The 228,036-nt window shown below is 48.5% G+C and carries 250 protein-coding genes, 3 tRNA genes and 20 pseudogenes (1 of these 273 only partly in view); 107 read left to right on the top strand and 166 right to left on the bottom strand.

Translation table 11 applies throughout. From position 1 onward, the window contains the following. Both IPL71_RS07655 and IPL71_RS07650 read left to right on the top strand, forming a co-directional pair. On the top strand, positions 1-606 hold the 3' portion of the coding sequence (locus IPL71_RS07655) for a DMT family transporter (RefSeq protein ID WP_345320398.1). Its footprint begins 156 nt before the window's first position; 606 of the gene's 762 nt are visible here — the last part of the coding sequence; the start codon falls outside the window, past its left edge; the stop codon is at positions 604-606. Positions 607-737: 131 nt separating this feature from the next. Further along, positions 738-1,556 (top strand): hypothetical protein, encoded by an 819-nt coding sequence (locus IPL71_RS07650; RefSeq protein ID WP_345320397.1) that lies wholly within the window; start codon positions 738-740, stop codon positions 1,554-1,556. A gap of 52 nt (positions 1,557-1,608) precedes the next feature. Here the strand turns inward: IPL71_RS07650 and IPL71_RS07645 are convergent, their stop codons facing one another. The 14 genes and pseudogenes from IPL71_RS07645 to IPL71_RS07580 form a co-directional block, all read right to left on the bottom strand. Continuing rightward, positions 1,609-2,676, bottom strand: a complete 1,068-nt coding sequence (locus tag IPL71_RS07645; RefSeq protein ID WP_345320395.1) for a prenyltransferase — start codon at positions 2,674-2,676, stop codon at positions 1,609-1,611. Positions 2,677-3,102: 426 nt separating this feature from the next. After that, the gene (locus tag IPL71_RS07640) at positions 3,103-3,666 is read right to left on the bottom strand and encodes a prenyltransferase (protein WP_345320393.1); all 564 of its coding nucleotides are present in this window, start codon (positions 3,664-3,666) and stop codon (positions 3,103-3,105) included. Beyond that, on the bottom strand, positions 3,606-4,127 hold the full coding sequence (locus tag IPL71_RS07635; RefSeq protein WP_345320391.1) for a prenyltransferase: 522 nt from the start codon (positions 4,125-4,127) through the stop codon (positions 3,606-3,608). Before IPL71_RS07635 ends, IPL71_RS07640 begins: the two co-directional genes overlap by 61 nt. A 67-nt stretch (positions 4,128-4,194) precedes the next feature. Then, a pseudogene (locus tag IPL71_RS25820) lies at positions 4,195-5,200 on the bottom strand (SDR family oxidoreductase). Further along, positions 5,201-6,097 (bottom strand): EamA family transporter RarD, encoded by an 897-nt coding sequence (rarD, locus tag IPL71_RS07625; protein ID WP_345320387.1) that lies wholly within the window; start codon positions 6,095-6,097, stop codon positions 5,201-5,203. Positions 6,098-6,188: 91 nt separating this feature from the next. After that, positions 6,189-6,815: pseudogene (locus tag IPL71_RS07620) on the bottom strand (serine/threonine-protein kinase); the annotation flags it as partial. Between the two features lie 467 nt (positions 6,816-7,282). Beyond that, positions 7,283-7,495 carry a hypothetical protein gene (locus IPL71_RS07615; RefSeq protein WP_345320385.1) on the bottom strand — a complete coding sequence of 71 codons (213 nt, stop codon included), beginning with the start codon at positions 7,493-7,495 and terminating at the stop codon, positions 7,283-7,285. Between the two features lie 291 nt (positions 7,496-7,786). Next, positions 7,787-8,158, bottom strand: a complete 372-nt coding sequence (locus IPL71_RS07610; RefSeq protein ID WP_345320383.1) for a hypothetical protein — start codon at positions 8,156-8,158, stop codon at positions 7,787-7,789. 21 nt (positions 8,159-8,179) lie between these two features. After that, positions 8,180-8,714: pseudogene (locus IPL71_RS07605) on the bottom strand (sulfite exporter TauE/SafE family protein); the annotation flags it as partial. 300 nt (positions 8,715-9,014) lie between these two features. After that, positions 9,015-9,194 (bottom strand): annotated as a pseudogene (locus IPL71_RS07600) (DUF7482 domain-containing protein); the annotation flags it as partial. A gap of 24 nt (positions 9,195-9,218) precedes the next feature. Next, positions 9,219-9,521: a DUF7482 domain-containing protein gene (locus IPL71_RS07595; protein ID WP_345320370.1), complete on the bottom strand. Its 303-nt coding sequence runs from the start codon at positions 9,519-9,521 to the stop codon at positions 9,219-9,221. A 90-nt stretch (positions 9,522-9,611) separates the two neighbouring features. After that, a pseudogene (locus tag IPL71_RS07590) lies at positions 9,612-12,086 on the bottom strand (heavy metal translocating P-type ATPase). 55 nt (positions 12,087-12,141) lie between these two features. Beyond that, positions 12,142-12,360 (bottom strand): heavy-metal-associated domain-containing protein, encoded by a 219-nt coding sequence (locus IPL71_RS07585; protein ID WP_345320368.1) that lies wholly within the window; start codon positions 12,358-12,360, stop codon positions 12,142-12,144. 83 nt (positions 12,361-12,443) lie between these two features. Beyond that, complete coding sequence (locus tag IPL71_RS07580; protein ID WP_345320366.1) at positions 12,444-12,716, bottom strand: metal-sensitive transcriptional regulator; 273 nt, start codon at positions 12,714-12,716, stop codon at positions 12,444-12,446. A 131-nt stretch (positions 12,717-12,847) separates the two neighbouring features. On the opposite strand from IPL71_RS07580, the gene IPL71_RS07575 reads away from it, so the two are divergent. From IPL71_RS07575 to IPL71_RS07555, 5 genes are all read left to right on the top strand, one after another. Continuing rightward, positions 12,848-13,546 (top strand): Crp/Fnr family transcriptional regulator, encoded by a 699-nt coding sequence (locus IPL71_RS07575; protein WP_345320364.1) that lies wholly within the window; start codon positions 12,848-12,850, stop codon positions 13,544-13,546. A gap of 310 nt (positions 13,547-13,856) precedes the next feature. Further along, the gene (gene nirK / locus IPL71_RS07570; protein WP_345320362.1) at positions 13,857-15,632 is read left to right on the top strand and encodes a copper-containing nitrite reductase; all 1,776 of its coding nucleotides are present in this window, start codon (positions 13,857-13,859) and stop codon (positions 15,630-15,632) included. A gap of 64 nt (positions 15,633-15,696) precedes the next feature. After that, the gene (locus tag IPL71_RS07565) at positions 15,697-16,335 is read left to right on the top strand and encodes a hypothetical protein (protein WP_345320361.1); all 639 of its coding nucleotides are present in this window, start codon (positions 15,697-15,699) and stop codon (positions 16,333-16,335) included. Positions 16,336-16,338: 3 nt separating this feature from the next. Further along, positions 16,339-16,710, top strand: a complete 372-nt coding sequence (locus IPL71_RS07560; protein ID WP_345320359.1) for a GNAT family N-acetyltransferase — start codon at positions 16,339-16,341, stop codon at positions 16,708-16,710. A gap of 195 nt (positions 16,711-16,905) precedes the next feature. After that, positions 16,906-17,100 carry a hypothetical protein gene (locus tag IPL71_RS07555; protein ID WP_345320356.1) on the top strand — a complete coding sequence of 65 codons (195 nt, stop codon included), beginning with the start codon at positions 16,906-16,908 and terminating at the stop codon, positions 17,098-17,100. A 42-nt stretch (positions 17,101-17,142) separates the two neighbouring features. Here the strand turns inward: IPL71_RS07555 and mazG are convergent, their stop codons facing one another. The 41 genes and pseudogenes from mazG to IPL71_RS07350 form a co-directional block, all read right to left on the bottom strand. After that, the gene (gene mazG, locus IPL71_RS07550; protein ID WP_345320560.1) at positions 17,143-17,664 is read right to left on the bottom strand and encodes a nucleoside triphosphate pyrophosphohydrolase; all 522 of its coding nucleotides are present in this window, start codon (positions 17,662-17,664) and stop codon (positions 17,143-17,145) included. A gap of 12 nt (positions 17,665-17,676) precedes the next feature. After that, complete coding sequence (locus tag IPL71_RS07545) at positions 17,677-17,955, bottom strand: MazG nucleotide pyrophosphohydrolase domain-containing protein (RefSeq protein ID WP_345320354.1); 279 nt, start codon at positions 17,953-17,955, stop codon at positions 17,677-17,679. Positions 17,956-17,971: 16 nt separating this feature from the next. After that, entirely contained in the window at positions 17,972-18,244 is a 273-nt protein-coding gene (locus IPL71_RS07540; RefSeq protein ID WP_345320353.1) for an SAM-dependent methyltransferase, read from the bottom strand. Positions 18,245-18,326: 82 nt separating this feature from the next. Further along, a complete protein-coding gene (rpsI, locus tag IPL71_RS07535; protein ID WP_345320351.1) occupies positions 18,327-18,719 on the bottom strand; it encodes a 30S ribosomal protein S9 in 393 nt (130 codons plus the stop codon). A 14-nt stretch (positions 18,720-18,733) separates the two neighbouring features. Next, on the bottom strand, positions 18,734-19,177 hold the full coding sequence (rplM, locus tag IPL71_RS07530) for a 50S ribosomal protein L13 (RefSeq protein ID WP_345320349.1): 444 nt from the start codon (positions 19,175-19,177) through the stop codon (positions 18,734-18,736). Positions 19,178-19,199: 22 nt separating this feature from the next. Beyond that, positions 19,200-19,946 (bottom strand): tRNA pseudouridine(38-40) synthase TruA, encoded by a 747-nt coding sequence (gene truA / locus IPL71_RS07525; RefSeq protein WP_345320347.1) that lies wholly within the window; start codon positions 19,944-19,946, stop codon positions 19,200-19,202. A gap of 30 nt (positions 19,947-19,976) precedes the next feature. Continuing rightward, the gene (gene rplQ / locus IPL71_RS07520; protein WP_345320345.1) at positions 19,977-20,354 is read right to left on the bottom strand and encodes a 50S ribosomal protein L17; all 378 of its coding nucleotides are present in this window, start codon (positions 20,352-20,354) and stop codon (positions 19,977-19,979) included. 42 nt (positions 20,355-20,396) lie between these two features. Continuing rightward, on the bottom strand, positions 20,397-21,269 hold the full coding sequence (locus IPL71_RS07515) for a DNA-directed RNA polymerase subunit alpha (RefSeq protein WP_345320343.1): 873 nt from the start codon (positions 21,267-21,269) through the stop codon (positions 20,397-20,399). A gap of 77 nt (positions 21,270-21,346) precedes the next feature. Further along, positions 21,347-22,006, bottom strand: coding sequence for a 30S ribosomal protein S4 (gene rpsD, locus IPL71_RS07510; protein ID WP_345320341.1), 660 nt, complete (start codon positions 22,004-22,006; stop codon positions 21,347-21,349). Positions 22,007-22,025: 19 nt separating this feature from the next. Continuing rightward, entirely contained in the window at positions 22,026-22,430 is a 405-nt protein-coding gene (gene rpsK / locus IPL71_RS07505) for a 30S ribosomal protein S11 (RefSeq protein WP_345320340.1), read from the bottom strand. Between the two features lie 27 nt (positions 22,431-22,457). Then, positions 22,458-22,844, bottom strand: coding sequence for a 30S ribosomal protein S13 (gene rpsM / locus IPL71_RS07500; RefSeq protein WP_345320338.1), 387 nt, complete (start codon positions 22,842-22,844; stop codon positions 22,458-22,460). Between the two features lie 11 nt (positions 22,845-22,855). Next, a complete protein-coding gene (gene rpmJ, locus IPL71_RS07495) occupies positions 22,856-22,969 on the bottom strand; it encodes a 50S ribosomal protein L36 (RefSeq protein ID WP_345320336.1) in 114 nt (37 codons plus the stop codon). Between the two features lie 104 nt (positions 22,970-23,073). Next, positions 23,074-23,844, bottom strand: a complete 771-nt coding sequence (map, locus tag IPL71_RS07490) for a type I methionyl aminopeptidase (protein ID WP_345320330.1) — start codon at positions 23,842-23,844, stop codon at positions 23,074-23,076. A gap of 53 nt (positions 23,845-23,897) precedes the next feature. Continuing rightward, a complete protein-coding gene (locus IPL71_RS07485; RefSeq protein ID WP_345320328.1) occupies positions 23,898-24,548 on the bottom strand; it encodes an adenylate kinase in 651 nt (216 codons plus the stop codon). Between the two features lie 9 nt (positions 24,549-24,557). Then, positions 24,558-25,934: a preprotein translocase subunit SecY gene (secY, locus tag IPL71_RS07480; RefSeq protein WP_345320327.1), complete on the bottom strand. Its 1,377-nt coding sequence runs from the start codon at positions 25,932-25,934 to the stop codon at positions 24,558-24,560. Between the two features lie 19 nt (positions 25,935-25,953). After that, positions 25,954-26,409: a 50S ribosomal protein L15 gene (gene rplO, locus IPL71_RS07475; RefSeq protein WP_345320326.1), complete on the bottom strand. Its 456-nt coding sequence runs from the start codon at positions 26,407-26,409 to the stop codon at positions 25,954-25,956. A gap of 7 nt (positions 26,410-26,416) precedes the next feature. Next, a complete protein-coding gene (gene rpmD / locus IPL71_RS07470; protein WP_345320324.1) occupies positions 26,417-26,614 on the bottom strand; it encodes a 50S ribosomal protein L30 in 198 nt (65 codons plus the stop codon). Continuing rightward, positions 26,607-27,155, bottom strand: a complete 549-nt coding sequence (gene rpsE / locus IPL71_RS07465) for a 30S ribosomal protein S5 (protein WP_345320322.1) — start codon at positions 27,153-27,155, stop codon at positions 26,607-26,609. The genes rpmD and rpsE overlap by 8 nt, the downstream gene beginning before the upstream one ends. A gap of 44 nt (positions 27,156-27,199) precedes the next feature. After that, positions 27,200-27,564 (bottom strand): annotated as a pseudogene (gene rplR, locus IPL71_RS07460) (50S ribosomal protein L18). A gap of 3 nt (positions 27,565-27,567) precedes the next feature. Next, entirely contained in the window at positions 27,568-28,116 is a 549-nt protein-coding gene (gene rplF, locus IPL71_RS07455) for a 50S ribosomal protein L6 (RefSeq protein WP_345320320.1), read from the bottom strand. A gap of 10 nt (positions 28,117-28,126) precedes the next feature. Further along, on the bottom strand, positions 28,127-28,540 hold the full coding sequence (rpsH, locus tag IPL71_RS07450) for a 30S ribosomal protein S8 (protein ID WP_345320318.1): 414 nt from the start codon (positions 28,538-28,540) through the stop codon (positions 28,127-28,129). A gap of 19 nt (positions 28,541-28,559) precedes the next feature. Next, positions 28,560-28,742: a type Z 30S ribosomal protein S14 gene (locus IPL71_RS07445; protein ID WP_345296921.1), complete on the bottom strand. Its 183-nt coding sequence runs from the start codon at positions 28,740-28,742 to the stop codon at positions 28,560-28,562. 3 nt (positions 28,743-28,745) lie between these two features. Beyond that, complete coding sequence (rplE, locus tag IPL71_RS07440) at positions 28,746-29,297, bottom strand: 50S ribosomal protein L5 (RefSeq protein WP_345320316.1); 552 nt, start codon at positions 29,295-29,297, stop codon at positions 28,746-28,748. Positions 29,298-29,314: 17 nt separating this feature from the next. Next, positions 29,315-29,647: a 50S ribosomal protein L24 gene (gene rplX / locus IPL71_RS07435; RefSeq protein ID WP_345320314.1), complete on the bottom strand. Its 333-nt coding sequence runs from the start codon at positions 29,645-29,647 to the stop codon at positions 29,315-29,317. Between the two features lie 9 nt (positions 29,648-29,656). Then, positions 29,657-30,028, bottom strand: coding sequence for a 50S ribosomal protein L14 (gene rplN / locus IPL71_RS07430; RefSeq protein WP_345307315.1), 372 nt, complete (start codon positions 30,026-30,028; stop codon positions 29,657-29,659). A gap of 3 nt (positions 30,029-30,031) precedes the next feature. After that, positions 30,032-30,304 (bottom strand): 30S ribosomal protein S17, encoded by a 273-nt coding sequence (gene rpsQ / locus IPL71_RS07425; RefSeq protein WP_345320313.1) that lies wholly within the window; start codon positions 30,302-30,304, stop codon positions 30,032-30,034. Then, complete coding sequence (gene rpmC / locus IPL71_RS07420; protein WP_514130747.1) at positions 30,304-30,519, bottom strand: 50S ribosomal protein L29; 216 nt, start codon at positions 30,517-30,519, stop codon at positions 30,304-30,306. The genes rpsQ and rpmC overlap by 1 nt, the downstream gene beginning before the upstream one ends. A 3-nt stretch (positions 30,520-30,522) precedes the next feature. Beyond that, the gene (gene rplP, locus IPL71_RS07415; RefSeq protein ID WP_345320311.1) at positions 30,523-30,942 is read right to left on the bottom strand and encodes a 50S ribosomal protein L16; all 420 of its coding nucleotides are present in this window, start codon (positions 30,940-30,942) and stop codon (positions 30,523-30,525) included. A gap of 31 nt (positions 30,943-30,973) precedes the next feature. After that, positions 30,974-31,753, bottom strand: a complete 780-nt coding sequence (gene rpsC, locus IPL71_RS07410) for a 30S ribosomal protein S3 (protein WP_345320309.1) — start codon at positions 31,751-31,753, stop codon at positions 30,974-30,976. A gap of 10 nt (positions 31,754-31,763) precedes the next feature. After that, positions 31,764-32,105 carry a 50S ribosomal protein L22 gene (gene rplV, locus IPL71_RS07405; RefSeq protein ID WP_345320307.1) on the bottom strand — a complete coding sequence of 114 codons (342 nt, stop codon included), beginning with the start codon at positions 32,103-32,105 and terminating at the stop codon, positions 31,764-31,766. A 12-nt stretch (positions 32,106-32,117) separates the two neighbouring features. Continuing rightward, positions 32,118-32,396, bottom strand: coding sequence for a 30S ribosomal protein S19 (gene rpsS, locus IPL71_RS07400; RefSeq protein WP_345307321.1), 279 nt, complete (start codon positions 32,394-32,396; stop codon positions 32,118-32,120). A 22-nt stretch (positions 32,397-32,418) separates the two neighbouring features. Then, positions 32,419-33,255, bottom strand: a complete 837-nt coding sequence (gene rplB, locus IPL71_RS07395) for a 50S ribosomal protein L2 (protein ID WP_345320305.1) — start codon at positions 33,253-33,255, stop codon at positions 32,419-32,421. Beyond that, positions 33,255-33,560 (bottom strand): 50S ribosomal protein L23, encoded by a 306-nt coding sequence (rplW, locus tag IPL71_RS07390; protein WP_345320303.1) that lies wholly within the window; start codon positions 33,558-33,560, stop codon positions 33,255-33,257. The genes rplB and rplW overlap by 1 nt, the downstream gene beginning before the upstream one ends. Before the next feature lie 10 nt (positions 33,561-33,570). Beyond that, complete coding sequence (gene rplD, locus IPL71_RS07385) at positions 33,571-34,200, bottom strand: 50S ribosomal protein L4 (RefSeq protein WP_345320301.1); 630 nt, start codon at positions 34,198-34,200, stop codon at positions 33,571-33,573. A 29-nt stretch (positions 34,201-34,229) separates the two neighbouring features. Next, complete coding sequence (rplC, locus tag IPL71_RS07380; RefSeq protein WP_345320299.1) at positions 34,230-34,862, bottom strand: 50S ribosomal protein L3; 633 nt, start codon at positions 34,860-34,862, stop codon at positions 34,230-34,232. A 199-nt stretch (positions 34,863-35,061) separates the two neighbouring features. Beyond that, the gene (gene rpsJ, locus IPL71_RS07375) at positions 35,062-35,370 is read right to left on the bottom strand and encodes a 30S ribosomal protein S10 (protein ID WP_345296981.1); all 309 of its coding nucleotides are present in this window, start codon (positions 35,368-35,370) and stop codon (positions 35,062-35,064) included. 12 nt (positions 35,371-35,382) lie between these two features. Continuing rightward, a pseudogene (gene tuf / locus IPL71_RS07370) lies at positions 35,383-36,585 on the bottom strand (elongation factor Tu). 28 nt (positions 36,586-36,613) lie between these two features. Further along, positions 36,614-38,692, bottom strand: a complete 2,079-nt coding sequence (gene fusA / locus IPL71_RS07365) for an elongation factor G (protein WP_345320297.1) — start codon at positions 38,690-38,692, stop codon at positions 36,614-36,616. Between the two features lie 41 nt (positions 38,693-38,733). Beyond that, positions 38,734-39,201 (bottom strand): 30S ribosomal protein S7, encoded by a 468-nt coding sequence (rpsG, locus tag IPL71_RS07360; RefSeq protein WP_345320295.1) that lies wholly within the window; start codon positions 39,199-39,201, stop codon positions 38,734-38,736. A gap of 22 nt (positions 39,202-39,223) precedes the next feature. Beyond that, on the bottom strand, positions 39,224-39,640 hold the full coding sequence (gene rpsL / locus IPL71_RS07355; protein ID WP_345296938.1) for a 30S ribosomal protein S12: 417 nt from the start codon (positions 39,638-39,640) through the stop codon (positions 39,224-39,226). A gap of 193 nt (positions 39,641-39,833) precedes the next feature. Further along, positions 39,834-43,731: pseudogene (locus tag IPL71_RS07350) on the bottom strand (DNA-directed RNA polymerase subunit beta). Between the two features lie 202 nt (positions 43,732-43,933). Between IPL71_RS07350 and IPL71_RS07345 the strand changes: the two are divergent. The 11 genes and pseudogenes from IPL71_RS07345 to IPL71_RS07305 all read left to right on the top strand — a co-directional run bounded on the left by IPL71_RS07345 (position 43,934) and on the right by IPL71_RS07305 (position 50,848). Next, positions 43,934-44,006, top strand: a tRNA-Phe gene (locus tag IPL71_RS07345). A 29-nt stretch (positions 44,007-44,035) separates the two neighbouring features. Further along, positions 44,036-44,107, top strand: a tRNA-Gly gene (locus IPL71_RS07340). A 59-nt stretch (positions 44,108-44,166) separates the two neighbouring features. Continuing rightward, positions 44,167-44,237 (top strand) — tRNA-Cys (locus tag IPL71_RS07335). A 391-nt stretch (positions 44,238-44,628) separates the two neighbouring features. Continuing rightward, a pseudogene (locus tag IPL71_RS25815) lies at positions 44,629-44,847 on the top strand (PAS domain-containing protein); the annotation flags it as partial. Further along, positions 44,796-44,987: a PAS domain S-box protein gene (locus IPL71_RS25810; RefSeq protein WP_514130754.1), complete on the top strand. Its 192-nt coding sequence runs from the start codon at positions 44,796-44,798 to the stop codon at positions 44,985-44,987. The pseudogene IPL71_RS25815 and the gene IPL71_RS25810, both read left to right, overlap by 52 nt. Continuing rightward, entirely contained in the window at positions 44,929-45,579 is a 651-nt protein-coding gene (locus tag IPL71_RS07330; RefSeq protein WP_345320294.1) for a PAS domain-containing protein, read from the top strand. The genes IPL71_RS25810 and IPL71_RS07330 overlap by 59 nt, the downstream gene beginning before the upstream one ends. Before the next feature lie 23 nt (positions 45,580-45,602). Then, positions 45,603-46,088, top strand: a complete 486-nt coding sequence (locus IPL71_RS07325; RefSeq protein ID WP_345320292.1) for a PAS domain S-box protein — start codon at positions 45,603-45,605, stop codon at positions 46,086-46,088. 98 nt (positions 46,089-46,186) lie between these two features. Beyond that, a complete protein-coding gene (locus IPL71_RS07320; protein ID WP_345320291.1) occupies positions 46,187-47,401 on the top strand; it encodes a GAF domain-containing protein in 1,215 nt (404 codons plus the stop codon). Between the two features lie 147 nt (positions 47,402-47,548). Beyond that, positions 47,549-48,574, top strand: a complete 1,026-nt coding sequence (locus IPL71_RS07315) for a GAF domain-containing protein (protein WP_345320289.1) — start codon at positions 47,549-47,551, stop codon at positions 48,572-48,574. Next, positions 48,477-49,229 (top strand): GAF domain-containing protein, encoded by a 753-nt coding sequence (locus IPL71_RS07310; RefSeq protein WP_345320556.1) that lies wholly within the window; start codon positions 48,477-48,479, stop codon positions 49,227-49,229. Before IPL71_RS07315 ends, IPL71_RS07310 begins: the two co-directional genes overlap by 98 nt. Beyond that, the gene (locus tag IPL71_RS07305; protein ID WP_345320286.1) at positions 49,184-50,848 is read left to right on the top strand and encodes an HD domain-containing phosphohydrolase; all 1,665 of its coding nucleotides are present in this window, start codon (positions 49,184-49,186) and stop codon (positions 50,846-50,848) included. The genes IPL71_RS07310 and IPL71_RS07305 overlap by 46 nt, the downstream gene beginning before the upstream one ends. A gap of 54 nt (positions 50,849-50,902) precedes the next feature. Here IPL71_RS07305 and tyrS read toward each other — a convergent pair whose 3' ends face one another. From tyrS to IPL71_RS07290, 3 genes are all read right to left on the bottom strand, one after another. Beyond that, positions 50,903-52,114 carry a tyrosine--tRNA ligase gene (gene tyrS, locus IPL71_RS07300; protein ID WP_345320284.1) on the bottom strand — a complete coding sequence of 404 codons (1,212 nt, stop codon included), beginning with the start codon at positions 52,112-52,114 and terminating at the stop codon, positions 50,903-50,905. Between the two features lie 157 nt (positions 52,115-52,271). Continuing rightward, on the bottom strand, positions 52,272-52,949 hold the full coding sequence (locus IPL71_RS07295) for a hypothetical protein (RefSeq protein WP_345320282.1): 678 nt from the start codon (positions 52,947-52,949) through the stop codon (positions 52,272-52,274). 20 nt (positions 52,950-52,969) lie between these two features. Further along, on the bottom strand, positions 52,970-53,863 hold the full coding sequence (locus IPL71_RS07290) for a TIGR01777 family oxidoreductase (protein ID WP_345320280.1): 894 nt from the start codon (positions 53,861-53,863) through the stop codon (positions 52,970-52,972). Positions 53,864-53,982: 119 nt separating this feature from the next. Here IPL71_RS07290 and IPL71_RS07285 point away from each other — a divergent pair, with 119 nt between their 5' ends. After that, on the top strand, positions 53,983-54,489 hold the full coding sequence (locus IPL71_RS07285) for an HNH endonuclease (RefSeq protein WP_345320278.1): 507 nt from the start codon (positions 53,983-53,985) through the stop codon (positions 54,487-54,489). 7 nt (positions 54,490-54,496) lie between these two features. Here the strand turns inward: IPL71_RS07285 and IPL71_RS07280 are convergent, their stop codons facing one another. The 13 genes from IPL71_RS07280 to IPL71_RS07220 form a co-directional block, all read right to left on the bottom strand. Beyond that, entirely contained in the window at positions 54,497-55,246 is a 750-nt protein-coding gene (locus IPL71_RS07280; protein WP_345320277.1) for an MBL fold metallo-hydrolase, read from the bottom strand. A gap of 194 nt (positions 55,247-55,440) precedes the next feature. Then, the gene (locus tag IPL71_RS07275; RefSeq protein WP_345320275.1) at positions 55,441-55,752 is read right to left on the bottom strand and encodes a stage II sporulation protein M; all 312 of its coding nucleotides are present in this window, start codon (positions 55,750-55,752) and stop codon (positions 55,441-55,443) included. Continuing rightward, on the bottom strand, positions 55,658-56,887 hold the full coding sequence (locus IPL71_RS07270) for an ABC transporter permease (RefSeq protein WP_345320273.1): 1,230 nt from the start codon (positions 56,885-56,887) through the stop codon (positions 55,658-55,660). The genes IPL71_RS07275 and IPL71_RS07270 overlap by 95 nt, the downstream gene beginning before the upstream one ends. Beyond that, complete coding sequence (locus IPL71_RS07265; RefSeq protein ID WP_345320271.1) at positions 56,877-57,812, bottom strand: ABC transporter ATP-binding protein; 936 nt, start codon at positions 57,810-57,812, stop codon at positions 56,877-56,879. Before IPL71_RS07265 ends, IPL71_RS07270 begins: the two co-directional genes overlap by 11 nt. 217 nt (positions 57,813-58,029) lie before the next feature. Beyond that, entirely contained in the window at positions 58,030-58,845 is an 816-nt protein-coding gene (gene lgt, locus IPL71_RS07260; RefSeq protein ID WP_345320270.1) for a prolipoprotein diacylglyceryl transferase, read from the bottom strand. After that, positions 58,845-59,378 carry a CDP-alcohol phosphatidyltransferase family protein gene (locus tag IPL71_RS07255; RefSeq protein WP_345320555.1) on the bottom strand — a complete coding sequence of 178 codons (534 nt, stop codon included), beginning with the start codon at positions 59,376-59,378 and terminating at the stop codon, positions 58,845-58,847. The genes lgt and IPL71_RS07255 overlap by 1 nt, the downstream gene beginning before the upstream one ends. Before the next feature lie 210 nt (positions 59,379-59,588). After that, positions 59,589-61,814 carry an FtsK/SpoIIIE family DNA translocase gene (locus IPL71_RS07250; protein WP_345320269.1) on the bottom strand — a complete coding sequence of 742 codons (2,226 nt, stop codon included), beginning with the start codon at positions 61,812-61,814 and terminating at the stop codon, positions 59,589-59,591. Positions 61,815-61,819: 5 nt separating this feature from the next. Next, positions 61,820-62,275 carry a S1 RNA-binding domain-containing protein gene (locus tag IPL71_RS07245; protein WP_345320268.1) on the bottom strand — a complete coding sequence of 152 codons (456 nt, stop codon included), beginning with the start codon at positions 62,273-62,275 and terminating at the stop codon, positions 61,820-61,822. Next, a complete protein-coding gene (locus tag IPL71_RS07240) occupies positions 62,256-62,753 on the bottom strand; it encodes a S1 domain-containing protein (protein ID WP_345320266.1) in 498 nt (165 codons plus the stop codon). The genes IPL71_RS07245 and IPL71_RS07240 overlap by 20 nt, the downstream gene beginning before the upstream one ends. A 141-nt stretch (positions 62,754-62,894) precedes the next feature. After that, a complete protein-coding gene (locus tag IPL71_RS07235) occupies positions 62,895-64,805 on the bottom strand; it encodes a hypothetical protein (protein ID WP_345320264.1) in 1,911 nt (636 codons plus the stop codon). Positions 64,806-64,854: 49 nt separating this feature from the next. Further along, positions 64,855-65,394, bottom strand: coding sequence for a GNAT family N-acetyltransferase (locus IPL71_RS07230; protein ID WP_345320263.1), 540 nt, complete (start codon positions 65,392-65,394; stop codon positions 64,855-64,857). A gap of 18 nt (positions 65,395-65,412) precedes the next feature. Beyond that, the gene (locus IPL71_RS07225) at positions 65,413-66,093 is read right to left on the bottom strand and encodes a hypothetical protein (protein ID WP_345320262.1); all 681 of its coding nucleotides are present in this window, start codon (positions 66,091-66,093) and stop codon (positions 65,413-65,415) included. A 21-nt stretch (positions 66,094-66,114) separates the two neighbouring features. Next, positions 66,115-66,951 (bottom strand): purine-nucleoside phosphorylase, encoded by an 837-nt coding sequence (locus IPL71_RS07220; RefSeq protein WP_345320261.1) that lies wholly within the window; start codon positions 66,949-66,951, stop codon positions 66,115-66,117. 152 nt (positions 66,952-67,103) lie between these two features. Between IPL71_RS07220 and IPL71_RS07215 the strand changes: the two genes are divergently transcribed. From IPL71_RS07215 to IPL71_RS07200, 4 genes are all read left to right on the top strand, one after another. Then, positions 67,104-69,230, top strand: a complete 2,127-nt coding sequence (locus IPL71_RS07215; protein WP_345320260.1) for a GAF domain-containing protein — start codon at positions 67,104-67,106, stop codon at positions 69,228-69,230. A 98-nt stretch (positions 69,231-69,328) separates the two neighbouring features. Continuing rightward, on the top strand, positions 69,329-70,264 hold the full coding sequence (locus IPL71_RS07210) for an HD-GYP domain-containing protein (RefSeq protein ID WP_345320259.1): 936 nt from the start codon (positions 69,329-69,331) through the stop codon (positions 70,262-70,264). An 8-nt stretch (positions 70,265-70,272) separates the two neighbouring features. Then, positions 70,273-70,488, top strand: coding sequence for a hypothetical protein (locus IPL71_RS07205; protein WP_345320258.1), 216 nt, complete (start codon positions 70,273-70,275; stop codon positions 70,486-70,488). Between the two features lie 56 nt (positions 70,489-70,544). Then, positions 70,545-71,813, top strand: a complete 1,269-nt coding sequence (locus tag IPL71_RS07200; RefSeq protein ID WP_345320256.1) for a GGDEF domain-containing protein — start codon at positions 70,545-70,547, stop codon at positions 71,811-71,813. Positions 71,814-71,823: 10 nt separating this feature from the next. Here IPL71_RS07200 and IPL71_RS07195 read toward each other — a convergent pair whose 3' ends face one another. The 20 genes and pseudogenes from IPL71_RS07195 to fusA (IPL71_RS07100) form a co-directional block, all read right to left on the bottom strand. After that, the gene (locus IPL71_RS07195; protein ID WP_345320255.1) at positions 71,824-71,970 is read right to left on the bottom strand and encodes a hypothetical protein; all 147 of its coding nucleotides are present in this window, start codon (positions 71,968-71,970) and stop codon (positions 71,824-71,826) included. Positions 71,971-71,972: 2 nt separating this feature from the next. Further along, positions 71,973-72,795: pseudogene (locus IPL71_RS07190) on the bottom strand (GntG family PLP-dependent aldolase). A gap of 130 nt (positions 72,796-72,925) precedes the next feature. After that, positions 72,926-73,369: a four helix bundle protein gene (locus IPL71_RS07185; protein WP_345320253.1), complete on the bottom strand. Its 444-nt coding sequence runs from the start codon at positions 73,367-73,369 to the stop codon at positions 72,926-72,928. A gap of 80 nt (positions 73,370-73,449) precedes the next feature. Further along, on the bottom strand, positions 73,450-74,376 hold the full coding sequence (locus tag IPL71_RS07180; protein WP_345320252.1) for an RluA family pseudouridine synthase: 927 nt from the start codon (positions 74,374-74,376) through the stop codon (positions 73,450-73,452). Continuing rightward, positions 74,373-74,891, bottom strand: coding sequence for a signal peptidase II (gene lspA / locus IPL71_RS07175; protein ID WP_345320250.1), 519 nt, complete (start codon positions 74,889-74,891; stop codon positions 74,373-74,375). The genes IPL71_RS07180 and lspA overlap by 4 nt, the downstream gene beginning before the upstream one ends. Positions 74,892-74,903: 12 nt before the next feature. Then, complete coding sequence (locus tag IPL71_RS07170; protein WP_345320248.1) at positions 74,904-75,119, bottom strand: signal peptidase II; 216 nt, start codon at positions 75,117-75,119, stop codon at positions 74,904-74,906. Further along, on the bottom strand, positions 75,116-75,481 hold the full coding sequence (locus IPL71_RS07165; protein ID WP_345320246.1) for a signal peptidase II: 366 nt from the start codon (positions 75,479-75,481) through the stop codon (positions 75,116-75,118). Before IPL71_RS07165 ends, IPL71_RS07170 begins: the two co-directional genes overlap by 4 nt. 39 nt (positions 75,482-75,520) lie before the next feature. Continuing rightward, the gene (gene alr, locus IPL71_RS07160) at positions 75,521-76,666 is read right to left on the bottom strand and encodes an alanine racemase (RefSeq protein WP_345320244.1); all 1,146 of its coding nucleotides are present in this window, start codon (positions 76,664-76,666) and stop codon (positions 75,521-75,523) included. A gap of 3 nt (positions 76,667-76,669) precedes the next feature. Continuing rightward, positions 76,670-76,849, bottom strand: a complete 180-nt coding sequence (locus IPL71_RS07155; protein WP_345320242.1) for an N-acetyltransferase — start codon at positions 76,847-76,849, stop codon at positions 76,670-76,672. Beyond that, on the bottom strand, positions 76,849-77,076 hold the full coding sequence (locus tag IPL71_RS07150; RefSeq protein WP_345320240.1) for a hypothetical protein: 228 nt from the start codon (positions 77,074-77,076) through the stop codon (positions 76,849-76,851). Before IPL71_RS07150 ends, IPL71_RS07155 begins: the two co-directional genes overlap by 1 nt. A 99-nt stretch (positions 77,077-77,175) precedes the next feature. Further along, a complete protein-coding gene (locus IPL71_RS07145) occupies positions 77,176-77,601 on the bottom strand; it encodes a DUF1761 domain-containing protein (protein WP_345320239.1) in 426 nt (141 codons plus the stop codon). 316 nt (positions 77,602-77,917) lie between these two features. Further along, positions 77,918-79,330 carry a pyridoxal-phosphate dependent enzyme gene (locus IPL71_RS07140; RefSeq protein ID WP_345320238.1) on the bottom strand — a complete coding sequence of 471 codons (1,413 nt, stop codon included), beginning with the start codon at positions 79,328-79,330 and terminating at the stop codon, positions 77,918-77,920. A gap of 255 nt (positions 79,331-79,585) precedes the next feature. Further along, positions 79,586-80,689, bottom strand: a complete 1,104-nt coding sequence (gene moeB, locus IPL71_RS07135; protein ID WP_345320237.1) for a molybdopterin-synthase adenylyltransferase MoeB — start codon at positions 80,687-80,689, stop codon at positions 79,586-79,588. Position 80,690: 1 nt separating this feature from the next. Beyond that, positions 80,691-80,963 carry a MoaD/ThiS family protein gene (locus IPL71_RS07130; protein WP_345320235.1) on the bottom strand — a complete coding sequence of 91 codons (273 nt, stop codon included), beginning with the start codon at positions 80,961-80,963 and terminating at the stop codon, positions 80,691-80,693. A 127-nt stretch (positions 80,964-81,090) separates the two neighbouring features. Then, a complete protein-coding gene (locus IPL71_RS07125) occupies positions 81,091-81,498 on the bottom strand; it encodes a thioredoxin family protein (RefSeq protein ID WP_345320233.1) in 408 nt (135 codons plus the stop codon). Next, positions 81,495-81,989, bottom strand: a complete 495-nt coding sequence (locus IPL71_RS07120) for a DUF4395 domain-containing protein (RefSeq protein ID WP_345320231.1) — start codon at positions 81,987-81,989, stop codon at positions 81,495-81,497. Before IPL71_RS07120 ends, IPL71_RS07125 begins: the two co-directional genes overlap by 4 nt. 56 nt (positions 81,990-82,045) lie before the next feature. Further along, the gene (locus IPL71_RS07115; protein WP_345320229.1) at positions 82,046-82,456 is read right to left on the bottom strand and encodes a M67 family metallopeptidase; all 411 of its coding nucleotides are present in this window, start codon (positions 82,454-82,456) and stop codon (positions 82,046-82,048) included. Next, positions 82,456-83,406 carry a PLP-dependent cysteine synthase family protein gene (locus tag IPL71_RS07110; RefSeq protein WP_514130746.1) on the bottom strand — a complete coding sequence of 317 codons (951 nt, stop codon included), beginning with the start codon at positions 83,404-83,406 and terminating at the stop codon, positions 82,456-82,458. Before IPL71_RS07110 ends, IPL71_RS07115 begins: the two co-directional genes overlap by 1 nt. A 246-nt stretch (positions 83,407-83,652) precedes the next feature. Beyond that, positions 83,653-83,898, bottom strand: a complete 246-nt coding sequence (locus IPL71_RS07105; RefSeq protein ID WP_345320225.1) for a MoaD/ThiS family protein — start codon at positions 83,896-83,898, stop codon at positions 83,653-83,655. A 126-nt stretch (positions 83,899-84,024) separates the two neighbouring features. After that, positions 84,025-86,118: an elongation factor G gene (gene fusA / locus IPL71_RS07100; RefSeq protein ID WP_345320223.1), complete on the bottom strand. Its 2,094-nt coding sequence runs from the start codon at positions 86,116-86,118 to the stop codon at positions 84,025-84,027. 166 nt (positions 86,119-86,284) lie between these two features. Between fusA (IPL71_RS07100) and IPL71_RS07095 the strand changes: the two genes are divergently transcribed. The 4 genes from IPL71_RS07095 (at position 86,285) to IPL71_RS07080 (ending at position 88,332) form a co-directional block, all read left to right on the top strand. Continuing rightward, the gene (locus IPL71_RS07095) at positions 86,285-86,539 is read left to right on the top strand and encodes a hypothetical protein (RefSeq protein WP_345320221.1); all 255 of its coding nucleotides are present in this window, start codon (positions 86,285-86,287) and stop codon (positions 86,537-86,539) included. 242 nt (positions 86,540-86,781) lie between these two features. Beyond that, positions 86,782-87,348 carry a class I SAM-dependent methyltransferase gene (locus IPL71_RS07090; protein WP_345320219.1) on the top strand — a complete coding sequence of 189 codons (567 nt, stop codon included), beginning with the start codon at positions 86,782-86,784 and terminating at the stop codon, positions 87,346-87,348. A 61-nt stretch (positions 87,349-87,409) separates the two neighbouring features. Then, complete coding sequence (locus IPL71_RS07085; RefSeq protein WP_345320217.1) at positions 87,410-88,114, top strand: hypothetical protein; 705 nt, start codon at positions 87,410-87,412, stop codon at positions 88,112-88,114. Next, positions 88,006-88,332, top strand: coding sequence for a hypothetical protein (locus IPL71_RS07080; protein ID WP_345320215.1), 327 nt, complete (start codon positions 88,006-88,008; stop codon positions 88,330-88,332). The genes IPL71_RS07085 and IPL71_RS07080 overlap by 109 nt, the downstream gene beginning before the upstream one ends. Before the next feature lie 3 nt (positions 88,333-88,335). Here the strand turns inward: IPL71_RS07080 and IPL71_RS07075 are convergent, their stop codons facing one another. Together IPL71_RS07075 and IPL71_RS07070 are read right to left on the bottom strand one after the other, a co-directional pair. Beyond that, the gene (locus tag IPL71_RS07075) at positions 88,336-89,475 is read right to left on the bottom strand and encodes a HEAT repeat domain-containing protein (protein WP_345320214.1); all 1,140 of its coding nucleotides are present in this window, start codon (positions 89,473-89,475) and stop codon (positions 88,336-88,338) included. Positions 89,476-89,546: 71 nt separating this feature from the next. Further along, positions 89,547-89,723 carry a hypothetical protein gene (locus IPL71_RS07070; protein WP_345320212.1) on the bottom strand — a complete coding sequence of 59 codons (177 nt, stop codon included), beginning with the start codon at positions 89,721-89,723 and terminating at the stop codon, positions 89,547-89,549. Between the two features lie 343 nt (positions 89,724-90,066). On the opposite strand from IPL71_RS07070, the gene pdhA reads away from it, so the two are divergent. The 4 genes from pdhA (at position 90,067) to IPL71_RS07050 (ending at position 93,308) form a co-directional block, all read left to right on the top strand. Next, a complete protein-coding gene (gene pdhA / locus IPL71_RS07065; RefSeq protein ID WP_345320210.1) occupies positions 90,067-91,020 on the top strand; it encodes a pyruvate dehydrogenase (acetyl-transferring) E1 component subunit alpha in 954 nt (317 codons plus the stop codon). 78 nt (positions 91,021-91,098) lie between these two features. After that, complete coding sequence (locus IPL71_RS07060) at positions 91,099-92,073, top strand: alpha-ketoacid dehydrogenase subunit beta (protein ID WP_345320208.1); 975 nt, start codon at positions 91,099-91,101, stop codon at positions 92,071-92,073. After that, positions 92,073-92,597 carry a biotin/lipoyl-containing protein gene (locus IPL71_RS07055; protein WP_345320206.1) on the top strand — a complete coding sequence of 175 codons (525 nt, stop codon included), beginning with the start codon at positions 92,073-92,075 and terminating at the stop codon, positions 92,595-92,597. Before IPL71_RS07060 ends, IPL71_RS07055 begins: the two co-directional genes overlap by 1 nt. Before the next feature lie 15 nt (positions 92,598-92,612). Then, complete coding sequence (locus tag IPL71_RS07050) at positions 92,613-93,308, top strand: 2-oxo acid dehydrogenase subunit E2 (protein WP_345320554.1); 696 nt, start codon at positions 92,613-92,615, stop codon at positions 93,306-93,308. A 63-nt stretch (positions 93,309-93,371) separates the two neighbouring features. Here the strand turns inward: IPL71_RS07050 and IPL71_RS07045 are convergent, their stop codons facing one another. Together IPL71_RS07045 and IPL71_RS07040 are read right to left on the bottom strand one after the other, a co-directional pair. Then, positions 93,372-93,809 carry an ester cyclase gene (locus IPL71_RS07045; protein ID WP_345320204.1) on the bottom strand — a complete coding sequence of 146 codons (438 nt, stop codon included), beginning with the start codon at positions 93,807-93,809 and terminating at the stop codon, positions 93,372-93,374. 112 nt (positions 93,810-93,921) lie between these two features. Then, positions 93,922-94,242: a putative quinol monooxygenase gene (locus IPL71_RS07040; RefSeq protein WP_345320552.1), complete on the bottom strand. Its 321-nt coding sequence runs from the start codon at positions 94,240-94,242 to the stop codon at positions 93,922-93,924. Between the two features lie 105 nt (positions 94,243-94,347). On the opposite strand from IPL71_RS07040, the pseudogene IPL71_RS07035 reads away from it, so the two are divergent. Further along, a pseudogene (locus IPL71_RS07035) lies at positions 94,348-94,751 on the top strand (winged helix-turn-helix transcriptional regulator). 50 nt (positions 94,752-94,801) lie between these two features. Here IPL71_RS07035 and speE read toward each other — a convergent pair. Further along, a complete protein-coding gene (gene speE / locus IPL71_RS07025) occupies positions 94,802-95,629 on the bottom strand; it encodes a polyamine aminopropyltransferase (RefSeq protein ID WP_345320198.1) in 828 nt (275 codons plus the stop codon). A gap of 8 nt (positions 95,630-95,637) precedes the next feature. Next, positions 95,638-96,021, bottom strand: coding sequence for an adenosylmethionine decarboxylase (gene speD / locus IPL71_RS07020; RefSeq protein ID WP_345320196.1), 384 nt, complete (start codon positions 96,019-96,021; stop codon positions 95,638-95,640). Between the two features lie 356 nt (positions 96,022-96,377). On the opposite strand from speD, the gene hemW reads away from it, so the two are divergent. Then, entirely contained in the window at positions 96,378-97,643 is a 1,266-nt protein-coding gene (hemW, locus tag IPL71_RS07015) for a radical SAM family heme chaperone HemW (RefSeq protein WP_345320194.1), read from the top strand. Positions 97,644-97,645: 2 nt separating this feature from the next. Here the strand turns inward: hemW and IPL71_RS07010 are convergent, their stop codons facing one another. Both IPL71_RS07010 and ppdK read right to left on the bottom strand, forming a co-directional pair. Then, positions 97,646-98,737 (bottom strand): hypothetical protein, encoded by a 1,092-nt coding sequence (locus IPL71_RS07010; RefSeq protein ID WP_345320192.1) that lies wholly within the window; start codon positions 98,735-98,737, stop codon positions 97,646-97,648. A gap of 107 nt (positions 98,738-98,844) precedes the next feature. Next, complete coding sequence (gene ppdK, locus IPL71_RS07005) at positions 98,845-101,676, bottom strand: pyruvate, phosphate dikinase (RefSeq protein ID WP_345320191.1); 2,832 nt, start codon at positions 101,674-101,676, stop codon at positions 98,845-98,847. 182 nt (positions 101,677-101,858) lie between these two features. On the opposite strand from ppdK, the gene IPL71_RS07000 reads away from it, so the two are divergent. Continuing rightward, positions 101,859-102,293: a response regulator gene (locus tag IPL71_RS07000; protein ID WP_345320189.1), complete on the top strand. Its 435-nt coding sequence runs from the start codon at positions 101,859-101,861 to the stop codon at positions 102,291-102,293. A gap of 113 nt (positions 102,294-102,406) precedes the next feature. On the opposite strand, the gene IPL71_RS06995 is transcribed toward IPL71_RS07000, so the two are convergent. The 11 genes and pseudogenes from IPL71_RS06995 to IPL71_RS06945 all read right to left on the bottom strand — a co-directional run bounded on the left by IPL71_RS06995 (position 102,407) and on the right by IPL71_RS06945 (position 108,737). Continuing rightward, positions 102,407-102,628 carry an alpha/beta fold hydrolase gene (locus IPL71_RS06995; RefSeq protein ID WP_345320187.1) on the bottom strand — a complete coding sequence of 74 codons (222 nt, stop codon included), beginning with the start codon at positions 102,626-102,628 and terminating at the stop codon, positions 102,407-102,409. 5 nt (positions 102,629-102,633) lie between these two features. Next, complete coding sequence (locus IPL71_RS06990; protein ID WP_345320186.1) at positions 102,634-103,095, bottom strand: alpha/beta fold hydrolase; 462 nt, start codon at positions 103,093-103,095, stop codon at positions 102,634-102,636. A gap of 103 nt (positions 103,096-103,198) precedes the next feature. Beyond that, positions 103,199-103,735 carry a ribonuclease H-like domain-containing protein gene (locus IPL71_RS06985; protein WP_345320185.1) on the bottom strand — a complete coding sequence of 179 codons (537 nt, stop codon included), beginning with the start codon at positions 103,733-103,735 and terminating at the stop codon, positions 103,199-103,201. 17 nt (positions 103,736-103,752) lie between these two features. Further along, positions 103,753-105,102 carry a tRNA nucleotidyltransferase/poly(A) polymerase-related protein gene (locus tag IPL71_RS06980; protein ID WP_345320184.1) on the bottom strand — a complete coding sequence of 450 codons (1,350 nt, stop codon included), beginning with the start codon at positions 105,100-105,102 and terminating at the stop codon, positions 103,753-103,755. Between the two features lie 480 nt (positions 105,103-105,582). Continuing rightward, positions 105,583-106,014 (bottom strand): phosphoribosyltransferase, encoded by a 432-nt coding sequence (locus IPL71_RS06975; RefSeq protein ID WP_345320182.1) that lies wholly within the window; start codon positions 106,012-106,014, stop codon positions 105,583-105,585. Between the two features lie 35 nt (positions 106,015-106,049). Beyond that, positions 106,050-106,619 carry a thymidine kinase gene (locus IPL71_RS06970; RefSeq protein ID WP_345320180.1) on the bottom strand — a complete coding sequence of 190 codons (570 nt, stop codon included), beginning with the start codon at positions 106,617-106,619 and terminating at the stop codon, positions 106,050-106,052. Between the two features lie 143 nt (positions 106,620-106,762). Continuing rightward, positions 106,763-107,134, bottom strand: a complete 372-nt coding sequence (locus tag IPL71_RS06965; RefSeq protein ID WP_514130753.1) for a DNA-directed RNA polymerase subunit alpha C-terminal domain-containing protein — start codon at positions 107,132-107,134, stop codon at positions 106,763-106,765. After that, positions 107,114-107,305, bottom strand: a pseudogene (gene rpmE / locus IPL71_RS06960) (50S ribosomal protein L31); the annotation flags it as partial. The pseudogene rpmE and the gene IPL71_RS06965, both read right to left, overlap by 21 nt. Before the next feature lies 1 nt (position 107,306). Continuing rightward, positions 107,307-107,567, bottom strand: a complete 261-nt coding sequence (rpmA, locus tag IPL71_RS06955) for a 50S ribosomal protein L27 (protein WP_345320178.1) — start codon at positions 107,565-107,567, stop codon at positions 107,307-107,309. Between the two features lie 12 nt (positions 107,568-107,579). After that, positions 107,580-108,035, bottom strand: a complete 456-nt coding sequence (rplU, locus tag IPL71_RS06950) for a 50S ribosomal protein L21 (protein WP_345320176.1) — start codon at positions 108,033-108,035, stop codon at positions 107,580-107,582. 360 nt (positions 108,036-108,395) lie between these two features. After that, positions 108,396-108,737, bottom strand: a complete 342-nt coding sequence (locus IPL71_RS06945) for a hypothetical protein (protein ID WP_345320174.1) — start codon at positions 108,735-108,737, stop codon at positions 108,396-108,398. A gap of 143 nt (positions 108,738-108,880) precedes the next feature. Between IPL71_RS06945 and IPL71_RS06940 the strand changes: the two genes are divergently transcribed. From IPL71_RS06940 to IPL71_RS06885, 12 genes are all read left to right on the top strand, one after another. Beyond that, positions 108,881-109,243, top strand: a complete 363-nt coding sequence (locus IPL71_RS06940; protein ID WP_345320172.1) for a dienelactone hydrolase family protein — start codon at positions 108,881-108,883, stop codon at positions 109,241-109,243. Continuing rightward, positions 109,198-109,551: a dienelactone hydrolase family protein gene (locus IPL71_RS06935; protein ID WP_345320170.1), complete on the top strand. Its 354-nt coding sequence runs from the start codon at positions 109,198-109,200 to the stop codon at positions 109,549-109,551. Before IPL71_RS06940 ends, IPL71_RS06935 begins: the two co-directional genes overlap by 46 nt. Before the next feature lie 96 nt (positions 109,552-109,647). Next, complete coding sequence (locus IPL71_RS06930) at positions 109,648-111,726, top strand: UvrD-helicase domain-containing protein (RefSeq protein ID WP_345320168.1); 2,079 nt, start codon at positions 109,648-109,650, stop codon at positions 111,724-111,726. A gap of 47 nt (positions 111,727-111,773) precedes the next feature. Continuing rightward, positions 111,774-112,184 (top strand): IS200/IS605 family transposase, encoded by a 411-nt coding sequence (gene tnpA, locus IPL71_RS06925; protein WP_345320166.1) that lies wholly within the window; start codon positions 111,774-111,776, stop codon positions 112,182-112,184. Between the two features lie 356 nt (positions 112,185-112,540). Then, complete coding sequence (locus tag IPL71_RS06920; RefSeq protein WP_345320164.1) at positions 112,541-114,871, top strand: ATP-dependent helicase; 2,331 nt, start codon at positions 112,541-112,543, stop codon at positions 114,869-114,871. 28 nt (positions 114,872-114,899) lie between these two features. Continuing rightward, positions 114,900-115,805 carry a hypothetical protein gene (locus tag IPL71_RS06915; RefSeq protein WP_345320162.1) on the top strand — a complete coding sequence of 302 codons (906 nt, stop codon included), beginning with the start codon at positions 114,900-114,902 and terminating at the stop codon, positions 115,803-115,805. Positions 115,806-115,977: 172 nt separating this feature from the next. Continuing rightward, complete coding sequence (locus IPL71_RS06910) at positions 115,978-116,493, top strand: hypothetical protein (RefSeq protein WP_345320160.1); 516 nt, start codon at positions 115,978-115,980, stop codon at positions 116,491-116,493. Positions 116,494-116,540: 47 nt separating this feature from the next. Next, the gene (locus tag IPL71_RS06905) at positions 116,541-117,470 is read left to right on the top strand and encodes a LysM peptidoglycan-binding domain-containing protein (protein ID WP_345320158.1); all 930 of its coding nucleotides are present in this window, start codon (positions 116,541-116,543) and stop codon (positions 117,468-117,470) included. Between the two features lie 220 nt (positions 117,471-117,690). Next, complete coding sequence (locus IPL71_RS06900) at positions 117,691-117,975, top strand: AbrB/MazE/SpoVT family DNA-binding domain-containing protein (protein WP_345320156.1); 285 nt, start codon at positions 117,691-117,693, stop codon at positions 117,973-117,975. 3 nt (positions 117,976-117,978) lie between these two features. Then, positions 117,979-118,152: a PIN domain-containing protein gene (locus tag IPL71_RS06895; RefSeq protein WP_345320154.1), complete on the top strand. Its 174-nt coding sequence runs from the start codon at positions 117,979-117,981 to the stop codon at positions 118,150-118,152. A 47-nt stretch (positions 118,153-118,199) separates the two neighbouring features. Then, entirely contained in the window at positions 118,200-118,424 is a 225-nt protein-coding gene (locus tag IPL71_RS06890; protein ID WP_345320152.1) for a PIN domain-containing protein, read from the top strand. A 254-nt stretch (positions 118,425-118,678) separates the two neighbouring features. After that, a complete protein-coding gene (locus IPL71_RS06885) occupies positions 118,679-119,017 on the top strand; it encodes a hypothetical protein (RefSeq protein ID WP_345320150.1) in 339 nt (112 codons plus the stop codon). Here the strand turns inward: IPL71_RS06885 and IPL71_RS06880 are convergent. After that, positions 118,980-119,594 (bottom strand): hypothetical protein, encoded by a 615-nt coding sequence (locus IPL71_RS06880; protein ID WP_345320148.1) that lies wholly within the window; start codon positions 119,592-119,594, stop codon positions 118,980-118,982. The genes IPL71_RS06885 and IPL71_RS06880 overlap by 38 nt on opposite strands. A gap of 501 nt (positions 119,595-120,095) precedes the next feature. Continuing rightward, a complete protein-coding gene (locus IPL71_RS06875; RefSeq protein ID WP_345320146.1) occupies positions 120,096-120,512 on the bottom strand; it encodes a nitroreductase family deazaflavin-dependent oxidoreductase in 417 nt (138 codons plus the stop codon). 265 nt (positions 120,513-120,777) lie between these two features. Here IPL71_RS06875 and IPL71_RS06870 point away from each other — a divergent pair, with 265 nt between their 5' ends. Then, positions 120,778-121,443: a DUF3891 family protein gene (locus IPL71_RS06870; RefSeq protein WP_345320144.1), complete on the top strand. Its 666-nt coding sequence runs from the start codon at positions 120,778-120,780 to the stop codon at positions 121,441-121,443. 72 nt (positions 121,444-121,515) lie between these two features. On the opposite strand, the gene IPL71_RS06865 is transcribed toward IPL71_RS06870, so the two are convergent. Next, positions 121,516-121,860, bottom strand: a complete 345-nt coding sequence (locus IPL71_RS06865; RefSeq protein ID WP_345320142.1) for an STAS domain-containing protein — start codon at positions 121,858-121,860, stop codon at positions 121,516-121,518. A 322-nt stretch (positions 121,861-122,182) separates the two neighbouring features. Continuing rightward, entirely contained in the window at positions 122,183-131,104 is an 8,922-nt protein-coding gene (locus tag IPL71_RS06860; RefSeq protein WP_345320140.1) for a sortase, read from the bottom strand. Between the two features lie 328 nt (positions 131,105-131,432). Between IPL71_RS06860 and IPL71_RS06855 the strand changes: the two genes are divergently transcribed. The 4 genes from IPL71_RS06855 (at position 131,433) to IPL71_RS06840 (ending at position 136,189) form a co-directional block, all read left to right on the top strand. Next, positions 131,433-133,025: a sensor histidine kinase gene (locus IPL71_RS06855; RefSeq protein ID WP_345320138.1), complete on the top strand. Its 1,593-nt coding sequence runs from the start codon at positions 131,433-131,435 to the stop codon at positions 133,023-133,025. A gap of 61 nt (positions 133,026-133,086) precedes the next feature. Then, positions 133,087-134,895 (top strand): oligoendopeptidase F, encoded by a 1,809-nt coding sequence (pepF, locus tag IPL71_RS06850; RefSeq protein WP_345320136.1) that lies wholly within the window; start codon positions 133,087-133,089, stop codon positions 134,893-134,895. 153 nt (positions 134,896-135,048) lie between these two features. Next, positions 135,049-135,321: a CpXC domain-containing protein gene (locus IPL71_RS06845; RefSeq protein WP_345320134.1), complete on the top strand. Its 273-nt coding sequence runs from the start codon at positions 135,049-135,051 to the stop codon at positions 135,319-135,321. Beyond that, positions 135,230-136,189 carry a hypothetical protein gene (locus tag IPL71_RS06840; RefSeq protein ID WP_345320132.1) on the top strand — a complete coding sequence of 320 codons (960 nt, stop codon included), beginning with the start codon at positions 135,230-135,232 and terminating at the stop codon, positions 136,187-136,189. Before IPL71_RS06845 ends, IPL71_RS06840 begins: the two co-directional genes overlap by 92 nt. Positions 136,190-136,332: 143 nt before the next feature. On the opposite strand, the gene IPL71_RS06835 is transcribed toward IPL71_RS06840, so the two are convergent. From IPL71_RS06835 to IPL71_RS06825, 3 genes are read right to left on the bottom strand one after another with little or no spacing between them, the layout of a single operon-like run. Next, positions 136,333-137,142, bottom strand: a complete 810-nt coding sequence (locus tag IPL71_RS06835; RefSeq protein WP_345320130.1) for a PIG-L deacetylase family protein — start codon at positions 137,140-137,142, stop codon at positions 136,333-136,335. A 58-nt stretch (positions 137,143-137,200) separates the two neighbouring features. Then, on the bottom strand, positions 137,201-137,674 hold the full coding sequence (locus IPL71_RS06830; protein WP_345320128.1) for a HugZ family pyridoxamine 5'-phosphate oxidase: 474 nt from the start codon (positions 137,672-137,674) through the stop codon (positions 137,201-137,203). Positions 137,675-137,680: 6 nt separating this feature from the next. After that, on the bottom strand, positions 137,681-138,337 hold the full coding sequence (locus IPL71_RS06825) for an FHA domain-containing protein (RefSeq protein WP_345320126.1): 657 nt from the start codon (positions 138,335-138,337) through the stop codon (positions 137,681-137,683). A 204-nt stretch (positions 138,338-138,541) separates the two neighbouring features. On the opposite strand from IPL71_RS06825, the gene IPL71_RS06820 reads away from it, so the two are divergent. Beyond that, positions 138,542-139,531, top strand: a complete 990-nt coding sequence (locus IPL71_RS06820) for a serine/threonine protein kinase (protein ID WP_345320124.1) — start codon at positions 138,542-138,544, stop codon at positions 139,529-139,531. 233 nt (positions 139,532-139,764) lie between these two features. Here IPL71_RS06820 and IPL71_RS06815 read toward each other — a convergent pair whose 3' ends face one another. Next, positions 139,765-140,703 (bottom strand): PP-loop family protein, encoded by a 939-nt coding sequence (locus IPL71_RS06815; RefSeq protein ID WP_345320122.1) that lies wholly within the window; start codon positions 140,701-140,703, stop codon positions 139,765-139,767. Between the two features lie 22 nt (positions 140,704-140,725). Beyond that, a complete protein-coding gene (locus tag IPL71_RS06810) occupies positions 140,726-140,929 on the bottom strand; it encodes a MoaD/ThiS family protein (RefSeq protein ID WP_345320120.1) in 204 nt (67 codons plus the stop codon). Positions 140,930-141,034: 105 nt separating this feature from the next. Between IPL71_RS06810 and IPL71_RS06805 the strand changes: the two genes are divergently transcribed. From IPL71_RS06805 to IPL71_RS06790, 5 genes and pseudogenes are all read left to right on the top strand, one after another. After that, positions 141,035-142,237, top strand: a complete 1,203-nt coding sequence (locus IPL71_RS06805) for a glycosyltransferase (protein WP_345320118.1) — start codon at positions 141,035-141,037, stop codon at positions 142,235-142,237. After that, positions 142,234-142,587, top strand: coding sequence for a YraN family protein (locus IPL71_RS06800; protein WP_345320116.1), 354 nt, complete (start codon positions 142,234-142,236; stop codon positions 142,585-142,587). The genes IPL71_RS06805 and IPL71_RS06800 overlap by 4 nt, the downstream gene beginning before the upstream one ends. A gap of 246 nt (positions 142,588-142,833) precedes the next feature. Further along, positions 142,834-143,190: a GH25 family lysozyme gene (locus IPL71_RS06795; protein ID WP_345320114.1), complete on the top strand. Its 357-nt coding sequence runs from the start codon at positions 142,834-142,836 to the stop codon at positions 143,188-143,190. Continuing rightward, positions 143,148-143,339: pseudogene (locus tag IPL71_RS25805) on the top strand (hypothetical protein); the annotation flags it as partial. The gene IPL71_RS06795 and the pseudogene IPL71_RS25805, both read left to right, overlap by 43 nt. 78 nt (positions 143,340-143,417) lie before the next feature. After that, entirely contained in the window at positions 143,418-145,235 is a 1,818-nt protein-coding gene (locus IPL71_RS06790) for an SH3 domain-containing protein (RefSeq protein WP_345320111.1), read from the top strand. Between the two features lie 106 nt (positions 145,236-145,341). Here IPL71_RS06790 and IPL71_RS06785 read toward each other — a convergent pair whose 3' ends face one another. From IPL71_RS06785 to IPL71_RS06750, 8 genes are all read right to left on the bottom strand, one after another. Beyond that, complete coding sequence (locus tag IPL71_RS06785; RefSeq protein WP_345320109.1) at positions 145,342-146,232, bottom strand: sensor domain-containing protein; 891 nt, start codon at positions 146,230-146,232, stop codon at positions 145,342-145,344. 4 nt (positions 146,233-146,236) lie between these two features. Then, positions 146,237-146,593 (bottom strand): PadR family transcriptional regulator, encoded by a 357-nt coding sequence (locus IPL71_RS06780; RefSeq protein WP_345320107.1) that lies wholly within the window; start codon positions 146,591-146,593, stop codon positions 146,237-146,239. Positions 146,594-146,764: 171 nt separating this feature from the next. Continuing rightward, positions 146,765-148,135, bottom strand: a complete 1,371-nt coding sequence (locus IPL71_RS06775; RefSeq protein ID WP_345320105.1) for a hypothetical protein — start codon at positions 148,133-148,135, stop codon at positions 146,765-146,767. Continuing rightward, a complete protein-coding gene (locus IPL71_RS06770) occupies positions 148,044-148,571 on the bottom strand; it encodes a hypothetical protein (RefSeq protein WP_345320103.1) in 528 nt (175 codons plus the stop codon). Before IPL71_RS06770 ends, IPL71_RS06775 begins: the two co-directional genes overlap by 92 nt. 126 nt (positions 148,572-148,697) lie before the next feature. Further along, on the bottom strand, positions 148,698-149,609 hold the full coding sequence (locus IPL71_RS06765) for a c-type cytochrome (RefSeq protein ID WP_345320101.1): 912 nt from the start codon (positions 149,607-149,609) through the stop codon (positions 148,698-148,700). Between the two features lie 83 nt (positions 149,610-149,692). Then, the gene (folD, locus tag IPL71_RS06760) at positions 149,693-150,571 is read right to left on the bottom strand and encodes a bifunctional methylenetetrahydrofolate dehydrogenase/methenyltetrahydrofolate cyclohydrolase FolD (RefSeq protein ID WP_345320099.1); all 879 of its coding nucleotides are present in this window, start codon (positions 150,569-150,571) and stop codon (positions 149,693-149,695) included. A gap of 163 nt (positions 150,572-150,734) precedes the next feature. After that, positions 150,735-151,385, bottom strand: coding sequence for a hypothetical protein (locus tag IPL71_RS06755; RefSeq protein ID WP_345320097.1), 651 nt, complete (start codon positions 151,383-151,385; stop codon positions 150,735-150,737). A 53-nt stretch (positions 151,386-151,438) separates the two neighbouring features. Further along, positions 151,439-152,833, bottom strand: a complete 1,395-nt coding sequence (locus IPL71_RS06750; RefSeq protein ID WP_345320095.1) for a tetratricopeptide repeat protein — start codon at positions 152,831-152,833, stop codon at positions 151,439-151,441. A gap of 63 nt (positions 152,834-152,896) precedes the next feature. On the opposite strand from IPL71_RS06750, the gene IPL71_RS06745 reads away from it, so the two are divergent. From IPL71_RS06745 to IPL71_RS06720, 6 genes are all read left to right on the top strand, one after another. Beyond that, the gene (locus IPL71_RS06745) at positions 152,897-154,864 is read left to right on the top strand and encodes a GAF domain-containing sensor histidine kinase (RefSeq protein ID WP_345320093.1); all 1,968 of its coding nucleotides are present in this window, start codon (positions 152,897-152,899) and stop codon (positions 154,862-154,864) included. Next, positions 154,815-155,249, top strand: coding sequence for a sensor histidine kinase (locus tag IPL71_RS06740; RefSeq protein ID WP_345320091.1), 435 nt, complete (start codon positions 154,815-154,817; stop codon positions 155,247-155,249). Before IPL71_RS06745 ends, IPL71_RS06740 begins: the two co-directional genes overlap by 50 nt. Beyond that, positions 155,249-156,067 (top strand): LysM peptidoglycan-binding domain-containing protein, encoded by an 819-nt coding sequence (locus IPL71_RS06735; RefSeq protein ID WP_345320089.1) that lies wholly within the window; start codon positions 155,249-155,251, stop codon positions 156,065-156,067. Before IPL71_RS06740 ends, IPL71_RS06735 begins: the two co-directional genes overlap by 1 nt. A 50-nt stretch (positions 156,068-156,117) precedes the next feature. Further along, the gene (locus IPL71_RS06730; RefSeq protein WP_345320087.1) at positions 156,118-157,626 is read left to right on the top strand and encodes an LCP family protein; all 1,509 of its coding nucleotides are present in this window, start codon (positions 156,118-156,120) and stop codon (positions 157,624-157,626) included. A gap of 137 nt (positions 157,627-157,763) precedes the next feature. Continuing rightward, complete coding sequence (locus tag IPL71_RS06725; protein WP_345320085.1) at positions 157,764-158,372, top strand: tyrosine-type recombinase/integrase; 609 nt, start codon at positions 157,764-157,766, stop codon at positions 158,370-158,372. Further along, positions 158,290-158,664 (top strand): site-specific integrase, encoded by a 375-nt coding sequence (locus tag IPL71_RS06720; protein ID WP_345320083.1) that lies wholly within the window; start codon positions 158,290-158,292, stop codon positions 158,662-158,664. The genes IPL71_RS06725 and IPL71_RS06720 overlap by 83 nt, the downstream gene beginning before the upstream one ends. A gap of 30 nt (positions 158,665-158,694) precedes the next feature. On the opposite strand, the gene tilS is transcribed toward IPL71_RS06720, so the two are convergent. From tilS to IPL71_RS06700, 4 genes are all read right to left on the bottom strand, one after another. Beyond that, on the bottom strand, positions 158,695-160,134 hold the full coding sequence (gene tilS / locus IPL71_RS06715; RefSeq protein WP_345320081.1) for a tRNA lysidine(34) synthetase TilS: 1,440 nt from the start codon (positions 160,132-160,134) through the stop codon (positions 158,695-158,697). Between the two features lie 59 nt (positions 160,135-160,193). Next, entirely contained in the window at positions 160,194-160,598 is a 405-nt protein-coding gene (mce, locus tag IPL71_RS06710) for a methylmalonyl-CoA epimerase (protein ID WP_345320079.1), read from the bottom strand. 36 nt (positions 160,599-160,634) lie between these two features. After that, complete coding sequence (locus IPL71_RS06705) at positions 160,635-161,237, bottom strand: SGNH/GDSL hydrolase family protein (RefSeq protein ID WP_345320077.1); 603 nt, start codon at positions 161,235-161,237, stop codon at positions 160,635-160,637. Between the two features lie 356 nt (positions 161,238-161,593). Next, positions 161,594-162,541: a phytoene/squalene synthase family protein gene (locus tag IPL71_RS06700; protein WP_345320075.1), complete on the bottom strand. Its 948-nt coding sequence runs from the start codon at positions 162,539-162,541 to the stop codon at positions 161,594-161,596. A 176-nt stretch (positions 162,542-162,717) separates the two neighbouring features. Between IPL71_RS06700 and IPL71_RS06695 the strand changes: the two genes are divergently transcribed. From IPL71_RS06695 to IPL71_RS06590, 23 genes and pseudogenes are all read left to right on the top strand, one after another. Continuing rightward, positions 162,718-164,250, top strand: coding sequence for a phytoene desaturase family protein (locus IPL71_RS06695; protein WP_345320073.1), 1,533 nt, complete (start codon positions 162,718-162,720; stop codon positions 164,248-164,250). 24 nt (positions 164,251-164,274) lie between these two features. After that, complete coding sequence (locus IPL71_RS06690; RefSeq protein WP_345320071.1) at positions 164,275-165,600, top strand: MerR family transcriptional regulator; 1,326 nt, start codon at positions 164,275-164,277, stop codon at positions 165,598-165,600. 111 nt (positions 165,601-165,711) lie between these two features. After that, on the top strand, positions 165,712-166,545 hold the full coding sequence (locus IPL71_RS06685) for a DegV family protein (protein WP_345320069.1): 834 nt from the start codon (positions 165,712-165,714) through the stop codon (positions 166,543-166,545). 3 nt (positions 166,546-166,548) lie between these two features. Continuing rightward, complete coding sequence (locus IPL71_RS06680; RefSeq protein ID WP_345320067.1) at positions 166,549-166,704, top strand: hypothetical protein; 156 nt, start codon at positions 166,549-166,551, stop codon at positions 166,702-166,704. Positions 166,705-166,715: 11 nt separating this feature from the next. After that, positions 166,716-167,342, top strand: a complete 627-nt coding sequence (locus IPL71_RS06675) for a DUF1295 domain-containing protein (protein ID WP_345320065.1) — start codon at positions 166,716-166,718, stop codon at positions 167,340-167,342. 4 nt (positions 167,343-167,346) lie between these two features. Continuing rightward, positions 167,347-167,673, top strand: a complete 327-nt coding sequence (locus IPL71_RS06670) for a DUF1475 family protein (RefSeq protein ID WP_345320063.1) — start codon at positions 167,347-167,349, stop codon at positions 167,671-167,673. 227 nt (positions 167,674-167,900) lie between these two features. Continuing rightward, a complete protein-coding gene (locus tag IPL71_RS06665) occupies positions 167,901-168,116 on the top strand; it encodes a DUF3159 domain-containing protein (protein ID WP_345320062.1) in 216 nt (71 codons plus the stop codon). Beyond that, the gene (locus IPL71_RS06660; RefSeq protein WP_345320061.1) at positions 168,076-168,366 is read left to right on the top strand and encodes a DUF3159 domain-containing protein; all 291 of its coding nucleotides are present in this window, start codon (positions 168,076-168,078) and stop codon (positions 168,364-168,366) included. The genes IPL71_RS06665 and IPL71_RS06660 overlap by 41 nt, the downstream gene beginning before the upstream one ends. Before the next feature lie 19 nt (positions 168,367-168,385). Continuing rightward, complete coding sequence (locus IPL71_RS06655; RefSeq protein WP_345320060.1) at positions 168,386-168,733, top strand: DUF4345 family protein; 348 nt, start codon at positions 168,386-168,388, stop codon at positions 168,731-168,733. Further along, positions 168,730-168,861 carry a hypothetical protein gene (locus tag IPL71_RS25800; protein ID WP_514130745.1) on the top strand — a complete coding sequence of 44 codons (132 nt, stop codon included), beginning with the start codon at positions 168,730-168,732 and terminating at the stop codon, positions 168,859-168,861. The genes IPL71_RS06655 and IPL71_RS25800 overlap by 4 nt, the downstream gene beginning before the upstream one ends. 12 nt (positions 168,862-168,873) lie before the next feature. Further along, positions 168,874-169,215 (top strand): annotated as a pseudogene (locus IPL71_RS06650) (peroxiredoxin family protein); the annotation flags it as partial. Beyond that, a complete protein-coding gene (locus tag IPL71_RS06645) occupies positions 169,202-170,077 on the top strand; it encodes an SDR family oxidoreductase (RefSeq protein WP_345320056.1) in 876 nt (291 codons plus the stop codon). The pseudogene IPL71_RS06650 and the gene IPL71_RS06645, both read left to right, overlap by 14 nt. Before the next feature lie 3 nt (positions 170,078-170,080). Beyond that, a complete protein-coding gene (locus IPL71_RS06640) occupies positions 170,081-171,301 on the top strand; it encodes an MFS transporter (RefSeq protein WP_345320054.1) in 1,221 nt (406 codons plus the stop codon). 117 nt (positions 171,302-171,418) lie between these two features. Next, positions 171,419-171,832: a hypothetical protein gene (locus tag IPL71_RS06635; RefSeq protein ID WP_345320052.1), complete on the top strand. Its 414-nt coding sequence runs from the start codon at positions 171,419-171,421 to the stop codon at positions 171,830-171,832. Then, a complete protein-coding gene (locus IPL71_RS06630) occupies positions 171,765-172,028 on the top strand; it encodes a hypothetical protein (protein WP_345320050.1) in 264 nt (87 codons plus the stop codon). The genes IPL71_RS06635 and IPL71_RS06630 overlap by 68 nt, the downstream gene beginning before the upstream one ends. Then, complete coding sequence (locus tag IPL71_RS06625; RefSeq protein ID WP_345320048.1) at positions 172,025-172,552, top strand: deoxyribodipyrimidine photo-lyase; 528 nt, start codon at positions 172,025-172,027, stop codon at positions 172,550-172,552. Before IPL71_RS06630 ends, IPL71_RS06625 begins: the two co-directional genes overlap by 4 nt. Positions 172,553-172,664: 112 nt before the next feature. Continuing rightward, positions 172,665-173,399 carry a cryptochrome/photolyase family protein gene (locus tag IPL71_RS06620; RefSeq protein WP_345320046.1) on the top strand — a complete coding sequence of 245 codons (735 nt, stop codon included), beginning with the start codon at positions 172,665-172,667 and terminating at the stop codon, positions 173,397-173,399. Next, positions 173,396-173,779 (top strand): hypothetical protein, encoded by a 384-nt coding sequence (locus IPL71_RS06615; RefSeq protein ID WP_345320044.1) that lies wholly within the window; start codon positions 173,396-173,398, stop codon positions 173,777-173,779. The genes IPL71_RS06620 and IPL71_RS06615 overlap by 4 nt, the downstream gene beginning before the upstream one ends. A gap of 179 nt (positions 173,780-173,958) precedes the next feature. Further along, positions 173,959-174,363 carry an alpha/beta fold hydrolase gene (locus IPL71_RS06610; protein ID WP_345320043.1) on the top strand — a complete coding sequence of 135 codons (405 nt, stop codon included), beginning with the start codon at positions 173,959-173,961 and terminating at the stop codon, positions 174,361-174,363. Next, on the top strand, positions 174,347-174,739 hold the full coding sequence (locus IPL71_RS06605) for an alpha/beta fold hydrolase (protein WP_345320550.1): 393 nt from the start codon (positions 174,347-174,349) through the stop codon (positions 174,737-174,739). The genes IPL71_RS06610 and IPL71_RS06605 overlap by 17 nt, the downstream gene beginning before the upstream one ends. After that, entirely contained in the window at positions 174,736-176,010 is a 1,275-nt protein-coding gene (locus tag IPL71_RS06600; protein WP_345320041.1) for a cytochrome P450, read from the top strand. Before IPL71_RS06605 ends, IPL71_RS06600 begins: the two co-directional genes overlap by 4 nt. A 102-nt stretch (positions 176,011-176,112) precedes the next feature. Next, positions 176,113-176,907 (top strand): lycopene cyclase domain-containing protein, encoded by a 795-nt coding sequence (locus IPL71_RS06595; RefSeq protein ID WP_345320039.1) that lies wholly within the window; start codon positions 176,113-176,115, stop codon positions 176,905-176,907. Beyond that, a complete protein-coding gene (locus IPL71_RS06590) occupies positions 176,904-177,275 on the top strand; it encodes a hypothetical protein (protein WP_345320037.1) in 372 nt (123 codons plus the stop codon). The genes IPL71_RS06595 and IPL71_RS06590 overlap by 4 nt, the downstream gene beginning before the upstream one ends. 307 nt (positions 177,276-177,582) lie before the next feature. Here IPL71_RS06590 and IPL71_RS06585 read toward each other — a convergent pair whose 3' ends face one another. From IPL71_RS06585 to IPL71_RS06480, 22 genes and pseudogenes are all read right to left on the bottom strand, one after another. Beyond that, the gene (locus IPL71_RS06585) at positions 177,583-178,941 is read right to left on the bottom strand and encodes an MATE family efflux transporter (RefSeq protein WP_345320035.1); all 1,359 of its coding nucleotides are present in this window, start codon (positions 178,939-178,941) and stop codon (positions 177,583-177,585) included. An 86-nt stretch (positions 178,942-179,027) separates the two neighbouring features. Continuing rightward, entirely contained in the window at positions 179,028-179,960 is a 933-nt protein-coding gene (locus IPL71_RS06580; RefSeq protein ID WP_345320033.1) for a glycosyltransferase family 2 protein, read from the bottom strand. After that, the gene (locus IPL71_RS06575) at positions 179,957-181,120 is read right to left on the bottom strand and encodes an AI-2E family transporter (RefSeq protein ID WP_345320031.1); all 1,164 of its coding nucleotides are present in this window, start codon (positions 181,118-181,120) and stop codon (positions 179,957-179,959) included. Before IPL71_RS06575 ends, IPL71_RS06580 begins: the two co-directional genes overlap by 4 nt. After that, positions 181,117-182,385 (bottom strand): threonine synthase, encoded by a 1,269-nt coding sequence (gene thrC / locus IPL71_RS06570; RefSeq protein ID WP_345320029.1) that lies wholly within the window; start codon positions 182,383-182,385, stop codon positions 181,117-181,119. Before thrC ends, IPL71_RS06575 begins: the two co-directional genes overlap by 4 nt. Positions 182,386-182,452: 67 nt before the next feature. Continuing rightward, complete coding sequence (locus IPL71_RS06565) at positions 182,453-183,451, bottom strand: ABC transporter permease (RefSeq protein ID WP_345320028.1); 999 nt, start codon at positions 183,449-183,451, stop codon at positions 182,453-182,455. 7 nt (positions 183,452-183,458) lie between these two features. Further along, positions 183,459-184,496, bottom strand: a complete 1,038-nt coding sequence (locus IPL71_RS06560) for an ABC transporter permease (RefSeq protein ID WP_345320027.1) — start codon at positions 184,494-184,496, stop codon at positions 183,459-183,461. Further along, on the bottom strand, positions 184,489-185,979 hold the full coding sequence (locus IPL71_RS06555) for an ABC transporter ATP-binding protein (protein WP_345320025.1): 1,491 nt from the start codon (positions 185,977-185,979) through the stop codon (positions 184,489-184,491). The genes IPL71_RS06560 and IPL71_RS06555 overlap by 8 nt, the downstream gene beginning before the upstream one ends. A gap of 73 nt (positions 185,980-186,052) precedes the next feature. Continuing rightward, positions 186,053-187,324: a BMP family lipoprotein gene (locus IPL71_RS06550; protein ID WP_345320023.1), complete on the bottom strand. Its 1,272-nt coding sequence runs from the start codon at positions 187,322-187,324 to the stop codon at positions 186,053-186,055. A 116-nt stretch (positions 187,325-187,440) separates the two neighbouring features. Continuing rightward, positions 187,441-189,390, bottom strand: coding sequence for a hypothetical protein (locus IPL71_RS06545; protein WP_345320021.1), 1,950 nt, complete (start codon positions 189,388-189,390; stop codon positions 187,441-187,443). Positions 189,391-189,436: 46 nt separating this feature from the next. Then, positions 189,437-190,390, bottom strand: a complete 954-nt coding sequence (gene arcC, locus IPL71_RS06540; RefSeq protein WP_345320019.1) for a carbamate kinase — start codon at positions 190,388-190,390, stop codon at positions 189,437-189,439. Positions 190,391-190,491: 101 nt separating this feature from the next. Next, positions 190,492-191,481 carry an ornithine carbamoyltransferase gene (locus tag IPL71_RS06535; protein WP_345320017.1) on the bottom strand — a complete coding sequence of 330 codons (990 nt, stop codon included), beginning with the start codon at positions 191,479-191,481 and terminating at the stop codon, positions 190,492-190,494. A 59-nt stretch (positions 191,482-191,540) separates the two neighbouring features. Further along, positions 191,541-191,750 (bottom strand): hypothetical protein, encoded by a 210-nt coding sequence (locus IPL71_RS06530; RefSeq protein WP_345320015.1) that lies wholly within the window; start codon positions 191,748-191,750, stop codon positions 191,541-191,543. After that, a pseudogene (locus IPL71_RS06525) lies at positions 191,747-192,409 on the bottom strand (BMP family lipoprotein). Before IPL71_RS06525 ends, IPL71_RS06530 begins: the two are co-directional and overlap by 4 nt. Positions 192,410-192,528: 119 nt before the next feature. Beyond that, positions 192,529-192,720 carry a hypothetical protein gene (locus tag IPL71_RS06520; protein ID WP_345320013.1) on the bottom strand — a complete coding sequence of 64 codons (192 nt, stop codon included), beginning with the start codon at positions 192,718-192,720 and terminating at the stop codon, positions 192,529-192,531. Then, on the bottom strand, positions 192,677-193,045 hold the full coding sequence (locus IPL71_RS06515) for a hypothetical protein (protein ID WP_345320011.1): 369 nt from the start codon (positions 193,043-193,045) through the stop codon (positions 192,677-192,679). The genes IPL71_RS06520 and IPL71_RS06515 overlap by 44 nt, the downstream gene beginning before the upstream one ends. A 50-nt stretch (positions 193,046-193,095) precedes the next feature. Then, positions 193,096-193,578, bottom strand: a complete 483-nt coding sequence (locus IPL71_RS06510; RefSeq protein WP_345320009.1) for a hypothetical protein — start codon at positions 193,576-193,578, stop codon at positions 193,096-193,098. Next, a complete protein-coding gene (locus IPL71_RS06505) occupies positions 193,538-194,296 on the bottom strand; it encodes a M20/M25/M40 family metallo-hydrolase (protein WP_345320007.1) in 759 nt (252 codons plus the stop codon). Before IPL71_RS06505 ends, IPL71_RS06510 begins: the two co-directional genes overlap by 41 nt. A gap of 100 nt (positions 194,297-194,396) precedes the next feature. Then, entirely contained in the window at positions 194,397-195,107 is a 711-nt protein-coding gene (locus tag IPL71_RS06500) for a GntR family transcriptional regulator (protein ID WP_345320005.1), read from the bottom strand. 7 nt (positions 195,108-195,114) lie between these two features. Next, the gene (gene ade / locus IPL71_RS06495; protein WP_345320003.1) at positions 195,115-196,905 is read right to left on the bottom strand and encodes an adenine deaminase; all 1,791 of its coding nucleotides are present in this window, start codon (positions 196,903-196,905) and stop codon (positions 195,115-195,117) included. An 11-nt stretch (positions 196,906-196,916) separates the two neighbouring features. Further along, positions 196,917-197,246 carry a hypothetical protein gene (locus tag IPL71_RS06490; protein ID WP_345320001.1) on the bottom strand — a complete coding sequence of 110 codons (330 nt, stop codon included), beginning with the start codon at positions 197,244-197,246 and terminating at the stop codon, positions 196,917-196,919. 6 nt (positions 197,247-197,252) lie between these two features. Then, positions 197,253-198,631: pseudogene (locus tag IPL71_RS06485) on the bottom strand (8-oxoguanine deaminase). A gap of 69 nt (positions 198,632-198,700) precedes the next feature. Then, positions 198,701-199,062 (bottom strand): annotated as a pseudogene (locus tag IPL71_RS06480) (BLUF domain-containing protein). 110 nt (positions 199,063-199,172) lie between these two features. Between IPL71_RS06480 and IPL71_RS06475 the strand changes: the two are divergent. Continuing rightward, positions 199,173-199,367, top strand: a complete 195-nt coding sequence (locus IPL71_RS06475) for a hypothetical protein (RefSeq protein ID WP_345319999.1) — start codon at positions 199,173-199,175, stop codon at positions 199,365-199,367. 110 nt (positions 199,368-199,477) lie between these two features. After that, on the top strand, positions 199,478-200,545 hold the full coding sequence (locus IPL71_RS06470; RefSeq protein WP_345319998.1) for an SCO family protein: 1,068 nt from the start codon (positions 199,478-199,480) through the stop codon (positions 200,543-200,545). A 15-nt stretch (positions 200,546-200,560) separates the two neighbouring features. Here the strand turns inward: IPL71_RS06470 and IPL71_RS06465 are convergent, their stop codons facing one another. From IPL71_RS06465 to IPL71_RS06440, 6 genes are all read right to left on the bottom strand, one after another. Then, positions 200,561-201,148: a methyltransferase family protein gene (locus tag IPL71_RS06465; RefSeq protein ID WP_345319996.1), complete on the bottom strand. Its 588-nt coding sequence runs from the start codon at positions 201,146-201,148 to the stop codon at positions 200,561-200,563. Positions 201,149-201,216: 68 nt separating this feature from the next. Continuing rightward, positions 201,217-203,820 carry an ATP-binding protein gene (locus IPL71_RS06460; RefSeq protein WP_345319994.1) on the bottom strand — a complete coding sequence of 868 codons (2,604 nt, stop codon included), beginning with the start codon at positions 203,818-203,820 and terminating at the stop codon, positions 201,217-201,219. A 188-nt stretch (positions 203,821-204,008) separates the two neighbouring features. Beyond that, a complete protein-coding gene (locus IPL71_RS06455; RefSeq protein WP_345319992.1) occupies positions 204,009-205,187 on the bottom strand; it encodes a DUF5667 domain-containing protein in 1,179 nt (392 codons plus the stop codon). Further along, on the bottom strand, positions 205,180-205,782 hold the full coding sequence (locus IPL71_RS06450) for an RNA polymerase sigma factor (RefSeq protein ID WP_345319991.1): 603 nt from the start codon (positions 205,780-205,782) through the stop codon (positions 205,180-205,182). Before IPL71_RS06450 ends, IPL71_RS06455 begins: the two co-directional genes overlap by 8 nt. Positions 205,783-205,850: 68 nt before the next feature. Then, on the bottom strand, positions 205,851-206,588 hold the full coding sequence (locus IPL71_RS06445) for a DUF5666 domain-containing protein (protein WP_345319989.1): 738 nt from the start codon (positions 206,586-206,588) through the stop codon (positions 205,851-205,853). 156 nt (positions 206,589-206,744) lie between these two features. Beyond that, the gene (locus IPL71_RS06440; RefSeq protein WP_345319987.1) at positions 206,745-207,869 is read right to left on the bottom strand and encodes a phospholipase D-like domain-containing protein; all 1,125 of its coding nucleotides are present in this window, start codon (positions 207,867-207,869) and stop codon (positions 206,745-206,747) included. 38 nt (positions 207,870-207,907) lie between these two features. Here IPL71_RS06440 and murJ point away from each other — a divergent pair, with 38 nt between their 5' ends. Beyond that, a complete protein-coding gene (gene murJ / locus IPL71_RS06435) occupies positions 207,908-209,494 on the top strand; it encodes a murein biosynthesis integral membrane protein MurJ (protein ID WP_345319986.1) in 1,587 nt (528 codons plus the stop codon). A gap of 79 nt (positions 209,495-209,573) precedes the next feature. Here murJ and IPL71_RS06430 read toward each other — a convergent pair whose 3' ends face one another. Genes IPL71_RS06430 through xseA form a run of 3 tightly spaced genes read right to left on the bottom strand, consistent with a single transcriptional unit; the run spans position 209,574 to position 211,511 of the window. Continuing rightward, the gene (locus IPL71_RS06430; RefSeq protein WP_345319985.1) at positions 209,574-210,026 is read right to left on the bottom strand and encodes a divergent PAP2 family protein; all 453 of its coding nucleotides are present in this window, start codon (positions 210,024-210,026) and stop codon (positions 209,574-209,576) included. Next, a complete protein-coding gene (gene xseB, locus IPL71_RS06425; RefSeq protein ID WP_345319983.1) occupies positions 210,023-210,283 on the bottom strand; it encodes an exodeoxyribonuclease VII small subunit in 261 nt (86 codons plus the stop codon). Before xseB ends, IPL71_RS06430 begins: the two co-directional genes overlap by 4 nt. Positions 210,284-210,305: 22 nt before the next feature. After that, complete coding sequence (gene xseA, locus IPL71_RS06420) at positions 210,306-211,511, bottom strand: exodeoxyribonuclease VII large subunit (protein WP_345319982.1); 1,206 nt, start codon at positions 211,509-211,511, stop codon at positions 210,306-210,308. A gap of 155 nt (positions 211,512-211,666) precedes the next feature. On the opposite strand from xseA, the gene IPL71_RS06415 reads away from it, so the two are divergent. The 3 genes and pseudogenes from IPL71_RS06415 to IPL71_RS06405 form a co-directional block, all read left to right on the top strand. Next, positions 211,667-212,260, top strand: a complete 594-nt coding sequence (locus tag IPL71_RS06415; protein ID WP_345319980.1) for a GNAT family N-acetyltransferase — start codon at positions 211,667-211,669, stop codon at positions 212,258-212,260. A gap of 102 nt (positions 212,261-212,362) precedes the next feature. Beyond that, positions 212,363-212,740: an HIT family protein gene (locus IPL71_RS06410; RefSeq protein WP_345319978.1), complete on the top strand. Its 378-nt coding sequence runs from the start codon at positions 212,363-212,365 to the stop codon at positions 212,738-212,740. Between the two features lie 159 nt (positions 212,741-212,899). Then, positions 212,900-213,526: pseudogene (locus tag IPL71_RS06405) on the top strand (DNA alkylation repair protein); the annotation flags it as partial. A 217-nt stretch (positions 213,527-213,743) separates the two neighbouring features. Here the strand turns inward: IPL71_RS06405 and IPL71_RS06400 are convergent. The 3 genes from IPL71_RS06400 to IPL71_RS06390 all read right to left on the bottom strand — a co-directional run bounded on the left by IPL71_RS06400 (position 213,744) and on the right by IPL71_RS06390 (position 215,383). Continuing rightward, positions 213,744-214,193 (bottom strand): hypothetical protein, encoded by a 450-nt coding sequence (locus tag IPL71_RS06400; protein WP_345319976.1) that lies wholly within the window; start codon positions 214,191-214,193, stop codon positions 213,744-213,746. Between the two features lie 446 nt (positions 214,194-214,639). Further along, positions 214,640-215,008 carry a hypothetical protein gene (locus tag IPL71_RS06395; RefSeq protein WP_345319974.1) on the bottom strand — a complete coding sequence of 123 codons (369 nt, stop codon included), beginning with the start codon at positions 215,006-215,008 and terminating at the stop codon, positions 214,640-214,642. 18 nt (positions 215,009-215,026) lie between these two features. Beyond that, positions 215,027-215,383, bottom strand: a complete 357-nt coding sequence (locus IPL71_RS06390) for a group II truncated hemoglobin (protein WP_345319972.1) — start codon at positions 215,381-215,383, stop codon at positions 215,027-215,029. Between the two features lie 104 nt (positions 215,384-215,487). On the opposite strand from IPL71_RS06390, the gene IPL71_RS06385 reads away from it, so the two are divergent. From IPL71_RS06385 to IPL71_RS06335, 12 genes and pseudogenes are all read left to right on the top strand, one after another. Beyond that, on the top strand, positions 215,488-215,949 hold the full coding sequence (locus tag IPL71_RS06385; RefSeq protein ID WP_345319970.1) for a hypothetical protein: 462 nt from the start codon (positions 215,488-215,490) through the stop codon (positions 215,947-215,949). A 502-nt stretch (positions 215,950-216,451) separates the two neighbouring features. Continuing rightward, entirely contained in the window at positions 216,452-216,667 is a 216-nt protein-coding gene (locus IPL71_RS06380) for a hypothetical protein (protein ID WP_345319969.1), read from the top strand. 13 nt (positions 216,668-216,680) lie between these two features. Continuing rightward, positions 216,681-217,871: pseudogene (locus tag IPL71_RS06375) on the top strand (thiolase family protein). A 187-nt stretch (positions 217,872-218,058) separates the two neighbouring features. Further along, a complete protein-coding gene (locus tag IPL71_RS06370) occupies positions 218,059-218,190 on the top strand; it encodes a hypothetical protein (RefSeq protein WP_345319967.1) in 132 nt (43 codons plus the stop codon). Positions 218,191-218,905: 715 nt separating this feature from the next. Next, a pseudogene (locus IPL71_RS06365) lies at positions 218,906-219,751 on the top strand (3-hydroxybutyryl-CoA dehydrogenase). After that, positions 219,709-219,906 carry a four helix bundle protein gene (locus IPL71_RS25795; RefSeq protein ID WP_514130752.1) on the top strand — a complete coding sequence of 66 codons (198 nt, stop codon included), beginning with the start codon at positions 219,709-219,711 and terminating at the stop codon, positions 219,904-219,906. The pseudogene IPL71_RS06365 and the gene IPL71_RS25795 overlap by 43 nt, the downstream one beginning before the upstream one ends. A gap of 28 nt (positions 219,907-219,934) precedes the next feature. Further along, positions 219,935-220,615, top strand: coding sequence for an NAD(P)-binding protein (locus IPL71_RS06360; RefSeq protein ID WP_345319965.1), 681 nt, complete (start codon positions 219,935-219,937; stop codon positions 220,613-220,615). Next, on the top strand, positions 220,516-221,517 hold the full coding sequence (locus tag IPL71_RS06355; RefSeq protein ID WP_345319963.1) for a GMC family oxidoreductase: 1,002 nt from the start codon (positions 220,516-220,518) through the stop codon (positions 221,515-221,517). Before IPL71_RS06360 ends, IPL71_RS06355 begins: the two co-directional genes overlap by 100 nt. Before the next feature lie 59 nt (positions 221,518-221,576). Further along, entirely contained in the window at positions 221,577-222,140 is a 564-nt protein-coding gene (locus tag IPL71_RS06350; RefSeq protein WP_345319961.1) for a hypothetical protein, read from the top strand. 34 nt (positions 222,141-222,174) lie between these two features. Next, the gene (locus IPL71_RS06345; protein ID WP_345319960.1) at positions 222,175-222,771 is read left to right on the top strand and encodes a hypothetical protein; all 597 of its coding nucleotides are present in this window, start codon (positions 222,175-222,177) and stop codon (positions 222,769-222,771) included. A gap of 34 nt (positions 222,772-222,805) precedes the next feature. Continuing rightward, positions 222,806-224,053 carry a kynureninase gene (gene kynU, locus IPL71_RS06340; protein ID WP_345320549.1) on the top strand — a complete coding sequence of 416 codons (1,248 nt, stop codon included), beginning with the start codon at positions 222,806-222,808 and terminating at the stop codon, positions 224,051-224,053. 91 nt (positions 224,054-224,144) lie between these two features. Continuing rightward, on the top strand, positions 224,145-224,789 hold the full coding sequence (locus IPL71_RS06335) for an SIMPL domain-containing protein (RefSeq protein ID WP_345319958.1): 645 nt from the start codon (positions 224,145-224,147) through the stop codon (positions 224,787-224,789). A gap of 55 nt (positions 224,790-224,844) precedes the next feature. On the opposite strand, the gene IPL71_RS06330 is transcribed toward IPL71_RS06335, so the two are convergent. After that, complete coding sequence (locus IPL71_RS06330; RefSeq protein ID WP_345319956.1) at positions 224,845-225,267, bottom strand: META domain-containing protein; 423 nt, start codon at positions 225,265-225,267, stop codon at positions 224,845-224,847. A gap of 136 nt (positions 225,268-225,403) precedes the next feature. On the opposite strand from IPL71_RS06330, the gene IPL71_RS06325 reads away from it, so the two are divergent. From IPL71_RS06325 to IPL71_RS06315, 3 genes are all read left to right on the top strand, one after another. Continuing rightward, on the top strand, positions 225,404-226,381 hold the full coding sequence (locus IPL71_RS06325) for an ABC transporter ATP-binding protein (RefSeq protein WP_345319954.1): 978 nt from the start codon (positions 225,404-225,406) through the stop codon (positions 226,379-226,381). A 103-nt stretch (positions 226,382-226,484) separates the two neighbouring features. Further along, complete coding sequence (locus IPL71_RS06320) at positions 226,485-227,321, top strand: ABC transporter permease (RefSeq protein ID WP_345319952.1); 837 nt, start codon at positions 226,485-226,487, stop codon at positions 227,319-227,321. 8 nt (positions 227,322-227,329) lie between these two features. Continuing rightward, on the top strand, positions 227,330-228,036 hold a 707-nt coding region (locus IPL71_RS06315), incomplete at its 3' end, for an ABC transporter permease (RefSeq protein ID WP_345319950.1).

The following is a 228,036-nucleotide window of genomic DNA, read 5'->3' as shown; positions in this document are numbered from 1 at the left end:
GGTCATTATCCGCAACAATTTGCATTGCCAAAAGGCAATGAGTGGTGGTATTTTGCACTGCTCGGCTTTTTAGGAATTTCATTTCATCAATGGCTGCAATCCAATGGATTGCAAACCGCGCAAGCCACCACCACCGCGTGGATCGTTTCCACATCTCCCGCGTTCATTGCCATTTTGGGCTGGATGATCTTAAAAGAAAAACTCAATCTCATTCAATCTCTGGGGATTGCACTGGCAATGATCGGCGTGCTGGCTGTGGTCAGCAAAGGCGATCTGGCCGCGCTCACCGGCGGCAAGTTTGGCACCTATGGCGATTATCTTATTCTGATCAGCTCAGTCAACTGGGCAGTATTTTCCATCCTCTCACGGCGCGGATTAAAGAATCATCCGTCCACGCGCATGACGTTTTGGGTAATGACCATTGGCTGGTTGATCACGTCCGTTGCGTTTTTTACAAACAAAAGTTATACAGAAATCCCATTGCTTGATTCACGTGGCTGGATCGCGATGATCTTCCTCGGCATCTTCACCACTGGTCCGGCATACATCGCATGGTTCGATGCACTCAGTCAACTGCCAGCGGCGCAAACCGGAGCCTTCCTTTAGGAACCATTGACGAGCATGGTGGTGGCAGCAGTTATTTTGGAATGAGCAAATTACGCTTGTCTCCGTTTTGGGCGGCGCGGTAATTTTGTTTGGTATTTGGATGGTGAATAGGCAAGGATAAATGATGAAGGATGAATGAAAGAGCAACGCAAAACGCAAAAGTTGAAAAAATAAAAAATGGTTGGAGATTGGGAATACAAAAAGGGGATTCTTTACACTATCGGGATGCCCAGCTTGATGACTATTCCCAACTCCCACGGCATAAGTTTCCGCATCAGACTATAAGCCTCAGCCTGCTTGCAAAAACTTCCAGCAGTTCCATCGCTGGGACATGGGGCTTCGGGCTGTGGAATGATCCGTTTGGATTATCGCTCGGTTTCGGCGGAAGTCCATTTCCGTTGCCGGCGCTGAATGCAGTTTGGTTTTTTTTGGGTCGGGGGGAAAATTATTTATCGTTTAAGAATGAATTACCGAAAACAGGGCAGCCACAAGGGCCTGCCCCTACATATCCTGCAAATGGGTTTATGGCGCAGACATTTCGTTCGCCAAAATTTCATCCGCTGTTGATTCTGGCGGGGTTAACTCTTCCTTTCTCCCGCAAGGCTGCCAGAAAATTATTGAGCAAGGTGATTGATGAGGATGGAGTCTCACTTTGGAATATGCAGGAGCACCCACAGGGCACACGAGCTCCTGCACTCCAAAAAGTAGATGTCACTCAATGGCACGCATACAGGCTTGAGTGGAGCGAGAAGCGCGTTGTCTGGTATCTGGATGATATCCTCGTGTTTGAGTCGTCTGTGAGTCCAAACGCTTCGCGGCCGTTGGGAGTCATCATCTGGATCGATAATCAATATGCGGCATTCACACCTGAAGGCAAGATCGCATTTGGGGTTTTGGAGGGCGGGAATGAATGGCTTGAAATTGAAGATATTGTGATAAGTGAGAAGTGAGAACAAAAAAGCCCCGAGTCATCGGAGCCTTTTTCTTATTACCTTTTATTTTTTACGCCTTTGCCGTTTTCGCCTTCGCAATGGCCATTTGTGCAACTGCGTAGATCAGTCCAATAGCAATGGCGATGGCGCCAAGCATGTTGATATTGACCGGCAAGGATGTTTCAAATTTGCGGGCGACTGTATCGAGCAAAATGCCCACGATAAAGAGGCCACCAAACATACGGTTGTGATAGAAACAGAAACCAGAGAACCAGGTGGGCCAGAAAGCTTCAAAACCTTTGGGGGCGCCATCAGGGCGCGGCTTGGACAGTGCGAAGATGGCGTACATGGCACGCTGTGCGGCGAAGATCACCAACAGCATGAGCGTGGAGAAATATCCCGTAGCGACCAGATAGATAATCACACCATACGCCGCAACAATGGAGAAGATATCCACGTAACGGGCAACAGTTTGTCCAACGCGGACAGGGAAAGTGCCGACGCCTTTCTTTTTATCGTCGTCCATTTTGTCGATGTGCTTGCCGATGTTAATGCTGGCAACACTCAAGCCAAAAGGAACGCCCGCGAGTGCGACTTTGAATACATTGGAGATGTCGCCGCCATTGCCGAGGACAAGCGCAATGTACACGCTCGCGATCATGATCGGTCCCCAGATCAGGAAGATGGATAATTCGCCAATACCCCAATACTTGAAGGGCCATGTGTAGAAAAGCAAGACGAGTGAACCAAAGGCAAATAAGCCAATAATATATGGATTAAAGTTTGTGTAGAACAGTGCGAATACACCGGAAAGTGTAGCCAGCACCCCGCTGACAATGAACCACTTGATCTGAATGTTCTTCGTCCAGAATTTCTGCACGAGCGGATGTACGCCATATTGCGTGCGGAAGTAGTTATCGTTATCCACGCCGCGTGAGAAATCGGTGTAATCATTGAGCAGGTTATTTGTGCCATGCGCAATGAACAAGCCAATGGTCAGAATGATCCACGGCAGCCATGCGAAATATCCATCACGCCAAGCGAGGGCACCGGCGATGATGCAGGAATAAACGGTGACAGCGGTCACTGCTGAACGGGTGGCGATCAGCCACTGGAGACGACATCGAGGGCATCCCACTCTTTCTTGTCGTCCATTTTGATGAGTTCCCATGAGGCCTTGCGCCACATGGCAAAGTTGATGTGCATACTCTCTCTCTCCTTGAGTATCGGTCTTATGTCAAAAAACTATTTACCGCAGAGCGTGCAAAGAAAAAACATGCGGAAGATATAATTTTCAGTGTGCTCTATAGGAAATTCAGTAACATAAGTTGAAAATTACGGCAAGTGCCGTACCAATAAACGAACGTTTGCGATTATACAACTCTTTTGTGAAATTGAGTACTTTTGTCTGATTAAACCCAACATACCCGAACGACGCAGATGAACGCTGATTGACGCTGATAAAAGCGAAAATCAGCATTTCTTGTGCGAACGATCAGCGTCCCATTTGTTCTAAAACGAACTCACCCCGAAATCTTAATTCGGGGGTGCATCAAAAAAAATGCTAGCGCCAAAAAGCGGGCAGGAAAATTCTCAAAGCTACATCGATCAACAGACCCAACATAAAGAGCGAGCCAAAAGAACGATTGTTACGGAAGGCAATCGGCGCGAAGTACAACGGCCACCCACCCTGTCCATCAGGGAAACCTTCAGGGCGGGTTTCTGGTTTGGGCTTCATCAGCGGAGGCAGGCTTTCACGCAAAGCGGGGATGGCAAACAAAACAAGCAGCATAACAGGCGTGAAGAACTTGATCGCGATCAGATAGCCGGTGAAAAGATAAGGCAAAACCATCATCGCGACGACTGCATAGCGTGCGGCTTTTTCACCGATCACGACGGGCAAGGTATGAATCTTCTTCGCGGTATCCACACCGATCTTATCAATGTGCTTGCCGAAAATTACGGTGGTCACACCCAGCACATACGGCAGGCTGGCAATGGCAACGGACCAATTCCATTGGTGAGTCAACACATAATATCCACCGCCGATCATGAGCGGACCCCAAACTACGAGCACGGCAATTTCGCCGAGTCCGAGGCCTTTGAGCGGCCAGGTATAGAACAGCACAAAGAATGCGCCCGCAGCCAGTAAGATCCAAATGATCGGGTCATTGCGTTGATGAAGATCAGGTACAGCCCAGCCACGAGGGCCAGAAAACCTGTCACCGCGAAGTAGGTCAGATGCTGACGTTTGGTCATCAGACCGGAGGCGATGGGCTGCGCACCGTACATGGTGCGGTAATAATTATCCTTGTCCACGCCGCGCACAAAATCGGTGTAATCGTTGAAGATATTATTGCTGGCATGTGCCATGATGAGCCCAAAGACAAGCGCGATCCACGGAATAAAACTAAACGAACCATCACGCCATGCAAAAAGTCCCGCAAGGGCGGCCGAGATAAAGGTCATCACCAGAACTGCCGCACGGGTGGAGATCAACCACCTTGAGATCACATCAAGTTTTTCCCACTCTTCCTTTGAAACCTCAGGGATCACATTCAGTGCTTTCTTCCACATTGCAAAATTCATTTGCTGCTCCTATATAAGATTTTGGCCAATTATAACCAGTTCAATCTTCTTTGTCAGATAATTATATTTATTTCGGAAACGCGCCCAGATAGGCGGAAATGATCGCATCCCAGCGCGCGTTCGCTTCGTGATCAATTGTTTGAAATTCAGGGTGCGCCCCAAACCAGGCCAGTAAGCGGCAGCAGACCTTCAGCCCATGTCACTTCACATTTGAAATCAGGCACAAAACTTTGATCTTGCTATTATCAAAAACCACACTATTGATTTATCGCCGATCAGGCTTCCCACCGCATCAGATTCATAGGCCGCAATCAGATCACTGGGGATGTGAACCACGTTCGGGGTCTGACCGAGAGCCTGATACGCTTCGAGGTAGATTTTATTCCAACTCAGCACCTGATCTCACGTTATTTGAAAAACTTCACCGACAGCTTTTTTATTTCCCAACAGGCCGATCAGCCCTTTGGCAAAATCGGCATTCCAGGTGAGCACCCAGAGCGAAGTCCCATCGCCAGGGACAATCACTTTCTCGCCGCGTTTCATGCGGTCGATCACAGTCCACGGGTGGAGCCATGACCCGATGCTTGGAATTTGTGTAGGCCCATAGGTATGTGAAGGACGCACAATGGTGACAGGGAATCCGTTTGCGTGATGGGCGTTCATTAATGCATCTTCGCAGGCGATCTTGTTGCGTGAGTACTCCCAATACGGATTCTCAAGCGGTGTCTCTTCAGTAATCAGATAATTCTGTACCGGCTTTTGATAAGCACTGGCAGAAGAGATGAATACGAATTGATCTGTCTTGTCGCGGAAGAGAGCAAGGTCACGTTCAATGTCGTAGGGAGAAAATGCAATAAAGTCGACAACTGCGTCGAAATGATGATCAGCTAACAGCGAGGAAAGATGCGCTGTATCAGCGTAGACATCTGCCTGTAGAATAGTCGCTTCTTTGGGTGCAGGATATTTTGTCGACGCAGACCTGTTCAAGAGAAATAGTTCGTGGCCGCGTCGACAGCAAGGTCACTGCACGCGGAAGAAAGCAGGCCGGTGCCACCGATGAATAATATTTTCATTTAGCCCTCCCCCATTTCCGGAAGTGGTTCGACGGTGGCGCGGTTGGCAAAATAATTTTCACTGAGGAAGATGATCAGCGCGAACCATACAATGCCGAAACCGATCAATTGATTAACACTGAACGGTTCCTTATAAATAAAGATGCCGATCAAGAATTGAAGTGTAGGCGCAATGTATTGAAGCAGGCCCACGATCCAAAGCGGAATGGAACGGGCGGCAGATGCGAACATCAACAAAGGAATGGTAGTAACCACCCCAGCGCCGATCATGAGTAGATCTGAGGTAAGACCAGTGTGAAGAAATGCAGCGGTGCTGTTTGATTCAACAAAAAGCAAATACCCAAGTGCTGGGATAAAGAGAATGCCTGTTTCAATTGTCAGACCGTAGAGCGCGCCAAGCGGTGAAAGTTTTTTAACCAGTCCATACAAGGCAAAGGAAAAGGCGAGAGTGAGGGCGATATATGGCAGGCGGCCATAAACAAAGGCGAGATAAGTCACGCCAAGCGCAGCGATAACGATCGGAATCCATTGCGCCGGGCGAAGGCGTTCCTTTAAAAAGATAACACCCAGTAAAACACTCAGCAGAGGGTTAATGAAATATCCGAGGCTGGTCTCAACGATCTTTTCATTGTTGACCGCCCAGACATAAACGATCCAGTTGATGCCGATCAAAATGGCGGCAACGGTGTAGATTCGGATCACCTTTGCGTTGAGCGTGCCGCGAAAGTCAGCCCATTGTTTGGTGAACAGGATGACAACCAACAGCAGCAAACATGACCAGATGATGCGATGTCCGATCAGCTGGGTGGCGGGGACGTGATGAAGAAATTTCCAATAGATGGGAAAAAATCCCCAGGTGGCGTAGGCGCCGATTCCGTACAGTATTCCTTTTTTCATTCATGCTCCATTTTAAATAGCTGATGGAAAACAAATAAGAAGACCTTGTTGTTTGAGCAACAAGGTCTTTGATGAGTATGAGTTTTCGCTCTTATAACTTTCTCAAATACCACTTTGCCTGAAACAACTTCGGCAATATCACGGGCAAAATCCCCCGCAGTGGATAACGATCGTTGGGGTCTTTCGCCATCGCCTTGGCGACCACCTCCTGCCAGACAGCAGGGATATTATTTTTTACCAAACGAATATCAGGAACAGGCAGGTCCACGTGTGCGTTGATCAGCGCCGTGGTTGAGTCGTTTGAAAATGGCAATTGTCCTGATAATAAACGATACAACACAATACCGAGAGCGTAGACATCAGCCCGCGCATCCACTTCATTGCCTTTGACCTGTTCGGGACTCATGTAGGCGGGTGTGCCCACCAACCAGGTTCCATCGTCATCAGTGAAGGCTTTCGATTTGGCAATACCAAAATCAGAAAGGAATATCTCGCCGGTTGAATCAAGTAAAAAATTGGAAGGTTTCACGTCACGATGAATGATCTTGCGCGCATGAGCTGCATCGAGAGCATCGCCAATACGTTTAAAAATATGTGAGATCTCGGTATGTTTGATCTCCTCTTTTTGCAGCCTGTCAGCCAGCGAACCGCCCGCCATATAACGCATTACGATATAGGGTTGTCCGTGCCAGCCAAAATCGTAAATAGGCACAATGTATGGATGTTCAAGCGGCGATCAACTCGGCTTCCTGCAAAAGAACTCGCGGTACATATCGTCCAGCGTGTGGCTAAAGACAACACTTTGATGACGACCTGGCGCTGAATATACGGGTCGCGCGCAAAAATGACGCCCATACCACCTTGCGTCAATTCCGTTCAACCTCATAACGTCCAATTTTTGATATGCTCATTTTCACCAACCAGTTCTTTTGGGATGTGCGCTAGTATAGAACAAATCAGACAATATGACAACGATTTATTCCCAATCAATTAACTGGCGACCGAAAACCCTGTCGATCTCGTGCCAAAACAGGATGCCCCCCATTAAATCTCCAACACAGATACACTTCCTGCCATCGTGCAAGGCGGTGAAATCGATCTGCCGATGATCAGGTCTTTACTTCAATACCTAGATCTTGCATTTTATGCAGAAGGTCATCGAGGCGGTCAAAATCAGGGAGGAGTTTACCAGGGCGGATTCCCGCCATTCCCAGCGGACTTTTGCACCACAGACCAGAATTCGGGCTGGCGGGCGCGAATCCGCTCACTGATTTCCATCATCTCTTTGACCATCGGGCGGACGACTGTCAGTGCTTCGTTTGCTTCTTTGGGAGTGTAATATTTTGGCATGGCGCGAGTATACACGGAAGTGAATGAATCGCGGAAACAGGTAAACATGTTGCCATATTTACCTGTTTATATCTTTACCCGGCTATGGCCTGATAGCCTTTTTCTTTACTGCGGCGATGACTGCTCTTCGTCAATTGGGATTCATCGTATTCGATGACCATTTCCAATTGTGATAACTGGCGTTGATCTCTTTCACGCCGTCAAGGTTATCTTCAAGAGATCTGAGTTTCTGGCACAGGCGGAGCAGGTCATATCGGGGATTTTGAAGGTTTTTTTAATCATGGGTTTCTCTGAGATAAACTTCGGAAGTCTTTTTAGGATCTTTTTAATTTAAAAGTCTTACTCAAACACGATCTGGCCGGTGTACATTCCCATCGAACAGGTGAAGAAGAGGGTGCTTCCCTTCTCTTGGGCGGGAATGCTGACTTGTACCGTGCCGGTATCTGGAAGCAATTGGATAAGATTTAGGGTGAGAACTTTTCCGGCGGGCGCTTTCAGGTCGATGGACGTATCCATTATCTTCAACGTTGAGGGTGATCTCACCCTCTGTGTGGAGAGTTGGGGAGATTCTGCCACAGGGGCTGAGTCGCTACTGGACGGAAGCAGGTTTCGGGTCAGGTTTTGAAACGAGAGCGGGGAGCCAAGTAGATTCAGTCCACCGTCGAGAGTCACAAATCCCAAAATCAAAAGCACTACGGCCACAAATCGCATAAAAAGTTTTTCAAGCCGTGATCCAAGCTCAGTTGTCAAATAGGCAACAACGAAAAAGACAGGGCTGGTGCCGAGAACAAAGGCAAACATAAGTGCGGCACCCATGACGACGCTGCCCGGCCATGCGGTTGCCATCATGGCTTGCGTGACACCGCATGGGATGAAGACCGAGCGCCGAGGAAGAGGGAGTGAATGTGTCGGTGCCTTTGGCTGTGCGGCGGATATAACGGGTGATGAATTTTGGCGGCTCAACAGAGAAGTAACGAAAGATCGGATGCACGTTGAACATGCGCAGCGCGTTGCCGATCATGAAGATGCCGATGGCGATCATCAGCATAGCGCGGGTCATCGGGCTGAGGGTAAGGAACGAACCAAGCCAGCCAAGGAGCGCGCCAAGTAAGGTGTAGGCGATAAGTTTTGAGACAAGAAAAAGAAAAATTGGAAAAGCCGAATTCGAGCGGACGGATGCTTTTTTATTTTTCGAGCCCGCAGTCTGCTCGACATAATCCTGTTCGATCTGATGCGCAAGCGAACTTACCAGCAGACCGCCCTGCACCGCAAGACAGCTTAATCCGCCAGTGGTGATGCCGGTGATGAAAGCAACTACAAGTTGACTCCAAGAGCCTGCGCCTGCATTGAGATTAAGAGATTGCCCATTCGGAAAGACAAATAAGATAAGAGCAATAGCGATAAAATGCCACACCCAGCACAACGATCACGACTGGGTTAATGGCCGGTTTTTGTTCTTTGGATGACATTTGACCTCGGGAAAAGTAAAAAGTAATAAATGATGAGGAAATCTTTTTTACAAGGGACACGAACTTTCGTATGCGTTCGTGTCCCTTGTAATTTATTTTTATCTTTTACCGCCATCCCAAACTACAAACGGCATATTGATAACAACACCAGGCTGTTCGATAGTGAGTTCGCCTGCGGCTTCTGCATCCAACACTTCAGCGGCAGATTTAAGTTCGCGGGCTTTGCTTTCGTCAACCCACGCGATCACATTCAAACGGCGCAGCGGAGAGTAACCATCAGTGCCGGGGGATTGTCAAACACGTCAGGTTGAAAAACCGAAAGGTCCGGAGCCCGCGAGTCCATTCGTGAATACGTAAACATTTGCCAATACTTCATCGGGCACGTTTGCCAGTGCAGGGACAAGAATCACAGGCGATTTCATCATGCCTGTTAATTTTTCAGCGACACCCGCATCAGAGGCTTCAGTATGGACAAAATAAATTTCCTTGCCTTCGGCGTATGCTTTGCCCGCAGGTAATTCAGCTTTGGCGGGTCCGCTTTGTTTCGGGGCACACGCGGTTAATACAACCATGGCAGCTATTATAAAAAGGGAGAGTTTCTTCATGTTAAAGGTTTCCTTGGGGTTGGTAAATAGGTGATAGGCAATCAGGTGATTAGGTGAACGGTTTCGTTTACTAATCACCTGATTAATGCATTAAATTTTCTGTCCGCGCAAACGCAGGCTATTTGTCACAACGAAGACACTGCTAAAAGCCATCGCACCAGCGGCAAGCATTGGGACGAAATATCCAAGCGCAGCAGCGGGGATGAGAACTACATTGTAGATAAATGCCCAGAATAAATTTTGCTTGATGGTTGAAAGTGTCTTGCGTGAAAGATTGATCGCGCGCGCAACACCGCGCAGGTCACCGCTCATCAAGGTTACAGGCGCGGCAGCCATCGCCACATCTGTTCCCGTGCCAATCGCGAGTCCCACATCCGCTTGCGCGAGCGCGGGCGCATCGTTCACACCGTCACCGACCATTGCTACGACATTTGACGATTGACGATTGACGATTGACGATTGAAGTTTCTTAATTTCGTTAGATTTGCCTTCTGGTAAAACTTCGGCTAATACTTGATCGACGCCAACTTGTTTTGCGATTGCATCGGCAGTCTTTTGATTATCGCCTGTGATCATCACAACCTTCAAACCCATCTTATGCAAATCTGCGATCGCTTCCTTTGAACTATCCTGATCGTATCAGCCACAGCGATGATTCCCGCGGCTTCATTATCAATCGCAACCAACATCGCAGTTTTCGCTTCGGACTGTAAACGCGCTACTTCGGATCTGAGATTCCCCAACTGGATTCCACGTGACTGGAACATTCTCATGTTCCCAACCATTACGCTTCTTCCCTCGACCTCAGCCTGCACGCCATGCCCGGCCTCTGCTTTAAAACCGGTGGGTTCCACTAAAGCCAATCCACGGGTTGTTGCCTCTGCCCAAATGGACTCACCCAGCGGATGCTCACTCCCCTTCTCAACAGAAGCAGCAAGGCGAAGTAACTCGTCCACCTTCCTACTTTGTCACTGGCTATGGCAATATCTGTTACAGCCGGCTGACCTTTTGTGATCGTTCCGGTTTTATCCAGCACCACCACAGTCACTCTGCCAGCACGTTCCAAAGCTTCACTATTGCGGAATAAGATTCCCGCTTCTGCACCTTTGCCAGAACCGACCATGATCGCAGTTGGGGTGGCAAGTCCCATCGCACACGGGCAGGCGATCACCAACACGGCAACCATATAGATCAATGCACGTGTGAAATTATCAATATCAGAATTGATCGGCAATTGCGGGCCAAAGAAATACCAGCCAAAAAACGTCAGCGTGGCAATGCCAATTACAACAGGAACAAATATCGCTGAGACTTGATCCGCCATTTTCTGGATCGGCGCCTTGCTGCCCTGCGCATCCTCCACAAGTTTTACGATCTGAGCGAGGGCGGTTTCCTTGCCAACTTTGGTCGCTTCGAATTTCAACAAACCAAGTTTATTGAGCGTCGCGCCGATCATTACATCACCGGGCTTCTTTTCAACCGGCAGAGATTCACCCGTCAGCATGGATTCGTCAATGGAACTTCTTCCTTCAACCACTACACCGTCCACAGGAATCTTCTCACCAGGCTTAACAACCACGACATCGCCTACACGAACATCATCAGCAGGGACTTCAGCTTCAACACCGTCGCGAATAATGCGGGCAGTTTTGGCGCGTAATCCCATCAATTTCTTGATTGCTTCAGAAGTACGTCCCTTGGCGCGGGCTTCGAGGAATTTTCCAAGTTTAATGAGCGTAATGATGACCGCCGCAGTTTCGTAATAGACATGCCCCATCAGCAAGCCAAATGTGATCGGCAGTGAGTAGAAAAATGCCGCAGATGAGCCCATCACGATCAGCACATCCATGTTCGCTGATCTATTACGCAAGGCCTTGAATGCGCCCACGTAATATTGCCAGCCTACATAAAACTGCACAGGCAAAGCCAGAACGAGCATTAACCAGCCAAACCAGGGCTGAGCCTCACGCATTCCTTCCATCACATTATCTGAATAGACAAATCCTGGAAGTAATTAAAGTCCTTGCCCATCGAAAGCAGGAAGAGCGGCACGGTAAATATCAAACCAATAATCAGCAAGCGGCGTTGTTCATTGATCTCATGTTCGCGGGCTTTGGCTTCTGCATCTTCCGCTTCGCCGCCAAGTTCCATGGCCTCAAACCCAGCGGATGCCACTGCGCGGCGTAACTCCGCCTGTGTAATGATCGTTGGCACATATTTCACACGTGCCTTTTCAGTGGTGAATGTCACTTGTGCTTCGAGCACGCCTTCAAGTTTGACAAGTGCTTTTTCCAAACGACGTGCATCGTTATCATCTGAAAGGCGCTTGATGATCAGATCTGCTTCACCGGTGGCGACGCCATACCCGGCACGATTAACGCGCGCGATCACATCAGTCAGCGCAAGTTTGGCAGAGTCAAAATCCACGGTGGCGCGCTCGGAGGAAAGATTCACCACCGCACTTTGCACGCCGTCAAGTTTTTTCAAGTTGCGTTCCACTGTGGCTACACAGTTTGCGCAGGTCATGCCGGTAATTGGTAAAGTTAATTGTTTTGTGTCGCTCATTTGTACTTCCTTACAAAAGGCCTGACAGATTTATAAAACTGTCAGGCCTCATTATTTATAAAGTGATCAAACCTTCAGCAGGGTAATTGATCTCAGCCAGTAAGGCTTTAATGGTGGCCTCGTTTGCCGGTGTATCGAATGTAATTTCAACTTTCTTTGTTGCTTCATCTGCCTTCACAGACTGCAAACCCCGCAGTTCCCATACTTCGGTCTCGATCGTGTGAGGGCAATGTCCGCAGGAAATAGCGGGGATGGTATAGGTTACGGTGGTCATGGGTAATTCTCCTTGTTTGATTTATGAATTGCGAAAAGGAATATGTTTCAAGCGTTTCGCGACCTTATATGCCTTGTTTACATTTACTTAACCTTCATTGACATTTCAAATACTTCAGTAATTTCCTTCAGTACGCGTTCTCGTTCCTTTTTGTCATTTCCCTGAATCGCTGTAATGACGCACGAATTGAGATGATCTTCAAGGATCCTTGAGCTGACTTTGTTTAGAGCCGCTTCAACGGCCTGTATCTGGCGGATGACGTCAATACAATAGGCATCTTCCTCAACCATGCGAATAACACCGCGTAAATGCCCTTCGACAGTTTTTAATCTTCGGATCGTGCTATCAGCTTCCATATTGCCCTCTATATTCCAGATGAGATTTTTGACTTTCTCATACCCCAGGGGATGGGATAACCCAAATATAAGACACTCCTCCGGATATGTCAACAGATAAATGTCATTTATTTAGGGAGTACAATCATGTTATGAATCTTTCGCCAAAGGATTTAAAACAGGTTGTCGTTTTTCAAAACGCTACAGATGCAGAGTTGCAACTAATTCTGAAAAACAGCATTATCCGCTCGATCGAAGAAAATGAATTCTTCTTCTTTCAGGGTGATAGCGCCGAATATCTATATATTCTCGTCACGGGTCAGGCCAAACTCATGCAATCCAATCCCAGCGGACAGCAGGTAAACTTGCGGACTCTGCATCCATGGCAGATGTTCGGCGCTCTGGGCGCTGTCCGTGCGGAAGCAATTTACCCGGCAACCGCGCAAGCTTTGGAAGATAGTTCCGCGCTGGCCATTGAAAGCGGATTCCTGCACAAGTTACTGGAGACGAGTCCGAAAATTTCGTTTGACCTGATGACCCTCATGACCTCCTATATTCAGGAAATGCAGGCGCGCTACAGGGAACTTGCAACGGAGCGGGTCGAGCAAAGAGTGGCCAATGCGCTGATTCGCTTGGCCGGGCAATCAGGCATCAGGGCGGAAAAAGAGGCGGGGATCGAATTATCCTTCTCAAGACAGGATGTAGCCGAGATGACAGGTACCACGCTATACACGGTCAGTCGTCTGCTGAGTGACTGGGAGCGCAAGGGCTTTATCAAAACGGGCAGGGAAAAAATCAAGATCCTCAAGCCGCACGATCTGGTGCGGATCGCGGAAGGATTGGAAAAATAAGAACGGGACGGGGAAAACCCGTCCCGTTCTTATTTGCGCTAGCGCAAAGACAGGGTGGAGGGAAGGCGATATCCTATACTCATTATGAACGAGCATTTGGAACTATTGGATCTGATCGTGGCGGATGTTTTAAAGTCCACCCCCACGACTATCAAGTTTTTCATCAGCCAGCACATAGATTGTGTCGGTTGTCGTCTGTCACATTTCTGTACTATCAAAGATGTGATAAAGACATATGAGTTTGATGAAAAAAATTTCCTGAAAACACTTTCCAAATACGACATTCAACAACTTTAAACAGGAGTTCACAATGAAAAAATTTACCGTTTTTTTGGCAATTGTCATTGCCCTAGCTGCCACCATTACAGCCTGCACAGGCACCAGTTTCCAACCCGTGGACAAGGAATATGTGCTAACCACCGACCTGAGAGACGGCAATTTGATCTTTCTAGGTGTCAGCGATGAGATCAACGGCATTGTCAACCCCACCTTGAGTGCTGCTCCCGGTGGAACGATCACAATCACATTGATCAATGGCAACGCGGGACAGCACGATATCACCTTCCCGGAAATCAAAGCCAGTACAGGTGTAGTGAAAGAAAAAGGCGAGGCTTCCTCTGTCACTTTTACTGTACCCACTGTGCATGGAGAAATGGAATATTACGACAGCGTAGCCAACCATGCTGAATTGGGCATGCGTGGTGTGTTGGTTGTCAGCACAACAGAGGTTGCGCCCGTTTCTTCTGCTGCTTCGGAGTCCGCAAGCAGCGGAGACCCCGCCGTGATCGCAGCCTTCCAAAAAGGCGCATGCGGAAGCTGCCATGCAATTGCAGGAATTCCAAATGCCGCAGGTGTGCTCGCACCCGATCTTTCCGATATCAGCATGGCCGCTGATGAGCACATCAAAAGCTCCGAATACACAGGCAAAGCAACTACCGCAGAAGAATATATTCACGAATCGATCATCGATCCCAATGTATTCCTTGCACCTGCCTGCCCCACCGGGGAATGTTTGCCCAATGTAATGCCTGCCAACTTGTCTGAGACATTGACAAAAGATGAGATCAACTCAATTGTCACATACCTCAACGGACTCCCCGCAGGCGCTTATGGTGACGCAGTTGTAACAGACGCACCACAAGAACCCGCCAGCGATGGTGTAGACATCGTCCATGACCCAGCTGACTTACCTGCTCCTCTCGAAATACGCGAACCAACCACTGTCCGCATTGATCTGGAAGCTTTGGAAGTTGTCGGCCAGCTCTCTGATGGAACCACCTATACCTATTGGACATTCAACGGTGCAGTTCCCGGGCCGTTCTTCCGCGTGCGCATTGGCGACACTATCGAAGTCCACATGACCAATAACACTACCAGCGTAATGAATCACTCAGTTGATTTCCACGCAGTTACCGGTCCCGGTGGAGGCGCTGTCATGACGCAGACCAAGCCTGGTGAAGAAAGCGTATTCACAGCCAAGGCGCTCAATGTCGGTCTCTTCGTCTATCACTGCGCGACCCCAATGGTTGCAGATCATATTTCCAACGGCATGTATGGTCTCATCCTTGTTGAGCCTGAAGGCGGCCTGCCTCCAGTTGACCGTGAATTCTATGTTATGCAAGGCGAGTTATACACAACTGGTGAGTTCGGTGAACAAGGCCATCAAATGTCTGACACCACCAAACTGCTTGATGAAGAACCTGAGTACTTCGTCTTCAACGGCGCGGTAGGCTCGCTCACAACTCAGAAACCATTAAAAGCGAACGTTGGTGAAACCGTGCGCATCTTCTTTGGTGTGGGCGGCCCCAACTTCACATCCTCCTTCCATGTCATCGGCGAAATCTTTGACCGCGTATTCGATCAAGCCTCACTTACCGGCGCACCGCTCACCGACGTGCAAACAACGCTCGTCCCACCCGGCGGCGCAACCATGGTCGAGTTCAGTCTCGAAGTCCCCGGCAACTATATTCTTGTTGATCACGCCCTCTCACGCCTGCAGCGCGGGCTCGCTGGATACTTAATCGTTGAAGGCCCAGCCGCTCCCGAAATCTTCCTTGGCACACCTTCCGCAGGAAGCGGCCACTAGGATAAATTCCACACAACAAAAAAGCCCTGTCGAATTGGCAGGGCTTTTCCATTATAATTTTGGGATGAAAAAAAACGCGCGTCTTAATTTAACCTTTAGCCTGATTCTGTTTCTATTGGCATCCTGCGCCCCGAAAACAGTCACCGCAGACCCAGCCACTTTGATCAATCAGGCAGTAATCGCCACATTGGCCGCGATGCCAACCACTGCGCCGGCCAGCCCACCCACCCCCTATCCATCCCCCACTCCTTTCAGCCTCGCAGGCTTATATTGTGAATATCAATTCTGCATCGGGCATCCAACTGGCATGGATTTTTACGATCATCATGCCTCGCTCGACCAACTCAACCCAAGCAATTACAACAATGGATTTCTGGTCGCATATCAACTGCCAGACTTATTAATTAATTTTATCTGGCTGCAATCTCCTGATACAGCAGACCCAAAATTCCTGCTGGATACCATGCTCGACGATCAACTCGACACAATGACAGGCAGCATGGATATAAAACTTGTGCGCGGCATGAATGTCATCTACACCCCCATCGCAACCAGCGTCAGTCCAATTCTGCCCTTTGGCGGCGTAGGCGCATGGACCTGCGGTGACCGGGTCTTCGCCTGGAAGGCCTACACTCCGCTGGCAGAGACGGCCAGTCCGCTGTTTGAAGAGGCGCTGGCAAGATTCACCTGCGGGCAAAACTAGACCATGTCAACACAATTGCCCAACGGAGTCATCATTCGCCAAGCAGCACCGGCAGATGTCAATTCGTTTCGTGATCTGCGCCTCGAAGCGCTCAAGGGGCATCCCAGCGCATTCGGGCAGGATTACGATGAAAACATATTAAGACCACAATCCTACTGGGAAAAAGCTGTGACGATCAACAGTGAAGAACAAGCATTGTCCTTTGCCGAATACAAAGGACAATTGATCGGCATGACCGGCATCTACAGAAACTTATCCAAAAAAATTTTACACAGCGCGGGTATTTGGGGAGTGTATGTCACACCAGAATGGCGTGGGCGGCATATTTCACAAGCGCTGATCCGATCCTGTCTGGATTGGGCAAGGCAGAAATAAGTTGTCATCGTAAAACTGGGAGTGGTTACAGATAACCAGCCCGCCATTCAGTGTTACAAAAGCTGCGGATTTATCATCTATGGCAAAGAATCAAAAGCATTATTTCTTAATGGCATCTATTATGACGAGTATTTAATGTCAGTGGATATAAAATAAAACTCCCCTATTCAATCAACCTAGTATACGAGGTGAATAATGACCGACGAATTAAAATCCACAGTACCCGCAGATCCATCCATCGAAAGAGTTATTGAAGCAATAAAAAACGGCAAAAAACTGGAAGCGATCATAATCTATCGGTCCACCCATAATGTTAGTATTGCTGAATCTCTAAAAATTGTAGTTGAAATAGAAAAAGAATTAAGCCTAGAAAAACAAGCTTGCCATTAAATTCAATGCCCCTCTCCTGTATGGCAGGAGAGAGGCATTGAATTATCTTCCTGTTCTCTTCGCCTCATTCCACAAGACATCCATCTCTTCCAATGTCATATCAGATAAATTTCTACCCTGCTTCTTCGCACCCTGTTCCACATAAGCAAAACGTTTCTTAAATTTCATGTTCGTCCCACGCAGCGCGGATTCGGCATCCACTTTGCGCCAGCGGGCAAGATTGACCAGCACAAAGAACAGATCGCCCAACTCAGATGTCACTTCATCAAGATTCTGCGCTTGTTTAATCTCTTCAATCTCCTCGCGGACTTTATCCAGCACACCATCCACTTCGGGCCAGTCAAAGCCAACACGTGCAGCTCTATCCTGATATTCAAGCGCTTGAGTCAATGCAGGCAAAGCGGAGGCAACACCGTCCAATAAGCCTTTTTCGTCTTTGCCCATCCCCTTATCCTTGCGTTCTTTTTCCTTGAGCTTTTCCCAATTCTGCAAAACGCCATCGACAGAATTTAATTCCACATCGCCAAATACGTGCGGGTGACGACGAACGATCTTATCGTAGATACTCTTGATAACCTAGGTCATCGAGAATTCACCAGTCTCGCTGCCAATTTGGGAATTTAATACGATCTGCAGAAGCAGATCGCCAAATTCCTCACGCATCCCGGCGGGATCGTTTTCGTCCATGGCGGTTAATGTTTCATAAGCTTCTTCGAGCAAGTGTGTGCGCAAAGTCTGGTGTGTTTGTTCCTTATCCCACGGACAGCCATCCGGCGCGCGTAAGTGGGCAACGATCTCTGCGAACGACTCAAACGATGTTCCCTCGCCAAGAGAAGGTATATAAAGACATGTCAATGTAGTGAAATCACCATTACCAAAAATCCCCCAGTCTTTCCTCTTTCATCTTTCCTTCACGAACTACAAAAACAACATGCTCCTGCGGATACACAGCCAGTAAAATCTTCTTTACCTGAAAAGCCAGATCGCTCGAATCCACTCCGGTCAACAAAGCGGGCATATCGGGCGGAAAGGGAGGATAATGCGCGGATGCTGACGCAAGAGTCTGCGCTTCGAGCAGAGTCAACTTTGAGGGAGGAGTGATTCGCAACGTCTCAAATACAGAAGAAATTAATGCAAAGTCCATGAAAATCTCCGTTAAAACGTAATTGGTAATTCGTAAATTACGAATTACCAATTACGAACTGATTTATATTTTATGGAAAAGACTAGCGCTTGGTGTACGTAGGAGCCTTACGGGCTTTCTTAAGACCGGGTTTCTTACGTTCCTTCACGCGGGCATCGCGGGTGAGCAAGCCCTTTTTGCGTAAAGCAGAAGTCCACTCTGCATTAATGATCTGAAGCGCGCGGGCAATTCCAAGACGTACCGATTCGGTTTGTCCGGTTGTGCCACCGCCGTTGACTAGTACGCTCACGTCGTACTTCGTCGCTTCCTGACCCACTGCGCTGAATGGGCGCATGATGTCTTCGAAATCGCCCATGCGTGTAAAGAACGCGGCGAAATCTTTTTCGTTCACGGTAAATTTACCGCTGCCGGCAGTCAGGCGCACGCGGGCGGTGCTTTCCTTACGGCGGCCAATGCCTTCATAATATTGAGCCATATTCACTTACCTCTTTATCCCGAAACTTTCGGGGTCTGCACTTGGTGCGGATGATTGGGACCGGCATAGATCTTCAAACGCTTGAGCGTGGCACGTCCCATGCGATTGTGAGGAAGCATGCCCCATACTGCATCGCGCAGGGCGCGGTCAGGGTGCTGGGCCAATTGGTCCCGCAGGGAAATGCTCTTTAAGCCACCTGGATAACCGGAGTGACTATAGTAGATCTTGCTTTCCAGCTTGCTGCTGGTGCGGGTACCGGTAACTGTAACTTTCTCGGTATTCACCACAACCACAAAATCTCCCATCTCCACGCCAGGTGTGAAGGTCGGTTTGTGTTTGCCAAGCAAAATGTGCGCAATGCGGGCAGCAAAGCGTCCAAGGTTTTGCCCTTCGGCATCCAGCACAACCCAGTCGCGCTGAATTTCAGCGGCTTTCGGATAATATGTTTTCTGTTGCACTTTCGTCACTCCGTTTCATAATCTAATCATGTGATCCATACGTTACTTCGACCAGCGTCAGCCCGTGCGCGGGAGCCAACCCGGCGAGAAGTACTCCCTGCTTTTCTAAAGCATGTTGGACTTTCTCCACCGGACATTTTCCCTGAGCAACAGACACTTGCACAAAAACCAATCTTCTTACCATACGATATAAAAACGCATCCGCTCTGACTTCAAACTGCCACTCACCATCCGGCATTTTCTTCCATTCGGCTTTTGTCACCGTGCGCACGGTCGTGCCTTTCGGCGTTGTCCGTGAACCAATGGCGGCAAAATCATGTTTTCCGAGAAAGATACTCGCGTTCCGTTTGAGGACATCTTCGTCTACAGCAGGCCACGTGCGCCATACAAACTTATCTCGTAGCGGGTCACGGATTGGTTCGAAAAACACCCTGTAACGATACTCACGTGAAGTGGCATCAAAACGCGGATGAAAATCTGCCGAGATTGGCTGTAGGCTTCTTACCACAAGATCAGATGGAAGGTGCTTATTAAGCGCCCAAAGCAATTTATCTGCTGAGTGCGTCCATTCGAGATCGAACGCGGCCACCTGCCCCGTTGCATGAACTCCTGTATCTGTTCGGCCAGCCATAAGAACCGCCCGGTCAGACCATCCCAATTTGCGAAGCGATTTTTCCAACTCGCCCTGCACTGTGCGGGAGTTCGCCTGTCGCTGGCTTCCGGTATAACCGGTGCCGTCGTAGGCAAGGATCACTTGGTAACGTGCCATTTCTTAGCAGCTCATCGCCGCCAGGTAAACCTAATCTTCAACTAACTCAAGGATGACCATCTCGGCAGCGTCGCCGCGGCGAGGGCCAAGCTTCATCACACGAGTATAACCACCGGGGCGGTTTGCAAAGCGAGGAGCGATTTCATCAAACAAACGTTTGATGAGTTGGTTGTCACCCAAGCGGGAGACAGCCAAACGACGCGCATTCACTTTTTGTATCTCAGTGCCGTTGGCGCTGTTGCGAGCGAGTGTGATCAAGCGTTCAGCATCACCGCGAATAGCGGCGGCTTTTGCCTTGGTCGTCTGAATACGCTCATGGGTAAAAAATTGTTTGATCAAGTTGCGCCGAAGGGCAATTCGTGCACCTTTGGTGCGTCCTAATGTATAACCTGCTACTGAATGTCGCATCTCTAACTCTCCGAGGATGTTTCGTCTTTCATAAAGCCTTTTTCACGCATCTTGTCGCGAAGTTCGTCCAAACTCTTTTCGCCGAAGTTGCGGATTGACGGTGCGCTTCAATGAATTGAAGACACGTACAGAAAGGTCAAGGGCTTCCACTGGCGTTTCTGCCAGTTCACTGCTCAAACGACTGCCTGAGGATTCGCGCTCCACTGCGACTGCCAGCATTTCTTCATTGATACCAGCCACGTAACGCAGGTGGTCAATGAGAATGCGGGCCGACGAACTAAGAGCACGTTCCGGCGAGACAGTACCGTCTGTCCAGATTTCCAAAATCAACTTGTCGTAATTCGTGCTCTGACCCACACGGGCTGAGGCTACTTCCCAATTTACACGTTTTACAGGGCTATAGATCGCATCCACCGGAAGTTCTCCAATGGGCATGTGTCCTGCGCGTTCACTTGATGGAGAATAACCACGGCCACGTTCCACCATGAATTCAATATCAAGCTTGGTTTTGGCCCCATCCACTGTAAACAAATACAGGTCAGGGTTAACGATCTCAATCTCTGCCGGAGGAACAATATCGGCGGCAGTAACTGTTCCTTCACCGCGTACTTCAAGGTGCATGCGGGCGCTATCCACGCCATCCATCTTGATGCGGATCTGCTTAACCTGCAACATAACTTGAATAACATCCTCGCGTACACCAGGAATGTCACTAAACTCATGCAAGACATCCGCTACACGCACTGAGGTAATTGCAGTACCCTCCAGGGAGGAAAGCAGGACGCGACGAAGGGCGTTGCCCAATGTCACACCATAACCGCCCTCTAGTGGGCTAATTATGAATTTGCCATAATTTCGAGCTTCTGCTTCACGCTCGATCTTTGGCATAACCATGTTCGTGATAATACCCGTCACGGTTCACCTATTCCTTTTGATAATACGTCAGGTCGAGATCAAAATGTTCGGTCTCGACCCGATACGTAATTGGAGGTTTAGCGTCTGGAATAATATTCGACGATCAATTGTTCGTCGAGATTTCCGTCAATTCCAGCACGTTCGGGCATGCGAGATAATGTTCCGGCCATACCTTTAATATCGCGGTTGAGCCAACTTGGGACATTACGTTTCTCGGCATACTCGGTCAAGTCTTTGAAATAAGTCAACTTGGCGGAACCTTCGCGCACAGCAATTACATCACCTGCGCCAAGGAGCATGGATGGCACATCCGTGCGGCGTTCATTTACTGTGAAATGGCCGTGCGCAACCAGCAAACGAGCCTGGGAGCGGCTGGAAGCAAAACCCAAACGATACACCAAGTTATCAAGGCGTGACTCAAGGATTTGAAGCAAATTCAAACCTGTAAGACCACGGCGAGTAATGGCTGTATCATAATAACGGCGGAACTGACGTTCCATCACACCGTAAATACGACGAGCCTTCTGCTTGGCGCGTAACTGACGAGCAAAGTCGGAAACGCGACCCGTTCCCATGCCTTTACCGCCGCCACGTCCTGCAGTGCGACCATGCTGGCCGGGAGCGAAGTTGCGCTTTTCAAAGGAGCACTTTGGAGTAAAGCAGCGCTCACCCTTTAGAAAAAGCTTCTCGCCTTCGCGTCTACAAAGCTTACAAACTGGACTTAATGATTTAGCCATATATAAACTACCTCACCTATTACACGCGTCGCTTTTTCGGAGGACGGCAGCCGTTGTGCGGAACCGGCGTAATATCCGAAATCGAGCGTACTTTCAAGCCCATGGCTTGCACGGCGCGAATGGCGTTCTCGCGTCCGGGGCCGGGACCTTTAATAAACAGTTCAACTTCCTGCAGACCCAATTGCTGGGCAGCTTTTAAGGCTTGTTCAGCGGCAAGGCGTGCTGCAAAGGGTGTGCTCTTGCGAGAGCCTTTGAAGCCAGCAGAACCGGCAGAACCCCAGGAAATTGTATTCCCTTCGGTGTCTGTAACTGTCACGATTGTGTTATTGAAAGAAGCGAAGATATGTACCTGTCCGGAGGACAAGGTGCGCTTCCCTTTTTTGGCGCCTGAGGCGCGGCGGGTGGAACGAACACTTTGAGCCATTTTTTATTTTATACCTTTCGGACAGGATTACTTCTTGCCGCCCTTACGACGACCACGACCAGCAACGGTTTTCTTGGTACCTTTGCGGGTGCGCGCATTTGTTTTTGTGCGCTGGCCACGTACGGGCAAACCACGACGATGACGCAAACCACGATAAGAGCCGATTTCGATCAGGCGCTTAATGTTCAATTGAACTTCGCGGCGCAGGTCACCTTCGACCTTGAAGTTTTTGGAAATATATTCGCGAATAGCGGCAACATCCGCTTCGCTTAAGTCTTTGATGCGCGTATCAGGATTAACTTTGGTTTGAGCCAAAATCTTATGCGCACGGGTTGGTCCAATACCAAAAAGGTATGTCAGGCCAACTTCAACCCGCTTATTGCGGGGTAAATCAACACCTTCAATTCTCGCCATAGGTCACCACACTACCCCTGTCTCTGCTTATGTTTTGGATTTTCGCAAATGATAAAGATAACTCCCTTGCGCCGAACAATACGGCACTTGGCACAACGTTTGCGAATGGAGGGCGAAACTTTCATGTTCAATCTCCTTACTTGCGGCTTGTCTTATGACAGCCAAAGGTCTAATTATACTGGTTATTTTTCTATTCGTCTATATTTTCACGGTCATCTTGCAGGTTCGTTCACAAGACAGTCAGGAGAAGAGGTTCTCCTTCGTTGACGGCAATTGTATGTTGAAAATGCGCCGTCAATGAACCATCAGCAGAGACAACCGTCCATTTATCTGGCAGGACACGGGTTTCGTGTGTCCCAATCAACACCATTGGCTCAATCGCAATTGTTAACCCCGGACGAAGTAACATGCCGCTACCTGCTTTGCCGATATTTGGCACCTGCGGCCCCTCATGCATATTCCGACCGACGCCATGCCCCGTATATTCACGGGTGACATGGAAGCCATGATTTTCCACATAATTTTGTATCGCTGCCGAGATATCACCTGTGCGTTTGCCATTGCGCATATTTTCAATACCAGCAAATAGCGCGCCTTCAGTGACTTCAAGCAGTTTTGTTGCCTGGGGAGAAATCTCCCCCACTCCGGCGGTGAAAGCTGAGTCTGCAACAAATCCTTCAAAGACCGTACCACAATCAATCGAGACGATATCGCCTTCCTTTAACTTTCGTTTTGGATGCGGGATACCATGCACCATCTCATCATTAATACAGACTGTGATGGATGAGGGAAACGGTGGATGACCATAGCCTTTGAATGGCGATATGCATCCGTGTGACTTCAGCACTTCCTCAGCAGCCGCGTTGAGGTCAGCAGTTGTCACACCGGGTTGTAAACGTTCTTTTACTGCGGCCAGAACGGTTGCGTTGATGCGCCCTGCTTCGCGCATAATCTTAAGTTCAGCAGGGTTTTTAACATTGATCTGGCGTTCCCAACTCATTAGATAAACCTACTTTTCAACAGAATTAAAAAATTCTGCATACTCACAAATAATTATTTTTTTAAGGCTGAGAGCAGTTTTTGTGTTACCTGTTCCACAGCCTCCATGCCGTTGATCTCGAGCAATTTTCCTCTTTTGCGGTAGTACTCCACCAAAGGCATAGTTTGATCAAGATAGACACGAATTCGTTTTGTTACAGTTTCCACTTTATCGTCATCGCGCTGATAAAGCTCAGAACCATCGACATCACAAATACCTTCCTTTTTAGGAGGACTGAATTTTTGATGGTAAATGTGACCTTGTGCCCGGCATGACCAGCGCCCGCCTGTGCGTTCCACTAGAATGTCTTCAGCTGCCGTGATGTATGGAACGGCATCCACTTGCCCATGAAATTCAGTGAGCATTTTTTCGAGTGCATCAGCCTGAGTCGGGGTGCGTGGAAATCCATCGAGAATGGCACCAGCATCACAGTCGTGACGAGAGATGCGGTCACGTATCATGCTGATGGTCACATCGTCTGGCACCAGGTCGCCTTTATCCATAAAGGATTTGGCGAGTTTTCCAAGTTCTGTTTGATTTTTAAGGTTCTCGCGAAACAAATCTCCAGAGGAGACATGCACGAGTTTGGTTGACTTAGCCAAAATCTTGGCCTGTGTACCTTTACCGACACCGGGAGGACCTAGTAAGACGATGTAGGTCGCCATGAAAACTCCTTAGCGAACGAGCAGTGAGTCTTGATATCCGTGTAACTTAAGTTCGGCATCGATATTCATAAAGGTGTCACGAACAACACCAACAACAATCAGCAAACCTGAAGATGAAACAAGGAATACACTGGTTTGAGAACTTGCAGCGATACCAAACACGCCTAACAAAAGTCCCAAAAGGAAGGGCATGGCCGCTACAACTCCAAGGAAAAGCGCTCCTGGCAAGGTAATGCGGCGCTGAACTGTGCTTAGATATTTCTGGGTGGGAGTACCTGTATGTACACCAGGGACAGTTGCTCCAGCTTTTTTCAGGTTGTCACCATAATTCTGTTGATCAAATAAAACAGAAGTGTAGAAGAATGTAAAGATCACAACCATAAAGAAGTACAGAGTCCAGTAACCCCAATTGCTTGTACCAGTGCCTCCAAAGAAGTTCTGAATACCTGTAAAGAAACTGGCAACACCTGCATTCTCATTATTTACAAAATAGCTGGCAAGAATTGCAGGAAATTGCAGGATTGCACTGGCAAAAATCAAGGGGATCATGCCTGAGAGGTTGACCATCAAAGGCAAGGTTCCCTTAACTGGCATGGACATGCGGTTCCCCATACGGCGACCAGGATACATAACTGGTACGTTACGTCGCCCTTGTTGCACATAAACGATGGCGAACACTGTTAAGATGATAATAAACAGCGTAAAGCCAAACATGAACAAAGCTGTGTCTCTATCAGAAAAGAGTGAGACAAGATTTGAAGGCATCTGGGCAACAATACCTGCGAAAATAATCAGGGAAAGTCCCTGTCCACGGATACCGTATTCCGAAATCAACTCACCCAGCCAAATGGCAAACATTGTACCGGCTGTCATTGCCAGGAGAGTCGTTAATGAATTTAGCCAGAGATCCGCTGAAAAACCAAACTCCAGAATCGGCTGCTGTAATGCCTGAATGGACAATGAGTTAAAGATGTTAATCTGACCAATAGCAGATAGAGCGGCCATGGGCACAGCAAGATAATATGTCCACTTTTCCTGCCAGCGGCGAGCTTCTCGTGGGTCTTCTTCCATTCTACGTTGCAAAGCAGGAATGATCGGGATGAGCAATTGTAAAATGATCTGTGCAGTAATGTACGGATACACACCCATTGAAAGTAATGAGAAATTGGAAACCGTACCGCCAGAAAGCAGATCAAGAAAATCAACGAAACTACCGCCACTGGTTGATAATGCCTTGAACTGAGCCAAAACGGCAAAGTCCACGCCAGGTGCCGGGATGTTTGCTACTATACGATAAATCGCCAAGATAACGAGCGTAATCACCAACTTACGCCGAATATCTTCCGATTTCCAAAGGTAACGCCAGCCTGAAAAGGTGGTCTTCATAAGTATCCTTTATGTAGGTTTAGGCGATCAATTCAACCGAGCCGCCAGCCTTTTCGATCTTGGCTTTGGCGCCAGCGCTGACACGATGTACACGCACTTTGAGGGCGACGGTCATATCACCGCGACCAAGAACAACTGTCGGGTTACGAGAGTCACGCAAGAGGTGCGCTTCTTCGAGGGCTTCGGGGGTGACATCCGCATTGGCTTTGAAGGCCTGCGAAAGTTGATCAAGGTTTACTTCATTGTAGAAAACCTGATTTGGCGGGGTAAATCCTTCACCACGCATGAACGGTAGGCGTCGGAAAAATGGAAGGTTACCACCCTGACGATAAGCGTGACCGCCTTCGCCAGAACGTGAACCTTGTCCTTTGGTACCGCGGCCGGCAGTTTTACCCTGCCCTGCCGAGATGCCGCGTCCAACGCGTTTTTTATTCTTTTTTGACCCAACATTGGGTACGAGATCGTGTAGTTTCATATTCAGCCTACTCTTCGATCTTGAGCAAATGGATAATCTTATTCAACATACCGCGTAATGCGGGTGTATCCTTGTGCTCAACAGTTTGATGTAAACGGCGCAAACCAAGGGCTTTGACTGTGGCTTTTTGGTCTTTTGGAAAACCAATGTCACTCTTAACCCAGGTCACGCGCAAAATTTTGCCGGTTGTTTCCTGCTTAGGCATGTTGTTTTCTCCGTTCCCAGAATGGTAACAATTCATCAGAACGCTTTCCGCGGCGAGCCGCTTCAAGGGCTGGTGAACGTAAGCCGTCCAGAGCACCAAAGGTTGCCATTACCACGTTCAGTACATTTGCACTTCCCATGGATTTGGTGAGAATATCGCGCACGCCTGCCACTTCCAACACAGCGCGCACACCACCAGCGGCGATAACGCCAGTACCAGCGGAAGCAGGCTTGAGGAATACTCTAGCGCCAGCCACTTTCCCTAATGATTCGTGAGGGATCGTGGTACCGAAGAGATTGACTTCGCGTAAATCTTTGCGGGCCCGCTCAGAAGCTTTGCGCATTGCATCGGGTACAGCATTTGCCTTTCCGACACCCATGCCAATCGTGCCTTTTTTGTCGCCAACAACGACGGTCACGCGGAATTGAAAGCGACGACCACCTTTTACGACTTTTGCAACACGGGCAATTTCGATCACGCGTTCTTCAAAAGCATCCTGCGCTTCATACTGTTGCTTATCAGTAAATTGCTTTTCTGCCATATCTTTCTCCATGTAGCAGCGATTCTAAATCGCTGCAGAACATTTTAGAATTGCAAGCCACCTTCGCGCGCGCCATCAGCCAAAGCCTTGACACGCCCGACATAGCGGAAGCCACCACGATCGAACACGACAGACGAAATCCCTTTGGATTTTGCGCGTTCAGCCACTGCCTGACCAATGGCTTTCGCCTGTTCGGTCTTCTTCATCCCCTTCATTTGTTCACGCAGTTCTTTGTCAACTGTGGATGCAGAAATAAGGGTTTTCCATCATTGTCATCAATAATCTGGGCATAAATCCCGGATAAACTCTTGAACACATTCAAGCGAGGACGAGCCGCAGAACCAACCACTGTCTTGCGGACACGGATGTGGCGGCGTTCACGAGCGAGAGAACGATTCTTCTTAGCCATGGCTTACTTGGCTCCTTTTCCGGCTTTACCAGCCTTGCGGCGGACACGTTCACCCAAGTAACGCAAACCTTTGCCATGATATGGCTCAGGTGGACGTACCTTGCGAATATTCGCAGCAATCTGTCCAACCAATTCTTTATCGAAACCCGAGACTTTGATCTGACGGGTCTTCGCATCTGTTTCAAATGATACACCGGCCGGGGGTTCCATCTTGACCGGATGTGAATAACCAACAAACAGGGCGAGGTTCTTACCTTCCATTTCAGCGCGGTATCCCACGCCTTCAACTTGAAGGATAACTTCAAAACCCTTACTTACGCCGTGAATCATATTCGCGAGTACGGCGCGCGTAGTACCATGCAGGGCACGTTCAGCGGGGTTTTCCGAATTACGGGTAATGTTCAATTGATTATTCTCCATCTTGATACCAATCAAATGAGAGAATGATCTCTTAAGCTCACCTTTCGGGCCCTTCACGAGAACGTCAAAACCTTTTACGTCCACCTGCACGCCACTGGGAATATCTACTGGCAAACGACCAATTCTAGACACAGTAAACCTCCTACCAGACTTTGCAGATGATCTCGCCGCCAACGCCCAACTGTCGAGCGCGTACGCCGGTCATGACACCCTTTGGTGTAGAGATAATGGCAACGCCAATACCTGAAAGCACCCAAGGAATATCTGTCTTTTTGGTGTAGATGCGGCGACCTGGTTTACTTACACGTTCCAAACCAGAGAGCACGGCACGTCGTTGGCGACGTTCGCCAACATACTTAAGCTTCACGCGTAGAACTTTTTGTACTTCGCGTTCACCTTCCACCACTTCATAACCTTCGAGAAAGCCTTCATCCTTTAGGATTTTGGCGATCTCTACTTTAATCTTTGAGTTGGGCATTGCAACCTGAGCATGGCCAGCGAGCACAGCGTTGCGAATGCGAGTCAACATATCAGCGATCGGATCAGTAAATGACATGATCTACCTCCACCTGGGGCTACCAGGACGCCTTTACGACGCCAGGGATTTTGCCCGTCAAAGCCAATTCACGGAAGCAAATACGGCATAGACCAAAGCGACGAATAAAACCGCGTGGGCGCCCACAACGCTGACAGCGATTCCGCACTTGCACTGCATGTTTGCGGCGCAGTTCACGATATTGCATACATTTTTTTGCCATAGGTTAAGCATCCTTCTTGCTACTGAACGGCATTCCGAGCAATTGCAATAATGCGCGCGCCTGATCATCACTCTTGGCAGAAGTCACGATGGTGACTTCCATACCGCGCAATTTATCAATTTTGTCATACTCGATCTCAGGGAAAACCAACTGATCCTTAAGACCCAGTGTGTAATTTCCACGACCATCAAAAGCATTGACTGAAATACCCCGGAAGTCACGCACGCGGGGCAAGGCAATGTTTACAAGACGGTCAAAGAAAGCCCACATACGGGCGCCACGCAAAGTTACCTTTGCACCAATGAGACGGCCTTCGCGCAATTTAAAGTTCGCAATGCTTTTGCGAGCCTTTGTTTGCACAGGCTTTTGAGCAGTGATCTGTGTCAAATCAGCAGTAGCGGCATCAAGCGCTTTGGGGTTATCCATCGCTTCGCCGAGACCGATATTGACAACGATCTTTTCAATACGCGGCACCTGCATTACGTTCTTCAAACTGAACGATTTGAACAGGGCCGGGGCCACTTCTGTGTTATAGCGTTCTTGCATTCTGTTCATCTTATTCGCTCCACGGCCTATTCAATCGTGGCCTCACAGTTCTTGCAAACGCGATGGGCACCTTCATCGTCACGTGAAACACCAACGCGAGTAGGTTCACCACATTTCGGGCATACAAGCATCACGTTTGAGATGTCAATCGGCCCTTCGAACTGGATTCGGCCCGGGTTCATATTGCGACCCGCTTGCGTCTGTACCTGCTTCTGGTGTTTGGTGCGAATATTCACACCTTGCACCACTACGCGACGATCATCAAGGAAAACATTAATGACCTCACCGCGCTTGCCTTTGTCCTCAAGGCGGCCACTGATCACTTCTACTGTATCGCCTTTTCGAATTTTTACTTTCATTCTTCGCTCCTACAGTACTTCCGGGGCCAGCGACACGATCTTCATATAGCCCATGTCGCGCAATTCGCGCGCAACAGGTCCAAAAATACGTGTGCCCCTCGGGTTTTCGCCATCGGCATCCAAAATCACTGCGGCGTTATCATCAAAACGGATGTAAGAGCCATCTTCTCGGCGCCATTCCTTTGTGCAGCGCACAATGACGGCCTTTACAACTTCGCTTTTCTTCACAGAACCTTGCGGTGCGGCGGCTTTTACAGTTGCAACCACAACATCGCCAATCGATCCATACTTGCGACGTGAACCACCCAATACGTGAATAACAAGTAATTCGCGGGCGCCGGTATTGTCAGCAACCTTCAATCGAGACTCATGCTGAAGCATAGCTTATTCTCCTACGCCTTGATCAGCGGTTCGTGTCTCACGCTTGACGACTGCTTCAACAGCCCAGCGCTTGTCACGAGATAACGGACGGGTCTCTACGATCTGGACCTCATCACCGATCTGGCAGCCGATCTCATCATGTGCCTTCACGCGCGTGCTTGAGTACACCACCTTCTTATAAAGAGGATGGCGAAACTTGCGAGTGATTTCCACCACGACGGTCTTGGTCATTTTATTGCTGGTTACTACACCAGTCATACGACGACGATTATTCATTATGCACCTTCCACAGCGGCACGCTCGGTCTCGCGCAGGATTGTTTCCATGCGGGCGATGTCGCGGCGCAGAGTTCGCAAGTGGCTGGAGTCAGTCAATTGACCAGTCACCTGCTGGAAGCGCAGTTTCATCAACTCTTCATGAGAATCCGAGATCTTTGTGCGAATCTCTTCAACCGCCAGTTTGCGGATGTCTTCTACTTTCATGTGCTTCATATATTATTCTCCTCCTGCAAAGCGACCAACAACCTTGGTCTTGATGGAGAACTTATACTGAGCGCTCTTCAAAGCCGCAATTGCAATGTCTGCCGACAAGCCACTGACCTCGAACATAATACGGCCAGGTTTGACTGGAGCAACATAGTATTCCACGTTACCTTTACCAGAACCCATGCGGGTTTCTGGTGGTTTGTGCGTGAACGGTTTGGCCGGGAAAATACGAATCCAGATCTTACCGCGACGCTTCATCCCACGAACGATTGTGCGACGAGCCGCTTCAATTTGACGGGCTGTAATCCAACCCGGTTCCAACGCCTGCAGGCCAAATTCGCCGAAGGAAATCTCCGCACCGCGGAGAGCCTTTCCTGTCATGCGACCGCGCATCTGCTTGCGCCACTTTACACGTTTAGGCATCAACATATCTAAAACCTCATCTCAGGCGACGTCGCGATTACTCGCTGACGTACACGCCTTCTGTCGCTTCGACTTTTTCTTCCACATCAGGTACAACTTCACCTTTATAGATCCAGACTTTGATACCGATCTGACCATATGTGGTGGATGCTTCAGTTGTGGCAAAATCAAGATTTGCGCGCAAGGTCTGCAAAGGCACGCGGCCTTCACGCAACCACACATCGCGGGACATTTCTGCGCCGCCAAGGCGTCCGCCAACCAGGATCTTGATCCCTTGGGCGCCCTGCTTGATCGCTTGCTGAATGGCACGTTTCATCGCGCGGCGATAGGCAATACGGCGTTCGAGTTGATCAGCAATATTCTTGGCAACCAACATTGCATCGGTATCGGGCGAGGAAATCTCTTTAATGTCCAATTCGATTTTCTTGCCGGCTAATGATTCAAAATCAGCCTTCTTGCCTACCAATGACTCAAGTGCCTGACGAATCTTCTTCACGCCTTCACCTTTTCGGCCGATCAAAATGCCGGGTTTGGCGGTGTGAATTACGATGCGAACTTTGCCAGGTGTGCGCTCAACGTCAATACGGGAAATACCAGCTTTACCATCTTTTACAGCATCAGGCATTTGCTTGCGATATTCACGAACTTTTTCGCTGGCAGCCCAACCGCCCTTGGAGAAGTTACCAAGTAACAAAGAACGAATGGCGAAGTCCTGATGTAATTGCTGACGATAGACACTTCCTTCAGCGAACCAACGGCCGCCCCAGGGTTGATTGATCCCTAGACGAAAACCAATAGGATGTACTTTACGACCCATATAATTCTCCTTATGCTCCGCGCTCGCGTAATATGACAGTCACATGTGAACTGCGGCGCAATATCGGTTTGAAACGGCCACGAGCACCAAAGCGTCTCCATTTACGTGTAGGAGCTTCATCGGCTGTGATCTTGGCGACAAACAAGTCGTCGCGGCTAACACCAAAATTTTCTTCGGCATTTGCAACTGCTGAATCCACCAATTTGCTCACAGGTAATGCGGCGCGCTTATTAACAAAACGGAGGATTTCCAGCGCTTCGTTTGCACTTTTTCCACGCACCATATCAATCACGATACGGACTTTTTGCGCAGACAAGGAGAGATTGTTAATTTTTGCATGAATATCACTCATATCTCACTCTCCTTAAGCCGCAGCGGCTTTCTCGCTGGTCTGGTGACCGCGGAATGTGCGTGTCGGGGCGAATTCGCCTAATCGATGGCCGACCATGTTTTCGGTAATATAGATCGGTACGTGGCGGCGTCCATCATGCACTGCAATGGTATGTCCAACCATCTGGGGGAAAATCACAGAGGCGCGACTCCATGTGCGGACGACTTTCTTTTCGTTTTTCTGGTTCATGGCCTCAATACGCTTGAGAAGTTTAGTCTCAATAAAAGGGCCTTTTTTCAATGATCTTGACATATATAAGTACCTCGTCTAATTCTTAGCGGCTCGTCTTACTGCGACGGCGCACAATGTACTGGTCGGTCTTCTTGTTACGACGGGTCTTCTTACCGAGCGTGGGTTTACCCCATGGGCTCTTGGGACCAGCAAGACCGATTGGCTGGCGACCTTCACCACCACCGTGAGGATGGTCACGTGGACTCATCGCAGTACCACGAACGGTTGGGCGAATACCCAGGTGGCGCTTACGGCCAGCTTTACCAAGTTTGACATTGCCATGATCAAGATTTCCAACCTGACCAATGGTTGCATAGCAGACTTGATGAATAAGGCGAACTTCTCCGGAAGGCATACGAATCTGAGCAAAATCGCCTTCTTTAGCGAGCAGTTGCGCTGCGCCACCAGCAGAACGGACGAGTTGCGCACCCTTTCCTTCTTTCATCTCGATGTTATGAATCAAGGTGCCGACTGGGATATTGCTAATCGGAAGAGAGTTACCAGGACGAATTTCAGCGGTTGGGCCAGACATGACGGTATCGCCAACTTTCAGGTCCAAAGGTGAAATGATATATCGTTTCTCACCATCCACATAAAATAGGAGGGCAAGGCGGGCTGTACGGTTTGGATCATATTCAACTGCGGCAACTTTGGCGGGAATGCCATGTTTTTCGCGTTTGAAATCCACGATACGGATGAAACGACGAGCGCCACCGCCACGATGACGAACGGTTATGCGGCCTTGAGCATTACGGCCGCCATGGCGAGGTCGGTTAACCAACAAGGAGCGTTCAGGTGTGCTCTTGGTGATCTCTTCAAAAGTATGACCGGTCATATCACGCATACCGGGAGTTACTGGTTTGTATTTTTTAACTGCCATTATTGCACCCCTTCAAAGATCTCGAGGGGTTTGCTTCCCTCGGCAAGGGTCACAATCGCTTTCTTGAATGCCGAACGGCGTACCAATAAACGACGTGAGCGAGCGCGACGGCCGCGTTTTGCGGGCGCATTAAGAATATTTACACGCGCCACAGTGACATCGAACAGAGTTTCCACTGCATCCTTCACCGTGGTACGGGTTGCTTCGTCAGCCACAATAAAAGCATACTGACTCAGTTTGCTTGATTGGTAATTTGTTTTTTCAGTAACCAATGGGCGGACGAGGACATTATATAAATTAGTCATGTCTCTCTCCTTATCCGAGATGCGCGACAAGCGCATCTATGGTTTTTACCGGGATGACGACTTTGTCAAAGCTAAGCACGTCTCGTATATTTAAGTAACTAGCAAGCAAAACTTTTGCGCTTTCAATATTATCTGCAGACCGCATGACAAGGTCATAATTCTGATCTTTGACGGGCATCAACACCAATGCGGTGGAAGTGCCAACCAAATTAAATAATGTTTCAGCCATCAAACGGGTCTTTGGTTCTGTAATATCAAAACCATCGATTACCACAATACCGGCTTCTGCTGCTTTGACAGATAACACGGATCGAAGCGCTGCCTGACGCATTTTCTTCGGCATACGCTGTTCGTAGCTACGAGGATGAGGTGTATGAATACGACCACCACCAACCCACTGCGCCGCATTGGTAGAACCTTGGCGAGCACGGCCGGTACCTTTTTGTTTCCAAGGCTTTCGACCACCACCTCTGACCTCTGAGCGCACTTTTGTCTCATGTGTACCTAAACGTGCATTCGCCATTTGACGATTGTAAGCCTGGTGCATCAGGTCAATATTAATTGTGGCTTCGAAAACCGTCGCGGGTAATTCAACCTCGCGAATTTTCTGACCTTTTAAATCAAGAACATCTACTTTCATGGTTATTCTGGCTCCCGTTTCCTGCGCGCCTACTGCTTGCGCGACTCCTTGATCATGACGAGGCTGCCCTTACCACCGGGAACTGCTCCATTAATAGCCAGTAAATTACGTTCCGCATCCACCAGTACAACTTTGATGTTTTGTGCGGTTACGCGATCTACGCCCATATGGCCCGAGTTTCGGTGACCTTTATAGACACGACCTGGTGTAGTACCCGATCCACTAGAACCGGGCGCACGGTTACGATCAGATGTACCATGCGTAGCGTTCATGCCATGGAAGTGGTAGCGCTTTACAACACCGGCAAAACCCTTGCCTTTGCTAACACCAACCACATCTACACGATCACCGACGGAAAAAGTATCTACAACTGTTACTTTATCGCCAATTTTCAGTCCATGATCTTTGGAACGAAATTCACGCAAGAAGCGCATAGGGGGAATCTCATTGGCTTTTAAGTGACCCAATTGACCGCCTGTAAGACGTTTGGGGTTTGCTTCGCCAAAGCCCAGTTGAACCGAAGAATAACCTTCTTTCTCCGGCATACGAACCTGGGTAACGTAACACGGCCCAGCTTCGATGAGTGTTACCGTTATGGCAACACCTTGCTCATCGAAGATCTGGGTCATGCCAATCTTCTTACCAATCAGCCCTTTCAACATACTCAATTATTCTCCTTTAGAAGATATTGACGAGACTGCCAGCCGGGGCAAACGGCCACATCATCTCCGTGCAGTGCAGTCAGATAGTCTGGTGCGAAGCGGTTATATCGGTTCCACAACCAGACCTACTCTTGCGCTGTCTCAAAATAACCCGCAAATACCTATTATTGCGGCTATTAAGTTAAGTAAAACTAAAAAACTAAATCTTGATCTCGATATCAACACCTGCAGGCAGGTTCAAGCGCATCAACATATCAATTGTTTTTGAATCAGGATCCAAAACATCAATCAAGCGGTTGTGCGTGCGGATCTCAAAATGTTCGTGCGAGTCCTTGTCAATAAATGCCGAGCGACGTATTGTAAAGCGTTCTATCTTACTTGGCAAGGGTACGGGACCAACTACTTGGGCGCCGGTTCGCTCTGCAGTTTCAACAATGCGTTTTGCAGATTGATCAAGAACGCGATGATCATAAGCCTTAAGGCGGATACGAATTTTCTGTTTAGCCATCATTCTCTCACCTTACTCAATGATCTTGGTAACGACACCCGCGCCGACGGTCAGACCGCCTTCACGAATGGCGAACTTGGAACCCTGTTCAAGCGCCACAGGAACAATCAACTCAACCGTCAGGTTGACGTTGTCTCCGGGCATCACCATCTCCACGCCTTCCGGCAGGGTGATGTCGCCCGTCACATCCATCGTGCGGATATAGAACTGCGGTCGGTAGCCACTAAAGAACGCTTTGTGGCGTCCGCCTTCTTCCTTCTTCAACACGTACACTTCCGCCAAAAACTTCTTGTGCGGTGTGATCGATTTCGGCTTGGCCAACACCTGACCTCGCTCCACATCTTCACGTTCAATACCGCGCAGCAACAAGCCCACATTGTCTCCGGCCATGCCTTCATCCAACTGCTTGTGGAACATTTCCACGCCCGTGCACACGGTGCTCTTCGTTTCACGCAACCAATGATTTCAATCGGCTCACCCATTTTGATGATGCCGCGATCAATACGTCCTGTCACCACCGTTCCGCGTCCCTTGATCGAGAATACATCTTCCACCGACATCATGAACGGCTTGTCTGTCTCGCGTTTGGGCTCGGGGATGTACTCATCCACCACACGCAGCAATTCATGGATGGAAGCATACTCGGGGTGCGTTCTTGGATCGGTGCTGGTGCTCTCCAAAGCCTGCTTGGCGGAGCCGCGCACGATCGGGGTTGTGTCGCCGGGGAAGCCCTGGCTGCTCAGCAGTTCGCGCAGTTCCAGGTTCCACCAGCTCTAGCAGTTCCGGGTCGTCCATCATGTCCACTTTGTTCAAGAAGATAACGATGGAGGGTACTTCCACCTGGCGGGCGAGCAAAACGTGTTCGCGCGTCTGGGGCATTGGGCCATCGGGCGCTGCCACTACCAGGATCGCTCCATCCACCTGCGCCGCGCCCGTGATCATGTTCTTGATATAGTCACGATGGCCTGGCATGTCCACATGCGCGTAATGGCGCTTGTCTGTCTGGTATTCCACGTGCGCGATGTTGATCGTGATCCCGCGCGCTTTTTCTTCCGGTGCGTTATCAATTTGATCGTACGCACGGAAGTCAGCCTGCCCTGAAAATCCGGCTACTTTGGTGATCGCCGCTGTCAATGTCGTTTTCCCATGATCAATATGACCCATGGTCCCTACATTCAGATGCGGTTTGCTGCGGTCAAATTTTACCTTCGCCATTTGCTAACTCCTTGAATTATAAAAACGATTAGTTAGCTTTCAAGATTTCTTCGGCCACAGATTGCGATACTGGCGCATAGTGATCGAATTCCATGTTGAAAACACCACGTCCCTGTGTTGCGGAACGAAGCTGGGTTGCATACCCGAACATTTCTGCCAACGGAACCATTGCCTTGACTGCTTGCGCGTTTCCAAGGCGAACTTCCATACCCTGGATCAAACCACGACGGCTGTTAATCTGCCCCATGACATCGCCAAGGTATTCTTCTGGCACAACAACTTCGACTTTCATCATTGGCTCAAGCAAAATAGGATGTCCCTTTTGCACGCCTTCCTTGAAGCCCAAAATAGCAGCCATTTTGAATGCCATTTCACTTGAGTCAACTTCGTGGAAAGAGCCGTCGAATAAGGTTACTTTGATATCAACAACAGGATATCCAGCAAGAACGCCGCCTTCAGCAGCTTCCTTGAAGCCTTTTTCAATTGGGTTGATGTATTCCTTGGGAATGGAACCGCCCACGATCTTATTTTCAAAAAAAATACCGCTACCGCGTTCGCCAGGCTCCATGGAAAATACAACATGACCGTATTGACCTTTACCACCGGATTGTTTGGCATATTTATAATTAACTTCTTTAACAGCTCGGGTGATCGATTCACGAAACGCAACACGTGGAGCGCCAACATTTGCCTGGACTCTAAATTCACGTAATAAACGATCTACAATAATATCAAGATGTAACTCACCCATACCACGAAGAATGGTCTGGCCAGAGTCTTCATCTGAATTAACATGAAGTGTGGGGTCTTCTTCCGCCAATTTGCGAAGTGCCTCACCCATTTTTTCCTGATCGCTGGAACTCTTGGGTTCGATCGCGATGGAAATAACAGGTTCAGGGAATGAGATAGTTTCAAGAACAAGGGGCTTGGTATCACAAAGTGTATCGCCGGTAAAACTATCCTTGAAGCCTAATACAGCGCCAATGTCACCAGCACGAATCTCATCCACATCTTCGCGATGATCGGCATGCATGCGGATCAAACGGCCGATGCGCTCTTTTCTTCCCTTTTTGGTTGTATTTTGAACAGTTTGTCCCTGGCTCAAAACACCGGAATAAACACGAACATAAGCAAGACGACCCACATAAGGATCGGTTACGATCTTGAAAACCAAAGCGCCCAAAGGAGCATCGTCTATAGCAGCAATTTCAAAAGTGACTTCAGGATTTCCCGGTTCAGACACTGTGATAATGGGCTTATCTGCAGGTGAAGGAAGATAATCCACTACGGCATCAAGCAGAACTTGTACACCTTTATTCTTTAAGGAAGAACCACAAAACACCGGTGCCGTTTTATTTGCCAACACACCTTTACGAAGTGCAAGCTTGAGTTCATCAATGCTGATTTCTTGAGCTTCAAGGAATTTCAATGTTAATTCATCATCAAGCTCGGCAATCTTCTCCACCATCTTGGCGCGATATTCCTTAGCCTGTTCTTTCAAGTCATCAGGAATCTCAACGATATGGGGATCTTTCCCCAAATCGTCTTCCCAAACAACGGCCTTCATAGTTAAAAGATCTATCACACCTTTAAATGTAGCTTCAAATCCGATGGGAATCTGCATCGGAATCGGATTAGCGCCCAATCGGTCAATGATCGTTTCAATAGTACGTTCAAAGGAAGCACCAACACGATCCATCTTATTAACAAAACAGATGCGGGGCACGCCATAACGATCAGCCTGACGCCATACGGTTTCAGATTGAGGTTCCACGCCTTGCACTGCATCAAAAACCACCACCCCACCATCCAATACACGCAAAGAGCGTTGAACTTCAGCAGTAAAGTCAATATGTCCAGGAGTATCAATAATGTTAACCTGATAACCCTTCCACTCAGCAGAAACAGCCGCTGAAACGATGGTGATACCACGTTCGCGCTCCTGTACCATCCAGTCGGTCACTGTTGTACCATCGTCAACAGAACCGATGCGGTGAGTCATGCCCGTATAGAACATGATACGCTCGGTGGTTGTTGTTTTCCCGGCGTCAATGTGGGCAATAATGCCTATATTTCGGTATTTTTCCAGAGGATGCACGCGTGCCATACTAACTACTTCCTTAAAAGATATTATTTAATGTCAAAAAACTAAACACGATAATGGGAAAAGGCGCGATTGGCCTCAGCCATCTTATGGGTCTCGTCACGTTTACGAATAGCAGAGCCGGTTTCGTTGAAAGCGTCAATTAACTCAGATGCAAGTTTGTCAGAAAACGACTTGCCGGAACGATCATGAGCGGCTGAAAGGATCCAACGAAGCGCCAAAGTGGTACGACGATCTGATGATACTTCCATTGGCACCTGATAGGTTGCACCACCCACACGGCGTGGACGTACTTCCATGGCAGGTCCTACATTTTTGAGGGCACCATCAAAGATATCCAAAGGATTCTTCTCAGTTCGCTCTTTAATTAAATCCATTGCATCATAAATCAAGCGGATAGCAGTGCTTTTCTTGCCACTCTTAAGCACATGCTTAACCATGGTCTGAACATTGATGCTATTAAATCTTGGATCGGGAAGAACTTCCCGTTTCTCAGGTTTTGCTCTACGCATGCTTCACTACTCCATCTATAGATTACTTCGGACGCTTCGCGCCGTACTTGGAACGGCCCTGCTTGCGATTGGCTACACCGGTGGTGTCAAGAGAACCGCGCACAATGTGATAACGCACACCAGGCAAATCCTTCACACGGCCGCCACGCACCAACACTACAGAGTGCTCTTGCAACTGATGACCTTCACCGGGGATATAAGCTGTGACTTCAATGCCGTTTGTCAAACGTACACGCGCAATCTTGCGCAACGCTGAATTCGGCTTTTTGGGAGTCATGGTTCGAACAACGGTACAAACACCACGCTTCTGCGGCGCGCCTTTGTCCTGTCTCACACGGCGCTGCTTAAAACTGTTCAACGTGAACTGCAGGGCTGGAGCTTTACTTTTTGTCTTGTTATTTTTGCGGCCCTTACGGACCATTTGATTTACTGTCGGCACAGTCGCCTCCGATTACAAAATCTTTCATAATTACGTTTGAATATTCGCAAGAAATGAGACCATCAACAACATTTTCTGATGGCCTCATTTGTAGCTGCCAATTGATTTGAGTGGGAGATAAAGCCACTCGTGCGTTTTTGGGCAACGGCTAAATAGTTTATCACGCCGTATCTTACGCGTCAATAGGAATTTGTTACTTCTTTCCTACTTGATTCTCTCCGAGGCTGAGCAGACCTGTATCATGTTTAGGTGGATGCGCTTTTTCATCCTCTTTACCAAATTTGACCATATCGCCGCTCTCGTTAATTGCTTCCACGGCAAGGCCAAGAGATTGCAACTCTTTCACAAGCACCCGGAACGATGCAGGGATACTGGGTTCTTCAATCGGCTCACCCTTCACAATCGCTTCATAAGTATTTACACGACCTTGAACATCATCCGATTTGACGGTAAGCATTTCCTGAAGAGTATGAGCTGCGCCATAAGCCTCAAGCGCCCACACTTCCATTTCACCGAAGCGTTGACCACCGAACTGGGCTTTACCACCCAAAGGCTGTTGGGTCACTAAACTGTATGGGCCTGTCGATCGTGCATGAACCTTATCTTCCACAAGGTGATGCAACTTAAGAATGGTCATCACACCAACAGTAACGGGCTGATCATAGGGAACCCCGGTCTTTCCGTCGCGCAAAAGCTGTTTGCCAAGAGTAGGCAAAGGAATGCCTTTCTCTTTTGCCAATTCCTGTGCAGTGTCAAAAACCTTGTCTTCCGCAACTCTACGAGTAAGCCCATTGGTTTCCATCCATAACCGCAAACAAGCAATAACAGTCAGTTCATCAATTTCCGGGTCAGGATTTGCCACATCATGGTCGTCAAGTAGAATCTCTTCAGGCTTGGCGTAGCCTTTTTCGCGCAACCATTCTTTGGCTGTCGCATGACGCGCATATTCTGAATCATTCAAACTGTAAATATCGTACTTACGCTTACCCAACCAATGCTCAAGATACAAGCGTCGAACTTCGTCGTCATCTTGAATGGAATTAGGATCATATTCCTGTTCCTTGAGCCATTCCCAGGCGCGGTCAGCAGCTTCTTTCCATGCTTGATCCATGATCCAGGCACGAGCAAGTTCCGCTTCAATCTGTTCTTCCGTTGCCCCATCAAATACAGGAGTAATTGCGCGGAAGCCCATGCGTTTTGCGGCCCAACCAAGATGCACTTCCAAAACCTGGCCGATGTTCATACGACCGGGCACGCCAAGGATTCAAGATGAGATCTACAGGTGTTCCATCTTCCAGGAAAGGCATATCTTCCACAGGAACAACCTTGGAAACAACACCCTTGTTACCATGACGTCCAGCCATCTTATCGCCAGCAGTGATCTTACGGCGTTGTGCGACAGAAACACGAACCATCATGTCTACGCCTGCGGAAAGGTCGGAATTGTCTTCACGAGTAAATACTTTTACATCAACTACTTTGCCCCGTTCGCCATGAGGCATACGCAAAGAAGTGTCTTTAACATCACGAGATTTCTCACCAAAGATGGCGCGCAACAAACGCTCTTCAGGCGTCAGTTCTTTTTCACCCTTAGGAGTGATCTTGCCAACAAGAATATCATTGGGGCCAACTTCGGCGCCAATGCGAATGATTCCATTCTCATCCAGATCTTTGATGGCATCCTCACCCACATTGGGGATGTCACGAGTAATTTCTTCAGGGCCAAGCTTGGTATCACGAGCTTCCACTTCATGCTTTTCAATATGAACAGAGGTGAAACGATCTTCCTGCACTAAACGCTCTGAAAGCAAAATAGCATCTTCAAAGTTACCACCCTCCCATGAGAGGAAGGCAATTACAACATTTTGACCGAGTGCAAGTTGACCACTATCGGTAGAAGAAGAGTCAGCGATAATATCGCCTTTTTTGATCAACTGTCCCTTCACTACAGATGGGCGCTGATCAATACAGGTGCTTTGATTGGAACGTTGATACTTGCGGAGTTGATAGACGCGATTTCCACTTTTCTTTTCTTTGACGGTGATTGTGGATCCCGTTACCGAGACAACCTCACCATCCGCTTCTGCGACTACGACCTGGCCTGAATCCAATGCAGCGTGACCTTCCATCCCTGTAGAAACCAGCGGGATTTCGGGACGCACCAATGGAACAGCCTGGGCCATCATGTTCGAGCCCATGAGCGCGCGGTTGGCGTCATCATGTTCAAGGAATGGGATCAAAGCCGCGCTGATACCAACAACCTGGTGTGGTGCCACATCCATATAATCAATTGATTCAGAATTGGAGAACATAAAACCTGAGTGATAACGGCAGGAAATACGTTCACGGGAGAATTCCTTGCTGGTTGTTAACTGAGCGTTTGCCTGGGCAATCGTATATTTATCTTCTGCATCTGCAGAAAGGTAAATAATTTCGTCAGAAACGTACGGAACGATGCTGGCTTCGCTCTCAAATCTTGAAAGTCTCTTCAAAACTTTGGCGTCAATAAGAGTTCCGGATTTGAAAAGCAATTCTTCACTCTTGGGATCATAAATATCCTCGCGCAAAGTACGACCTTCCAAGCGTTCATCATTTGAAAGCATGGCCTTGTACACTCTGCGGTACGGTGTCTCAATAAAACCATATTCATTTACACGAGCAAAAGAGGCCAAACGGCCGATAAGACCAATGTTTGGGCCTTCAGGCGTCTCAATCGGACAAATACGTCCATAATGGGAATGGTGAACATCGCGAACATCGAAACCTGCGCGCTCACGGCGAAGACCGCCTGGCCCTAAGCAGAAAGTGTGCGTTTGTGGCGCAACTCAGCCAGAGGATTGGTTTGATCCATGAACTGTGAAAGTTGTGACGAACCGAAGAATTCGCGCAATGCAGCGACTACGGGGCGGATATTGACCAATGTTACCGGTGACAACTGCTCCTGGTCACGAATGGACATACGTTCTTTGATGACGCGTTCCATCCGTCGCAGACCGATGCGCAGCTTGTTCTGGATCAACTCACCCACCGTCTTTACACGGCGATTACCAAGATGATCAATATCGTCAGCCCGTTCCGCACCATTATTGATCTGAATCATACGGCGGATCAGTCGAATGATGTCACTCTTTGAAAACCGTGCGATGAGGAATCGGAATGGTCAAGTCGAGTTTTTGATTCAACTTGTAACGGCCAACCCGCTCCAGATCGTAATGCCGTTGGTCAAATAGTTGTTCCTCAAGGAACTGACGGGCATTATCAAGCGTAGCAGGATCGCCAGGGCGCATCTTTTTGAAAAACTCAATCAGTGCCTGTTCAGCAATCGGTTGGTTGGAGGCTTTCCAATCAGGTTCTTGTTTAAGTGTGGAAGCCATGAACATGCGCTCAGGGTTATTATCCACATCCTTAAAAATGGAAAGAATTTCTTCATCGGAACCAGTCTTGATGGGAGAATCTTTAATGCCATCAGAGACCGCAGCAAGCGCCCGCAAGAAAACAGTGATCGGGACGGTTCGTTTACGATTGAACTTAAGGATGATGTAATCAGACTTGCGAGTCTCGAACTCCATCCACGCACCACGATCAGGAATAAGCTTTGCCATCGCAAGCGGACGACCGGTTGCGCGATCTGCTGGAGCTTCAAAGTAAACACCAGGAGAACGAATCAATTGCGACACGACAACGCGTTCGGTTCCATTTACAATGAACGTACCTTTGTCGGTCATTTCCGGGAAATCACCAAGGAAAATATCCTGCTTGATGGGTTCGGGGACATCTGGGCCAGCTAAAAGAACGGAAACATATAATGGACTGGAGTATGTGAGATCGCGCTCCACACACTCTTCAATTGTATGCTTGGGTTCTCCAAACCAGTATTTAAGACCCCACTGTTGAGACTCAGGGCCACGACTCGGGAAAAATAATTTCATCCCTTTGTTATAAGACTCAATCGGCGACACCTCGTGAAAGAGATCGCCTAAACCTTCCTTCTTGAGTCTTTCAAACGAATCAAGTTGTACTTCTATTAAATTAGGAAGGTCGAGCTTAACTGGAATACGTGCGTAACTTTTTTGGGACAAAGAAGATGCCATTCTTCTCTCCTGACTTTCGGCTGAGTTATGAAACGATTGTAACTGCCCCACTTGGACAGCGACCTAACATTATATCGAAATGAATACAAAAAGTCAAGAAGTGGACAATACATTAATCACATCAAATATAAATGCAAAGCTTTTCTTGACAATCTGTATAAGTGCGTGTAAAATCACGGACGCTTAACAAAAAAATACACAGGCCGAGATAGCTCAGTTGGTAGAGCACGCGACTGAAAATCGCGGTGTCCCCAGTTCGATCCTGGGTCTCGGCACTCTCGGCTGATATAATAGCCGAAAATCTGCGGGCGTAGTACAGTGGTAGTACGTCTCCTTGCCAAGGAGAAGGTCGTGGGTTCGAATCCCATCGCCCGCTCAAACATGGAGGATTGTAGATTGGAATACATTTCAGTCAGCAATCCTCATTGTGTATATGGCGTCGTGGCCAAGTGGTAAGGCAAGGGTCTGCAAAATCCTCATCAGGGGTTCAAATCCCCTCGACGCCTCTTCAAAAAGCAAACCGTTTTGGTTTGCTTTTTTGTTTTTCTCTGAGAAGAATTTTTTATTTCCATGCCAATTACAATTTATTTGGCATGGAAATTTCACTAAAAAAGCCTATAATAAATTTAGACAGAAGGCACTATTCATTTACCTATGATTACCTCAAAAATTTCACCCGCGCTAAAAATTACTCTTATCTACATTCTGATAGGAGGAACTTGGATTCTCCTATCAGATAGATTCGCGGGAATTTTATTCATTAACCCAATTCAATTGGCATTGATTCAAACCTACAAAGGCTGGCTTTATGTAATCCTCACCGCCATCATATTATTTTTCCTTATAAAGAAAAATAGTATTTCCCAAAAAGCAGCGTAACAAAATTTTTCAGATCTTTTTGAATCCACCACAGAAGGGATTTTTCGATCAGCACCCGGGGGGTATTTTATAAATGTCAACGCGGCAATGGCAAATATATATGGGTACAGATCGCCGGAAGAGATGATAAAAGAAATCAGCGACATAAGTTCACAAATACACCTGTCACCAGAAAGCCGGGAACAATTTACCAGCTTGTTATCACAAAATGGAGTGTCGAAAAATTTGAGGCAATAAATATAAGAAAAGATGGAAGCATAATATGGACATCCACCAATGCCCGCGCTGTAAAAAATAAAGCAGGCAAGGTTTTGTACTTTGAAGGGTTCGTTACTGATATTACAAAACAAAAAAAAAGCGGAAAACGCATTATTTAATACAGAAGAACGCTATCGGATGCTTGTAGAAAAATTGCCGGCCGTTGTTTTCATGGATAAATTCGATCAACCTGAAACGACCCAGTACATAAGTCCACGCTTGAAGGATTTACTTGGCTATACTCCACAGGAGTGGGAATCTGGGGATAATTTATGGAAAAACTCCCTGCACCCAAATGATAGAGAACGCGTATTGAGTGAGGATATTCGAACCGATCAAACTGGTGAGCCTTTTCGAATTGAATACAGAATGCGTCATCAAGATGGACACTATGTTTGGATCAAAGAGGACGCATCTATTGTCCTCGGAGAAGATGGCACTCCCCTCTTCTGGCAGGGAATTCTCCTGGACATAACGGATCAAAAACATGCTGAAGAAGCCATACAACGCAGAGAAGAAATCATCAAAGCCGTTGGATTTTCAGCGGAACAATTCCTGAAATCCTCCAACTGGGAAGACTGCATCAATCAAGTGCTTGCGCAACTTGGGAAAACCACTCAGGTTAGTCGTGTGTACGTCTTCAAGCGACATACATCTAATAAAAAAATATATTCGTATCTCAAATCTTTGAATGGTGCAATCAGGGAATAAAACCGCAGATCGATAATCCCTCCATGCAAAACATAGACATTACATCCGCTGGTTTTTTGCGTTGGGTTGAATTTTTCAACAAGGGATTGCCGGTTTACGGCAACATTAAAAACTTCCCTGCCCAGGAACAAAAATTCCTGGAGGAGCAGGATATTCTTGCATTGATCTGTATTCCACTTAAAATTGGAAAAGACTGGTGGGGATTTATCGGATTTGATGAATGTGCCGTGGAGCGTGAATGGACCGAAGCGGAAATTGAAGCGCTCAAAGCAGCTTCAAACACTCTTAGTGCCGCTATTGAAAAAAAAATATCTGAAGAAGCACTGCTTAATAGCGAAACCAGTTACCGTGGGTTATTTGACAGTATTCACGACGCCATCTACATTCAGGATATCAATGGTCTTTTTTTGGATGTAAATGACGGCGCCACAAACATGTATGGATACCCAAAAAATTACTTTATAGGAAAGACACCAGAAATTCTTGGCGCGCGAATAAAAATGATCTGAACAAAATATCCCTGGCACTTCAAAAGGCTTTCAACGGAGAAGCACAGCAATTCGAGTTTTGGGGAAAGCGAAGCAATGGAGAGATTTTCCCGAAAGACGTGCGTGTATTTAAGGGGATGTACTTTGGGCAGGCTGTGATCATTGCCATTGCGCAAGATATCACGGCGCGCAAACGTGACGAAGACGACCTGCAAAAACAATTGAAAGAATTGACGGTTCTGCACTCTGTGGCGCTGGCAGAATCAAATGCCAAAAATATCGACGAATTGATCCAGCGCGTGACAGATATTATTGGAGACACCTTATATCCCGATAACTGCGGCATTCTTTTGTTCGATGAAACACGAGACGAACTAAAACCACATGCTTCCTATCGCGGCACAAGCGCTGAAAATCTAAACATCAGCAGTCCGCTGCACAAAGGAATCACCGGAAAAGTTGCCGCTACCGGAAAAACGATCCGCTCAGGGAATGTTTTGCTTGAACCTGCGTATTATGAAACAACAGAGGGCATCCTTTCAGAACTTTGTATTCCGATCAGCAATGAGTCGAAAATCATTGGCGTACTTAATGTGGAAAGCAGACAATTAAATGCTTTTACCAAAACCGATGAAAGACTCCTCAATACGATCGCGGGTGGAATGGCAAATGCCCTTGGAAAGATACAACTTTTTGAATTGGAACAAATGCGCCGCAAACAGGCGGAGATTTTGCGTGAAGCAACCGGAGACTTAACCTCATTCTTTGAACTGGACAAACTTTTTGAGAATATCTTTTCTTCGCTAAAAAGATTGGTTCCCTACAGCAGCATGTCAATTGAAATGATCAGTCATGGTTATGTTGAAATCGTTGCAGGAAAAAACATCCCTGAAGAAGTGATCGGCAAGAAATATGCATACAATACAAAAAAGTGGGGGGATTTGGAAACGCTGCGCCAACCCCTGATTATTTCAGACGTTCAAAACGACGAACGCTTTGAGAAATTTGAGCAGACGAATTATATCCGCGGCTGGATGGGAATCCCGCTGTTCGCAAAAGATAAGATTATTGGATTTCTAAACTTTGACAGTCAAACTCCAAACTTTTTTAACGAAGAACATGCTGCCATTACCCAGACATTTGCAAATCAGGCAGCGATCGCCCTGGAAAATGCGCGTCTATTTCAAGAGGAAAGTCACCGCTCACAGATCATCGAAGCGCTCGCAAATATCGCGAATGAGATTGCAACCACCCGCGAAGTTATTCCCGCATTGGATAAAATTTCGGAACGCGCTCTTTCCTGTTTAACGCCAGCACGATTGCAGTCTATTTAGTACAAGACAACAGCAAGGATATAAAAATAGTAACCGCACAAGGGGAATATCAAAAAGAAATGCTGGCACATACGATTCAAGTAGGAGAAGGTATTACCGGGAACATTATTGCCACCGGCAAGCCTGAAATTATTGACGACATCTCAAATGATCCGCGAAAAAACTGTCCCAGGCACACCTGAAGAAGAATCCAGACTCGACACAATGATGTCTGCTCCACTGATTCTGCACGGCAAGTCCATTGGGGCAATTAACGCATGGAGATTAAGGTCTAAGGGTTTATTCGATAAGCCAGAGTTGAATTTCCTTGTGAGTATCGCCCATCAAGCTTCCATATCGATAGAGTCAATGCGTCTATTCGAGGAGACAATGCGCCGTGCGCAGGAAGCAGCTGCAATTGCGGAAGTTGGACGCGGCATCTCTGCCACTCTTCAACTCAATACTGTGCTTGAACGTATCGCGCTTTATGCCAAGGAATTGTTGAAAGCGGAAACAAGCGCTGTCTATTTAACCGAAACGGGGTCGTCACAATTACGGGCAATATCAGCAATTGGAGTCGACGCTGACGAGATCAAGAACGATCCGATCCAGCCGGGCATTGGAATTCTCGGCGATATTGCCATAAAAAAAATAGGGGAAATCATTAACGATACTACTGTGGACCTGCGCGCAATTCCCGTCAAGGGGACTGAAATTTTGCCCTACGAACACATAATGGGAGTACCTGTCCTTTCAAACGACCAACTCACAGGACTGTTGGTCGTTTGGCGGATTGGCGCAGACGAAGAATACAAGACGACAGATTTGGATTTTTTAAGCAGTCTCGCACAACAAGCTGCTGTTGCGATTGAGAATGCGCGCCTATTTGAAGCAGAACATAAACGCCGCCAGGAAGCGGAAACTCTCAGTCAGGCTACATCGGCACTTGCAAACACCCTCGACATCAACAGTCTACTGGAAAGCATCCTCGACTGGCTCAAAAAAATTGCGCCCTACGACAGTGCCTCGATCATGCTCAATAATATAGACACAGTTAAACTTGTTGCAAAACGCCAGCTTCCAAAGAAAGCCATTTATTCTTCAAGATGCCCAGGAAAACAAGCAGTTCGAAAAATGGGAGGGCAGCACATATATTCGCGGATGGATGTGCGTCGCCATGTTCACACAGGATAAATTAATTGGATTTATCAACCTCGATAGTAAGACAGCCGGCTTTTATACAGAGGAATATGGAATCCTGGTGCAAACATTTGCCAACCAGGCTGCGACTGCGATAGAAAATGCCCGGCTCTTTGTGCTGGAACAGAAACGCCGTGAAAATGCCGAAACTGTACGGCAGGCAACCACAGCGTTATCCAACTTGCTTGACCTGCCATCCCTGCACGCGGCCATCCTTGAATGGCTGCAAAAGATCACCCCATATAATAGCGCTTCAATTTTAATGGTTGAAGGGAAGCACATCCGCATCGCAGCCGCCAGAGGACTGCCCTTCCCGGAAAAAGCAATGGGCATGGTTTTTCCATCAGATAATATTCTATGCAAGATCATGAGTAAAACAAACGAACCCTTGATCATTGATGACTGCAATGAAGATCCCCGTTTTGAACGATGGGGAGACAACACGAATGTCCGCGGGTGGATGGGCGTGCCCATGATTACAGGCGGACAAGTGATTGGCTACATCGCCCTCGACAGCCACTCCCCAGCGCATTTACACAAAACGATGCTGTCGCCGCCCAAACCTTCGCGCATCAAGCAGCAACATCGCTCGAAAATTCACGTTTGTTTACAGAGACGCGTCAACGGCTTGAAGAATTGGAAATCGTAAGCCGCGTATCCTTTTCACTGCGCGCAGCGCGTGACACCAAAGAAATGCTGCCCATTCTACTCAATGAAATAAAAGCCAGCGTAGATACAGACTCAGCAGCCATCTGGCTCTATGACTTTGAAAATAATGAACTAAAGTCCAAAGCTGCAACAGGGTGGTTCAATAGTCTGCCAAAGCCCAACTTTAAACCCAACGAAGGAATCATTGGAAAGGTATATTCCAGCGGAACAGCCCATGTAGGTGCCAATGCGGAGAATGACACGATCATCAACCCCGAAAATGCCGCATTCTTTGGAGAAAACGGAAGCGGCATTGCCGTTCCGATTCGAACCGCAACCGAAACGATCGGCGCACTCGCCGTGGCAATACAGGCTCCACGAAAAGTGAAATCACATCAAACCCGTATGGTCACAACACTGGCTGAAATCGCAGGCAACGCCATTTACCGCTCCAATCTTTACGAACGAAGCGAAGAACAGATCCAACGCCTTACCACCTTGCGTGAATTGGATACAGCCATCGCAACCAGCCTTGACCTGCATATCACCCTCGGAATTGTTACCGAAAACCTGATCTCAAAAATGGGCGCAGACGCAGCAGCCGTGCTTGTGTTTAGCCCAGACAGCCAAATGCTGGAATATTATGCAGCAACCGGCTTTGAAAACCGGAACATTCTACGCACCCCCATCAGCCTCGGAAACAGCTTGGCCAGCCAGATATTGCTCAGCCGCAAATCCATGTATATTAAAGATGTAAAAAAAGAAACCGGCCAGTACCCAACCGGACCGCTTTCCGCTGAAAATTTTACAAGCTATTACGCTGTGCCGCTCTTCAGCAAAGGCGCTACAAGAGGCATTCTCGAAATTTATTTTCGCGCACCCATCTCCCTCACCGCCGATTGGCTTGATTTTCTTCACACACTTGCCGGACAAGCCACAATCGCCATTGACAATGCTCAGTTGTTTGAGAACCTGCAAAAATCCAATCAGGAACTTTCGCTTGCCTATGACACCACATTGGAAGGATGGGGAAAAGCGCTCGAACTACGCGACAAAGAGACTCAAGGCCACACGCGCCGCGTCACAAACCTAACCCTTGAACTGGCCCGGCAAATAGGCATTCCCGAATCTGAATTATTACATATCCGGCGCGGCACCTTATTGCATGACATTGGAAAAATGGGCGTGCCCGATAACATTCTGCGAAAAAATGGACCGCTCACACAAGCGGAAATTTTTGAAATGCGCAAACACCCCCAATATGCCTATGACCTGCTATCCCCCATTACATACCTGCGCCCCGCAATTGAAATTGCTTATTGCCACCATGAATGGTGGGACGGAAGCGGCTACCCGCGCGGATTAAAAGGCGAGGCAATTCCTCTCTCAGCACGTGTATTCGCAATCGTCGATGTCTGGGATGCCTTATCATCCGACCGGCCTTACCGCAAAGCGTGGCCTCGAAAAAAAATAATAAACTATATTAAAAATCTTTCAGGCAAACAATTTGACCCGGATGTAATCAAAGTATTCTTCAAAATGATCGAAGGTGAAATAAAACAAACAGACCCTTCTCATAAACCGCATTCAAAACCCATAAAAAATAATGATCAAAAATAGAGACAAAAAGAAGCGCTGACCAAAATCAGCGCTTCTTTTTGTCTACTAAATTTTTTATTGAACCCGCAAGAACCGGCGCTTGCCGACTTGTAAAACGCCAGGGTGCGGAAATGGAGCATCACCACGCTCCAACACTTCCCCATCCAAACGCACACCTTTCTGATCGATCAAGGAGCGAGCTTTACTCTTGCTCTCTGCCAAATTCGCAGCCAGAATCACATCCACAACGGTCTGGCCTGCTTGCAGCGCAAACTCTGGCATTTCATCAGGAATTTCTTTCTGTTGGAAGGTCTTGATGAAATTCTCCTGCGCCGACTTCGCATCTGCGTCGCCATAAAAGATGCTCACGATCTCGCTTGCCATTTTCATTTTCGCATCGCGCGGATGGAACGCACCCGAAGCCACATCCTTTTCCATCACGTCGATCTCATGCGGACTCCAACGCGTGACAAGGCGCATGTATAAACTCATCGCTGAATCAGGTACAGACATCAGCTTGCCAAACATATCGTTTGCGCCAGTATTGATCGGCACAATATTTCCAGTGGACTTCGACATTCTCTGAGTGCCATCTGTCCCGGGCAGGATCGCAGTGATAATGCCCACCAGAGGCTTTTGGCCCAGGGCTTCCTGCAATTTACGGCCAGCAACAATGATATTGAACAGCTGATCAGAACCACCGATCTGCACATCTGTTTCCATGGCAACCGCATCATAACCTTGCATCAAGGCATAGAAAGTTTCGTGAATATAGATCGGCTCGCCCTTATCCAAACGGTTTGAAAAATTATCACGCGCCAAAAATTGCTGCACCGTGAAGTTTTGACCCAGGCGAATTAAGTCCACCAGCGAAAGTTTTGACAACCATTCACCGTTATAGCGGATCTTTGTCTTCTCGCGGTCAAGCACGCGATAGGCTTGTTCAGTGTAGGTCAATGCGTTTTCGTTGACCTTCTCCTCGGTCAGGATCGGACGCGCTTTGTTTTTATCCGAAGGGTCACCCACCAGTGCGGTGTAACTGCCGATCAGAAAGGTGACATCGTGTCCCAGATCCTGAAACTGACGCAATTTACGCATGGTGATCGTATGCCCCAGATGCAAATCTGTGGATGTAGGGTCGTAACCACAATACACACGCAGCGGCCGATTCTCTTTTTCAGCGAGTAGCAGACGTGCGCGCAGTTCAGTGGTCATGGCCTTTTTCAGGTCTTCATCACCATATTCTGTACCTTGCATCAATAATTCAACTTGTTCTTCAATGTTCATAACATCTCCTATGGAGCTTAATTGACAAACAAAAACGCGCCCGCGATGATGAGGGCGCGTTCATAGCACACCATCGCTGTTATTTATGGGCGGGTGTAATAATAGTAATAGGTGGAAAGGTTTACAACGGACATGGGCGTATTATACAACAAGAATTTCACTGCGCCAAATTGAAAGAAAAGCTCCACGGACCTTTTACCGAGTAAAACTCATCACTGTAGACAATTTCCTCAGCCTGAGCCTGGGTCATCTCTGGCGGGAAACTCAAGATCTGCATGGTCAACACTCCATTCACATCCAAGCAATCAAGAGTAATGCCTGTGCCGCGCTCCAGCATGGCTTGCTGAATCTTGGGCATATAAGCCGAACAATATTCACCTTCACGCGGCGTGGTTGCAATGGCGTCAATCACAATGGTGGTGTTGGAAAGATCGGCATCGGGCGGGACAATGAATGTCAACGTGTCACAACGCAAACCGGGCACACCATCAGCAGGTTCCTGCAAACTCACCAGAGTAGTGCCGTATTCCTGTAACAAGATTCCGGCATAGGTTAAACTCGCGGAAGATACACCCCAATCAGATGTATCTGGTAATGTGAAACACACATCCGCATTCACATTTTTTCCATCCACCGAGGCGCGTTCCATACGCACTTCAATTCCGCTTGCCACTTGATTCTGTTGAGCCAGTTCTACTTGCGCCGTGGGATAGGAAGCAGTGTCAATAAATGCCGTAGAGGTTGCAAGTGCAATAGGCAATACAACCGCAGATTGTTCACCTGCAGGCGCACATGCACTGATAAAAAATGCGAGCAAGAGGATTATTTTTTTCATGGACTTTTTCTCCTTTGAGATTAACCTAATAAATCAAACAGCGCTTCACGCGGACCTTCAAACTGGAACTTGTACCCAGACTCGATCAGCCGTTTGGGTTGAGCAAACCTACCTTCCACAACGAGGACGCTCATTTCGCCTAAAAGGATCCGCAATAAAAAGGCCGGTGTGGGAAACCAATATGGGCGATGTAATACACTCGCCAGCGCGCGATAAAAATCAGCGCTTGATGTAGGCACAGGTGCGATCAAATTATATGCTCCGCTTGTATTTTCGTTTGCAATTAAATAACACACCGCACCCACCCAATCGTCAATGTGAATCCAAGGCATGGCAAATTTTCCATCGCCTAATGGACCGCCTGCAAATAATTTCACTGGCAAAGCCATAAGAGATAGCAATCCTTCGCCTTTGCCTAATACCACTGCCGAGCGGAGTACAACACGGCGCACGCCCAATTCTTCAATCGATTTTGTGGCATCTTCCCATTGAACAGTTAACCGAGCAAGGAAGTCATCACCGGGCGGAGTGGCTTCATCTGCGAGAGCGCCATGTAAACCGTAGTGATTAATACCCGAGGCCTGGATGAAAATGCCCGGGCGCTGAGTCGCTTCTAGAATCGCTTGAGCAAGCGCGAGGCCGGGAATGATGCGCGAGTCTTTAAAGTCGCGTTTTGTTTTGGAAGTCCAGGGCCAGGAGGAGAGGCTGCGGCCTGTGAGGTGAATCATCACATCCATTTCATTGACGAGATGCCCCCACCCATTGGTTGTTTTTGCATCCCATTTTACGGCTTGCGCGCCTGAAATTACAGACGAGCCGCGCGTGAGAATAAAAACTTTGTGCCCTTCTGCGAGAAAAGATTTTGCAAGAGCGGCGCCAAGAAAGCCCGAGCCGCCCGCGATCATGATGTTCATTTCAATACTCCTGTTTGACTGAGCCTGCGTACTTTGAGACCTGAGTAATATGCAAATGCAATCAAGCCAGACTCCCGAAGACTTATTAACTGGCAGTATAATCATGCAGATTACGAGGCATGATGCAAGAACCAGTGCTGGTACTCAACGCTAATTTTGAGCCGATCCATGTATGCTCAACACGACGGGCTGTTGGTTTGATCCTTGCAGGTAAAGCCGATATGATCGTGAATGGACGCGGACATATCCGCACGATATCACAGCTGCTTCCGCGCCCTTCAGTCATTCGACTGGAAACCCAGGTTCATCGACCACGACCACGCGTTAAATTAACGCGCCGCGAAATATTCCGACGTGATAATTATACCTGTCAGTATTGCGGCAGGCGCGATGTGAACTTGACGGTGGATCATGTCATTCCGCGCCATTTGGGCGGACCGCATAAGTGGACAAATCTGGTGGCGGCGTGTTCGGCCTGTAATCATCGTAAAGGCGGGCGTAAAGTGGATGAAGCTCACATGCATCTGGCGCACATTCCCAAGGAACCGCCCGCGAATGCCGCATATATATTTGGGAAACATCTTTCCGAAAATGGTGAGTGGGAACCTTACATTTCAGGCTGGTAAGTTTTGCCTATCCCCTATGATCGTTGTTTTTATGCCCTCTTCCAAATTGGGAGAGGGGTATTCTTTTGCTGAAATCCAATACCATAAAATCTTTGGCGAGCGCCACATCACCAGGGAAGGTGGTGCGCGCTTCGGCAATAAGATCACCTGTTGCATATTTACCAGTTGCATAATGAATCAGGTAGAGCTTGCCAACTTCTGCTTTTCGGGCGATCTCGCCTGCCTGTTTCGCTGAAGTATGCCCAATCGAATCTCCGCCCGCTTCGTGGATCAAGACATCCACCCCTTCGCTCAAGCGGACAACCTCATCACAGGGTTCGGTGTCACATGAATAGGCCATGACCTTTTGGCTTTGCGCGAATTCGATTCGCAGCCCTATGTTGGGGATCATGTGTTTTACTGGAGACGCATGAATTATAAAATCGGAGCAATCCATTACCGGTGTCATTTCTTCGGCGGGCAGGCGATGAAATGTGACGGGGAAAAAATTTGGCCAGGCAGACCAGTTATAAAATCCCATGAGTCCTTCAACGCGGTCCAATGTATATTGCAGCCCGTAAATATTGAGCGGTTTTTGCCGCCCGATGAGCCACATATCCATCAGCAAAAGCGGAACGCCGGAAGCGTGATCTGGATGAAAGTGAGTGACAATGATATCGGTAATATCATTAATATCCAACCCTGCCTGTTCAAGGCGCAGGATTGGATTGCTAACCGAATCGATCAATACAATACGCTCATTCCCCACAACGACCATGTGTATTTTCGCTATCCTTTGTCGGAATCGCATTTGATGAACCAAGAATAATTACTTTTGGCATGATTCCTATCTTAACCTAAATTTCCGCGCCCAAAAATCTCAACTTTATTATCAAAATACAGGATGCCCTGTACTCTTCACAGAACATCCTGCTCAAACTTCAGACCTGCAAGCACAACAAGGAAACGCAGTTACCCGCCCAATACATTTAGCAAGAGGCCCGGCGTAACATAAGCTTCGATCAGCGCCGCAATTGCCAGCAAAGGCACCACTACGCCAAGAAATATCTTTGTCCAGTCTGCGAGCAATTCAAGGATCACTTCACCCATTGATTTTCCAATCTGCGGTGTGACAATCGAAACGCCCATGTAAAGAACAACGGCGCTGCCGATCATCAATGCTGGAAGTTCAAATATGCCATGCGGCGCAACGCCGGCAAGGAATATCGGTCCGGGTTGAATTTTCGCAATTAACGCTAAGCAATTGCAATACAGCAAACACACCGCCGATCAAGCCAATATTAAGCATGTACAACAGAATGCCCAAAACACTAAACGAAAATAAACCCGCGAAAAATATAACCGTCACGGCACGTGTATTATTCAGAAACAGAAATGGCGCATTAATATTTTCTTGTATGTTTGAAAGACTGGGTAATTCGCGCGCACCGGCTGCGATCTTCTCAAGATTTTCAGGCGAAGCCTTCGCGATCACCTCTGAAACATTCACCATCACCCAGTCGTACCCCATCCACAAACTTATGCCAGCAACAAAAATCATCGCTAAAAGAGCGGGGGCAATGCGGCGCATGGCACCTCCCAACACACGACCATACCATTCACCAATCGTATGCGCACCACCGATGAAATTCTCCCAAAATGTGCGCCATATCCAGCTTAGATTAATCACATCGATTTCACGGCCAAGTAAATATTCACGCTGAAAGTGAGCAATGCCCACACGAATCAACAACAGCGAAATAATCATCACGCCCGCAACCGCCAGCCACAATACCTGCTCATTTCCCCAAAAAAGCATCACAGCTTCGCCTTGCATCAAAATGGCAACAGGAATCACAATGAACGAAGCCAGCAAATTCGCAGCCTTAACCGAAGTGGATTGCACAGAGATCACAATCGCCGCACTGACCATCAAGGTGGCGTGTGCCGTGGTCAAAGAGAACAACTGCACCATCACACTGAAAGACGGCATCTCAAGCCCCTGACGCGAGATCATGATCAGATAAAGAAAAATGGAAAGATAACTCGCCACCAAAGGAGTCGCCACACCCACCAGTAACTTTCCAAAATACAATTGCCAATTATCCAGCGGCGCGCTCAAAATAGGCTCAATCGTTCCGCGTTCCTTTTCACCTACAAAAGACTCAAGCGCAACCACCAGCGAGATCGTGATCGGAAAAAAGCCAATGATCATGATCGAGAATGGCACAAGCCGGTCTAAAATTAAATTAGCATCGTATTGATTTAAGAAATCCACAGTCTGCTTGGCAAATTCATTCATCAAAACTGGAAAGCACAGAGTCAAAATAATCATCGGCGCCAGCACACGCCAGTCACGAAATTGATCCTTAAGTTCACGCCCCGCCACCAGCCAGACAAGTTTAAGTTTATTGAACATTTTCGCGTCCTTTTGCTTCCGCCATTACCTTGAGATAAACCTGCTCCAATGTGCGCGGCTCTTCTTGAAACGCCATGACCGAAGCGGACTTCGCAGACAGAGCCTTCAAAATTAGTGGATTGGATTCCTGCGGCCGCTCCACACGGACTTTGAAACTGGTCGCCGTCCGAGAGAGCATTTCCACATCTTTGGGCAGTTCCAACCCACCTGCATCCCATGTATCGCTGAATTTAATTTCATATTCCGGAGCGCCAAGCACATTATGCTTTAACTCTTCCAGCGAGCCTTGCATCAAAATCCGCCCGCGATAAATAATGGCGATCTTATCTGCCAGCGCTTCCACTTCTGTCAAATTATGTGAGCAGATCACAATCGTGCGCTGAGACGATTTCAAACGCGCAATCTCATCCCGTACCAACCGCGCAGATTCAGGATCCATGGCGGAGGTAGGCTCATCCAGCAGAAGCACACCAGGGTCGTGCATCATGGCGCGCGCCAGCGCCAGCTTTTGGCGCATCCCTTTTGAATACTCACCAATGCGGCGTTTTGAGGCTTCAGTCAACCCGAAGTATTGAAGCAAATGTTCACTGCGTGCCTTGCGCGCTGATGCCGACAGGCTATAGACCTGACCGAAAAAATCCAAATATTCAATGGCGGTCATTCGCATGTATAAACCATGCTGCTCAGTGAGCACACCCACCGAAGAGCGCACATCATGCCCATTCTTGACAACATCATAACCAGCTACTTTGGCCCAGCCGCTTGTTGGCGTTAACAAAGCAGTCAACATCCGAACGGTGGTGGTTTTACCCGCACCATTCTGACCCAAAATTGCCAAAATTTGTCCTGCATCTACAGAAAGGTTCACTTCATCCACGGCCAGAAAGTCGTGGAATTGCTTGGTTAGATCATGAGTTTCTATCATTTTGATCCTTATAAATTAATAATGTAGCCGTTTTTAGGGAACACCCAAATACACGACTAGATAAGCAAACACAACCTTACGTCTAATAATGCCTACTTAAATGGTCGTTTCTATTTTATTCTCTACTTCACTATATCTGCCCTGACAGAGACCTTACAATATCCGGACAGGCCGATCTTGAATCGGACGGCAAGGCGCCCATGTGTTTAAACGAAGTTCACGACGAAGAATTGACAGGCCGCCCGCCAGCAAGCTGATGAGCTCCCAAAATGAGACCCACTCCTACAAATACAACTGCAAAGAATATCTGATTAATATTCACCCCGCTGACAAGTGCAACATCCAACCGCAGGAGTTCGAGCAAAAAACGGACGAAGGAATAAAAGCCAAGATATGCAAGAAAAAGATCACCCGCCTTGAGGGTATTTGCAAAGCGGCGCGCAATCCAAAAAAGAAAGATCAGATTTACAAAATTTAAAATGGATTCATAAGCAAACAATGGATGATAAAAATCCATTGTTTCAAACCCGGTCAAACGGTAAGCTGGTTCGATGTATATTTTCCACGGCAGGGTGGTGGGAAGACCATAAAGTTCCTGATTGAAATAATTCCCGAGGCGGCCAATGGCTTGAGCAAGCGCCAGACCGGGAGCAAGAATATCTGTCAGTTCCCAAAAGCTTAATTCACTCCTGCGCACGAAAAAGAATAAGGCAATCGAGCCGCCGATCCATGCGCCCGGGATGCCATAACCACCCAGCCAAAATGCCAGTACGTCCAAAAAATGGGTGAGGTAATATTCGGTGGTCAGACCCAGCTGAACGGAGGAAAGAGGCGGGGTGAGAATGTGCCAGACGCGCGCCCCGATCGTCCCCCAAATCACCAAGGGCAGGAAAAGATAATAGATCGTCTCCGGGTCGTAGTTGCGTTTTTGGGCTTCGCGCACGGCTAACAAGGCCCCTACTGCCAGTCCAAGCACAAGCAGGAGTCCGTTCAAGCGGAAGGTCAATGGGCCAAGCGAAAATCCTTCAAACATCAATGTATATATTCCCTGGCTTTTTCTTCACGGGCTTTTCTCATACGCTCATGCCCCTGGGCGCGGACAAAAAGTATGCGCTGCAATGCGGTGAAGTTGCCGAGCACAGCGATCACAACCGCAGCAATAAAAGGTTGATTGAAGATCAACAAAGGAATTAAAACTATATAGCGTTCTACACGAGTCAGAATACCGACCTTGGCTGTAAAGTTCAATCCTTCGGCTCTGGCTTTCACATAAGAAACAAGCACTGAACCCGCCGTCGCTGCAAACGTAACCATAACTCCGGAATAATTTTCCTGCGAAAGGAAAAAATATAAAAGTCCGCCAAAGGTGATGAACTCTGCATAACGGTCACTGACAGAATCCACGAACCCGCCAAAGTCGCTGTTATCGCCGCGCAGACGCGCCATGGTTCCATCCAATGCATCCACAAGAACGGAGAGGAGCAGGACAATACCGCCTGTGGTCATTTTGCCCTGTGAAATAATATACGCGCCAATGGTTGTGCCGACCAGTCCCAACAGGGTAATGGCATTCGGCGTTAACCCGAGGCAGTTTAGAAATGTCCCGATGGGATCGAGTATGCCTTTAAAATGAGCCGCAATCTATCAGTAAATGTTATTTTTTGATTCATGGTTTGGGTTAAATTCTCCTCATCAAAAAATGACGAATATGTTTGATGAAATTCGGGTTTCAGCCTCATTTCTCAACGGGTATTCGTCACTCCATTTGGAATTAAATTATTCGCCGAGCTTTCCTTCGTCCGCCAGATCATCTTCGCTGACGAGCACATCGCGTTCCTTGCCGCCGCCTTGAGAGGGACCGACAACTCCCATTTCTTCAAGCTGGTCGAGCAAACGCGCGGCACGCGGATATCCAACCCGCAAACGACGCTGTAACAACGAAGCAGATGCGCGTTGACTCGAACGCACGATGGAAATCGCCTGTTCGATCAATCCGTCATCTTCGCCTTCGCCGGGTTCCTGCAAAAGTTTTTCCCACGGCGGGGTATCGTCCACTTCAATGTCACTCTTTTGCCAATGGGAGATGATGCGTTCGATTTCCATATCCGTGATCATTACGCCTTGTGCGCGGACAGGGTTGCCCACTTCTGGATTCAGGAAGAGCATATCACCACGGCCTAGCAAAGACTCGGCGCCGGTGTAATCCAGAATAACGCGGCTATCAATACCGGAGGCCACTGCAAACGCCAAACGCGCGGGGAAATTGGCTTTGATCAGACCCGTCACCACATCGGTGGAGGGACGCTGTGTAGCAACAACCAGATGAATACCCGTGGCGCGTGCCATTTGCGCAAGACGAACAAGATTATGCTCGGTCACATCCGGCGCAGACATCATCAGGTCGGCGAGTTCATCGATGAGGACGACGATGCGCGGCAGGGCTTTGCCATCCGCTTTGCGTGTGATCTTATTGTTATAAGATTGGAGGTCGCGGGCATGTGCGCTTTCAAGCAAACGATAGCGATGTTCCATTTCAACAACCACCCAACGCAAAACACCGAGAATGCGTTCGATATTGGTTTCCACTTTACCGAATAAATGAGGCAATCCATTAAAGCGGATCAACTCCACCATTTTCGAATCGATCATTACCATGCGCAAGTCTTCGGGCGTGTTGTTCATGGCAAGACAGGCAGCGATGGATGTGATACAGACTGATTTACCGGAACCAGTTGCGCCTGCGATCAGAACATGCGGCATGCGCGCAAGATCGGCAATCAGAGGATGACCGGAAACGTCACGTCCAATGGCAACTGCAAGCGGCACACCCATTTTATTGAAAGCATCAGACTCGAGCAAAGTCTTTAAGCGGACGACTGAGCTGTGTGTATTTGGCACTTCAATGCCGACATAAGGTTTGCCGGGCACAGGCGCTTCGATACGCAAACGCTGGGCAGATAATGCCAGCGCAATATCTTTTTCGAGAGAAGCGATCTGCGCAACACGCACTTTCATTTGCTGCACATCTTCTTCATCTGAACCAGGCTTTTTGATAAAACCCGGCTGTACTGCAAATTGAGTCACAGACGGGCCGACACGATAACCAATGACTGTGGCAGGGATGCCAAAATCTGCCAGCGTTTTCATGATCAGGCCCGCTGTTTGATTAATAGTCCGATCATCAGCGCGGACGGCTGTTTCGCCGAGCAAAATACTTAAAGGTGGAAGTTCTTCACCGCGCGGTGACGGCTTGAATGGTTTCTCAGATTTTTTATCAGCGGCTTTTAAAGAGGTGCGGAATTCGGGCGGCAAAGGTTGTGCTTTTTTCTTTGGAGTTGATTCTTTTGCGGCCTGTTCGTCTTCTTTATTTTCAGTTTCTGCTTCAACGGTGGCCGGGGTTGGAGTTGCCACGATCACTGGCGCTGCTTCACCGGCAATCTGCAATAACCAAATTTCCAGTTTTGCCCATAAGCCAAAGCCTGTCATAACCATTAATAGCCAGAGCAGGAAGATGACCAATGTGCCAAAGATGGGGCTCATGGACTGCCAGGCCAGTGTGACCAGCCCCCAGCCGAGGCGGCCGCCGTCCATGCCGGACTCTGCCCGGATGAGGCTGTTGCCCCAGAAAACAGCGAGCAGGCCCAGGGTTAGGAGAGATGCGAGTTCGAGTGCAATCAGCTGTCCCCAGTGGATTTGTCTGCCGTCACGCCGCAGCAGGGTGTATCCGATGTATCCTATTCCAAAGAGGACGAGGAAACTGCCCCAGCCAAACCAGAGTTTGAGCAGGTTTGCAAATGGGGTGAGGAGTGCGCCTTCGGTAATGCCCCATACGGCAAGCACAGACATGATTGCGAATGCAATCAAAATAACACCTGCTGAGTCACGCAAGAAGCGTCCAAATTGCAGGTAAAAGCGTGCAAGCCTTTCGAGCCAGTCGTTATTGTGTGATGGCGGTTCGGCTTGGGCGTATTGTCTGTTGCTCGGGCGGGGTGATTCGGACATTTGTTTTACTCAAGCCTCATGCTGAGTCCCATGCGCTGATGGGCTGAGTCTAAATGCAGAATACGCACTTGTACATTTTGCCCTTCAGCAAGGATTTCCTTTAAGGGTTTTCCTTCTGATTGTGGAATTTCAGATGCATGGATCAAGCCTTCGATGCCATTATCCAGCCGTGCGAATGCGCCAAAAGAAAGCACGCTTGTAATCGTGGCGGGTTTGGTGCAGCCTTCGGGTAGATCTGTGGATGCGTTGTTCCAGGGATTCGGGAGCAGACGTTTGAGGCTTAAGGCAACACGACAACGCTCAGGAGAGAGATCAAGTACCTGCACGTCGATGGTGTTGCCAATTTTTACGATATGGGTTGGATGAGAAACCCGTCCCCAGGATAATTCTGAGATGTGGATCAAGCCTTCGACCCCGCCCAGATCAACGAATACGCCGAAATCAGTTACATTGGTAACCATGCCCTGAACATGCTGGCCGGGTTGCAAAGGCGTGGAATAATTCTGCGCGTTTGCCGGGCTCGGATTGAGCGGCGCGTTCAGAGAAGACTACGCGTCCATCTTCAGGCACGCATTCGATCACTTTTAAGCGAAGTGAGCGACCAACATATGATTCAAGGTCATGATCACGTTCTCCGATCTCAACCTTGCCTGCCAGATCGATCAGATGCGAAAATGGCACAAATCCATAGAGACCTTCGCCCTCCACAAGCAGGCCTCCGCGATTATGCCCGGTGACAGCGAGATCAATGATCTGATCGCGCATATATAGGTCTTTGACCTGGGTCCAATTTGCGGCAGGCTTTTTTTCCGTTGAATTGCTTTTCGATTCATCACGAAACTCGAGCCTGCTCCCCGCCGACCTGACAATTGGATTCGCCGAAGAACGGCTTTCCTCTGCCAGTACCGATGACCACCAGCCCTCGTCAATCTGAGGCATCGGATTTTCCTGTTTACCTTTTTGTCCAACCATTATGGACTCCTTCCCATTCCTATAAATATGAGCGTTGGGTTTCTTCCCGAAAACTGGAGAAACGCGCTCTTTGCACACAATAAAGGCAGGCCAAGCCTGCAAACTGCATTATGAGTCTTTGAGATTAACTTCCATCTCAAGGATCGCTTTTGCAACCGCTTCCACTGCGACACGCTGTTTGCGATACAAGTCTGCTTCAGACATTGCCAGGCGTGAAGCTACATCACGAACTTTGCGGCCTTCGATAAATTTCATTTCAAGAATATTGTACAGTATCCATTCGGATGTGAATTTACGGTCACCTTTCGGCTTGACCTGATCCACTGCACTGCGCAGTAAGGCGCGCAAGGCATTGGCAGAATTCCCGTCATCTTTTTCAGCCAGATCGCGCACCACTTGAAGCTTTATTAATGGATTATTGGTTAGTTTTGGTCCGCCCCAATAATGAGTCAGCGCATCTTTCACCCAATTGGCAAGGTCAGCTTCCTGCGGAAGAGGTTCCGCCATCAAACTTGCACGTGTGTCATAACGTCCCGCAGCACGCATCCGCTGGATCATTTCCACTTGCGGCTGAAGGTCTTCGAGCGAACGGAATACACGCTGTTGTAACTGGCGGTCTTGCAAAGCGAGCGCAGCGCGGTCTGCCAGAAGCCACAACGCATCACGCTGATCGCGTTCCATCAATTGTTTTTCAGATCTTGCCACGCCCAGTAAACCAAGTAAAAGGGGCGCTTCATCCTGATCCATGTCGGAGCGTCTGCGTTGATGCAAAGGCAATACCAGAAAGTTTCCCCACTGAAATTCGCGCCGTTCATCATCAATCACATTATCCAATACTTCTGTCAAACTTTCCTGATCGAGCATGGAGCGGTTGCCCGCGACCACGATCGGGGATAAAGTCTCATCATCCAATGCAGCCACGAAGGCCGAGGAGGAATGCAAATGATCGCGCACAGCAGCCAGCACCGCCTCAAGAAATTGCTGCAAATCACCTTGTGTCAATAAACGTTCTTCAAAATTTTGAAGTACCTGCAATTCGCCGCGGTCATTACCAAAAAACAGCCAGCGCTCCCAAATCGGCGCGGCAAATGTAATCGCATGTTCAAGCAGCAAGACCGTTGCAACTACAGTAAAGGGAACGAAGGCATTGTAAGGTGAACCAAGAAACTCACCGCCCCGCCGAACCACCGTCATCAATGCCAGCGCCGCAGAAGCGACCACCGGCCCGCGCATGATCCACTTGACCAAACGGCTCTTGATGACACGATCAGGCCAGGAAACACCAAAGAAGGCAACCGCATAAGCCATAACGATCACTAACGCCCCCACCAGCACATTGATGACCGTTGCCACACCCCAAAAGGTAAATGGATGCTGCGCGGCAAGACTATATCCAAATAAAAGATAAGGGTAGGAACCAAGCGCAGGGGCAGTTGCACCAGCCATCAGGTAGAGCATCCGGCGGCGTCCCGAACGAGTCAGCATAAGGCTGTACGCGCGGGCAAAATTTACTCCCGCCCAAACCATCGTGCTGACGTAAAAGAGCGTGAACACTTCCGTCCACACTGTGCGCTCAAGGTGCGGAGCGGGCTTCCCATTCACTACGATCGGGCCGAGTAAATATCCAAATGCAAGCAAAACCAGGAAAAACGCCGAGATCACATACATCCCCCGCACCGCAATCCTTCTCCGCCCGCGAGAGGGGCGACCAGCCGTAACCAGCAAAGCATCAGAAAGATGAAGATAGGCTGCGGGAAGAAAAACAATGCCAAACCATTGCAAGTGTAAAAGCAGATCGATCGTTATTGTCGTTAACGATTCATCCTGCAAGGCTTCTGCTGTAAAAACGATCACCACACAAAGCAAAATAATCGCGAACGAGCGCGCCACTCTATCACGCAAGTTAAAAGAAAGCGCGTATAGAAACAGCGAAAACGCTGTGATGGCAATTCCTGCCGTTAGTATCTGGTTGACAGTCTGGATCCCCGCCAGTAACGTGTCCGTCCAACCGTTAATCATGTACACCCTTCCAGTAAACGTTTTACAATAAGGCGGCTTCAGCCGCTGATTATTTCAAAGCTTTTCCAAAAAACAAAGCCACATCTTGAGTAAGGTAATAATGGTCATTATAACCGCAGAATTCATACCCGAATTTCTGGGCAAAGCGAATGGCAGGAAGATTTTTAGACTGCATCTCCAGAATCAGACGACGATGCGATCTGGACGCCGCCCAATCCTGCGCGGCCCCCAAGAGGGCTGTCCCTACGCCCAGGCGGCGACTTGCCATATTCACCACGATATCAGTCACCCATACCACGGAAGCAGTTCCCCGCTCTAGCAGACTGATGTAGCCGACAGGATCTTTATCTATAAATGCCGTGTACATCATGGATTTTCTCACCCAATCATCTGCAAGCGCAAAAGGATTATGCGGAAAAGTAACTGAGATGGAGCGCGGTAAACGCACCTCACGGAAAGTGGCGGCAATCTGCCCGGTATCACGGCGCAGTTCCAATTGCCAGACAGATTCGCTGATGGTCGAATGGTCAAATCCCATTAATCGGGGCAGGTCAGTTGCAACAGTAGGACGAAGGTAAATATCAGGCATACAAATTCCAAAGCGATCTTATTGTAAAGGCACAACGCGAACCGGTACCACACAAGCCGGCAGCGCCTGTCCTTGATTATCTGTGACAACCAATCTTATTTGATAGTCACCGGGAGTAAGGGCGGTTGTGATCCAACCTCCAAGCGGCCCGTTGACAACGGTGGTGCGTCCTGCAGAAATTGTAGCCCAGGTGTCACTTCCGAGCGGGGCAACTTCATATTTATAAAACCCGAAATTCGGGATATTCACCGTACCAACCAATTCAATCGTTCCTTTCACTTCGTCCCCCGGCTGGGGTGATGTAAGCATAATCTGATTGGGAGTACATCCCGTTACATTTGCAACCGCAGGCTGCGAAGGTTGGTTTGCAAACTGAGTCATCATCTCAGGTGAAAGTGTACCAGTAGGCGTTGAGATCAGATCCAGGGTGGGCGTAGTAAGAAAAACTTCCGCAGGCAGCCCGGGGATGATGAAGGATGCCATGAAAAATTCCACGCAAAAAAGAAGGATGATCAGGATCGAAATTGCGGCAGATTGACCAAAACGGCGTGATGAAAATTGACGCTCCAAACTATAAACAGCAGTCTGCACTTCACGCCATGAACGCCATAACCAGCGAAAAGAGAATAGTCCTCCAATCGCCAGCACAATATAGATCAACACTTCATAAGAAGCGAGGAATTTATAAATTTCTGCCATTCGAAAACTTCAACAATATGCCTACAGGCTGCGCAAAAATGCGCGGATTATCTTTTCCACTTTGGGTGTGATTACTTTTCCGGCTTCGATCACTTCTTCGTGCGTTGTGACGGTGGATCCATCCAGATTGGCTTTGTTACTGATGCCTGAAAGTCCGAGTACACGCATGTTCCCATGCCGCGCAATGATAACTTCCGGCACAGTAGACATACCCACCGCATCGGCGCCTGCCCCGCGCAGAAAACGCAGGTCGGCTGGTGATTCAAAGGAGGGGCCGCTTAAGCCGGCATACACACCTTCGCGCAGAGTGATTCCGTTTTCTTTGGCGATCTGACGGGCAAGGTCGCAATAGGTGCGATCATAAGGCTGACTCATATCGGGAAAACGTGTGCCGATCTCATCAAGATTGGGTCCCATCAATGGATTCAAACCAGACATACCCATCAGGTTTAACTGGTCTGTAATGAGCATGACATCGCCAGGTTCAAAATCAGGATGCACTCCGCCGGCAGCGTTGGTGACGATCATGCCTGGAATTCCCATCCGCTGCATGACACGCACGGGCAGGGTGACTTCTCCCATGGTGTAGCCTTCGTAGTAGTGGATACGTCCCTGCATAACGAGGACGGGTTTGCCTTCCAATTCACCAATTACAAACTGCCCCACGTGCCCGTGGACGGTGGAGACAGGGAAATTAGGAATGGCACTGTAAGGGATGCGAACCGGCTTTTGGACGGAATCAGCCAGACCGTTAAGCCCCGATCCGAGAATAATTCCGACAATGGGTTGAATCGAAATCTGTTTTTTTATCGTTTGGGCGGCTTCGTCTATTTGAGAAAGGGAAATAAAATTTTGCATTGATAATTTACCTGTGAAAGTGATTTTACAAAAGACCACACCCCCGCTGGAAAGGTCACATTGCTTTGGGATTATATCAGAAATCAAAAACGTCCTTTTTTGAAAGGTAGATAAAATTTACTTATTATGCTATCCTAGCCACAATGCCAACAATGAAACATTCATCTGAAAATGAATTGAATGCTCTCTCTTCAGGACTGATCGGGATCATGGGAGTCAGCTTGTTAATCATCCCAACTCGTCTGCACATGTTTGATATGGACACTTCGATCTGGGTCAGTGTCGTGCAGGGTATTTTCGCCTACGCCGCTTCGATCTCGCTTCAGATTATTTCCATATTGCAGGTTCCGCAAAAGCGGATCTTTTTTATTCAAAGCGCAGCCGTCTTTTTTCTTTTTGTTTTTTTTGGTGTTTTTCTACTGGCAGGATGCTTTATTGAGGCCGTGATTTTTTTGCTGATCGCGATCATGCAGTTGACTTTGTTAACTCCATTAAAAGAGCGCTTCTCTCAGCTTGATCTGCTAAAAATATCCTTTATTTTGATAAACCTGTTCAGTGGGATCTATCTGGCTGTATCAGGCAATCAGTACGCGCTGGTTAATATTGCCCCATATAAGATTCCGCTGGTGATCGGGTTTATAGGTTCTGCCTTTTTGGGAATAACAACGCTCTTTCTGCCGAAATTAAAAATCAACATCATGTTCTCACGCACACAAGCCATTCCCTGGCTTATCTGGTGCGCCATATTTACTCCGAGTTTATCTGCTGCGAATGTCATTGCGCCGGCGCTGCTTTCCATATCCATTCTATTTGAAGGACTTCTGCCCTGGAATAAATTAAGTGTAAAAAGCAATAATGTTCTGGCACAGAGAGTCATCATGACCACAAGCACTTTGGAAATGGCGGCTCTCATATTTTTAAGCGCTCTTCTGATCATTATCGATAATTCATCTCATGCCGGGAGTAACACATTCATTACTGCGCGCGACGCCGCGTTTTTATTTTTTGCGGTCATATCCACTCTGATCTATTACGTAACATTCACGGTCATTATGACGATCAATGGATTAATTGCTGAATTAACAGAGGAGGATCAGGATAAATCAGACCAGCCTGATGAAGCGAATGGTATTCATTGGAACAAGCGTTTGGCGCGCTACATCAAACCGTTTATGTACAAGCAGGAGAAGGTTCAGTTTCGTTTAAATGCGCAAACGGACCAGATCAGCTCGTTAACCCATCAATTAAAAAGTGAGAAGAAACGCAATACACAGCTCATTCTACTGATGGAATTAAGCCAGCAGCTTGAGAATCAATTGGACCAGCCTGTTGCCTCCCAGTTGACCGTAAACACGCTGGAGCGGGCATTGAATTGTTCGCTGGTGTGTATTTTTATCCACGAGACGGATGAAAAAGAATTCATGTTGCTGGCCGCGGCGGGTTCACAAACCATGTTAATGCCCTCCGGTTTTCGTCAATCCAGCTCGGCTGGAGTCATTGGGCGCGCGGTGCGTCAAAGAAAAACCCAGATCATTAATGATATTCGCACCGATGCAGATTACATTCGATTTGAAAATGAATCCAACCTCTCGGCAGTCATTATTCCTTTAATTTCCAATGGTCATGTTAATGGCGCCATTGTATTCAACAGTGAAAAGGTCAATGCGTTCAGCAGCATTGATATTGGCCTCGCTGAAGCGGTTGCCGCAGAGTTGACGCGCGCCTGGGAACGTTCGAGCTATCATCATCGTTTGATGAATCTGGTACAGGCTGGAAGTCAACTCTCCGCCATGGTGGAGCCTGAGACCACCGCGCGGGAAGTGGCATCCATTGCGCGGGAGATCCTGCAAGCCCGGTTCACTTTTGTACAGATCCAACTGGGACAGGAACGAAACTTCACCCAAAGCGCATCTTCAGGAGAAGCGCCGCGTTTACTGGAATCTTTGGAAAATTCTGTCGGGTCTGAATCATTGATCCAGCTTGCCTTTCATGCCGTTCAACCTTTTCGTGTGCGTGATGTAAGGAAGTATACATCCAGGGCGCATCTTAGCATTGACTATGCCGGGCTTAGAAGTATGTTGGCGATTCCGATCCGCTGGCACCGCATGAGCATAGGAACCATCCTCGCGTTCGGCAAACAAAATGAAGTCTTTTCAATGAGAACGATCAATCCCTTGCAGAACTCCTTGCCATTCAGGCGGCAGGCGCATTTGAAAGTACATGGCTACAGCAGGAGTTACGCGGATCTCTGCGGACAACATCCCTGCTTTACCGCTTAAGCAACCAGATCATTCAGGCTGAGAATTTACAGAATGCCGCTTTGGATATTGCCCAGACTGCGCACAAACTCGCTAAAAGTTCAGTGACAGGAATTGTTTTGCTTAACCTGGAAGGAAATGTGGCGGCAGAGACCATGATCGATTCGTCCGGCACACACATCGGCATCGACCATCCAATGGAGATTATCAATGACGTGATGATCTCGGGACAACTGATCTACTTATCGCAAGGACAGTCCATCACGCGCGCCTGCCTGCCTATTCAGACCCCTATCAGAAAATATGGCGCAATATGGATGGATATTCCAGAAGATCAGGGACATAAATCCACAGCCAACCCAAACGACTTGCAGGCACTGGTCAACCAGACAGCCATTGCATTGGAACGTTCTGTTCTATTGGTTGAATCCCGTCGACAGGCAACCGAGATCAAAGCTGCGTACGACATGCTCGAAGCAACCTATGACCAAACCCTTGCCGCGCTCATGTCTGCTTTGGATGCCCGTGACCGCGAGACAGAAGGTCACAGCCTGCGCGTAAGCCATCTCACTGCAAAATTAGGGCAAACCCTTAATTTCTCCCACGAACAACTTAAAGTACTGGAACGCGGCTCGTTATTACATGATATTGGCAAGATCGGCATTAGTGACACGATTCTTCACAAACCCGGCCCTCTAAGTGAAGCAGAATGGAAAATAATGCGTCGCCATCCTGATATTGGCGCAAGGATCGTTGAGGGCATCCCCTTTCTTCAGGATACGATTCCCCTCATACGCCATCATCAGGAAAGATGGGATGGGACAGGCTACCCGGACGGGTTATACCATGAAGAAATTCCGATCCTGGCGCGCATGTTCTCCATTGTAGATGCCTTCGACGCCCTCACAAGCAACCGTCCCTACCGACAAAAAATTTCAGCAATTGAAGCCGTTGACTATTTACATCAGCAGGCTGGAATTTTATTCGACCCTGAAATTGTTGAAGTATTCAAAAACCTGGTTTTAGAGAGTCAAGCTGGTTTGTTAACTACATAATAAAAAATATGAAAAATAAACGTGGTGGTTTTACTCCACAGGAAAATCTAATATCCATCCTGCCATCTGTAATGGCAGGACTGATCGTATTCTCAACCATCATTGTTGCAAACCTCGTCTACTTCCTTCCTCAAGAACCACTTTACAGAGTCATCCTCATCATCTACGGGTTTCAGGAAGTCTTTATCTTTCCTTTTATTATTTTATTTACACAGCCGCGCTAAACAAATCAAGATTCTCATGGGTCAATGCGGTCATTGCCGCGATCGCACTCTGTTCAATGGCCTATTTTTTTTCTGCGAAGATCGACCACCTGCTCTACACACTTGTTCTGATTGCCGCGCTTTCATCCTCGCTTATCTCCACCCGCGGACCCGCCTACTTTCTGGTGGTTAGCGTAACCTCCTTCTATTTTCTGATCCGCTCTAACCAAAGAATAATGGAATATGAATGGGTCATCCATCTTGGATTAAGCATCGCCGCGTTGATGGGCGTGGAAACCATTCAACAATTAAAAAATATGACAACACAACAGATCAACCGTCTTGAAACCATCAATGAATTAAGCAGGCAGATCGTCTCCACGCTCGACACCAAACAGGTTTTCGCCCTGCTCAACGCCACATTTCAAAGCGCACTCGAAGCAGATTCTTATTACATAGGGATTCTGGATGGTGATTTTATCAAGCTGGAGTTGTTATATGATGACGGGGAATACTTCCACGATCTGCGATTAAGCAAAAAGGGCACACTCTCCAACTGGGTGATCACCCATCAGCAGGAACTCTTCCTGCCCGATATGCGCAAAGGCATTCAACTGGACGGCGTGGAAGTCATCAACATTGGAAAAGACAAACCCACCCTTTCCTGGATGGGCATCCCCATGCACGGCGCGCATGTTGATGGCATCATGGCTATCTCCTCCTATCGTCCCAATGCCTTTGACCGAAGCGACATGGAACTGCTTTCCACCATTGCACAACGCGCCGCACTGGCTCTGGATAACACCTATCATCACGCGCTGGTACAACAACAGGCGCGCTTAGACAGCCTCACCAAGGTCTACAACCACGGATATTTTATTCAAACCCTGCACGAACAAGCCCAAATTTGCAAAACACAAAATCAACCGCTCAGCCTGATCATGCTTGATATTGATTTCTTCAAACAATACAACGACACCTTCGGCCATCCCATCGGGGATGAAATTCTCGTCAGTTTATGCGTCATCATCCGCAGTCATATCAAAAGCACCGACTCAATCGGACGCTGGGGCGGTGAAGAATTTGCGATCGCCCTGCCAAACACAGACGGACATCAAGCCGCGCTTGTCGCCCAACGCATTCGCGAAACACTGGGATCACTAAAGATCAGAAACAGCGAACAATTTACAATCCCCATCCCCACCATCAGCATGGGACTGGCAGTGTTTCCACTCGAAACGAATGACACCTCAAAACTAATAGACCTCGCCGACAAAAGACTCTATACAGCAAAAGAACGCGGACGGGATCAAATCGAACCCGCACTCGCGTTCTGGAAAAAATAAAATAAATGATCTAGCCTAAAACTTCAGCAAAAGCCTTCAACGTTTTACTCACACCGGCATCATCCACCCAATAATGCGTCACCAAACGAAAACGCCTCGGCCCGGCCCAATCCACAAGCACGCCACGTTTCTTCATCTCCTCGATGATCTGATCCACACTTAATTAACTTCATCCAACAGATCGAAATAAACCATATTGCTGGATGTAGGACCCGCATCCAACCTTAATCCCCGAACCTGCTTCAACCCCTCAAACAGACTCTTCGCCCGGGCATGATCCTGCCCAAGCCGCGTGGACATTTTCTCAAGAGAGATCAATCCCGCCGCTGCCAACACTCCCGCCTGACGCATCCCCCGCCCAGCATCTTCCGCAGGTGACGCGCGCGTTAATAAATTTCTTCGTCCCCACCAGCATCGACCCAACCGGTGCGACCAATCCCTTACTCAAACAAAACATCACGGAATCTGCTGGCTCAACCAATTCCTTGACCGGGATACCGAGTACCGCGGCCGCATTAAAAATCCGCGCCCCATCAATATGCAGGGATAAGTTATTTTCACGCGCGATCTTTCCTACAGCCTGCGTATATTCCGCAGAAAGCACAACACCGCCGCATACATTTTGAGTATTCTCCAAACAGATCAAGCGCGTAATCGTATGATGCACATCTTCGCTTTGGATCGCCGCGAGAATATCCTCCAAAGCCAGAGTACCATCCGCTTGATTCTTCACCGGGCGCGGATGAATCCCACCCAGCGCAGACATTCCGCCCGCCTCATTCAAATAAATATGCGACTTATCGCCAACAATTACCTCATCCCCGCGTTGACAATGCACCAGCAAAGCCAGCAAATTGCCCATCGTCCCCGAAGGGACAAACAGCGCATCCTCCTTGCCGAGCATCTCCGCCGCTTTTTCCTGTAATTGATTTACAGTAGGGTCATCCATATAAACATCATCACCCACCTCCGCCTCCGCCATCGCCTCGCGCATTTCAGGCGTAGGCTTGGTAACCGTATCAGAACGCAGATCTATGAAATCCATGGTTGTGTTCTCCTAAAGAAGTAAAAAGTAAGAAGTTGAGAAGTGAGAAGTAAAAGATTGCCGAAAATTACAAGGCTTCCTCAATAAAATATTCAGGTGGGAATTCACGGACGGTAATTGCCGCGCCAGGTTCGTTTTGTCCGATTTTTTTAGTTTTCAACCAGTTAATATATCCATTCAATAAACGACGGATTTCTTCGATCTGCGCACGTAAATTCTCATAAAGTTCATTTTCACAAAACCCTAAATCTTTAATAACCAATAAATGATTTAATGTCTCATCCAAAGAACCACGAGCCATATAGCAGAATCGGACGTTATCCATATAATAAAAACGACCCGCACCTTCCGCTATATTTGCGCCCACGCTTTTGGAAGATCGCCTTACTTGATCGGCAATCCCATACTTTTCTTCTTTGGGTAAGAGCGGAATCAACTTATGGTGAACATCCAACATCAGTTTATGTGACATCTGCCACACCTTCAACGTCTCAAAACTCTGTTCCACCATTCATCCTCCACAAATCACTTCTTACTTCTTACTTCTTACTTCTTACTTATCAACTTATTACTCATTACTTCTCAACTCCCCTACTCCGACCTTCTCACTTCTTCCATTACCAACATCAACTCAGCGGGTAATTCCGCCTCAAACACACGCGGACTGGTCTCATTGGGCAAAACGATCTTCAACTTCGCCGCGTGTAAAAAATGCCGCTTAATATCAACGGTTAAACTTTTCTTCCCATAGATCGAATCACCTACGATCGGACATCCCAAAAACTGGCAATGTAACCGTATCTGATGTGTGCGGCCAGTATGCGGATGAAATTCCAAAAGTGTATGTTCTTTGAAAGACTCAAGCGTCATATATTCGCTGACAGATTCCCGTCCCTTACCGGCGGGCACAATTGCCATCTTCTTTCTGTGGCTTGGGTCACGCCCGATGGATGCTTCCACTCGTCCCGTAGGTGTGGGCGGTTTTCCATCCACTAATGCCAGATAGGTTTTCTCCACAGTCCGCAAGCGGAATTGGTCCTGTAACCATCTGTGCGCGCGTTCATTCTTGGCCAGCACGATCAGCCCTGAAGTTTCTTTATCAAGGCGATGCACCAGCCCCGGTCGTTCTTCTCCGCCGATGCCTTCCATATCGGGGTCATATCCCAAAACAGCATGGACCAGCGTCCCGGAATCATGTCCCGCTGCAGGGTGGACCACCATGCCAGCCGGTTTATTGACAATGATCAGATCATCATTCTCAAAAATAATATCAAGCGGAATATCCTCGCCCACCAAACCGCTTGGCACAGGCGGCGGCACGCGTACTTCAACTTCCGCGCCAACATCAAGCGACTGCCCTGATTTTCTGGCAGGCGTGCCATTGATGGAAACAAACCCATCATCGATCAATCCCTGCAAACGGGCTCGTGAAAACTCAGGCAAACAAGTCACCAAAAATTTATCAAGGCGCCCTGCTTTTTCTCCGTCATAACGAAACTTCTCAATTCGGTCGCTCATGATAACTCCCCATTCGTTGGTAATACTTCATTTTCAGATGATGCAACAGGCTTTTTACGCTCGCTGACCCAGAAGCTGATCAATAAAATCACAACGGCAATATTAATACTGGCATCGGCAATGTTGAAAATATAAAAATTTCCGACGGAAATAAAATCTGTCACCTTGCCCATTGTCAAACGGTCGATCAGATTACCGAGTACACCGCTTAAATACAAACCTGAGGCCAGCCGCAGTGACCAATCTCCCTCTTCGATTTTGGGATAGGAATACAGAATGATACCAATTACCAGAAAAGCAAAAGCAGCAAATACCAGATTCCCATTTTGAAACATACCAAACGCCGCGCCGCTATTATAGATAAAGACAATGCGCGCATACGATGAAAGCCAATTCAAAGATTCAGGCAGCCATGATTCATGTAATGGAATATTCGTGCGCACCAGCCATTTTGTCCACTGGTCGAGAGCAACGACCAAACCCGCCGTAAAAAGTAAACTGTAATATTTTTTCAAATCAATCCTTCTTTAAACTAACTTGCTTTCATCCACAGGGGCTGCGGATTCAACCTGTGGAATTTCTTCCACAACATCTGCGGGCGTTTCGTCACTTACAGCAGCCCGCGCTTTTTCCTGTCGTTCCTTGATCCAAACCCCCAGCAGCAAAACAACCACACCAATTGAAATGGACGCATCAGCAACATTAAAAACGGGAAAAACACCAACAGAAATAAAATCTGTCACTTTCCCATCATCAGGCGGTCGATTAAATTTCCGGCCGCGCCTGCCAATTGCAAACCCATCGCGAGTTTCAAAGTCCAGTCATTTGCTTCCACTTGTGGATAGTAATAAATGATCGCGCCGATCACAATGAAAGCCAGAACCGTAAATACCAGAGTCCCATTTTGGAACATACCAAACGCCGCGCCGCTGTTATACCAATGCACAATGCGCGCATACGGACTCAGCCATTCCCACCCTGCCGGCAGCCATTGGGAGCCAAAGGCAATATTTTCACGCACAAGCCACTTCGTCCACTGATCGAGCGCAATAATAACGCCCGCAACTCCGATCAAAACCAAATAATCTTTTACTCTTTGATTCAAACTACACCTCAATTTTTGAAAAATCTCGCCAATTGTACCCTACACAAACACACGCGGTACGCGGGCGCTAATGTTGGTCATCACTTCGTATTCATTTGTGCCCGCCCAATCTGCCAGTTCTTCAGGTGTAATCCCATTGCCGAGCAGCGTCACCTCATCCCCCACTTTGACATCATCCACACCTGCATTGACCATGAACTGATCCATGCAAATGCGCCCCACTTGCGGATATGACTTGCCATTGATGATGACTCGCGGTTGATTCGTCATGCGACGGAAATACCCGTCGGCATATCCACATGGGACAGTAACGATTCGTGACTCCGCCTCAGCCTGCCACAGCGACCCATAGCTGACTCCCCGCCCGGGCAGGGTAATCTTGCTATACACAACTTGCGATTTCCAGGTCAATGCTGGTTTAACGTCAATCGTTCTTTCAATATCACGTGCCGGATATACGCCATAGAATAAAACACCGGGACGCACCATATCGTAGTGACTTTCCGGCATTAATAAAGTGGCGCCAGAATTTGCGGTATGCCGTATTGACGGATGCGGTTCGCTGCGTTTTTCATAAATAGATAAAACTTCTTGAAAGCGTTCGAGTTGAAGGGAGGCTTTTACTATGGAGTTGGCTTTGGAGTCGATCAGCTTGCTGATCGCGGACGGCAAGCCGTCCGACTCCATAGTTTCAGAGTTGGCAAAATGGGTGAATATACCTTCAATCTCTAAGTGGCTACACGACAGAGATTTTTCGATCAGCGCTTCGGCTTCATATTCACGGACGCCGACACGTTCCATGCCTGTGTCGATCTTGAGGTGGGTTTTGAGTCGCTTACGGGTAGAGACTGCCAATTGTTCAGCAGCAGTTAGCAGGTCCAGCGAAGATGCGGCGAGGGTTAAGTCGTATTCAAAAAAATCGGGTAACTGCCCGGGCAAGATCCCACCCATAACGAGGATGGGAGTCGCAATTCCCATTTTTCTTAAATGAATTGCTTCTTCGACAATGGCTACGCCAATATAATCTGCAAATGGCGCAATGTAGGGCGCCACGCCGTCGACGCCATGACCATAGGCATTGGCTTTGAGCACAACGAGTACTTTTGCCGGCGCAACATGGGCGCGGATATTTTCAAGGTTTTGTTTTAGTTGAGCGAGATCAACTTGAAGATATGTAGGACGCATGGTTTATTTACGAAGTGGATTTGCCCACCAGTGATATTCGACATCGGGTTCTGATTCGGGCTCGGGGCTGACGCCAAATTTTTCGGCAACGAAGCCGTTCTTTTCATAGAATGCGCGCGCCATTTTATTTGCGACATGGGTATATAGCCACATGTGTTTCGGTAACAGTTGACGTGCTTTCATTAACAATGCCTGTCCGATGCCCTGACGATGATATTCAGGGTTTCCTGTTCATAGACCCAGATCTGATTTTCAGTAATGACAACCCTGCTAAAGAATTCACAGGCATCTTCAAATTCATAGCTCATACGCTTCATCAGCTTCGGCATGGCGACTGTTTGCGCGTCAAACCATAAGCGGGTAATTGGTTCAAAATCTTCGATCTTATACAATCTGATAATTGGCTGCATGGGTCGAGTATACCCGACTCGTAAAAAGACTTCAGAAGTTTAAAATAAAATCACCCGTGAAAGTTACTTTCACGGGTGATTTTACAGGCGGACTTAAACCTAGCGCCAGGCGCCAAGAATGATTCCAAAGAGGACAAGGTTGAGCAGATGATTTCCTGTTTCAAGCACCCAGGCTTTTAATTGACCCGCAAACAGTTTGTTTGTCAGGCTTGTTGCGGCAGTGAAACCAAACCAGAGCATGAAGCCGGTCATTGCGCCGGAAGCAGGAGACACGCCGCTCGACATGCTGCCACCCATGAAGTTGACCATGATCGCCATGGATACAGCTTGAATGAGGGAAGCGACCAGGGTTCCGCCCCACATTAATCCCATGTTATCGCCGCCGGGAGTGTCTTTTTCCGTTTTGCCAATGGCCTTCCACCAGATGGGGAAAAAAGTTTTAGGGCCAAACCAAATGCTGCCGGTGATCATGCTGACCACCACACAAGCCACAACCGCCAACCAATTAATTGAACCAAAATCCATTTCAGCCTCCGTAGATAAAGTTGATCAGCACGCGCCAATCTTTTGCTCATTATAACTCGAAAATTTGTTCTAAGTTACGGTGGAAATTCACCTTGATGAACAGAGATGAACGGGGATAAAACATTTCTAACTGCAGTGCGCAGAAAAGCTTTTCTTAAATCTCCGCTGCGAAAATTAAAAAAATAAACCGCAAAGGGCGCAAAGAACACTAAGTGTTAGTCCGGCAACCCGCCAGAGCAAGTGTGCGAAAATTGATTTGAAGGTTTATAACAAAAAGCCCCAGCCTTTCGGCTGGGGCGAATGATGTGATGTGAATTTAAATCTTTCCGGCTACATAATCAAGCACGTCGATCTTTGTCAGGATACCAATTGGCTTGCTGTTCTCAACCACGATCAAAGCGTAACCCGCAGTCAACGAAGGCATGGCATCTTCAAGCGGAGTTTCGGGCGCGAAGACTGCGCCCGCATTTTGAACAAGCGCATCGATCTTTTCGTCATTACTGTGCTCATGTTTTTCAAGCATATGATTAAGCAAATCCACTTCTTCGATCAGACCGGCCAACGCGCCGTCAGCGCCAACTACGGGCATTTGCGAAACTCCATGCTGATGCATAACCGTCACTACTTTGCGGATGGAGTCACCCAGCGCGGCAGTTTGCAGAGTCTTATTCGGCTTAGCCATCAACAAGTCACCCAGAGCGGTTTCGCCAAATTCCATCGAGAGGAATCCGAACTCGCGCATCCATTTATCATCGTAGAATTTTGAAAGATAGCGCGAACCGGAATCAGGAAGAATGACGACGGGGATACGTCCTGCGGGCAGTTTGCGGCAATACTTGATGGCGCCCGCAATCGCAGAACCGGATGAACCGCCGGCGAAGATTCCCTCCTGACGTACAAGTTGACGTGCCCACAAAAAGGACTCGCGGTCACCCGCCCTTTCAATTGCATCTACAACTGAAATATCCATTGCGCCGGGGAGAAAGTCTTCGCCGATACCTTCCACTTTATAAGTCTTCGGGTACGCGCCGGGCGGAATGATGCCTTTGTTCTGCCAAATCTCGGTCAGGATCGAGCCTTCAATGTCCACGCCGACGATCTGGATGTTTGGATTTTTTGATTTGAGATAACGTCCCACGCCAGAGATAGTCCCGCCAGTGCCGATGCCGATGATGACATCGGTCAGCTTGCCATCGGTCTGTTCCCATAATTCGGGGCCAGTAGTCATCTCGTGTGTTTTTGCATTATCAGGATTGTGATATTGATTCGCCAGTAAAGCATTCGGAGTTTCGCGCGCGAATTTCTTGGCGACTTCATAATACGAGCGCGGATCGTCTGGTCCCACGGCGGTTGGGGTGATGACTACTTTTGCGCCATAGGCACGCAGCAATAAAATCTTTTCGTTGCTCATCTTGTCGGGCATGACGAAGATGGTCTTGTAGCCTTTCAGCGCCGCCGCGATGGCGAGTCCCACGCCGGTGTTGCCTGATGTGGCTTCGACGATGGTGCCGCCGGGTTTGATCTCTCCCCTCTTCTCGGCCTGCTCAATGATATTTGCACCCACGCGGTCTTTAACCGATCCGCCGGGATTCATGAATTCCAGTTTTGCATATAGTGGCACAGGCAGGTCACGTCCGATACGTTCCAGTTTTACAAGCGGAGTATTGCCCATCGCGCCAAGTACATTGTTAAAAACACGTTTATCCTTTGATTCAGGTAAGCCTGTCATTCGGTCTCCTTTGGTTGGGGGTATTTTACCAGTGGGCGGTTGTTAGTGGATGGTTGATAGTGGGGAGTGAGAAGGCTTTTCATTGGGTGAGAAGACTTCGGAAGTCTTTTTTGATGACTCCATTGCGGTGACGACTCTTGAAAGACTTCCGAAGTCTGGGGTGGTGGCAACAAAAATCTCCCGCCAAAACCTTTGACGGGAGATTTTCTTTCCTCTTTCTTATTACTTTTTTTCCATTACTTATTACTCACCACGCTAATAGATCGGCAAATTCGTATCGACATCCTTGGCCCAGGCGTTGATTCCGCCTTTGAGGTTTTTTACTTTCTTGAAGCCGGCGCTGGAGAGTAATTCCAGTGCGCGGGCGGAGCGGGTGCCGCCTTTGCAGAAGACAATCATGTCAGCGGCGCTGTCGAGTTCGGATAATCGTCCGGCGAGTTGACCGAGCGGGATGTTGACGGCGTTCGGCAGGGCGGAGATTTCCAGTTCGTGAGGTTCACGCACATCGAGCAGAATCAGGCTCGGGGTAGAGCCTTCTTCCGCATAGTCATGGCCGGGGACGCCGCAGAATTCTTCATAGTCGATTAATTCCTTGATATCGGCATTTGGTCCGCAGACGCGGCATTTGGGATTCTTCTTGAGCTTCACAAAATCAAAGGACATATCCAGCGCGTTGTAAAGCAGGAGCCGGCCGATCATCGGGTCGCCGATGCCGAGTAAAACTTTGAGAGCTTCAGTGGCTTGCAGGGTGCCGATCGTGCCGGGCAGCACGCCCAACACACCGCCTTCCGCACACGAAGGGACAAGCCCGGGCGGCGGCGGTTCGGGGAAGAGACAGCGATAGCATGGACCTTCCTTGGCATAGAAGACGCTCAACTGCCCATCGAAGCGGAAGATGGAACCGTAGACATTTGGCTTGCCAAGAAATACGCAAACATCATTCGTGAGATAACGGGTCGGGAAATTATCGGTACCATCAATGATAACGTCATATTCCTGTGCGATGCGGATGGCATTGGCAGAGGTGAAGGGCTCGTTGTACACGTCAATTTGAATATCGGGATTCAGGTCGTGGAGTTTTTCTCTGGCGCTTTCCACTTTTAATTTACCGACTGTGGATGTACCGTGAATTACCTGACGCTGAAGATTGGAGGTGTCAACCACGTCATAATCTACAAGTCCAATGCGGCCAATGCCGGCGGCGGCAAGATACAAGGCAACCGGCGAACCAAGTCCGCCGGTACCGATGACCAGCGCGGACGAATTCTTTAATTTCCGTTGACCTTCCAAGCCTACTTCGGGAATCAACAAGTGGCGCGAGTAACGTAAAATTTCTTCGTGAGAAAGCTCAGGCAGCATACTAGCCTCCTGCAATGGATGGGATCAACATGATCTTCTCGCCGTCTTTGACCGGCGTATCGACACCCTGTAAATCTTTAATATTGTTCTCGCCAACAAATAAATTAACGAACGGACGTAAATCACCACCCTCGTTGAATAAATGCGGTTTGATCGTGGGGTATTGATTTGTTAAATCGGAAAGCGCTTCTGAAATATTCGAGCCGCTGACAGTCACATCAGCCTGGCCGTTGGTGTAGGCACGCAATGGGGTCGGGATTCGTAAAACGGGCATGTATGAGTCTCCTGAAATTTTATATAAACACTTTAAACGCTTTAAACACGAAGGGCACAAAGTACACAAAGGAGAAAAGGCTAAAGGTTTTCCTTCGTGACCTTAGTGTCCTTTGTGTTTAATCGATTTACAAAGTTTGCAACTGTTCCATCAACTTCTCGGCGCGAGTCACACCGTTGTTGACATAGCGAGCTTCACCACGTGAATCAAGCAGAAACGTAGTCGGCACGCTCATCACGCCCCAGGTCTTCGCGAGGTCGGGATGCTCGGTGGCGTCAATTTCCACCACGTGTAATTTCTCGCCGAGAAGATTAATCAACTTCTCCAGCGCCGGCCGTTGGACAGTTTTGCACGGCGCACAATCGGGCGTTGTGAAATATACGATAACAGGTTTGTTGGGCAATGGACTAAGCAAAGAATTTAAATTGCTCTTTGCACGTGAAAGCAGGCGTTGATTTACCAGCCAGTATGCGCCCAAGCCCAATAATATAATACCAATTGTATAAGCGAAGCGCAACAGAATATCAGGGGTCATGCTCTTGCCTCCGCTTTTGGTTTCATACCGGGGATAATTCCCGCAGGAGCTTGTTTTCCAAATCCCGGCACATTGAGCCGCGCCAGCCAGTAATACATGGCACAGCCCACGCAAAATCCACCAAAGGCATTGAGAGAAGCCAGCGCGATCACGATCCACACCAGAGTCCAGCCTAATATGGGAGCGCCGAGAAATAAGGCGGTTGAGCCGGAAGCCAAGAACAGAAAACCAACGATCTGTGAAAAGCGATGCGGCTCGGGGTTGTCATCGAGCACATCAGGCTTCATCCATCCGCGCGGCTTGAGAATGGACTTATAAATAAAGCCGAAGCCCGGGGTTTTCAACACAGCGCCGATGCCCATCACCAATGCAACGAAAGCAGCAAGCGCCGGCTGATTGAAAACAAAAGCCAATATGCTGAGAAATATAATAAACAGTTGATTTGTTTTTAATGCAGAGTGATCCACTTTTTGTAAGGGTTGTGATGTCATAGTAAGACTCCTTTTTTACAGGAGCACGCCCTTCGGGCAGTCCTGCACTCCATAAATTATGAAATTTTTATTTCTTCTTCTTCGTACTTCGAACGGTCTTCCACCAGCCGCCACGAGCGGTGACTGACCGACTTGCCATTGTCCACGCGGGTGATGATGTACGAGAAAAATGGCTGCGCCCACTCACGGTCATATTCAGAAGGTTCATTGGGACAATCAGGATGCGAATGAAAAACCCCGATCAAACTCAGCCCAAGGCTGTCTGCTGTTAATTCGGCTTTGAGATAATCCTTTGGGGTAATTAAAAAACGATTATGCCGTGCTTCATCTTCACGCGCATTACCCAAAGGGATAATCTTTTTCACTTCTCCTTCAACGCCCACCAAAAAACCAGCCCCCTCTTCAGGGTATGCTTCTTCAACGTGCTTGTTGATCTGTTCGATCAGGTCATTTGAAACAAACAACATTACTTAGCCTCCCACAAAGATTTGTCACTCAAATATTTATAACCGGCATCGGGGAAGATGGTCACCACGACGCCTTCATCCAGTTTGCTTGCAACCTCAAGCGCTGCGACAGCTGCCGCGCCGGAGGATATACCCACGAATAAGCCTTCTTCCCGTGCAAGGCGTAACGTCATCTCATGCGCCGCTTCAGTGCGGACCTGTAAATTGGTCCCGGCCAATGACTCATCATAGATCCCGGGCTTGATCGCACTAGGCATATGCTTGAGTCCTTCCAATCCGTGAAAAGGCGCGTCGGGCTGCATGGAAATAATTTGCACATCGGGCAACTGTTCCTGTAAATATCTACCTGTTCCCATCAATGTGCCTGAGGTGCCAAGGCCTGCGACGAAATGAGTTACCTGTCCGTTTGTCTGCGCAAAAATCTCAGGCCCGGTGGACAGATAATGCGCCTGCCAATTTGCAGGATTGCTGTATTGATTTGCATACCAATATAGATCGGGTTTATCCGCCGCCAGTTGAAGTGCCACCAAAATTGCGCCATCTGAACCTTCTGAAGGGTCAGTGAGAATCACTTCCGCGCCGAGTGCCCGCAGCAGAGTCAACCGCTCAGGGCTGGCGCTGGCCGGAATTGCAAACGTGACCGGGATTCCGAGCGCTGCGCCAAAGGTGGCGTATGAAATTCCCATGTTGCCTGAAGTGGAATCAAGTAATCGTTTGCCATGACCAAGGTCACCATTAATGAATGCATTCTGAATAATGTTTAACGCAGGGCGGTCTTTCACCGAGCCGCCCGGGTTAAACCATTCAGCCTTGAAAAAAACCTTTACTTTTGGAGACAGGTTCGAGGTCAGGCGGCGAAGCGGAAGTAAGGGCGTATTTCCCACATGAGACGGGAGTCCATCCAGAGGAATTGTTTTTGAGTCGAGTAATCTAATATCCAATAAAGTCATGTGTGCCTAATTTAAATCAAAACGCAGTCAACGGATAAACAAAAAGACGGCGAACAAGCGCCTCACGTTGCAATAATTGCAAGGCGGGGGTCGTTCAACCGTCCTTATCCGTTGACTGCGGAAGAATTATCTTAGGCGGTTGCTACGAGCCCCGCCGTATACACAAGCAATAGTTAAATAGTTTCATGATTTTCATAATAGATGTGCGTTATTTTACTTATCTTACCTGATTTGTCAATGATGAAACTACCCACCCGCCGCTGAAGCCATGAGAATCACTTTGTCATTCTCATTCAATATCGTGTCCATGCCATTTAATTCACGCAGATGAATGCCATTTACAAAAATATTAAAGTGACGGCGCAAGGCTCCGCCGGGTTCAAATAAGTGAGGCTTAAGAGCAGGATAACGCGCAAGGATATTATCAAGCAATTCTGTAACGGTCTTTCCGTCAACATGGAATTCGCTTTGGTTATCAACGTAAAATTTCATCAGGGCTGGAAAACGAACAACTGGCATAGGGCAAGTATAAATGATAAGGAGTGCAAAAATAAAAAGTCCCGAAGTTTGATCCTCGGGACTTTTTACTCATTTCTTATTACTCATTACTCTCACACCCTATATTCCGCCCTGTTCTTCCTTCTTCGCTTCCATTTCTTTTCTATGCGCTTCGATGATCGGACCAGTGATATGAGATGGGACTGTATCGTAATGATCCAATTCCATTGTGAAATATCCACGTCCGCCAGTGATGGAGCGCAGTTGGGTTGTATAACGTAACAGCTCAGCCATCGGCACATGCGCCACAATGACCGTGTTGCCATGTTCAGAATCTGTTCCCTGCACACGACCGCGACGAGTATTGAGATCACTCATCACATCGCCCATGTTCGCATCTGGAACCGTCACGCGGACGGTCATGATCGGCTCAAACAAAACCGGACCAGCTTCATTAACTGCGAGTTTGAAGGCTTCACGGCCTGCAATTTCAAAGGCGAGCGGCTTGGAATCTACTTCATGTTCCTTGCCGTCGTATACGATCACTTTCACGTTGCTCATGGGATATCCGGCGAACGCACCGCGTTCCATGGTTGCCTTGATGCCTTTTTCAATCGGAGGCAAATAGGATTTTGATAAGTTCATTCCCACGAGCTCATCTGCAAATTCAAAGTCGGCGCCGGGCAAAGGTTCGATGCGAAGGTGTACTTCACCAAATTGACCTGAGCCACCGCTCTGCTTCTTGTGGCGGTATTGTCCACTGGCCTTGCGGGTGATTCCTTCACGATAAGGAACACGCGGTTCATGCGTGGCAAGTCCCACCTGGAATTTGGCTTGCGCGCGATGTAAGGCCACATCAATGTGCTGATCGCCCATGCCCTGCAAAACCGTTTCATGGGTAACAGGATCATTGTGCCAGACGAGGGTCATATCCTCTTCACAGAGACGGGTTAATGTTGGGGAAATTTTTGCCGCGTCGGCCTGACTCTTGGGGGTAATCGCCACACGATATAAAGCAGCCGGGAATTTTGTCTTTTCAATTGTGAGCGGATGTCCTTTCTCACAAAGTGTGTCGCCTGTGGTGGTTGCTGTTAATTTGGAAACAACAGCCAGATCGCCAGCGTGAATCACTTTGGCCGCAATGGCTTCCTTACCACGTTGGAAGTGCAAGCCAGAAACACGTTCATCTGCGTTCTTCGTCTGATTCCAAACATGTCCATCCGCTTGAATGGAGCCGGAGTACACACGGAAATAGTTCATCTTGCCGACAAACGGGTCAGCGGTTGTTTTCCAGACGTAAGCAGCCAAAGGTTCAGTATCAGAAGGCTTCAATGTTTCTTCGCCGTTCTTGCCTTGTGCCACACGCTTGGGAGCATTTAAAGGAGAAGGCATCAAATCGATGATGTCATTGAGCAGTGCAATTGCGCCCACTTCGTGTGCGCCGGCAGCGCAGAACACAGGGACAAATTGTCCAGCGTAGACTACATCTTCCAGTCCGCGTACCATTTCTGCGTCTGTGAGTGAACCGTTCTCGAAATATTTTTCCATCAGTTCATCTTCGCCTTCAGCGGCAGCTTCCACAAGTGCGAAGTGTGCCTTTTCCGCAGCTTCTTGCAAATCCGCTGGGATATCGGCGATGGTTGTTCCATTCCCCATATAGGATTTCATACCGATGATATCCACCACGCCTTTAAAGCCGGCCTTCTCACCGATCGGCAAGTGGACTTTTATCGCGCGTTTGCCGTGTGCCTTTACAAAGGCTTCAATCGCATCATAGGTTTCTTCAAAGTTCGCATTATCGCGATCCATTTTATTAATTACAAAAAAACGCGGGAGGTTGAACTCATCCGCGTAGCGCCATGCAAGTTCAGTGCCCACTTCCACCCCTGCAACGGCATCCACTAAAATAATTGCGCCATCAGCGACACTCAAGGCGGAGATCATCTCACCCATAAAATCAGTGTAGCCTGGCGCATCAATTACGTTTATTTTGTGATCGCGGTGCTCGATTGGAATAACACTTGAATAAATTGAAATTTTCCGGCGGCGTTCCTCATCATCATAATCTGACAACGTGGTGCCGTCATCGATCTTACCCAGGCGTGAAATTGCCCCCGTGGCATGTAGAAATGCCTCCGCCAACATCGTCTTCCCTGCGCCTCCATGTGAAACCAGCGCGACGTTGCGAAGAAACTCGGTGGTATACTCTTTCATGGAAATACCTTCCTATAATGTAGGATATAAAGCAAGTCGCATGATTGTAAAAGAACTCAAATGAATTGTCAAAGTAAGAACGTCATATACAAAACATGACATTTACCGCTTTTTATAAAAATCCCCGAATCTCACATGTCCAAAATTTAAAACACAAGAGGGTTTTGTGATCCTGTTATTTCGAGAATACTCCTTTGTTGCCATCGCCCTTGGGCTGGCCTTCGTTGCGGGCATCATCCTGCTTGCAAATAAACCAAAATGGAACGACTACCTTGCCTTTGGTGTCATCCTCACTGCCCTGATCACCGCCTGGGTGATTTTACATCCGCGCCAAACCCCGTTGATGGACGATGCCAAAAGCGTGCAAGCCATGATCGGTGCCGGCACACCAGTGCTGCTTGAATTCCAATCCCCTTTCTGAATTACCTGCACCCAAATTAAGCCCGTCGTTGACGAGCTTGAAAAAGAACTCAGCAATCAGGTAAGTATTGGCGTTCCGATTCATATTATCCGCATTAACATTCAGGAAAATGTCGGCATGGAACTCGCCCCTTTTTATAATTTTGAGTTCACACCAACTTTTATTTTCTTCGACGCGCAAGGCAATGAAGTCTGGCGTCAGGTCGGCGAATTCGACCCGTAAAAAGTACGGGACTCTCTTAAATGAATTTCCTGCACCGCCTTAAGTTTAATGTTTGGTATTTCCAAAACCCGCCCTGGGATAGCGGCATTACCCCGCCCGAACTTTTTGAATTCATTCAATCGCACCCCGCCGGCCGCGCCATTGACCTTGGCTGCGGTACAGGCACCAACATTATTACACTTGCAAAAACAGGCTGGCAGGTCACAGGCATTGATTTTGCCGCACGCGCCATTCAAATCGCCAAACGCAAATTTAAACAGCAAAATCTTCAAGCCCAATTGCTTGTCGGCGATGTCACCAATTTCAAAGTCGATTCACAATTTGACCTTGTACTTGATATTGGCTGTTTTCACGGCATCGAAAACAAAGCGGATTATCTGACTCAACTGGATAAAATCCTCGCCCCAAATGGATACTGGTTAATGTACGGATTCTACAAACCAGACGCGGATCATTCCGCGCCCGGGCTTGCAGACGCCGAACTGAACATGATCTCAGCCCAAGCCTTAACCCAACTCTCGCGCCGCGATAGCCCAGATAAACGCGGACGTCCCTCGGCATGGTTTTTGTATCAAAAGAGTAAGTAAACATGAAAACAAGTAGACTGGGAAACAGGTATAAGGTTATTCATCATTCATACTTTCCCTTATGAAAATCCTCTTCCTCTTCCTTGATGGCATTGGGCTTGGCGACGACGACCCGAAAAAAAATCCCTTCGCACGCGCAAACATGCCGTATCTGCAATCCCTGCTCGGCGGGCAGACTCTTATCCGCACATCTGCGCCTTATGAAGGCGAACGTGTCACTTTGCTCGCTGTTGATCCCAACCTCGGCATAAAAGGCTTGCCTCAATCAGCAACGGGGCAAGGTGTTTTACTCACCGGAATCAACATCCCCGCCGAACTTGGTTATCACTACGGACCAAAACCAAACCCCGAAGTTGCCCAATATCTTGATGGAAAAACAATTTTCGCAAAAACAGTGCAAGCAGGCAAAAAAACCGCCCTGCTAAACGCCTATCCCCCGCCATACTTTGACGGCATCGATTCAGGCAAACGGCTATACTCTGCCATACCACTCGCGTTGACAAATGCCGGCCTCCCCTCTTCACCAAAGAAGATTACTACGCAGGCCGCGCTTTATCTGCAGATTTTACAGGCAAAGGCTGGGCCGAATTCCTCAACCTGCCCGATGCGCCAATCCATGAACCTGAAGCAGCCGGGAAAAAGCTCGCCGAACTCGCTTTGCAATACGATTTCTCTTTCTTCGAATATTGGGCCAGCGACTACGCGGGTCACAAACAGGATATGGATTCAGCAGTCAGACAACTGGAAAGATTTGACGATGTGCTAAAAGGCCTGCTCGCAATCTGGCAAAACGAAGACGGACTCATTCTGCTCACCTCAGATCATGGCAACATGGAAGACCTGTCCACGCGCAAACATACAGCCGCGGATGTGCCGCTATTATTGTTTGGGGATTTAAACGAACGCCGCGAATTTCAAAAGGAAATTCGCGACTTAACCGGGATCGCACCTGCGATCAATTCATATTTGAAGATCAATCAGTAAAAATCACTTCATTGATTCAATAATTTGTTTCGCCAACGCTGCCATTTCCCTGTCTGCGCGATTTGAGACAATTTCCTGTAACGTTGGAATTGCGCGAGGATCACGCAATTTACTGATTGCCTGCAAGGCTTGCAGTTGAACGTTTCTTGCAGTATCACGAAGCATTTCGATCAAAGCAGGGATCACCCGCGCATCTTGAATTTTACTTAACGCCGCCACTGAATTTTCGCGGATCTCTGCTTCAGGGTGACTCAGGGCTTCAATAAAAATATCCACAGTTGGCGCGCCAAATTTGGCAAGCGCATCTGCGGCGGCTTTGCCCACTTCGTTATGCAAGTCATATAGTGTCATACCCAGTTCTTCGATGGCACGCGGATCAGCCATTCTGCCAAGCAGGATCGCCGCATACTTGCGGACTGTCCCTTCTTTATCGCCAAGTGCTTTAATCAATGGGTCAACAACTACTGGTCCCATTTTTTCGATGGCTTTCAACAGGTCTTCAGCGGCTTCTTCACGCTCAAACCACCAGGATGAATCATGCAGGGCTTCCATCAGGAAGGGCATCGCGGCGGGATGTTTTGTCTCGCCCAATGCGCGCGCCGCGGACTGACGAACTTCGATCATCGGATCATCCAATAGAATATTTGTAATATCGTCAAAGGTGGCAGGATCACGAAAACTGGCAATTGCAACACAAGCCGCACTGCGGACTTCATCTTCCCTGTCTTTGAGGAGGGGCAACAGTGCTGGAATAGCTTGTCTGTCTTCAAATTTTGCCAATGCCAACGCAGCACGCGAACGGACGGTAAAGTACTCACCCTTCAGTGCGTCCAATAAGGCGGGAATGGCAGACCTGTCTTTACTAATGCCAAACACCTCAACCACACGTCCACGGGTGATGGGATGTGCGGTCGCAAGAGCTTTTGTCAGCAAGGGGGTGGCAGAGGATATTCGGGCGAGAATCTGCTGATAGAGCAGAATCAGGTTCAAGTCTTGAGTCTGAAGCGCATCGATCAATGGCGGCACGGCATCTGCGCCCAGTTTAATCAACTCTCTGGCGGCGACGTCCCGCCTGGTCAAATCTGCAAGTTGAGATACAAGTTTTTTTGCTTCGCCTTGTGGACTGCCAGTGAGCCAATTCATATTTTTATTGTAACTTAAAAAGAACCTCCCCGCGTTTCCGCAGAGAGGTAATAATTCGTCAGTGATGAAGATTAGAGACCTTTGACCAAAAGAGCGACCACCAGCAAAGCAAAGCCGATGAACAAAAGCCAAAAAGCTGCGATTGGAAGCAGGGTAAAGGTACCGAGTTCACTGAATAATGCAAGCAAACCTAAAGCGACAGCGATCCAGAAAGTAATTTCCTTGGGTGGGGTGAGTTTCAGATTCATGTTTTTCTCCTAGTGATAATTAGATTTTGTTAAATTCTGGTTTATCTTATGATATACATCCTCCAGCTACATCCGCCAACTGGGGATGTATAACCACTGGGAATAGTCCACTGTGGGGAGAGAACTTGATTGATAAGATAATAAAAAGAAAGCGGTATCTGGTTGATAACTTTCAATTGCTATCAAATTAAGAATTAGGAGAAATTTTCTCTGATATAATCCCCGATTCGGTTTACATGAATCACAACGCCGGCAGGTTTTTGGTGTTGTTTTCCTAAGAATCAAATTAATTACGCTGCGCCTTTGAGGCGTGCGCCATACATCTTATTGGAGTTTCCATATAATGAAGAAAGAACAACAGATAGATTTGTATTATCAAATGGTGCTGATCCGCCGCCTGGAAGAACGCGGTGCAGAACTGTACCAACAGGGCAAGATCGGTGGTTTTATGCACCTGTATATCGGGCAGGAAGCTGTTTCGACTGGTTTGATCGCGGCCCGTGAGCCGCGTGATCGTGTGATTACTGCATATCGTGACCATGGCGTGGCGTTGAACTGCGGCATTTCAGCCAATGAAGTAATGGCGGAATTACTCGGGAAAGCCACGGGCATGTCCAAAGGTAAGGGCGGCTCAATGCACATGGCCGATACTTCCAAAAATATGTGGGGCGGACATGCCATCGTCGGCGGTCATCTACCCATCGCTTCGGGTTTTGCGATCGGTGACCAGTACGCTGGCAACGATAACATCACCATTTGTATGTTTGGTGACGGCGCGACCAACATCGGTTATTTCCATGAAGCCTTAAATATTGCCAAGACCTGGAATTTGCGTGTATTGTGGGTTTGCGAAAATAATCAGTATGGCATGGGCACTACCGTGGAACGTGCTTCCGCTGTGACCGAGATCCGCCAGAAGGCCGAAGGCTATGGTATGAAGAACGGTCAGGTGGATGGCATGGACGTGATGAAAGTCTACGAAGCTTCAAAAGAAGCGCTGGACTTCATCCGCAAGGAAAGCCAGCCTTACCTGCTTGAAATTGATACCTATCGTTTCCGTGGACATTCCATGGGCGACCCTGAACGTTATCGCAAAGCAGATGAAGTAAAGAAATGGCAGGAGAACGACCCGATCGGTATTTTCAACAAGCAATTGCTTGATAAGAAGATCGCGACCCGCAAGGCTTTGGATGAAATCGAAGCACGCGTGGAAGAGGAAGTTGCAAAGGCTGTTGAATTCGCCGAGGCAAGTCCCGGAACCTGCGATGGAAGAGTTGTACACGGATATTTACGCTGATTAGACAAACTGGATAATGAACGACAGACCGTGGTCAACCGCTATCGAATCAGGATATCGGATAACACGAGGATACACATGGCTAAAATCACAATGCGCGAGGCAATCTCGCAAGCTCTTATGGAAGAAATGGACCGCGACCCCAAGGTATTTATCATGGGTGAAGAGGTCGGCGTTTGGGGCGGCACGTATGCCGTAACCAAAGGCTTTTTCGATAAATACGGCGCGGCACGTGTCAAAGATACACCCATCGCGGAAAATGCCATCATCGGCGGCGCAATTGGCGCGGCAATGGTGGGTCAACGCCCGATTGCAGAACTCATGACCATCAACTTTGGTTTCTCTGCAATGGATTACATTGTCAATCAGGCTCCCAAACTTCACTATATGTTTGGCGGACAGTTCACTTTGCCGATGGTCATTCGTGCTGTCGGCGGCGGCGGACGTCAGTTAGGTGCAACGCACTCGCAGACTCCCGACGCCATTTTCGCACATTTCCCCGGGTTGAAAGTCGTCAGCCCTGGAACGCCGGAAGATGCCAAGGGTCTTTTGAAATCAGCGATCAGGTCGAATGATCCGGTTCTTTTCATCGAACATGCCACTATGTATCAAGTCCGCGGCGAAGTGCCTGAGGGCGAGTACACCATTCCAATTGGTAAATCCAAAGTACAGCGCGCTGGCAAAGATGTGACCATCGTCACCTATTGCAAAGGTCTTGAGCTTTCGATGAAGGCTGCTGAAGAACTTGCAAAAGAAGGCATCGATGTTGAAGTCGTTGACCTTCGCACTTTGCGCCCGCTCGATATGGAACCCATCATCGAGTCGTTCAAGAAAACAAATCGCGCGGTCGTCGTTGAAGAAGGATGGAAATCCTACGGCGTCGGCTCCGAGATCGTCAGCCGCATTTACGAAGAAGCATTTGATTACGTCGACGCGCCCATCATCCGCGTGGCGCAAAAAGAAGTACCGCTCCCCTACAACCGCACGCTCGAACAAGCCGCGCTCCCGCAGGTGGCTGACATTACGGCTGCGGTCAAGGAGGTTTTGAAATAATGGCTGAAACAATTTCCATGCCCAAGCTCGGCTTTGATATGGCCGAGGGTTTGCTCGTCCGTTGGGTGAAACAAGTCGGCGAGACCATCAACAAAGGCGACGTGCTCGCTGAAATTGAAACCGACAAAGCCACCGTTGAAGTTGAATCTTCCGCGAGCGGCGTTGTCCTGCAACTCATCGTCGATCAAGGCACGATGGTTCCTGTGAATGCTGCGATTGCGATCGTGGGTGCGGCGGGTGAAGTTGTCAGTGGACAGTTGACAGTGGACAGTAAAAAAGTTGTGGATGAAAAACCTGCGCCTCAGACTCAACCGACAGTTGATTCTGTTGCCCAAACATCTGCTCCACTGGATGCTGGTTCCGTTAAGGCTTCGCCCCTCGCGAAGAAAATTGCGCGTGACCAAAAAGTGGACTTGTCTAACGTGCAAGGCACCGGCCCTGGAGGACGATTGTCCGCAAGGATATTGAAGCCGCGCTTTCGGGCGGGCAGCCGTCAAAAGTCAGCAGGTCAAACTGTCGAGTGATCATCTTCCCCGGTCATCGTCTCGCATGACGACAAGGTTATTGCTACAACAAAATTACGCCAGGCAATCGGACGCCGCCTCGTCGAATCCAAGACCACCATCCCCCACTTCTATGTAACGCGCGAATTCAAAATGGATGCGTTGATGGACATGCGTAAGCAGGTCAATGCATATTTGCCTGATAACGAAAAAGTATCAGTCAATGATTTTATTCTCAAAGGCGTGGCGTTGTCATTACGTCAATTCCCCAATTTGAATGCCACTCTCAAAGGCACCGACATCATTCAGTTCGGACATGTCAATGTTGGCGTGGCAGTCACCGTTCCCGGCGGATTGATGACCGTGGTCGTCAAAGACACCGATCAGAAATCATTGCGCCAGATCTCGGGCGAAGTCAAAGCCATGGCAGGCCGCGCCCGCGATGGCAAGGTCAAACCCGAAGATGTGGATGGTTCCACCTTCTCCACTTCCAATTTGGGCATGTACGATGTCGAAGAATTCATCGCCATCGTCAACCCGCCTGAAGCTGGAATTTTAGCGATCAGTTCTGCCAGAGAAATTCCTGTGGTCGAAGACGGTCAGATCAAAGCAGGCTGGAGAATGAAAGCCACCATCTCCGTAGATCATCGAGTCAGCGACGGAGCCGAAGCCGCACAGTTCATGCAAGCACTGGCAGGCTTCCTCGAAAATCCCGTCAGAATGTTGGTGTAAAATCAAAACTCCGAAGTCAAATGACTTCGGAGTTTTTTATTCAAGATTTTAGAAATCTCTTCTTTACTTCTTCTTAAGCCACACCCCAAAAATGGCATAACCCAGCAAAGTACCAACACCCATCTGACTCATCGTGCCAAGCAGGTCCGTGGTCTGCCATTCCTGCATTACCTTATCGCCTTTGATCTTGCGAATGAAGTTACCGCCAATTTCAAGATTCTTGCCGGTGGCAGCCGCGCCCATAAAATTACCGGTGTGTTTGCTGGTGGTAATAAAACGAATGCTGACCATATCACCCTCACTAATGACATGGGTAAATTCCATGTTCATATTACTAAAGGCAGACTTCATACCTTTCATGAAATCAATATATTGCTGTTTATTAAAATGCATCCCGTCGCCGGTATAGGTAAAATCATCGGCCAGGATCCCATTCAACTTATCCCATTCTCCATTAAGAATGGCCTTCGACACACTTAAAGCAACTTCCTTCTGTTCCATTTTGTTCTCTCCTTTTTTGATTTGTATTAAAAAATTAAGGGATTTGGGAACCTGCACCAAGCGGACATTTCTTGCACGGCTCCCTTTCCCTGACTACCAACGCGCATCTTTCCTAACTTTGAGCTGGTTCATGAACCCAGGCATCCTCCGGCGGATAGATTGGCACATACTCCATAGAAACCGCCGCCTCATCAAGCAACAGCCCAATCTGCTTCTGCCAATCCAAATAACATTCAGATATCAAATGTTCATTGTAGGCATCAAGACTCGTGTACACTTCGATAAAGAAAAAGTGAGATGGAAAATTCACCTGCTGCAGCAATGCCGTGCTGACCACACCCGGTTCGTTTAGCAGCTTCTCGATCCCGGCCATGGAAGCAGACTTGAACCCCTCCACCAGTTCCTGTTTAATTTGCATAGATACGACCCGCATGTGCATGTGCTCAACTCCGTTATTCAGATATAATCCCATCTTATTCGTAGTCAGGCTTTCCTCATAGAACGCACTTTTTAGTAACCAGGGTACCCAAAGGTAACCATGCAAACACAAAAATACCCGCCCAATGTATTAAACGAAATGTGCCCCTCACGGCAGACCCTTGAGATCATCGCCGATAAATGGGCCACACTGGTGCTCGTCTCCATCGCACGTGGCATCAACCGTCACAACCGCATGCTGCGCGAGATCGGCGGCATCTCTAAAAAATGCTCGCACAAACTCTGCGTAAACTTGAACAAAATGGAATTGTCAACCGCAAGGTATATCCCGTTGTCCCGCCAATGGTGGAATACACCCTCACCCCCATTGGAAAAGAGTTAATGGAACCCATATCCATGCTTGGCGCGTGGGCTGAGAAAAATGCAGAAGCCGTGCAAAAAGCCAGAGAAACCTATGAAGTGCGCGAAGACCCCTACGCGCTGATACTGACAGAAACACGATAATTTTTTGATAAATAAAAACTTCGAGTTCGTAATGAACTCGAAGTTTTTATTTATCCGTATAGTTCCCGTCTGAAAAACTCGGGCAACGCGAACGCCGCCTGGTGGACTTCAGGATTAATATAATTATTTACCCCGGGCGGCAATGGAGTTTTCAGGCCATTTTCCCACGGTGTATCGGAAACGTACATAAAGCCAATTCCTCCGCCGGGGTATGTAGGGATATTGGCATAGTAATACGCAGGATTCTTCGTCAGCGTTTTGGCGGATTTGTAGATCTGCTTGATCAGATCAGTATCAAAGAAAGGCTGTTCACATTGCGTGGCAGCGGCTCCACCGGGAGTCAACGCGCGCACCATGAGCTTGTAAAATTCGTCAGAGAATAAACGCTCTGCCATGCCAATCGGGTCAGTCGTGTCTGAGATGATGACATCAAATTGACCAGGGTTTTCTTCGAGAAAACCAAAAGCATCGCGGACTAATAATGTGGCACGTGGATCAGCCCAAGGGTCGCCGAAAGATGCGAAGTGCTCGCGTGAAAGATCAACAACACACTGATCCAACTCACAGACGACGGCCTCTTCGACGGAGGGATATCGCAAAACTTGCTGCAAAGAACCGCCGTCACCGCCGCCCACGATCAAGACTCTCTTCGGTTTTCCAACAGCCAGCATGGGCACATGCACGATCATTTCGTGATAGCCAATATTGTCACGCTCGGTGAGTTGGATAATTCCATCAAGGATCATGGCTTTGCCGAAAAACTCAGTTTCAACGATCTGTAAATGTTGAAACTGAGTTTGTTCGTCTGCAAGGATCTTCTTAATTCGAATTCCCTTGCGATAGTATGGATGTAATTCTTCTGTAAACCAAATGCTCATTCAAATTCCTATATTGCGATCGGCATTGCTGTTTCAACCGACGCTTCACGGTCAAGTTTACGCATCGAAAAATCGTCCGCGCCAAAGGCCTGCTTGATGCGCATTAATAAAGGCATCATATCCTTTCCGATGGCACATGTAAAGAGATCGATCGCGCAGTAATTATGTTCAGGCCATGCATGCAAACTTGCATGCGACTCTGCGAGAAGCAAAAAACAGGTAAAGCCATGCGGGCTAAACTTGTAAAAGCCCTCATCCACAACCGTCAGGCCGCTTTCATGCACAGCCTGCGCAAACAGCGAATAAGCTCGCTCGCTATCCATGAGAATCTCATGGTTGCAGTCGGAGAGATCAAAAATAAAATGCTCTCCCAATTTCAAAGTCGCGTTCACTAACACCTCCAGGGTATTAAAAAATGAAAGAACCCGTTCGGAAACATCATCTTTTCATTTCAAAACGATCCGCAGGATGTTTTCCCTGTGTAACGTGTGAAACGGTTTCCAAACAGACTCTATGTAAAAGTATTTATACTATGCCTCAGTAGAGTGTCAATCTTTTTGCCAGTGAATATTTATTACCACAGCACTCCATTGAAATCAAAATCATCATCACACACCGTTTACAGGTCTTAATCATTATTCATTTGGCTTTTCGATACACGATTTGAAAACAGCTAAAAATGATAATAAAAAAAGCATCTGGCTCTTGTTGTCTGACCCACTTGCCCTTATGATTGAACTCCCCCGCCATGACAAACCCTAACACCTCCATCTACCTCCACATTCCCTTCTGCAAACACCGCTGCGCCTACTGCGACTTCAACACCTACGCCGGTCAGGAAGATTCGATTCCCGCTTATGTAAAATCTTTAATCAATGAGATCGAATTTGTTGGACATCGCGCCGGGCAGATGAACATCCATACCGTTTTCTTCGGAGGAGGGACGCCATCGCTTCTTTCCGCGCCGCAATTTGATTCCATACTAAAAGCATTACGTTCCGCCTTTACATTTACCGCTGACGCGGAGATCAGCATTGAAGCCAACCCAGGCACGATCTCACCCGAAAAATTAAATGCAATCCGCAAAGCAGGCATCAACCGCATCAGCTTCGGTGTGCAATCTGCCAACACCGAAGAACTGCGCATGCTCGAACGCATCCACGATTTCTTCACCGTCATCGAAGCCGTATCCACTGCCCGAAAAGCAGGCTTCGACAATCTCAACCTCGACCTCATTTACGGCCTCCCCGAGCAAACTCTCGCCTCATGGCAGACCACCCTCCAACGCATCGTTGACCTGCACCCCGAACACATCTCTGCCTACGCACTCACTCTCGAACACGGCACTCCCTTCGGGCGTTGGTCATCGAAAGGTCTGCTCCCCCTCCCCGATCCCGACCTCGCCGCCGAAATGTACGAATACGCCGAAGAGTTTTTAGAAGCAAACGGGTATGTACATTATGAAATATCAAACTGGGCAAAAAATAACAAGGATGAAGGCGGAATTATGAAGGATGAAACTTCTGCCAAAAATTCAGCCTTCATAATTCATAATTCATCCTTCGTTTGTCAGCATAACCTCCAATACTGGCACTCCCTCCCCTATCTCGCCTTCGGCGCAGGCGCACATGGATACGCCAATGGCTATCGCTACTCCAATGCATTAAGAATCAAAACATATATTGAGCGATTATCTCTGCCTTCTGCCTCCAGCCTTCTGCCCTTTCCTCTCTCCCCCGCCACTGTCAACCAACACAAACAGACATTGAAAGACGATATGTCCGAGTACATGCTGAATAATCTCAGACTAACGAATGCCGGGGTTGCAGAATCAGACTTCAGATTAAGATTCGGAAGCGGGCTTTTGGATGTCTATCCAAAGGAATTGGAAGAATTGATCGGGAATGGTCTGCTGGAAAAGAAGACATCCGAGTCAAAGATCGACTCGGATGTTTACAGGCTTACCAAACGCGGAAGACTATTGGGAAATCAAGTCTTTATACGGTTTGTATAAATTTACGGGTAAGTGCAGTAATAAAAAACTGCAATAACAACGCCTGAGTTCTGTTTCCATGCACACCCTGCAGCCTGACAACTGGAGGCGTCGTTGTATTGCCCGGGTTCTACACATGTTTTGGGATTTCCCGGCCCGGGCGTTGGCACAATTCGCGGGCATAACTTGGATTCGTATCCCTGCGGCTTGAAACCAAACGCTTCCTGACATGTATTATCCACTGCAAAGAGTGCTTTGAGTGGGTAATTTTTCTTATCCTTTACCGGTGACCCGGCTTCCACCTCAGTAAAACGATCGACGTAGTCCAATCGGGTAACATCTTTCAAACCCGCATCTGCAATAACTCCCAGCATGAACACTGTGCCAGACCATGATTTTTTAAACGCGAATTGAATGGTTACATCAGTTCCTGCGTTCGAGCGTACCCAGGCCATATCCGGGTCAGCATCTCCTATGCCGCCATTAAATATTTGTGTTTCATAGCCATCCGCATTTAGCGGCGCATCAGATTTATCACTGGAAAGACCGGCAGTGTTATGGTTTTTATCTGCGAATATTTTTACGTTTGCCGTATCCCACGTGGATGTATAAGCGGGTTGTGCCCAAATAATATAATCGCCAAAACCATCGTGATCGGTATCAAGCTCAACGCCATAATTAATGCCGAGGGAATTATTTGGGTCGTTGCCGATCAGTTTTACAGAAACATAAAACCAAACATCATCCTGAATCACTGAATAGGTCACAATATCAAGATCTGAGACATAGGTCATATCCTGTAAAAAAGGCCGTTCCATGCGATTGATGTCATACGAATCACCATAGGGCGCGCGCTTTTCCGGCGCAGTTCCTGAAGATTCCACATCGTAAACCAGCGGACCGCCTCCGGCAGCCTCAGACGGTATTTGAGTATGAACCACTACAACAGTAGGTGTACCTGTGGGTATATCTGCAACGGGTGCAGAAGTTGCAATATTGGTTTCGGTTGATAAAATTTCCGGCTGTGCAGTCGGCACACTTGATGGCGCATTACAAGCAAGTATGGCTGCAATAAGAATCATAAAGAAAATATATAGACTTTTATTTTTAATCATAGTGATCTCCTTTTACCGGATTATCCTATCCTATTCTGTACTATTCAAGATGCCATTGGAGGGATAAAAAAGCGTCCCCGGGTTCGCCGGGGACGCTTCAAGACTATTTATTTGGATTTCTTTTTCGCAACTTTCTTTACAGCCTTTTTCACAACAGCTTTTTTAGCAACTGTCTTCTTGGCTGCCGGTTTCTTCGCAATAACCGGGCGATGTTTGAGTGCTGCATGAGCTGCGGCCAGACGAGCGATCGGCACGCGGAAGGGCGAACAGGAAACGTAGTTATTACCGATCATGTGACACCATTCGATGGAGTCAGGGTCGCCGCCGTGCTCACCACAGATACCCACTTCAAGGTTGGGACGGGTCTTGCGGCCTTCGGAGATGGCCCACTGCATGAGGGTGCCTACACCGTGGCGGTCAATGGTTTGGAAGGGGTTCTTCAAAAGAATGCCCTGTTCCTGATAGGTGATGAGGAAGTTGCGCTCGGCATCATCACGGGAATAGCCGTAGGTCATCTGGGTCAGATCGTTGGTACCAAAGGAGAAGAATTCGGCATCGCGGGCCACGTCGGCAGCGGTGATCGCTGCGCGCGGGATTTCGATCATGGAGCCGAACTTGTACTCGAATTTGATCTTCTTCTCACCCATGACTGCGGCGGCGATGCGCTCAAGGCGGGGCTGGATCCAGTCCAATTCCTTGACGGTACCGGTGAGCGGGATCATAACTTCGGGCTTCACAACAATTCCGCGCAAGGTGCAGTCAGCGGCGGCTTCAAAGATAGCGCGGACTTGCATTTCCACGATCTCAGGCATGACAATGCTCAAACGAACACCACGCAGACCCATCATCGGGTTGGATTCGTGCATACCCTTGACGGACTCAAGCAGATCTTCCTTGGCTTTCAAACCAACGCTCTCACCTTTGACGCGCATGGTCACAACTTCTTCGAGAAGTTTTTCTTCATCGGGCATGAACTCATGCAAAGGTGGGTCGATCAAGCGGATGATAACGGGGTAACCGTCCATCGCTTCAAAGAGACCGTCGAAATCCTTGCGCTGACTGGGCAGCAGCTTGTTCAAAGCGGAGGTACGTCCTTCGGAAGAATCAGCGAGGATCATTTCCTGAACAATGGGTAGGCGCTCGGGTTCAAAGAACATGTGCTCGGTACGGCAAAGGCCGATACCTACCGCGCCGTATGAACGTGCGCGCTGGGCATCCTTCGGATAATCTGCATTTGCCCACACTTGCAAACCGCGTGTCGGTCCGCCATCTGTGGCAGAGCGGATATTCTTGCGGGAACAAATTTCATCTGCCCACTTGAGCAGGGTCATCAATTCAACCTGATCTTCGATCGAGGGGATCGATACGGGAATTTTGCCAACATAGATCAAGCCAGTGGTACCGTCAACGGAAATCCACTCGCCTTCCTTCACAACGATATCGCCAACATTCATGATGCGCTTGTCAAGATCGATCTTGATCGCAGAAGCGCCCACTACGCATGGGATACCGAACTGACGAGCCACCACTGCCGCATGGGATGTGGCGCCGCCTTCACTGGTCAACACGCCCTTGGAGGCGATCATACCGTGGACATCATCAGGCTTGGTGAACGGGCGCACCATGATGGTGTCCTGTTTGCCTTCTTTTGCCATCTTCTCAGCCATATCGGCATCAAAATAGATCTGACCAACAGCCGCGCCTGGGGAAGCGTTCACACCCTTGGCAATCAGCTTGCCTTCTTTCTCGGCATTTTTCTTGGCTTCGTTATCGAATTGCGGGTGCAAAAGTGTGTCCACGTTTTCAGGGGTCACACGTTCCACAGCTTCGTCTTTTGAGATCAACCCTTCAAGCGCCATATCCACAGCCATTTTGACGGTGGCCTGGGCAGTGCGCTTGCCGTTACGGGTCTGGAGCATCCACAACTTGCCGCGCTCAATCGTGAATTCAACGTCCTGCATATCCTTGTAATGTTTTTCAAGGCGCGCAGCAATTTTCATGAATTCAGCATAGGCCTTGGGCATGCGTTCTTGAAGGGTCTCGATCTGGCTGGTATTGCGGATACCTGCAACCACATCTTCACCCTGAGCATTGAACAGGAACTCACCCATCATCTTCTTGTCACCAGTGGATGGGTTGCGGCTGAAAGCCACGCCCGTTGCAGAGTCTTCGCCCATGTTACCAAAAGCCATGGTCTGAATGTTTACCGCTGTTCCCAATGCATGGGAAATGCCGGTGGCATTGCGATAGTCAATGGCGCGCTTGCCGTTCCATGATTTGAACACGGCTTCAGTTGCCAATTCCAATTGCTTGTACGGATCCTGCGGGAAATCAAAGCCCTTCTCTTTTCGAATCACAGCCTTGAATGCCTCAACCATTTGGGCCCAATCTTCGGCGGTCATTTCGGTGTCAAGCTTATAACCCTTTTCATGCTTGTATTCATGGAGAGGTTGCTCAAACGATTCATCGGGAATTCCCAACACCACCGAGCCGAACATCTCAACCAAACGGCGATATGAGTCATACACGAAGCGTGCATTGCCGGTCAACTTGACCATTCCAGCGGCAGTCACATCGGTCAAACCAAGGTTCAACACTGTGTCCATCATACCGGGCATGGAGAATTTCGCACCAGAGCGGCAGGAAACCAACAGGGGATTCTTGGGATCACCAAATTTCTTGCCTGTTTGCTTTTCAACTGCTTTTAATGCTTTTAATTCCTGATCCCACAAACCTGCTGGGAACTTCCCCGCTTTCTGATACGCATTACAGGCTTCGGTTGTCACTGTGAAAAACGGCGGAACAGGTACACCTGCGCGCGTCATATCCAACAACCCCGATCCCTTCCCGCCTACGAGAGCCTTTACAGCATCCCAGGAACCACCAGAAATCTTTTCAGCCTCTTTCACTTCATTAAAGAGATAAACCCACTTAGTCATTTTGAACCTCCTACAAGGATTAGATTTTTTAATTTCACGACTTTGATTGTGAAATATTTTACCAAAAACGGTCTACTTTACAACTGACAAACATCACTTCCTTTCAGGACTTCAATCTGTAAACTCATTGCAAAGTACTTTTATGTACTAATAAGTGATAATACAGCATGGAAACAAAAAAAATGTGTACTAAAGTTCTAGTGATTGATGACGATCTTGCGATTACCGAATTAATGAGCATGTTGCTTAAGACTCATGGTTTTGATGTATACACATGCAATAGCGGTATGGAAGGCGTTAAATTTGTAAAAGAAAATAAACCCAATGTAGTCCTTTTGGATTTAATGATGCCCGATCTGGATGGCTGGCAGGTTTGCAAGGCACTTCGCGCATTTAGCAACGTCCCCATTTTCATCCTTTCCGCGATCAACGACCCAAGCATGGTAGCCAGTGTTTTAGACGCAGGCGCAGATGATTTTCTTGTCAAACCGGTACCCAGCAGCGTCCTGGTCGCGCACATAAAAAAATGGTTCGGCAAATCGATTCAGTTGACAATGTTAAACCGAAGGAAAAGCCAGAACCACAAGCAATACCCACACCGCATCCTGATCCACTGACAAGCGGATCAAACTCCGCCGCTGCCTGTTCCTATTTCAATAAAAATTCCCGTCACCTCAACAGAGTGTGTAACGGGAATTTTATTTTTCCATAAATTTTCATCCCAAAAAAACTACCCGGCAAAAAATCTTAATCCATCTGCCGTGGCTTCCGGAAACTCCATCATCGGCGTGTGCCCCGCCCCCGGCAACTCCACTAATTTTGCAAACGGCAGCGCGGCTTTAATTTCCCTTGCGCGTTCAATCGGGATCAATAGATCAGCATCGCCATGAACAAGCAAAAGGGGAAAAGTAAAGCCGGAAAGAAGGGAGCATGAATCTTCCCGTTCAGCCATTGCCTTCAACCGCCGATCACGCCCGAGTTAGTTTGTTTCTCAATCACAGCGCGCACTATAGACTGCACATTCACATCGGCCGATAATTTCGGGGTCATTGCACCAGCAACAACCACAGTGCCTTTTTCGGCAACCTCAGCCGCAGTCTTATAACGTCCTTCCTTACGATCAGGCGCATCTGCAACGGCCTGCGAGGAAATCAATCCCAGCCCGCTCACCCGCTGTGGATATTTCTTCGCAAAAGCCAAAGCCACATACCCACCCATTGAATGACCGGCAATCACAGTTTTTTCAATTTCCAAAGAATCCAACAAACCCGCCAGGTCATCTGCCATATCGGAAACAGTGTATGGCGTTTCCAAACTGAAAGATTGGCCAAATCCCGCAAATCCGGGATGATGATCTAAACTCGGATTCCAAAAGGGATGCAACTTTATCCCAGCAAGTATGATCCAAGGGAAATCCATGAATCAACACAAGCGGGTCCCTTTTCCAAACTTGCCAGTGTTAAATTATGCCAGATCTTTAATTGGCCCCTTGTAAGAAACGAACGTTGTTTCGTCAGACCATTCACTTCCATTTGACCTCTACTTTTAATTTACTGCCCAACTTCGATTTATAGAAAATATAACCATTGTCACGGCCAAATTCAAATACGCGGCGAGTGATGTCCACATCTGCTTTGCAGTATTCAGCTACTTTGTCCAATTCTCCTGCACGAAACCATTCCACAGACTGTATACCATCAGCCGTTTTGGTCGCACCGAGACTGGCGCTGGCGATCGAGTCGAGGCTGATGCTAAAGCCTAGAATCTTTTGAAGATCGAGAAGCAGGTCAAGGGTCGGGAGAGATGCGAAACGCATTTCAGGCGCATAAAGCTGGAGCACCTGGTAGTCAAATCCGCGCAGGTTAAATCCAATCACTTTGGTAGCAGACTTCAACTCCTGGATCAATGCGAGAATATCCTTTTCCCAATAGACTGAAAATTCGTTGGTCTGCGTTGACCAGGTGATGGCGCATGCGACCAGCAATTTTTCTATGTTCTCACGACCGCCAACATCTTGAAACAGGTTTTGCGATTCCAGATCAAAGAATACATAATTCATTCTTACCTCTTGTTTACTTATAAAACAGGGTTCACTTTGATCCATTCGTGCGCACAGGCAATTGCATCTTCACGAGAGTGGACATTGCCCGCGGCCTGCTCTTCGCGAATGGCTTCCAAAACCTGCCCGATCACCGGGCCGGGTTTGAGGCTTAATTCTTTCATTAACTCATGCCCATCAATAAGACGCGGTGGAGCGATGACTTCTTCCGGCCGTTCCCAATAGTTCTCAAGCAGGATGCGGGCTATAGCAAGGTAAGCGTTCCATACTTCTATTGTGAGTGAGTGGGCATATATGCCGCGCAAATCTGCGAGGCCTAATAAAACAAGATCCACCCCGCCTGCCCCGCTATCACGGAAGAAACGATAAATGGCTTTGCGTGAAGGTTCATGTTTTTCGTTTACCAGACGGTCAACGAAGGAATGAACCCGCATATGATTTGCAATGACTATATGCAATCGGTTGATCTCGTCATTGCTTAAGTTAAAGGCGCGCGCACGATGCACGGCAACATCAGCACCTTTGGCCTCATGACCAAAGAAACGAATACGCCCTGATTCTTCAACTGTCTTGGTCTCTGGTTTGCTGACATCATGATATAGGGCGGCAAAGAAAAGCAATGAACGCAGGGAACGGTCAATGTTGAGCGGCTGTGCAAAATGTTTTGCAATCTGTTCGCGATAACGCCCAAGCTGTAAACCAAGCAGGCCGGTAAACATGTCGTTGGTTTTTTCGGCATCGTACCCAACGCGCAAGGCGGTGATGATCTGATCGAGATGGTCGAGTACGGCCAGTGTATGCGTCCAGACATCGTATACATGTGGTTCGGACTGTGCTATATCTTTCATGGCAAGCAATTCAGGCATCAGGTTCTTAAGTACGCCGAGCATTTCAAGGGCACGTATGGCGGCATCAGGTTTTGGGCCTTTAAGAATCTTAAAGATTTCATCACGCTGACGTTCTGGCGAAACCCGCTCAAATTGGTCGGCGGATTGTTTCATCAACTCGCGTGTATCTTTATCAATTCGAAAGCCTAATGCGGCGGCCAAGCGAATGGCACGCAAAATGCGGACGGGGTCATCTGATAATGCGGTCGGCGAGCAGGCGCGGATAAGTTTGGCGTGAATATCCTTTCCGCCTTCCAATGGGTCAATGATAGTCTCGTCGCGCAGGTTATAAGCGATGGCATTGATGGTGAAATCGCGGGCGCGCAGATCTTCTTCCAGAGTGTGCGTTGGTTTGGCAGGAAACTCTGGTCCGCGGTAGACTGCGAAATCAAGGAAGATACGTGTGCCATCTTCCTCTGTGACAATGACACGGCCTGTATCGCGTTCTTCATCGAGGGCAAAAGTCTGCGTTGAGCGCATTGGCAACTTTTCGAGCGGTGGAAATGCCATTCGAAGGCAGAGCAAAATCCAGGTCGGGTGAGATGCGGGGAAAGTAACAGGTCACGCACCGCGCCGCCGACGAGATAAATCTCCTGGTCAGCGGGCAGAGCGTCGGCTATTTTTTCAATTAAAGGGTGAAGCGTAAAAGATGCGGGCATAAATTTTATCTCTGGTTTTTCTTTGTGGCGGCTGTGCTGTGAGGCACGCAGGGCTTGTTCGGGTGTGCCGCCTTGTGCCACCACCCTCCCACGCACAAGAGCCACCCAGCGTCCTGCGTATGGCGAATGAAGTTGATTAGGATCATCGGTCATTGCAAGCCCCTATAAAAATAAAATCAAGCGGATGGTTTATATTTATTTAGATCAACGACGCCAACAAAAGGTAAATTACGATAATACTCATCAAGGTCTAGGCCGTACCCAAAGACAAATTTATTTGGAATGGTAAAACCAAGATAATTTATGGGGGACGCGCTTCGCGGCGCTCGGGTTTATCCAACAGTGTGCAGACTCTGAGCGTTCTTGGCTGACGTGTTTCGAGCATGCTTAATACCGATGCGATGGTATGTCCGCTATCTACGATATCTTCGATCAGGAGCACATTCTTGTCGCGGATGTCAGTTTGCAGGTCGAGAGTGACACGTGCTGAACCAGTGGATGTGCGCGCGCCTACACCATAGGATGAGACGGCCATGAAATCCATCATGTGTGGTGTGGTGATGTGCCGGCTGAGGTCGACCATGAAGGGAACGCCTCCGCGCAGGATGCAGATGAGCAACAATTCACCTTCGGGATAATCCGCGCTGATCTGGGCTCCCAACTCTTTGACACGTGCTTGCAGGGTTTCGGTATCAATTAAAATTTCAGCGAGCACATCCTGGTATCTTTGCATTTGTTTTAGTTCCTTGGTTTTAATGCGCACTTCAACTAACGCGGGACTTCGTGATGTTGTCTGCAACGGGCTTCGTACAATTCAGATGCGCCGACGATCACGACGGGGTCATCATAACGGGCTGGCTTTCCATTTACCAAACGCTGCGTGCGGGAAGCATCTTCTCCGCACACCATGCAGATCGCATGAAGTTTCGCGACATCTTCCGCTTCAGACATGAGGATCGGCATTGAACCAAAAGGTTCGCCGCGAAAATCTGTATCAAGCCCGGCGACAAGTACGCGCACACCGCGCGCTGCCAGTTCCCGGGCAACGATCACAACTTCGGCATCAAAAAACTGGGCTTCGTCAATTCCCACTACTGTTGTGTCTTTATCCAGTCTGGAGCGAATCTCTGCGGCCTTTTCGACCGGGATGGCATCAAAAGTTGAGCCTGTGTGCGATGCCACTTTCTCCACTGCATAGCGGATATCAATGGCGGGTTTGAATACCTGAACTTTTTGTTTTGCAATGGTTGCGCGCACCAGACGACGAATGAGTTCATCTGTCTTACCGCTGAACATGGAGCCGCAAACAACTTCAATGGAACCGTGTATATGTTTCATTCAAACTCTCCCCCTCTCCCTCACCTGGAAAGGGTTGTATTGGGATTATGAAAAACAGGCAGACGCTTGCGCATCTGCCTGTCTAGTTTACCTGAGAAATCTTTACCTGACAAAGCCCTGTGGGCAAAGTCTTGAAGGAAATCCTACTCGCCTGCTTCGGCTTCAGGAGCGTCAGCGGCTGCGGGTTCCGCGGCTGCTTTAGGGGCCTTGGGAGGCTTGGGGGCATCGGGAACTTCGGGAACTTCAAAACCCAGCAAGCGGAGTTTCTTCTTGGCTGCAGTCAGGGAAGACTGACCAAAACCAGCGATCTCCAGCATGGCGGCATTGCCTTCGCCAAGTTTGGCGAGGATCTGTCCAATGCTCAAGATACCAGCTTTCTTGAGGGCATCGGTTGCACGAGGAGAAAGCTCAAGATCATCAATGGAGCGATCAGGAGAGTTTGAAGCTTCTTCCTTGGATTTCTGCTGTTCGACATAAGTCTGGCGGGCAGAGAGCTTCTTGTAGAAGCGATCCACCTGACCTTCGATGTCCATAATGCGGGCCGATTCACCAGTGAAGAACGGATGACAATTGGAGCACACGTCAATGCGCAATTCTTTCTTGGTGGATGTGGTTACCCATGTGGTACCGCAGGAAGCGCAAGTGACCTTGGCTTCGTAAGCTACAGGATGAATTTCAGCTTGCATGTTACTCTACCTCAGCAGGGACGATATTTACGCGCTTGCGTCCATGCACTACATCGAACATAACAACACCGTCCGCGATCGCGAACAAAGTATCGTCTTTACCAACTAATACATTAAGACCTGGCTTGATCTTGGTGCCGCGTTGGCGAACAAGAATATTGCCAGAAAGGACAAATTGACCGGCGTAACGTTTTACACCCAAACGCTGGGAGTTACTGTCGCGACCGTTGCGGGTTGATCCGCCACCTGTTTTATGTGCCATTTCTACCTCACTTTACTTCTTATCAGTCTTTTTGGCTGCTGCGGGTTTCTTGGTGGAAGCCTTCTTCTGCTTCTCGACCTTGGGTTCTTCTGACGCCACAGTTTCAACTTCGGCGACAACTTCCTGCTTTGCCTCAACCTTGCGCTCTTCACCGGCCTTGCCAATGAAATCGATCATCAAACGGGTGTAGAAATGGCGATGGCCACCCTTCACACGGATGCGTTTCTTGGGGCGATATTTGAAAGAGATAACCTTGGGGCCTTTTACATGGTCAACCACGGTGGCGGAGACGGTAATGCCATCCACGGTGGGAGTGCCAACCATTGTTTCATCTCCGTCAGTCATGAGCATGACGCGTTCGAAATCAAACGTTTTACCTACTTCAAAGGCGAGGCGATCCACATCAATGGTGGAACCTTCGACGACACGATACTGCTTGCCGCCACTTTCAACGATTGCAATTCTCATTATTTTCTCCAGTCATCACTTCGCCGCGTACTCTGCGGAGAACTTACACTCTACGCCTAGTCACGGGGAAGCTGGGTTATTTAGCGGACGGTATTATACATGCGGGACGGTAGACCTGTCAACGAATTTTTGCTCCAACTTCAGGGGCTTTTTTGGGGTGGCAGGAAAATATTGAAGCGGCCCGAGAGGTCAAAGGGGACTTCTCAGGCCGCAGATTAAGAAAGAAGCGCAGATTCTATTTCGGAAGCATGGCTGTGAGGGTCTTCGTCACAGTCTTGAGCTGGTCGGCGTGGCCTCTGATCTTGTTCACGTCGCCGGTGTTGAGACCCGAGCGGACATCTGTGATGGTTTTGGCAGTGGCTACTTCATTGTCAATGATCTTCTGAGTTGTGGCTTCAAGGTTGACGAGCAACTGCATGACATTTTTGGGGATGATGGGCAAATTTCTGAGAATGGAAGCAGCACATCCAAAATTTGATTCGCGGTACGGGCATACTTAACGGTGAGTGTGTGAAGTGAGCCGATGGAGCTGGTCAGCTCGATGGCGATTTCCTGAATCGAGTCGATCATCTCTTTGTTCTGCTCAATGATCTTGGTGATGTCATTGATCGAACCTGTGAGCTTGTCTGAAAATTTAACGAAGGATGTGGCTTTGGCGGGCATGGCGCCGGCTTTGGCTGTGGCTTTGATCGGTACGGGCATGGGAAATCTCCTGTTACAAAGTAGGGTTGTTTGACTGCAAATTTAGGCCAACTATACAATACTTCGATTCTAAAAACAACCTTATTGACAAACCCGGTCATCTCGTATATTCTGAGTCATCTTAATTACAAGGAGAATATCTCATGAGCGAATTGGTTCAACTTGGTTCTGTAAACGGACATCTCGCAAAGCCTACAGGAAACGGCCCCTTCCCTGCTGTGATCGTCATTCAGGAGTGGTGGGGACTCGATGCGCAAACTGAATCCATCGCCGATCGTTTTGCACAGGAAGGCTATCTGGCGTTTGCGCCCGATCTTTATCACGGCGAACTCGCACAACTTGGCGATGGTGATACTGCGATGAAGCTCGTGCAAAAATACGCTCCCAATGCACACCTTGATCTGGAATCTCTTTTGACGCGCTCAAGGCTCACCCCGATTGCAATGGAAAGATCGGCAGTGTGGGCTTCTGTTTTGGCGGACGCATGTCACTCACCCTCGGTATGAGCCGGCCGGTGGATGCCATCTGCACATTTTATGGTGGCGGCATGCAAACCATCTTCGATCAACTGCGCACAAATCTTAAAGCGCCGGAGCTTGGATTTTTCGGTGATGCCGATGTTTCAATCCCAGCCGGCACTGTTGATGAGTTTGACAAACTGCTGGATGATGTAGGCGTGGAGCATGAAATTATCATGTATCCAAATTCAGGTCACGCCTTCTTCCGCGACAGCGACCCGAATGTTTATATTCCCGAAGCCTCAAAAGATGCGTGGGAACGGGCGAAGAAATTCTTTGCAAAGAATTTAAACTAATTCAGACGATAAACAATTGACCGTTGACGATGGATGCCCTCCCCCGTCAACGGTCTTCTTATTGACAAAACTTCATGCATCCTTTACCCTCGCTTCATGCATAACTTCAGCCTGCTTCAGCGTCAAGTCATTGAATCTCCCCTCAACATTCGACTCTTCGTCTCAGGCCGCGCCGGCACGGGCAAAACAACTGTCGGCGTGGAAAGGATGCGTTATCTGCTTGCGCAAGGTGTGCCAGCGGATACGATCCTCATGCTCACCCCCCAGCGGACAATGCAGGAGCCGTATCTCGAACTGCTCTACAGTCCCGAACGGCAGGCGGGCGGCGAAGTAACATCCGCCACGATCGGCGCCCTTGCCCAACGCCTGTGCGACCTGTTCTGGCCGATCGCCGCCGAAGCGGCAGGATTTAAGAATCCAGATCAGCCGCCAGTATTTCTCACACTTGAAACCGCGCAATATTACATGGCGCATCTGGTGCGGCCATTATTGGATCAGGGATACTTCCAATCACTGACCATTGACCGCAACCGTTTATATTCCCAGGTTCTCGATAACCTAAACAAGGCCGCAGTCGTCGGTTTTCCATATACAGAGATCGGCTCACGCATGGATACCGCCTGGTTTGGCGACCCTGTTCAACGCCGCATTTATCAGGATGCGCAGGATTGCGCGACTCTCTTCCGTGAATATTGTCTTGATCACAACCTGCTTGATTTCTCTCTTCAACACGAGATATTCACCAATATCCTCTGGCCGCAAGCGCCGGTGCAGGATTATCTTAAGCGTACGTACCGCCATCTGATCTACGACAACGTGGAAGAAGACGGGGCACGCTCGCACGATCTGATGCACGAATGGCTCGCGGACTTTGACTCTGCCCTGCTGATCTACGACACTGAAGCGGGGTATCGCTACTTCCTCGGAGGCGATGCAGTTACCGGTTACGCCCTGAGCGAGTATTGCGATGAGCGAGTCGAGTTCACAGAGAGTTTCGTCTCCACTGAAAATATCATCCAGCTTTCTGATAAGTTGGTCTCTGCCATTACGCATCACGAACCTGAAGATACAAATCCAAATGAAGCAATGGAATTTATTCTGGCGCGGTATTACCCTGAAATGCTGGACAAGATCGTGGCGAGGATCAAGTCACTGATCGAAGATGACGGCATTCCCCCATCCGAGATCGTGGTGCTCGCGCCCTTCCTTTCTGACGCGCTGCGTTTCTCGATCACAAATCGTTTGGAACAGGCAGGCGTTCCGTGGCGTTCGCATCGTCCGTCACGGTCATTGCGTGATGAGCCGGCCAGTAAAACATTGCTCACACTTTCCGCGCTGGCACATCCGCAATGGGATGCGCAGCCTTCAAAATTTGACATGACTCACGCCCTGATGTTCGCGCTGGATACAGACCTGATCCGCGCACAATTATTGACCGAGGTAGTCTATCGTCAGCGTGATCTTCGGCTTTCGCCTTTTGAAGAGATCAAACCTGAAATGCAGGAACGCATCACTTACCTGCTCGGTGAAAAATATACAACCCTGCGTAACTGGTTGAATGATTATCGTGAAGCAGCGCAGCAGCCATTTGATTATTTCCTGCGAAAACTTTTCGGCGAAGTGCTCTCACAACCCGGATATGGATTCCACCACAACATGGACTCTGTCCGCATTGCGGCGAGTTTGATCGAATCGATCAAGAAATTCCGCAACGCGTTGGATATTGCCAATCAGGCCGGCTTTGATCTGGGGCGCGAATACATCACCATGCTGGAAGATGGCGTGATCGCCGCTCAATATTTGGAATCGTGGCGCAGTGAAAACAAAGAGACTGTGCTGATCACACCGGCGCACACTTTCTTAATGATGAACCGTCCCGCCACAATCCAGTTCTGGCTTGACCCCGGTTCCAGCGGATGGGTGCAACGCCTCTTGCAGCCGTTGACTCAGCCTTACGTTTTGTCACGTCATTGGGAGGCCGGCCGCATGTGGATGGATACCGATGAAGTCAACGCTGAGACTGAATCACTCGCCCGCTTAACCAGCGGACTCTTAAGCCGCTGCCGTGAAAAAATATTCCTCGCGCTGGCCGATCTAAGCGAAACCGGTTTTGAGCAGCGCGGCTCATTATTAAGAGCATTCCAAAAAGTGATGCAATATCAGGAGTACGAATGAGCCTGATCCAGAAAGGTTTATTGTTGTTTTTACAATGAAAGAAATTTATGCCCTATTTCAAACTCTACTATCATTTTATTTGGAGCACAAAAGATCGTCAGCCATTTATTGATCTGGTAATTGAACCGGAAATATATCGAGCCATCACCGCCAAAGCACAAGACATGGAAGGATTTGTCCATGCCATTGGCGGAGTCGAAGACCATGTTCATCTTGCTGTATCCATTCCACCTAAAATTGCTCCGGCAACATTTATTGGGGAGGTAAAAGGGAACAGCTCGCATTTTGTAAATCATGTCCTCAAACCCGATTTTGAATTTTACTGGCAGGAAGAATATGGGGTACTTTCTTTTGGAGAGAAAAATCTTTCAGCAGTGATACGATATATTCAGAATCAAAAACAACATCACGCGGATCGGACGTTGATCGCAGAGATGGAACGAATGGATGAAATGTAGATTGCGCAGATGTTTGGTATTGGTTGACATTATCCGCACGGACGTTAACGTCCGTGCTACGCCTGCGAAGGCGGCGCTGCCGCCTAGTCCGCGGTAGCGGGCTTTGTATGAATAGCACGGTGATTTATCACCGTGCGGGTTCAACGGGTAGAATCAATCCATCGAAACAGGAAAATATCAAAGAGCAAAACACCTCACCTGAAAACGAATCCTGTCCATTGAATTTATCACGCTCATTCACCACACGGACGTTAACGTCCGTGCTACGCCTACGAAGGCGGCGTTGCCGCCTGATAGCAGATACACAGAGTAAAATCAATTTATCGAAACAGAAAATTACTGACACCTGAAACCAAATGACAATCACCTTCAACCCCCGACCCTCCCAACAAAACATCCTCCGCTACAATGGCGGGCGGCTTGGTATTGCCGCTGTGCCCGGTGCCGGCAAGACGCATATTCTCTCGGCGCTTGCGGCGCAGATCATCCGTGACAATCAATTGCAGGACGGGCAGGAAGTGCTCATCGTCACGCTGGTTAATTCGGCGGTGGATAATTTCGAAGCGCGCATCAAACGTTTTTTCGAGAATCCCATTCAGGCGCTTTATAAATATCGTGTGCGCACCTTGCACGGCCTCGCGCATGACATCGTCCGCGAGAAACCGGCGAGCGTGGGGCTTGAAGCGCAATTCAGCATCATTGATGAACGCGAAGCGGAATTCATCCGCCGTGAGTCGGTGAATGCCTGGCTGGCGGCGCATCCTGATTTTCTGGATGACTACCTCGACCCCGCGCTGGATACTTCCAAACGGGATTGGATACGACGTCAGCAGCTGCCCAATTTGGTGGACTCTCTGGCCCTGGCATTTATCCGCTCTGCGAAAGACCGCCTCTTGACTCCCGATCGCCTGCGACTCAAACTAGACGCATCTTTCGCCCCGTTGCCGCTCGCTGAACTCGGCTGGAGCATCTATGCAGACTATCAACGTGCTCTCGCCTATCGCGGCGCCGTAGACTTTGACGATTTGATCCGTTTGGCGTTGACCTTGCTCCAGAACGACGAAGAATATCTGGAGCGTTTGCGTTTTCGTTATCCATTTATTTTAGAAGATGAAGCACAGGATTCAAGCCGAACGCAGCAGGAGATTTTGTCTTTGTTAAGCGGCGGCCCTTCGACTACGCTCCTCGAAGATCGCTCGTCGCTTCGCTCAGGATGGGTAAGAGTCGGCGACCCAAATCAGGCCATCTTTGAAACGTTCACAACCGCTGACCCTGACCTATTGCGTGATTTTATAAAAAGCAATCCCAATGCAGATATGCCCGAGTCGGGCAGGTCACAGCCGGCGGTGATCGCGCTGGCGAATCATTTGATCGATTGGGTGATGACATCACACCCTGATCCGAACGTACGCACTGCACTATCACTCCCCCACATTGAACCGGTGCCTGCGGGCTATGAACCTGTTAATCCGCCGGATAATTCTGAAGGGATTAAGTTCATCAGCAAAAAGTTCACACCTGAAGAAGAATTGGAAGCGGTGGTGAAATCAGTGAAAGGATATTTAGATACGTTCGCTGATGCGCTGCATGAAGAAAAGCCAACCATCGCGATCCTTGTCCCGCGCAATCAACGCGGCGTGGAAGTGGTTGACTCACTGCGCAAACGCGGAGTGGAAGCCATCGAGTTGATCTCGTCCACGCAGAGCACGCGGGCGGCGGCGGGATCGTTGAATCATTTATTGTCATATCTGGCAGACCCACAGTCAGCACGGAAGTTGTCGAAGGCGTATGAAGTTTTTAGAAGGGATTGGAGAGGGCAGGCATCAGGTGATCAGGAAGCGGGGAGTGGGGGAGGCGATCCTGAGTTAATGAAAACCGTTGCCGATCTTTTACGGCGTTTGGTTCATGTGGAAAAATTCATCGCGCCGAGTCAGGCCGATGACTGGCTGTCAGCTATCGGTGAGAGCGAAGCGTTTGAAGTCATCGAAGAGTTGAGAGAATTTCGAGTCAATGTCCAGAGATGGCTGCAGTCGGTCACACTTCCAATTGATCAATTGGTGTTGACGCTGGCACAGGATGTTTTCAGCGCGGCGCCTGATCTGGCGCTGGCGCATAAACTGGCGCTGGTGCTGCGGACTGCGTCTAACGATCACGCGGACTGGCGCCTGCCGGAGTTGACTTCTGAGCTGGCGGTGATCGCCAAGAACGAGCGGCGCTTCATCGGTTTCTCGTCGGATGATTCGGGCTTTGACCCTGACCGGCATCGCGGCAAGGTGGTGGTGACGACGATGCACAAGGCGAAGGGCATGGAGTGGGACCGCGTGTATATGATGTCGGTCAATAATTATGACTTCCCATCGAATATGCCGAATGATAATTTTATTTCTGAAAAATGGTTCGTGCGGACTTCGACACACTCAGCCAACGCGCGATTAAATCTCGAAGCCGAGGCGCTTGCACAGTTGACCGCACTCGAGTCAACGAGTGAATATGACGCCTACGAAGAAGGCACAGCGACTCTGCAATCACGGCTGGGCTATGTGAAGGAACGTCTGCGCTTGTTGTATGTGGGCATCACGCGCGCGAAAAAAGATTTGATCGTGACCTGGAATTCAGGCCGTCAGGGTGATGCAACGCCGAGTCTGGCGTTGAGTGAGTTGATGGGATGGTGGGAGGGACAAGGATGAAAGCAGGTAAAGTAACAGGAGGTATTTAATGTCCAAAAAAGAAGAATGGAGGAAGTTATTGGAAAACAAAATTAAAAAACGTAAAGAATATATAAAAAATGTAAAAGAGCTAGTTGAAGTAGCATCTGAGGCTGAAGAGCAGAACAAGGAAGATGAAGCAAAGTTATTCTTTGTTGAAAATATGCCAGAATCAATACTAGCTGAAAGAGGACAACCACTATTTCTTTTTGAACAGTACGATGAAGAACAATTAAATACATACCTGCCTGGTTTGTCTAAAATTAACGCTGATGCAAGAAAGTACATACTTACATCTGGAACCACTGACTCGTCTGCCTATGCAGAAATTGTTGAAACCTACCGAGTCTCCAAGGAAGTATTGGCACCATACACTACAACTTTTACTACATTGGAATCAAAATCCATTGAGGAAGTTAGCATAGTCTTTTCAGACTTAGCAAAAGAAAAAGCTAAGAAGGAAAACCTGCCTCCACGCTTAAATAAAATTAATGAAAACTTAGGAGATATGTTTACCATCGCACTCCAAAACTACAATAAGACCAAAATTGGCCTCGGGATGGTACATCAATCTGCTATGGATTTAAGAGTAGTATTACAACAACTATGGGGTGGTCTAGTCGCTTTGGCAAGAAAAAAAGACTCTGCTCAAACTAAAAGACACAGATTCGAGATGGCAAAACAGGGAGATAGAATATTTATCGTCGAGTGCCTCATAGTCGAGGATGTAGAGAAAAAGAAACTGATATCATCTTTGGATATCTTAGCAAAAGCTTTACTCCAATTTTCAGATGGTGACTTTGGCAAAAATCTATTAGGTGACGATAAAGAAAAGCTAAATAATCTTTACAATCTTTGGGTTTTGAGCATTAATATTGCAAACTCAATTGTTCCGAGCATAGAACTTCAAGAATAAGAGAAAAAAAAGAGGCGATGCCGAGTCTAACAATGTTCGCTTGATGAAGTACGGAGAAAGTTTGTCAGGTTAAATTGTACACTTATTACTTGGATTTTGCGAGTTAAGAAGGGTATAGAGTTGACATAAATTTCTCGTTTTACTGTGGCCAGGGCTGGTTAGGAGAAGCGGAATGGAACCAAGTCAGACTTCAAACGATAACCCACGACAAGCAATATTATTAGATTTATCTCTTTTTATTCTCGATCTACTTGACACAACTAAAATAAAAGAAAACGCATCCATCCATGGCTATGTCCTTGAAGTTCCAAGTGCTCTGGTGCAAATGCTTCGAGATTCCAGGGTGGGCAGCCCAATATTATTTTTGTTTATATATTCCTTGTTAGTGAAAATTATTCAGAATAATAAAGGGAAGCCAATTACTGACCCACGAATAGCAAGGTTACTTAATAGTGTTGACTACCAAGTGAGAGGGGAAGCTTGGAAAATTACCCAAAAGATCTTTGAAGAATTTTCCTCACTTATTGATATTGCGCCAAAAGCTACCCTTCCAGAAGATTTGAATGAACCAGAATACAAATACAAGAATGATGGTTCGAATTATCCAATTAGAAGGTACGATTTTATTGGTTCATTTTCACGATTGGAACAATTACAATTACAGCAAACATATACTCGTGGAGCTTAATCTTCCTGAACACCCTCTTTACGATCAGTACTTCTCTCAGATATACCATGCCAAACCATTGGAGCAACAGATGCACCCCTCCCCGTCGTAAATCTGTATCTTTAGACGGCGAAACTTTTAAGATCATTTCAGACTGGAAAGGGCATGTAGGTCTTCACGAGAAATCAGACAGCAAACTCATACAAGACAACAGGAATTTTCTCGAATGGTTCATATCGACTTATATAAAAAAGGAGTTGGAAGGTATATTTTTTGATGCGACATTGGAACTTTCTGTAGCAGGTGTTTTGACAGGTTCTTTAGCTGGATTCGGCATAAGCCTTGTTACATTAACTGGAGGAACAATAATTGGGGCTATCAGAGAGGCTCCTCCAGAAATAATAGACCCTAGCTGGAAGCCTGTTCTTGTTGGTTTTGTTGCCTTAGTAATGTTTGCATGCATAATCGTTTTGGCTAGACCCGTATGGATGTTGACGAAAGAAACGCCCACTCCATTAAGCACGCCATCATCTACATCACCGCCTGTTGTACTATTGCAGGGCACAACTCCCTCTATTACATTAACTGTTCCCATATCTCAAGTAGCATCTACCCAGATTCTTGTTATTGAAACACCTTTTCCAATAAAGTCAACAACTATAGATAATTCTCCTAACTACTGTTTGTATGTAATTCAACCTAATGACACCTTGCAAAGTGTAGCTGCTTGGTTTGCCGTCTCAGAAAATGAAATTCGAAACAGTGACAGACTTATAAATTGGGGTGCTTTCACGACGCATCAAATGATACGAGTAAATACATCCTGTTGCAAATCAATTAGCAACAATGGTTTCTCCTATTCGGTACAAGCAGGTGATAATATTTTCAGGTTATCCGATAAATACTTTACAACGGCTGAAAAAATTGTCGCAGCTAACAACCTTGATAATTCTCATTACATCCAAGCGGGGCAAATGCTGTGTATTCCTTATCCATAAAAAAACGGTCTCGGGCGTAAGAACTCCGCTCGAAGCGGACTAGCCGACTAAAAGTCGGCTTTGTATTCGTAGCCGTGGGCTTTAGTCCACGGCGGGTGCGGTGAGAGAATGCGCTGGTTATGTCACATAAAAACGGTCTCGGGCGTAATGTCCACGAGACCGTTTTGCTTTCATGCTATAATGTCGGAAATTCGGAATTTCCGATTTTCTGGAGAAAACTATGACCACTGTTCAAATGCGAGGCAAAGGGTCAATCACCTTCCCTGCCAAATTACGCAACAAATACAAATTACAAGAAGGGGAAGTCTTTACTGTCATTGATTTGGGCGGCGGGTCTTTTTTACTTAAACCAAAGGTCTTGGAAGTAGATACCCTTTCCAGACGAATAGCAAAAAACTTAAAAGATGAAAATGTTGACATGGACGACCTGCTTGAAACGATCAGAGAAGAAAGAAAAAAGATATTTCAAGAAAAATATAGCAACGTCAAAACCTCTGGAAAGTAGTCAATGAAAAAGGTCAACATCTTTCTTGACAGCAGTGCTTTAATTGCCGGCATTATTTCTGAGACAGGCGCGGCTCATGTGTTACTTCAACTTGGCGAAACCGAAGATATTATCTTAATCATCAGCGAAATGGTAGTTAATGAGACAAAACGCTCCAATAGCCAGAAAATCTCCTGACAATTTGGATGATGTACAAAAGAAATTAAAAATCAAGAGCCCGGATCGTGCCAGATCCTTCAGAAGAAGAAGTGCAAGCAAATTTATACTTGATGGATGATCCCAATGACGTTCCTATTCTGCTTGCCGCAATAACAGCAAAAGTGGATTACCTTGCGACACACGATCATAAGCATTTTCTTGAGGACCCGAAAGTTGCCGAAAGATCGGGACTCAAGATTGGAACACCAGGCGATGTCCTTGCCTGGATAAGAGAAAATTTAAGTACATAATATCTAGAGCGCCCGTCTTTTCCCGCGATGAAACCCGCCCAGACGTTAACGTCTAGGCCACTCCTGCGAAGTCCGCTTCGAGCGGACTAGCCGACTGAAAGTCGGCTTTATATTTGTAGCCGTGGGCTTTAGTCCGCGGCGGGGGCGGTGAGAGAATACGTTGGCAATGTCACATAAAACGGTCTCGGGCGTAATGTCCACGAGACCGTTTTTTATTTGGGAGAGCAGGTAAAATCACATTAGGAGACTCTTACATGTCAATAAAAACAGCTTCCATCATCTCGTCCGTGGTTACGGCTCTTCTGGTGCTTGTGTCCGTGATCATTTTCGGGTTCGGGGGAATTGTCCTGCTTAACGGCTTCATGAATGCGGATGTTGCAGTGAATACAGGGTTTGCCTGTCTGGGCATCACGCTGATCCTTTGTCCCATCCTCGCCTGGGTGCTTGCCAAGACCATCATCTCCAAATTCCATTGGAACAATATTTTGGCAGTGTTTGTTTCGGTCTTTGTCTCAACCCTCCTTGGCACTGGACTGAGCTTTACGTCAATGTTCATCATGATAATTGTGGCCGAAGCTTCGTTACGTTCGTAGAGAAAGTTTTTATATCCGTATCAACTTCAACTACTTCCCTCTTGGAAACAAATTCAGCCGAGATGATCTTGTTTGAATTTTTTAGATAATATACCGTGTATTCATCGCCCTGAATTAAGACGTTGCCAATTTTAGGGTCCACTAAAAATCGGCGGTTTCCGATGTACAGATCATAGCGCGTACTGGTTGTGTGCGTGCTGGAATTTTGCGATTGCACCTTTATAATGTTGACCCGCCCTGTCTCGCTTGCAAGCCCCAGCTCCATATAGGCGGCTGGCGGCAAAAATACCATTCCCATCAAACCATACATCGCAGGCCACACAAGCCCAAAGCCAATCCCAAAGCCAATTCGTAATCCCATGCTGGATGCGGGAACGAACCATATCCCCACCGCGATCAATACTCCGATTGCCGCTAAAAAGAACATGAAATAAGCAAAGCGGGTTCTTCCTTTTCGGTCTGCGTTCAATTCCGCTATGATCCTGATCTTTTGCTTTTCCGTGAGAGAACCGCCACGATTTACGGTTATGTCTGCTTCGTCAAACTTAAAATATTCCTTTAGCTTTTCATCTTCCACACAGCACCTCTTTTTCAAAATTTATATTATTTTATGGTTAGGTGCTGAGTTATCAAATGGTACATTGGTTTCCAGCATACATGGTTAGGGAAGAAATTGATGAGGTTATCAATAAGGTCATTTTTTACTTATCCCCTGTATAGTCATCAAACGCTTTAGGAGATAAAAAAGATGAAAAGTAACACTTGCTCAAAATGCAGATCAACTCAAATATATAGAAGTATCGATGAAACCTGGGCTGGGAATGGAACAACAGTCAAAGCGCCGGGCGAAAAAGTCACTGAAGTATTCGCAACGGAAGCTTATCTTTGCCTCGACTGCAGCCATCTTGAAATTTATGTAAAGGAAACATCCGCAGCGTCCTTTGGCACAGGCAAACCGCTGACTGAGTCAACTCAAGCAAGTGACAATTGAAAAAAAGTGTAACTGCAAGATATAACAACAGCCCCATGGACCGGTCTTAATCACCATGTCCACGGGGCTGTTTGTTTTAGCGGGAAATTACTTTACGGGAGTCAGAACGATCACCGGGATCACGCGTGTGGTCTTGCGGCGATATTCGTCAAAACCGGGCATGACCTCGATCATTTTTTCATACAAGCGGGTCCGCTCCGGTTCTTCAGCCACAGAAGCGCGGACTTGAATTTTCTCCGTACCAACTTCAACGGTCACCAGCGGATTGGCAACCACGTTGTAATACCAATCAGGATGGGTCGGCGCCCCGGCCTTGGAGGCGATCACCGCCAGACGGTCACCATCTCTGATGCAGGCCACGGGATTAATCCGCTCCTGCTGACTCTTTGCGCCTGTTGTGTGCAAAAGAAGCAGAGTCTTGCCTTCAAAATTTCCGCCCACCCAGCCTTCGTTTGCTCGAAATTCTTCAATTACTTTTTGATTCCAATCATTTACTTCGCTCATATTAATCTCCTTTTCCATATAGGTTTTTGATGCTATCAAAACGCACACTCTTACCGATTTTGAAAATTAACGTTCTTCAAAAGCAGAAAGAGATCAAGGGCCAATAAGTAAAAAGCAATTCCCGGCCAGCGTCAGCAAAACAATGTTGATGAGATCATTCTTGTTTTTAAATTAGCGTAAGTTATCGCCTACAAAGGCACAAGATTACATGTAAAATTGCATTCTTATTCAAAAAAACTTATCGGTATCAAACAGGAGATACAAGGTGTTTAAGTCCAAACGCAGACCGATCGTAATACCGCAAGCAGAACATCTCAGGCTAGTGGGAACACTGGCAATGTTATGGGGCAATGCCGATTTTGATTTTCCACCCGTTGAGCGAAATTCCATGATGATGGGTATGGGATTACATGACCGCGGCTATGGACTATTGGATAATTCTCCGATTGGGGGGATGAGCAAAGAAGAATGGAATGCAATTACGCGGCGCAGTTTTTATACCCAATACTCAGATATCGTTGCAGATACAATCGCCAAATACCATGTGAGACGGTTGTCCAGTCACGACGAATCGAGTGAACGCAAAGCAATGACCGCCGAATTTTCACAGGCGATTGACAAACAACTGCGGCAGCATCATCTTTCCAAAGAATTATTTGACCGTATGGATCGCATTACAGATTTTTGCGACCAGATCTCCTTCGATTTTTGTTTTGATGTACCGGCTTCAGATTCCGTCTCACTCTTTCCACGGAATGATAAAGACGAGGAAGTTTCCGTCAAATATTCCGTGGACGATGGCATCATCCATGCTGCTCCCTGGCCTTTTTCGGTTGACAACTACGAGGGCTATTTGATCGCTTATCAATTGGATGGATATCCCGAACGACTCGATCCGTCCATTCTGCCCTATCGGCTGCAAAAACTATAAAACAAAACGGCCTCGAACCGGTCTTAAGAAAGACCATGTTAACGAGGCCGTTTTGTTGCGGAAAAATATTTTTTAGGAAGCCAGCAAAACTGTTTCAGCAGATTCAAGATGAGAATAACTGGGGATGATGGCCGGGATGCCCGTGATTTCAAGGACACTCTGCACTTCAGGGGTGGGACTTAAGAGCACCATTTTCCCGCCGCGATTGGTGACAGATTTCGCAGTCAACACCAGCAGACGAATGCCAATGGAGGCGAGAAAATCCACCTGCGATAAATCCACGATCACACGGACCTTGTCACCGGAGCAGTAGCCCGCAAACTTATTTTCGATTTCACTTGCGCCGATGATGTCCAATTTACCGTTAAGCTTGATCAAATTAATGCCATTGTCCAGTTCACTGTAATGCATTTCCATATTTATCACCTGTGTTTTGAGAATGCGGCAATTATATTAAATTCAAGAGGTTTTCATATTAACAACAGGTTATCGTTTTCCATATGAATACTGGATACTAAAGCCGGCAAAACGCGCTTAATAATCCATATAATTTCTCCGCAGCTCTTTGACAGGTTTATAAGATGGATGGGAAAACTCACAATAAAAAACGGAGACAGAGTATTCACAAAACAGCTGAAATTCGTATTGTTCGTAAACTTCGTGGACAAAAAAATTAATGTCGACAAAATCCAATCAAAAAAGGACGGTGCTTTGCAGCACCGTCCTTTTTTATTATTGGTTAGCGCCCACCGCTTGAGTAATTTGTAATACCATCTTCTTTCACACTCACCAAAACGGCCCGCACAGCAATACGGTTGGCGTATGTATTTGTAGATTTATCGTATGTCTTGCAGGTAATCAACGTGAGCCAGGCATCCTCTTCATGTTTGAGAACAGATGTAATGTATGGCTTGATCGTGCGATTTTCACGCACCTCAAAAGTGTACACTTCGCCATTGGCGCGGATGATGATCTTGTCTCCCCACTTGAGGCTGCCTAATCCGGCAAAGGGGCCTGCTTTACCGTTTGGCAGGGTTACGTGCCCTGTAAGGGCGCTGTTCCCGTCCCAGCCGGGGAAAGCCGTGCCATTCAACCAGCCTGCTTCACTCGACAGCCATGAAATATCCCAATCTCCATTGACCAGAGGCACGCCGACGATCTGCATCTTCACATTCTGACTTGGGATCTCCAGCCATACTCCGGTTGCTGTATATAACTTGTCCAGCGGTTGTTGCGCCAGAGGTGTGATCACACCGGGAGCAAACCCTGTTGCGGGCAAGGATCTGGGCAGATTCACATTATCATCATCTCCATCATCATCGGTACCCGCTACATTAATCGCAATACTGTCAGATACTGAATAGATATTGATATTATCCAGGGGGTCATACCATCTTTCAGTGGATTCAGTGTTATAGGTTGAAAGTAGAACAGGCAGTCCATTCGATCCGGGGTCAATATCCAGAGATGTCCATGCAACAGATGCTGCGTTGAGAGCAGGCGCCCCCATAAGACGGGCGCTGAATGTGATCACAGCAACTTCACCACGCGGGAAAGTGTCCCAGGTAAAGGTAAGGTCTGTCGCGGCTCCCGGACAATATGCGGGTGATGTCGGGCTGGTTGGTGTCCATCCACTATAGGTAATACTGCATGGAATATATTCAAGTGTAGACGGCAGAATATCCGTCACTACCACATCGAACGCATCAGCAGTGCTTTCAGGAGACGTATGATTGATCGTCAATGTGAATTGAACCGGTGTGCCCAACGGGACATTAACCACCGGGGCGGCTGATTTTTCAATGACAAGGTCAGGTTCAACAATGGTCACATTAGACGCGCTTGAGGAAAGCACGCCGCCCGTCCACGATACAGTTGCCGCGTTATTCAAAGTACCGGCATCCTGATTTTCGATAACATCCAGAACGATGGCACGATATTGAATTACCAGTGTTGAATCTGTGGCGGAGACAGGGATATTGCCAACATTAAAGACAACCTGCCTGCCCGCGTTTGCCGGATTCGCCACAGAATCGCCCGGATTTACAATGGAAGAAACCACTGGCGGGCAAACCGTGCTTGTCGCATCTGTACCAGCAACATTCACAAGAACACAATCCACAAAAGCAAGTCCTTTATCCATGCGGTCTGTCACGACAACGTTGTTGTATGTGATGGAAGCCGTCAGGTCCATGGTGATTTGGTAGGTCACAATCTCACCAATTGCCACATTTGTGCCGCTGGTGAATGTTTCACTTGTGCCAGTAATGGTCTTTAAGAAACCATTGGATGGGACAAAACCAAAATCAAGGGATGGGTTAAGCGTTGTCCCTGTACTGTTTGTAACGATGGTGCTGGATCCAGTTAAGCCTGGAGTTAACGATACAACATTACTGGAGACCTGTCCGCTTGTTACACCAACGCCATTGTCATTATTATCCACGTTGTTGTTCGGCGTGGTGGTATCTGCATTCACATCCGCAGTGCTGGCATACCCGGAGGGCGGAGTCACTTTCACAATATAATCGCCAGCCGGTAAACCGCCAAACAAGTACAGGCCGTCTACGCCGGTGGTTACACCGCCAACCGCATCGTCGGCGGTTCCCCAAATGCCATCCGGTCCGACTCTGATTTCAATCAAGCCATCACCGGTAAACAACTGCACAGTTGCACCGGTCATTGCCAAATCTCCACTGTTGAAGATGCCATCGTTATTAGAGTCGACAAATATCTGGTCGCTCAGTTGCTGGCGATAGAAGCCAAAATCCACTGTGCGATTGCTTTGGTTATCAGGTTCTTCGTTAAGATCAGGATTGGTCAATGGATCCGTCTCACCGGTCGGCTCGCTGGTGCTTGGCCCGAGGGTTACAGCCTGAGACGAAACATAATTAACCGTATTACTGATCAGATTGCTCGCGCCATTATCGTCACTGTCAGCGGGAGTACCATCCGGGTCGGGGCCAATTCCATCGGTCACTGTGCCACTGTTTGAGATGACCGTCCCGCTGCTTAGATACCCATCCAACGGGCCGCCAGTGCTAAACTGAGTCGGCGGAATGAGCACCACGTAATTTCCAGCAGACAGATTATCGAAACGATAATGGCCGCTTGGATCTGTAATTTCAAAATCGACAAAAGTGTCGCTCGCATCATACACGCCGGCAGTTGTGCCGTTATCCAGATATAACTCAACTCTTACGTTATTAACTCCGACCTCAGAGCCATTGAGCGATCCATCGTTGTTTGTATCAAACCATACGCGATTCCCAAGGCTAAATTCAAGATTTGAATTTGGAACAAAGCCGAAATCAAGTGTCGGGTTAAGGGTTGTACCAGTGCTGTTCGTAACGGTATTACTCACATCAGCATCGCCGGGTGTGAGAGCAACGGCGTTACTGGCAACCTCACCGCCGAGTGTGCCAACACCATTATCATTATTATCAATATTATCGTTTGGTGTGGTCGTATCGTTGGTGGGCGGATTATCAGCATTATCCATAGTGCTGGCAAAACCGGCGGGCGGAGTTACTTTCACAATATAGTCGCCAGCGGGCAAATTGCTAAACAGATAGGTACCGCTTACGCCTGTGGTTACACCACCTGCGGCATCATCTGCTGTGCCTAAAATGCCATCCGGCCCAACCAGAATTTCAGACGTTCCATTGCTGGCATATAAGCGCACAATCGCATCGGCAAGCACGACATCGCCCGCGTCGAACAAACCATCAGCATTAATATCCCAGAAGACTTGATTACTTAGGCTCACATGATAGAAACCGAAGTCTACTGTACGATTGCTTTGGTCATTCGCCGCTTCGCCTGTCTCAGGGTTAAGCGCCGGATCGTTATCATTGATCGGCTCGCTTGCACCCGGGCCAAGTTTCACTGTTTGTGCGGATACATAATTGATATTGTTCCCGGCAAACGTTGAGAGGCCGTTATCGTCGCTATCATCTGCATCAATATCAGGATCATTGGCAGTGACATCGCTGATGTTCCCTGCGATATCAACACTTGTGCCGCTGCTCCAATATCCATCCAACGGACCGTTGAGAACAAATTGAGTTGAAGGAATAACAACGACATAGTCAACGGGGTTTAATCCATCAAAGCGATAATAGCCGTTCGCATCTGTGGTATCAAAGTTGACAAAAGTATCCGTGAGATCAAAAACACCCGGAGTGCCGCCATTATCGAGGTATAGCTCCACGCGCACATTGTTGACACCAACTTCAGTACCGTTTAATAAACTGTCATTATTGGTGTCAAACCAGACACGATTACCCAAACTATATAACGGGACAAAACCAAAATCCATTGACGGGTTATGAGTCGTGCCTGTACTGTTTGTAACTGTTGTACTTACGCCAACAACGCCAGGTGTAAGAGTCACCACATTGCTGGAGACCTGCCCGGGATTCGTGAAGAGTCCATTGTCATTACTGTCAACATTGCTATTCGGCGTGGCCGTATCTGCACTGTCAACGGTACTGTATCCAGATGGCGGTGTCACTTTCACAATGTAATCACCAGCAGGCAACCCGCTAAAGAGATATGTTCCACCTGCCAGCGTCGTCACCCCGCCCCCCGCATCATCTGCGGTGCCCAAAATACCATCAGGCCCAACCAGAATTTCAGTCGTGCCATTGCTGGCATACAACTGCACAATGGCGCCAGCCAGTGGAGAATCTGCGCCTGTAAACATACCGTCATTATCGAGATCATTAAATATCTGATTGCTTAACTGCTGACGATAGAAACCAAAATCCACAGTGCGATCACTTTGATTATCGACCGCTTCGCCTGCACCCGGATTTGGAAGTGGATCCGCATCAGTCGTCGGTTCAGTTGATCCTGTTCCGATGGTCACTGCCTGTGCTGAGACATAGTTCAGAACATTGCTGACGAAGGTGGTTACGCCATTATCATCGTTATCCGTCACAGTGTTGTCAGGGTCGGGACCGTAACTGTCAGAAACAGAACCATCTGCGGCTAAGGATGATCCGCTGCTTAAATATCCAGCCAATGGATCGCCGGGGACATTTTCGCCCGTCACCGCGCGGAAGTTATCTGCTGGAATGGTCACAATATAATTATCAGCGCCCAGTCCATCAAAGCGATAGTAACCTAAAGAATTGGTGGTTTGAAAGCCAACAAAGGTATCGGTTACATCATAAACACCGGGAGTTGCGCCGTTATCCTTGTACAAATTCACGCGCACGCCATTGATGCCCACTTCACTATTATTCAGCAAGCCATCATTATTCGTATCGTACCAAACACGATTTCCAAGACTGTATGGAGTGAGCGTGAGCGTATCTATCGCAGGCTCCACATTGGAAATCGTTTCATTATTGGTGAGGGTGTTGGTTGGGATGGTATTGGTATATGCACCCGGCAAAGCGCCAGAAATCGGAATGACCATGGTGCAGGTACTAAAGCCAAGGTTAAGGATACCGCCCGTCAATTGAATTGTGGTATCTCCCGGCGCAGCCGACAAGGTACCGCCGCAGTTATTAACCGCAGCAGGCGCAGACCCGCCCGATACTTCCAAGCCGGCTGGAAGATTATCTACAAAACCTAAATTGGTCAAAGCAACAAGCGCAGTGGTGCGGATTGTAATGGTTAGCAAGGAGTAATTTCCCAGACCGGCAGGCAGCAGGATGGGAGAAAAACTCTTGTCAATGCTCGCACCCGCTAGGTTGGTGAGTGAGGCTTCAGCCGGAGTAGGATTCGACGCTCCATTGAAAGAGGTGACTGTGAAAGCAGGAATTCTATTTGTGCGGTTCCCGTTAACAGTCATCGACACATCAAGTGTCAGCGTACATTCTGTATCAGGCGCAAGATAGCCGCCGCTAAATGAAAAAGTGCTGCCACCAGGGGTACCTGTTATCACAGCGGCTGGTCCACAATCTGAAGGGTCAAAATTGGGCGGAGTGGCGATAATCATTTGGCCTGCTGGATAATTTTTAGTTGGGACTGGATCCCCGGAGATAAACATGTTATCGGTAAAAGAGATGCCAGTTAACTCTGCTGCCGCGCTTGGATTCCTTAAGGTGATGCTCATCTGTGAGACTGTGCCGCCATAAACCAATTGAGGCACAAAACCTTTAACGACTTCGAGCGTGATGTTACGCACCGTAATATCGGCAGTGGCTGGAGCCAACGCGTTCATGGTTGAGCCTGTGCCTTGAATGGTCCCGATCACGTTTGCGGCAGGAATCGTATTGGTATATGTGGCAGCAACTGCGCCGTTTGTAGATTTTCCCTGAACGTTTACGTCAATTGTACAAAGACCGGGGATGCCATCCACTTGTGCCGGGACGACTCCATTTGCCATGGAAATTGTCCGCGACCCAGGAACGGCTGTAATGACGCCAGTACCGCAAGTAGTGCTGGCATTGGGTGTGGGAGCCACTACGAATCCATTGGTTAAAGTGCCGGGCCAACCCGGCGTTGTGTCTGTTAATGAAACATTGACCAATGCAGCGAGGTTTGTGTTCGATAAGGTAATTCTTAAGGTCGAAAGGCCGTTCGGGTTGACAATCGTTGGGTAGAAAGCCTTTGCCATGGTTAATGTGCTGGGAGTCAGCACAGTCAAATTCGCTGTAACCGCACCAGGGATTGACCTGGCTTCGGTGTTGGTAATATCAATCGGGTTAATCGTATTGGGATAAACCACCCCTGCCCCGCTGCCCGTATCACTGGTGACGAAGACATGCACCGTACAGGAAGCTCCAATGGCAATGTTGCCGCCAGTTAAGGAAATAACGCCAGTACCTGTATCAGCAGTCAGCGTGCCACCGCAAGTATTGGTGGCAGGCGTTGAGTTGCTGATCGTCATACCCACTGGGAAAGTATCAGTAAAGGAAAAAGCACTAAGCGCAGTATCAACAGGTGCGGTGAAAGTTAATAACAGGTCTGAGTTTCCGCCGTTGTTAATGGTTGCAGGTGAGAAAGACTTGGCTGCCGTCATACCCGCGCCAGTGGAATAAACCGTGACGGGCGCCGTTGCAGCGGTGGTATTACTAACTAACTGATCTGTGAGCAAAGCACCAATCGGAATCGTGTTTGAGTTTGCTCCGGTATAAGCCGCATTTGGTGCGCTCGCATCTGTGGTGACGGTGGCGGTAATGGTACAACTGCCAAGGGCAGGGATGGTACCGCCAGTCATCGTTACAGTGCGCGTTGTGGGTGCGCCAGATAAGACAACAGCCCCACCAGCACAAGTCGTCGTTGGGGTACCTGTAAACCTCAGGTTGGTATTCGGCGTGGCAGGTAGAGTGTCGGAGATATTCGCACCGGTATAGTTAAACCCAGTGGAATTTGTGAGGGTGATGGTCAGGGTATTATTTGTGCCTGCCTGAAAACTTGAAAATTGGAAGGCTTTGCTAACACTGACTGCGTTTACTGTTAGATTCGCAGTAGCGGCAACGCTATTGGTCGGGCCTGGACCAGCGGTATCTAAATCTCCAATAGCAATTATATTTTGGAAAGTGCCTGCAGATGTATCAACTTTTGGTCTGACATAGACTGTAATAGTACATGAAGTCGCTGCGGCTGGTGCTGCGGCTAATGAGCCATTGCTCAGACTGATGGTTTGAGTGCCAACTGTAGCCGTCAGTACTGGGGTTGTAGAAGCATTACAATTAGTAACTGGGTCTGGTGAAGGTGGAGTGGAAGTTGTATTAACAATTTCGAGGTGGGAGTCCAAAACGTCAGTTAAGGTAATGCCTGTCAACGCGCCGCCGGTTCTCGGGTTGGTAATCGTAATCGTCAAAAGACTTGCATTGGGGTAAGCCACCGTAGTGGGTGCATAAGCTTTGCCAACGGTAACGGTAGTAACCGTAACTGGAGCTCTTGCAAGTGCAACGTTCGTCCCACCTTCAAATGTTGATAGCGCACCAGCAGGAATGAGATTTTGATTCGCTGTAGCTGTATATGCCTGTGATGGTGCGGTTGCATCAGTTGTGACTGTGGCCGTGATGGTACAGGTACTGTTGGCTGGAATCGTGCCGCTCGTCAAGGTGACTGTACGGGTTGGCGCACCAGAAAGAGCAACGGCTGCGCCATCGCTCCCGGTAGTACAAGTAGTGGTTGGCGTGCCTGTATATCTTAAGTTGCTATTAGGGGTAGTGGGCAGGGTATCTGCCAAAGTAGCAGCAGTAAAAGGGCTGGCAGAAGGGTTTGTAATTGTGATCGTCAACATGCTGGTTTGCCCGGCCGCAAAAGTAGTCGGCGAAAAGGCTTTGCCAATCGAGAGCGATGTAACAGCTAAAGTGGCAGAAGCGGGCGCGTGATTGGTAGCGCCTTGAGTGGTGGACATCGCCCCGATGGGAATATTATTTGTATAAGTTGCGGCTGGTGTCCCCAATTTGGCACGGACGTTGACCGTAATCGTACAGGATGAGTTGGCGGCGATACTGCCATTCGTCAGTACCAATCGATTGTCCAAATTTACCGCCGGCGCAACCCGTGAAATGGTGATTACCTCCGAGCCACTAATACAAGTCGTGGTCTTCGAGGCGTCATCTAAAAACTCCAGATTGTCAGCGGCGGGAGCGAGGAAGGTATCGGTCAATGTAACGCCGGTATAAGGAATACTGGCAATATTATTAATGGTAATCGTCATCAGGCTGACACCACCCGCCGCAATGGGCGAGGTCGCAAATGACTTGTTCAAGGTAAACGCCTGAACATTTAATGTGTCACTCGCCAGGCTGGCATTGGTGACACCTTCACGGGTGCTAATTGAACCAAGTCCAGCTGGGCCGGCAGGAATCGTATTTAGATAAGAACCTTGATTTAATGAAGTGACATCCACCGTAATCACACAGTTGGAGGTTTTTGCAATGGTCGCATTATTGAGCGTCAACGCGGTGTCACCTGGAGCAACAGGAGTTCCACCCGGCCCGTTCAACAATGTTGCTGAACCGCCGCAGCCACTTAAGATGGGAACTGCTAAATGTTGTACCGGGGTCGCCAATACCACATTCGCGGGTAAATAATCAGTAAGTGTGGTCTGGGTCAGCGGGTTTTTGGTATCGTTATTACGAAGAGTAATCGTTAACGTACTTTTCTGCCCAACTGAAATCGTATTGGGCACAAAGCCTTTGCTCAAAGAAGGCGGCTGCACACCAATCACATTTAGAGTGGCGCTGGCTGGTGTCGTGTTGGTAATCGCAACGGGTGTAGCGCCATCAAGAGTGGTAGCCGTGAGAACACTTGCTGGAAGTGTGTTGATCAGATTGCCGGGTGTAGTTGAAGTGACATCCACTTCAACATAGCAACTGCCGGGAGTGTTCACGATCTGCCGTGGGACAGTTCCCCCACTTAAAGAAATCGTGGTTCCACCTGCCACCGCAGTCACTATTGCAGACCCACCACAAGTTTGAGTCATGTTAGGTGGATTCGCAATAGACAAGCCCGGCTGCACACCGATCAAGTTATCCGTCCAACCTGCATTGGTCAATGGGTTTGCATTCGGGTTATAAATGGTAACCCGTAATTTGGAAACACCACCCGAGACAATCGCAATCGGCGTAAAGCTTTTATTGATCTCAGCCGGGTATGTCAACGCGTAGGCAGGCGTAACCGGACCCAGGAACAGAGAAGCTATCATCACAACGGTCAAAAATAGCAATTTGAATGATCTCAACATGGCGCACATCCTTTGAATAAAAAAATTGAAAAAATTGAAACTTAAATATATAGAAAAAAACAGCAAATCAGACCAACTAACGGCCGGTTTCGCTGTTTGCTCGCCAACACATTTACTCCACAAAAAAAAGAGAAGCGACCAATCCAAGTGTTGGGTCAATGCATCCGTGTCATCACCCAAAAGTACTAATTTCAAAAGATTGTAGTAGTGTTATTTATCCATGTCAACTGATTGAAATAACAGTTTTGTAATTATTTTGAAGCCATTTTTCGCTTACGCAACTCTTACACACGTCAACTGCCTGCGAGTGATAGAATAGCAAAGTAAGTTGATAGATACCATTCACTATTTTTCCTTCCCTATGCTTCCTTCCAACATGCTCCCGGATTTCCGCGTTCGTCAACGAGATTATTTACTCGAAATCTCACGTCTGCTGACTCAGGAATTAGACCTTGAGAAACTGCTGGCGCGCATTTTGCGCGTCTCGATTGAAATGCTGGCGGGGCAGGCGGGATTAATCGCGCTTAAACAACCCGACGGCTGGCGCGTGACCGCCGCGCATGGCATTGCTCCGGCATTTTTAAGTTACCTCACACCTTTACTGGCCGAAGAGAAGGTCGGCGAACTGGATGTACTTGAACTTAATCGCATGTTAAAAGATTTGACCTACACCGCCAGTATGGGATTGCTCAACGGCACCGGTCTGCCCCTCGCCGCCCACGGACAGGTGATCGGCGTAATCTTTATCTTCCGTAATTATGCCGACCTGTTCACGCCCAACGACCGTGTGTTACTGCAATCTTTTGCAGATCAGGCCGCGATTGCGGTATTCAACGCACAACTTTATGGACAGGTCTCTTATGAGAAACAACGTCTCGATGCGCTGCTCGATTCTGCAGCCGATGGGATTTTGATCCTGAATGCAGATCAGGTGATCGAAAGATGCAATGCCGCCTTTGAAAAATTATACGGTCTGACACGTGAAGAGATCGTCGGAAAGAAACACAATGAGATCGTGCGTTGGAAGAAAGAGCCGCAAGGACGAACACTCGAAGAATCTGTCACAGAAGGCTGGCCGCTGACGCCCAATGCCACTTTATATGTAGAAGGCGATATTTCAAGGCCGTTACCGCCTCATCTGCCGGTGGGAATCACCTATGCGCCTTTGCTTTCCGGTGAAAAAAAATTGCGCAATATCTTTGTCAGTGTGCGCGATATTACCCACTTTAGAACTGCGGATGAGATCAAGGCGACCTTTATCTCGATCGTCAGCCACGAACTGCGGACGCCGGTTGCGCTGATAAAAGGATACGCGTCCACTTTGCGGCGGGATGATGCCAAATGGGATAAGGCCACCATCAGCGATTCGCTGGCTGTCATCGAAGAAGAAGCGGACCGGTTATCGAAGATGATCGACGATCTGCTTGATGCCTTGCGTTTGCAAGCAGGCGGCTTGAGCTTGCATCAGGCTGATGTTGCCATCCCCAGCCTTGCGGTACGTGTGACCGAGCGTTTCGCGTCGCAATCTCCAAAGCATAAGCTTGTCACTGATTTCCCAGAAAATTTCCCTGTCATCATTGGTGATGAAACACGCATTGAACAGGTCATCTCCAATCTGGTTTCGAATGCATTAAAGTACGCACCCGATGGTGAGATCAAGATCAGCGGATCCATGCGCCCTGAACAAGTGATCATTTGCGTCAGTGATGAAGGCGATGGAATTGAAGCCAAAGACCTGCCGCATATTTTTGACCGCTTCTATCGTTCGACGAATGCCGTCAAGCAGACGAAGGGCGCCGGACTGGGACTCTACCTCGCGCGCGCAATTGTCGAAGCGCACGGCGGGCGCATCTGGGCTGACACGAATCCTGACGGCGGTCTACGCCGTGGCGCGAGAATCTGCTTCTCCCTTCCGCGCTGATTCTGTAGTGCCGTTGCAAATCAAGGTAAAATAATCCCATCTTCATGGAAAAGGAAAACATATGGCAACCTCAATTCCCCCTCGCAGTAAAGTGAATAAAAAGTACACATGGAATGCGGAAAGCGTTTTTAAATCCAAAAAAGATTGGGAAGCGGAAGTAAAGAAGATCCTTGCCGATCTGCCCGCAATCAAGAATTATGAAGGCCGGCTGGGTGAAAGCGCCGAAACACTGGTAAAAGCGCTTGATCTGGTGGAAGACCTGATGAAACGCATGATGCATGTCTTTGTATATGCGGGCTTTTCATATAATGTGGATACCACAAATCAAAATTCAGCGGCCATGTATGGCAAGGCACAAGCCGTGTACGGACAGATCGCCGGAGCCATTGCCTTTATCAATCCTGAATTGCTTTTGATCGGGAAACCCAAACTCGATGAGTGGATGAAGCAAAATACGAAGCTGGCAGTTCAGGCTCATAATATGAACAACCTCTTCCGCAAGCAGGCGCATGTGCGTTCGGGCGAAGTGGAAGAAGTGTTGGGCATGGTCAGCGATGCGTTGGGCGGAGCAGGCAACAGCAGCAGCATGTTGACCAATGCCGATTTCAAATTTGCGCCCGCGATGGACAGCAAAGGCAAAAAAGTTGTCGTGACACAGGGCAACTTCCACACCGCGCTGATGGAACATCCTGACCGCAAAGTAAGACAAAGCGCGTTCGAAAGTTACATGGACAAGCATCTTGAATTCAAGAATACGCTTGCCACCAATCTGACCACTTCGATCAAGGCGAATGTTTTTTACAGCCAAGTACGCAAACATGAAAATTCGCTTTCGGCATCACTGTTTGAGAATAATATTCCCGTTGAAGTTTTCCATAATTTAATCGACACCTTCAAAAAGAATTTACCAGTCTGGCACCGTTATTTTGAAATTCGCCGCAAGGCCTTGAAGTTAAAAGAAATCAACTACTACGATATGTGGGCGCCAATTGCCAAGAAGAAGACCAAGGTTTCCTACGAAAAAGCCGTAGACCTGATCTGTGACAGTCTCGCACCGCTCGGCAAGGATTATGTAGACACCGTCCGCAAGGGCTGCCTCAAAGAACGCTGGGTGGATGTGTATCCCAACCAGGGCAAATCAAACGGCGCGTTCTCATGGGGCGCTTCGGGCACCTACCCATTCATCATGATGAGCTACACCGATGAAGTGGGCAGCATGAGCACATTGGCGCACGAACTCGGTCACTCGATGCATTCGTATCTGACTTGGAAGAATCAGCCGCTCGCTTATTCTGATTATTCATTGTTCGTGGCAGAAGTGGCTTCCAATTTCAATCAAGCCATGATGCGCGGACATTTGCTCAAGACCATCACCGATAAGAACTTCCTGATCTCTTTGATCGAGGAAGCGGTCGGCGGCAACTTCTTTAGATATTTCTTCCAGATGCCGACTCTCGCTCGCTTCGAGCTGGAGACTCATCAACGGGTGGAACGCGGCGAATCCCTGACCGCCGATTCAATGATCGACCTGATGGCTGATCTGTTTACCGAGGGATTTGGTCCCAAGGTGAAAGTAGACCGTCCGCGCGTGGGAATGGTGTGGTCTACGTTTGGTCATCTCTTCTCTGATTATTATGTATACGCGTATGCCACCGGCATCTCTGGCGCGCACGCGCTCTCCGGCAGAATCCTGCGCAACGAACCGAACGCCGTGGAAGATTATCTCGGCTTCCTGAAATCCGGCTCATCGGTCTATCCGTTGGATGTGCTCAAGAATGCCGGCGTGAATCTGACCACTCCCAAAGCCGTCGAAGAAACCTTTGCTGTGATGGAAGGCTACATTGATCGGTTGGAAGAATTGGTTGGGTAGTGTTGGTTGGTAGATCAGTAATTGGTAATTGGTAATTGGTAATTACGAATCACGAGATTGTTGATGATCCGTGATTCGTAATTTGTGAAAGTACACGACCAATCTAAAATCATAAATCTAAAATCGTAAATCTAAAAAATCGGAAATCATTTCATGCCTCAAACTCAAATTTCGTGCCCTCGCTGTAGACAAATTATTGCAGCCAACGTTGAACAGCTTTTCGACGTGACTTATGAACCCGCCGCCAAGCAGCGCTTGTTGAGCGGACAATCGAATCATGCGCGCTGTCCGCACTGTGGATATGATGGCCGCCTTGCCACTCCTGTTGTGTATCATGACAACACAGCAGGAGCGGGTGCTGTTGATCGAGAAACTGCTCCAGATGACCTCGGCGGATGCGCGGTTGGAATTGATCAAACAGAATGAAAAGAATATTGACGAGCAGTTCTTCGGGTTGTTCAGCCGCATCGCGCAAAACGCCATGCAAAGCGGACAGGAGCCAATCGCGCGCGCGTTGATCGAGCTGCAAAAACAACTGCTGGAAGAGACCGCGTTCGGCCGTCAGCTTAAGGAATCTGTCGCGGAAATGGAAGCAGCTACAAAGGTCCTGCAGGATGCGGGGAAAAGTCTCACCCGCGAACTGTTGCTGGATTTCGTCATCGCGGCCCCGAGCGAGGCGCGCATCCGCGCTTATGTTTCACTGGCCCGCGGCGGCATGGACTATGTCTTCTTCCAGAATTTGAGCGATAAGATCGAGCAGGCTGCGGCAGAGGAAAAGACAAGGCTTGAGTCGATCCGCGAGAAGCTGCTGGGATTTGTAGCCGATGTGGATAAACAACTTGAGGCGCGTTTCAAGCAGGCGCAGGAATTTGTTGAAAATATTTTGAATCAGGAAGATGTGGAAAAGGCCACGCAGGAAAATATCGAAGCCTTTACACAGGATGCGGCGGAAGTGGTTAACCAGTTGCTGCGGCAGGCTTCCGAGTCAAATGATTACACGCGGATGGGCAAACTGCAAAAGATGGTGCAGGTGCTGCAATCTGCCAGCGCTCCCCCGCCAGAGATCGCGTTCATTGAGCAGTTGCTGCAAACGCCCGATGAGGCCGCTGTGGAACAGATGCTTTCGGAAAATGAGGAGATCGTCAATCAGCAGTTCGTGGATGCACTAAGCGGACTGATCGCCCAGATCGAATCACAGGGCGATGCCAACCCCGAGGCCCAGGCCATGACCGGCAAGTTGACTGAGATCTATAAAGTTGCTCTGAAACGTGTGATGAAGAAAAATATGGGTTAGCACGAAGAGACCGCCACGAATGTGACGGTCTCTTTTTTTGCAGTCTGTTTTAAGATGCAGACTTCCGAAGTCTGTTTTGAGGAGCTTTAACCGGAAAGACTCCAAGCAGACTTCGGAAGTCTTTTAATCTTTTAAATTTAACTTTATCTCAAGCCCTCAAAGAAATCGCTTTCGATCTTTCTGCCGCCGTTCACCAAACTAAAAGCGCGATAGAAAGTCCCTTGCATGGCGAGCACAGATGCGGCAGAGTCAGAGGGCAGTTCTGCCAGTGCGCCAAGCGTTGACAATTGACTTTGATGACATTGAATAGCTTTCCAGGCAGCGATGCAATGTTCGGCCATATCAATTTTGGTGGTGATCATCCAGTCCTTCCACGGAAATTCGCCGCGTATCTGATCGTCCACGGGGAAGGTCATGTCGCCCATAAAAGGCGCGACCAGATTGATAAAGTTCTCGCCATCCACCATGTAATAAAGTTTTGACACACAATGGGCAGCGAGTCCCTGCGGGTCGACGTAGGAAGAATCTGCGGCACAGACAATTGCGGCGCAGGTGAATTGTCCGATGGCCACATGATCGGGGTGGCCGTAGTTGCCGTCAGGCGGAAAGGTCACCACCACTTGCGGTTTTATTTTGCGGATGTGCGTGACGATCTTTGCAATGGCTTCAACATGCGGCGCCTGATCCACATCCCCATCAATGTAATCGAGGAAGTGCAGACTCTTCATCCCCAATTCGCGGACGGCGTTCTGCAATTCCACAGTGCGGATTTGGCCGAGTCTTTCCGGACCTGGAAACTGCTCCTCGGAACCGAACCAGCCTCTCTCGCCGCGAGAAGCGCAGATGAGGTGTGTGTCCACTCCTTCGGCAGAATACTTTGCCAGCGTGGCGCCCATTCCCATTGATTCGTCATCTGGATGTGCAAAAACAGCGAGCAGGTTTAATGTGTTCATGTTGAAGTTCCTTAATTAAAAGATAACATCCGAAGTCTTGTAACTTCGGATGTCTTAATTAACGTTCTGAAACTTTCTGTAAAGTTTCGACTGTGATGTTATAGGCCTTTGCAAAGCCGGCCACGAATCTTCCGCCTTTGGGCTTGATGCGCCAAAAACTGAAATCAGCCAGCTTGAAGAATTGTTCGGCTTCAGGGAAACGCGCGAGATAGAGTTCCTTGAGCGGTGTGTATCCCGGCTCACCATTTTGGATCATCTCGGCACTGGCACGGATGGACACGCGCCCGAGTGTCTGCGGGTCGGCGCGGCCATCATCTGTTTCTGCGATCAGGAATCCAACCTGTTTATCTTTTTGCATGTCAACGGTGTGCTGGGCAAGCCGGCTGACATGGATATAGAACGCGGAAAAATCCTCCGCGGGAACAAAAGCCACCATTGAGACTCGCGGCGCTCCCTCGCGCAGTGTGCCAAGTGAAGCCAGCCGCGTATTGCGAATCATTTGAGCCAGTAATTTTTCTGATTGAGCATCCATGCTATATCATTCCCCAATTATGGGATTATCCAACCGCACGCCATGTCCGCGCACGGTGTCAATATATTGATGTGTTGGGTCGAGCGCGGCCAGACGGTCACGCAGACGGCGGATAAGGGCATCCAATGCCTGATCAGATACGCCCGCCATTTGGTCTTCACCCCATACAACCGTTACAAGTTCTGTACGGGCAATGACCTGTCCCTGCTTTTCATATAACATCCACAACAACTTGAATTGCTGTGCAGATAAAGGCGGCGTAACCTGCTGTTGATTTACCCAAACACGACGGGATTTTTGATCCATCAGCAAACGCCCGGAACGGGAACCATTTTCAGCCAGCGGCATGGTGGCATCTGAGGTAAGGAATAAAAATTGCTGTGCGAGCGCAATACCCAAAAGGTCGCCATCCTGCAGCATGACTGGCGCGGTGAGTTCCGTTCCATTGTGATTTGTTCCATTCTTGCTGCCCAGATCTTCGATGGTCACACCTTCGGGTGTGGGCGTGATACGCGCATGAAACCGAGACACCTGACGATCCTGCACATTGATCTCACAGGTGGGGTCACGTCCCACCATCAATGTGTGGCTTACCGACCAGCGTTGACCTTTGAGCGGGCCGTCTTGCGCTACCAGAATGGGAAAATCTTCTTCATGATCCATAATTGCCTCAATAATTGGAATTCGGACTTCAGTCCGCTAAAATAGTAAGTCCTCTTTATTAACAAAAGACGTTTATAATATAGCAGAAAAGTGTAAATCTGTGCATATTTACTTTTAGCTTAATCTACAAAGTGATACACGCCGAAAATATCACTTCATTAAGACAGACACAGGTTACACGCGCAGCACAACACAGGAGTGCAGTTGCCCCAATCGTTGAAGAAAGGGGAGATCCTGCGCGACCGCTACAAGATCCGTGAACAGATCGGACAGGGCGGTACCGGCAGTATTTATCTTGCAGAAGACACCCGTCTGGAAGGTAGATTATGCGCGCTCAAGGAAGTTGAGCACAATCAGGCTCTCCCAACCCAGGTTTTTGAGCAGGCCCGCGAACAATTCTTTCGTGAGGCATCTGTTCTCGCGCGCCTCGACCACCCCAACCTGCCCAAGGTTTCAGATTACTTTTCGGTCAATGTGCGCGATTATCTGGTAATGGATTACGTCCCCGGCAAAGACCTGCGCGAGCGAATGCAGGATGCGCGCCGCAATAAAATTTTCCTCTCTGAAAATGAAGTCCTGCGTTGGGCGGTACAGATCGCAGATGCGCTGAATTATCTGCATAACCAAGACCCACCCATCATTCATCGTGACATCAAACCAAGCAACCTCAAGATCACTCCCAGCGGATTGATCAAGCTGGTCGATTTTGGTTTGGTGAAGATCATGGCTCCCAACGAAGTGACGATCACCATCATTCAAGGTCAGGGCACTGCGTTATATACTCCGCTTGAACAATATGGCGGCGACGATACTCACACCGATGTACGTGCGGATATTTTTTCCTTTGGCGCGACTCTCTACAATCTCGTGACGAACGAACCGCCCGCCGAAGCGCGTAAACGCTTCCTTGACACCCGCAGCCTGACTCCGCCTCGAGATATCAATCCGCACCTTAGCAGCCGTGTCGAAAAAGCCATCCTGTGGGCCATGTCTTTACATCCCGATGACCGCCCCAAAACCGTCATCCAATTCCGAGAAGCATTGCTCGGCAAACAGGAAGTCCCGGACCGTGCGGATTTAAAACGTTCCGGCTTTGACATTCCCGGTTTTTCACTATTTCCACAGGAACAACTTGTCGGCTACACCGCACTGGGATTATTTCTCATCGGGCTTGTGACTACATGGTTGAGATGAGTGGGAGTGGGGAGTGATAAGTAATGAGTAATAAGAAATAAGGAATGCGGACTGAAGTCCGCATTTTTAATTTAATAATTCGATCTCTTACAAAAGTCTGTTTTTAAACCACGAAGGCGTCACGGACTCAAAGGAAAAAACCAACTTTGTAATTTCGTGCTTTTGTGACTTTGTGTTTATTTTTCAAACAAACTCTAAACAAAACGCGAACTTTCGTCCGCGTTTTTCAAAATTTACTCAGCAGCTTCGGTCTGCGCCTTTTCGATCATTCGGCAGAACGAACAAAAATCAGGGGTTGAAGTGGGTTGTCCGCAGCGGGGACAGGGATGCAAATGCGCATGCCCCACACTTCTTTCAATAAATAAATTTCCCGCCTTTTTAGCTTCCAGAAAACTTAAATAAAATATAAGCTTCGCGCCCGGGCGCGCAGTTTCCAATAGATTAAGTGACTCTTTATAAAAAATGGATTGCGACCCATCGGCAAATGGACATTCATCATAGATATATTCAATGCCGCGCGCGATGGCATAAGCAGTCATCTCGCGCTCGTAAAAACGACACAACGGCTTCACCTTGCGCGCAAGTCCTTCTGCGCCTGCCAACACCGGTCCCTGCCGCAGAAGATAATCCCCCGACCAGGTCAGCGTATTACCAAATAAGACCGCCGCTTCATCATCCAGATTATGACCGGTGGCGAGTACATCATACCCAAGGTCACGCGCGATGCGATTCATCTCATGCCGTTTCGCCAACCCGCAGACCGCGCACGGCTTCCCATGTCCGCGGTGGCTGCTTTCTGAAAGCACCGGAATGGAATGGCCGTATTCCTTCTCAATATCCACAACATGCAGTTTAAGATTGTTCTCGTTCGCAAATTTTTCAGCCAGCCGCTGAGACTCATGCGAGTAATTGATGCCGCCATCGATGCCGAGACCAAGATATAAACCATCCACCTGATAGCCGAGCCGCACTAGAATATCCCAGAGTGAAAGGGAATCCTTGCCGCCTGAAACCGCGACCAGTATCTTTTCATTCGGCGTGAACATCTCATATTTCTTAATAAAACGCGCCGTCTGCTCGGGTACCCACTCAAGATAATGCTCCTTGCACAATGCCAGCTTATGCTGACGCATGTGAACGGAAGCTTTGTTTTCACATTTACGACATTTCATACCAGTAACCCATCACCTTTGACTAAAAACTTCCACCCGAAATGACAGCGATCAATTTCACCATGTCACCGGCCCGCAGGATCTCATCATCTGTGATCATCTCTCCATTGCGGATCGCGATCACCGACTCAGGCACAATATTATGTTTCTTCAATGCATCCACCAAAGCCATACCCGGCTTCACTTCATATTCCTTGTCACGCAAAATCATTTTTGCAACCATCATGGCTCCTTGAGAATCAAATTTTATCATGCGCTTCCATACCCACCCTTCCGCCTTTATCCTTTATTTTCACTTGACATTCATCCGTGCGTGTCTTAGGATAGTGCTATGCGAATCGGAATGATGGTGGATAGTTACAAGCCGTACACCAGCGGAATCACCAACTACGTTGATATCAACAAACGCTATCTTGAATTAGCGGGTCATGAAGTATTTGTCTTCACATTTGGCGATGTCGATTATCAGGATGGCGAATTACATGTCATACGCAACCACGGCATGCCATTGGCCGATACGGGATTTTATTTATCCACGCGCTATTCGCGCGCTGCAAAACAACTTCTGCAAACCATGGATATTGTCCATGTGCATCATCCATTTTTAAGCGGAAGGCTTGCTCTGCGCTATTGCCGCCTGCTGCATATTCCCATCGTCTACACCAATCACACCCGTTACGATCTTTACGCACAAGCCTATTTGCCGATGATGCCCGAAGAAATGAGCCGGGGGCTTTTACAAGCTTATATGCCATCTTTTTGTGATGCAGTGCAGCTGGTGGTTGCACCCTCGGCAGGCATGGAAAAAGTTCTGCGTCAACTCAATGTAACCAGCAACATAGAAGTTGTCCCAAACGGCGTGGACTTAAAAAATTTCATCGAAGCCAAACCATTATCACGCGCAGAATTTGGATACAAGGAAAACGACATCCTTCTGATCTATGCGGGGCGCATCGCGCTTGAAAAAAATATTCCCTTCCTTTTAAAATCTTTCGCGGGCATAGCGCAGGCAATCCCCAACGCACAACTACTGCTGATCGGAAGCGGAGTCCAGCAATACGAAGAAGAGATCCGCACACTCGTCGGCGAAATGGAACTTGATCAGCGAGTCCGCTTAACGGGCAAAATCGAATACGATAAACTTCCATCCTATCTTGCGATGTGTGATGTATTCGTCACTGCGTCGGTCACCGAAGTCCATCCGCTTTCTGTGATCGAGGCCATGGGCGCGGGACTGCCCGTGATGGGCATTCATTCTGTGGGCGTTGGAGATACTGTTGTGGATGGTGTGACCGGACTGCTTGCGACTCACGACCTGTCCGCTTTTACTGCGAAGTTAACCCGCCTCTGTCTTGACCTGGACCTGCGTAAAAAAATGGGCGACTCAGCGCGAAAGGCATCGTCCACCTATGCCATCGAACGCACAACAAATATCATGCTGAAACATTATGAAAAATTGGTAAACGATGCCCAACCGCGCAAGAGCAGTTGGTCTGTGCGCTTGCGTAAACTTTTGGAAAGCGTCACACAATGACGAAATATAAAAAAGAAATCGGCGCATGGGGTGAAACCGCCGCCGCAGACTGGCTCAGCGAACACGGCTATCAGGTTATTGCGCGCAACATCCGCACTCCGTATGGTGAAATTGACATCATCGCGCAGCAGGCAGAGATCACCATTTTTGTTGAAGTAAAAACACTCACATCAAGCAAAGATTTCTTCCCCGAAGAAGCCATCACCCCCACCAAGCAGCAACACATGCTCGATGCCGCCGAACATTACTGTGCCGAACACGAGATCGATCATTATCAAATTGACGTCATCGCAGTAGAAGGCAGGCCGGGAATCAACCCGGTCATCACCCATTTTGAGAATGCAGTTTAAAGGTATTGACGGCTAAAATTTTGATGCAAGCCATCAACAAGCTGATGGACTCCACAATTGTGAATTTCTAATCATAGATATTATCGGAAATAATATTTGAGACATTTTTTCTGTTTAGTTATAAAACCTGATCAAAAAACCAATACCAAACGGCGTTAGTGCCGTTTGGTATAATCTTATAAACTGATGAAAAATATCTCGCATAGAAATTGCGAGATCAGCGCTAACACACTCAAGGAGAATATTATGGCAAACGTCATCGGCCCCGATGTTAGTTTTTATCAAGACGACCCCGAAACTCCGCAAGGCATTGATTTTGTAAAAATGAAATTATCCGCGGGATATGTCATTATCCGCGCGGGGCAAAACCTATGGGTGGACACAGACTTCAAAGCCAATTGGCGCGAAGCAAAACGGGCAGGCATACCGCGAGGTTCCTACTGGTTCTACGACAGCCGCGTGGAACCCAAACGCCAGGCAGAATTATGGGTACAGCAATTTGGTGGTGATTTCGGCGAACTGCCCCTCTTTGCAGATTTTGAAGAAACCTATAATGGCGCATACAAGGGCTGGAAAACTGGTACACCTTTATTGAAAGAGTAAAAGCCCTGGTAAATGGCAAAGAGATCGGCATTTACACGGGTTATTATTACTGGCGAGATAACGCTCCAAATGCCGCCACACAAACTGCCGAACTTGCATATTTCCATCAATACCCGTTATGGATCGCCAATTATGGCGCCACTCAACCACTGGTTCCAAAACCATGGACAGCCAACGAATGGTTATTCTGGCAATATACAGAAACCGGTGACGGAAAGTTATATGGCGTGGAAAGCAACGGCATTGATCTAAATTATTTCAATGGTGATCTGGCTGCGCTCAAAGCCCGTTTTAATCTAAGCGACGTTCCGACGGATCCTGACCCTGATCCCGATCCGGATGACGGCACCCCAACCGGAAAAATGTATCGTGTAACAGCCTCCCCCTCTCTAAAAGTCCGCGAAGGACCGGGGTTGACATACAATTCGATCGGGCTGCTATATCCAAATGAGATCGTGGAAGAAATCGGCGCAAATTCCGATAGGACATGGCTGCGAGTCCGCAAGGCTGATGGCAGCCTGAGCGGTTGGAGTTTTGCCATTTATTTGCAAAGCATAACCACCACCCCGCCGCCGGTTGAGGAAAAAAAATATCGCGTCACAGCCACACCTTCCTTGAAGGTACGTTTGGGACCCGGGTTGTCTTTCACATCGATTGGATCATTACCCTTCGATGAGATCGTGGAAGAAGTTGATGCAAACGCAGATCGTACCTGGTTAAAAGTTAAGAAATCAGATGGTACTCTGGTTGGCTGGTGTTTAGGTACATATTTGCAAAGCGTGGACAATAATCCGCCACCGGTTGTTTATAAAAAATATCGAGTTACATCCACGACCCTGCCTGTACTTGATGCACCCAATTCCTTAGAACCATCACTGGGCACACTTAATTTTGGTGAGATCGTAGAAGAGATCGGTGCAAACGCAGATCGCACCTGGTTAAATGTCCGTAAACTTGATGGAAGTTTAGTGGGTTGGAGCGTGGTCCAGAACCTTATCAGTACAGATACGATACCGGATGATGACACCCCAGTGCCTGACCCCATCCCAACCGATGCCGACAAAAAATGGTATCGGGTTGGTGTTGCTTCAATTTCGGTGCGTGAAACAGCAAGTACAAGCGGAAAAGTGCTGGGCACCGTGCTGCTGGATGATACCCTGCCCGCATTAGACGATACAACCAACCCTGTCTGGTTTAAAATCCGTCGTGTGGATGGGCTTGTGGGATGGTGTGAAAAGAAGAGTCTTGTTTTTCTAAGCAACACCCGTCCCGCATCGATCAGGCAAAATCTTTTCAAAGGCGTCACCTATCTTCAAAAAGACCTGACCACGCCGCGCAAAAATAAAATGCATGTCATGGCAATAGACTTAACAACAGCCGGACTCGAATTCCTTGTGACTCCATCTTCACACCCTGCTGGAATTTTATGCACGCGTACTACTTCAAAATTCATGGAAGAATTCAGTTTATTTGCTGCGATCAATGGCGATGGATTCAGTTATCTTGATGCATCGGTCAACCCTGCAACCACCTGCCCGAACGGCGGGGATCCTGTCAAAGCCAATGGCTATGCGGCTTCGCGTGGAAAAGTATATTCACCGATCAAGACTGTTCAGCCCATTATTTATATTGGCGCCCGCAATCAAGTGACCGTTAATGGAGTTCAAAACCAGCCGTTTAATGCAATCGCCGGTGACCGCCTTGTGGTGGAGAAAGGCGTGCGCGTTAAAAATCTGGCGGCTGCAACACCAAGTCCACGGACTGCAGTGGGTGTGAATAAAAACGGACGCTGGTTGATCTTTATGGTGGTGGATGGGCGTCAGACAGATTACAGTGAAGGTGTTACTTTCCCTGAGCTGGCTGACTTGCTCATTTCATACGGTGTGTATACCGGCGTCAATATGGATGGCGGCGGTTCTTCGGCAATGGTTATCAAGGGGATCCTGGATGGGAAGGCACGTTTGCTTAACTCTCCGATTGACCAAATCATAAAGGGTAAGGAACGCGAGGTTGCAAATCATCTCGGTCTTTACATTAGAAAGTAGACTTGATTTTGCCAGGGTCTTTGCAGGATCCGCTTTAGGGGAAGAAAAATAATTAAACAGTAGCAGGTAAAAGTCCCGTGTTGATGCGGGACTTTTATTTTATCTGCTATTTTTCGTCGCTAACCAGCATCCATTTTGCAAACCGTCCGTGCAGTTGACCGATGCCTCGTGCAATTTTCATAAAGATCGTCCAGAGCATAAATCCGCTCAAAACAAAAAGTAGGTACGACCATGTGGGAAAGGAGTATTGAATTCCATTGTTATAGATTCCGCCTTGATTAAAAAGCTCCTGTATAAAAGGAACGGCCACCAATGAAAGTGACACGCTTAACACGGTTACGATCAAAACGAAATAAACCACACCTAAAACAAATTGAGTGAGCATGTAGACCAGCATAAGCCAGGTGGCTTTGTCGGTCAGGAGTGCCTTAAGGCGATCGAACCATTTCATGCCTTGATGTGAGAATACTGGACGTCGCGGCATACGTATACCGAGTAAGGCTTCCACAAGACGGCCTTCGAGCAGGGCGAGTCCGCGTACGGAGAGCAGGAATAAAAGTGCGAAAGGGAAACCAAATATAAAGATCAAAAACGGCACAGAAACTGAAACACCGGTTACGGCCCATGTGAAATAGAAAACGCCTGTGATAAATGAGATCAGCATATAAAGCAATGCGCCCCAGGCACGCACATCTGCATAGACACCAAAAAAGCGGACAAATGCTGACTGCGGTTTGGCATTTTGTTTCAGAATGGGAGAGGTGCGTTTTTCCACTTCCTTGTATGCGGAGGCAGTTTCTTCGGGAGTTCCATATTCATCGATAATAATCTTTAACACATCGGCTTCATTCAGTTCTGAATTTTTTTCGCGTGCCACCACCAATGCTGTGGATAAATGCTCGCGGGCATCAGCAAGCGCATCCTGTAAAAGAGCGGAGTCGCTTTCCTGCATTTCGGTTTTTAAGGCTTCGAGATATTCTTCAATTGTATTCAACATGGCATTATCCTTTTAAAATTGCATCAACAAATTTTTTCGTCTGCTTCCAGATCTCCAGCCATTCTTTCAAAGCGTTCTGACCTTCATCTGTGATCTTGTAATATCTGCGCGGCGGGCCGGAAACCGAAGGCTCGACCATGCTGCTTAACAAGCCGTTCTCTTCCAAAGAGCGAAGCACGGGATATAAAGTCCCTTGCTTCATCATGGGGAAGTCTGGTCCGCTTTCTTCGAGCAGTTTTGCGATTTGATAGCCATACATCGGCTCTTTGCTGCGGCTTAATACGCTTAACATCACCAGAGACGATGTTCCGGAGTTCAACTCCTTTTGAAATTTTTTAGTTTGTGCGGAAACTTCATTCATATGACTCCTTTCAGTAGTGTCAATTTCTTACTAGTAATAAGTAAATAATAGTATCAAATCAATACTATGTCAAGAGTACAAATAGCGAACCTCCACCCTTTCGAGTAGAGGTTCGCTATTTGTACTGGAAATCGAATTTAAATCATAAGGCCAGGTTGATCGTGACCATACTCATGGTTGACTCTTCATTTGAGTAGTTATATTTTGCGAAAAGCCAAGTCCAAGGGCAGATACCATCAACAGGAACAGGGCAGGAAAAGCGCTTACCAATAGCAGGATCATACTGGGATTGATAAACAACATTTCAGCGGTCACCAATTTTTGAGTAAAGGAAAACTGTACGCTTCCATAAGCCATGCCCAAAATGAGCAAAAAGATGGAGGCGCTCAATCCCCTGTCAATTTTGCGAATGTCTGAAAAAACGAGTGCAAGCACAACAGGCATCATGGATAAAGTATAGTCAAAGCTGACAGAAGGAAGCAGTTGGGCAAGCACGGCGCATCCCAGCAGCAAGGCAGCATTGGGACCGGGCAGGTTTTGTTTATATGCACGATATACAATGATCGCAAAACAGATCAACACGATCAGAGTAAATAAAATTTGCAACCAGACCCAATCTGGATTTACATATTCCCCTGTAATGGTTGCAGACAACAGGTTGACAAACGCACTAATGGAATGACCGCCGATCCAGTTACTGGTAGCGGCGCCGTCAGCTGCATATTGTTTAATAACCTGAAGATATGTAATAAAATTTTTGTAACCTAAAATAAAGAGAGTTACAAAATTCATGACACCCAGCAAAACAAAGCGTTTGCTGATTCCTTTCCAATCCTGCCAGTTATCAATCAATCCCAATATAAAGATCAAGGGATACATTTTCAACTGGACTGCCATTGTGAAGAACAAATAACTGAGCCAGCGTATTTTCGGGTATTTATGGAATATCCAAATGGAAGTTAACGCGAGAGAAACGGAAATTAAGTTAAATTGTCCACGTTCAAGCTCAAACTGAAATCCATATGAAAACAAGCCTGTAATGAAATAAAACGTCGGCAGGATGGTCATTTTTTTTTGCTGATTGAATTGAACGGGAATGAAAAAACCAACCAAAGCAAAAGCGGTCAGAGTCAAAAATGAAATGGCCCAGTATGAACCCACTGAATGAAAAGGAAGAAACATAGTGTGGAACAGAAGGGTAAACGGCGGGTATGGATAAGCGCGTATAACAAATTTCGGCTCTGTAAAAAAGAAATCTCTCGACATACCTTCCACGATAACCTGATGATCGCTACCAACCAACATGGTAGTAGGCACATCGCCCAGGTTTTGCAGCATTACACCCCGGGTATTTAAAAAGATGGGAATGAAAAAAAACAGAACATAGGATATAAAGAAACCGGCAACAACCCAAATTCCCATCGGTTGTAACGCAATCCATTCCCGAATTTTAAACAAGCCTTGTGCCACCCAAAGATTTTTCTTTCCAAGCATCACACTGGCAATAATCAAAAACAGCAGACTGGCAAACACAAGGAACATGCTTGGTTTCCAATGCCAGGCAGATCTGGTATAGGCTGCCATTTTCACGAGCAAAACTTCCATCAGAAGATGAAAAATAAATCCGTCCACTTTGAACTGCATAGCAATTTTGATTATCAAACTTAAATTGTTCAAAGCCGCATAAAACAACCGGTAATGGCTGGCCGTTCTCCAAAATGGAAACCTGCAAAGGAGAGATCAGTCCGCCAAATATCAGGGATTTGATTCCCATATTTGGAATGCGATATGACACAGCAGCCGAATTGGGAGCGCTGGACTCAAATGCGTAATTTTGGACGGATTGATTTCCCGCACCGAAACCGGACCGCCCAACACGGCAAGAAAAAGAATAGCTAAAAACAGCACTGCGGAAACTCCCCACACTGCTGAAAAGATCAGAACCGGATATCGCTGAATTTTTTCCATTATGACTCAATCACCATATTAAGTACGAACATCCATTTACGACGGCCGGCAGTATACCATTGAACACTTCAATTATTTTTTCCGAAAAATTTTAGATGAATTAAGATCAAATAAAACAATAAGCAGGGATCGTTCTTCATCGATTGCCATATTCCAACCTCGGCAAAGATTCCAAATACACAAACACAGCCTTCAGCTCATCATCACTCATAAATTTATAGGAATTCCACGGCATGAATTCGGCGCGCAATTCCTTGCCTTCAGGAGTCTTGCCTGTACGAATGGTGTTGATGAATTCGTCTTCTGTCCATGTGGGCAAAGCAGAGCCGCCGCCAAACGTAATGTTAGGCGCGGGTGGCCAGTTGGATGGGAAGCCCGGGATCATACCGCCAGACATTGTTAAGCCGTGACACACTTTGCAGGACTGTGTCAGATACTCGCCATATTCGGGTGTAGTGCCAACTTCGGGCGCGGTGAGACGCGCTGCGTCATGTGGAATTAATTCAGCAGGAATAAAAGTGATCCCCTTAACCAAAGTCATCACGATGCGGCCGGTAAAAGAAATTTCACTGGCGGGCAGACTGCTATCCACGGGCGGAACGCTTTTGATATAAGCAATGACCGCACCCAGGTCTTCATCACTTAAGAAATAAAATTCGGTAGACGGCATGAAGAGGTATCCCGTGCCATCCGGGCGGACTCCATGACGAATCGCGCGTGCCCAATCGGAATCAGTCATTGCGCTTCCGACTCCGCCGTTACCTGTTGTGAGATTCGACGAGATCACCTTCCCGACGGCCGGGTCGTCCAAATAAACTGTACCCTCGAGATTTTCTCCATGACAGGCTTCGCAGCCGCGAAACTGAAAAATGTGCCTGCCCTTTTCAATGGAAGCCGTATCGGTTGGGATGGAAATTGGCTCTTCTGCGATCTGATAAACATGCGTTAAGCGTGATTGGCTGACAACATAGATCACAACCAATGCAATCGCAATCAACCCCACGAACCCACCCAGCACAATCCCTACCCACTTAAAAAACTTCTTCATACATCCTCCGAGTTTTATACTTTTACAAAATCAATCCCGCCTCGCGACGGGACTGGTCATTTATTATTAATTCTCGGTGTTGATTATTTATCTTGAATTTCCGCCGCGCGATAGGTATTGTTCATCAACATCGCGATCGTCATTGGTCCAACTCCGCCCGGAACCGGAGTAATAAAGCCCGCGACTTCCTTCGCCTCATCAAAGTTGACATCGCCCACCAAACGATAGCCGCTCTTCTTTGTCGCATCCGGTTTGGAGTTGATGCCTACATCAATAATTGCCGCGCCGGGTTTGATCCAATCGCCACGCACGAATTCAGGCTTGCCGATGGCTGCGATCAGAATATCCGCTTCACGCACGACTGCCGCGATATCTTTTGTGCGCGAGTGACAGACAGTGACTGTGGCATTCTTGCCGATCAATAACAAAGCGGCTGGCATACCGACAATATTTGAACGCCCAAGGACAACAGCATTTGCACCGTCAATTTTTACGCCGGCTTTTTCGAGCAGATAAATACAACCATAAGGAGTGCAGGGGACAAATAATGGTTCACGTCCTTTTTGAGCCAAACGGCCAATATTTAACGGAGAGAAACCGTCCACATCTTTTTCGATGCTGATCAACTGTAGAACGCGTTCTTCATTTAGATGAGAAGGCAAAGGCAATTGCACCAGAATGCCATTTACCGATTTATCTGCATTCAGATCTTTAATAACTTTTTCAAGATCGTCCTGTGAAATATCCGCAGGCAGATGGTGACTAACTGACCCCATGCCCAGCTCTTCACAAGCCTTACCTTTTGCGCGGACATAAGTAGCCGAATCCACCCGTTCGCCGACGAGCACAGTTGCAAGTGTCGGCTTGGACTTCCCCGCCGCGACTCGTGCAGTAACCTTTGCCGCGACATCATCACGCACCTGTTGAGCGATCAACTTTCCGTCAATTAATTGAGCTGTCATTTATTTGCTCCTGTAATAAATTTACTGTGAAAGAGGGTACAGGTATTATACGAGTTCTCCCCCATTTCAAAAAGTGACACTTATCCCGAATTCAAAGTTTTGCAGTTGACAATGGACAATGAACAACAGGCCATGATTCATCGTTCATTGTCCACCGCCCCATTTATGGTTTCAAGACCACAAAATTATCAAATACCAGATCCACACCGGTTTGAGAGAATGTGCCAGCCAGCAAACCAACGTCACCAGATTTCAATGTTCCATCCTGAGCAGACGCCACTTGAAAACCGTTGACAAAAAACGTAAGGCTATCGCCCACGCAATCGGCACGCAGGTGATTAACAGCCAGCCCCGTTCTGATATTACCGTCCACTTTCATTTCACTCTGATTAAGCAAGGCAGCCTGCCCGCCGGCAAAAATACCAATACCGTAATACCCATCACTGGTAATCATAAAGAAATAATAATCATTGCCCGTAAAACGACAGATCAAACCGATACGGTTTTCATCCGGCCCGCCTAATTTCCCGGCATCCACTTCCATGCGGACATCGGCAAAGTCCTTGTGCGGTGTCGTCCAAAAATTCGTATTGATTGCATTGATCAGCATACGATACCCGCCTGCATCATAGTCCATGGTGCCTTCGGCAGTCATTAACCGATCCCAGCCTGATGCGCGGCCAGTAAAGTCATCTTGAAACAGCACGCTTCCAGAAGGCAGAGATTGCTCCTGTGGCACAGCAGTGAGATTGGTCGTGGAACAAGCGGAGGAAAAAACAATTAAGAAGGAGATTAAAGATAAGAGGCGATTCATAGTTGTGATTTTATCATGAGGAAGATGGCAAGTTGCAAAATATATGTTGCTTATTATGGAAAATATTTTGCGAGCAACTGTTCCGCAAATAACCCGCTCGCACCACCGGAATCTGCATCGCGAACATAAGTCAATTCATTAAAAGCGGCGGGATGATTACCTTGTGCAAGATAGGTCATTGCCAGATGAATATGCGCGGAAAAAAGCTCCGGATAACGTTCGATCACATCCAACAAAATTTTTTCTGCGTTGGCATATCTGCCCGTGGAGAGATACGACCATCCCAAAGTATCCAAAGCAAGCGGATCATCCGGCGCAAACTCCACGGCTTTTTGTGCAGCAGGCAAACCTACATTCTCCAGATACACGCCATTCTCGTTACAAAAAATTGCAAGTAAACGCCAGTACGTTGAATCATTTGGCGCAAGCTCCGTCGCATGTTGGTAGGCAGTCAACGCAATAGCCAGATCACCGTTCAAGGTGTAGGCGTTGCCGAGTTCAGCCTGCCATGCAGGGTTTTCAGGTTCATATCTTGCAGCCAATAAGTATTCCGCGAGCATCTGTGGATATTTTTTCTGACGATTCCAATACAACCCGCGTAAAGCGCGGACAACGACAGACGTATGATCGAGCGCCGCTGCCTGATCGAGTTCCACGCGTCCATCCAAATCTGTTTGCTGTTTTGCTTCGCCAAGCCAGGCCCACGCTTCGGCATTCTCTGCATTAAGTGTGATGGCATTCTCAAACGCCACGATCGACAAGTCCCACTCCTGCACCAAGCCCAGAGCGCGGCCAATGGTCACCATTTGCGATGATGCATCGGGTTGTGTGGCAGATAAATTCAAAGCGGCGCGCAATGTCTGCACTGCGGGATCAAATTGCGGGTCCAGAGAAGATGCGAGCATCAAATCGGAAAGAGCCTGTTCAGGCTCCAGAACAGTCAACAAGAGGCCGAGTCTGTATCGGGCGTAGACGTCGCTTGAATCCCGAAGCAGTTGATCTTCAAGCGCATTGCGTTCAGACGGCCAATCTTTTTCGTGACGATATAGCAAGGCAAGTATTTTATAAAAATTGGAGAGATCATTGATTTGTATGGCTTGCTGAATGGACTGAATGGCGGCTGGATAATTTCCGAGTTGTTGGTAGGAAAAGCTCAGCCACATCAAACCTTCGGCGGATGGCGCGGATAATTTTTCCAGATAAAAGATTGCCTGTGAAAAGTTACTACTGGAAGCGAAGGCGATACCTGTCTTTTCCCACAGATCTTCACGCCAGGGAAATCGCTGTGCAGCCAGTTGATAAGACTCGGCAGCGTCAGCGTAATTCTTTTCAGCGAATTGATTCTCGGCACGGTTGATCGCAGTATAGCCGCTAATAATAATGGACAGCAGCGCGGCGAGAAGCAGAAGGATGATCGTAAGAGGGATGATAATTTTTTTGTTACGCATTGTAATGGTAATTATACGTGAGTACGCCATAATTTTTTCAAGTGGCAGTATAATGATAAGGAAATGAGCGTATTATTCAATAAAATTTTTGAAACCCTGATTGCACCGCCCGGAAACATGGTTTACTATATTGTGCTGGTGATCGCCATTGCCAGCGCACTTCAATCAGCGTTTAATCATTGGCGAACGAGTGAATATCCACAAGCGCGGCGCGCTTTTGTGGGGCTTGGTATTTTACTGATTGCTCAAGTCATTATGTTCATGTTCAGCGGGTTGGGCTGGCAGCACATCATAGACCCGACTTCGGTTCTACCCCCCATGGATCGCGCGTTTGTTGTCTTTGGCATTATTTGGATCACCTGGCTGTTTGGTTTTCCCGAACCCAGCCGTGGAGCAGATGCAGCAGCTTCACTATTGAGCCTGCTGGTATTGACGGCGTTGGGGTTAAGTTTGCTGACCTGGCAAACACAGAGCACGCTCACCACTTATAACCAAACCCCTGACGATTTTTTCTGGCAAACCGCTTCACTATTATTGATATTAGGCGGGATGGCAATCCTGTTCATTCGCAAGCCAGATGGCATGTGGAATGGGATCATCATGCTTGCTCTCGGATTTTTAGGACATGTGGGACATTTGCTTTTCCAGATCAATGGAAATTATTCAGGGATCGTGCGTTTGGCCTATATGGCGGCCTATCCAATTCTGTTGACATTACCACAGCGTTTCTCTATCTCCACGTCTGCTGTGGCAGCGACACCCCAACGTTCTGCGGCCATGAGACAAGATTCCATTCCGCTTGAGCGCAGACGGTACAGCACAGACCCCAAGACCTTCCATGCAATGCTCGCGCTTGCGGCGGAATCAAATCCCACAAAAGTTAGTCAGGCCATTACTCGCGCCATCGCGCAGACCCTGCTCGCTGACTTGTGTTTTATGATCTATTTAACTGATAATAATAACCAAATGGTAATCGCAGGCGGTTATGATCTGATTCGCGAAGACAACTTGGACGGCGGTTCGTTAAGCAAAAGTTCCATTCCAATGCTGGCGAATTCGTTACAGCGCGGGCGTCCGCTGCGGATGCCTGCCAGCAGTACCTCGGCAGACATTAAAGGTCTGGCAGAAATTCTCGGGCTGACCAACCCGGGGCATTTACTGAGTGTGCCGATCTTAACCCCGGAAAAAGAATCTCTGGGCGGTTTACTTTTACTCTCCCCCTATTCAGACCGCACATGGACAGCGGAAGATCAGGCGTTCCTTGCTAATATTGCCACATCACTGGTGCCGATCATCAAGCGCAGCCAGAAGATGAGTAAACTGGAAACACAAAGCGATCAGGCGCTCGTTCAGGTTGAAAGATTGGAACGCCGTATTTCAGAATTGACTCAACAATTGGATGCCTCGCGCGCAGAAGTACAAAAAAGCGGCTCAGTGGAAATGGCATCTTTGCGTGCCGCGCAGGAAGAGTCGCAACGCATTATTGAACAGTTACAACTTGAAAGCGCCGAGTTACGCGCAGGGAAAAAACTACAACCTTCCACGTCTTCCACGCCACAGGTGGAACAGGACCTGAAAGCAACTTTGCAAGAGATGGCTCATTTACAAAATCAACTCGCCGAAGCCAATATGAAAATGCATGAGGCTGAACAGGGTCGTGTTAGTGTGAAGAGCACGGAACAGGCGGAAGTGATCGCTTCCATCTCGCAGGAATTACGTCAGCCGTTATCCTCGATTGTGGGGTACACGGATCTGCTGCTCGGCGAATCTGTGGGGATTCTCGGTGCGTTACAGCGCAAATTTGTGGAACGCATCAAGGCTTCGACAGAGCGCATCCACAACTTGACCGATGACATGATTCAGATCACGACACTCGAAGCAGGATTGAATGACCTTAAACCTGAAGCAGTGGATTTAAATACGATCATTGACAATGCGATGACCTATACCAGTACACAGGTGCGTGAAAAAAAATATATCCATGCATCTGGAACTGCCAAAGAAACTTTCCCCCATTCAAGCAGACCGTGAAGCGCTTCAGCAAATCCTCATCCATCTTTTGCAAAATGCAGGGTCGGCAACTCCCTTCGAAGGCACGATCAGGCTCATGGTTCAGACTCGAACCGAAGATGATCTGGATTACATCCTGATCCAGGTTGCCGATACGGGTGTGGGCATCGCAGCCGAAGATTTGCCGCGTGTTTTCACCCGTCTCTATCGAGCGGATAATGTTCTTATCCAAGGGGTGGGCGATACAGGTGTAGGCTTATCGATTGCCAAGGCACTGACCGAGGCGCAGCATGGGCGCATCTGGGTTGAAAGTGAAAATGGGGTTGGCTCCACCTTTAGCGTGTTATTGCCCATCGCGGGGGCGGCAATGGCAGAGAAAAAACTTAAAGCCAAAGGAAAGAAATAATGCAAAACTTGCGCGGTTTTGGGAACGCGCTCGTAGTTGCTCTGATCTCAACCGGATTGATGATCGGAGCGTTATCGATTTCTCTGGTGGAGTTTGTCCCTGAGGCGGCCCCCACTACGACTAATGTTCTGATTCCATCTCCTGCGCCTCTCACTGCCACAGCCACACTTCCTCCGACCATCACGCCCACCCTCGGGCTTGGATCTCCAACTGCCACGGTCACTGCAACCTTTGTCAATACGCCTGCTTCGTGTCCACCTCCGTTTGGATGGGTGAATCAAATTATCATTCAACCCGGAGAGACGCTTGATATTCTCGCGGAACGTTATCGTGTCAGCAAGGATGAACTTCGCCGCGCCAATTGTTTGCCAAGCGACAATCTTGTTGCAGGCAAAAGCATGTATGTGCCGCCTGCGCCGACCAGTACGGTTGCGGTCTGCAATCCGGGTGCGGTCAACTGGGCAAGATCATATACAGTTAAAGCCGGTGACACACTGTACGCCATCGCGACGAATTATTATATAAGCGCCGCCTTACTCAGGACGATCAACTGTCTGCCAGGCGACCTGATCTATGCAGGCGAAATTCTTTGGGTTCCCAGTAATATAGCCACGCGCACTCCAAACCCAACGCCCATACCAGGAAGTACGGTGACACCTTATCCCACCGACCCGTTGACAGAAACAGCCCTGCCCTTCACAATCACTGTCCCGCCAAGCGATACGTCTGTGCCTGCCACCCCAACGGCGGTCCCTACGCTCACGGCGGCGCCTACATTAACCATAAGCCCCACAGCCTTCACAACTGCGACACCCTAAAAATAATATAAATACAGAATGATAATTTTTCACACCTGCAAAATTCGTATATGAAATCATATCGCTCATTCATCATTCTGTTCTCTGTTTTTGCGCTTGCACTTTCCGCCTGCGGATCCACCGCACAGGCGGCTGTATCTGCGCCGCAGCCCTTTATCTTAATCACCTCTGCACCGAATGCATCCCCTACCCCTACTCCATTTCAGCCTTCTTTATACACACCGACCCTGCCTTCTTTATTATCGTATAGCGCAAACACGCCCACACCTGAACAGATATTCCCCACTGAAACTCCACCTCCTACAGCCAATTCTGTAATCAACCCTACAGCCACAGTAGATATTGCGCAGCTATTTCCAAACGTAGCCGCTCCTCCCGTTGCTGAAATTGCTGCGGTCAACCCAACTGCTCTGCCACCCTTAACCGACAACGAGACGATCAACTTCCTACTGATTGGCTCAGATAAACGTCCCGGTTCATCGTATCGTACAGACACGCTTCTGATCGCCATCGTCTGGCCCAAGGATGGGCAAGTCTCGCTGATTTCCATTCCACGCGACTTGTGGGTCTATATCCCTACCGTGGGGATGCAGCGCATCAATACCGCCTACCAAAGTGGAGAAATAACCAGTTACGCAGGCGGCGGAGCCGGACTATTAAAAGACACCGTCACTTACAATCTCGGCATCCGCATTGACCATACCGCCATGGTCGAATTTGACGGCTTTCGCCGCATCGTTGACACGCTCGGCGGCGTGGAAGTGCCGATCTCCTGCGCCTTCACCGACTGGCGATTAATCGACCCGACATATGACCCCGAAAACGAAGATAACTGGTGGCTCTTCACCGTCGGCCCCGGCCAGATTCACATGGATGGCGACCTCGCCCTTTGGTACGCGCGCTCACGCTCCAAGTCCAACGACTTTGATCGTGGCCGCCGTCAGCAGGAAGTCATCCGCACCATCTTTACCAAAGCCCTGCAAACAGATACCTTCAACAAAATTCCTCAACTCTACAACGACTTCTCAAGCACCATCATCACAGACCTTGGGCTGGCAGACCTGCTGCTCATGTCACCTTATGCGGTCAACTTCACCAACGCAAATATTCGCGGCTATTACATCCGCCCGCCCTATTTCAGCCCGTGGACAACCCCCGGCGGCGCATCGGTCTTACTTCCCAACGAAGCCGAACTCAACCAAATGCTGATCGAAGCCACAACCCTCTCCACATTCGCAGTTGAACGAAAAACCATCACCGTTGACGTGCAAAATGGCGCACCTTCTGATACCTGGGATGCGCTCGCCGCCTCACGTCTCAACTACGCTGGATATCAAACCCTTATTTCGAATGCCGACCGCCGCGACTATACCTCATCCGTCATCGTAGACTTCACCCCCACGCAGGATCCTGCCCAACGGCAGACGATCATCACAACCCTCAACCTGTTTGCCGCAAATATAATTTCCCTCCCCGACGCAAACAGCCCCGTGCAATATCGTGTCATCCTCGGTAATGATTACGAGCCCTGCTTCCAACCGCAAGACCTTTCGCATTAAGAATTATCATGCGCATCTTATGACCGTTATAATGATTGCAGATTACACCAATTTTCCCCTGTTGACAACCCCCCTCATATTCGCTAAACTATACGAAAAGACTATGCGCTATCTGGCGCATTGCAAGGATTAATACCATGACAAAAACAACCGACTCTGCACATATTACAAGTAAAACCCTGCTCCCCACCGCCATCAACGGCTGGGAAATGTTCATGTATGACCAGGGACGTTCCTCGAACACGGTCAAGGCCTTTCTCTCAGATGTGCGCCTGCTGACTCAGTTCCTCGCGCCCGATCAATCTATTGGCAGCATCATCACCGATGATCTCAATCGCTTCTTCGCCTGGATGGAAAAAGAACGCGGCATTCCGTGCAGCCCAAAGACCCTGTCACGGCGCATCACATCGATAAAATCATTTTTTCGCTGGCTGCATCAACACGGCACCTTATCCATAGATCCCGCTGAAAAGGTTTTACAGCGCTCAGCCATTAGTCCGCTGCCGCAGGTACTGACTGGAGATGAATACGAAGCCATCCTGCTTGCCGCAGACCGTCACCGCCGGGAAACCAAACCAGATGCCCGTTTCTATACGCTCGTTTATCTCCTGCTCATCACAGGCATAAAAAAAAGCGAATGTCTCGGCATTCACATTAATCATATTGACCTCGAAGCAAAAAAATGGGCCGCATGTTTTTATCCGCTATGCCAGCCCAGCCAATCGTTACAAGGAACGCAAAATTGAACTGAACGAAGATTGGATCACAGCCTACAAAGAATATCTCGCGCAATATCGGCCTGCGGATCAAGTCTTTGCATGGTCGCCACGCAGGCTTGAATACCTGCTCGAAGACATTGGTACAGAAGCCAACCTGACCAAACACCTCTCCTTCGATATGTGCCGCTGGACATGCGCCCTGCGCGATTATCAAGCCGGCATGGAAGTGGATACCATTCGCCAAAAACTTGGTGTCTCAAAGATCCAATGGCGTGAACTCTTCATTAAACTAAAGCAATTAAATGGTGAAATAAAATAAAAAAATCCCGTCCATTTTGGACGGGATTTTTTAGCGAATTTTCTCCAGCGGACGTGCAACAGAAAAATAAATCACATTGCGCGTTAAATCCGTTAACCGATATGGATGAGCCGGACGATAGCCCGGCACCCAGATGATCGTATCTCCCATGCACAACAAAGGCCAATGTTCACGCGCACGTTGCGGCATTTTTTCATTAACAAAAAAATCGGAAAGTTTCTGCAAATGGCCATCCATCCCCAGTGGAGCAAAATGATCACCTTGATGACGTATGCGCAATTCAAGGGAAGCAGGAAGTGTATCCACATCCAACCAGACTTGAAACTGGTCCTCATTCCGTTCTGCCTGTTCCTGCGCCAAAGCCGGGATTCGCCAGCGCTCACAGGTAAATTTCCAGCCGCCCGCCAGATCCGCCTGTCCGGGAATCATAACTGGCACACTCACGGCACTCGTCAGTTGCGGCCAAATATGAAAAGGCAATTCGGCATCCTGTGTACAGATATAGATGCGGTTTGACTCACGAAACATTCGCACACCACCCTTTAAATCCACACGGGCAGACGCAACAGAGTCGTTGATCAGTTTTGTAGCGCGCTCCAACACGGCGAAGTTCACCTCCAGCCCGGGGAGCAGAGTATACATGGCGTGTTTGATCAGGTTGCGTTGAAGTCCGATCGAGTGACTGGCGAGCAGATGAGCATCAAAAGCGACAGATTCATCATCAACGGAGGTCACAGTCGCGCGCCAGGCAGTCTCCAATGTCTCCATTAAAAAAACATAATCCCCTTTTAGCGATTGCGACATACGCAAAATTGCTTCGCGGAATTTTGGATTATAACTTTCCAGATTTGGGATCAAAAGATGACGGATACGGTTGCGTTGAAAATTAAGCGAGTCATTGCTCGAATCATAATGCGGACGCAGACCGTTGGATGCGCAATAGACCACGGTTTCTTCACGCCACATATTTAACAAAGGACGCACGATCGGAATGTTTGCATCAAAGGATTTGATGATCGAGCGATGAGACATACCTTTCAATCCATTGATGGCGCTGCCGCGCAGGAAATGCATCAGCACTGTTTCAACCTGATCATCTGCTGTATGGCCCACCGCCACCGCCTGTGCATTTCGTTCGCGTGCCAGGTTGAACATAAAGCGATAGCGCAGGTTACGAGCGGCCTCCTCCAATGAAAGCTTTTCCTGATCGGCATATGTGCGGACATCTGTGCCGTCAATGATGCAGCCTAACATCAAACGCGCGGCGGTTTTTTCCACCATGCGCGCATCCTGACCGGATTCCATACGGAGTTGATGATCAAAATGCGCAACAAGAATCGAATAACCTGCCAACCGCAGGGTTTCCATCAGGCACAAACTATCCGGGCCTCCTGAAACACCTACGATGATTAAACGGTCTTTTACAAGTCCGCACTCGTCTCTCAAAATAGTTTCTATGTTTTCTGGCATGTATCTTCTTTTTAATGTATATAAATTTCTTTGCCGCCACCCATGTGGGACTGCGGAATTTAGATCTGATACAACTCCACCAACACCCCGCCCGTGGACTCAGGGTGAATGAAGGCATATTTTTTCCCGTCTGCCGCAGTGCGCGGTTCTTCGTTGATAAGGCGGATATTTTTCTCCCTCATTTGTGACATCATGCCTTCGATATCATCCACTTCAAGGCAGATGTGATGCAGACCGGGTCCGCGTTTGGCGAGGTATTTGGCGATGCCTGAGTCGTCGCTGGTCGGCATGACCAGTTCCACTTCAGCGCCGGCAACGGGCAAAAAGGCAACTTGTGATTTTTCAGCAGGGACATCGCGTAGTTCGTGCAATTCGATCCCCAATGCATCGCGCCAGAACAATAAAGACTTTTCCATATCGTCCACAACGACAGCAACATGATTAACAGCTTTGATTTTTGGCATGGTTCCTCAATGTAAATGTATATTGGATTTTACTTCTTATTTGAAAATTTCAAGCACACTGGGCAGGGCTGCTTCAACCCATAGTTTATACATTTGGGCAGATGGGTGTAAGCCATCGAATGCAAGCAGGGATTTATCTTCGAGAGCATCACGCGAAATGGGCGTAATATCCACATAATGTGCGCCCGCAGACTCGGTCTCTTCGCGGTTGATCGCATTATAGAGGTCAATCTCATTTGAGATCAGATCTACACGCCGGCCAATTGCAAAGGGAGTCACGCTCCAATCTGGAATGGATAAAACGATGACACGGTTTGCATCTCCGCCTGCATATTCAATGGATTTATTCAACAGGAAACGGAATTCTTCGCGGTATTCGTCCACACTGTAGCCGCGGTATTGATTGTTCACGCCAATTAATAAAGAAACCAGATCATACGTCCCTTGCGGCGGGCTGGCCTGAATCCCCTGCCAGAGTTCTGCGGTGGTCCAGCCGGTGCGGGCGATGATGGTGACTTCAGTTTTAAGATTCTGCGTGGAGAGCATGGCCGCCAGTTGATTTGGCCAACGTTCATTTTCAGCGACACTTTCACCGATGGTGTAGGAATCGCCAAGAGCAAGATAGCGGATATCTCGCATGGGAATAGTATTCTCCTGTATAGGTTGAGGGATGGATGAACACGCTGACAATAAGGTCAAAAAAATAAAAGGCAGGATGCGGTTCATAGCAAAATTATAGCGGAAAATAAATCAAAATCAAAACCATTTACATTCCGATATACCTGGCGATTAAAATCCAACTCAAGGAGAGGCGCAAAAGAAAACAATAGAATCTTCGCGCCTTAGCGGCTCCCAAGCACCGCCAAGGCAGGTGTGCGTTACTGGGTGTCCATTCAAATCGACTAAAGCATTAAACGTAGCAACTTGGGATAATCAGAAATACAAACACGGGCGTTCATCACGCCCGTGTTTGTATAGGAGGGTTTGCTGTCTGCTTACAACGATTGTATCTTCCACCACAAAGAGGGAATCCTACGAATTTTTCCCCACGCGCTTAAAGATGCGCGGCGGGTGAAAACATCGTAATTGTGTTTTTCGATATCATCCAAAATACCGCAGTAAAAAGTGGATGCGGCACCAATGGCGAGCTGACCTTCGCGCTCAAGCATCTTTACGCCTGCCCATGAATCTTTGTATAGTTGACGGGTGCGGTCAATTTGGAATTTCATGAACTGACGCCAGTTATCAGTCAGGCGGCCTTCCGCAATATCGGATTCGTTGATTCCGTAGAAAGCCAATTCTTCACGCGGCAGGTAGAGACGCCCATTACGATAGTCCTCCCCTACATCACGCAGAATATTGGTCATTTGCAAGGCTACACCGAGTTTGATAGCGTATGGAACGGCCTCATGACTCTTGAAACCAACAATGTACATGCTCATCAGTCCAACCGTAGATGCAACTCCGTAGCAATAAGTGGCAAGGTCGTCAAACGTTTGATAACGCGATTGGGAAAGGTCGCGCGCCACGCCGTCGATCAATTGCAGGGCGTAGTGGCGCGGGATATGGTAACGGGTAAGGGTATCTGCCCATGCGGCGGCGACCAGGTCATCGGTCGGGGAGGAAGCGGATTGTACAATATTCCGCCAGTAGTTCAGTTCAAAGTCGCGATCTTTTTTTAATTCAACTTCATCCACAATATCATCCACTGTGCGGCAGAAAGCATAAAGCGCTCGGGCGGCGGAGCGTTTTTCCTCAGGGAGTAAGCCGGAAGCAAAGTGGAATGATTTGCTATGCGCAGCCGTAATGACATCAGCCTGTTTGTAGGCACTACGCAAGGTGGCATCTCCGGCCCAATAAGAGAAAAAAGGATGGGTGGATGGATGTGGAACATGCCCTGCAAGGGCGAGTAATTGACTTTCCCAGTTTGCCTGTGCTTGCATTTTTCTCTCCATGATTATTATGCTCTGATAAGCAATATTCTACCGGATTCATCCGATTTGTCAAGGTTTTGCAAAGAATACCTTGACAAATTACAAATTATAGACAAGGTGTACAATAGAATAAAGATTGAAAATCAATTACGAATATCCTTTGTGTAAATTTCCAAGGAGAAATTATGAAACAAACTGCTACTGTAATCGGTGCCGGGATCGGTGGAATTGCCACTGCTGCCCGCCTCGCTAAAAATGGATACGATGTGACCGTGCTGGAGAAGAACGACACCCCGGGCGGACGTTGTAATCAAATCATTAAAGACGGTCACCGCTTTGACATTGGCCCAACCCTGTTTCTGATGCCCGAAGTTTGGGAGGAAACCTTTGCCTCGATCGGTGAGAAGATGAGCGATCATCTTGATCTGCGCCGCATTGACCCAACCTATAAAGTGCGCTTTGATGACGGGCTGGAACTGGAACTGACTTCTGATATCGGCAAGATGCAAACTCAACTTGAGAAAGTGGAAAAGACCGCTTTTACGGGTTTCCTGAATTACATTGCCGAAGGCAGCAAACACTACAAGATCTCGCTTGAGAAATTTGTGGGGCGCAACTTCTTTAATATTTTTGAATATTTCAGCCTTTCCAATCTGCCGTTGATCTTCCAACTTAAAGCGCTTGGCAAGCATTACAAAAATACCGGCCGCTTCTTTAAAGATGAAAGACTCAAAGCCGCTTTCACATTTCAAAATATGTACCTCGGATTAAGCCCCTATGATGCGCCTGCCACCTACTCCCTGCTGCAATACACAGAACTGGCTGAAGGCGTTTGGTATCCGATGGGCGGAATGTACGCCGGCATTCAGGCGCTGACAAATGTGGCTGAGAAACTCGGTGTGAAATTTATTTACAACGCCGCGGTCAAACGGCTGCATGTAAATGACACAAAAGTTGTCGGTGCTGAACTTGAAGATGGCCGCCAGTTTCATTCTGATATTTTCGTAGGCAATGCAGACCTGCCTTATATTTACGATCAACTATTACCCGATCGCGCTGAAGCAAAAAAACTGATCGAGGACAAACTTTATACCTGTTCCACCATTATGTTTTATTGGGGCGTGGATAAGGAATATCCACAGATCGCGCATCACAATGTTTTTCTTGGCGGTGATTACAAGGCTTCGTTCGATCAAATCTTTAATAACCACACCCTGCCTGAAGTACCTTCGTTCTATGTCCACGCTCCCAAACGCACCGACCCGACAGCCGGCCCTGTGGGACAAGATACGCTTTACGTGTTGGTCCCCGTTGGTCATCTCGATGCGCGCAGTGAACAGGATTGGAACGCAATGGTGAAACGTGCCCGCCAAACTGTACTGACCCGCCTCGCCAACGAACTCGGAGCCACCGATCTCGAAGCGCATATCAAGTTTGAGATTTCATACCAGCCCAAGGTGTGGAAGGAACGGTTCAATCTGGTCAACGGCTCGGCCTTTGGGCTGAGTCACAACTTCTGGCAGGTCGGCTATCTGCGTCCGCATAATCGTCATAAGAAATATAAGAACCTGTACTTCGCAGGCGCCTCCACTCACCCTGGCACTGGCCTTCCTATTGTCCTCCTCTCTGCTCGCTTAACAACTGAACGAATTCTCAAAGAAATGGGTACAATATCTGTACAAAACATGGCAAGAGCAACTGAGGTTGCCAAAGCCTAATTTCCCGTTTCGGAGAAACCAATAATGTCCCTTAGCAAAAACCCCGCCTTCAACCTGAAAGTCGTTCTGCAAGAAACCAATATTGCGGCAGACACTCTGCGCGCCTGGGAACGACGCTACGGTTTACCCATGCCCCAACGCACGGCAGGCGGACACCGTCTCTATTCGCAATACGATATTGAGACGATCAAATGGCTGATGGCGCGTCAAGCCGAAGGGCTTTCGATCTCACGCGCAGTGGACTTGTGGAATGAACACCACGCATCAGGCGTGGACCCGCTGGCTGGTTTTACCCCTTCATCTTTATCGGCCGTTCAAATGATTCCTGCCATGTACATCTCACCTGATACCAATCTGACAGCCCTGCGCGCGCAATGGATCGCAGCTTGCTTAAATTTTAGCGAAACAAACGCCGAGCAAGTCTTGAATCAGGCCTTTTCAATTTTCCCGGTTGAAGCCGTGTGCATGGACGTTCTACAAAAAGGCATGGCTGAGATCGGCGCACTTTGGTATGAGAACAACGCTTCGGTACAACAGGAACACTTTGCATCGGGTCTTGCCATGCGCCGCCTCGATGCATTACTCAGCGCATCCCCTGCACCAACGCGCAACCAAACAGTACTGATCGGCTGCCCGCCCAATGAATGGCACACCTTTACGCCTTTACTTCTCTCGCTGCTCCTGCGCCGCCGCGGATTGAACGTGATCTATCTCGGTGCCAATGTACCCGCTGAACAATTTAAAGAAACCGTGTCAGCCGTACATGCCAACCTGACCATCCTCGTAGCTCAGACTCTGATCAGCGCCGCCGCGTTACAAGCGACTGCGCTGAATCTGGTCAATCAAAATACACCTGTTGGATTCGGCGGACGCATCTTTAACATTCTTCCCAATCTGATCCATCAAATACCAGGCGATTACCTAGGCGGCACACTGGAGGCTTCTCTTGAAAAAGTAGAAAAATTACTAAAGACAAAGAACAACGTCAACGCTTACCACGCCGCTTCCCCGCAGCATCTTGCTGCGCATCAAGCGTTTGTATCCAAGCGCACCCATATTGAAAGCACCATTAAACAACTGGCTGAACCGTTCGGGATCAATGCTGAAAATTTAAACACGGGCATTCAATTTCTAGGTGACAACATCACCGCCGCCCTGCAGCTCGGAGATATGGAACATGTCACCGATGAAATGGAATGGCTCAAGGTATTGCTCCAATCCTATGAAAGACCTCCCCAGGAATTGACCTACTTCATGGAAACCTATTCACAAGCAGTGGATCAACACATTAATGGTCAGGGTGAGCCGATCAAAGCCTGGTTAAGAGCACAAGCCAGCCGATTAGCATAAAGATTACAAGTAGAAATTTTGCCTATTTAAAAATAATCCGCTGCCTGCCCCTATTTTTAAAAGTTGCGCAGTGCATCGAATCAAAAGAAAGAATTGAAAAGGAATATCACAATGAATATTCGTATTGTTACTGACAGCACCTGTGACCTGCCGGTTGAAATCGTGGCCAGACATAAAATTACAGTCGTCCCATTGCATATCAACGTGGGCGAAAAAACCTTTCTCGACGGCATAGACCTCTCACGAACCGAGTTCTACGATCAACTGCCCACATACGAAACTTCCCCAAAGACCGCCACCCCCGGCGTGGATGTCTTTACTCAAGCCTATGAACGTCTCGCTGAAGAAGGCGCGCAAGCTATTTTGTCCATTCACATCTCTGAAACATTAAGCGCCACAGTCAACTCGGCGCGCATTGCCGCCGAACAATATACCCGCATCCCCGTCACCGTACTGGATTCGAGTCAACTCAGCCTTGGCACCGGTTTCCTCGTTGAAAAAGCCGCTCAACTTGCACAGGCTGGCAGCAAATTAGATGAGATCATTTCCGCGCTTCAGGAAACAATGAAACGCACCTACGTTTTCGCATCTTTGAAAACTCTCGAATACCTGCGCCGCAGCGGACGAATGAATTTTGCCATCGCAAGGTTTGGAGAAATCCTACAGATCAAACCCCTGCTGCACATGAACATGGGCAAAGCCACCGCACACCGCACCCGCACGCAAAAAAAAGCAACGGCGCGTTTGCTTGGCTGGTTGACCGAATACGCCCCCTATGAAAAACTTGCCATCCTTCACGCCGGAGTTCAGGAAGAAGCCGAAGCGCTTTACGAACAGGTACGCTCCTTCTTTCCGCAGGGTGAAGTCCCCATCGTTCAGATCACCCGGCCCTCGGCGCGCATCTTGGAATTGGCGCGCTCGGGTTTCTGCATCTCAAAGGAATAATTTATGTCATTCCTGAATCTCTGGCTCAACTCAGGCCTCGTCATTCTTGGCTTAATGACCGCGCTTTGGCTGCTTAGCCTCGCCCTCAAAAACTCCAGCATCGTCGATATTTTTGGGGCACGGGTTTCGTCATCACTTTCTGGGTCGGCACGCTACTGATCCCCGGCGAAATGAGTGCGCGCACCATTCTGCTTGGCATCATTACTACCATTTGGGGTTTGCGCCTATCGCTTTATATTTTCCAACGCAATCACGGCAAGCCCGAAGACTTCCGGTACGCCAAATGGAGAGAAGAAGCGGGCAAAGATTGGTGGTGGCGCAGTTTTTTCAAGGTCTTCCTGCTGCAAGGTATTTTATTGTGGATTATTTCCACTCCGCTTTTGGCGACGCAAACGGGCAGCGCATCAAACTCCGCTCTGGCCTGCTACGACCTCATCGCAGCAATTATCTGGCTGACAGGCTTCGCCTTTGAAGCTGGCGGCGATTACCAACTGGCACGTTTCAAAGCGGACCGGGCCAACAAAGGCAAATTACTCACCACCGGCTTCTGGAGCGTTACACGTCACCCGAACTATTGGGGCGACGCGGTTCAATGGTGGGGCTTCTATCTGCTGGCCCTCATCAGCGGTGCATGGTGGACGATCTTCAGTCCGCTCATCATGACCTATCTATTAAGAAATGTCTCTGGTGTCGCCATGCTTGAAAAATCATTGAAAGACACAAAACCCGGCTACGCTGAATACATCGCAAACACCCCATCATTTATGCCGCGCATACTTCCGCGCAAAAAGAGGTAAACCCATGAAACTCGCAAAAACCATTTCCACTCTCGGTATGCTCGCCATGACCACAGTTCTCATCTACGGCTTCACCGTCGGTGACTTTTTCGGCGAAGGCAGCAAATTATTTGCCATGCCGTGGGGCATCGTCTCGCTCGTTGACCTATACACGGGCTTCACCCTCTTTTCCGCATGGATCATCTACCGTGAAAAATCCCTGCCAATTGCCATCCTCTGGACAATTGCCATGATGACTCTGGGCTTCTTTGCCGGCAGTTTATATGCTTTCCTCGCCCTGCAAAACAGCGGAGACGATTGGCGTAAATTCTGGCTCGGGAAACATGCCTGAAAAAATAAATGCAGAAACGCAAGCCCAGCCTAATAAATGGCTTGAACTACTTGAAGAACTCCGCACTGTCTTTGCAGGGCGCAATTCTTTTCTAGATGCAATTCTTCCACCGATCATTTTTCTGGTAATCAATGGTCTGATCAGTTTTCAAGCCGCGATGTGGAGCGCGTTGACTGTTTCAATTGTCATCGCAATTGCGCGAATTATCCGCAAACAATCTTTGCTATATGCACTGGCAGGTGGGAAGTGTAGCCGTCGCAATCGGAATCGCATGGTTTCTTGGAAAATCAGAAGGTTTCTTTCTCCCCAGTCTTGTCAGCGGAAGTATGACTCTGCTTCTGGCAGTCGTCAGCTTAATGATCCGCCGTCCCAAGGACAAGTTACCTCGCCCGCCGCTGGCCTTTGGACTGGTACTGGCATCCGCTGGTACGGCCTGCCTATAGTGAAGTGACCTTCGCATGGACGATCTTCTTTGCGGCCCGCTTGTTCCTGCAATTTTCATTGTTCGAGAATCAAAACGTCAACTCACTGGCAATCACCAATTTCATCACTGGTTGGCCTGCAACAATCTTATTGCTGATACTCAGCTACTTATACGGAACATGGCGGCTTGCCCAACTGCGCGGTCCCAGCGTGGATGAATATCGCGAAGACACCCCTGCCCCGTGGAAAAGTCAACGGCGCGGGTTTTGAAAATATTACAAGGAAAAAAATGATCATTCAAATTCTACAAATCATCGCAGCAATTGCCACTGTTCTGACGGGATTGATTTCCCTCTTCAAGCCAGAATCAATTACGGGCTTTACGGGCCTGCGTCCCGAAGGCGGACGCGGCATCACCGAGATCCGCTCCATATTGGGCGGACTCTTCATCGTGTTGGGTGTATTTCCATTGGTAGTTAACTCTCCAGTCGCTTATATGATGTTGGGCGTCACCTATCTGGGCATCGGACTCGTCCGCGCTGTTTCAATGTTCGTGGATAAATCTGTTGTCCAATCAAATGTGATTAGTCTGGTTGTTGAAATTGTTTTCGGCATCATTTTGGTCATTTCATTATGAGCCGCGCCGAGCTCAACAAACCCGCCTCAAATTTTACATTAACCGATTTCAATGGACAGGAAGTCACTCTCGCAAGTTTTCAAGGCAAAAAGAATATTCTTCTTGTTTTCAATCGCGGATTTGTCTGACCGTACTGCCAAAAGCACATGGCGCAGTTGCGCCACGATTACGACAAATTTACAGCACAAGACACCGAAATTCTGGTAATCGGACCCGAAAACTCAGCCGCCTTTTTAGAGTACTGGCAAAAGCACGATCTTCCATTCGTTGGTCTGCCAGATCCGAAACATACGGTACTGAAACTTTATGGACAGGAAGTTAATCTCTTCAAATTTGGCCGTATGCCAGCACAGATCACAATTGATAAAAAAGGAATCGCGCGTTTTGTCCACTATGGACATGATATGACCGATATTCCATCCAATGAAGAAATTCTCGGTCTTCTAAAAATAATGAATGAAGAAGAATATGCCAAAAATTAAAGACAAGATCGTTGTAGTGACCGGCTCCACCCGTGGATTTGGCTACGCCATCGCAGAGTCGTTTCTCGAAGCAGGTGCAACTGTCGCCGTTACCGGAAGAAGCCAACAGGCGGTGGATGCCGCATTGGCCAGTCTCCAGCCCAAAGGTCGCGTGAGCGGATTCGTGATGGACGTCCGCGAAGAGCAACAAGTCTACAAACTGGTTGAAGATGTCGTTAAGGAATTTGGTCACATTGATGTTTGGGTTAACAATGCGGGCTACTCAAACGCAGGAGGCATGATGCTGGACATGAATCCGCAGGACGCATTGGATATGTTCATGTCAAATGATTTTGGTCTGCTGCAATGTACACAAGCGATTATGCATTACATGTTGCCACGCAAGCAGGGTTTGCTGGTCAACATTTACGGTAATGGAAGTTTCCTGCGCCCCGCATCTCCCACCGGACTTTATGGAGCAACCAAGGCGTGGGTCACTTCATTCACGCGCAGCCTTGCCACAGAGCTCAAAGACAGCGGCATACAAATTTTAGGATTCAGCCCGGGCATGATGACGACAGATATGTTGACCAGTCCCATTGTGGTTGGCGAGCGCGGCAAAGAAATGCTGAAAAACTTCGGCTTTGTTTTGCGCTTTCTTGGGCAGCCCGCCAAATATGCCTCAGACAAACTGGTAAAAGCAGTTGCAAGTAACCGCAAAGAATTTTCCGAAATCAAATTATTCAAACCGTGGACTCCCCTGCTCGGCCTGATCCGCGTGGGCTGGGAGAACATCACAAAGACTGGAAAAACCCCTGAGTTCGAGTTGCATTATCAGGAAGCCTATCAATCCAAATATTTAAACACGAAGGACTCAAAGTAAAACATGAATAACAAAAGACTCTTCTCCATTATTTTAGTAGTATTTATTGATCTACTCGGCTTCAGCTTAATTCTGCCATTACTTCCATATTACGCAGAAACTTTCAGCGCCAACCAAACCACCACCGGAATTTTGATCGCATCCTACGCAGTCATGCAATTGATTGGCGCTCCAATTCTTGGCCGACTCTCAGACCGCTTCGGACGCCGCCCCGTTTTGCTGCTCAGCGTCTTTGGCACCTTCCTCGGCTTTTTGCTGCTCGGCTTCGCCAATTCCCTGTGGATGTTATTCGCCAGCCGCATTTTAGATGGTTTAACAGGCGGCAACTTAAGCGTTGCCCAAGCCTACATCTCCGATGTGACTGATGAAAAATCCCGCTCAAAGGGACTCGGTATGATCGGCGCGGCTTTCGGCCTCGGCTTCATCATTGGCCCCGTCACCGGCGGATTACTCAGCCAGTGGGGCTACGCGGTGCCTGCTTTTGCGGCTGCTGCTATTTCCTTCATCAATCTCATCCTGATCTACGCCTGGCTTCCTGAATCACTCACCGAAGAAAAGCGCAGCCAGATGACCGAGAAACGCCCCGCCGTGACTTTGAATGCCTTGATTGTTGCCTTCAAGCGTCCGTTCACCGGTTCGATTCTCATCACTCGTTTCTTCTTTGGGTTGGCCTTCGCGATCTTCCAAACCATCTTCTCGTTGTATGCGCTGGCAAAATTCAATCTCACCGCACGCGACACCGGTTTTGTATTGACCTACGTTGGCGTGCTCTCAGTCATTGTACAAGGCTTTCTTGTTGGCCGTCTTACCAACCGCTTCCGTGAAGATTTACTGATCACTGTCTCAGTGGTCTTAATGGGAATCTCCCTGCTCGGCTGGGCGCTGGCTCCCTCTGTGTTGTGGCTTTATATCATCATGACCCCCACCGCCCTCTCCGGCGGATTACTCAACACGCTGCTTTCCAGCACACTGACCAAAGCCGTAGCGCCACAGGAGATCGGCGGTATTCTCGGGCTCTCCGCCGCAGTTGAAAGTTCCACACGTATCATTGCCCCGCTTCTTGGCGGCGTGTTGTTACAACAAGTGGGCACATGGGCGCCCGGAATATTCGGCGCAGTGGTCATGGTGGGCGTCAGTGTTTATGTATTCATCACCATCTACAACAATCCCATCGTTGCCACATTCAAACAGAATAAACCTGCACCAGTTCCTGTATCGGATTAAATTATTCAAAAAATATTAGACACAAAGTCGCAAAGGCACGAATACACAAAGTTTTTTTCTTAGTGACTTCGAGACTTTGTGTCTTTGTGGTTATCGCAATTTTCAAGGAGTTGAATCATGCCCGATAACATCACCCGTTACGAATTACCCCCAGCCGGAATCACCCTGCTTGGCTACGTGGTACGCCGTATGCACAAAACACAATGGCTGATGTCTGTCCCTGCATTGCTTGCTGAAAACAAAAGCGACCAGGCCCTCGCGCAGATCGCAAAGTATGCGGTCACATCTTCAACTTCATTTGGTCCCGCCTACTATCAGCCACAATTCAACTCACAAGGCGCAGAGATCACCGAAGCAGACCCGATGACAGGCGCAGTGGTCACCGCAAAATTGGTTTCCACATCGCCGCATTATTTCATCACCTACACCGCCGCCATGCCCAATGGTGACATCTTCTCCGGCAGTGAAGAGATCACCGGCACCACCGTTGGCCTGCGCGGATTGGGCATGCCCGCCCCCTCAAAATTTTAATTTCAAATCAGGAAATTATTCCGCCGATCTGACGGGCGTTCTCACCAGCGAACTCGCGCTCTCGCTGATTGGCCGCACCCGCATCCGCGCTTATGGATTTCTGAATTTCAACGACAACGTAAACAACACCGGCAAGTTGACCATAGACCGCAACAACAAAATTACCATTGAAATTAACAACATGGAATTTGCATGACTTCGATCTGGTGGATTCGCCGCGACTTAAGGCTGACTGATAACCCAACGCTTCATTCCGCGCTCGAGCCTGGTGACGTGCTCCCGGTCTTTATCATCGACCCGGCATTTTCCTCCCAATCTCCGCGCCGACGAAGTTTTCTCTACGAAGGGCTTTTCTCTCTGCACAAGAATCTGCAAACCCGCGGATCGTATCTCATCATCCGCACAGGCAAACCCGTGGACGTGTTGCGCCAGTTGATTCAAGAAACCAATGCAACCGCCATCTTCGCCGAAGAAGATTACACACCCTACGCCCGCAAACGCGACTCACTTGTGGCAAGTCAACTTCCACTGCAACTGATCCTTGGTCAAACCGTTCATCATCCTGAATTCGTCAAAAAAGCGGATGGCAAACCTTATACGATCTACACACCATACTCAAAAGTATGGAAGTCGTTGTTGCAGGAAATAAAATTAATCCCTGCGCCAAAAACCATCAACACGCCCGCAAATATTTTTCAGAACCCTTGCCGGAATTTGTGAGCAATCCACTTTTTCCGGCGGGCGAAAAAGAAGCATTACGTCGCCTCAACCAATTTACCAACTCCCAATCTACCAACTCCCCATCCACAGATACGCCGAAGCCCGCAACCGCATGGACTTGGACGGTACATCTTCGCTTTCACCTTATCTGCGCTTCGGAATGCTCGGGCTGAGACAAGCTGTCAGAACGGCGCAGCAGGCTCAAGGTCAGGGGCGAAGCGCGGAAGAAAAACACGGAGCAGAGATCTGGCTGAACGAACTCATCTGGCGCGAGTTCTATATCCAAATCCTATATCAATTTCCGCGTGTCAGGCAAAACGCATTCAATGCTTCACTTGCAAATATTCAATGGCGCAACAATGAAGCAGAATTTAGCGCGTGGAAAAATGGATTAACTGGAATGCCCATCGTGGACGCGGCCATGCGCCAACTAAAAGAAATCGGCTGGATGCACAACCGCGCGCGCATGATCGTTGCGTCTTTTTTGGTGAAAGATCTGCTGATCGACTGGCGCTGGGGCGAAGCGTGGTTTATGGAAAATCTGCTCGATGGCGATCTGGCGGCCAACAACGGCGGCTGGCAATGGACAGCCGGCACAGGCACCGACGCCGCGCCGTATTTTAGAATCTTCAACCCCATTTTACAAAGTGCAAAATTTGACCCCGATGGAAATTACATCCGCAAGTGGGTTCCTGAATTGCGCGGGCTGAATGCAAAAGAAATTCACGCGCCGTGGGAAAAAGATATTAAAGTAAATGGCTATCCTGAAAAACCGATTGTAGATCGCGGCCTTGTCAAAGAAAGAACGATGAACGCTTACAACCTGTCGAAAGAGAAAGCAAAATGAACGGAAATAAAAAAGATGTATCCATTCCAATGAGCGCAGCGACAAGCAAATCTTTGCTGATCGCAGTACCGATCGCGGTCATTCAGATCGTGCCCTTCTTTTTGCTGCATGGATACCCCGCAATTCCGGCCAGCGCGAATATGACCCTGTATGCATTGGCACTCTTGCTCGGCATTCTGGAGCATGAGTTGATTCATGTATTCGCATGGGCACTTTTTGCAAAGAAACCATTTTACGCAACATCAAACCAAACACGCTCGTGGAAGATCATCCCACCAACGCGGGCTGTTATTACCTACTTGCAAAGTAGCTTTGTAAACCCACACCGCCAAGCGGGCTTGTCGGCGAGTTTGCGGGCCCGGATTAATCGGGAGAAATAAACATGAAGAAAAAATCTGCGCATTATAGGAATTATTTTAATTCTTCTCATTCTTATCATTACGATCGGACCATTTTCGATTCCGGTGCCGCCGCTTGAAAACACAAAAACAATTGAAGAGCTGACAGACGCAGACAGCAAATTCATCGAACTCAATGGAGTCAACGTCCATTACAAAACATGGGGCAAGGTGAACCTGTTTTTATTTTGCTGCATGGATTTGGCGCGAGCCTGTTCTCATGGCGGAGTGACAGAGCCGTTATCAAAAGTTGGAACCGTCATCGCTACGACCGCCCCGCATTCGGGTTGACCGAACGTCCACTTGAATGGCAGGGTGAAAGTCCATATGGGCCGCAGGCGCAGGTGGATATCGTCATCGCATTGATGGATGAACTGAAGATTGAAAAAGCGATTCTGGTTGGTAACTCGGCCGGCGGCACGGTTTCCATGCAGGTCGCATTGCAGCACCCCGAACGCGTGCAAGCCCTGATCGTTGTCGACGCCGCTGTTTACGCGGGCGGCGGCGCGCCAGCCTGGAGCAGGTCCATTTTGAAAACACCGCAAATGGATCCGTCGGTCCGTTGATTGCCGTCAACTTCAGGCGCAGGGAACTGAGTTTCTAAAAACTGCTTTTCACGATCCATCAAAGATCACGCCCGAAATTTTTGCGGGCTATCAAAAACCGCTTCAAGTTGAAAATTGGGACAAGGCACTTTGGCAGCTCACAGTCGCCAGCCAGGAAAGCGGATTGGCCAAACGGGTGAGCGAAATCACAATGCCGGCATTGGTCATCACCGGCGACGATGACCGCATTGTCCCCACCGAGCAATCGCTGCGCCTCGCGCAAGAACTTCCCAACGCCACATTGAACGTCATCGCCCAAAGCGGACATCTGCCGCATGAAGAAAGTCCGCTTGAATTTATGCAAGCCGTGACCGATTTTCTTTCCACACTCCAATGACTCAACCTCTCTCACCCGAAACCGGCCGCGCTGCAATGCGCGCATTGATCAAAGAAAAATCTCCGCTTGGCCCGTTGAAAGTGATGGCGCAGCATGTTGGCCGTTTCTTTCAAATTCCAATTCCCGGCTTTCGCCCGTATGTTGTCTTTGGCCCCGAATTTGTGCGCAAGGTTTTGGTCACCGAGCGCGAGAAGGTCACATGGCGCAACACAGATCCCGTCACCGATTATCTGGATCGCGGCGTATTGATCGTGGACGGTGAAGAACATGACCGCTATCGCAAATTGATGGAACCCCCGCTTCATCCTGCGCGGTTGGCTGGTTATACCCAAATGATGATTTCCCAAGCTGACAGAGTCACCTCCCAATGGCAAAATGGTGAGACAGTGGATATGCTGGTCGAGAGCCGCAAAATTGCACTGCTCATCATCATGCAGACTCTATTCAGCAAAGATGTCTGGGACGATCTGCCGCGCATCTGGAATCCGATTCTCAAAGCCATCGAATACATCTCCCCCGGCGGCTGGATCATCTGGCGCAACATGCCACGCTTTGGATTTCGCAAACCGTTGAAAGTGTTGGATGATTATTTGTTTGAGATTATTGAGGAAAGAAGAAAGAAGAAAGATGAGTGGAAAGTAGAAAGTGGAACAAGCGACCTACTCCAACATTTAATTGACGCCGGCTTAACGGACAAAGTCATCCGCGACCAGATGTTGACGATGATGATCGCCGGGCATGATACATCCACAGCATTGCTGGCCTGGGTATTTGCCTTGCTGGGTCAACACCCTGAAACGCAGACTCAACTTTTACATGAAGTGGATACACAGGAAAAATCCGCTTTGCTCGATCATGTCATCAAGGAAAGTTTACGGCTGTATCCGCCGATTCATATTGGCAACCGGCGCATTGCCGAAGAAATGGATTTTGACGGCAACAAAGTCCCAAAGAATGAGCGCCTGTTCTACTCGATCTACCTCACCCACCGCGACCCGTCCATCTGGGAAAACGCCGAAGATTTCTGCCCCGAACGCTTCGCCCACGGACGTAAGACTCCGCCCATGAGTTACATCCCATTTGGTGGCGGTCCACGGGCCTGCATTGGCGCGGCATTCGGTCAGGCTGAAGCGCGGGTCGTCATGACACGTTTACTGCAAACCCACACTTTTGAATTCACCGGTCACAAAGTCCACGCTCACATGGGCGCAACACTGGAGCCAAGACCCGGAGTGATGATGAAGGTGATGAGAAGAGCAGGTATCAGTTGACAATTGGTAGTTGACAGTAAGCAGTCATCAATTTACCAATCTACCAACCATCAACCACTAACCATCAACCATCAACCACTAACCATCAACCACCCACCACCTATGACCTATTTCGGATTCCTCTTACGCTTTCTCATCCTTCCCATCATCCTATTTCTTATCATCACATGGTGGGACAATAAAAACAACAAACCCACTCCCGGCTTCCAAAATGGACGGGCTGTGTGGATTGCGATTGTTGTCCATGTGATTTTGGCTGTAGTCTACACCACGCCCTGGGATAATTATCTCGTGGCAACCGGCGTGTGGTATTACAACCCCGCGCTCGTGACAGGCATCGTCTTTGGCTATGTGCCCATTGAAGAATATACTTTCTTTATTGTGGAAACTATTCTCTCAGGTTTGTGGTGGTGGTTTCTTGCTCGAAGAATTTCTGAGCCGAAAGAAAATTTCCAGCCATCAAAGTCCGCGCGGATTGTTGCTGCTGTGATCTTATTTATTGTATGGGTAATTTTCACAGCCTTGTTCTTCAGCGATAACCAACCCATCACCTATTTATCCATCACGCTTTTTTGGGCATTGCCAGCCATCTTCCCGCAATTACTATATGGCGCAGATATTCTCTGGTATTACCGCAAACTTGTCTTTCTCGCGATCTTCATTCCGGGCACTTATCTTTCATTGGCTGATATTATTGCGCTCAAAGATACAACCTGGGCCATCTCGCCGGCACAAACCACGGGTATTCTCTTCTTCGGCATTCTTCCGCTTGAAGAAGTGGTTTTCTTTTTTATCACTAACATTCTGATTGCCTTCGGCATCACCCTGCTACTATCCAACATTGGGCGGCAGCGCTTCAATGATTGGAAATCAAATCACTACAAAGGACTCCCATGAAACTCGATCAATTTGAAAAACAACAATATTTAAACGTCGAAACCTTCCGCAAAAACGGGCAGGGATTAAAACTCCGGTCTGGTTTGTGCAGGATGGAGAAGCGCTTCAAGTCTGGACCCAGGCCGGGTCGGGCAAAGCCAAGCGGATTCGCAACAATGGCACGGTCCGCGTTGCGCCTTCGACAGCCTCTGGTGAACCCACCGGCGAGTGGCAGGACGCACACGCCAAAACAGACGAATCTCCCCGAATCCATCAAACACGTGGAAACATTGATGAAGAAAAAATACGGCGTCATGTTCTACATCTTCGGCTTCATCGGCAGAATGCGCGGCGGAGCAAAATATACCGCCATCAAAATTCAGGCATAATATAAAAAGGAGCCGCAGTTTTGCGGCTCCTTTTTATATTAATTAACTGCCATTACGCAGTAAACAATCCTGAAGGGTGGCACCCCCCCCCGGGCCCCTCTGTTGGACGATTTTTTGCGTTGATTCTAGAATCATTTCACTCCTTCGGAGTTATACTGCGCAGGGTGAGTTAATTAACCCGAGTTGCTACTTTTAGGGCAAGAGCCTTTATAAGACTGTTTTGAACCACTGAGGCGCAGGGTTCGCGGAGTTTATGGCTTTTTCTCTGTGCCCTCCGCGATGAAATTGAATAGGGTGGCAACTTAAATTAATTATTTACCAGATCGTGAATCCATTTGCGTGACCTGAATCTCCAACTGCTGACAAAGGCTTTGGCAAGTTCTTCAAGCATGACCATCAGATATACCAAATACACGGGGAGATGCAACACAAAAGCGCCGATGTATGCGGCGGGAACGCCGATCAACCAGATCGAACAAATTTCCATCAGCAACGCAAAGCGGGTGTCACCGCCGGCACGCAGCGCGCCGATAAAGGTTGAGAAGTTGAACATGCGGATCCATAAAGTGGACGCCATCACCAGCAGCAGCCAGCGGACATTATTCTCGCCGCTTGGTGAAAGGTCATATAAACCGACCACAACTTCACGCAAAAGAATAATGATCAAACCAACAGCCAGAGCAAAAGCCACACCTAAAATAATTACCCGCCGGACAATTTCATAGGCTTCATCTTTACGTCCCGCGCCGATGCGGTTCCCCACCATTACCGCGCAGGCATTACCCAGCCCGATAAAGACAACAAAGCCAAGCTCCTCGATCGTCGCGTTGACGTTGATCGCAGCAATTGAGTCTGTGCCGAGATGGGCGTAGATGGCGTTATAAGTTGTGATGCCTAATGACCAGAATAATTCGTTGGCAACAGCGGGCATCGCAGTGGTAAATACGCGCAAAAAGAAAGGCATGTCGAAGGAGAAGAATGTCAACGGGTTGGCGGCGAGGGGAGTCTTCTGGGTGTAGATTAAGATCAGGAGCAGAACCAGTTCCAAAGTCCAGCCTGATGCGGTGCCGATGGCTGCCCCACGCACACCGAGCGCGGGAAGTCCGGCGATGCCGAAGATCAATCCATATCCCAGAATCGTTTTGAAAATTAATGCTGTAATGGTGGCAACGACAGTAAGTCGAATGAGTTGAATGCTGCGCAAAACTGCAATGTATGAAGTGGCAATGGCAACGGGAATATAGGAGAAGCCAACGATGCGAAGATAACTACTGCCAAGGCTGATGACTTCGGCATCTTTTGTGTAAAAGCCAAGCACTCTTTCGGGCATGAGAGTGGCGGCGAGTGTAAAGATGAACGCAACAGCAGTGGAGAGAAGCAGACTCATCCCCAACACTTTACGGATCGGTTCGATCTCATGCTTGCCCCAAAATTGCGCGGTGAAGATCGCCATGCCGCTGGTCGCGCCAAAGAGGATCAAAATTAACACAAAGAAAACCTGGTTGGATAAACCCATTGCGGCAATGGAAGTCTCACCCAGTTGCCCGACCATGATCACATCGATCATGTTAAGCGAGGCATTGATGAGTTGTTGAAAGGAAATGGGAATTGCGATCACAAGCAATTCACGGATAAACGAACGGTCTTTGAGAAAAGTTAATGACATGGGATTATGAAAGAGGAAAGGGCAAAGAAAAAAGTCGGCGGCTCCCTTCGGTGACCGCCGACTGGTTACTGATGACTATTCACAGATTACTGATCTTCAGGCGCATCGCGGACAATATATAACGGTCTGCCTTTGGCTTCATCATATAAGCGGCCAATATATTCACCGAGAATACCAAGCGAGATCAACTGCACACCGCCCAGGAAAAGCACTGAAACCAGCGTGGTGGTTTGACCTTCAAAGAAGTGTGAGCCAGCCAAACGCAGAATGGCAACCAGAGGAATGGCAAGGATCGAAACACCGGCAGAAAAGAAACCAAAATATGTCGCCACCTGCAAGGGGAAATATGAAAAGCCTGTGATGGCATTCAATGCAAGTTTCAGCATCTTGCGGAAAGGGTATTTGGTCACACCTGCCACACGCGCTGCGCGTTTGTAGGTGACACCGATCTGCCTAAACCCAACCCAGGCTGACATGCCGCGCGGGAAGCGATGGCGTTCCTTCATCTGCTTGAGCACATCCACGACCTTGCGATCCATCAAACGGAAGTCTCCCGTGTCCACGGGGATTTTCACATCGGTGATGCTGTAGATCAAACGATAGAACATGGCGGCGGTAAATTTCTTAAACCATGATTCGACTTCACGCTCACCACGGACAGCATACACAACTTCGTAGCCTTCCTTCCATTTTTTGGCGAGTTCGAGGATCACTTCGGGCGGATCCTGCAAATCTGCATCAATGATGACGATCGCATCGCCACGCGCATAATCCCAGCCGGCGGTGATGGCAACCTGATGACCAAAATTGCGCGCAAAGATCACAGGCCGCACCGTTTTATCTGCCTGGGCCAACTCACGAATTTTGTCTGTTGAACCGTCTGTTGAGCCATCGTCCACGAGGATAAGCTCCCACGGTTCGCCGGAGGAATCCATCACTTCTTTAACACGGCGATACAACTCAGGGAGGTTATCTATCTCATTATAGATGGGAGCAATGATCGAATAAGTGATTTTCATAAATCCTGTTTCGGGACTTCCTTTTTATAGATTTTTAGCTGCCGCCTTGTCTTTATCTTTTCCGGCGGAGTCACAAATTGTTTGTCATCTTCAGCGGCAAAGGGAGATAATCCCAACACACGACGGCGCAAGTATTCCATAATCACAACCACCGAAGCCAGAAGCGGCACGATCAATAATGCGCCCATGATTCCTTCAAGGATCGTGGCGATCATAATCGAAATGAAGATCAACCCTTCATTCATGTGCAGGCTGCGTCCCATGATGATCGGACGCAGGAAAAAATTCTTTAAGTTGATCAATACCAGATAAGTCAGGCCGACGATACCAGCCACCCAAAAATTTGAAAGTGGAATCCAACTGGAGCCTTCCAACAAAGCCACACCCATGGCGAGCCCGGCCGCCAAAAAGGGACCCACATCTGGAATCAAGGTAAATAAGCCCGCCAGAACTCCCAGCACCAACGCACCTGGAATGCCAAGGATTAACCAGGCCACCGTGAACACCACCCCCACCACCACCATCAACACGATCTGTCCGCGCAGATAAGCCATCCACACATTGCGCAGGCGCTTGTATAACTCATGCATATCCTGATGATAAGGCTCCGGCGCAAGTTCGATCATCCACTCGCGCATACGCGGCCATTCGCTCATAAATAAATGCACACTGACCAGAATCACCAAAAACCACAAAACATTAACTGAAGTTGTCTCCAGTAAAGCCAGCGCCTCTTCCGGTAATGGCGTGAGCATCGATTCTTGAAAATGTCCAAAACTTTCGCCCAGTTGTTCAAAATGGAAAACCATGCCGCCAACCTGTACCGGCTGTATAAGCGCAACACTGATCTGTTTTGAAAGATCAAGCAGATCGCTGGCGACAATCTTTATTTCATCGAAAAAGATCGGTGTCAATATTGCAGGCACACCCACCAACACGATCAATGCAGAAAAATAAACGATATTCACCGCAGCCGTTCGCGATAATTTTGTACTGTGCATCAACATCGTCACAGCCGGACTGATCAAATACGCCGCGAAGGCAGCGATCACCAGCATCTTTGTCGCTTCACGCGCATAGATCAACAAGGCGATCACAGCCACAAAAATAACTGCGGCCACTACATAACGAAAGCTAAGACTCCATTGATTGCTTTTCATAAAACCTTTTTCACAGCCTCTAAAGTTGGTTCAATGATCGGAGCAGACTGAACAGCCTGCATCGCCGCGCGGACATCTTTGAGTCCGCTACCTGTATTCAGCACGAGGACGGGGTCATCGCTTCCTACCGCGCCCGAGCCTGTTGCTTTTACCAAACCGGCATACGCCGCAGCCCCGGCAGGTTCGGGAAAAATCCCCATGCCGCCGAGTTCGGCAATTGCCTTGATGATCTCCTCATCGCTGACAGTAATATACGTCCCGTTGGTTTCCTTTGCCGCCCGCACCGCACGGACTCCATCACGCGGCAGGTCCACTGAAATGCTGTCTGCGATTGTGGTTGCAGAGACGGGAGTAATAATTTCAGTGTTGGCATGAAACGCATTTGCAATCGCGGCAGACCCTTCGGCTTGCACGCCAACAATGCGCGGCATGTTGGGAATCCAGCCTAATGCGAATAGATCCTTGAATCCTTTATGGATACCGGAAATAATATTACCATCCCCGACAGAAACAAAAATAGATAATGGAGAGTGACTATCCAACGGGCTGTCTTTTTTATGCCAGTCACGATGAGCCTTCTCCCACCACTCCCAAATTTCAAAAGCAGCAGTCTTCTTGCCTTCCAATGTAAATGGATTGTAGCCTGTGTTGCGGCAATACCAACCGAATTCATTCGCGGCTTTTACGGTCAGATCAAAGGCATCATCATAGGAACCATCCACCAGAATGACTTTCGCGCCGAAGATCAGCAATTGCGCCACCTTGGCCTGCGGTGCAGACTTGGGCGCAAAGATGACAGCCTTCTGCCCCACCGCCGCCGACATGCCCGCCAACGCCGCGCCCGCATTCCCCGTGGACGCAGTCACCACTACTTTGGCTTTGAGTTCACGCGCGCGAGTCACAACGACAGCACTGGCACGATCCTTAAAAGAAGCCGTGGGATTTCGTGACTCATCCTTCAGCCAGAGATGCTTGAGGCCTAATTTATCTGCCAGTCGTGGCAGAGCAAATACGGGCGTCCAGCCTGCGGCGTGTAAGGGAGTAGAGTCACCCGCAGGTTCATCCACAGGCAAAAGGGGCAGATACCTCCAAAGCGAGGATTCAGTCCGCGAGGTGATATCTTCGGGCTGAAACTTCTTCTTGATGGCTTCATAATCCAGAACGATATCCAGATTGCCGCCATCCTTCGGACAGGTATAGGTAACCTGCCCTTGAAGATATTCCGCACCACAAAGCGAGCATTTATAGCCAGTGAAGTTTTTCATAACGGCGTAATTTTACCCGATATAAAGAAAGACCTCCGAGACAGTTGCGTCCCGAAGGTTTGAAGTGTTAATCTGTATCAAAGGGCACACCCAGCGCCGCGGGCGGAGATGCCCGCATGGCACGCAGGGCCTTTGCAAATATTTTGCGCGCGTTCTCAGGCATGGCCGCGAGCGTGCGTTCGACCCATTCGGCGTTACCGATGTTGACAAGCAACAGTGTGAGGATCATCAATGGGAAGGGCGCAACCTGCAAAACCTGTGATGGGACTTGTGTAAATACGCCTTGTAACACCAAGCCCAGCCATTGTAAAAAGGCAAAGAGATATGCGCCAAACGCGGCACGTGATGGATTCCAACCGCCAAAGATGGTAATGGACAGGGCGATCCAGCCGATGCCGTCGAGGCCAGAGATGGTTCCCATCCAACCAGCACGGATAGCGAGTGAATACGCGGGACCAGCCAACCCGATCAATGCGCCGCCGATCATGGTGTAGACATAGCGCATCAAATTGACATTCGCACCGCGAATAAATGCAGCGGCAGGTTTTTCACCAATGCCTTGCAACATCAACCCGGGACGTGTGCGATAGATCCAGACCCAGGCAAGAAAAATCGCAATAAAACTGACGTAGGTGATGAAATCCTGCTTGAACAAAAGCGTGCCAACAATTGGCAGATCACTTAAAAACGGGATGGGCAGCGATTGCAAACGCGGACCAGCCTGCCCCATGTAGGGATTACCGAGAAAATAGGAAAGGTCACGACAAGTCAGTGCGAGTACAAATCCAACCGCCACCTGAGATTGTTTCAGTGTAATACTGGCAAAAGCCACAACCAGAGCCACCAGCGCACCGATCAACATGCCGGCCAAAAAGCCAAGCACAATGTTATCGGTGTTATAGGCCACGGCAAAACCACCCATGGCAGAAAGCAGAATCGTGCCGTTCATTGAGAGATTGATCACTCCAGCACGCTCGGAAAATGTTTCACCCAAAACTGCAAAAATAATGGGAGCAGCAGCCGCAAGTACACCAGCCAGACCAACGAGAAGGTTTTCCTGATTCATAATTTTCTCATGCCTTCTTTACGAATTTCTGCCGCGCGCCTTCCATCAATAAAACGAAAAGCACCAGCACGCCCTGTAAAACGCCAGCGAGTGATGAATCCAGTTTCATGACGATGGGCAGTTGAATACTTCCGATGTTCAAAGCAGCGAAGAACAAAGCGACCGGCACAGCCCAGATCGCCTGGTAATTAATCAGCATGGCTACCATCAAACCAAGGTATCCATATCCACTTGAAATGGAGGGGATCAAACGATGGTAAACAGCGGTCACCTGCATGGCTCCCGCCGCACCCGCCAATGCCCCGCAGATCAAAAACGAGTACATTGAATATTGCCAGGTGGGAATTCCCAACAAATACGCCGCGCGGAAGTTTTTGCCGACGGCTTTAAGTTTCAAACCAAAGTATGTGCCCTGCAAAATAAAATACACGAACACGATCCCTACCACTGCAATGCCCAAAGCCCATAAACTAATCCGCAGTTCGGGAACCTGCGGCAATGAAAAATGATCGGGGAAAGGTTCTGTGCCGCTCATGGAGGCCACGCCATCACGCTTCCACGGGCCGAAGATAAGATACAAGGTCAACGCGGTGGAGACAAAATTTAAGCCCAATCCGCCGAAGATCTCATTCACGCCGCCAAATGTTTTTAACAGGCCAGCCAACGACGCCCATAAAGCACCGCCGATCATGCCGCCCAAAATCGCCAGTGTAATGATCAAAGCAGGCGGCAGCGTACTATCAACAAATACACGTAACACTCCAGCCGTTGTGATCGCACCGAGCACGATCTGACCTTCCACACCAATATTCCATAAGCCGGCAGAGAAGGTGATTAACAAACCCGCTGTCACAAGCAATAGCGGCACAAAGGTCACAAGCACTTCGGCGAACTTTCGCATCGAACCGAAGGAGCCTGTAAACATATTATTAAACGCTTCCATCGGAGATGCGCCGGCAGAGATCAGGATCAACGAAACAAATCCAAGCGCAAGTACGAAGGCGATCAATTGAAAAAGAACCGCGCCCAAACGACCTTTAAGCATGGCTGCCTCCCTTCTCAGGCCAACCCTTGCCGCCGATTAACTGGCCGAGTTGTTCAACACTGGTCGTGGCCGCATCAATGGGAGGTGAAACTTTGCCGCTAAAGAACACTAGCACACGATCGCTATATTGCAATACTTCCTCCAGGTCTGAAGAAATAAAAATGATCGCCGCGCCCTGTTTGCATCTTTCCTTCAGTTTCGCCCAGATATAGATCACAGATTCAATGTCCAATCCGCGGGTGGGATGTTCGAGCAGGATCATTGAAAGTGGAGTTTGTAACAACGCAAGTTCGGCGCGTTGTTGATTACCACCCGAAAGCGATTCCACTGTACTCAGCGGTGTACCGCGAATGTTAAATGATTTGATGCGATCCTCTGCAAGTTTTTCGCCCGCAGCACGGTCAATAAAAATCCCTTTGGGTTGTTCGGCCAGCACAAAATGATCAGTGAGACTCAAGCCGGGGACTAATCCCTCTTCTAGACGCGCCGCCGGCAGGAAGTTGACTCCTGCATTCTTAAAGGTGTGATACGACTTGCCGGTCAGGTCGTGACCTTTGAGCTGCACCCGGCCTCCGACTGGCCGCACCAACCCCGAGCAGGCGCGGATGAACATGCCCTGCCCCGAACCTTCCAGACCAGCGAGGCCGATCACTTCACCAGCACGCAGGTCAAGGCTTACATCTTTTATCTTTAAGCGAACATCTTCGAGGGATATATTTTTAAGTGAAAGAATGGCATCACCCACTTCAGCGGTTAGGCGCTCGCCCAAAGTCACTGCTTTGCCGAACATCATTTCGACCAGTTTGGTGGTGCTGAATGGAGGTTTCATTTCGCCCACCAATTCACCAGCCCGCAGAATGGCAACCTGACTGCACAAATGCTCCACATCTTCAAGTTTATGAGAAACGAAGATGACGGTCATACCTTGTTCAGCCAGTATTTTTAGTGTGGCGAATAGTTTTGTTTTTTGTGAAGCGCTGATTCCAGTGGTTGGCTCATCAAGGATGAGGATGCGCGCCCCCAGCCACAACAGACGTATGATTTCAAGTTGTTGACGCTCACCCACAGTGAGCGAGTCGACGTAACTGTCCGGGTCGAGGGAAAAATCAAATTTTTCAGCGAGCAGGCTAAAGTCACGGGCGACTGCGGTGCGGTTGGGGAAAAGTCCGCCGGAGCGTCCAAGTAAAAAATTATCAAGTACGCGCATTGGCGGAAAGTCCAATGGGTCTTGATGAAGCATTCCCACGCCAACATGAATCGCATCAGCGGGTGAATGAATGGTGACGGGTTTACCGTCTAAAATAATTTGACCGCCGGAATCAGCTTGAATAAATCCTGAAAGGATCTTCATCAAGGTGCTTTTTCCGGCGCCGTTCTCCCCCAAAATTCCCTGGATCGTGCCTGCGGGAATGGCGAGATTGATCCCCTTGTTGGCATGGGTCTTGCCAAAGTGTTTATGAATGTTTTTGAGTTCGACGTTCATGGGCGTTGTGGGACTCCATGATACAAAAAATGTAGGGGCGCGATAACCGCGCCCCTACAAAAACGGGATCTACTTATTCGGCAGCGCTCAAGCCTTGCATGCCTTCGAGCAGCTGAGGCAGGTACCAGATCTGCTGGTCGGTAGCTTCTTCACCATCAGCAAGATAAGGTGTTCCATCCTGAAAATTAAGCGGGCCAGCGAACAGGTTGAGGCCACCAGCCAATTCATCGGCAAAGGCATCAACAGTGGCGGCAGCATCTTCGCTCAAAGCAGGACCATTCACAAAACCGACAGCGGAAGTATCGGGGTTGTTGATATCAGCCCAATCGGGGCTGGCCCAAATGAATTGAGATTCCCATGTACCATCCTGTGCGGAGGAAATCGCCTTGAGGTATTCAGGACCCCAGTTGAAATATGGCACACCGATACAAACTTCAGGAGCGGCATCACAAGCGGCGACATAGTCATAAGCCACACCATAGGAAGGTGTACCTTCGCTCATGAGTTTCTGAGCTTCACCAAGATTGACGGGGTTGTCGATACCAGAGATGACAACATCATAACCGGTGGTGTAGAAATCATTGGAAACCTGAACGGGGTCAAGAGTAACACCAGGGATGTTGAACCAGAAACCGATCCATGTTACTTTGAATTCCAAACCGGCAGGATCATTACCAGCCTGTTCCCAGCAATGCTTCGCGCCAAGATAAGCGGAGGAAGCGAGGCGGCGGGTTTCGTCATTGATCAATGGTCCGAGATAACCGATCTTTCCGGTATCAGTGGTGAGGGCGGCGGCACAGCCAGCCATCATCTTGCCATATTCCATGCGGCCCATGATATTGGTCAGATTGGGGATTTCTTCGTAGATATTGCCTTCAGGCCAAACCTGATCACCGGAAGCCATGATGACAAATACATCGGGATTGGCTTTGGCGAAGGTGGTCGAGGCATCTTTCATGTCATCAGAGTTAAAGATGACAAGTTTGGCGCCCTGGGCAACCAATTCTTCAGCGAGCTGATCGGGGGTGGTGCCGGGGCGATCGGCGGGATTTACCTTATCGAGGTAAACCATCTTGGCACCAAGTTTTTCTTCGAGGTAGAGATTTGCCTTATAATGAGCCTGGCTCCAACCATTGTCATTATAGGGGCCGACCATCAATAAACCGAAAACAAACTGTTCAGCAGCGGGTGCTTCTGTGGCGGCAACAGGTGCTTCGGTCATGGCTGGGGCTTCAGTGGCATCAACAACGGGGGCTTCAGTTGCAGCGGGAGTACCACCACAAGCCGAAAGGACGAGCATGAGGGCCAGAGCGAACATGGCCAAACGAGCAAAATTCTTACGCATTCTTCTTCTCCTTATTCAAATTTGAGTTTGACGAACAAAACGTACAAAGGTGATCTGTGCCGAGACTTCCTTTATAGTTGTCTAAACAATTCTACCAGAGGTTAAAATTTTCACCACTAAGGCATACACTCAAATTTACTTCGGACTCCATCCAGAGTCTTTTTTTGCAGAGAGGTATTTTCAGTTTCTTTTTCGATACGGTCCCATAGTTTACATAAAAGCGGACCCACATAACTTTTCGATACCTTGTAAGAATTCTGAGACAATTCTACCGCTTTTTCCCAATCTGCTGTATGAGCGTATCCTTCAATGAAAACAAACCTCTCAATCGGGTCATTAGGATAGTCGCCCAGCGCAAAAGCGTCATCGCCCAAATGGGTAACAGTTTCCCAGTCACCCATTTGACGTGCAAGATCAGCCTTTTGGAAATAATAGCACCAGCCGTGTTCGGGTTCAGGGCCATATACATCGGGCATACGCGCAGTGGATTCACTTAATATCGGCACAGTGGATGATAAAAACGCGGCATCGCGCAATAAAGAATCTTCAGGGATCAAACGATTTTCGCCATCGATCTCAGGATCAAGCAAACGCAAACAACGCGGCGGTGAATAATAAAAGACAACAGTCTGCGATGTGTTGCCGTGAAATTTTCCGGCCAGAAAATCATAGTCCACTGGCTGATTCAAATTAAAAGATAAATATTCACGGTTCGTGGGATAGAACAAAACATAATCCACAACATCAGTGTGATTATCAGGCGCGTAGACCCAATTCAACGCGGCACCCAACGAATTATCTGCGTAGTATTTCAAGTCTTCGTTTATCAAAACCATCGTATTCTTTTCAAGACCGGGTGCGCGCCAGGTCATCTGCCAGAATAGATTTTTCTGGTATGTCCAATCACGGCGGAATTCATTGGCCCACAAAAATTGACGTCCTGCTGCGAGCGCAACAAATGCAACCACAACCGCATACTTTATTTTTACCGGGATCAATTCCAACAAACCGGCGAATACAAAACTTGCGCCGAGCAAAAAAGATAAGGTGGCACGATTTGCAGGATAACCTAAAGAGACGGGAACATTCGTCAGCCAGAAAGGCGGACCGCCCAACAAGAGCATGACGACGCCCAGGGCGATTATCCAGCCAATTTCCCGTCCGCTTCTTTCTTCGACTTGAGCCTGCTTCTGCTGCCCAAACATGACCAGCGCCCCGACAGCGACCATCACAACCGAATAGATCAAAGTAATGCGCGGACCATCAACAGACGGGTTCGGGAATTGGAAGATCAAGGCCCACGCCGCGCCGGTGACTGTCCACAGACTGGTGAAGATATTTTGCAAAAGCAGGATTATGGTTGCAACGGGCGCATCCACCAGTTGATCTTTAATACTAAAGCCATACACCTGATTATTGAAGATGAAGATACGTGATAAAACTGCCAGCACAAAAACTACCAGATAGGGCGTCCACAGTTTCAGGGTGCGGATGATGCGTTCTTTGGGGGAAGAAACAGTTTGAAGCGATGTCCAAATGATAAAGGGACGAATTAATTCAAGGACGAAGAAATATTCCATCATCCAAAGATTGAGCGCAGAAAATATTAAGGCGGGGATGGTCTTGCCGCGCAGCATGAGAAAAAAAGAAATCAGGAAGAAAAAGAAGACGATGAAGAAATGGCTGTAAAGATAACTTCCCCACTGTTGATTGAAACCCGGATACAACAAAAACAACAAACTTAATGTGAGTGCAAATTTTTCACGCTGTGGGAATAATTGTTTAACCGTGGCCCACAATGTGACCGCCCCAGCCCAGCGCCAGAACAAAGCGAAGACCTGCCAGTAGATCGGCACATGCGGAAGAATGCGCGTGGTGACCTGATACAGCAAGGCCCAAATGGGACGGTTGGTTGAGAAATATTTTGTCATCGCCTCCACGCCCAATTGATAGCGGATCCACGACATGGGCAGGTCATCCCAATAAAAGCCAAGCTGTGGGATGAGCAAGCCATAAGCGAGGATGGCGGCAAAGAGGAGGGTGATGGATGGATGAATTTTTTTCATATTATGTTTTTGCACGGGCAGATAAATCTGCCCGTGCAAAATTTATTTATCGAACGATCCTTGTGCCGGTTTCGCCTTTCAGCGCGCGGCCAATATTTTCGGGATTGGTGATAAGCGCTTCCTTGCCGCCGTTTTCGAGGAACCAGATCACAGCCTGTATCTTGGGCGCCATGGAACCTTTGGCAAAATGTATGCCTTCGGCGAGATAGGCTTTGGCTTCGGCCAGAGTTATTTTATCAAGCCATTTCTGTTCAGGCTTGCCAAAGTGGACAGCCACTTTTTCAACCGCGGTGGAGATCACAAACAGATCGGCTTCAAGTTCGCGTGCCAATAACGATGAAGCATAAGCTTTATCTACAACTGCGGCAATGCCTTCGTAGTTTCCGTCACCGGGATCAACGACGGGAATTCCACCGCCGCCAACTGTGATGGTGACGATGCCTTTTTCGAGTAGGGTTTGCACGGTTTCCAATTCAACGATCTCTTTCGGCATGGGCGATGCGACCACACGTCTCCAGCCGCGACCGGCGTCTTCGATCACGCTCCAGCCCTGTTCACGCTGACGACGATCGGCTTCCTCTTTGGTCATGAATCCGCCGATTGGCTTGGTCGGTTTTGCAAAAGCCGGGTCAGCTTTATCCACCAGTGTTTGCGTAACAATCGTTACCACTTTCTTCTTGATGCCGCGCTGATAGAGAATATTTTGCAGGTTTTGTTGAAGGGCATAACCGATGGCGCCCTGACTATCCGCGCCGCACACATCCAATGGGACTTCGTGCATTCCTTCAACACGAGCGGCGATCTCTGAACGCCTGAGAATGAATCCAACCTGCGGACCGTTTCCGTGGCCGATGGCTACTTCCCAGCCCTGCTCGATCATATCCGCAATATGTACGGCGGTTTCTTTTGCAGCTTTGTATTGACTTTCAACACTTACATTTTTTTCATCGACAATGAGTGAATTACCGCCAATGGCGATTACAGCGAGTTTGTGGGTCATGGGCTCTCCTTAAGAAAAGCAGTGAGAAGGAAGAAGTAAAAGTAGCTGGAGAAAATTGACTGCTTTTTACTTCTCACCTTTTACTTTTTACTTTTTACTTTCTACGACATCGTCAACGCCATGACGGCTTTTTGCGCGTGCAGGCGGTTTTCGGCTTCGTCAAATACCACTGACTGCGGACCATCCAGCACGCTGCTGGTGACTTCGACATCACGGTCAGCGGGCAATGGGTGCATGTAGATGGCGTCCTTGTGGGCGACCTTCAGTTTGTCATCATCCATGATCCAGTTCTTATACATGTCCTGAAGTTTCTTGCCTTCAACCTTGTCGGTGGTGGTCAACAGCGGACCCCATGACTTGGCGTAGATCACATCGGCATCTTTGCAGGCTTCCTTCATGCCGTCTTTGGTGTCAATGATCTCAAAGTTTGTGCCGGCGAGTTGAGCCTGTTCTTTGGCCTGCTCCACGATTTCGGGCATCAGCGGGAATTCAGGCGGGTAAGCTAAAGTGACATCCATGCCAAAGCGCGGCATTTGAAGGATCAAAGATTGAGGAACAGAGATTGGCTTGAGATAAGAGGCGGCATATGCCCAGGAAACGACGATCTTCTTCTTGCGCAAGTCCTTGCCCTTCTTTTCCATAATGGTCATCAAGTCCGCGAGGCATTGGAAGGGATGATAAATATCGCATTGCATGTTCAAGACAGGGGCGCGGGAATTCTTTGCCACTGCGTTCAAATATTTGTTGCCGTCGCCGTAGTCACAGTGACGAATGGCGATGCCATCGAAGTAGCGGCCAAAAATTTCGCCGATTTCCACGGGGGTATCGCCGTGTGAAATTTGTGTGGTGTTGCTGTCAATGAAAGCGCCGTGACCGCCCAACTGCGCCATGCCGGCTTCGAACGATCCACGGGTGCGGGTGGACGAGAAGAAGAACAACATCGCCAGCGCCTTGTCTCGCAGGTATGGATGAGGCTCACCCATTGCGCGCTTGCGCTTCAGATCCCAGGCTACTTCCAAAACGGTTTCGACTTCCTCTTTTGTGAAGTCGAGATCGCCAATAAAATCACGACCGCGAAAATTTGTTTGCATAGTATTTAATCTCCTTTGATTTTTTTGTTACTGTGGAACAGAAATAAATCCTGATCCACCTATGGATTTGTAAATGGCGCAACAACGATCTCGCCAGACTCAACGCCTGCCCGGATGGAGTCGAATTCACTTGAAACAGAAGCAGGTACGAGGTCGGCAGAAAGAGGCGCGATGCCGATGCCGCCGGATTTGTAATCGAGTTGGATCGGTCCGCTTTGCAGTTTGTCCTGAGTCAACATTTCGATCAACATGAATACTGCTTGATTCATATTCTTGGTGCGACTGGTGACCACAACTTCGTGAGCGAGATACCGTTGATCGCTTCCGGTCGTAACGATGAACCTGCCTGCTGTTTCTGTGGCATCGATCGCGCCGAGAGGACCCGCCCGCCGCGCATAATCAGATCCACGCCATCGGCATAAAGCTGCGCGGCGATCGCATTGGCTTCATCGGGTTTCGAGAAGCCGCTGAAATCATCTTTACCCGCAACATATTTGACAACGATCTCCGCATCGGGCTTGACGTATTTCACGCCCTGCTCGAACCCGAATTGAATGCGGCGAATGACCAGTACATCGGCACCGCCCAGATAAGCGACCTTGTTGTTTTCGCTCAACAACGCGGCCAGTGCGCCCGCCAGAAAATCGCCTTCGAGTTCGCTGAATGTGACCGAGGTGACATTTGCGCCTTCGGCGCCGCATCATCGATCACACGAATTTGATCCGGTGATGGCCGCGGAATTTTCCGAACCGAGACCGATCACCAGTTGATACCCTTCCTGCGCGGCCTTGCGGACGTTTTCGCTTTGCGTATCCTGTTGATAATCGAAAGTTTTCACCTCCACGCCGAGGTCTTGCATGGCTTTCTGCAAACCTTCATTGGCGCTGTCATTGAAGGCCTTGTCACCAAGTCCACCGCGCGCAAGCATGAGCGCAACCTTTGGCTTTGCGCCGCCGCAACCCGCAACAAGGGCCGCAAGCAAAAGAGGTAAAAAGAAAAATGGTTTCCTATTCTTCATCAATAAAAATTCCTCACAATTTATATTATCTAGTTGACGCGCAATTCTTCAGCACCGACAAATTTATCATCCCAATAAAATCTTGCACCTTCGCAATAATCAACCGGCCCGCCCCATTCTGAAAAATCAAATCCAGGCAGGCAGCCAACGATGCCCAATTCAACGATTCCGCCGTGATTAATGACCAGCGCGGAACGGCCTTCGGAAATAAAATTCATCATGCTGGCGTAAAATTTCGCCAGCTTTTGGGCATATTTTGCAGCCGCGCCGCCGCGTTTGACACCGCTGAGCATATTGTTGAAAGGACTGCGGCCAGGGCGCTTCCTTCTCCACGGCATGACCGTAGGTGTTCAGCAATTCAGTCTGCTCATCCACGGCAAAGCCCATTGCAATGGCTGTCTCAAATGCACGCGGCAGCGTGGATGTGACCACACGGTCAAACGGACCAAGGTTCTGCCCGACCAAACGGGCAAGGTCAACGCCTATTGGTTCAGGTGTACCCCCATTGGAGCGGATGGAGTGTCGGCGGATTTCGAGGATTTTCATGGGTGGTATGGAAAGCAGGTAAACAGGTAGCCGTCTGTTTACCTGTCTAATCAATCTCCTTTAATCAAACTCGGTAAAATCGCATAGAACTCGGTCGCCTTGACCATATCTTCCAGCGAAACAGAATCACGAACGGTGTGTGCGGTTTCTTCATCACCGGGGCCAAAGCCGATCGATGGGATACCAGCCTTGCCGGCCCAGTAGATACCATTGGTAGAGAAATTCCATTTGCTGCTTGCAGCTTCCGGCAAACCGATCTCTGTGCGTGCTTCCTGACCAGCTTTCACGAGCGGATGCTCCGCTTCCAAAGCCCAGGCCGGGAAGTATTTATCCACGGGGAAGACGAAACCGGTGTAGGAAGGTTCATCGTAGAAGAGTTCCTCCAACTTAACTGAATCTTTAAATTCAGCGGGGATCAGATCTTCAACCTGTTTCTTGACCATTTCCTTGGTTTCGCCAAAGGTCATACGGCGGTCAATGAAGATGATAGCTTCATCGGGCACAGCATTGATGGACGGGGTCTTGACGTGCATATCTGAAACTGTGATCTTGCCGTGACCTAAAAAATTCATGGTCACCGAGTTTGGGTTCAAGATCGCGGATGCCTGCGATCACGGGAAGTAATTTATAAATCGCATTGTCTCCCAGATGATTGCTCGCTGCATGAGCTGACTTACCTTTGGCGGTTACCTTCATTTCTAAACGACCTTTGTGTCCGCGATAGGTAAGCATCTTGGTCGGCTCACCGATCACCGCGAAATCAGGTTTGATCTTTGGGTCCACTTCCACAAACGTATTCGGCGCAATACCGTCGCACCATTCTTCCATGTTGCCGAAATAATAAGCCGTCCAGCCTTCAAGCAGGCCCAGATCCTTTGCCATGGCCAGGCCATAGATCATGCCGGGTGTGGAGCCTTTCTCATCACAGGCGCCGCGGGCGTATAAAATCCCATCTTCGATCTTGCCTTTGAAGGGATCCCATTCCCATTCGTGCGGATCACCAATGCCAACTGTATCAATATGTGAATCATAGACGATCACACGCTTTCCATTGCCGATCCGTCCGATGGTATTACCCATTTTGTCAAAACGGACTTCGTCGAAACCCAGTTTCTTCATTTCGGCTTGAATACGTTCGCCGACAGGACCAATTTTAGAATCCATGCTGGGGATTTCACAAATCTCCAGCATAAATTGAATAATATCCTCACGGGATGATTGAACACGCTTTTGAATTTCCTTAATTGACATCAATTGAACTCCTTGTTATTAAAATTTATTCTCTATCGTACAAGCCTAAAGGTCTCCTCTGCTTTCATAAAGGTCTGATAACAAAAGCCTGGGTTTACTGCTAGCCCACCCGCCGCATGATGTGGAAATGGAAATAACCGGGGATGAAGTAACTTAACGAATAATCTACAACTTTATTATTCTCATCGAAAAGCTGTGAGTAGAAATGAAGCAGCACATCACCGCGTTGGATTTCCAGCGCTTTGGCAACCTCGGCGGTGGCGCCGATGGCACTGACATTCGCGCGGGAAGATGTCAAAGAATCGCCGCGACCCAGCAAAAAGTCCAGAACGGAACCGTGGAAATTATCCGGCATATCTTTTGAGTGGAGAATGTTCTCGGGTAAAACATCCACAAGATAGGCAACAGGACGACTATCCGCGCGCACCACACGCCGCACACGGGTCAGCGGTGTACCAACAGAAACACTTAAAGCAGTTGAGAACTCGTCATCAGAAACAATCGACTCAATATTAAGATCGCTGACTGAAACTTCAAGCCCCAAACGTTTTGCCATCGTCTCAAGGCTTTCAAGAACTTCAAGCCCGCTATCCAGCGCCTGTACTTTGCCAACTACGAAAGTACCCGAACCCTGCCTGCGGCGGATCAATCCCTGCGTTTCAAAAGAACGCATGGCCTCGCGCAAGGTGGCACGTGATACGCCCAATTGTTTTGCAAGATCAGGCTCGGAAGGCAAGCGTTGACCCGCAGGCGTACGCGCGATCAGCGCAGCCAGATCGGCTTGCAAACGTTGAAACGGAAAATTAGCCATGGGAACCTCAATCTTCCAAAACAGGAATGAAATCAAATTTTGTCACATCCACCAGACCCAGATCCGAAATGCGCAACTCGGGGATCACCACCAGCGCCAGCAAACTCAATTGCATATTCGGGTTATTCAATTCACAACCACAAGCCTTGAAACCTTCAAGCACTGTTCCAGCTTTCTTCGCCACAACATCTGCGCGTTCATTAGACATTAAGCCCGCGATCGGCAGATCCACAAGACCGATCACTTCACCATTCATCACCACGATCTGACCGCCGCCACACTTCGCCAGTTCATTTGCGGCAATCGCCATATTCTCATCATCCGTACCCACCACGATCATATGATGGCTGTCATGCGCCACAGTTGAACCGATTGCGCATTTTCTTGTAAACTCAAAACCGTTCACCAGTCCAACAGTCACTTTGCCGGTTGCAAGGTGACGTTCCACCAGCGCGATCTTTGCAAGGTCATGTTTTAGATCAGATTTGACTTCTCCGTTTTCAGCTTTGACCTTCATCCGCAGATGACGTGTGGGCGCCTGATTCTCGATGACACCGATCACATGCGCATCAACCTCCGACCCGTCAACTGCTCTCGTCCGAAGGATAAAATCCTGCGCTTTGAGCGCTTTCTTCAAGTGGACAGATTTCGTCACCCAACTCGGATATTTCACTGAGGGAAGATCAACCAGCAATTCGCCATTTTCAGCGATGACCTGTCCCTTCGCAATGACCATCTCTGCTTTGAATTTCATCAGGTCACTGACCAGCACAATATCAGCCCAACGTCCGGGTGCGATCATGCCCATCTCTTTGCTCAGGCCGAAATGCTCGGCTGAGTTAATCGTCATCATTTGAATCGCCGTCATCGGATTCAGACCTTCGCTGATCGCATGACGCAGCACGCGATCCATGTGACCTTCTTGAGTCAGAGTTTCTGCGTGAGAATCATCGGTGCAAAGAATAAAGCGGCGTGGATCAATTTTTCGCTCAGTAATGGCTTTCACTTGCGCAGCCACATCAAACCACGATGAGCCATAGCGCAGCATGGGTTTCATGCCCTGACGTACTCTCGCAATCGCATCATCCACGCGCGTGCCTTCGTGGTCATCTTCTGCGCCGCCCGCCACATATCCGTGGAAAGGCAGACCGAGATCGGGCGAAGCGTAATGTCCGCCGATGGTTTTGCCGGCCGCATGTGTCGCAGACATTTCATCCAGCATTTTCTTATCGCTCATGAAAACGCCGGGGAAGTTCATCATTTCGCCGAGGCCAATGATGCCCTTCCATTTCATGGCTTCGGTCACTTCTTTGGGACCAATCGAAGAGCCGGGAGTTTCCAGCCCCGGCGCGGATGGAACACATGAGGGCATCTGCACCCAAACATGGATGGGTTGCTTCTGGGCTTCATCCACCATCAACTTCACGCCTTTGAGACCAAAGACATTCGCGATCTCATGCGGATCAATGAACATGCCGGTCGTGCCGCGCACGGCCACCGCCCGCACAAACTCGGTGACGGTCACCATGCCCGATTCAACGTGCATGTGCGCATCGAGCAAACCCGGCACAAGGAAACGTCCTTTGGCTTCGATGACCTGTGTCTTTTTACCAATAGTATGGCTGGCATCCGAACCGACAAAGGCGATATGGCCGTTCACAACAGCAATATCAGTATTGGGGATAATTTCACCAGATTGCACACTGACCCATTTACCGCCGCGGATCACAAGGTCGGCAGGCGCGCGTCCCATGGCTACATCAACAAGGGAACGGGTAAGCTTCGTGGAAGATGTCATAAATTTCTCCGTTAGGGCATCGTTTTTACGACGGCAACCATGAGCAGCCACATCCGAATTACAAATGTGGGCGCAAGCAAAACCCATGCCCATGTTTCGTTATCATCTTTGGTTGCCACCGCAGAACCGATATGAAAGATCGGCAAAAGCAGTGAAAACCCTGCAAAAGGTGAAATCCCATTCAACACATACGTAAATGGGAGAATAAGCACAGCGCTCAGAAGTACAAGTCCCCATTGACGATTCATCACCCCGATCACCCCGAACAACAACGCGATCACATACAAGGGCCAATTAAATATAAAAAAAGAAACAAGAGGGATTGCAAGAAATTCATTCATAGTTGATCATCCATTTAACAATCGTTTTGCGGCTTTATTATGTTTTTCGATCAAACGACCTTCATCTACAGTCGCCAGTTGACCTTCCTTCACAATGAACTTCCCGTTCACAACGGTGTAATCCACATTCATGGATTGTCCAAAGACAATCGCAGCGACGGGATCGTGCATCCCTGTGTAACCCAGTTTATTCAAGTTGACTGCAAAGAAGTCGGCGCACTTGCCAACTTCCAAACTTCCAATATCCCTGCGTCCGAGCACTGCCGCTCCCCACGCGTGCCGAGGTGCAGGGCTTCGCGCGCGGTCATCAATTTTCGATTCGGGTCGTTTGATAGTGAATACCCCGTCATCCCTTCATGGACGCGTGACAAAAGCATTGCCTGCCGCACTTCCGCCAGCAGATGCGAGCCATCGTTGGATGCAGAACCATCCACGCCCAAACCGACATTCACACCAGCGGCGCGATATTTTTTAATAGGCGCAATACCTGAAGCCAGCCGCATATTTGAAGTGGGACAATGCGCCACACCGCAATCGTGTTTGGCAAAGACTTGAATTTCCTCATCGTTGACCCAAACCGCGTGCGCGAACCACACGTCACTGCCGACCCAATCCACAGACTGCATGTATCCCACAGGACGATGACCAAACATCTGCATACAGAATTTTTCTTCGTCTTCAGTTTCTGCCAGATGCGTATGCAAATGCACGCCATATTCACGTGCCAGTTTTGCAGATTGTTTCATCAAATCTGATGTCACGCTGAAAGGTGAACATGGTGCGAGTACGATCTGAGTCATCGCGCCGGGTTTTGCATCGTGATATTTTTCGATCAGACGCTGTGAATCTTTGAGGATGTTTTCTTCGGTGTCCACCACTGAATCGGGGGGGAGTCCGCCTTTTGATTCGCCGAGACTCATTGAGCCGCGCGATGCTTGCAGGCGTACCCCGATCTCGGAAGCCGCAGCAATTTCATCGTCCAGTTTTGAACCGTTCGGAAACAGGTAGAGATGATCCGATGCGGTGGTACATCCCGAAAGGGCCAGTTCTGCCAATGCGGTCTGAGTCGAAATAAAAATATCATCAGGCGTGAGGCGCGCCCAAATGGGATATAACGTTTTAAGCCAGTTGAAAAGATTTGCGTCCTGCGCAGCAGGCACAGCGCGTGTGAGTGTTTGATAAAAATGATGATGGGTATTGACCAGGCCGGGCAAGATGATATGTCCGTTCAGGTCAAAGACTTCATCTGCGGTTTGAGGAAGATCACGGGTCAACCCGACCCGTTCAATGATCCCGTTTCGAATAAAGAGACCACCCTCGGGAATTTCCCGTTGATGGTCATCCATGGTTACGATGTATGCGTTTTTTATGAGAAGGGTTGTCATTTTGCTTTAGCCTTTAGGGTTAGCCGAGTTGTCTGACAACTTCTAGTGTAGCAAAAAAGGAGAAGGATGTCAACGCATATTATCGCGGAACGTGAGCAGCATGATGTAGGCTCGTAAGGGATTATTACGGTAAATATCAGCGGTGAATTCATCGTGCAGGAATTGGCTGTATCCGGGCTCATTCTTAATGGCGGGATTATCCAGATTCTGAAATGCCATTTCCCAGGCGTGGAATTGCCGCGCCTGTATCTGTTCAGTGGAGATGGTGGAAACACCCATGTGACGTGGGTCTGTTTTGATTTTTCGTACAACGCGTTCACAACATCTTCGGGGCCTTCGAGCACCTGCATAAAGTTTCCGCCTTTGTAAAGCAGAAGTCCGGTGACATCGCTGACGCTGTTGTTCTCGCGGCTAACTTTTAAAATATCCATCAATTCATCATCACTTAAGAGGCGAACGGATGTACTTACATAAATAATAGAGATCATAATTTTTTTTCCTTTGAGAAATTATAACCGCTGTTAAAAAGCGAATAACAATTTTGAACTACGGAGGCGGCGTATTGGTCACATGGACTGAAGCCGATTTCATTCAGGCCGTCCGCACAGGCGTCATCCCCAGCGGGCATCAACTCGACCCGGCTCAGATGCCTTGGGAACATTACAAAAACTTCTCCGATGATGAGTTGAAAGCCATCTGGGCCTATTTACCCAGCACGGCTTCAACCGTTCCATAATATAAGATTAAGACCCCGTTTTGCAACGGGGTCTTTTGTTTGCGCCAGCGCAAAGACCAAATCACAACATTTGGGTATAAACATCTCATCACCAAGTGTTGGAGAGAAGCATGAAAAAATTATTCATCCTGCCCGCTGGAATTCTACTATTTACCCTGTTTGTATTTTTGGGTTATCTATCTTTTGGCTCACACAAATTTAACGGCGAGGTTTTACAACAACCGATGAAAGCCGCGCCAATTGTATTACGCGCAAACACAGGCCCCATTCGTCTGGAAGATTATCGCGGCAAACTCGTCCTGCTTTATTTTGGGTACACATCCTGCCCGGATGTTTGTCCACTTTCGCTTGCCAATCTCAAGATGGCGCTCAATGAATTAACTCCTGAAGAAGCCGCGCAGATACAGGTTATTTTCGTCTCTGTTGATTCAGCACGCGACACCCCCGAATCACTGGGCAACTATGTCAAGCTATTTCGCAATGAATTCATCGGCGCCACTGGCACACGCGAAGAGATCGACCTGATGACCTCCGCCTTTGGCGCAAAATATAAAGTCAACCCGCCTGACACAAACGGCAATTATTCAGTAGACCATACATCGTTCACAATTCTGATCGACCGCAATGGCTATTACATCCTGAAATTTCCGCATGGAACCCCGCCGCTGGAAATGAGCGAAGACCTGCGCTATCTGATCAAAAACGAAATACCGGTCAGCGCGCAAATTTTGGCCGGCCCTACTTACACCCCCGTAGTTTGCGCCGTCACCCTCGTCCCGCAGTATGTTCAAGTCGGCGAGTGGATGTATCAGCACCATTGCGCTCAATGTCACGGCGCAGAGTTGGCAGGCAACCCCGCCTGGCAAACCCCACTGGAAGACGGCTCGCATCTCCCGCCGCCCCTCGATCAAACCGGCAGCGCCTGGCAATATTCCGAACCAGACCTGCTCAACCTCATCAAGGAAGGCCGCAATCTCGACCAGCCGATCCACATGCCGGCTTTCAAATCCGCGCTTGCAGATTGGGAGATTCAATTCATCATGACTTACATGAAAAGCAAATGGGATGTCAACCAATTAAATTATCAACACGGATTCATGACTCTCACCCCGCAGGCAACACCCACATCCCAATCAACGCCTCTTCCCCCACCGACGCCTGCCACACCGTCCCCATAGTTTCTCTCCCTTCAGCTATTTTCTTCCAAACACAAATCCCGGGATCAGCATGGGGACCTTACGTTTGTATTCGGCATAGGCTTCGCCGAAATCGCGCAGGAGTTTACGTTCTTCAAAAACTGTGCCGATCAAAATATACAGAGTCGCACCGATATAGACCGTGAGCGAATTCTGTGTCATCGTGGATGTGAGCCAGATAAACAGCAGACTAAACGTATATAACGGATGACGTACCACGTGATACAGCCCGCGAGTGACGAGGTCGCCTGATTTCTCCTTTTCAAATAATTGACGCAAGCCGATAAAGGAAAGCGAATCTGTTTGCAGGAATGCAATTGTTAAAAATATGATCGCGAGCAATTGCCCGCCATACATGGCTAAATTCCACGGGGAGGGAACTTCATAAACTTTTTGATCGGGCAGCGTTCTCATCAAATACAAAATAGGAAGGAAACTGATTCCGGCAAAACCATTATAGGCAAGTCGGTAATAGTCTGCGCTGCCAAGCTTTAGGGAGATCATATCCTTGGCAAAATGGGAAGCAAGGATGGAATGTACAACGCCCCAAACGGCGAGTGCAAATAGAAGAATAATTATGCTCATGTGATTATTTGTCCTTTAATGAATAGTGACGACCCGAGGTCGTCACTATTTTACGTGTGGAGCAAAACTTACTCTGCGCCGAAAGCAGGCAGTTCAATGGTCTCAGCGCCGGATTGCACGAGGTAATACGGCTTCCAGGCGACACCAAAGATGTTGACATAAATATCGGTCTTCTTGGGCTTAATCGCCACTTCGCTGATCTCGTTGACCAGACTGCCCCAGCGATCATTGATCTCAGCCGCAACTTCTTCACGTTGACGTTCAAGGACGGCAAGATCCTTTTTATATTGCGCGATGGATTCTTCTGATTCGCGCACATCTTCCTTGGCGTTTTGCGCCATACGGAATTTGGAAACAGATGTGGAGAGGCTTTTCTTGCGGCCAAATCCCAGCATACCAGCCACTGCTTCTGCGCCGCTGAGACCTGTCTCAATATTGCGATTTTGCAGGTCGGCCTGATCTTGTTGCAACTCACGCTCTTCGCGGAAGAGTTTATCTTCAATGGATTTGATCTTTTTCTCGATCGCGGCGGTCTTCTTTTCGACTTCCGCATCACGCGCATCGCTGGCAGCGTTGGCACATTCTTTCATAAACTCAGCCTGCGTAATATCGGGTCCGCCAAAGATTTTTAGTTTAAGATTGGCGCGCGCAGTTACTTCAGAGTTGCGAAAGATCCAGTCAGTGAAATCTTTTTGCAGGGCGGTCATTAATTTCGTGTCATTTAATGGTGCATCAATCGTTCCGAAACGCGCAGAGGCACCGGGCATGGTTTCCACTTTATCGAGCGAGGGCCCTGCATAGGGAAACTCGTCCCAGCGGACAATGCCGCGGCGATCCAGTGAGTCAACAAGGGCGGATTTGACGATCTCTGAGTCCACGCCATATTTGCGGTCTAGCAATCTCACTTGCGCAGAAGCAAGCAGTGACGGGCGGTAGATCACACCCTGGATCATGGCCTGCGAGGGCATGGAGCGCTGCACAGATTGGAAGGCTTCGGGCAGGCTGTAGTTCTGCGGGAGGAAGTATTCGCGAATGCCGGCCGGAATGGTGGGTTTGGTCATGCTGCCATCGGATTGACGATTGACGGTTGACGACTGACGATTGGTTACAGGTTGAGGAGTGGAAGATTGAGCGGCAAGGTTTTGAACCTCGCGAAAAGTTGCAGGTTGAGAGGCAGATGGGATCGTGACGGGCTGCAGGGCATCCACAGAAGGCTGGGGCTTGGGTACTGCTCTCGAAGCGAAAGCAGGCACGGGCGCAGTGTGAGGCGCTGCCACAGCGTTCACCAACTGATTGAGAGCAGGAATCTGAGCTCGGGTCATCGGACCGGCTAGAAAATTCATCGTCCAACGGGTTTGCATTAAGACAGGCATTTTCTCGTGGACGTTATGCATAACGAAGACACGTTTTCCGAGGGATGAAATTAGTTTGTCCATTGCGGCGCGGGGGATGCCGCCGGAGGCGCTTTCGAGGCCGTCGAGCAGACGATTCTTATCGCGCTCGGTTTGGAGTTTGCCGATGAACCATGTGCCGGTATTGGAGAGGGCTTTGTAATCCATGTCTACTGGATTTTGGGTGGCGAGTAAAAGACCCAAGCCAAAGGCACGCGCCTGTTTTAACATGCGCAGTAATGGGCCCTTTGAAGGCGGAACAGCTGTTGGGGGAAGATAGCCATAAATTTCGTCCATGTAGAGCAGGGCGCGCAGTGAGGTTGAGCCTGTTTGGGTGCGCATCCATGTTTCTACGGCGGAGAGTAAAAGTGTGACGAAGAACATGCGCTCGCCATCAGAAAGATGCGCGAGGTAGAAAATGCTGTGACGCGGTTTGCCTTCGGGGGTGAAGAGCATGGCTTTGATATCAAGCGATTCGCCTTCGCGCCAGGTTTCAAACGCGGGCGCGGCGAGGATGTTGTTTAAGACCATCGCAAGTTCCATGCGGTCTTTGGGCGGGAAGAAGGTATCTACAGAGAAGGCGCCGAGATTTGCAAAGGGCGGGGTTTGAGTTTGAAGAATTAATTCTGTAAGGTCGAGATCGTTGCCTTCGCTCCAATGGAATTCAAAAATGTTGGAAAGCAGGATGTGCTCACGCGAGCGGATCGGGTCGAGATCGTTCATGCCGACCAGACCAAGCAAGGCGGTGACGGTGCTGGAGATGCGTTCACGCAGGACCTCGCGGTTGGATTCCCAATCGAGATCAGGTGCGGCCAGTGAAGAAAGTACACTGACGGGAATGCCTGAATCGGAGCCGGGAGTATAGATGGCAAATTGTGCGGCGTTCTGCAAGGCGAGCAAACGTTCTTCACCAATGCCCCACTCTTTTAATCCGTTGCCCCAGGCTGTGGAGGCTTCGTCTGCGATCTGTTCCATTGATTTGCCGGTGCGGCGTTCCATTTCGGGATCGATCCACGGTTGGAAATCCTGCGGAAGGAGATTGGGGAAATGCAAAAGCAGGTTGGTTAGATCGCCTTTGGGATCGATAATAATGGCAGGCACATTCTGCAATGCAGCTTCTTCAAGCAAAGCAACGCACAAACCTGTTTTCCCTGAGCCGGTCATACCGGTGACGACGGCATGAGTGGTTAAGTCGGCGGGGTCGTATTCAACGGGGGTGTTTGTAGGTTTCGCGGTTTTTGCATCCACTAAACGACCGAGGTAAAAATTTGAGTCTGCCATGAAATATCTCCTGAGGTTAAGACTGTGGAAGTCTTTTAGCGCTTATGGATTGATAAGACTCCGGAAATGTTTCCGAAGTCTGTTTTTAGAACGTGCGTGCTAGACGGGTTTAATTTAATCTATTTTAGCCGAAATGGCAATGATTAAGAATATAAAAATTCTGCGAGAAATTTCTCGCAGAATTTTTATTAGTCATCATTGTTGTTGTCACTATCACCGTTGTCATTGTCTCCGCCGCCTGAACCGCTATTATCATCATTCCCGCCACTGCCAGAGCTATCGTCATCGTTGTCAGCATTATTGTCATTGCTATCGCCGCTGTCATTGCTGTCGCCGTTATCATTACTGCTGCTATCGACATCGTCATTGCTATCGCTATTGTCATTACTATTACTATCGCCGCTGTCATTGCTATCGCTATTGTCATTACTGTTACTATCGCCGCTATCATTGCTATCGCCATTGTCATTGCTGTCGCCGTTGTCATTTCCATCATTATTTACATTATCGTCATTATTCGTATTATTGTTCGTATCATTGCTGTCATTATCCACATTGTCATTGACTTCAACATCATTGCTGTCGTTATCATTAAAATTCTCGTTGCCGCTGGAATTATTATTGTCATTGTGTCCTACTTCAACCGGCGATTCCCCGGTTGGGACAATGCTTCCCGCGGGCAGCAATGCAATGGATTCAACCTCTACAAATCTTTGCGCGTTGGTATGACCGGTGACAAGAACCGCCATGCCATTCAATAATGGATCCACAGGCAGGATCGAAGTATCCAGGATCACGATCGGGACGCCTGAGACATATTTGACGCCATTCACTTCCATATAAATACCTGTGAATTGGATTGTCTCGTGCAGGCCTTCCACAAGCAATTCATTCACTTCATGCAAGCGTTCATTCTCAAATGCATGTTCAAGGTTTTCGCGGTATTCAGGGTTAAACGTAAAGAAAAGGCGCAAATTTTCCCAAGTTAACTTTATGGGATATAGATTCTCACCCGGCAAAGCGGAGGAAGAAGCGCTCACCAGCCCCGTCCCGCTGGCAAGAAATAACGCGGTTAGAGCAAAAGAAATGGCAAGCCGTTGAAAAACAGGAATCATACGTTTACGCGGAGCGGCTTTTGCTTCACGCATTTCTGAGGCGTGCTGTAATAATTTTGCGCGTCCACGGCGAATGACATCAGGAGAAGGAGTGGAGACAAATTCACTTCGCATCCGCGCCTGAATGGACGCCTTCAAGATCGGGCGTAATTCACCGGCAAGATCAGGATAACGCGCGAGGACAGTTTCAAGGTCCGCACCGTTTTCGAGTTCCTGCAGGCATATTTCCAATACATCATATAAGTTATTCATAATCCACCTCACCAACCTCACGCTGCAAAGCAGCCAGCGCGCGGAACTGGAGAGCCTTGACCGCATTAACATTCTTATTCATAAAAGCTGCGGTCTCTTCCAAGGAATAGCCCTGCCCAAAACGCAGGGCAAGCACATGTTGTTGTTCGGGAGTTAATTGAGCATACGCGTCGTTCACGAGTCGATTTTGTTCACGTTGATCCACTTCAGCGGCAATGCTGGGGCCGCGATCGGGCATGGATTCGGGAATTTCTTCTTCCGGGCGCCGATATTTTCGACGCAGGTGATCTGTTACGGCGTGGGATGCAGTGCCGATCAACCAGCCTTTTAAGTTCGTTTGGGGAGAACGTCCACTCTGGACAGATTCAAGCAGACGGACAAAAACATCACTGGCGATATCCTCAGCAAGTGTCGGATCGCCAATTCGATAGAGTACATAGCGATATATCTCGGAAAAATACTGGTCATAGACTGCGCCAATGACTTGCGGATCAAGATCACGCAAGCCATACAGAACAGAACTATCGTTGTTGGTGGGAAACATTAGGAAGGGATGCCCCGGTTGAAAGCGATTTGAAAAAATTTTATCTTTCATCGGAGTATACCACTCTGACCAAAGCGGCTTACGATCTGATCAGAGTGGTATTGTTGGCAGTTTATTGACTAACCGCCGTTTCCATTGCTGCCTGAGTTGGAATTATCATCATCGTTACTATTGTCATCGCTGGAATTGCTGTCATCATCGTTGCTGTTATCGTCATTGGAGTTGCTGTCGTCATCGTTGCCGTTATCATCAGTGGAGTTGCTGTTATCGTCATTGGAATTGCTGTCACCGTTACCATTGTCGTCGTTGGAATTGCTGTCATTATTGCCGTTATCGTCATTGGAGTTGCTGCCACCGTTACCATTGTCGTCGTTGGAGTTGCTGCCATCATTGCCATTATCGTCGTTGGAATTGCTGCCACCGTTACCATTGTCGTCGTTGGAATTACTGCCGCCGTTACCATTGTCGCTGTTGGTATTGCTTCCGCCATTACCGTTGTTATCGTTGGAATTGCTGGAATTGCTGTTGCCATCATTGGAATTGCTGGAATTACCATTGTCATCGTTGGAGTTGTCACCAGATGCAGGGGTTTCGATACGTGTGACGATAATCGTGCCGTCTTCCGCGACCTGCGCTTCGACCTTGATGGTGTCACCAATTTTATATGGACCATCACGCACAATGGACGGGTCAACGGTAATGGGCTGACCGCTCACCACCCACTGGTTACCGTTCATGGATTCGATGACACCAGTAAAATCAACAAGAGCCGAATCGACCTTACTGCCGTTTGTGACTTCCGCCGGTGCGGCCGCGCCGCTGCAGGCGCTGATCAAAAGCATGGCAAGAACAAGCATTGGAACAAGAGTTTTGGAAAGTTTTTCATTTTTTCACCTCTGATATCGATTTGAATTTGATTACATTTGAATAGTCGCCTTGGGGGTGAAAAAGTTACGGCTGACTTCAAATCCATTTTGAAATCAGCCGTGTTTGTGAAAAAAATTTCAGGTGCTTTATTTCGTCTGGGCGTACACTCTTTGAAATTCTGCGATAAATTGCGCAGCGATCTCCTCGTTATAGATCACGATCAGGTTCTCGTCATTTTTTGTCTCAGCGCTGTTTGTGAAATTGTAGGAACCAAGGATGACAGTATTTTCATCAATGATCATGACCTTATGATGCATTAGTCCTTCATTGCCATCGCGCACAACATCCAATTTTGCCTGCTGAAACGGATCAAATTCTGTGCCAATATTTGAATTGACCTGTTCTGTTTCCATCACACCGGCAACGGTCACACCTTCTTGTGCGCGGGCACGCACGGCATCACCGATCTCATCAGCAGTGAAAGAAAAGGCCATGAAATAAATACTTTCCTGCGCGTTATTGACCAGGTCAAGAAAGCTGGCTTGCACATGATCATCGGGTGAAAAATAGACATCGATCGGCGTACCGTCAATCGTCACCCGCGGATTGGGTGTCTTTGCAACTACATCTGCACCGAACATATCATCGGTGAACATCTCTTCAAATTCTTTAGTGTAATTCTCAGCCATATTCACCGAGCGGATGCGCATCAGATTATTGTTATCTGTATAGCCGCCTGAATCTGTAAAATTCATCGAACCCAGCCAGACTTCAGAATTATCGATTACTACAAATTTATCGTGCATCAATCCTTCGCGGCGGTCACCCAAAATGGGAATGCCCGCTTCCTTCAATATCTGCGGGTCAGAACGGTCGAGGTTGTCACTTTCCATTACCATGCGCACCTGCACGCCGCGTTTATGCGCGCGGATTAACGCATCGCGCACGCTGTTTAAACTCAGGCTATAAATCGCAACATCCACAGACAGGCGGGCAGAATCAATTGCATCAGCCAGCGGGCCATCGGGTCCGCCGGTTTCCTGTGATGCCAGCGGACTTTCGGGATTCGTAAAGTACAACTCAAACCAACCGCCGTCTACGCCATAACCTGCGCCAAGCGGAATCTCTGTCAGCGTAACAGATGATTGGGTAACAGAGTCAGTTGTCGGCGGGCGCGTAGCGGGAGGCGCAGAGGTATTTGTCGGTGTGGCAACTCCACATGCGGTCATTAAAATCAAAAGGACGAGAATGTATATTGATGTCTTCTTCATAAAAAAATCTCCCGAAGCGATTATAATCCCGCCACCCTATGACAGAATCAAATGCAAATAAACAGATCGCCCGCGCAACGGGCACAGTGATGATCGCCATTTTTCTCGGGCAGATCACCGGCTTGATACGCGGCGTGATCGTGGCGCGCACATTCGGCGCATCACCCGAGCTCGATGCATTCTTCGCGGCCAACCGTGTCAGTGAAACTTTATTTTTGCTAGTGGCAGGCGGCGCACTCGGCTCTGCTTTCATTCCGACGTTTACCGGATTGCTTGCCAAAGATGACAATGCCTCTGCCTGGAGACTCGCATCCGCGATCGCCAATGCGGTCACGCTGACCCTCAGCCTGCTTGCCCTTCTCGTTGCATTTTTCGCCCCGCAAGTGGTGCGCTACGCGTTAGCCCCCGGCCTCTCCAACGACCCGCAACTTTTCACGCTGACAATTTCATTATTACGCATTCAATTGATCTCGACTGTTCTCTTTGGTTTGGGTGGATTATTCGTTGGCATTCTCAACGCGCATCAAACTTTTCTTGTGCCGGCACTCACGCCCGCGCTGTATCAACTTGGCATCATCTTCGGTGCACTCGTGCTCGCACCTTCGATGGGAATTTTCGGTCTGGCGTGGGGCGTGGTGATCGGCGCGGCTTTATATCTGCTCGTACAAATCCCCTCGCTTGTAAAACTTCCAAACTTCTCACTTCTTACTTCTCACTTCTCACTCGGATTAAAAGACTCAAACGTAAGACAAGTACTCACCCTGATGGGACCGCGTCTATTGGGCGTGGCAATTGTGCAATTAAATTTCTGGGTCAATACCTGGCTGGCATCACAAATGGTCAGCGGAAGTGTGACAGGTTTGTATTACGGTTTCTCGTTGATGTTGATGGCGCAGGCCGTGATCGCACAGTCCGCGGCGATTGCAGTCATGCCAACTTTTTCGTCACAACATGCACTCGGTCAAAAAGATGAGATGCGTTCCTCGCTCGCGGCTACTTTGCGTTCTGTCATTTTACTGGCGCTGCCCGCCAGTGCGGGATTAATCCTCTTGCGCAGGCCGCTCATTTCATTACTATATCAACGCGGAGAGTTTGACTCGCGCGCCGTGGAAATCGTGGCATGGGCCCTGCTCTGGTACGCGGCGGGCATGGTCGGCCACGCAATTATGGAAATTTTGACACGCGCCTTTTATGCGCAGCACGATACAAAAACACCAGTCATTATTGGAACCGTTGCGATGGCACTCAATATCGTGTTTAGCGTCGCCTTCATTAAATTATTTGAATTCATCGGCTGGATGCCTCACGGCGGACTCGCGCTGGCAAATTCACTGGCGACCGCGCTAGAAGCAATTGTGTTATTTCTTGTGATGCAAAAAAGATTAAATGGCATCGAAGGCAAATTCATCCTGCGCGGAATTATTTCTTCTGCACTTGGTGTCTTTGCCATGTCATTCGCTATTTTTAGCTGGCGTTATCTGGGTCAGGAATTCAGCCCGTGGATCATTACCCCCGTGGGTGTGATCATCGGCGGCGGCGTTTATTTTGCCGCGTTGTGGTTTATGCGTGTGCCTGAATTGCAATATATGGTGAATGGGGTTTTGAGAAGATTGAAGCGGAGTTAAAAAATCTTTCCTCTTTCGTCTTTCATGAAGGAACAAGAAAGAGGAAAGAAGAAAGAGACACAATTGCGTTATAAAGATATTACGGCCAAACGATCCATTGTGTGATCGCAACCAGGAAGCCCAGCAAAATTCCACCGACTACTTCGAGCGGTGTATGACCGATGACTTCCTTTAATTCATTTTCATCCCACATGTGACCTTTTAATAATTCTTCAAAAAGCAGATTGATGCGTTCGGCGTGCATGCCGGCCTGTCTGCGTACACCGGCCGCATCATGGACAACGATCATTGTGATGGCAACCGCGATGCCAAACAGCGGATTGTCAAAGCCGTGATACAGTCCCACCGCCATGGTTCCAGAAACCAACAGCGCCGAATGTGACGAGGGCATTCCGCCCGGCGCAAAGAACATGGCCCACATCCAACGGCGCGAACGCAAATACTCGGTGGGGATCTTTAAGGCCTGCGCCAACAGCCAGCCGATCAACACGGCAATCAATACTTTATTATCAAAAATCGCGATCAGATTCATTCGGATTCTTCCTCAAAGGCGGTCATCGTCTCTCCGACCAGTTTCTGCACTTTGAGTTGAGCTGACTCAAGTAAAGCGCCGCAATACGTGACGAGAACCTGTCCCCGCTCAAAGAGTTTCATCGAATCTTCAAGTGGATTCTGCTCCCCTTCCAGTGCTTCGACGATTCCTTCGAGTTCGGTCATAGCTTGTTCGTAGGTTAGATCTGAGGTATCTGAAGTCTCTGAGGTTTTAGATGTTTTTGAGGTCTTTGCCATAATTGCTCCAACGATTTACGATTTACGATTTACGATTTACTTCAAACTCGCCATCACTCACGCGGACTTTCATCTCGCCTTGTGCTTGTGATACCTGAGTAACGACTTTGCCATCTTCCTTGCGGGTGATGATAGCATATCCACGGGACAATATGCCCTCGGGATTCAAGGATTGCAAGCGTTTTGATATTCCATCTACGTGTCTGGATTGTAATTGGATGCGGTGAGTCAGCGCGGAAAGTGCGCGGCGCGAAAGTTCATCGAGGGTTTGGCTGTCAGATTGGATGCGCCGTTCGGGGGAAACATATTTCATGCGCGATGCAAAAGCGGAGATCAATGCTTTTTGTTCAGCGAGCAGGCCCGAGATTAAGTCAGTGATGCGTGCAGCCTGATAATTAAGCTGGGAATACAAGTCATCCAATGTGATGCGGGTGGCGAGTTCAGCGGCGGCGGTGGGAGTCGGGGCACGTAAATCCGCGGCGAAATCTGAAAGGGTGAAATCAGTTTCGTGACCAACACCGCAAATGACGGGCGCTTTTGAATCCGCGACAGCACGCACAACGCGTTCATCGTTGAAGGCCCACAGATCTTCAATGGAGCCGCCGCCACGTGCGAGCAGAATCACATCGGGGTTTTGGGTGTTGAGCGATTGCAAGGCTTTGACAAGCGCAGGCGGAGCATCGACACCTTGCACGGGAGCAGGCGCGAGAATCACTTTTGTCAGCGGCATGCGGCGGCGGAGTGTATTGAGCATGTCACGCAAAGCCGCACCCGTACCCGAGGTGACGATACCAACCACACGCGGAAATTCGGGTATGGGCCGTTTGCGCTCGGGGTCAAAAAGTCCCTCGGCTTCGAGCATGGCCTTCAGCCGTAAGAATTCCTGATACAACGCGCCTTCGCCTTTGGGCTGAATCAGATTCACCGCGAGTTGATACGTGCCTTGCGGCTCGTAAACCGTGATGCGCCCATGCGCTTCGACGGCCATGCCATCCTGTAAAGCGATGCGCAGCTTTGCCGCATCAGGTTTCCACATCATGCACTTAAGAGAAGCGTTCTTATCTTTGAGCGTAAAATAAATGTGACCTGAAGCAGGCCGCGAAAGATTCGAAATCTCCCCTTCCACCCACACGTCCTGCAAGGTTGGGTCGTTCTCCAATTGCTTGCGAATATGGAATGTGAGTTGGGAAACAGTGAGATGAACGGATGAGAATAAGGTCGGTTGCATTTGGGTGAGGATAACTTAAAAAGGATGAATGGGGAAGGATGATGGAATAAGAAATAAGTAATGAGGGATTAGAAATTTGGACTGGTTTGACTATAATTGTTTGTATGCTGGTTTTATTTTGTGTTTTGAATATTAAATCATAAAAGGATGTGTAAATGAAAAAGAGATGGATCGAACCGGTCACACTGACAGGAGAACATGTAATTTTGGAGCCGCTTGCTCTGGAACATCTGGATGGAATCATTGAAGCCGTAAAAGACGGTGAACTTTGGAAATTGTGGTTTACCTCGGTTCCGTCACCTGAGACTGCGGAGACAACGATCAAGTCCGCTTTAGACTTGCGCGAGAACGCGGGCTGGATGCCGTTTATTGTGCGCGAGAAGGCAACCGGAAAAATTATTGGCAGCACCCGCTACTGTAATGTAGACGAGGTCAATCAGCGATTGGAGATCGGCTACACCTGGTATTCAGCCAGCTATCAGCGGACAATCGTCAACACCGAATGTAAATATTTACTGCTGTCTCACGCCTTCGAAAAACTGGATGCAATCGCCGTGGAATTCCGCACACATTGGCATAATCACAAATCCCGTGCGGCGATTGCCAGATTGGGCGCCAAACAGGATGGCGTGCTCAGAAATCACTCCAAATCTGCGGATGGGATTTACCGCGATACAGTTGTATTTTCCATTATTAATTTGGAATGGCCTGCGGTAAAACAATCTCTAAAATTTAAATTGAGCAGTTAAAGAAGAAGAATGAAAAATTCTTCCTTTTCTTCAAAATTCTTTCCTCTTTCATCTTTCATCTTATACTTCACCTTATGAATCATCTCTGGTCACTCCTGGCGTATGACATACATTGAAAAACACGAAAAAGAATCCGGCTGTGTATTTTGCAATGCACAGGCCAAAGCGGACAGTGCCGAAAATCTGATCGCCTTCCGTGGACAGAACGCATATGTGATCCTCAACCGCTACCCCTACACCAGCGGACATTTGATGGTCATTCCATTTGTACATGTGTTCAACCTTGAAGAGTTGAAACGCAGAAACCCGAATGGAAATGATCGAGCTTACTTCACGCTGCACCACGATTTTTGCGAAAGACCTATCACACAGAATCTTTCAATGTGGGAATCAACATCGGCGAAGCGGCGGGCGCGGGCGTTTTGGGTCACGTCCACATTCATATTGTGCCGCGCTGGGCTGGCGACACGAATTTCATGACCACCACCGGCGAGACACGTGTATTGCCTGAGGCGTTGGAAGATACTTACAAACGCGTGCGCGATGGATTTCTCTCGAGCCCTTCATAAATACTTCTGATAGAAGAGTTGACATGCACGCTTATGTTCTTCCCCTGAAAAGTTATATCAACAAAATGCAAACCCCGCACAAGCGGGGCCAATGAAGAAATATATGCGTGACCAGTTTGAATATCTGGGAATCAAGTCACCGCAGGGCGCAGCATTGATGCGCACCTTCATCAAAGAGCATGGACTTCCCCCATTAGATCAACTTGACGAAATCGTCCGCGACCTATGGGCACTCCCCCAGCGTGAGTTCCAATACGCGGCCATGACATTAATGAGCAAATTTGAAAAGAAGGTTGAGCCTGAGTTCATCACCACCATCGAATATCTCATCACCACCAAATCCTGGTGGGATACCGTAGACTTACTTGCCGGTCATGCGGTCGGGAGTCATTTCAAACGCTTTCCCAATGTGCGCGAGAAATATTTAAAGAAATGGCGCAAGTCAGATAATTTCTGGCTGCGCCGCACGACCCTGTTATTTCAACTTGGCTACAAAAAAGAAACCGACTTCGATCTGCTGTGTGAACTCGTCCACGAAAATCTTGGCTCAGACGAATTCTTCATCAACAAAGCCATTGGTTGGGCGCTACGTCAATACGCGCATACAAATCCCGCACCTGTGAAAAAGTTTGTAAAAGCCACAAAGGAACTACATCCGCTCAGCCGGCGTGAAGCGTTGAAAAATATCGGTGAATAAAAACGATGGCGGTCAAGACCGCCATCGTGAACAACAAATTCTATTTATATAATGTAAAAATCGGCACTCCATCAAAACTATATTCATACACTACTTCTTTTTGATGGAGTATTTTAAATGGATTAGCCGTCCCTTCAAACCCAAGCGTAGACTGACGACGCTGAAAGATAACCAATCCACTCTCCATGGGAAAATCCATTGGCGAAGGCGCGCCTGCCTAAAACACTGGGTACTCTATTAGGCGCAAGAATCCCCAATCATCTCGCAGCAAACCTTGAGTCTGATAATAGATCAACACATCATGGCTCCACGGATCAGACCAAATACGGTCATTAGGTTTGGCTTGTTCATTAATCATGGGGAACGCAAGATTAAATGTCTCACACCAATACGTCGTCTCCAATCCCATACGTGTCGCGCCATCTAACCCACCCACGCCCTCACCATAATAAGACAAGTAGTGCGGATATAACCTCATCATCGTGATCAACTGCGGGACAAAAGCTAGTATCACAAGGATGACAACCCCGCTTCGCCCGACATTCGGCCTGCTCCAACGCACAGATAAATTTTCCAGGCTTGAAACGATCCAACTAAAACCAATCCCGGCCAGCCCGGCTAAAAATGGAAATGAGACCATGATCAAGCGTTCATTATCGTAGACCATACTCTTGCCTGTTGCAATCGCCAGGATGGGTCGCTGATGAAACAGAAGCCAGCTCAGGTTGTCCCGCTTTCCGTTCCAGCGGAAAATCCCAACAAGATACAGGGCAGTTAATCAGTGGTAAAACTGCCCAGAGCATCCAAATCCAAAATGCCAGGGGCGGCATGAAAAATTCGCCAAAATAATATTGTCCGATCTTGTGATGGTGACGGTTACAAATTCTATATAAGCGATCAAACGTTCGGTTGTTTGAAAATAAAGCCAGCCAGGCCGCAAAAGACGGGGATGGCGGTCACACCCATAATGATCAAACGCACAAAATTTTTCAGGTCACCTGAAAGATCAACCACCATAATCCAAATGTGACAGGACAAAAATTGCGTTGATCTTGGTTGCCAATGCCACCCCCAGACCAAACCAAGCAGAAACCCCGACCCAGTTCTTAAGCTCTAGAGTTTTCCAAAACACAAATGTGACAATGAACACCGAAACCGCGGCTGGCATATCCAACGCAGAAAGATGCGCATGGAAGAAGAAACGCGGCATGGTAAATAATGCAGCCACTGCGGCAAGCCCGGCGATCTGACCATAAGCGTGTATAACAAATACAGCAGACCGGTCATTAACGCCACCAATAGCATATTGCCCATGCGATGCGCGGTCAAGTCAGTGGTGAAGTTACGTGCCACAGACCATATCGCTCCAGACCAGATCTTATCCAGCGGCGGATGTTCGTTATTGACCATCCATGCTTCCGTGATTACCTCTTCATTGAAAGCATCCTGCGGATTTGTGAAGACCTGTCCATACCAGCCCATATAGGATTATCTGCGACTTCAGAAAAACGAGGTCTTAAGATGAGTCACCACACTGGGCAGTAATTCGCTTTCATCCAAAGCCTTGTTCATGCACCACAACCATTGGTCACGTTCGGCCTCTCCGATCGAAAAAGGCATATGGCGCTGACGCAGGCGTGGATGCCCATATTTCTCAATATACAACGAAGGTCCGCCTGACCAGCCGGAGAGGAACATAAAAAGTTTCTCGCGTGACTGGGTCAAACTCTTCGCGTGATACGCGCGGATATCCTTCGCCTCAGGCGCGGAATCCATAATGTCATAAAAGCGGTCAACAAGCGCGCGAAGATTTGTTTCGCCGCCGATCAGGTCATAAAGGGAATTTAATTCATTCATGAGCGGGATTGTAATACAGGTTTTAAAAATATATTATTGGGGAATGACACATTATCATTGTTGTGGCAAAATACAAGATATTCCATACAAAAGGAGAATTTCATATGCAACCAAGATTCAAAATGGGTCTGTCAATTGGGGCAATCGGTTTGGTATTAAATATTTGTGTTGCAGGATTCATCGGGCTGTGCGGTCCGCTCGTTTCCCTGCTGGCTGGCGGCGCTGCCGGTTTCTTCGCAGCCCAACAGGAAAAACTTCCTGCGAAGAATGAAGGCGCGAAAGCCGGAGCAATTGCGGGCGGCATCGCCGGCGGATTGGTCATCATCGGGCAGGTCATTGGCGGAATTGGTGCACTGGCATTAATGCAGGCAACCGGAGCCAGCCTTCCATTTGGAACCATCCCTGCTTCTGGCGATTCCGCCGGTATGGTAATCTACTACGTCTCGGGAATTGGAACGGGCTTGTGCTTCGGAATTTTCGGTGCGCTTCTCGCCGCTGTTGCAGGAGCAGGCGCAGGATATATGTCAACATCCGATCAATTGCCTCCCGTTGAAACACCGATGTAAAGCCAGGTTATTTTATAAAGCCAATGGAGAAATCCATTGGCTTTATAATTGGGAAAAATTACCAGAGGTGTGGCAAGAAGAATACAACCTATGGAAGCTTATTCCCCGGAACAAAGTGGTGGGAAATTGTGGATAAACTATCATGGCCACCGTCCCCGCCTGCATACTCACCTACATCAACACCCGATCACCTGATCACCATCGATAATTTTCTCGCATTTAAAAAGTCGAGATCTATTTAACGCGAGTACCGCGGACAGTCCCCGCAGACAGCAGTAAAAATTTGACTTGTTCACAAACGACCCGGTTGAGATCAAATGGGAGGTTGTTCGCCAAAACAACACAGAAGGCCGCCCTGTTGGAGATGCAATGGGCGGTTCCTATCGGGCGGTCGATATTGGCAAACGTGTACCGATCACAAACGTCAACAGCAAAAAGGAATTTTATTTCTTTCCCGTCTTAAGTAATAAAACAGATATGGCATGTGAGATCTATGTTAATTATGGCAAAAGAAGGTTCAGAAAAGTATGTAGGCATTTTAAATCCGCAGAAAAAAAATGTTTATACCGGCTACTATAAATGGGCCGATGCCTCCAACGTGGCTTTACTCTGTAAAAACGGACAATTATATTTTTGGGGTGATGTAAAAGGCAAAAGAGTGTCAGACCTGAATGTGCAGGGAAAAAAGCGGTATCAGTGTATTAACCTTGTTCCTTGAATAGGAGAACCCCATGACCAAAGAAAACAGAAGCTGTCATCTTAAGCGCCGCACGCACCGCCGTTGGAAAATTTCAAGGCGGGTTGAGCAGCATCCCTGCCGCAAACTTGGCGCAGTGGCTGTAAAAGCCGCCGTGGAACGCGCAAATATTGACCCGAAAGATATTGAAGAAGTTTTCATGGGCAACGTGGTTCAAGCCGGCAACGGTCAGGCACCCGCGCGCCAGGCCGCGATCTTTGCCGGGCTGCCAGCCACCGTCAGCGCAACAGCGATTAACAAAGTTTGTGGATCAGGCCTAAAGGCGGCCATGATGTCGGCGCAAGCCATCCGCTGGTGATGCAGAGCTTTCGTCGCGGGCGGCATGGAATCCATGAGTCGCGTCCCCTATCTCGTAAATGGGCGTTCAGGCGAGTTAAAGTTTGGCAATCAGCAATTGACCGATGCCCTGCTCAACGATGGTCTATGGGATCCTTTGAGAATGGGAATGGGCAACGCTGCCGGATTTATCGCGGATGAATATGAAGTGACCCGCGCCGCGATGGATGGTGCGCTTCGCTCTCACCTGAAAGCTGTTGAGGCTCAAGAAGCGGGACGCTTCAAGCTGGAAATTGTTCCTGTCCAAATCCCCGGACGAAAAGGTGAAGTAACTATCTTCGACACTGACGAAGGTCCGCGCAGAGATGCGTCACTTGAATCACTTGCAAAATTAAAACCTGCATTCAAAGCCGATGGCAAAGTGACCGCCGGAAATGCATCGTCCATGAATGACGGCGCATCGGCGGTGGTGATCGCATCGCGCGCATATGCTGAAAAAAATAATCTCGCTCCCATTGCACGCATTATTGGCTACGCGCAGGCGGCTTTGGAGCCAAAATATTTATTCGCCGCACCTGCCTATGCAATCCCCAAACTCTTAAAGAAAATTGACTGGAAACTCAGTGATGTTGACCTGTTTGAAGTCAACGAGGCGTTTGCGGCACAAGTGCTCGCAGACGGCTACGCCCTCGCCGATCAAGGCTGGGACTGGGACAAGGTCAACGTTAATGGCGGTGCGATTGCACTTGGTCACCCACTCGGTGCAAGCGGCACACGCATATTGACAACTCTCATCTATGCCTTGAAAGATCGCGGTTTGAAACGCGGCATTGCTTCATTATGTTTGGGCGGCGGTGAAGCAGTGGCAATGGCGGTGGAAGTAGAGTAACAAGATTAGATAACTTGATATTCGAATTTCTAATCTCGAATATCAAGTATCGCTTTATAGGAGAATTTATGAATAATCCAAGAGCGCAATGAAAAGATCGAACTCTACGGGCGTGGATATGACCTGTTGAAAGCGACACTGGCTGAGGTCCCCGGGATGCGATGAAGTTCAAACCGGAACCAAGCGAGTGGGCGTCCACGAGATCATTATCCACATCGCAGATTCAGAAACCAATGCCGCTGCGCGCGCACGCAAATTAATTGTAGAACCCGGCGGCATGTTAATGGGCTACGATCAGCCAAGTGGGCAGTTAAGTTAAATTATCATGAAATGGACATCGAAGATGCGCTCGATGCGACCCGCATTGCCAGGAAAACAACCTACGCCTTGCTGAAGACCGTATCTGATGAAATATTCAGCACGCACTGGTTAAGACATCCAGAATACGAGCTTCCTATACTTTTGAAAAATGGATCGATATTTACTCGGCGCATATCCCCGGGCATATTGAACAGATCAAAGAGAACGTAGCAAAGTGGACACGTATACAGGGAAACAAGTAACCATTCCTTGTATACGTGTTTACGTTTTTACTTATCTACCTGACCCAAAAATTCGATGACCATGAAAAATAACCACAAACAGAATTTTTTCCATCTTGCCAGCCTCGGGTTTGGTTTGCTGTCCATCTGGCCGTATTTTCTTGTTTGGGCCGGCCCTGCTCTCTTGAAAATAGAAGCTGTAAAAGACATCCTTGGCCCTGTGGTCGGAATAACAGTCTTATTCATTGCGCCTTGCAATGGAGTTCCCTGGAGTTACAGGAATTATTCTAGGGATATTTGCACTCGTAAAGATAACCCCTGCTCAGCAAAAAACAATCGTGATCGCCATTGCAATTCTCGGCATACTCGTGAGTATTTCAGGCTGCATCAGCAATATATCATTTCTTTCAAATCTGACTCCGTGGAGTAGTGTGCCTCCACAATAATATAAAAGTCCTTCCGTACATGTACCACCATCACAAGGAGAACAAAATGGACATCAAACAAATCTTCGTCATCGGCGCAGGGACCATGGGCAATGGGATTTCACAGTGGCAGCAACATCCGGCTATCAAGTGACCTGCATGGATGTTCAACCTGCAGCGCTGGAAAAAGCAAAAGCCGCGATTTCCAAATCCACGGCGAAACTTTTGGAAAAGGGAACACTCAACGCCGAACAAAAAGCCTCGGCAGATGCGATTCAATTTGTGACCAACATGGATACGATGAAGAATGCGGATCTGGTTATCGAAGCTGCGACTGAAAACCCTGAATTAAAATTCAAGATATTCAAAGACATGGACGCCAATGCCCGCGAAGGTGTGATCCTGGCAAGCAATACATCGTCCATTTCGATCACAAAGATCGCAGCCGTTACCAAACGTCCCGACAAAGTGATCGGGATGCATTTCATGAATCCTGTGCCATTGATGAAACTGGTCGAAGTCATCCGCGGGCTTGGCACCTCAGACGAAACGACAAAGACCATCGTGGATCTGTGCAAGGTCATGGGCAAGGAACCCGTCGAAGCCAATGATTCACCCGGGTTTTATTTCCAACCGCATTTTGTGCCCGATGATCAATGAAGCAGTCTTTGCCTTGCAGGAAAACGTCGGCACACCGGAAGCGATCGATCAGGTCATGAAACTGGGCATGAATCATCCGATGGGACCCTTAACATTGGCAGACTTGATCGGGCTGGATGTAGTTTTATTTGTGATGGAAGTGCTGCAACGTGATCTGGGCGAAGATAAATACCGCCCCGCGTATTTACTGCGCAAAATGGTTGATGCGGGATATTTGGGAAGAAAAACGGGACGAGGGTTTTATCAGTATTAGTTGTCAGCAATCAGCTATCAACAGAATATCAACTTATCCTTGCTCATGATCTTGAATTTATTTCAGAAGAGAGTTATGAAAAACTTCATTCTGACGTGGAAGAGGTAAAACGTATGCTTGCCTCACTCCTGAAAACCATTCGTGCTGATCGCTAAAAACTGACCGCTGAAAGCTGAGGGCTACATGCAAAAAGATAAAACCTATGACTACGTAATTATCGGCTCTGGCTTTGGGGGAAGTGTTTCGGCCATGCGCTTAACTGAAAAGGGATATTCTGTGCTCTTCCTCGAAAAAGGCAAACGCTTTGAAGATAAAGACTTCGCAAAATCGAACTGGCAATATTGGAAATATTTGTGGATGCCTGCCATCCGCGCGCATGGAATTTTGCAAATTGCTCTGCTCAAAGGTGTGATGGTTTTGCACGGCGCAGGTGTGGGCGGCGGAAGTTTGGGATATGCCAATGTGCTTGAAGTTCCCACTGATGAAACCTTTGCCACGCCGGCATGGAATCAAAACATAAAATGGGGTGAAGCGCTCAAGAGTCATTATGAAACTGCAAAAAAAATGCTGGGCGTTTCGCGCAATCCAAAATTATGGAAAGCGGATGACTTGCTCAAGCAGATGGCCGAAGAACGCGGTATGGGACATACCTTCCGTGCGACGGATGTGGGCGCATATTTTGGTGAAGCGGGTGTGACAGTGGCCGATCCGTTTTTGGCGGCGAAGGCCCGGAGCGTGCGGGATGTCAGCACTGCGGCGGATGCATGGTGGGATGCCGTCACAACGCGAAGAATACACTGCCGAAAAATTATTTGTATTTTGCTGAGAAGAACGGGGCGGAAATTCGCGCGGAAGTTGAAGTAACGGATGTTCGACCGTCGACCGGCAAATACGAAGTTACACACCAAACGTCCACTTCCCTGTTTAAGAGTAAACAAACTGTCCGCGCAAACAATGTTATCTTTTCTGCAGGCGTGATGGGGACGATGAAATTATTATTGAACCTGCGCGATGTGAAGAAGTCACTGCCAAATCTTTCGGGGAGACTCGGCACAATGGTTAGGACCAATTCCGAGGGTTTGTTGGGAAGTGTGGCTCGTAAGTCTGATATTAATTATTCAGAGGGTGTGTCCATTTCATCCATCTATAATTTTGATGAGATGACTCGCATTGAGCCTGTGCGCTATCCTGATGGATCTTCACTCATGCGCTTCCTTGCCGCGCCGCTGATTGATACGGACGTAAGTGTGCCGATGCGACTCTTGAAATTTATCGGGTGGGCGCTGACTCATCCGATCGATTTCTTGAAGGCTTTGTTCCTGCCGGGCTGGGCACACAATGTGACCATTCTGCTCGTCATGCAGCACGCGGATAATCGCATGCGCTTCCGTATTGGACGCAGCCTGTTCACACTCTTCCGCACTGGCATGGTTGCGGATGAAGAACCCGGTTACGAGATCAACGCACAGGTCAAAGGCTCACATGAAGTGACGCGTGAATTTGCAAAACGCACGAACGGTGTGGCGCTTGGGTCAGTTGGCGAGAATCTTTTGGGCATGCCTACCACCGCTCACATTTTAGGCGGCGCACCCATCGGCAAAAATGCAGATGATGGTTTGGTGGATGAGAACTTTGCAGTTCACAATTATGAAGGCCTATATATTATTGATGGTTCGATCATGCCCGCCAACCCTGGTGTAAATCCTTCGTTGACAATTACTGCGCTGGCAGAGTACGCAATGAGCAAAGTACAATCGAAAAAATAAACTTTAGAGGTGAGCTGAAATTAAATTAAAAGAGGCATGGAATTTTGATAACGCTGATCTTGGCGCAAATCGTCTGGGACACTAACCCAAAAGCAGAAAAACCTGCTGGCCGAGAAGGCAAAAAGCCACAAGAGTTCCAATACTATTATTGGGGTAGTCTTTGCAGTCATATTTGGCGGCACATTGTTGACCGCTGTATTTGTGCCAATACTTGCCGCAGTGGTCGGGAGTTTTTTGGAGAACGGCGGGTCACCCGGGAAACCATGTTGATCAGCCTGCCGCTCATCTGCATCGGATTATTCGTGCTGATTGTGTTCGGCGTCATTTTAATTTGGATCTTACGATTTATCTTTGCGCGCGCCAACCGCAAAGTGGATATTGCTGTCCGCCGTGTTGAAGGCTCGGTTAACTTTATGTGGGTTGAGCGGCGAGAACGTAATCACAGCAAGTCCGGCTCCACGTACAAGACCGTCCGTGTGTTGGAGATGCGCATTGGCAGCGAGACTTTCAATATCGATAACAACCTGCCGAATATCATCAATCAGGGTGAAGAGTGGATATTTTATTACACCAGTCATCCATTCTTATTTTTGTCCGCAGAAAAAATCTTAAAAGGAAAATAAACCATGTCTGAAATCATTCAACAACTCTGGAACTTTGACGACGCCGATCTTGCAGCCAACCGCATGGGGACAATTAACTGCCAAACAAAAGACCATGCTGGCCGGGGAACTTAAATCATACAAAATGGTTTATCTGGGAATTGGAATATTTATTGCCGTTATTTTCTGCTGCGTTCCAATTATTGCCTTGCTGGGCAAGGGATTATTTTCCACACTGATAAGCGGACTGGCCTCTCCATCACAAAATTCACCAGCTGACCTTATGGATATTCTGCCTTTATTTGCAATGGGCGGCTTTGCCGTGATCTTTATAGCGATCGCTGTATTGATCGTTGGGATCGTCCTGGTTGTCTATTACATACGAGGCAATAAAAAGGAAGATATTACCGTCAAAAAAGCGGAAGGTGTGGTTAACTTTATGCAAGTTGAAAAACGTGTCCGCACCACCAGCAATAATAGAGGATACAAAGACATTAATGTACTTGAAATGCGAGTAGGTACCGACAAAAAATTTACAGAAGTTAACGACAGGCTGCCGAATATCATCAATCAAGGCGAAGAGTGGACCATTTATTACACATCTCATCCATTCAAATTTTTGTCTGGTGAAATTATATCCAAAGGAAAATAGTGAAATTGGATAAAACTTTTCAACCCTCTCCAACATACGCGCTTCAACTCGATGCGCAGATAAACTCGCCTCCTTTCGGGAGGCGTTTATCATTACTGACCCGAATCTGATCTATCTCGACGGCAATTCATTGGGACGTACGCCCAGAGTTGCCGCAGAAAAAGCAAAGCAGATCGTGGATGAACAATGGGGCAGGGATTTAATCCGCGGCTGGAACAAAGGCTGGTGGGATGCCCCCGCGCGCGTGGGCGATAAGATCGGGCAGATCATCGGCACTGCGAAAGGGCAAGTGATCGTCTGCGATACAGTCTCTGTCAACTTGTATAAACTCGTCATGGCCGCACTGGCTTATCAACCTGAAAAGAAACGCATCGTCACAGATACGATGAACTTCCCTTCCGATCTGTATATCCTGCAAGGCTGTGTTGAGCAGTTGGGAAATCGGCATGAAATTATTCGTATCGGTTCCAACGACAACGAGCTCACACCCGATCTCGCTGCACTTGAATCCGCTATCACCGAAGATACCGCGCTCGTCACACTTTCACATGTACTTTTCAAAAGTGGCTATCTTTATGACATGAAACACATCACCGAAATTGCACATAAAAAAGGCGCGCTCGTTCTTTGGGATCTGAGTCATTCGGTTGGCGCGTTGCCCATCGCACTCGATGATTGCAACGTTGATTTCGCCATCGGCTGCACCTACAAATATCTTAACGGCGGCCCCGGCGCGCCCGCTTTTCTTTACGTCAACAAAAACATTCAGGAAAAAATTTCTTCGCCGATCTGGGGCTGGTGGGGACAAAACAATCCCTTCGCTTTCGGGCTTGATTACGAACCCGCCCCCGGCGCAGCGCGTTTTCTCGTTGGCACACAACCGATGATCTCTTTATTCACCATGGAAGCCGCCCTCGAACCGACTCTGCAAGCAGGCATCGACTCACTCCGTGCCAAATCCATTTTGATGACAGACTACGCATCTTTCTTAACTGAAAACTGGCTCGCCCCCTTCGGCTTTTCTCTCGGCTCCCCGGTTGACTCTGCCCAGCGCGGATCGCATATCAGCATTCGCCATCCTGAAGGCTATCGCATCAACCGCGCCCTGATTGAAGAGATGAACGTCATCCCTGATTTCCGCGAACCTGATAATATTCGGCTGGGATTCGCTCCGCTCTATACGTCCTTCATGGAAGTATGGGAAGGGTTTGATAGAATCAAACGCGTGATGCAAGAAAAGAAATACGAGAAATACCCGAAACAGAAATTAGCTGTGACTTAAATTTATGGAGTACTATGGAGTGGAACGGCTTGCCGTTTCACATGCAGGAGCACGCCCTTCGGGCAGTCCCCCACTTCAAAAAGGAATATATATGGAAACCAAACCTGACACAATAAAAATATCCACTTCGCACAAAGAAGAAATATCCGCAACGCACGCGGACTTGTATGTCACTGTCAAAGGCGCATCAGTTGTCAGTGGCAATGAGGCGATGAAAAAAGCCCGGGAAGTAAGTCAGCTTGTAGATGAGTTGACCCGCTTTGGAATTTCGGCTGAGAACATTCACTTACAAGGCGTGCGAGTCGAAACCTCCAGCGGGGCGCTGCTCAAATCGTCGAGTGCCAGTTACCGGTTAAGAGTCCGATGCGAAGCTCTTGATCAAATCGCTGAACTACTGGATATCATCACATCCCAGAAAAATGCAGCGCTTGAACGTATCGATTGGAAATATCCTGATGAGGAAGCCAATGAGCGCGGACTGGAAGCTGCGCTTGCGAAGGCAAAAGTGAAGGCTGAAAAGGTCGCGGCAAGTTTGGGCGTGAAGTTATTGGGCGTTTATGATCTTATTGAAAATATAATGGATCAGGAAATGTCGATGCCGGCGTATTTCGCGCAGACCGCAGCAAAGACGCGCGGGGCAGGATTGATGGCAGAGCCAAATCTGGGCATGGACGTGCAGCATAGCAAGATGATCCATGTGAATGTAGAAATCTGGTATCGGGTTTCTGCGTTTTAGCAAGTTAGAATCAAAAAGAGTCAGGCATGCCTGACTCTTTTTGATTCTTTATTGTTTATTTACGTGCAAGCACGAGAACGGAATTTCCGTCGGCGGATGTGATGGTTAATTGATCGCCGTCAAGTTTAAAGGTGACGGTCTCAACAAGGACAGCCAGAGTTGTGCCTTCTTGTTGCATGATCGGATCGGTGCAATACATCATGGTGGACATGATCCGGCCACATGTAATTGCATTGCCATCAACTTTATATTCTCCGCCAAAACCGTTGCAACCCACATTCCCGCTGAGTTGGCCGTCTTTGTCAAAGGTCAGAGATGCATCAGTATCAGCAACAGCAGGCGTCGGGTTGGAGGAAGATCCGTACGAGATCAATGTCCAGCTTCCATCCAATGAAGCGGAGGCTGTGCCCGCGCAGGCGGTCAGCAGTGATCCGATCATAACAAGCAGGGCGAACGATAACAAAAGTGATTTCTTCATTTTTATCTCCATATTTTTATTTTCACTTAATAGACGTTGGGAACAGGAATAAGTTCCAATTTTTAAAGAACAAAAATGTTTAGCACTTTTGTTCTAGTAATGATATAATTTTTTTTCTTTTACAGGAGAGAGTCCCATGTCAAATACGATCACAGTCGAAAAATTAAGCAAGACCTATCAAGTGCCTGAGCGTGAAGCGGGATTTAACGCGGCAGTTCGTAGTTTTTTCAAACGCAAATATAAAGATGTAAAAGCTGTGCAGGAAGTGAATTTTAATATTGCACAGGGTGAGATCGTGGGCTTCCTCGGGCCGAACGGCGCGGGCAAGACTACCACGCTCAAAATGCTTTCCGGTTTGCTGCATCCTTCAAGCGGAAAAGCCAGTGTGTTGGGATTCACGCCCTGGGAACTCAAACCTGAATACCTGCGTTCGATGACTCTTGTGATGGGTCAACGCAACCGCCTCTCATGGGATATTCCTGCCGCGGATTCTTTTTTGCTTAATCAGGCTATTTATCGCATCCCTGATGATGAGTATAAACAAACTTATAAAGAACTTGATGAACTGCTTGAGCTAGATCCCTTAATGAAAAAGCCTGTGCGCAATCTTTCACTTGGTGAGCGCATGAAATGCGAGATCGCAGCGGGATTGCTGCATCGTCCAAAAGTTTTGTTTCTCGATGAGCCCACGATCGGATTGGACATTACGGGTCAGGTGCGCATCCGCGAGTTTTTGCGTGAATATAACAAGCGCACCGGCGCGACGATCTTGCTCACGAGTCATTACATGGCCGATGTGACCGCACTATGCGAGCGCATCATTATCATTCATCAGGGTCAGCTTAAATATGATGGCGGCATCACCGACCTCTCGCACAAGATCGCGCCCTTCAAGTTGATCGGTGTCATGCTCGCAGATGCTGACTCTCACGATCTAAGCGGATACGGCACGCAGGTCCAGAATGAAGAGGATGCGGATAAACGTTATATCCAGGTCAAGGCGGAGGATGTGACGCGCATCACATCCAAGCTGTTAGCTGATCTGCCGATCCACGACATTACCATCACCGATCCACCCATTGAAGATGTGATCGAACAGGCGTTTAATCAATAATTTGGAGTGATTATGGAGTGCAGGAGCTTGCTCCTGCAAGGCGGGCGAAAAGAGTTAAATGGCAAAAACCAAGCGGCAAGCCGCTTGACTCCAAGGAGTAACCATGTTTCTTATCATCAAACGACTCTGGCAGGTCAACTGGGCAGAGCAAGGGCAATACCGCGCCAACCTGCTGATGTACTTAATGTACTGGCTGGTCTCCCCCATTATTTATCTCGCCGTGTGGACCAGCATTGCCAATCAAAAAGGCAGCGTGAACGGCTTCACCGCCAACGACTTTATTACCTATTACATGGTGCTGTTGATCTGCGATCAGGTCACCAGCAATATCGTCATTCATACCTTCGGATACAAAATTCAAGACGGCAGCCTTTCAGGTGAATTGATTCGCCCGATCCACCCGATGCTAACCAATGGACTGGTCAACAATATCGCGTTCAAAGCCCTGACCATCATGGGGCTGACTCCGATCTGGATCATTTTGTATTTTCTATTCAAACCTGATTTCAGCAGCGTAACCATGACGGGCATTCTGCTTGCCATTCCGGCCATGATCATGGCTTTCTTTATCGGCTATTTGCTATCGGCATCCATCACCGCCCTCGCCTTTTGGACAACACGCATCTATTCTGTGCATGAATTTTATTTCGCATTGATCCTGCTCTTCTCCGGTCAATTCGTCCCGTTGACTCTCATGCCGCCGGTGATTCAAAACATCGCCCAATATCTTCCATTTCAACTGCTCATTTACTATCCCATTCAATTGATCCTCGGCAGATTATCCACGGAGCAGATCATTCAGGGATATGTGATGTCGTTTATCTGGCTGGGCGTCGCTTCCTATTATTTAGTGGGTCTGGCGCAACGGTGTGAAACGTTATTCCGCCGTGGGAGCGTAGCGAATGCAAAATATAAAATTACTCCGCATTTCTTAAAGTAAATGTTCAAATGGCGCTTGCCTATCGCGCCGATACGGTCGTGAATATTTTGCTCAACCTGATGTGGCTCGGCTGGGAATTACTCAGCCTCAACATCATCTTTAGCAACACCACAACTCTCGGCGGCTGGGGCATCGGCGAGTTGATCGCATTGCTGGGTGTCTTCCGTCTCGTCAACACTTTGATGATCGCGTTGATCTGGCCCAACACCGAAAAATTTAATCAAAGCATCCGCGATGGTTCCATGGACTACACCATCCTGCAGCCGGTTAACAGCATGTTCCTGGTCACATTTTCACGCATCACCGTCTGGCGGATTTGGGACCTGGTGCTGGCGGTCATTTTGATCGTGGTCGGTATCAACATGGCCGGAGAGGTCACCACCCCGCTCAACATCCTGACCTTTATCCTGCTTGCCATCACAGGCACGCTCATCATCTACAGCCTGTGGATCGTCTTAATTGCAATGACCTTCTGGTTCACCAAATTTGATAACAACGTCACCATCCTGCAAGCGCTGCTTGATTCAGGGCGTTACCCTGCAACGGTCTACCCTGCATGGTTAAGGATCATCGTCACATTTATTATTCCCATCGCCGTAGCAACCACAATTCCGCTTCAAGCATTACGCGGAGAACTGGGAGCGGGTCAAGTGGTTTTATTTGTCGCGATCAGCATCATCAGTTTTTGGGCAGCCTCCATTGTTTGGAAGCTCGG

This window comes from Candidatus Villigracilis proximus (assembly GCF_016717045.1).
Taxonomy (GTDB): domain Bacteria; phylum Chloroflexota; class Anaerolineae; order Anaerolineales; family Villigracilaceae; genus Villigracilis; species Villigracilis proximus.
Note: the sequence above shows the minus strand (reverse complement) of the source record. Positions and strands in the feature narration are given on the sequence as shown.

Excerpts from the sequence above, each read along its gene's own strand:
- IPL71_RS07650 (WP_345320397.1), top strand. The coding sequence starts at position 738 with ATGAATGAAAGAGCAACGCAAAACGCAAAAGTTGAAAAAATAAAAAAT.
- IPL71_RS07635 (WP_345320391.1), bottom strand. The coding sequence starts at position 4,127 with ATGAATTTTGCAATGTGGAAGAAAGCACTGAATGTGATCCCTGAGGTT.
- rarD (WP_345320387.1), bottom strand. The coding sequence starts at position 6,097 with ATGAAAAAAGGAATACTGTACGGAATCGGCGCCTACGCCACCTGGGGA.
- IPL71_RS07615 (WP_345320385.1), bottom strand. The coding sequence starts at position 7,495 with ATGTTTACCTGTTTCCGCGATTCATTCACTTCCGTGTATACTCGCGCC.
- IPL71_RS07610 (WP_345320383.1), bottom strand. The coding sequence starts at position 8,158 with ATGCGATTTGTGGCCGTAGTGCTTTTGATTTTGGGATTTGTGACTCTC.
- IPL71_RS07595 (WP_345320370.1), bottom strand. The coding sequence starts at position 9,521 with ATGAAGAAACTCTCCCTTTTTATAATAGCTGCCATGGTTGTATTAACC.
- IPL71_RS07585 (WP_345320368.1), bottom strand. The coding sequence starts at position 12,360 with ATGACCACCGTAACCTATACCATCCCCGCTATTTCCTGCGGACATTGC.
- IPL71_RS07580 (WP_345320366.1), bottom strand. The coding sequence starts at position 12,716 with ATGGAAGCTGATAGCACGATCCGAAGATTAAAAACTGTCGAAGGGCAT.
- IPL71_RS07575 (WP_345320364.1), top strand. The coding sequence starts at position 12,848 with ATGAATCTTTCGCCAAAGGATTTAAAACAGGTTGTCGTTTTTCAAAAC.
- nirK (WP_345320362.1), top strand. The coding sequence starts at position 13,857 with ATGAAAAAATTTACCGTTTTTTTGGCAATTGTCATTGCCCTAGCTGCC.
- IPL71_RS07565 (WP_345320361.1), top strand. The coding sequence starts at position 15,697 with ATGAAAAAAAACGCGCGTCTTAATTTAACCTTTAGCCTGATTCTGTTT.
- IPL71_RS07560 (WP_345320359.1), top strand. The coding sequence starts at position 16,339 with ATGTCAACACAATTGCCCAACGGAGTCATCATTCGCCAAGCAGCACCG.
- IPL71_RS07555 (WP_345320356.1), top strand. The coding sequence starts at position 16,906 with ATGACCGACGAATTAAAATCCACAGTACCCGCAGATCCATCCATCGAA.
- IPL71_RS07540 (WP_345320353.1), bottom strand. The coding sequence starts at position 18,244 with ATGGACTTTGCATTAATTTCTTCTGTATTTGAGACGTTGCGAATCACT.
- rpsI (WP_345320351.1), bottom strand. The coding sequence starts at position 18,719 with ATGGCTCAATATTATGAAGGCATTGGCCGCCGTAAGGAAAGCACCGCC.
- truA (WP_345320347.1), bottom strand. The coding sequence starts at position 19,946 with ATGGCACGTTACCAAGTGATCCTTGCCTACGACGGCACCGGTTATACC.
- rplQ (WP_345320345.1), bottom strand. The coding sequence starts at position 20,354 with ATGCGACATTCAGTAGCAGGTTATACATTAGGACGCACCAAAGGTGCA.
- rpsD (WP_345320341.1), bottom strand. The coding sequence starts at position 22,006 with ATGGCTAAATCATTAAGTCCAGTTTGTAAGCTTTGTAGACGCGAAGGC.
- rpsK (WP_345320340.1), bottom strand. The coding sequence starts at position 22,430 with ATGGCTCAAAGTGTTCGTTCCACCCGCCGCGCCTCAGGCGCCAAAAAA.
- rpsM (WP_345320338.1), bottom strand. The coding sequence starts at position 22,844 with ATGGCGAGAATTGAAGGTGTTGATTTACCCCGCAATAAGCGGGTTGAA.
- rpmJ (WP_345320336.1), bottom strand. The coding sequence starts at position 22,969 with ATGAAAGTTTCGCCCTCCATTCGCAAACGTTGTGCCAAGTGCCGTATT.
- map (WP_345320330.1), bottom strand. The coding sequence starts at position 23,844 with ATGAGTTGGGAACGCCAGATCAATGTTAAAAACCCTGCTGAACTTAAG.
- IPL71_RS07485 (WP_345320328.1), bottom strand. The coding sequence starts at position 24,548 with ATGGCGACCTACATCGTCTTACTAGGTCCTCCCGGTGTCGGTAAAGGT.
- secY (WP_345320327.1), bottom strand. The coding sequence starts at position 25,934 with ATGAAGACCACCTTTTCAGGCTGGCGTTACCTTTGGAAATCGGAAGAT.
- rplO (WP_345320326.1), bottom strand. The coding sequence starts at position 26,409 with ATGAAACTACACGATCTCGTACCCAATGTTGGGTCAAAAAAGAATAAA.
- rpmD (WP_345320324.1), bottom strand. The coding sequence starts at position 26,614 with ATGCCTAAGCAGGAAACAACCGGCAAAATTTTGCGCGTGACCTGGGTT.
- rpsE (WP_345320322.1), bottom strand. The coding sequence starts at position 27,155 with ATGGCAGAAAAGCAATTTACTGATAAGCAACAGTATGAAGCGCAGGAT.
- rpsH (WP_345320318.1), bottom strand. The coding sequence starts at position 28,540 with ATGTCATTTACTGATCCGATCGCTGATATGTTGACTCGCATTCGCAAC.
- IPL71_RS07445 (WP_345296921.1), bottom strand. The coding sequence starts at position 28,742 with ATGGCAAAAAAATGTATGCAATATCGTGAACTGCGCCGCAAACATGCA.
- rplE (WP_345320316.1), bottom strand. The coding sequence starts at position 29,297 with ATGAACAGAATGCAAGAACGCTATAACACAGAAGTGGCCCCGGCCCTG.
- rplX (WP_345320314.1), bottom strand. The coding sequence starts at position 29,647 with ATGAAAGTAAAAATTCGAAAAGGCGATACAGTAGAAGTGATCAGTGGC.
- rplN (WP_345307315.1), bottom strand. The coding sequence starts at position 30,028 with ATGCTTCAGCATGAGTCTCGATTGAAGGTTGCTGACAATACCGGCGCC.
- rpsQ (WP_345320313.1), bottom strand. The coding sequence starts at position 30,304 with ATGAATAATCGTCGTCGTATGACTGGTGTAGTAACCAGCAATAAAATG.
- rpmC (WP_514130747.1), bottom strand. The coding sequence starts at position 30,519 with ATGAAGCACATGAAAGTAGAAGACATCCGCAAACTGGCGGTTGAAGAG.
- rplP (WP_345320311.1), bottom strand. The coding sequence starts at position 30,942 with ATGTTGATGCCTAAACGTGTAAAGTGGCGCAAGCAGATGCGCGGTCGC.
- rpsC (WP_345320309.1), bottom strand. The coding sequence starts at position 31,753 with ATGGGTCGTAAAGTACATCCTATTGGTTTTCGTCTAGGGATCAATCAA.
- rplV (WP_345320307.1), bottom strand. The coding sequence starts at position 32,105 with ATGAGTGATATTCATGCAAAAATTAACAATCTCTCCTTGTCTGCGCAA.
- rpsS (WP_345307321.1), bottom strand. The coding sequence starts at position 32,396 with ATGTCAAGATCATTGAAAAAAGGCCCTTTTATTGAGACTAAACTTCTC.
- rplB (WP_345320305.1), bottom strand. The coding sequence starts at position 33,255 with ATGGCAGTTAAAAAATACAAACCAGTAACTCCCGGTATGCGTGATATG.
- rplW (WP_345320303.1), bottom strand. The coding sequence starts at position 33,560 with ATGACTAATTTATATAATGTCCTCGTCCGCCCATTGGTTACTGAAAAA.
- rplD (WP_345320301.1), bottom strand. The coding sequence starts at position 34,200 with ATGAAAGTAGATGTTCTTGATTTAAAAGGTCAGAAAATTCGCGAGGTT.
- rplC (WP_345320299.1), bottom strand. The coding sequence starts at position 34,862 with ATGTTGAAAGGGCTGATTGGTAAGAAGATTGGCATGACCCAGATCTTC.
- rpsJ (WP_345296981.1), bottom strand. The coding sequence starts at position 35,370 with ATGGCTAAACAGAAAATTCGTATCCGCCTTAAGGCTTATGATCATCGC.
- fusA (WP_345320297.1), bottom strand. The coding sequence starts at position 38,692 with ATGGCACGCGTGCATCCTCTGGAAAAATACCGAAATATAGGCATTATT.
- rpsG (WP_345320295.1), bottom strand. The coding sequence starts at position 39,201 with ATGCGTAGAGCAAAACCTGAGAAACGGGAAGTTCTTCCCGATCCAAGA.
- IPL71_RS07325 (WP_345320292.1), top strand. The coding sequence starts at position 45,603 with ATGCAAAACATAGACATTACATCCGCTGGTTTTTTGCGTTGGGTTGAA.
- IPL71_RS07315 (WP_345320289.1), top strand. The coding sequence starts at position 47,549 with ATGATCCGCGAAAAAACTGTCCCAGGCACACCTGAAGAAGAATCCAGA.
- tyrS (WP_345320284.1), bottom strand. The coding sequence starts at position 52,114 with ATGAACATTGAAGAACAAGTTGAATTATTGATGCAAGGTACAGAATAT.
- IPL71_RS07295 (WP_345320282.1), bottom strand. The coding sequence starts at position 52,949 with ATGAAAAAAATAATCCTCTTGCTCGCATTTTTTATCAGTGCATGTGCG.
- IPL71_RS07290 (WP_345320280.1), bottom strand. The coding sequence starts at position 53,863 with ATGAACATCATGATCGCGGGCGGCTCGGGCTTTCTTGGCGCCGCTCTT.
- IPL71_RS07285 (WP_345320278.1), top strand. The coding sequence starts at position 53,983 with ATGATGCAAGAACCAGTGCTGGTACTCAACGCTAATTTTGAGCCGATC.
- IPL71_RS07280 (WP_345320277.1), bottom strand. The coding sequence starts at position 55,246 with ATGGTCGTTGTGGGGAATGAGCGTATTGTATTGATCGATTCGGTTAGC.
- IPL71_RS07270 (WP_345320273.1), bottom strand. The coding sequence starts at position 56,887 with ATGTTCAATAAACTTAAACTTGTCTGGCTGGTGGCGGGGCGTGAACTT.
- IPL71_RS07265 (WP_345320271.1), bottom strand. The coding sequence starts at position 57,812 with ATGATAGAAACTCATGATCTAACCAAGCAATTCCACGACTTTCTGGCC.
- lgt (WP_345320270.1), bottom strand. The coding sequence starts at position 58,845 with ATGTTTGAAGGATTTTCGCTTGGCCCATTGACCTTCCGCTTGAACGGA.
- IPL71_RS07250 (WP_345320269.1), bottom strand. The coding sequence starts at position 61,814 with ATGTCCGAATCACCCCGCCCGAGCAACAGACAATACGCCCAAGCCGAA.
- IPL71_RS07245 (WP_345320268.1), bottom strand. The coding sequence starts at position 62,275 with ATGGTTACCAATGTAACTGATTTCGGCGTATTCGTTGATCTGGGCGGG.
- IPL71_RS07240 (WP_345320266.1), bottom strand. The coding sequence starts at position 62,753 with ATGCCTCAGATTGACGAGGGCTGGTGGTCATCGGTACTGGCAGAGGAA.
- IPL71_RS07235 (WP_345320264.1), bottom strand. The coding sequence starts at position 64,805 with ATGATTAACGGTTGGACGGACACGTTACTGGCGGGGATCCAGACTGTC.
- IPL71_RS07230 (WP_345320263.1), bottom strand. The coding sequence starts at position 65,394 with ATGCCTGATATTTACCTTCGTCCTACTGTTGCAACTGACCTGCCCCGA.
- IPL71_RS07225 (WP_345320262.1), bottom strand. The coding sequence starts at position 66,093 with ATGGCAGAAATTTATAAATTCCTCGCTTCTTATGAAGTGTTGATCTAT.
- IPL71_RS07220 (WP_345320261.1), bottom strand. The coding sequence starts at position 66,951 with ATGCAAAATTTTATTTCCCTTTCTCAAATAGACGAAGCCGCCCAAACG.
- IPL71_RS07215 (WP_345320260.1), top strand. The coding sequence starts at position 67,104 with ATGAAACATTCATCTGAAAATGAATTGAATGCTCTCTCTTCAGGACTG.
- IPL71_RS07205 (WP_345320258.1), top strand. The coding sequence starts at position 70,273 with ATGAAAAATAAACGTGGTGGTTTTACTCCACAGGAAAATCTAATATCC.
- IPL71_RS07200 (WP_345320256.1), top strand. The coding sequence starts at position 70,545 with ATGGCCTATTTTTTTTCTGCGAAGATCGACCACCTGCTCTACACACTT.
- IPL71_RS07185 (WP_345320253.1), bottom strand. The coding sequence starts at position 73,369 with ATGGTGGAACAGAGTTTTGAGACGTTGAAGGTGTGGCAGATGTCACAT.
- IPL71_RS07180 (WP_345320252.1), bottom strand. The coding sequence starts at position 74,376 with ATGAGCGACCGAATTGAGAAGTTTCGTTATGACGGAGAAAAAGCAGGG.
- alr (WP_345320244.1), bottom strand. The coding sequence starts at position 76,666 with ATGCGTCCTACATATCTTCAAGTTGATCTCGCTCAACTAAAACAAAAC.
- IPL71_RS07155 (WP_345320242.1), bottom strand. The coding sequence starts at position 76,849 with ATGAAAGCACGTCAACTGTTACCGAAACACATGTGGCTATATACCCAT.
- IPL71_RS07150 (WP_345320240.1), bottom strand. The coding sequence starts at position 77,076 with ATGCAGCCAATTATCAGATTGTATAAGATCGAAGATTTTGAACCAATT.
- IPL71_RS07145 (WP_345320239.1), bottom strand. The coding sequence starts at position 77,601 with ATGGATTTTGGTTCAATTAATTGGTTGGCGGTTGTGGCTTGTGTGGTG.
- IPL71_RS07140 (WP_345320238.1), bottom strand. The coding sequence starts at position 79,330 with ATGACAGGCTTACCTGAATCAAAGGATAAACGTGTTTTTAACAATGTA.
- moeB (WP_345320237.1), bottom strand. The coding sequence starts at position 80,689 with ATGCTGCCTGAGCTTTCTCACGAAGAAATTTTACGTTACTCGCGCCAC.
- IPL71_RS07130 (WP_345320235.1), bottom strand. The coding sequence starts at position 80,963 with ATGCCCGTTTTACGAATCCCGACCCCATTGCGTGCCTACACCAACGGC.
- IPL71_RS07125 (WP_345320233.1), bottom strand. The coding sequence starts at position 81,498 with ATGACCCCTGATATTCTGTTGCGCTTCGCTTATACAATTGGTATTATA.
- IPL71_RS07120 (WP_345320231.1), bottom strand. The coding sequence starts at position 81,989 with ATGACATCACAACCCTTACAAAAAGTGGATCACTCTGCATTAAAAACA.
- IPL71_RS07115 (WP_345320229.1), bottom strand. The coding sequence starts at position 82,456 with ATGTTGTTTGTTTCAAATGACCTGATCGAACAGATCAACAAGCACGTT.
- IPL71_RS07110 (WP_514130746.1), bottom strand. The coding sequence starts at position 83,406 with ATGACTTTATTGGATATTAGATTACTCGACTCAAAAACAATTCCTCTG.
- IPL71_RS07105 (WP_345320225.1), bottom strand. The coding sequence starts at position 83,898 with ATGAAATTTTACGTTGATAACCAAAGCGAATTCCATGTTGACGGAAAG.
- fusA (WP_345320223.1), bottom strand. The coding sequence starts at position 86,118 with ATGAAAGAGTATACCACCGAGTTTCTTCGCAACGTCGCGCTGGTTTCA.
- IPL71_RS07090 (WP_345320219.1), top strand. The coding sequence starts at position 86,782 with ATGAATTTCCTGCACCGCCTTAAGTTTAATGTTTGGTATTTCCAAAAC.
- IPL71_RS07085 (WP_345320217.1), top strand. The coding sequence starts at position 87,410 with ATGAAAATCCTCTTCCTCTTCCTTGATGGCATTGGGCTTGGCGACGAC.
- IPL71_RS07075 (WP_345320214.1), bottom strand. The coding sequence starts at position 89,475 with ATGAATTGGCTCACTGGCAGTCCACAAGGCGAAGCAAAAAAACTTGTA.
- IPL71_RS07070 (WP_345320212.1), bottom strand. The coding sequence starts at position 89,723 with ATGAATCTGAAACTCACCCCACCCAAGGAAATTACTTTCTGGATCGCT.
- pdhA (WP_345320210.1), top strand. The coding sequence starts at position 90,067 with ATGAAGAAAGAACAACAGATAGATTTGTATTATCAAATGGTGCTGATC.
- IPL71_RS07060 (WP_345320208.1), top strand. The coding sequence starts at position 91,099 with ATGGCTAAAATCACAATGCGCGAGGCAATCTCGCAAGCTCTTATGGAA.
- IPL71_RS07055 (WP_345320206.1), top strand. The coding sequence starts at position 92,073 with ATGGCTGAAACAATTTCCATGCCCAAGCTCGGCTTTGATATGGCCGAG.
- IPL71_RS07045 (WP_345320204.1), bottom strand. The coding sequence starts at position 93,809 with ATGGAACAGAAGGAAGTTGCTTTAAGTGTGTCGAAGGCCATTCTTAAT.
- IPL71_RS07040 (WP_345320552.1), bottom strand. The coding sequence starts at position 94,242 with ATGCGGGTCGTATCTATGCAAATTAAACAGGAACTGGTGGAGGGGTTC.
- speE (WP_345320198.1), bottom strand. The coding sequence starts at position 95,629 with ATGAGCATTTGGTTTACAGAAGAATTACATCCATACTATCGCAAGGGA.
- hemW (WP_345320194.1), top strand. The coding sequence starts at position 96,378 with ATGACAAACCCTAACACCTCCATCTACCTCCACATTCCCTTCTGCAAA.
- IPL71_RS07010 (WP_345320192.1), bottom strand. The coding sequence starts at position 98,737 with ATGATTAAAAATAAAAGTCTATATATTTTCTTTATGATTCTTATTGCA.
- ppdK (WP_345320191.1), bottom strand. The coding sequence starts at position 101,676 with ATGACTAAGTGGGTTTATCTCTTTAATGAAGTGAAAGAGGCTGAAAAG.
- IPL71_RS07000 (WP_345320189.1), top strand. The coding sequence starts at position 101,859 with ATGTGTACTAAAGTTCTAGTGATTGATGACGATCTTGCGATTACCGAA.
- IPL71_RS06995 (WP_345320187.1), bottom strand. The coding sequence starts at position 102,628 with ATGGCTGAACGGGAAGATTCATGCTCCCTTCTTTCCGGCTTTACTTTT.
- IPL71_RS06990 (WP_345320186.1), bottom strand. The coding sequence starts at position 103,095 with ATGGATTTCCCTTGGATCATACTTGCTGGGATAAAGTTGCATCCCTTT.
- IPL71_RS06985 (WP_345320185.1), bottom strand. The coding sequence starts at position 103,735 with ATGAATTATGTATTCTTTGATCTGGAATCGCAAAACCTGTTTCAAGAT.
- IPL71_RS06980 (WP_345320184.1), bottom strand. The coding sequence starts at position 105,102 with ATGCGCTCAACGCAGACTTTTGCCCTCGATGAAGAACGCGATACAGGC.
- IPL71_RS06975 (WP_345320182.1), bottom strand. The coding sequence starts at position 106,014 with ATGCAAAGATACCAGGATGTGCTCGCTGAAATTTTAATTGATACCGAA.
- IPL71_RS06970 (WP_345320180.1), bottom strand. The coding sequence starts at position 106,619 with ATGAAACATATACACGGTTCCATTGAAGTTGTTTGCGGCTCCATGTTC.
- rpmA (WP_345320178.1), bottom strand. The coding sequence starts at position 107,567 with ATGGCACATAAAACAGGTGGCGGATCAACCCGCAACGGTCGCGACAGT.
- rplU (WP_345320176.1), bottom strand. The coding sequence starts at position 108,035 with ATGAGAATTGCAATCGTTGAAAGTGGCGGCAAGCAGTATCGTGTCGTC.
- IPL71_RS06945 (WP_345320174.1), bottom strand. The coding sequence starts at position 108,737 with ATGCCCGTACCGATCAAAGCCACAGCCAAAGCCGGCGCCATGCCCGCC.
- IPL71_RS06940 (WP_345320172.1), top strand. The coding sequence starts at position 108,881 with ATGAGCGAATTGGTTCAACTTGGTTCTGTAAACGGACATCTCGCAAAG.
- IPL71_RS06930 (WP_345320168.1), top strand. The coding sequence starts at position 109,648 with ATGCATAACTTCAGCCTGCTTCAGCGTCAAGTCATTGAATCTCCCCTC.
- tnpA (WP_345320166.1), top strand. The coding sequence starts at position 111,774 with ATGCCCTATTTCAAACTCTACTATCATTTTATTTGGAGCACAAAAGAT.
- IPL71_RS06920 (WP_345320164.1), top strand. The coding sequence starts at position 112,541 with ATGACAATCACCTTCAACCCCCGACCCTCCCAACAAAACATCCTCCGC.
- IPL71_RS06915 (WP_345320162.1), top strand. The coding sequence starts at position 114,900 with ATGTCCAAAAAAGAAGAATGGAGGAAGTTATTGGAAAACAAAATTAAA.
- IPL71_RS06910 (WP_345320160.1), top strand. The coding sequence starts at position 115,978 with ATGGAACCAAGTCAGACTTCAAACGATAACCCACGACAAGCAATATTA.
- IPL71_RS06905 (WP_345320158.1), top strand. The coding sequence starts at position 116,541 with ATGCCAAACCATTGGAGCAACAGATGCACCCCTCCCCGTCGTAAATCT.
- IPL71_RS06900 (WP_345320156.1), top strand. The coding sequence starts at position 117,691 with ATGACCACTGTTCAAATGCGAGGCAAAGGGTCAATCACCTTCCCTGCC.
- IPL71_RS06895 (WP_345320154.1), top strand. The coding sequence starts at position 117,979 with ATGAAAAAGGTCAACATCTTTCTTGACAGCAGTGCTTTAATTGCCGGC.
- IPL71_RS06885 (WP_345320150.1), top strand. The coding sequence starts at position 118,679 with ATGTCAATAAAAACAGCTTCCATCATCTCGTCCGTGGTTACGGCTCTT.
- IPL71_RS06875 (WP_345320146.1), bottom strand. The coding sequence starts at position 120,512 with ATGAGCGAAGTAAATGATTGGAATCAAAAAGTAATTGAAGAATTTCGA.
- IPL71_RS06865 (WP_345320142.1), bottom strand. The coding sequence starts at position 121,860 with ATGGAAATGCATTACAGTGAACTGGACAATGGCATTAATTTGATCAAG.
- IPL71_RS06860 (WP_345320140.1), bottom strand. The coding sequence starts at position 131,104 with ATGTTGAGATCATTCAAATTGCTATTTTTGACCGTTGTGATGATAGCT.
- pepF (WP_345320136.1), top strand. The coding sequence starts at position 133,087 with ATGGCAACCTCAATTCCCCCTCGCAGTAAAGTGAATAAAAAGTACACA.
- IPL71_RS06845 (WP_345320134.1), top strand. The coding sequence starts at position 135,049 with ATGCCTCAAACTCAAATTTCGTGCCCTCGCTGTAGACAAATTATTGCA.
- IPL71_RS06840 (WP_345320132.1), top strand. The coding sequence starts at position 135,230 with ATGACAACACAGCAGGAGCGGGTGCTGTTGATCGAGAAACTGCTCCAG.
- IPL71_RS06835 (WP_345320130.1), bottom strand. The coding sequence starts at position 137,142 with ATGAACACATTAAACCTGCTCGCTGTTTTTGCACATCCAGATGACGAA.
- IPL71_RS06830 (WP_345320128.1), bottom strand. The coding sequence starts at position 137,674 with ATGGATGCTCAATCAGAAAAATTACTGGCTCAAATGATTCGCAATACG.
- IPL71_RS06825 (WP_345320126.1), bottom strand. The coding sequence starts at position 138,337 with ATGGATCATGAAGAAGATTTTCCCATTCTGGTAGCGCAAGACGGCCCG.
- IPL71_RS06815 (WP_345320122.1), bottom strand. The coding sequence starts at position 140,703 with ATGAAATGTCGTAAATGTGAAAACAAAGCTTCCGTTCACATGCGTCAG.
- IPL71_RS06810 (WP_345320120.1), bottom strand. The coding sequence starts at position 140,929 with ATGATGGTTGCAAAAATGATTTTGCGTGACAAGGAATATGAAGTGAAG.
- IPL71_RS06805 (WP_345320118.1), top strand. The coding sequence starts at position 141,035 with ATGCGAATCGGAATGATGGTGGATAGTTACAAGCCGTACACCAGCGGA.
- IPL71_RS06800 (WP_345320116.1), top strand. The coding sequence starts at position 142,234 with ATGACGAAATATAAAAAAGAAATCGGCGCATGGGGTGAAACCGCCGCC.
- IPL71_RS06795 (WP_345320114.1), top strand. The coding sequence starts at position 142,834 with ATGGCAAACGTCATCGGCCCCGATGTTAGTTTTTATCAAGACGACCCC.
- IPL71_RS06785 (WP_345320109.1), bottom strand. The coding sequence starts at position 146,232 with ATGTTGAATACAATTGAAGAATATCTCGAAGCCTTAAAAACCGAAATG.
- IPL71_RS06780 (WP_345320107.1), bottom strand. The coding sequence starts at position 146,593 with ATGAATGAAGTTTCCGCACAAACTAAAAAATTTCAAAAGGAGTTGAAC.
- IPL71_RS06775 (WP_345320105.1), bottom strand. The coding sequence starts at position 148,135 with ATGTTCCTTGTGTTTGCCAGTCTGCTGTTTTTGATTATTGCCAGTGTG.
- IPL71_RS06765 (WP_345320101.1), bottom strand. The coding sequence starts at position 149,609 with ATGAAGAAGTTTTTTAAGTGGGTAGGGATTGTGCTGGGTGGGTTCGTG.
- folD (WP_345320099.1), bottom strand. The coding sequence starts at position 150,571 with ATGACAGCTCAATTAATTGACGGAAAGTTGATCGCTCAACAGGTGCGT.
- IPL71_RS06755 (WP_345320097.1), bottom strand. The coding sequence starts at position 151,385 with ATGAATCGCCTCTTATCTTTAATCTCCTTCTTAATTGTTTTTTCCTCC.
- IPL71_RS06750 (WP_345320095.1), bottom strand. The coding sequence starts at position 152,833 with ATGCGTAACAAAAAAATTATCATCCCTCTTACGATCATCCTTCTGCTT.
- IPL71_RS06745 (WP_345320093.1), top strand. The coding sequence starts at position 152,897 with ATGAGCGTATTATTCAATAAAATTTTTGAAACCCTGATTGCACCGCCC.
- IPL71_RS06740 (WP_345320091.1), top strand. The coding sequence starts at position 154,815 with ATGCATCTGGAACTGCCAAAGAAACTTTCCCCCATTCAAGCAGACCGT.
- IPL71_RS06735 (WP_345320089.1), top strand. The coding sequence starts at position 155,249 with ATGCAAAACTTGCGCGGTTTTGGGAACGCGCTCGTAGTTGCTCTGATC.
- IPL71_RS06730 (WP_345320087.1), top strand. The coding sequence starts at position 156,118 with ATGAAATCATATCGCTCATTCATCATTCTGTTCTCTGTTTTTGCGCTT.
- IPL71_RS06725 (WP_345320085.1), top strand. The coding sequence starts at position 157,764 with ATGACAAAAACAACCGACTCTGCACATATTACAAGTAAAACCCTGCTC.
- tilS (WP_345320081.1), bottom strand. The coding sequence starts at position 160,134 with ATGCCAGAAAACATAGAAACTATTTTGAGAGACGAGTGCGGACTTGTA.
- mce (WP_345320079.1), bottom strand. The coding sequence starts at position 160,598 with ATGCCAAAAATCAAAGCTGTTAATCATGTTGCTGTCGTTGTGGACGAT.
- IPL71_RS06705 (WP_345320077.1), bottom strand. The coding sequence starts at position 161,237 with ATGCGAGATATCCGCTATCTTGCTCTTGGCGATTCCTACACCATCGGT.
- IPL71_RS06700 (WP_345320075.1), bottom strand. The coding sequence starts at position 162,541 with ATGCAAGCACAGGCAAACTGGGAAAGTCAATTACTCGCCCTTGCAGGG.
- IPL71_RS06695 (WP_345320073.1), top strand. The coding sequence starts at position 162,718 with ATGAAACAAACTGCTACTGTAATCGGTGCCGGGATCGGTGGAATTGCC.
- IPL71_RS06690 (WP_345320071.1), top strand. The coding sequence starts at position 164,275 with ATGTCCCTTAGCAAAAACCCCGCCTTCAACCTGAAAGTCGTTCTGCAA.
- IPL71_RS06685 (WP_345320069.1), top strand. The coding sequence starts at position 165,712 with ATGAATATTCGTATTGTTACTGACAGCACCTGTGACCTGCCGGTTGAA.
- IPL71_RS06680 (WP_345320067.1), top strand. The coding sequence starts at position 166,549 with ATGTCATTCCTGAATCTCTGGCTCAACTCAGGCCTCGTCATTCTTGGC.
- IPL71_RS06675 (WP_345320065.1), top strand. The coding sequence starts at position 166,716 with ATGAGTGCGCGCACCATTCTGCTTGGCATCATTACTACCATTTGGGGT.
- IPL71_RS06670 (WP_345320063.1), top strand. The coding sequence starts at position 167,347 with ATGAAACTCGCAAAAACCATTTCCACTCTCGGTATGCTCGCCATGACC.
- IPL71_RS06665 (WP_345320062.1), top strand. The coding sequence starts at position 167,901 with ATGCACTGGCAGGTGGGAAGTGTAGCCGTCGCAATCGGAATCGCATGG.
- IPL71_RS06655 (WP_345320060.1), top strand. The coding sequence starts at position 168,386 with ATGATCATTCAAATTCTACAAATCATCGCAGCAATTGCCACTGTTCTG.
- IPL71_RS25800 (WP_514130745.1), top strand. The coding sequence starts at position 168,730 with ATGAGCCGCGCCGAGCTCAACAAACCCGCCTCAAATTTTACATTAACC.
- IPL71_RS06645 (WP_345320056.1), top strand. The coding sequence starts at position 169,202 with ATGCCAAAAATTAAAGACAAGATCGTTGTAGTGACCGGCTCCACCCGT.
- IPL71_RS06640 (WP_345320054.1), top strand. The coding sequence starts at position 170,081 with ATGAATAACAAAAGACTCTTCTCCATTATTTTAGTAGTATTTATTGAT.
- IPL71_RS06635 (WP_345320052.1), top strand. The coding sequence starts at position 171,419 with ATGCCCGATAACATCACCCGTTACGAATTACCCCCAGCCGGAATCACC.
- IPL71_RS06625 (WP_345320048.1), top strand. The coding sequence starts at position 172,025 with ATGACTTCGATCTGGTGGATTCGCCGCGACTTAAGGCTGACTGATAAC.
- IPL71_RS06620 (WP_345320046.1), top strand. The coding sequence starts at position 172,665 with ATGGACTTGGACGGTACATCTTCGCTTTCACCTTATCTGCGCTTCGGA.
- IPL71_RS06615 (WP_345320044.1), top strand. The coding sequence starts at position 173,396 with ATGAACGGAAATAAAAAAGATGTATCCATTCCAATGAGCGCAGCGACA.
- IPL71_RS06610 (WP_345320043.1), top strand. The coding sequence starts at position 173,959 with ATGGGGCAAGGTGAACCTGTTTTTATTTTGCTGCATGGATTTGGCGCG.
- IPL71_RS06600 (WP_345320041.1), top strand. The coding sequence starts at position 174,736 with ATGACTCAACCTCTCTCACCCGAAACCGGCCGCGCTGCAATGCGCGCA.
- IPL71_RS06595 (WP_345320039.1), top strand. The coding sequence starts at position 176,113 with ATGACCTATTTCGGATTCCTCTTACGCTTTCTCATCCTTCCCATCATC.
- IPL71_RS06590 (WP_345320037.1), top strand. The coding sequence starts at position 176,904 with ATGAAACTCGATCAATTTGAAAAACAACAATATTTAAACGTCGAAACC.
- IPL71_RS06585 (WP_345320035.1), bottom strand. The coding sequence starts at position 178,941 with ATGTCATTAACTTTTCTCAAAGACCGTTCGTTTATCCGTGAATTGCTT.
- IPL71_RS06580 (WP_345320033.1), bottom strand. The coding sequence starts at position 179,960 with ATGAAAATCACTTATTCGATCATTGCTCCCATCTATAATGAGATAGAT.
- IPL71_RS06575 (WP_345320031.1), bottom strand. The coding sequence starts at position 181,120 with ATGAAAAGCAATCAATGGAGTCTTAGCTTTCGTTATGTAGTGGCCGCA.
- thrC (WP_345320029.1), bottom strand. The coding sequence starts at position 182,385 with ATGAAAAACTTCACTGGCTATAAATGCTCGCTTTGTGGTGCGGAATAT.
- IPL71_RS06565 (WP_345320028.1), bottom strand. The coding sequence starts at position 183,451 with ATGAATCAGGAAAACCTTCTCGTTGGTCTGGCTGGTGTACTTGCGGCT.
- IPL71_RS06560 (WP_345320027.1), bottom strand. The coding sequence starts at position 184,496 with ATGCTTAAAGGTCGTTTGGGCGCGGTTCTTTTTCAATTGATCGCCTTC.
- IPL71_RS06555 (WP_345320025.1), bottom strand. The coding sequence starts at position 185,979 with ATGAACGTCGAACTCAAAAACATTCATAAACACTTTGGCAAGACCCAT.
- IPL71_RS06550 (WP_345320023.1), bottom strand. The coding sequence starts at position 187,324 with ATGCGTAAGAATTTTGCTCGTTTGGCCATGTTCGCTCTGGCCCTCATG.
- IPL71_RS06545 (WP_345320021.1), bottom strand. The coding sequence starts at position 189,390 with ATGAAAAAAATTCATCCATCCATCACCCTCCTCTTTGCCGCCATCCTC.
- arcC (WP_345320019.1), bottom strand. The coding sequence starts at position 190,390 with ATGACCCACAAACTCGCTGTAATCGCCATTGGCGGTAATTCACTCATT.
- IPL71_RS06535 (WP_345320017.1), bottom strand. The coding sequence starts at position 191,481 with ATGCAAACAAATTTTCGCGGTCGTGATTTTATTGGCGATCTCGACTTC.
- IPL71_RS06530 (WP_345320015.1), bottom strand. The coding sequence starts at position 191,750 with ATGAATCAAGCAGTATTCATGTTGATCGAAATGTTGACTCAGGACAAA.
- IPL71_RS06520 (WP_345320013.1), bottom strand. The coding sequence starts at position 192,720 with ATGATGAATTTTATTTCCGAAGGCCGTTCCGCGCTGGTCATTAATCAC.
- IPL71_RS06515 (WP_345320011.1), bottom strand. The coding sequence starts at position 193,045 with ATGAAAATCCTCGAAATCCGCCGACACTCCATCCGCTCCAATGGGGGT.
- IPL71_RS06510 (WP_345320009.1), bottom strand. The coding sequence starts at position 193,578 with ATGCACGTCAAGACCCCGTCCATCAATGCTGTGCCCGATGAAGCTATC.
- IPL71_RS06505 (WP_345320007.1), bottom strand. The coding sequence starts at position 194,296 with ATGTCAATTAAGGAAATTCAAAAGCGTGTTCAATCATCCCGTGAGGAT.
- IPL71_RS06500 (WP_345320005.1), bottom strand. The coding sequence starts at position 195,107 with ATGGCTAATTTTCCGTTTCAACGTTTGCAAGCCGATCTGGCTGCGCTG.
- ade (WP_345320003.1), bottom strand. The coding sequence starts at position 196,905 with ATGACATCTTCCACGAAGCTTACCCGTTCCCTTGTTGATGTAGCCATG.
- IPL71_RS06490 (WP_345320001.1), bottom strand. The coding sequence starts at position 197,246 with ATGAATGAATTTCTTGCAATCCCTCTTGTTTCTTTTTTTATATTTAAT.
- IPL71_RS06470 (WP_345319998.1), top strand. The coding sequence starts at position 199,478 with ATGAAAAAATTATTCATCCTGCCCGCTGGAATTCTACTATTTACCCTG.
- IPL71_RS06465 (WP_345319996.1), bottom strand. The coding sequence starts at position 201,148 with ATGAGCATAATTATTCTTCTATTTGCACTCGCCGTTTGGGGCGTTGTA.
- IPL71_RS06460 (WP_345319994.1), bottom strand. The coding sequence starts at position 203,820 with ATGGCAGACTCAAATTTTTACCTCGGTCGTTTAGTGGATGCAAAAACC.
- IPL71_RS06455 (WP_345319992.1), bottom strand. The coding sequence starts at position 205,187 with ATGAATAACTTATATGATGTATTGGAAATATGCCTGCAGGAACTCGAA.
- IPL71_RS06450 (WP_345319991.1), bottom strand. The coding sequence starts at position 205,782 with ATGAAAGATAAAATTTTTTCAAATCGCTTTCAACCGGGGCATCCCTTC.
- IPL71_RS06445 (WP_345319989.1), bottom strand. The coding sequence starts at position 206,588 with ATGCTTGTTCTTGCCATGCTTTTGATCAGCGCCTGCAGCGGCGCGGCC.
- IPL71_RS06440 (WP_345319987.1), bottom strand. The coding sequence starts at position 207,869 with ATGAAGAAGACATCAATATACATTCTCGTCCTTTTGATTTTAATGACC.
- murJ (WP_345319986.1), top strand. The coding sequence starts at position 207,908 with ATGACAGAATCAAATGCAAATAAACAGATCGCCCGCGCAACGGGCACA.
- IPL71_RS06430 (WP_345319985.1), bottom strand. The coding sequence starts at position 210,026 with ATGAATCTGATCGCGATTTTTGATAATAAAGTATTGATTGCCGTGTTG.
- xseB (WP_345319983.1), bottom strand. The coding sequence starts at position 210,283 with ATGGCAAAGACCTCAAAAACATCTAAAACCTCAGAGACTTCAGATACC.
- xseA (WP_345319982.1), bottom strand. The coding sequence starts at position 211,511 with ATGCAACCGACCTTATTCTCATCCGTTCATCTCACTGTTTCCCAACTC.
- IPL71_RS06415 (WP_345319980.1), top strand. The coding sequence starts at position 211,667 with ATGAAAAAGAGATGGATCGAACCGGTCACACTGACAGGAGAACATGTA.
- IPL71_RS06410 (WP_345319978.1), top strand. The coding sequence starts at position 212,363 with ATGACATACATTGAAAAACACGAAAAAGAATCCGGCTGTGTATTTTGC.
- IPL71_RS06400 (WP_345319976.1), bottom strand. The coding sequence starts at position 214,193 with ATGGTCTACGATAATGAACGCTTGATCATGGTCTCATTTCCATTTTTA.
- IPL71_RS06395 (WP_345319974.1), bottom strand. The coding sequence starts at position 215,008 with ATGGGCTGGTATGGACAGGTCTTCACAAATCCGCAGGATGCTTTCAAT.
- IPL71_RS06390 (WP_345319972.1), bottom strand. The coding sequence starts at position 215,383 with ATGAATGAATTAAATTCCCTTTATGACCTGATCGGCGGCGAAACAAAT.
- IPL71_RS06385 (WP_345319970.1), top strand. The coding sequence starts at position 215,488 with ATGCAACCAAGATTCAAAATGGGTCTGTCAATTGGGGCAATCGGTTTG.
- IPL71_RS06380 (WP_345319969.1), top strand. The coding sequence starts at position 216,452 with ATGGCAAAAGAAGGTTCAGAAAAGTATGTAGGCATTTTAAATCCGCAG.
- IPL71_RS06360 (WP_345319965.1), top strand. The coding sequence starts at position 219,935 with ATGCAAAAAGATAAAACCTATGACTACGTAATTATCGGCTCTGGCTTT.
- IPL71_RS06355 (WP_345319963.1), top strand. The coding sequence starts at position 220,516 with ATGGTGGGATGCCGTCACAACGCGAAGAATACACTGCCGAAAAATTAT.
- IPL71_RS06335 (WP_345319958.1), top strand. The coding sequence starts at position 224,145 with ATGGAAACCAAACCTGACACAATAAAAATATCCACTTCGCACAAAGAA.
- IPL71_RS06330 (WP_345319956.1), bottom strand. The coding sequence starts at position 225,267 with ATGAAGAAATCACTTTTGTTATCGTTCGCCCTGCTTGTTATGATCGGA.
- IPL71_RS06325 (WP_345319954.1), top strand. The coding sequence starts at position 225,404 with ATGTCAAATACGATCACAGTCGAAAAATTAAGCAAGACCTATCAAGTG.
- IPL71_RS06320 (WP_345319952.1), top strand. The coding sequence starts at position 226,485 with ATGTTTCTTATCATCAAACGACTCTGGCAGGTCAACTGGGCAGAGCAA.